Raw genomic sequence first — 179,886 nt, 5'->3', positions numbered from 1 at the left:
GCGGGTCTCGACGCACAGCGGACGGCGCAGGGCGCACGGTGGCTCCTGGCCGCTTGACCGGTCACGGTTCCGGTGCCGGCGACGGCTCCTGGTCGCCGTAGCGGTCTCGACGCACAGCGGACGGCGCAGGGCGCACGGTGGCTCCTGGCCGCTTGACCGGTCACGGTTCCGGTGCCGGCGACGGCTCCTGGTCGCCGTAACGGGTGCGCAGTTCCTGGACGATGCCGAAGGCCGCCGCGGTGAGGGGGACCGCGAGGAGCATGCCGAGCACTCCGGCGACGGAGGCCCCGGCCGTGATCGTCACCATCACCACCGCCGGGTGCATCTGCACGGTCCGGCTCTGGATCATCGGCTGGAGGACGTGCCCCTCCAGCACCTGCACCGCCAGGACCACGCCGAGCGCCCACAGCGCGATGACGAACCCCCGGTCGGCGAGGGCGACCAGGACGGCCAGGGCGCCCGAGATGAAGGCGCCGAGGTAGGGGATGTACGCCCCGACGAAGACCAGTGCGCCCAGTCCGGCCGCTCCGGGCACGTCGAGGACGAGCAGGCCCACGGTGATGAGCAGTGCGTCGATGAGGGCGATGAGGGTGGTGCCGCGCATGAACCCCTCGACGGCCCTCAGCGCCCGCCGCGCCATGGCCTCCAGGGTGTCGGCCGACCCGCGGGGCGACAGGGACCGCAGCGTCCCGGCGGCCTTGTCGGAGTCGCGCAGGAAGAAGAAGACGAGCAGCAGCGCCAGGACGGCCATGGCGACGGACTCGCCGACCACGCTCACGCCGCTGATCACGCCGGAGGCGGCCGTACCGCCGAACTTGCCCAGCAGTTCCCGGGCGTTGGAGGCGAGGTCGTCCAGTGAGGTGCCGGCCGCTCCGAAGTGCTCGGAGACCCCACGGGCGGCCTGCTTGAGCGAGGCGACGATCTCGTCGCCGGTGTCGATGAGCGCGGCGACCACGATGTACACGGCCCCGCCGACCACGGCGACCACCGCGACACAGGTGAGTCCGGCCGCGACCGACCGGTGCACCCCGGCCTTCACGAGCCGCCGGTGCAGCGGCCCGAGCAGCGCCGTCCCGAGCAGCGCGAGCAGCACGGGCACGACGGCGGTCCGGAACTCCACGAGCAGCCGGATGCCGACGTAGACGACCCCGGCGGCGAGCAGCAGTACGGCACACCAGGCGGCGAAACGCCGGAGGGTCTCGGGGAGCAGCGGCTTGGTGTCCTGCACTCACCCAATCGAACATCCCACGCCTGAGCGGGCCTGCCGGAACCAGCCGGACGAGTGAGGCCGTGCCGACCCTGCCCGTCATCCGGGGCAAGGAAAGCACGTCATCCGTCAGGCGAAGACGGCCAATGAGTCGTCGGCACCGCGCACTCCGAGGAAACATGCCATGGCCACACGCTGTCCCTTCGTAAGGCGCCGCACGCCGTGCACGCGGGCAGCATCGAAGATGAGCAGATCACCGCTGCCGGGACGGATCGTCCAGTCCGGGGCGGTCAGTCGTGCACGGTCCAGGCCGTAGTCATGGCGGCGCTGTTCCCTGTACTGGACTTCATCGTCGACGACCGTGTCCCACAGTTCCAGCTCACCGCCGCCGTCCTCCGGAGGCACTTCGAGGTACACGTTCACGCCGAGTCTCTTGGTGAACGCATAGCCGCCGAGTACGTCCGAGTTGCGCTGGTCGATATGAGGGTTCGCCTGTCCACCCGACCGCCACCGTCTGATCACGTTGAGCAGGGCCGGGCCGCCGGCCCTCGTCAGGGCCACCTCCGCGCCGGGCGGCCACAGTGCGTCCAGCTGTGACAGCAACCTGTCGACCGGAGACCCGACCCCGGCGAACAGCGACTCTCTGATGAACCTCGTGGTCGCTGCTCCCTCGGCCACATACTGTTCGGCCTTCTCACGGCTCTCATTCGCCTCGCCGATGGAGACGCCGACGCACTGAAAATCAGGCGTGAGAGTGTAGGTCGACGCCTCGCAGGCGGCCTCGATACGCGGGCCGGCCGCCTCGTAGACGCCGGGCGGCGAGTACCCCCGGCACCAGATCAGGTCGAGATCGCCTTTGATCAGCCCGATCAGCGCGTCGTAGGAAAGGTCGGCCGCTGCTGTCAGTTGACGCTCGCTCATGTTCCCCCCGTGGTCCCCCGTTGTGGCGTCCGATCTTCGAGCGTGGGTTCGATCAGTTCAGCAGCGCGGCTGCGGACAGGAGCCGCATGGCGACTCCGATGGCCCGCTCGTCCACGTCGAACAGCCCTTGGTGCAGGTCGAGTGTCCGCTCGGCCCCTGGCGTCCGAACCCCCAGGCGGGCCATGGCTCCGGGCACCTCTCGCACGAACCAGGCGAAGTCCTCCCCACCGAGACTCTGCTCGGTGTACGTCGCGCCGTCCTTCCCCAGAGCTTCCTCGGCCGCCCTCCGGAACAGCGCGATACTGGTGGCCTCGTTGACGACCGGAGGAATGCCCCGGGTATATTCGAGGTCGGGCGTCACTCCGTGCAAGGCGGCGATGTTCTCGACGGCCTGCCGGAAGAGGTCCTCGACCAGCGTCCATGCGCGCTCGTCGATACAGCGGATCGTGCACTGCATAAAGCCGGTTTCCGGGGTGAGCGCTCCGGTCGACTCCGTGCCGGTGTTCGCCTCCACATGGCCCCAGACAATGGAGACGCCTGAGCCCATGGGCATCCACTGACTCACGGCGGTGGGAACACCGACGGTCAGCGCGGCCACAGCATGGACCACGTTGGGCGGCATGGTCCCGTCACCGGCTCCCGCTCCCGCCTTCACCGTCAGCTTGACGAGGTCGCATGCCGAGGTCAACGGCCCTGTCTTGAGCCCGACACGACCCACGTCGATCTTGGGGTCGCAGTGCAGAGCGAGAATGCGGCCCACGTCCTTCAGGACTCCGTGCCGCATCATGTACTGAGCGCCGGCGATCTTCTCCTCGGCGGGCTGGAAAACGAGCCGCACAGGTGTGGGAAGGCCATGTGTCTTCGACAGCTGCGCCAGTCCCAGACCGGCTCCGAGCACACCAGCCGTGTGCACATCATGGCCACACGCGTGGCAGAATCCCGGCACCGTCGACCGGTACGGAACTGCTTTCTCATCTGTCACCGGAAGGGCGTCGAGATCCGCCCTCAGCGCCAGCAACGGAGCGCCCGGGTCCAGGCCCGGGATGTCGCACACCAAACCGGTGGCCCCCGGCATCAATCGGGGTTCCAGTCCGGCCTTTTCCAGCCGCTCGGCGACCTTTTGAGTGGTACGGAATTCCTCATTCGACACCTCGGGGTGCCGGTGGAGATCCCTGCGGAATTCGATCATCTCCGCTTCAAGGGCCAGCGTGAACTCCTTGACCAGTGCTTTCACACTGTCAGGCGGTGCGACGGAGCCCACGGCGTTGAGCGGCACGTCGAGAGCGAGCTCAACGCCGCTTGTACTAGCGTTCATTGGGCCAGACTAGAACAAGATCGCATATTGCAGAAACCGAATGCCGGAACACTAGACGAGAAGCTCACCGCGAAGTACGCCTACGGCTTGACCGCCGAGATGGACCCGATTGTCCGTAAGGCGCAGGCGGATCCGGCCACCTCTCCGCGAGGCCTGTTCGGCCATCATCTCGGTGGCACCGAGGAGGGGTGACCACCACGTGGCCAGTGTGCAGTGAGCAGAACCCGTGACGGGATCTTCCGGAACTCCAACCTCCGGATAGAAACAGCGACTGACGAACGCGCGTTCGCTCTGCCGCGCGGTGACGATGACACCGCGTACGGAAAGGTCGCGGGACAGAGCCGCGATGCCGGCGAAATCCGGCTTCAGCCCCCTGACTTCCCTCTCGTGCGGAACCTGGACAAGAAGGTCGTCCCTGCCCCGCGCCGCGGCCTCGACGGTCACATCACCGAAGGGTTTCGACAGTTCTCCCGACGTCGGCACCGCATCGAGGACGTCCGCGGGGAAGTCCATGTCGACCCAGCCGCCTTCGGCGACACAGCTGAGGCGACCGCTCCGGCGAGTGATGAACTCGCTCCTGCCGCCCAGCACATGAGCGGCGGCCAGCGTGGCGTGGCCACAGAGGTCGACCTCCGCCACCGGTGTGAACCACCGCAGGGGATAGCCCATTCGGCGCTGGCGGTCACCGACGACCACGAAGGCCGTCTCGGAATGCCGCATCTCGGTGGCGACACTCTGCATCCAGGACGGCGGCCGCTCCTCCGGCATGAGCACCACCGCGGCAGGGTTTCCCTTAAACGCCACGTCGGTGAAGGCGTCCACCACATGAATCTCGTCCATCACGCCCCTTCGCGTGCTGCACCCGGTCCGCACCTGACGTTGTTCCAGTGTGCGGAGCTTACCTCAACAAATAAGGCATTTCTTAACAAGATATGACTAACCCCATTCTGCGAGCAGCCCCCTGGTGGCGGTCGTCTCAGCGTGCTCCGGCCCCAAATTCAGCTGCTGCCATACGACGACCTCCTGAAAATCGCGTAGTCCCTCCTCCGTCCGGCCGAGGGCGCACAGGCACTGGCCTCGCAGGCGCCGTGCCTCGGCGGCCTCGGTCCTGGTGGTCCAGTCCTTGCTGGTGTACTCGCTCAGCAGCTCCGTGATCTCCTCCAGAGCGTCCCCCGGCTCGTCCTTGAGGAGCATGATCCTGGCAGCCGTGATGCGGGCGTAGAGACTCTCCGGGTGCGGATGCGATCGCCTCTGCCACGCCTCGAAGACCGCCCCGATCTCCCGCGACGCCTCCGCCAGCCGCAGGTGCCCCTGCCCCACCAAGGCCCGCACCAAGCTGTGCCAGACCGTCAGGGTGTCGAGACCATCGGGATCCCTGCCGCGCTCGTAGGCCAGGATTTCGCGCAGGTTAGCCTCGGCCTTCTCCCACTGCCGCTGTTCGAGCATGCAGCGGGCGAGTTTGTGCCTGGTCGCCATGGTGTACGGATGGTCGCCGCCCAGGTTCAGGGTGCGCTGGCCAAGGACCCAGGCGAGTTCCTCCTCCGCCTCACGCAGGCGGCCCTGCTCGAGAAGGCACCGGCCGTACTCGTGCCGGACGGCCACCACGTCACTCCGGGTCCGCCACTCGGAGGGAAGGCTTTCCAGACAGTCCTCGACGAAGAGCTGCGCCTGTCGCGGCAGGCTCCGGGCCAGAAGGAACCTGCTGACCTTCCGGATCACGTCGAAGGCGATGGGAACCCTGGTGTCCTCGTGGCTCCGTTCGTTCGCACACCACCGGACGTAATCCAGCACGGGGGCGGCGCAGTGCGGCGCGACCACGATCCACCCGGTCCAGCAGTCCGGGTCGTCCGGATCCAGATCCCGCACGGCGTCGGCGAGCAGATCGATCATCAACCGGCGAAGTTCCACCGCGTCCGGACGCTTCTGGTTCTCCAGGACGACGTCCCTGATCAGTGGGTGAAGGGTCAGCGTGTACCCGTACGTCGCTCCAGCGGACGCGTTCCTTCCGAGGTTGATGAGAGTGAGGCCGTCGAGTGCGTCGATGAGCAGCCGGATCCGGCTCTCCGAGATCCGGCCGAACAGCGGCGAGGCAGACAGGACCTCGCAATTGAGTACCGCACCGTAGGGAATGGGCCGAGCCGCCATCAGCGCCAGGACACCCAGCAGCGGCCGCGCGTCGGCGAGCCCCCGCTCGGCGAGGAGCGTCAGCGACATCTCGCAGGTGTTGTGGACCGCGCACAACTCCAGCTCCTCGGTGAGCTTGTGCTGGTCCACGTGGGGTCTCACCTCGTCGAACCGGTGAACCAGGACGTCGTGGTAATCCCGAATGCTCCGGATCGCCTTTCCACCGCGGAAGACCGGCCCGTGGTTCACCTTTCGCAGATACGCTCCCGCCGCCCTGAGAGCCAGGGGAAGACCACCCAGCCTGCGTGACAACTCGCCTGCGTCGGACAGTTCCTCGTGCGACACCGTCCCGCTTTTCCCCGCGTAGTCGAGCAGGATGCGCGCACCGTCCGCCGGCCTGAGGGCACCGATGCGGTGCTTGGACGACCAGGGGCCCCACACGGACGTCTCGCCGACCCGCGAGGTCACGACGACCATGCCACGCGGCGTCTGCGGATACCTGAGCCAGCCCACTCCGCTGGCGATGTCCCGGTCGTGGTCGGCGAGGTACTCCGGCCAATCCGCGTTGTCCAGGACGAGCAGCCAGGGCACCGGCGCGTCGTTCAGCAACTGCCAAACCAGGTCCGTGGCACTGGCCCGGCCGGCCCAGGCCTCGTCCACCCGGGGCGGGGGCGCTCCCAGTTGGCTCGCGATCTCGCGCATACCGCCGCCGATGGATGCCTGGCCGCCCGCGTGTATCCACCAGACGCGGATGCCCGACGACAGAGCGGCCTGACTGACCTCCCAGGCGATTTCCGTCTTTCCGCAACCGCCGAGTCCGTAGAGGATGTGCACACTCCCCGACCGCTGCCCCGGTTCTGCAAGTACCTCATGTCCCGGTAAACAACTGGTGAGGTATCGGGTAATGGAGTGGCGCCCGTGCAGTTTCAGTCCCCCGCGGCGCGATTCAGGAATTCCGACGGAACTGCGGCCCGGCCGGTGTGCACTCGCGTGTGACTGCGGTGGGCTGAATAAGGAAATGTCCCGGCCGGCCGAAAAGCTGACGGCATGCCCACTTACTTCTATGTGCTGCTCTGCTTCGTAATGAGCACTGTCATGGACATCGTCGACCACTGCAGCAGTCCTCGCCATGGGAGGTCAGGAGCGACAAGAGGGTTAGGCTAGCACGCCGTTTGGCTCAAAAGTAGGGGCCGTCAACCCCTGAAGAAGAGTGACGACGGACAACTCACGAGCCCCCTGCGAAAAATGGGAAGCACACCGTCACATCCCGCCCTCTACGCGGAAAGCCGAATACCGCCTAGGGTATGAACCTTCGACGACCGGAGGTGATCTGTGGACCCCATCGTCCTGGCCGCGGGGACAGCGCTGGTTTCGGCAATGGCCACCGATGCGTGGCAACGTACGGCAGCTTCCATCGCCGATCTGTGGAAGCGCGCGCGTGCCACGGAAGGTGAAGTGATCGATCCGGATCGCATTCCGAATGAACTCGCCACGCTGCGCACCAATGTCGTGCGTGCGCGGACTGATTCCGATCCGGAGATGGAGGAGTCACTGACCGGTTTGTGGCGACTCCGCCTGCACGCGCTCATCGAGCAGAACCCTTCGCTCGCCGAAGACCTCCGGAGCCTGGTCCAGGAGAGCCTCCTGCCTGAAGTGGACGACCGGGCCCGGGTCCGCGTCGAGACCCTCATCCAGCAGAGTGCGAAGGTCTCGGGCGGTACCAACTACATGGCGGGCCGGGACATGCGGGTCCACTCGGGGGAGGAGACTCCCTGATCTCTCGTCAACCCTGCGGACCGCTCGCGGTCATTCCGTGCACCGCCGGGACCGTGCCCAGGCGGCCCTTCTGGAAGTCCTCGAAGGCCTGCATGAGTTCGTCCTTGGTGTTCATGACGAACGGACCGTAGTGGGCCATGGGTTCACGGATGGGCTGTCCGCCGAGCAGGACGACCTCGAGGTCCGGGGTGTGGGAGTCCTGCTTCTCGTCCGCGCGGACGGTCAGCGAGGAACCCGCGCCGAAGACGGCCGTCTGGCCCATGTGGACCGGGCGGCGGTCGGGTCCGACGCTGCCACGGCCGGCCAGGACGTACGCCAGCCCGTTGAAGTCCTCGCGCCACGGCAGCGTGAGCTCCGCACCCGGGGCGACGGTCGCGTGGACCATCGTGATCGGGGTGTGCGTGATGCCGGGGCCCGCGTGTCCGTCCAGCTCACCGGCGATGACCCGCAGCAGCGCGCCGCCGTCGGGAGTGGTGAGCAGCTGGACCGACCCGCCGCGGATGTCCTGGTAGCGCGGGGCCATCATCTTGTCCTTGGCCGGGAGGTTCACCCACAGCTGGAGGCCGTGGAAGAGACCGCCGGAGACGACGAGATGCTCGGGTGGGGCCTCGATGTGCAGCAGGCCCGAGCCCGCGGTCATCCACTGGGTGTCCCCGTTGGTGATGGTGCCGCCACCGCCGTTGGAGTCCTGGTGGTCGAAGATGCCGTCGATGATGTACGTGACGGTCTCGAAGCCGCGGTGCGGGTGCCAGGGCGTGCCCTTGGGCTCACCCGGCGCGTACTCCACCTCGCCCATCTGGTCCATCATGATGAACGGGTCGAGGTGGCGGTAGTTGATCCCCGCGAACGCCCGGCGCACCGGGAAGCCCTCACCCTCGAAACCGCTCGGAGCGGTCGTGACGGCGAGCACGGGACGTGCCACGGCGTCGGCAGGCGCGGTCACGCGGGGCAGCGTCAACGGGTTCTCGACGGTCACTGCAGGCATGTCGGTTCCTCCTCGTGTACGCCCAGTTTAGTTGAGCGTTGAACTTTCTGCCACCCCCAACAGAGAAAAGCGGGAGGGCATTCCCGACCCCGGGGGACGGCGCAGCGAACCACGGAAGACCGGCATGACGGAAGGCCGGCACCCCGCAGCGGGGTGCCGGCCCTCGGATGTCCGGGCAGGTCAGGCGACCAACTCGCGCTCCTCGCTCTCCGCCCCGGCGGGCCCGGGCCCACGGTCCCGCATCACCAGCGTGGCCACGACCGCCGCGGCCAGGACACCGAGCGCGCTGATCGTGAAGGTCGTCGACATCGAGGCGGCGAAGGCCTCCCGGGCCGCCCGCAACAGACCCGTGTCGCCTCCGGCGACCGCCAGCGCCCCGCCGATGGACTCCCGGGCCTGCTCGGGGGCGCCGGCCGGCATCTCGTCCGCGTAGCCGCCGGAGAGCAGGGAGCCGAGGATCGCGATGCCGAGGGCGGTGCCGGACTGCTGGATGGTGTCGTTGAGGGCCGAGCCGACGCCCGCCTCGTCCTCCGGGATGGTGCCCATCAGCGCGGCCACCGCGGCCGGCATGGCCAGACCGGCCCCCAGCCCCAGGATCCCGAGCGCCACGGCCGGGACGGTGAACCCGCTGTCGGCGGTGAGTGTGGTCAGCAGCCCGAAGGAGGCGGCCATCAGCAGCATCCCGCCGAGGATGACGAACCGGTTGCCGAACTTCACGGCGAGCTGCGCCCCGGCCGTGTTGCCGGCCAGCGCCGCCACGGCCAGCGGCAGGAAGGCCAGGCCGGCCTTGACGGCGGACCAGCCGAGCACGAACTGGAGGTACTGGGTAAGCACCAGCAGCAGGCCGGCGTTGCCGATCTGGACGAGCGCCAGGGAGAGCGAACCCCCGCTGAAGTTGCGGTGCTTGAAGAGGACCAGCGGGACCATCGGCGAGGGGGTCACGTTCTGCCAGGTCACGTAGCCGGCCAGGGCGGCCACCGCGACGGCCAGGACGAGGAGGGAGCGGCCTTCGAACGCGCCGTGCTGCGGGATCTCGATGATCCACCACACCAGGGCCATCATGCCCACCACCGACAGCACCGCGCCCAGCGGGTCCGGCTTCTGCCACGGCGCCTTCGACTCCGGCATCAGCAGCACACCGGCCAGCAGCGCGAGACCGACGATCGGGACGTTGATCAGGAAGATGGCCTGCCAGGCAAAGTGGTCGATGAGCACGCCACCGAGCACCGGGCTGCCGACCAGCCCCAGCATCGACACCGAGCCCCACGCGGCCATCGCCTTGGGCCGCTCGTCCTCGTCGAAGACGGTGATCAGGATCGACAGCGTCGAGGGCATGATCAGCGCCCCGCCCACACCCATCGCGATCCGCACCGCGATCAGCTCACCCGGAGTGGAGCAGAACACCGCCCCCAGCGAGGCCGCCCCGAAGAGCAGCAGCCCGATCAGCATCACCTTCCGGCGCCCGAAGCGGTCCCCGAGGCTTCGCGAGGTCAGCAGCAGCCCGGCGAAGACCAGGGTGTAGGAGTCGAGGATCCACTGCATGTCCTGGGCGCTCGCCCCGAGGTCCTCGGTCAGCGCGGGCACCGCGACCGTCAGCGCCATGTTGTCGACGACCAAACCCGCGTGCTGAGGCACAGCACGATCAGGATCCACCAGCGGCGTGGATTGCGAGTTTCCATTTCCGTTCCCCTCCCGCGAACACCGCTCCTTCGATGCGAACACTGTACGCACAGAGGAACAGTGTGCGCAACGCTTGAGTTCTGTACGCTGACTGCGCACGCTGTTCGCACGAAGAGGCTCGACAGGAGGAACCCGGATGAGCAGGACGAAGGACAAGAACCCCATCCCGTCCGTATGGACCCGCGAGCAGCGCCGGACCGACCAGCCCGCGCTCAGCCGGGACGCGATCGTGCGCGAGGCGATCGCGATGCTCGACGCCGAGGGCATCGAGGCGCTCAGCATGCGCAAGCTCGGCGCCCGCCTGAACGCCGGCGCGACCTCGTTGTACCGGCACGTCGCCACGAAGGACGAGCTGATGGAGCTCGCGGTGGACGAGGTCGCCGCCGAGATCCACGTCCCGCAGGCCGGCGGCCCCGACTGGCGCGCGGCCGTCACCGAGGCGGCCGGGTCCTTCCGCACGACGGCGCTACGGCACCCCTGGCTGACCCTGGTCCTGGGGCAGGCCGGGCTCGCCTACCTCGGACCGAACTACATGACCTTCTCGGAGCGGCTGGCGGCCCTGTTCACCGCCGCGGGATTCCCGGAGCCGAGCCGGGCGATCGACGCCGTCTTCTCGTACGTCATCGGCATGAGCACGACCGAGGCCGCGTGGCTCACCACGGTCGCCCGCTCCGGCGAGAGCGAGACGGAGTTCGTGGCCCGGCTGCTGCCCGCGGCCCAGCAGGCCTCGGCCTGCTGCGACCACCTGGCGGCCGCCGGGCCCGAGACCTCCGCGCAGGCCTCCGACCCCGCGACACTGCGCGACGACAAGTTCGCCTACGGCCTCGAGGTCGTCCTGGACGGCCTGGCGCTGCGCCTGCCCACGTGACTACGGCCTGATCTCAGCCGCCGTACATCCGGCGCATCGCGAACTCGACCATCTGCTCCACGGCCTTGGCGTCGAACACCATGCGGTGCTCGCCCTCCATGTCGAGGACGAAGCCGTAGCCGGTCGGCAGCAGGTCCAGCACCTCGGCGCCGGTGATCACGAAGTACTTGGACTCCTTGCCCGCGTACCGGCGCAGCTCCTTGAGCGTGCTGAACATCGGGATCACCGGCTGCTGGGTGTTGTGCAGGGCCAGGAAGCCGGGGTTGTCGCCGCGCGGGCAGTAGACCTTCGACGTCGCGAAGACCTGCTGGAAGTCCTCGGCGGCCATCTGCCCGGTGGTGAAGGCGCGCACCGCGTCCGTGAGGGAGGGCGGGGACGGCTCGGGGTACAGCGGCGGCTGCTGCCCGTACCCGCCGGACATCGGCTGCTGCGGAGGGGCGTACTGCCCTTGCGGGCCCGCTGTCTGGTCGTAGCCGTACATGAGCGCAAGCGTACCGAGCGCGGGCGGGCCCGCGGGCCGGTACGCCGGTCCCGGCAAACCGACAGCGAGTCGACAGCGCCCGCTCTGTGGATCGCCGGGGCGGCGGCTCGTAGCGTCGTGTCATGAACGGATGCCACGACGAGGGCCCGCCCGAGCACGGCGGAGGCCTCTCCCACGACCTGCCCGTCCTCGCCCGCCGGCGGATGATCCGGCTGATGGCGGGCGCGAGCCTGGTCCCGCTGGTGGGCTGCACCTCGGACCATGAGACCCCGGCGGCCCCCTCCTCCTCTTCCGCGGGATGCGCGGAGATCCCGGAGGAGACCGCCGGCCCCTACCCCGGCGACGGCTCGAACGGCGTGAACGTCCTGAAGGAGAGCGGGGTCGTCCGCAGCGACATCACCCGCAGCTTCGGCGACTCCGCGGGCGGCGCGGCCGACGGCGTCCCCCTGACGATCACGCTCACGGTGGTGGACGCGGCCTCCGGCTGCGGGACGCCGAAGCGGGGCGCCGCCGTCTACCTCTGGCACTGCGACCGGGAGGGCGCCTACTCCCTCTACTCCGAGGGCGTCACCGACGAGAACTACCTGCGGGGCGTGCAGGAGACGGACGACGAGGGCCGGGTCACCTTCCGGAGCGTCTTCCCCGGCTGCTACCCGGGCCGCTGGCCGCACGTCCACTTCGAGGTCTACGGCAGCCTGGCGGACGCCACCGCGGCCACGTCGATCACGAACACCTCGCAGCTCGCCTTTCCAGAGGACGTCTGCGACACCGTCTACGCCACCGACGGCTACGGCGCGAGCGTGCGGAACCTGAGCGTCCTCTCGCTGGAGGACGACGGGATCTTCCGTGACGGCCACGACCGGCAGCTGGCGGCGATGACGGGGAGCACGGGGGACGGCTACACCGCGGCACTGACCGTTCCGGTGTGACCTGTCACAGATGACGGATCGGGGTTGCTTCTTATTACCGACGGGTAGCATCATCGTAGCTACTTGTTGGTACGTGAACTAGCGCGAGGATCCAGTGCCTCGCCGATCTCTCTACGGAGCCGGGAGCCTGTCGCCATGGGGCACTACAAGTCGAATCTCCGCGACATCGAGTTCAACCTCTTCGAGGTACTCGGGCGTGACAAGGTGTACGGCACCGGTCCGTTCGGGGAGATGGACGTCGAGACCGCGAAGAGCATCCTCGAGGAGCTGACCCGCCTCTCGGAGAACGAGCTCGCGGACTCCTTCATCGACGCCGACCGCAACCCGCCGGTCTTCGACCCGGAGACCAACACCGCGCCGGTCCCCGCGTCCTTCAAGAAGAGCTACCAGGCCTTCATGGACTCCGAGTACTGGCGCCTGGGCCTCCCCGAGGAGATCGGCGGCACCACCTCGCCCCGCTCCCTGATCTGGGCCTACGCCGAGCTGATCCTGGGCGCCAACCCGGCCGTGTGGATGTACTCCTCGGGCCCGGCGTTCGCCGGCATCCTCTTCGAGGAGGGCAACGAGGTCCAGAAGCACATAGCCAAGGTCGCCACGGAGAAGCAGTGGGGCTCCACGATGGTGCTCACCGAGCCCGACGCGGGCTCCGACGTGGGCGCCGGCCGCACCAAGGCCGTGCAGCAGGAGGACGGCTCCTGGCACATCGAGGGCGTGAAGCGCTTCATCACGTCCGGTGAGCACGACATGTCGGAGAACATCCTCCACTACGTGCTGGCCCGCCCCGAGGGCGCCGGCCCCGGCACCAAGGGCCTGTCCCTCTTCCTCGTCCCGAAGTACCTCTTCGACTTCGAGACCGGCGAGCTGGGCGAGCGCAACGGCGTCTACGCCACGAACGTCGAGCACAAGATGGGCCTCAAGGCCTCCAACACCTGCGAGATGACCTTCGGCGACCAGCACCCCGCCAAGGGCTGGCTGATCGGCGACAAGCACGACGGCATCCGCCAGATGTTCCGCATCATCGAGTTCGCCCGCATGATGGTCGGCACGAAGGCCATCTCCACGCTGTCGACGGGCTACCTGAACGCGCTGGAGTACGCCAAGGAGCGCGTCCAGGGCCCTGACCTGGCGAACTTCATGGACAAGACCGCGCCCAAGGTCACCGTCACCCACCACCCCGACGTGCGCCGCTCGCTCATGACGCAGAAGGCGTACGCGGAGGGCATGCGCGCCCTGGTGCTCTACACGGCCTCCGTCCAGGACGAGATCCAGATCAAGGAGGCCGCGGGCGAGGACATCTCCGCCCTGGAGGCCCTGAACGACCTGCTCCTGCCCATCGTCAAGGGCTACGGCTCCGAGAAGGGCTACGAGCAGCTCGCCCAGTCGCTCCAGACCTTCGGCGGCTCCGGCTTCCTGCAGGAGTACCCGATCGAGCAGTACATCCGGGACTCCAAGATCGACACCCTCTACGAGGGCACCACGGCGATCCAGGGCCAGGACTTCTTCTTCCGGAAGATCGTCCGCAACCAGGGCGCCGCGCTGAACTCCCTCGCCGAGGACATCAAGAAGTTCCTGGCGCTCGGCACGGGCGGCGAGGAGCTGGCCGGTGCCCGCGAGCACCTCGCCAAGGCCGCCGTCGAGCTGGAGGGCATCGTCGGCCTGATGCTCACCGACCTCGCCGCCACCGAGCAGGACGTCAAGAACATCTACAAGGTGGGCCTCAACACCACCCGCCTGCTGATGGCCTCCGGTGACGTCGTCGTCGGCTACCTGCTGCTCAAGGGCGCCTCCGTCGCCGCCGAGAAGCTCGAGACCGCCTCCGCCAAGGACAAGGCCTTCTACACCGGCAAGATCGCCGCCGCGAAGTTCTTCGCCGCGACCGTCCTGCCGGGCGTCACCCTGGCCCGCAAGGTCGCCGAGGGCGTCGAGCTGGACCTGATGGAGCTGGACGAGGCCGCGTTCTAGCTCTCTCACGTCCTCTGTTCGAGGGCCTGTTCCCCTACGCCGGGAACGGGCCCTCGTCCGTCGTTAAGGTGAACCCATGACCGAACCAGCCCGCTTCGACCGCGGCCACACCGACGACCTCATGACCTTCCTGGCGGTGAGCCCCACGCCGTACCACGCCGTGGCGAACGCCGCCGAGCGACTGGAGAAGGCCGGCTTCAGGCAGGTCGCCGAGACGGACGCGTGGGACGCGGTGACATCAGCGGCTTCCGCCGCGGGGAGCGGCGGCAAGTACGTGCTGCGCGGCGGCGCGATCGTCGCCTGGTACGTGCCGGAGGGCGCCGCACCCCACACGCCGTTCCGGATCGTCGGCGCCCACACCGACTCCCCCAACCTGCGCGTCAAGCCGCTCCCCGACACCGGGGCGCACGGCTGGCGCCAGGTGGCCGTGGAGATCTACGGCGGGCCGCTGCTCAACTCCTGGCTGGACCGCGATCTCGGCATCGCGGGCCGGCTGACCCTGCGCGACGGCTCGACGCGCCTGGTGAACGTGGACCGGCCGCTGCTGCGCGTGCCGCAGCTCGCCGTCCACCTCGACCGCTCGGTGACGGCCGACGGCCTCAAGCTCGACAAGCAGCGGCACATGCAGCCGGTCTGGGGCCTCGGCCGCGACGTCCGCGACGGCGACCTGATCGCCTTCCTGGAGGAGACGGCCGGCATCCCCGCGGGCGAGGTCACCGGCTGGGACCTGATGACGCACTCGGTGGAACCGCCCGCCTACCTGGGCCGCGACCGCGAGCTGCTGGCCGGCCCGCGCATGGACAACCTGCTGTCGGTGCACGCCGGCACCGCCGCCCTCGCGGCCGTCGCCTCCGCCTCGTCGCAGCCGGCCTCCATCCCGGTCCTGGCCGCCTTCGACCACGAGGAGAACGGTTCCCAGTCGGACACCGGCGCGGACGGTCCGCTCCTCGGAACCGTGCTGGAACGCTCGGTCTACGCCCGTGGCGGCTCCTACGAGGACCGCGCCCGCGCCTTCGCCGGCACCGTCTGTCTGTCCTCCGACACGGGCCACGCGGTCCACCCCAACTACGCGGAGCGGCACGACCCGACGCACCACCCGCGCGTCAACGGCGGCCCGATCCTCAAGGTCAACGTCAACAACCGCTACGCCACGGACGGTTCGGGCCGTGCGGAGTTCACGGCGGCCTGCGAGGCGGCCGACGTGCCCTTCCAGTCGTTCGTCTCCAACAACTCCATGCCCTGCGGCACCACGATCGGCCCGATCACCGCCGCGCGGCACGGCATCAGGACCGTCGACATCGGCGTGGCCATCCTGTCGATGCACAGCGTGCGCGAACTGTGCGGCGCCGACGACCCGTTCCTCCTCGCGGGCGCGCTGACCGCGTTCCTGGAGAGGTAGAACAGGCCGTCACCGCATGGGTGTTCCCTTCAGGGGTACCCGGTGTTCCGGGACCGGAACGACCGGACCGTACAGGGAGGCGACACACATGGGCCTCGGCGGATGCATCATCCTCATCGCCGTGGGAGCCATCCTCACGTTCGCGACCGACTGGGACATGCAGGGGGTCAACCTCGACCTCGTCGGCATCATCCTGATGATCGTCGGACTGATCGGCGTCACCACGTTCAGCAGCATCGCCAGGCGTCGGCGCGTGGTGGTGCCCCCGACGACGCCCGGTGTCGTCGAGGACCCGGCGGTCCGCCACCGCCGTGACGGCTACAGCGACGGATACGGCGTGTGACGCCCGGGCTTCTCAGGCGTCCATCCCGGCCAGCACCAGCGGAAGCCGGTCCGTCCCCGCTTCGGTGAGACGGACGGGCACGCCCCAGTCCTGCTGGTGGACATGGCAGGCCGGGTACTCGTTGTCCGGGTCGTCGTCGCACGAGGCGGCCATCGCGGACACATGCAGCACACCCTCCGGTACGGCGGGGTCGAGTTCGAGGGCGCGGGACAGGTCCGTCCCCGCGCCCTCGCCGCCGCGCAGCAGTTCCGGCGGCGTGGACGAGACGAGCAGACGGGTCGAAGGGCCGTACCGGGTGTCCAGCTTCTGGCCCGCCGGGGCCTGGAAGATCACGTCCAACCGGAGCTGCCCGGGCGCGACTTCGGTCGCCTCCCGCTGCGTGCGGTGAGCGGCCTCGGGCACCTTCACCGCCTCCTCCGGCAGCCGCAGCCGCGTCAGACGGTGGCGGGCCGACTCGACGACCACGATGTCGTCGCCGGCGAGCACCGCGTCGCCGGCCTCGCGCAGGTCCGTGGCGAGGGTCGTCACCTCGCCAGTCGCCGGGTCGTAGCGCCGCAGGGCGTGGTTGTAGGTGTCGCTGACCGCGACCGAACCGTCCGGCAGGGCCGTGACGCCCAGCGGGTGCTGGAGCAGGGCCTGTTCGGCGGCGCCGTCGCGGTGGCCGAAGTCAAACAGGCCGGTGCCGACGGCGGTGTGCACGGAACCGTCCGGCTCGACCCAGCGCAGGGCGGACGTCTCCGAGTCGGCGAGCCAGAGCCGCTCGGGTGTGGCCGTCAGCCCGGACGGCTGCGCGAACCAGGCCTCGGCGCCCGGCCCGTCGACGAGCCCCTCGTTGGTCGTCCCGGCCGTGACCGCGACCGTCCCGTCCTGCGGGTCGTACGCCCACAGCTGGTGGACACCGGCCATGGCGATCCAGATCCTGCCCTGCCACCAGGCGACGTCCCACGGGGAGGACAGGTCGACCTCGCGGGCCGGACCCGAGGTGGGAGAGCCCTGCCACCACTGCCGGCCCGTACCGGCGAGGGTGGTGACCTCGCCGGTGGCGAGGTCCAGCCGTCGCAGGGCGTGATTGACGGTGTCGGCGACTACGACGGAGCCGTCGTCCAGCAGGGCGAGTCCCTGCGGTTCGCTGAAGGCGGCGGTGTCACCGGTCCCGTCCGTGAAGCCGCGCTCCCCCGACCCGACCCTGCGCACCACGCTCTCGCCGTCCCCGGCGAGTTCGACCAGCTGATGCCGCGTGGTGTCGCTCACCAGGAAGTTCCCGGACGGCAGCGACAGGGCCTTGCCCGGGAACCGCAGCACCGTCGGCGCCACGTACGGCCCGTCGCCCCGCCGCAGGGTCCCCTTCGCCGAGTGCTCCGCCTCCAGCTCCCCGACCAGCCGCTCGATGGCGTGCACATGCCCCTCACCGGCGTGCTGCGCGACGACGTACCCCTCGGGATCGATCACGACCAGCGTCGGCCAGGCCCGCACGGCGTACTGCTTCCACGTCGCGAGCTCCGGGTCGTCCAGCACCGGGTGCTCCACCCCGTACCGCTCCACGGCGTCGACGACCGCCTGATGCTCCGCCTCGTGCACGAACTTCGGCGAGTGCACCCCGACTACGACGACCGTGTCCCGGTGCTTCTCCTCCAGCTCACGCAGCTCGTCGAGGACGTGCAGGCAGTTGATACAGCAGAACGTCCAGAAATCCAGGATGACGATGCGTCCCCGCAGGTCGGCGAGGGTGTAGGGCTGCCCGCCCGTGTTCAGCCAGCCGCCCTTGCCGGTCAGCTCGGGGGCACGGACGCGGGGGCGGCGGGGCACGGGCCGTTCCTGGTTGCTCATGGGTCCAGGATGCCTGCGGACATCGCGAGTATTCGAACGGAGATTTCAAGCATAGAACACATGAACCATCGGGTTTTGCATATCTGCATTAAATAGATGATCTTGCTGCAAGGTGTGTCAAACTCGAGCGTCGACTGGCACGAGGCGGGGGAGCCACCATGTCAACACAGGCCCCGACGTTCGGTGAGGAACTTCGCCGGCGAAGGAACGAGTCCGGTAAGTCGCTGACCGACATGGAACGGCTCGTCCATGCGACGCGGTCGCACCTGAGCAAGATCGAACGGGGCCACCGCAACCCCAGCGTCGAGCTCGCCCGTGCCTGCGACGCCAAACTGTGCGCGGACGGCCGACTCCTCGCTCTGCTGCCCGCCGCGGCACGAACCCGTGAGGAGCGCCCGGCCTCGCGCGGCGACGACGACGTGCCCTGGTCGCTGAGTGTGTCCGCCACCGGCGAGAGCACCTTCACGGCCTGCGATCCCAAGGCTCTCGCGGACGGCCACTCCTCCGCCGTACTGGCGCACTGGGCCCTCGCACCGGGCGGCCGGGAGGCCGTCTCGGTGGAGGCCGCGCTCCCCGTGTTCCACGCCGTCTTCGACGAGTACCGCCGGCTCGGCCAGTGCTCCGGCCCCGCCCTCGTGATCCCGCTGAGCAGCACGGCCACCGGGGCGCTGCGCGGTCTCGCCCACAGCGCCCCGCCCGCCTGCAGCGCCGCCGTGCTCCGGCTCGCCGCACGCTTCGCCGAGTACACGGGCTGGATGTGGCAGGAGGCGGGCGACGACCGGGCCGCCCGCTGGTGGACCGAGCAGGCGGCGCGTCTGGCCGCGTCGTGCGGTGATCACGAGATGACGGCGTACACGCTGCTGCGCCGGGCCGAGCTCGCTCTCTACCAGGGGGACGCGCAGACCACCGTGGACCTCGCGGAGGCGGCCGGCCGGCAGGCCCGGGGCCTGCGGACCAGGGAACTCGCCGCGCAGCGCGAGGCCCAGGGGTATGCGCTCATGGGCAGCGAGACGCAGTGCCGGCGCGCTCTGGACCGCGGTGCCGAACTCGTGGAATCCGCACGGACCCGGACGGACGACGCCCCCGCCCTGGGCAGCACCCACCTCCCCGACCTCGCCGCCTTCGTCGCGGCGTGGTGCCTGCGGGAACTGGGCGAGTCCGAAGCCGCCGTCGCCCTGCTCGATGCGGGCCAGGACACCATCGCCCCACACGCCCTGCGGGCCCGTGCCCGCCACGGCGCCCGGCTTGCCCTCGCCCTCGCGGACGCCGACGAGATCGACCGGGCCTGCGCGGTGGCCCGGTCCGTCGCCGAGGACGTGCGGACCACCGACTCCGCCACCGTACGGGCCGACTTGCGGCAACTGAGGTCGTCTCTGGCCACCCGGCGGAAACATCCCGCGGTCCGGGACATCCTGCCGGTCATCACCGCGAGCCTGCGCGGGGCCCGGACGACCTGAGGACCCCCGCACCACCACGCCCGGGCCGCGACAGCCGCCCGGGCGGAACCCGACGGCCGCCCCGGTCGCCTGTGTCCTGTTGGCACCGGAAGTGTCAACAGGCAACGCATTGACCACCCGTACGGCGGCTGAAAATGTCGGTTTTACCCACCGTGGGCGCTGCTGCCACGGCGCCGTTCCCCAACCCGTCCGCGGAGCACACGCTCCCGGCATCCGCCCAGCCCACCCGGACCTGCCGGGTGCGCGCCCTGCCACGAAGCGAGGAACAGCATGGCTCCCCGTGTATTCGTCAACTTCCGTCGTGCCGACACCGGTGCGACCGGTCCGCACCTCGACACCGCGCTGCGGCAGGAGTTCGGCGAGCAAGAGGTGTTCCGGGACCAGCGGTCGATCCGGAAGGGTGCGCACTTCCCCGCCGAGATCACGGGGGCCCTGCGCAAGTGCGACCTGTTGCTCGCGGTGATGGGCCACGGGTGGGCAGCGGTGACCGACGGCGCCGGCCACCGCTGCATCGACGACCCTGAGGACTGGGTCCGCAAGGAGATCGCCCTGGCCCTCGCCTGGGGCATCACCGTGCTTCCGGTTCGGGTCGACGGTGCGGATCTGCCCGACGCGGCCGAACTCCCGGACGACATCCGTGACCTGGCCCGCCACCAGGGGGAGATCTTCCGGCCGCATCAGGAACACATCGACTTCCCGCCGCTCTTCGAGGCGGTCCACAAGGCGGTTCCCGACCTGCGCCGCAGGCGCCCGCGCCGGCCCCAGGGCGACGGCGGCGGAGCGACGTACCACATCGAGCGCTTCGACCACGGCTCGGCGAACTTCGGCGGTAGCGGCACCGCGAACACGTACAACTTCGGCCCCGAGGAAGACGACGAGGAACGCCCATGAGCACGACCGACGACGCCCCCACGCCCGGCGCCCCGGGCCCCGAGGCGAGAGCGGACACCACACCCCCCGTCCACGAGGAGCCGCCCGCACCGGACGCCACCGCGCCGGCGGACTCCAGCGAACCGGCCGGTGCCGGTCCGGACGACGACCGGCACGACCACGACCGGTACGACGACGACCGGCACGACGACAATCCGGACGACGACGGCCGAAGCGCCGAAGAGCCCGGCGAGCCGGCCGGCTCCCCGCCGGACGACGCCCCGTCCCGGAAGTCCGGGCCGCAGGCACGGGACGCGGAGGACCGGTACCGGGCCGAGACCGTGTCCTCGGCCGCCTTCAACGAGGCGTTCAACAACGCCATGTCCTTCGGCGGCAACGCCTACACACTGAACGTCGGTACGGCCAAGGGCGCCGAACTCCAGCGGATACGCCTCGACGCCACGGAAACGGCACGGCAGCACCAGTTGCACCGCCCGGTCGAGCAGCAGGAGCGGATGGCCGAAACGCTGCGCGACCACCACCTCGTCACGCTGGTCGGCCCCCCGGGCAGCGGACGGGAGGGCACGGGCACCTTCCTGCTGGCCGACCGGTGCGGCAGCGACCGTGTCGCCGTCCTGCACAGTGCGGACGCCGATCTGCTGCAGGCCCTGGTCGCCCAGGCCAGCCGCTGCCTGAAGCGCGGGGAGGGCGTCCTGGTCGGTCTTGGCAGCCGGCGCCCGGGCCAGAGCACGCTCAAGGCGCTCAGTCTGCTCGCCCACGAGCACGGGGCCTACGTCGTCCTGGTCGTCGACGACACCCGGATCGACGACGATCTCACGGCCCCCTACGCCTTCCGGCACCGACGTCCCGAGCCACGGCAGGTACTGGACGCGCACCTGCGGTCCGCGCTCGAGGAGCACCGGGCCCGGTGCACGGACCGCGACCGCTGCGACCGGGCACGGACCCGCCGGTACGCGGACGCGGTGCTGGACGACGCACGGATGGGCGGCAAGCTCGACGCCGCCCGCACCATCGACTGGATCACGGCCTTCGCCCGGAACGTCGTCGCGTGCCTGCACGGCCCCGAGGACGCCCTGGACGTCCTCCTCGACACCCCTCACGAGGACTTACGGAGCCTCGTCAGGCGGTTCCTCAAGCTGTCGGAATCGCATGACGCCGAGGGAGAACCGTCCGCCTCGGAGGCCGAGACCCACCACCAGGCCGTGCGGATCTCGTACGTCCTCGGCCACGACTTGCCGCTGTCCGACGTCCTGCGGATGGGCACGCGGCTGAGCGCCGAGATGCTGCGCGCCGAGTACCGGGAGTCGGCGCCCGCCCGGCCCGTGTTCGAACTGGACCTGGACCGTCTGGTCGCTCCGGGCATGGGCATCGCCGCCGAGCCCGGCTCCTACCTGACGGACAACCCGCGCCGCGCCCGGCTCACCGACCCGGAGCTCATGCCGGCGGTCGTCGAGGTGATCTGGCACGGCTTCGGCTGGCTGCGCGATCCGCTGGTCGCGTGGCTGCGGGCCCTGGCGGACGACCGTCTGGAGCGGATCGGCGCCCGGGCCGCCGTGATCGTCGGGCAGTTGCTCCGGCACGACTTCGACGGTGTGTACCGGGATGTGGTGAAGGACTGGGCGCGCAGCCCGTCGGTGCGCGACCGCCGCTACGCCGCCATGGCGCTGTCGGTGGCAATGGCCGACGACGACCCCCGGCTCACGGCCCAGGTCGCCCGCCAGGTGCGGGACTGGTCCGGCAGCCCCCGCCCGCAGCTCCAGGACAGCGCCGCGCGGGCCTACGGGACGCAGGTGGGGACCCAGGACGTGCCGGGCACCCTGCGGGCCCTGCAGGACCTGGGTGGCCGGCCCGCGCTCGACCCGTACGCGTCCGTCGCCTACTCGACCGCAGCGCTGTACCTCGCCGAGGGCGGAGCGGCACCCGTCGGTGAGGCGCTCGGCCGGTGGATCCGTGCGGACGACGGGCACCTGCCGCGCCACGCCGTCCGCACCCTGCTGGTCCTCGGCCCCCTGGCCGCCGGGCCCGAGCTGCCGTCCCGGCCGACGCTCGCGCACCAGGCGATGGAGACCCCGGGGCGCGAGGAGACGCTCCTGCTGCTGTGGCGGCGCGCGTTGATCGACCCGGCCCACTCGGGACAGGCCTGGCAACTGCTGCGCGACTGGCTGGTGGCGGCCGACGACGACGAGGAACTGGCCCTCTTCCTGGAGAAGTTCGCGCTGCGGATCTGGCCGCCCAAGGACCGCCGCGCCCTGTTCCACCTGCGCCGCTGGGCGCGCCAGCTGCCGGACGCCCGGCTGATCGCCCGTCTGTTGCGTGGCCTGGGCGGCTGCTGAGCTCCGGCGCACCTCGTACCGCCTTCTCCCGACCGGCACCACCCGTCCCTGGCACACGACACCCGAAAACAGACAGTCCCACACAGGAGGAACCACATGGCACGGCGCAAAGGCCTGTTCGCCACGCTGCGCGAGGCGTGGCGCACTTGGCGACGGAACCGGTACGACGACATCTTCGAGGAGGAGCCGGAGACCAGCGCCTCCGGCGAGGGGGACGAGACCCCCTCCCAGCCCCGCCGCAGGAAGGTTTTCGTGCAGTCCCTGCCCCCGGAGACACCGCTCTCCATGGCGGCGCGGGACGACGTCTTCTCCTACGAGGTGTTCCCGACGTTCCAGTGGAACAGCTCGGCGATGTCGCGGGAGACCCTGAAGGAACGCGTCGTGCACCACGAGGCGACCGCGCGCGAGGAACTGCTGCGGGTCGGCTGGTCCGCCGCCCGCGACTGCGACCCGGCCGACCCGGTCGCCGCCGAGCGCGCGATCAACAAGAGGTTGTCGATCGACGGCAACTGGTGCTTCGACGACACCGAGGGCCTCATCCGGTGCACACCCTCGGTCCGGGTCCGGGTCGACCCCGCCCTGCGCGAACACGTACTGCCGCACCGCCTGCACGAGCTGACGCTCCGGGAGACGCAGCGGCTGGGCCTCATCAAGGCGGAGCGGGCGCGGGAGCTCACCGAGGCCTGGCTGAAGGTGATCAGCGAGCTGGAGCTGATCGGTGAACTCGACGCCCACCAGCGGCGTCTGCTGGTCCCGTTCGCGGCCACGCTCGCCGACCAGGACTTCCGCAAGGTCATGGAGGGACTGCGCAGGCAGCGCCGTACCAGCGTCGATGCCCTGATCACAACGCTGGAGGGGGCGCGCGGGGCCCACCAGGAGGCCGGGCTGTTCGAGTTCGCCGACGCCTACGACAAGGCGATCGGCGCGTTCCGCCGGGAGATGGGGCTCAGCGAGTCGTCCTGGATCGAGGACGCCATCGCGCCCGACGGGCCGGCCCTGTGAGCGCCGCACGCGCCGCACGGTGGCGGCGGCAGCCCGAGGCCTTCGGCCTGCCCGCCCGGCGGCGGGCGCCGTACCGCCGCGGCCGCAGGCTGTCCGCGGCCGTCGCGGTGCTGGGCGTCCTGACGGCCGCCACCGTGCTCACCGGCTGCGAGGACGAGGACGACAGAGCCGGATGCGCCTGGACGAAGACCCAGGCGCCCACCGCGGAGGCCGGAAGCACCGTCGTCCTCGTCGACGGTTCGGCGTCCGTGCACGTCGAGAAGGCAGGGTCCCGGGGGCCCGACTACGGGCGGACGGTCGACGAACTGCTCGACAAGGACGACGAGCAGGGGGAGACCGTCTCCATCGGCACCTTCGGCGGAAGCTCGGGGGACGTCGTGTGGACCGTGCAGGAGCGGCCCGGCGACTGGCAGGACAGCAATGACAACCCGCGCAACCAGGAGCTGAACCGCCAGGCCGCGAACGGCTGCCTCCGCGACGACCTGGCCACGGCCCAGCGGACGCGGCCCGTGGACGGGGGCACCGATGTCCTGGCCGCCCTGGCGGCGGGGGCCGAGATGCTGAGCGGCGCCGAGGGCGAACGCCACCTGCTCGTGCTCAGCGACGGACTGTCCACCACGGGCTGCGCCGACCTGCGGGGGGCGCGGTTCGGCTCGGCGCAGGACATCAAGTCCATTGTCTCGGTGTGCGGGGCGCGGGGGGAGTTCAACGAACTGCCCCGGCTGTCGGGGGTGAAGGTCACGTTCGTGGGTCTCGGGCACTCCGCGGGCGGCCAGCCCTCCGCGGACACGGCCCAGCGCGTCTGGCTGCGCAAGCTGTGGACGACCCTGTGCGAACGGGCGGGCGGCACGTGCGACGCCGAGGACGCCTCCGTCATGGCGGAGTCCCCCGCTCCGGCCCGGCCGGGTTCGCCGGGCGAGCCGGTGGTGCACTACGGCGACAGCCGCTCCCGGACGATCACGCTGCCGGGTGCCGCCCTGTTCGACACGGACTCGCCGAGGCTGCGGCGGGCCGCCGTTCCCACGCTCGCCGACGTCGCCGCGACCGCACGCACCACCCCGTCCCTCGACCGGGTCGTCGTCAACGGCTACGTCGACCCGCGCGGCGGCTCGGTCAACGACCGCGAGCTGTCCCAGGACCGGGCGGACGCGGTGCGCAAGGTCCTCGTCGACCACGGGGTGCCCGCCTCCCGTGTGACGGCACACGGCCGGGGCCGGTCTCCGGGCTGCCCCGAGACCGAGGGGAAGGCCGCCGGGGACATGACCCGGGAGCAGCGGTTGCAGTGCGACCGCCGCGTGGACATCGAGATCATCCGGAAGTGAGGCGAGGCACACCGCCATGAAAGTGAACAGCAGCAACGGTTCGCACGGGGGCGCCCGCGAGGCGCCCATGCCCTGCCCCAAGTCGTTCCTCCCCCTCGTGGGCCCGGACGGGCCCCGGCCCGCCGGGCGGCCTGCCGACCCCGTGGACAGCCGGGAGCACGCCCTGCTGATGCGGGCCTTCGCCCAGGCCAACAACGGCCTGGCCAAGGCCCAGCGGAATCTCGGGGAGCTGGGCACGGCACTGGTGGACACGTTCCAGTCGGCGCTCACCGCCATCGACGCCGTGGAGCGTTTCACGGTCGGCCGGACGGCGGGCGAGGCCCGGGACCGCGTCCGGGCGGTACGCCGCCGGCACGCCTCGGACGGGCCGGAGGGCCTGCGCCGCAGCCGACGACCCTGGTCGTGGCTCCAGTGGGTGATGCTGGCGCTCAGCGCCCTGTTCGACCTGCCCTTCGTCGGCCAGGCCACGGCACAGGCCCTGAGCGTCGGCCCGGGCGGCTCGTGGCAGAACGTGGTCTACGTTCTCTCCTTCCTGGTCGCCCTCGGGGTCTCCACCCTCCAATTCGCGCTGAGCTCCTGGCTGGCGAGATCGCTCTTCCGGCTGTGGGTGCGCGACGCACACCGGACCGAACGGGTACGGCGCGCTCCGTGGCCCGCACTGCGGCACGCGCTGCGTCTGGACGGGCCCCGCACCGAAACCCGGCGGCCGGACGGCCTGCCCTGGTCCGCCCCCGTCCTGCCGGTGCTCGCCAACCTGCTGCTCCTCGGCCTGCTCGCCACGACCGCCTACACGCGGACGGACCAGAGCAACCCGCTGGCCTTCGACACGGCCGGCACGGTCATGGCCGTCTTCCTCATCGTCTCGCTCGGCCTCGCCACCTCGGTCACGGCCGTCCTGGCGCACAACCCCTACGCCGAGGCCAACAAGTCGGCGTCGGACACCGCGTCCGCCGCCGAGGAAAGCACGGACCGGCTCGTGTCCGAGGCGAGGCGGCGACTCGTCTCGCACAGCACCTCGTGGCACCGGCTGCGCTCCGCCCTGGAGCAGGCGGAAGCCGACGCGCGCCGCACCGTGGACGACGCCTGCGTCGCGATCGTCGAGGAGCGGGCCGAGGGCGGCGTCGCCGGCGCCATGGAGCTGCCGCTGCGCGGCCACGCATGGCCGGCCGGCCCGGACTGGGACCCGGTCGGGGAGGACGGCAGGACCGCCCTGCCACGGCTGCGCCTGGAGATGCTGGAGCACGGCGACGGACTGCTGGACCGGTACGCCCCGACCCTGCTGGAGAACTGGCTGGAGGACACCGTCGAGGAACTGAACGAGCAGTTCTGGTTGCCGGACGTCGAATCTCCCGGCGCCCCGCCGACGGAGGAGCCACCCGGCACCCCGCCGGGGCCCGACGAGGCATCCCCCGCATGACCGGTGGCCCGGGCCTCGACGAACAGCGCCTCAGGCACCTGGAGCTGCTCCAGAACGTGATCGCCCGGCTCGGCAACAACTCGTTCCTGATCAAGGGCTGGTGCATCACGCTGAGCGGTGTGCTCGTCGCGGTCGCGGACCGGAGCCGGGCCGCGACGATCCCCGTGGCCCTGGCCCTGGCCGTGGGCTTCTGGCTGCTCGACGGTTACTACCTCCGGCAGGAGCGCCTCTTCCGCGCCCTCTACGAGAAGATCATCAGCGACCGGGACGCCCCGCCGCCCCCGTTCACCATGGACGCCGAGCGCTACGGCGGGACGGTGTCCTGGTCCGCCGTGCTGCTGTCCCGGCCGATGCTGTTCTGCTACGGCGTGCTGGCCGCGGCCAACAGTCTGCTCCTCGTCTTCCTGGGCTGAGGCGTACCGGGCCGCCGGAACCGGCTCACCGGCCGGCCGGGCGGGCCGACCAGGGCCGCCGGTCCGGGCCCGGCCGACGGCTGCCTCCGGCGACCGGGGTCCAGGGCAGCAGGATGCCGTCGCCATCGCGTCGCGGCACCACGTGGACGTGCATGTGCGGCACGGTCTGCGTGGCGGCGGCGCCGCGTGACGAGATGACGTTGCAGTCACCCATCTCGGCCGCGAGCTCCGCCACGCGCCGCATCGTCGCCGCGGACACCTGCGGGTCCGCCGCCACGTCCGGGACGTGCGTCTTGGGCAGCACCAACACGTGCCCCGCGGTGACGCCACCCCCGCGGGGAAGGATCGCCAGCGCGTCCGGCCAGTCGCGCAGCACCTGGGCGGGGGCGAGCCCGCGCACGATGCGGCAGAACGGGCACGTGACCGCGGTGCGCGGGCCGCCGTCGGCCGGCTCCTCGGGAAGATCGCGGTCCTGTGCTGCCGGGTGCATGGTCCCTCCTCGGGGGCGGACGTCGCTGCTGTTCACCGTCACCGTACGGTTGCCGTGGCCGAGTCCAAATCGAGGTCGGCACCGGTGCCGGACGGGGCCTCAGCCCGTCGGCCTATCGGCGGCGTTTCGGCAGCGGTGGCGGGGAAGCCCTGGTCTCATGAGATTCCTCGTGTACGACCGGCTCCTCGGCTTCGGTGACGACTACTGGATCGAGGACGACCGCGGCAGCAAGGTGTTCCTCGTCGACGGCAAGGCCCTGCGGCTGCGGGACACCTGGGAGCTGAAGGACACCCAGGGGCGCGTCCTCGTCGACATCCACCAGAAGATGCTCGCCCTGCGCGACACCATGGTGCTCCAGCGGAGCGGGGAGCCGCTGGCGACGATCCGCCGCAAGCGGCTGTCCCTGCTGCGCAACCATTACCGGGTGTCCCTGGCCGACGGCAACGAGCTGGACGTCAGCGGCAAGATCCTCGACCGGGAGTTCGCCGTCGAGTACGACGGGGAGCTGCTGGCCGTGATCTCCCGGCGGTGGCTGACCGTACGGGACACCTACGGTGTGGACGTCGTCCGTGAGGACGCGGATCCGGCGCTGCTGATCGCGGTGGCCGTGTGTGTGATCCACCTGGCGGAGAAGGAACGGGAGGACTGAGAGCGCCGGTCAGGGCCTGCGCGGCGGCTGAAGACCCAGCATCCGGTCCTTCAGCGCCGGGAACTGCTCCCGGGTCGCCGCGACCTTCCCCGGGTCGAACTCCACGGTGAGGACCTCCTCGCCGGCACCGGCCTGCGCCAGCACCTCGCCCCACGGGTCGACCACGATCGAGTGACCGGCCTGGGGAACTCCGGCGTGCGTCCCGGCCGTTGCGCAGGCGAGGAGGAACGACTGGTTCTCGACGGCCCGTGCCTGGGCCAGCAGCGTCCAGTGGGACCGGCGGCGCTCCGGCCAGCCCGCCGACACCACGAGCGTCTCGGCACCGGCGTCGACGAGACCGCGGTAGAGCTCGGGGAAGCGGAGGTCGTAGCAGGTGGACAGGCCCAGGGTCGTCTCGGGCAGACGCACCGTCACCAGCTCCGCGCCCGCGCCCATCAGCACGGCCTCGCCCTTGTCGAAGCCGAAGCGGTGGATCTTGCGGTAGGCGGCGGCCAGATCGCCGGAGGGGGAGAAGACGAGGGAGGTGTTGTAGAGCGGTCCGTCAGGGTCCCGTTCCGGGATGGAGCCGGCGTGCAGCCACACGCCCGCGTCGCTCGCGGCCTTCGCCATCGCCTCGTACGTCGGCCCCTCGAGCGGCTCGGCCTCGCGCCCGAACTCCTCGTAGGCGAAGGCACCCGTGGTCCACAGCTCCGGCAGGACGACGAGATCGGCCCCGGCCTGCTCACGGACCGACGCCGCCACGCGTCGACGGCGCGCTTCGACCGATTCGTCCTCGTTTACGGCGATCTGGATCACAGAGGCGCGCACACTACCACCGTCCTGGCATTCGAGCCGTCCACTCGGGCCTACGATCGTCACACGAAAGCACTGCCGGGGTGCCTCACAGCAGCGTAACTTAGCTCGCAAGACGCCCGCCGACAGCCGCCACCTCCCACTGGCAACGCCGCCACCACCTGCCCGTGACCGAACCGCCGAGGGGTCCCGTTCCGTGAGTCTGCATCCCACCCTCCAGCCCTACGCCGACGCCTGGACCCACTCCATCGAAGCGATATCCGAGCTGCTCCAGCCGCTCCCGGAGGCCGAGTGGAACCGGCGGACGCCGTGCCCGGGGTGGTCGGTGCGGGACGTGGTCTCCCATGTCATCGGCCTGGACTGCGAGATGCTCGGCGACCCTCGGCCCATCCACAGCCTCCCGCGCGATCTCTTCCACGTCACCAACGAGCACCAGCGCTACATGGAGATGCAGGTCGACGTCCGCCGCCACCACACGGCGCCGGAGATGACCTCCGAGCTCGAGTACGTGATCATCCGCCGCAACCGGCAGTTGCGGAACGAGTCGCGCGACCCGGGCACGAAGGTGCGGGGGCCGCTCGGCAGCGAGCTCGCCCTGGAGGAGTCGATGCGGCGGCACGCGTTCGACGTGTGGGTGCACGAGCAGGACCTGCGCACGGCCCTCGGCCGGCCCGGCAACCTCGACTCCCCCGGCGCGCTGGTCGCCCGTGACGTGCTGCTCGGCGAACTCCCCCGCGTGGTCGCCGAGGACGCGCAGGCGCCGCGCAGTTCGGCGATCGTCTTCGACGTGCACGGGCCGGTGGAGTTCCTGCGCACGATCCGCGTCGACATCCAGGGCCGCGGCACCCTGGAAACGGCTCCGGCCCTCGGTCCCGCCGCGACCCTCACGCTCGACTGGGAGACGTACGTCCGCCTGGCCTGCGGCCGCGTGAGCGTGGAGTCGGTGTCCGACCGGCTGAAGACGGAGGGCGACCCGGACCTGACGGCGGCCATCCTGAACCACTTCACGGTGACGCAGTAGGGCGCCCCGGCTGCGGGCATGCCTGCCGCCCCAGCCGCGCCCCCACTGCGAGCACGCGCAGCCGCCCAGCCGCGGGCACGCGTGCCGCTGAGGGCGGCTCCCGTCCCGAGGGGAGCGGCACCCCGCTACGCCCGGCTGCGGACCCACCCGGCCCCGGCACCAACGCCCAGGGCACGAAAACCCATGCCACCACCCCGCCTCCACCCGTACCGTCCCTGGCCATGACCACGCCACCCCACCGCACCCGCCTCACCTTCCACGGCCCGCTCTCCGAGACCCGCGCAGACGCCGTCGTCCGACGCCTCACCCGCCACCGCCCCACCACGGTCCTGGACGTCGGCTGCGGCTCGGGCGAGCTGATGCTCCGCGTCCTGGCCACCGCGTCGGAGGCGACCGGCACCGGCATCGACCTGGACGCCGGCGACCTGGCCAGGGGACGCAAGGCCGCCGCCGACCGCGGACTGGCGTCCCGGGCCCGCTTCCTGGAGGAGTCCGCCACCGGAACCCCCCTCGGCCCCGCCGACCTCGTGCTGTGCGTGGGGTCGAGCCAGGCCCTCGGCGACCGGCTCCCCGAGGCGCTCGGAGAACTCCGCCGCCTGGTCACCGACCACGGCCGTGTCCTGCTGGGCGAGGGCTTCTGGCAGCGCACCCCGACCCCCGACGAACTGTCCCGGATGTGGCCGGACGCGGCCGTCACCGACCACCACGACCTCGCGACGCTCATCGACCTGGCGATCGAGGCCGGGTTCCGGCCGGAGTGGACGGAGACCGCGAGCCTCGACGAGTGGGAGGAGTTCGAGTCGGGGTACCTCGCGGACACCGAGGTGTGGCTCGCCGAGCACCCCCGTCACCCCTTGGCGGAGGAGACACGGCAGCGCGTCGACCGGCACCGCGCCCGGTGGCTCGCCTACCGCGGCGTCCTCGGCCTCGCGTACCTCACCCTCGTACCGACCGTCTGACGGACGTCACGCCGGAACGTGCACCGTCTCCACCCGGCTCGCCACCAGCCGCTCCCGTTCCCGCCGTGCCGCCTGCCCGCGCAGCCGCAGGATCTGGGAGACGCCGACCGCCTGGAGGACGAACACCACCGAGAAGGCCAGGGAGTAGTCGTCGCCGGTGGCGTCCAGGAGCACACCGATCGCGAACAGCGTGGTCATGGAGGCGACGAAGCCGCCCATGTTGGTGATGCCGGAGGCGGTGCCCTGCCGTTCGGGCGGGTTGGCCGGGCGGGCGAAGTCGAAGCCGATCATCGACGCGGGTCCGCAGGCCCCGAGCACCGTGCACAGCACGATCAGCAGCCACATCGGGGCGTGCGGGCCCGGGTAGGCGAGCGTCGCCGCCCAGAGGACCGCCGTCGTGGCGACCGTGCCGAGGGCGAGCGGCAGCCGCGCGCCGTGGTGCCGGGCGACGATCTGGCCGTAGACCAGGCCCACCACCATGTTCGACAGGACGACGAGGGTGAGGAGTTCGCCGGCCACCGCACGGGACAGCCCCTGCGCCTCGACGAGGAACGGCAGGCCCCACAGCAGCAGGAACACCATCGCCGGGAACTGGGTGGTGAAGTGCACCCAGAGGCCGAGCCGGGTCCCGGGCTCCCGCCAGGAGGCGGCGATCTGCTGTCGTACGTAGGCCGCGCCCTGGTGCGGGAGGGGCTCGGGCTCGTGGCCCTCCGGGTGGTCCTTGAGGAACAGCAGCACCAGGACGAGCACCACGGCACCGGCCGCCGCGCTGCCGGCGAACGCCGCCGTCCAGCCGATGCCGTGCAGCAGCCGGGCCAGGACGAGCGTGGAGACCAGGTTGCCCGCCATGCCGACCAGTCCCGCGAACTGGGCGACCAGCGGACCGCGGCGGGCCGGGAACCAGCGGCTGCCGAGGCGCAGCACGCTGATGAACGTGAGGGCGTCACCGCAGCCGAGCAGCGCCCGGGAGGCGAGGGCGGTGCCGTACGAGGGGGAGAAGGCGAAGCCCAGCTGTCCGGCCGTGAACAGGACCGCGCCGAGCGCCAGCACCTTCTTGGTGCCGAGCCGGTCGACCAGCAGGCCGACGGGGATCTGCATGCCCGCGTAGACCAGCAGCTGGAGGATGGAGAAGGTGGAGAGGGCGGAGGCGTTCACATGAAAGCGGTCGGCGGCGTCGAGGCCTGCCACGCCCAGGGACGTGCGGAAGATGACCGCGACGAAGTAGACGGAGACGCCCGTGCCCCAGACGGCCAGGGCGCGGCGGCCGCCGGGCGGGTCGCCGGGTATCGCGACGGCGCTCATCGGACCTCCCCCCGGGCCAGGTGCGAGAACCAGCCGATGTGCCGGTGGACGAGACCGACGGCCGTCTCCGCGTCGTGGGAGCGCAGCGCTTCGAGGATCTCCTCGTGCTCGGCGAGGGTCTTGGCGATGCGGTCCGGATGGGAGTGCATGACGGCGACGCCCATCCGCAACTGACGGTCGCGCAGCTGGTCGTAGAGGCGGGAGAGGATCTCGTTGCCGCCGCTGCGGACGATCTCGGCGTGGAAGCAGCGGTCGGTGACGGCGGCCCCGGCGAGGTCCCCGGCGGCGGCCTGCTTCTTCTGCCGGGCCAGCAGCTCCTCCAGGCGCTCGATGAGCCCGGCGGGCGCGGGTACGGCCTTGCGCGCCGCGTGCTCCTCGACGAGCAGCCGGGTCTCGACGACGTCGGCGATCTCCTGCGCGGAGACGGGCAGGACGAGGGCGCCCTTCTTCGGGTAGAGCCGGATCAGCCCTTCGACCTCCAGCCGGAGCAGTGCCTCGCGGACCGGTGTGCGGGAGACGCCCACGGCTTCGGCGAGCTCGCCCTCGGTGAGGAGGGTGCCGCCCTCGTAGTGGCGCTCCAGGACGCCCTGTTTGACATGGGCGTAGACGCGATCGGCGGCGGGCGGTTGCTTCACGGCCAAGGTCATGCGGACAGCATAGATACAACAGGTACGCATGAAGAGATACGTCCAGTATGCGGACTTGTATGTCACACATCTGTGGCAAAGCGGGGGTCCGGCTCGGCAACAGCACAACCATGTGTGCTAGTTACAAGTCAGACACGTGCGGCCCCTTTCCCCTCGTCCTCAACTCGGCCGCACCGTTGGGGCATTCGACGCAATCGGGGTACTTCACTTGATAACCGGCATTAAGGGCACTCGTCTCCGCAGAGCTGCGGCCGTCGCCGTCACCACCGGCGCCATGCTCGCGACCGGTGCCCTCACCGTCGCGCCGGCGCAGGCCGCCTCGGCGCCCTCCATCGCCGCCAAGGGCGGCTACGTGATGAACAACACGACCGGCACGTCGCTGTACACCAAGGCGGCCGACACCCGCCGCTCGACCGGTTCGACCACCAAGATCATGACCGCACTGGTGGTGCTGAAGCAGTCGAACCTGAACCTGGACAGCAAGGTCACGATCCAGAAGGCGTACAGCGACTACATCGTCGACAACAACTACGCGTCCAACGCGAAGCTGATCGTCGGCGACAAGGTCACCGTCCGCCAGCTGCTGTACGGGCTGATGCTGCCGTCCGGCTGCGACGCCGCGTACGCTCTCGCCGACAAGTTCGGCTCGGGCTCGACGCGTTCGGCGCGCGTGAAGTCGTTCATCGGCAAGATGAACACCACCGCCAAGAACCTGGGTCTGAAGAACACCCACTTCGACTCGTTCGACGGCATCGGCCACGGCGCCAACTACTCGACGCCGCGCGACCTGACGAAGCTCGCCAGCGCCGCGATGAAGAACTCCTCGTTCCGCACGGTCGTCAAGACGAAGCAGTACACGGCGAAGACGACCACCAAGTCCGGCGGCACGCGGACGATGGCGCCGTGGGAGAACACCAACCCGTTGCTCGGCAGCTACAGCGGCGCGATCGGCGTGAAGACCGGCTCCGGCCCGGAGGCGAAGTACTGCCTGGTCTTCGCCGCCACCCGCAGCGGCAAGACGGTCATCGGCACGGTGCTCGCCTCGACCGGCCTGGACGCCCGCAAGGCGGACGCCACCAAGCTGCTCAACTACGGCTTCAGCAGGTAGGACGCGAGCAGGACGACCGAGGGGGCTCAGCCGCGCACCGCGGCGGAGCCCCCTTCGTCGTACGGCGGTCGGACGGCGGTCGTCCGATGGTCATACAGCGATCATGCGGCGGTGCGCTGACGGCGCTCCAGGTCCCGGGCGCTTCTTGTGCTCCTCGCACCACCGGCGGTTTACCCTGCGGGCAGACGCCGGCGGCCCCCCGCCCGCAGGCAGGGGGCCGCCGCAGTCGGCTCACGCCCAGGTGATCAGGCGCTTCGGCTGCTCCAGGATCGCCGCCACGTCGGCCAGCACCTTCGAACCCAGCTCGCCGTCGACCAGACGGTGGTCGAACGACAGCGCCAGGGTGGTGACCTGACGGGGCTTCACCTTGCCCTTGTGGACCCAGGGCTGCGGCTTGATCGCGCCGACCGCGAGGATCGCGGACTCGCCCGGGTTGAGGATCGGCGTGCCCGTGTCGACGCCGAAGACGCCGACGTTGGTGATCGTCACCGTGCCGCCCTGCATCGCCGCCGGGGACGTCTTGCCGTCCCTGGCCGTCGCCACCAGCTCACCCAGCGACTCGGCCAGCTGCGGCAGCGTCCTGGCGTGCGCGTCCTTGATGTTCGGCACGATCAGACCGCGCGGGGTCGCGGCCGCGATGCCCAGGTTCACGTAGTGCTTGACCACGATCTCCTGAGCGGCCTCGTCCCAGGACGCGTTGACGTCCGGGTTGCGGCGGATCGCGACCAGCAGCGCCTTGGCGATCAGCAGCAGCGGGTTCACGCGCAGGCCCGCGAACTCCTTGTCCGCCTTCAGCTCCTCGACCAGCTTCATCGTGCGCGTGACGTCGACCGTCACGAACTCGGTGACATGCGGCGCGGTGAACGCCGAGCCGACCATCGCCGCCGCCGTCGCCTTGCGGACACCCTTGACCGGGATGCGGGTCTCGCGCGCGGTGTCGTAGGACGCCGGGGCCGTGGCCGGGGCGGACGCGACCGACGGTTCGGGGGCCACCGGGACGGCGGCGGCGACCGCCGCGTGCACGTCCTCGCGGGTGATGATGCCGTCCGGGCCGGTCGGGACGACCGTCGTCAGGTCGACGCCCAAATCCTTGGCCAGCTTGCGGACGGGGGGCTTGGCCAGCGGGCGGTCCGGACCGGCCGGGGCGGCCTGAGCCGCGGCGGGGGCCGGCGCCGGGGCCGTCGGCGCGTGGCCGTTCAGCTCCGTCTGGATCGCCGTCGAGGCCTGCTGGACGGGGACCTCCGGGCCCTTGCGGGGGCGGCGGCGGGTGGACGAGGTCGCCACCCCGTAGCCCACCAGGACCGGCTGGCGGCCCGAGCCCGCGGCCTTCGGCTCCTCGGCGGGCGCGGCCGCCGCGGGCTGCTCGGCGGCGGGCTGCTCGGCGGCGGGCGCGGGTGCGGCGCTGCCGCCGCCCACGTCCACCGAGATGATCGCCGTGCCCACGTCGACCGTGGTGCCCTCGGGGAAGTGCAGGTCCCGGACCACGCCGTCGTACGGGATGGGCAGCTCGACGGCCGCCTTCGCCGTCTCGACCTCGCAGACCACCTGGCCGTCGGTGACCGTGTCACCGGGCTGGACGTACCACTTGAGGATCTCGGCCTCGGTGAGTCCCTCGCCCACGTCGGGCATCTTGAACTCGCGCACGGACGCTTCCGTCATCGTCGTCACGACCCTCTCCTCAGTACGCCAGCGAGCGGTCGACGGCGTCCAGTACCCGGTCCAGGTTCGGCAGGTACTCCTCCTCCAGGCGGGCCGGCGGGTACGGCGCGTGGTAGCCGCCGACCCGGAGCACCGGGGCCTCCAGGTGGTAGAAGCTGCGCTCCGTGATCCGCGCGGCGATCTCCGCGCCCGACCCGAAGAACACCGGGGCCTCGTGGACGACGACCAGGCGGCGCGTCTTCTCCACCGAGGCCTGGATCGAGTCGAAGTCGACCGGGGAGACCGAGCGCAGGTCCAGGACCTCCAGGTTCTTGCCCTCCTCGGCGGCCGCGTCGGCGACCTCTTGGCAGAGCTTCACCATCGGGCCGTAGGCGGCCAGGGTCAGGTCGGTGCCCTCGCGGACCACCCGGGCCTTGTGCAGGGGGTCCGGGATCGCCTCGGTGCTGACCTCGCCCTTGTCCCAGTAGCGGCGCTTGGGCTCGAAGAAGATCACCGGGTCGTCGCTCTGGATGGCCTGCTGCATCATCCAGTACGCGTCCGACGCGTTCGACGGGCTGACCACCTTCAGGCCCGCCACGTGCGCGAAGAGCGCCTCGGGGGACTCCGAGTGGTGCTCGACCGCGCCGATGCCGCCGCCGTAGGGGATGCGCACGACGACCGGGAGCTTGACCTTGCCCAGCGAGCGGGCGTGCATCTTCGCGAGCTGCGTGACGATCTGGTCGTACGCCGGGAAGACGAAGCCGTCGAACTGGATCTCCACCACCGGGCGGTAGCCGCGCAGGGCCAGGCCGATCGCCGTGCCGACGATGCCCGACTCGGCGAGCGGGGTGTCGATGACGCGGCTCTCGCCGAAGTCCTTCTGCAGGCCGTCCGTCACCCGGAAGACGCCGCCGAGCTTGCCGACGTCCTCGCCCATGATCAGGACCTTGGGGTCGGACTCCAGGGCGCGGCGCAGCGACTCGTTGATCGCCTTGGCCAGTGCCATCTTGTCGGCCATCTCAGTTACCCCCCTCATCGGCGAACGACGCCTGGTACGCGGCGAACTGGGCGCGCTCCTCGTCGACGAGCGCGTGCCCGTCCGCGTAGGCGTTCTCGAAGATCGCGAAGTGGTCCGGGTCCGGCATGGCACGGACCGCCTCGCGCACTCGTCTGCCCAACGCCTCGGACTCGGCCTCCAGTTCCGCGAAGAATCCCTCGTCCGCGTGGTTCGATGCCTCCAGGTACCGGCGCAGCCGCAGGATCGGGTCCTTGGCCTCCCAGGCCTGGCGCTCCTCGTCGCCCCGGTAGCGGGTCGGGTCGTCGGAGGTGGTGTGGGCGCCCATGCGGTAGGTGAACGCCTCGACGAGGGTCGGGCCCTCGCCGCCGCGGGCCCGCTCCAGGGCCCACCGGGTCACCGCGAGGACGCCGAGCACGTCGTTGCCGTCCACCCGGACGCCCGGGAAGCCGAAGCCCTGGGCGCGCTGGTAGATCGGCACGCGGGACTGCTTCTCGGTCGGCTCGGAGATGGCCCACTGGTTGTTCTGGCAGAAGAACACGACCGGGGCGTTGTAGACCGCGGAGAAGGTGAAGGACTCGGCCACGTCGCCCTGGCTGGAGGCGCCGTCGCCGAAGTACGCGATCACCGCGCTGTCGGCGCCGTCCTTGGCGACGCCCATCGCGTAGCCGGTGGCGTGCAGCGTCTGGGAGCCGATGACGATCGTGTACAGCTGGAAGTTGTTGCTGTTGGGGTCCCAGCCGCCGTTGTTCACACCGCGGAACATTCCCAGCAGGTTGGCCGGGTCGACGCCGCGGCACCAGGCCACGCCGTGCTCGCGGTAGGTCGGGAAGACGTAGTCGTCCTCCCGGGTGGCCCGGCCCGACCCGATCTGGGCGGCCTCCTGGCCGAGCAGCGACGCCCACAGGCCCAGCTCGCCCTGGCGCTGCAGGGAGGTGGCCTCGGCGTCGAAGCGACGGGTGAGCACCATGTCGCGGTAGAGGCCGCGGAGCTCTTCCGGGGTGATGCCGGCGACGTACTTGTCGTACTCGGCGTTCTTGACGCGCTTGCCCTCGGGCGTCAGCAGCTGCACGAGCTGGGGCTCGGCGCCGGCGTCCTTCTTGGCGGTCGTGCGGGTGCGCTTGGTGCCGGTGGTGCCGGCCTTGCTTCCGGCGCTGCGTCGCGGTGTGCGCGCGGCAGTGCTCTCCACGGTCACGTGTGCTCCTCCGTCGGTCCGGGCCACGGGGTTGCCGGTAGGCCTGGGGGTCCCCCCTGCTCTTTTGAGCTTGGGGGAGCGGCTCACCTGTTCTCGACCACCGGGGCACGGGGTGGGTGCCACTCGGCCGGGTACAGGCGTGACAGGTGCCCCGGCGAGCGCCCTGCAGAAGGCACGTTACCCAGTGCGCCACATTTCTGTGAAACCCCTCCTGACCTGCGATTTTGCTTGGATATCCAAGTAAATCGGAAAGGCGTGGAAGGGGCCCTGGTCACAGCCTTGCAGGAGGCCGGAGCAACCGCACGTTAACCCGGTGACCCAGGTCACGGGAAGAGTCCACTTTTCGGCGCGCCCAAACCGGCACGCGCGCGCGGGTCCCGTTCCCGGGCCCCACGCGCGCGTGGATCATGCCTGTGAGCTGCGAGGGCCAAGCCGCGGGGTCAGCCTTCGCCGCCGCCCGCGCCTCCGACGACGCCTTCCGTGGTGCCGCCGTCGGCTCCGCCCGTGCCGCCGGTCGGCGTGCCCGGGTCCGTGGGCTCCTCGTCCGTCGGCTCGCCGGTCGGCTCCGCCGTGGTCGGCTCGCCCGTCGGCTCGCCGGTGGGCGTCTCCGGAGCGCTCTGCGACGGGGTGTAGGAGGGCGTGTACGACGGCGTCCAGTTGCCGTTGCCCGAGCCGGCCCCGGTGCCGCCGTCCGTGGACGTGTCGGTCGGCTCGCCGGTGTCGTCGTCGCTCGGCGTCTCGCTGGGCGTCTTCTTCTCGGTCGTCTGCGAGGTGGTCGGCGACTGCTCCTTGCTCGGGTCGTCCTTGCCGCCGCCGGTGCTCTGCAGGGCGAGCGCGACGCCCGCGGCGACGGCGATCACCGCGAGCACGGCCAGGATCCACAGCTTGCCGCGGCCGCTGCCCTTGTTGCCGTGCCCCTCGAAGCCGCCGTCGTCCCCGTTGCCGTAGCCGCCGGGCAGGATCGGCGAGGGAATCTGCGTGGTGCCGGAGGCGTCCCCGGGGTGGCCCATCACGGCCGTGCCGGCGAAGCCGCCCGACGGGGTGTGCCGGCCGTCGTGCATGTCGACCGGGCCGGTGTTCCAGGTGCCGGTGTGGCCGCCCTGGTCGTAGAGCATCTGGAGTGCGTACTGGACCAGCCCGCGCATCTCCTCGGCCGTCTGGAAGCGGTCGTCGGGCTCCTTGGCGAGGGCGCGCATGGCCAGGCCGTCCAGCTCCGGCGGGCACGCGTCGGAGACTTCGGACGGCGGAGTGGGGATGTCCTGGACGTGCTGGTAGACCACGGACAGCGGGGTCTCGCCGGTGAACGGCGGGCGCAGCGAGAGGAGTTCGTAGAGCAGGCAGCCCGTGGCGTACAGGTCGGAACGGTGGTCGACGGCCTTGCCGAGGGCCTGCTCGGGGGAGAGGTACTGCGGGGTGCCCATGACCATGCCGGTCTGCGTCATCGTGGTGGACGCGCCGTGCAGGGCGCGGGCGATGCCGAAGTCCATCACCTTCACGGCGCCGTTGTGCGTGATGATGACGTTGGCGGGCTTGATGTCGCGGTGCACGATGCCGTGCTGGTGCGAGTAGGCGAGCGCCTCCAGGACGCCCGAGACGATGATCAGCGCCTGCTCGGGGCCGGGGGCCTCCGCGTTCAGCAGCAGGTCGCGGATGGTGCGGCCCTCGACGATCTCCATGACGATGTACGGCACGGACTGGCCGCCGACGAAGTCCTCGCCGGAGTCGTACACGGCGACGATCGCGTGGTGGTTGAGACCGGCCACCGACTGGGCCTCGCGCGTGAAGCGCGCCTTGGACACCGGGTCCTCGGCGAGGTCGGAGCGGAGCAGCTTGACCGCGACGGTGCGTCCGAGACGGACGTCCTCGGCTGCGAACACCTCGGCCATGCCGCCCCGGCCGAGTCTGCGGGTCAGCCGGTACCGGCCGTCCCCGACCAACCCGCCGTTACCCCAGAGCTCAGGCGCGTCCGACATGCCGCCGCCAGACGCCTCGGGGTCGGACGGGCCCTGAGCGGCCTGCTGCTGTGCCATCAGTCCTCGCCGTCGTTTCTGCCCGCGGTGCGCGCGGTGTTGTTACGGTCTCCGTCGGCCACGCTACAGCCTCCGCGCAAGCCTCCGGTCCGGGAAGGGGCACCGGGACCGGCACGAGACGGACCGGCCATGAAACCTTCACTCCTCGCTGTCGTGCAAATTCCGTGTGCCGGCCGTACGCCCCCTGTAACGCTTCCGCGACGCTTCTTTCGCGTACGGTCACGGAACGGGCACCGAGCTTGACGTGTCGGTGCCCTGGGGCAGACTTGGCCGCAAATGGCGGTTTGGATCAACGACGGATCAGCGGCAGTCGGCGGCGCCTGCAGGGGCTACGGGGGACAGGGAACATGAGCCAGGACGGCGCACAGGGCCAGTACACGGGGCGGGCGCTCGCCAGTGGCCGCTATCAGTTGCGCGACCTCCTCGGCCAGGGCGGCATGGCCTCGGTGCACCTCGCGTACGACAGCGTGCTCGACCGGCAGGTCGCCATCAAGACACTTCACACGGATCTCGGACGGGAACAGGCCTTCCGCGAGCGGTTCCGCCGCGAGGCCCAGTCCGTGGCCAAGCTCACGCACACCAACATCGTGTCGGTCTTCGACACCGGCGAGGACACCCTCGACGGCATGACGACGCCGTACATCGTCATGGAGTACGTCGAGGGCCGCCCGCTCGGCTCGGTTCTCGACGAGGACGTGCGGCAGCAGGGCGCGATGCCCGCCGACAAGGCGCTGAAGATCACAGCGGACGTGCTGGCCGCGCTGGAGATCAGCCACGAGATGGGCCTGGTCCACCGCGACATCAAGCCGGGCAACGTGATGATGACCAAGCGCGCCGTGGTCAAGGTCATGGACTTCGGCATCGCCCGGGCCATGCAGTCCGGTGTGACGTCGATGACGCAGACCGGCATGGTCGTCGGCACCCCCCAGTACCTCTCGCCGGAGCAGGCCCTCGGCCGCGGTGTGGACGCCCGCTCCGACCTGTACTCGGTCGGCATCATGCTGTTCCAACTGGTCACCGGGCGGCTGCCGTTCGAGGCGGACTCGCCGCTGGCCATCGCGTACGCGCACGTGCAGGAGGAGCCGCCGGTTCCGTCCTCGATCAACCGCTCGCTGCCCCCGGCCGTGGACGCGCTGATCGCCCGTGCGCTGAAGAAGAACCCCAACGAGCGCTTCCCCAGCGCCGAGGCCATGCGCGACGAATGCCTGCGGGTGGCGGCGTCCGTCAACGCCGCGCCGCCGAGCATCGTCCCGGGCACCCAGGCCCCGAGCGGCGCGGGCGTCGGCTCGGCCGTCTTCCCGCCGGTCGACCAGGCGACCCCGACGCCCTCGGGCCCGGTCCAGACGCCGTACCAGCCGACCCCGCCCCCGCACCCGTACGGCACGCCCGCCCCGACGGGACCGACCCCGGCGTACGGCTATCCGCAGCAGGGCGGCTACCAGACGCCGTCCCCGGCGGCGTACTCCCCGCAGCCCGACCCGTCGACGCCGCCGCCGTACCACCTGACGCCCCAGACCGCAGTGGCCTCCTCCGGCGGCGGCAGGAACAACAAGCCGGTGATCATCGGCTCGATCATCGTGTCCGTCGTCGCCGTCGGCGGCCTCGTCACGGCGCTGCTGCTGAACGGCGGCGGCGAGGACGACATGGGCGGCGGCGGCAGCAGCGCGAGTGCGTCGGCCTCGGCGGAGAAGAACCCCGGTTACCGCGGGCCGGACACCACGAAGACGATCGACACCGAGGAGTGCACGGAGCCGCGGGAGTCGTACAACGACCCCGACAAGATCCAGATCCCGGACTTCAAGTTCAAGAACATCAAGTCGGTCAAGGCCTGTCTCCAGGCGGCCGGCTGGGAACTGAACGAGAAGAAGGTCGACGAGAACACCTACGGCGACGGCACGGTCATGAACCAGTTCCCGTCCGCCGGCACGGATGTCGACCCGGAGGACATGCCCGAGATCGAGCTCAGCGTCTCGACGGGCAACCAGCCCTCCTGACGTCCCCGAAACGCACAGGGGCCCGGCAGCTCCGGCTGCCGGGCCCTTCGCTCTGAGCGGCCTGCGGACGTCCACAGGTTGTGGCGAGGGGACGTCGGTTGCGGCCTGCGGACGTCTACAGGTAGGGGCCGCCCGACCGGCCGCCCGGGTGCTGCTCGTCGAGGCCGTCGCCGACCCCCGGCGGGAGGGCTCGGCGCATCTGCTCCAGCTGGGCGCGGGCCGCCATCTGCTGGGCGAACAGCGTCGTCTGGATCCCGTGGAAGAGCCCCTCCAGCCACCCGACCAGCTGGGCCTGCGCGATGCGCAGCTCCGAGTCGCTGGGGGTCGCCTCGTCCGTGAAGGGCAGGGAAAGCCGCTCCAGCTCCTCGACCAGCTCGGGCGCCAGACCGTCCTCCAGCTCCTTCACCGAGCTGGCGTGGATGTCCTTCAGCCGCACCCGGCTGGCCTCGTCCAGGGGAGCCGCGCGCACTTCCTCCAGCAGCTGCTTGATCATGCTGCCGATCCGCATGACCTTCGCGGGCTGCTCCACCTGTTCCGTGACCGGGGTCTCGCGGGAGTCCTCGTCTCCGCTGCCGCCACCGAGCGCCATGCCGTCCTGGCCCACGACCAGGATCTGCGGGTTCTCCGGCGACCTTTCGTTCCTCGGCATCTCCATGCCGCCATTCTCTCGCACGCCTGCACCTCACCTCCGTGGTGCCCCCCAGGGAGGTTGATCCACCACGCCGGGAGAGACGAGTCGGTCAGGCTTCGGGTTGCTCCCGGCCGGGCGGCTCCTCCTCGCAGGTGAAACGGAGCAGGCGGGCCTCGCAGTGGTCCAGCCAGCGGACCTCGGCCTCGGCCTGGAAGACGAGCTGCTCCAGGACGAGCAGCCGGGCCATCTCCTCGGGGCGCTCCGGCGCGCGGGCCAGGGCCTCGGCACGCTGGCGCACATGGTCGTGCAGGACCCTCGCCACGTGCCGCCGCTGAGCCTCGACGACCTCCCGGACGTCGACGCCGTCCGCGCCGAGCGCCATCACCAGCTTGATCGCCAGCTCGTCTCGCGGCGGATCGGCCCGTTCGACGGGGCGGTCGTACCAGGAGCGCAGCTCGGCCCGGCCGGCCTCGGTGAGCGCGTACAGCGTCCGCCCGGCGGCGTCGACGTCGTCCTGGGCGACCATGCCGTCCCGTTCCAGGCGGCCGAGCGTCGTGTAGACCTGCCCGATGTTCAGCGGCCAGGTGCCGCCGGTGCGGGTCTCGAAGTCGGTGCGCAGGCGGGAGCCGTAGCGGGGGCCGGCCGCCAGGAGGGCCAGCAGCCCGTGACGTATCGACATAACCGGATTGTGCAGCGATTCCGCCCGTCGGCCGAACCCGGAGTGCCGGGATCCGGGGGCGGTGTGAGGCTGATTGCCTGGATATGACCGAACTTGCCGTGTCTGCCCCACCGGGCACGCGGCGGGAGGGGGTCACCCACGTGACTCCATGGCTACGCGCACTGCGGGCGGCGGGACTGGTGCTCGCCCTGGGGGCGGGCGCGGTCGTCTCACCCTACGGCTCCGTCCCGTCTCACGGGGCTGTCCTCGCGTACGACGAGGAGGGGGCGGCGGACGAGGGGGCGGCGGACGAGGACACGGCGGACGAGGACACGGCGGACGAGGGGGCGGCGGACGAGGACACGGCGGACGAGGGGGCGGCGGACGAGGACACGGGGCCTGGACACACCACGGCCCGGTCGGCCAAGCCCACCCTGTCGGCCCCTACGCGTCCGACGACACCGTCGTCCCAGTCCCCACGGTCCCCCCGGTCGGCGCCGTCCCCCCGGGCGGCGCCGTCGTCCCGGTCGGCGCCGTCCCCCCGGGCGGCGCCGTCGTCCCGGTCGGCTCCCTCGCCCCTGGCGGACCCGTCGGCCCGGGCGGCTTCGTCGACCCCGTCCGCGGTGGCGGCTCCTTCCGCCGCCGGTGAGCCCTCGCGGGCCGGGAGCCGGGCCGGGGAGGGCCGGGTGCGGCCGGGACGGCCTGAGGACGCCGGGGAGAAGCCGGGCGTCGCGGACGCCACGGCCGTCCCCGAGGAGCCGTGGGAGACCGCCCCCGAGCCCTCCGCCCCGGCGGAGCAGCCCGTCCGAGAGGCGGCGACAGCCGAGCGCCCCGTCGGTCAGGTCCTGCGCATCCTGCCCCTGGGCAGCGGCCTGCTCCTGATCGGCCTGGGCCTGGGCCTGGCCTTCTTCGCGCTGCGGCTGCGGCGGCTCTAGGGGCGGGGCCCCGCCGTCGTCGTGGGCTGCCCCGGGTCCGTCCGCCGCATCCCGGCCGGAACGGGGTGCGGCCGGCCCGGCGAGGGGGTCAGGCGGTGTTCGGGGCGATCAGGAGGACCTTGCCGACGTGGCCGCTCTCCTCCACCACGCGGTGCGCGGTGGCGGCGTCCGGCATCGGGAGTTCACGGTCGACGACCGGGCGCAGGTGGCCGCCGGTGAACAGCGGCCAGACGTGTTCGCGGACGGCGGCGACGATGGCCGCCTTCTCCTCCAGGGGGCGGGCACGCAGGGACGTCGCGCTGATGGCGGCGCGCTTGGCCAGCAGGGCGCCGATGTTCAGCTCGCCCTTCACACCGCCCTGCATGCCGATGATCGCGAGCCGGCCGTTGACGGCCAGGGCCTTGACGTTGCGCTCCAGGTACTTGGCGCCCATGTTGTCGAGGATGACATCGGCCCCGGCGCCGTCCGTCGCCTTCCTGACCTCCTCGACGAAGTCCTGCTCGCGGTAGTTGACCAGGATGTCGGCGCCCAGCTCGGCGCACCGCTGGAGCTTCTCCTTGGTACCGGCCGTCACGGCCACCCGCGCACCGACCGCCTTGGCGAGCTGGATGGCCATGGTGCCGATGCCGCTGGAGCCGCCGTGCACAAGGAGCGTCTCGCCGGGCCGCAGGTGGGCGACCATGAAGACGTTCGACCAGACGGTGCAGGCCACCTCGGGCAGCGCCGCGGCCTGCGTCAGGCCGACCCCGTCGGGCACGGGCAGCAGCTGCCCGGCCGGCACGGCCACCTTCTCGGCGTAACCGCCGCCGGAGAGCAGCGCGCACACCTCGTCGCCGACGTTCCAGCCCGAGACGCCGGTGCCGATCGCGGCGATCCGTCCGGAGCACTCCAGACCGGGGTAGGGGGACGCGCCGGGCGGGGGTTCGTAGAAGCCCTGCCGCTGCAGGATGTCGGCCCGGTTGACGGCACCGGCCGCCACCTCGACCAGGACCTCGCCCTCGCCGGGCACGGGGTCCGGGACCTCGTCCCAGACCAGCGCCTCGGGCCCACCAGGTTCGGGAATCGTGATCGCATGCATGCAAGGGACCGTACCCCTCGGTCCCCGGACGGAGTCCCCTCCGTCCCCGGGCCCCCACCCCTACGCCATCGGTCCGGTCCCGGCGAAAACCCGTGTGCGTCACCGATGAGTTTGCGCGACCGTAAAGGTCTCCCCATGCGTAGCCCAAGCACGCGGAAGGACCCGAAGCATGAGCACGCAGATGTCCGGCCTGGCGATCGAGACCGCGGGCCTGGTGAAAACGTTCGGCGAGACGAGGGCCGTCGACGGCGTCGACCTGTCCGTGCCCGCGGGCACGGTCTACGGCGTCCTCGGCCCGAACGGCGCCGGCAAGACCACCACCGTGAAGATGCTCGCCACACTCCTGCGGCCGGACGGCGGCGAAGCGCATGTCTTCGGCCACGACATCGTCCGCGAGGCGGACGAGGTGCGCGGCCGGGTGAGCCTCACCGGCCAGTACGCCTCGGTCGACGAGGACCTCACCGGCACCGAGAACCTGGTCCTGCTGGGCCGCCTGCTCGGCCATCACAAGAAGGCCGCCCGTGAGCGCGCCACCCAGCTCCTGGAGGCCTTCGGCCTCTCGGAGGCCGCCACGAAGCAGGTCAAGCACTACTCGGGCGGCATGCGGCGCCGTATCGACATCGCCGCGTCCATCCTCAACACTCCCGACCTGCTGTTCCTCGACGAGCCGACCACCGGCCTGGATCCGCGCAGCCGCAACCAGGTCTGGGAGATCGTGCGGGCCGTGGTCGCCCAGGGCACCACGGTGCTGCTGACCACGCAGTATCTGGACGAGGCCGATCAGCTGGCGTCCCGGATCGCCGTCATCGACCGCGGCAGAGTGATCGCCGAGGGCACCAAGGGCGAGCTGAAGTCGTCCGTCGGGGCCGGGTCCGTGCATCTGCGGCTGCGTGATCCCGACCAGCGCGACCTCGCGGCCGAGCTGCTGCACCGCGTCCTGGACGCGAAGGTGCAGCCGGAGCCCGACCCGGTGGCCCTCACCGCCCGCCTCGGTACGGCGGCGAGCGACGACTCCGCGGCCGAGCAGGCCTCCCGCGCCCTGGGCGAGCTGGCCCGCGCCGGGATCACCGTGGACAACTTCTCGCTGGGCCAGCCCAGCCTGGACGAAGTGTTCCTCGCCCTCACCGGACACGACACGCACGACTCCTGCGACCGCTCCGACGACCCGAAGGACGAGGTGGCGGCATGAGCACCGCGACGACCACCGAGAGCGAGGACCTCGCCCCGGTCAGCGCCGAGTCGCTCGCCGCCCTGCTCGTCACCAAGGAGCGGCCGCCGCGGCCCAGCGCGTGGTCGGCCTCGATGACCTTCGGCTGGCGGGCCATCCTCAAGATCAAGCACGTGCCGGAGCAGCTCTTCGACGTCACGGCGTTCCCGATCATGATGGTGCTGATGTACACGTACCTGTTCGGCGGGGCGCTGGCCGGCTCGCCGGAGGAGTACATCCAGTTCCTGCTGCCGGGCATCCTCGTGATGTCGGTCGTGATGATCACGATGTACACGGGTGTCTCCGTGAACACCGACATCGAGAAGGGCGTCTTCGACCGGTTCCGCAGCCTGCCGATCTGGCGGCCGTCGACGATGGTCGGCTATCTGCTCGGTGACGCCCTGCGGTACACCATCGCCTCGACCGTGATGCTCACCGTCGGCATCATCCTCGGCTACCGGCCGGACGGCGGGGTCGCCGGTGTGCTCGCCGGGATCGCCCTGCTGGTGGCCTTCTCGTTCGCCTTCTCGTGGATCTGGACGATGTTCGGGCTGATGCTGCGCACCGAGAAGTCGGTGATGGGCGTCAGCATGATGGTGATCTTCCCGCTCACGTTCCTGTCCAACGTGTTCGTGGACCCGACGACCATGCCGGGCTGGCTGCAGGCGTTCGTGAACAACAGCCCCATCACCCATCTGGCGTCCGCGGTGCGCGGCCTGATGGGCGGGGACTGGCCGGCCGACGAGGTCGCCTGGTCACTGGGCTGGGCGGCACTGTTCGTGCTGGTCTTCGGGCCCGTCACGATGCGGCTCTACAACCGGAAGTAGCCCTCGATCGCCGCACCTCCGGCCGGCCGTCGCGCACCGTACGGGTGCGGAGCGGCCGGCCGTTCGCTGCGCTGGTCAGTTGTTGCGGGGCATCGGGGGCATCGGGCGGATGTCCGGCGCGACCTGGGTGGCCGGGGTCTTCCGCACAATCGTGATGAGCCGGTCCGTCAGCTCCAGCCTCCCGACGGACGGGTCGTCGTAGCCGAGGACCCGGTGGCCGCGTATGACGCTGACGACCAGGTCGGCGACCTCCCGAGGCGTCTTGCCCACCTCGGCCTTGACGACCGGCCGTTCGACGATGTCGAGGCCGCTGCCCTGCTGGATGAGGTCCTCCATGACCATGCCGGCGGAGGGGCTGAGCACGGACAGGCCGAGCAGCCGGCCGGCGGCGCTGGCGCTGGTGACGACCGCGTCGGCGCCCGACTGCTTGAGCAGCGGGGCGTTCTCCTCCTCGCGCACGGTGGCCACGATCTTCGCCCCGCGGTTGAGCTGGCGGGCCGTCAGCGCCACCAGGACCGCGGTGTCGTCGCGCTGGGTCGCGATGATGATCTGGCGCGCCTTGTGCACCTCGGCCTGCTTCAGCACCTCGCTGCGGGTCGCGTCCCCGACGATGCCCGCGTAGCCCTCGGCGGTCGCGGCGTCGACCACCTTGGAACTGGGGTCGACCACGACGACCTGCTCCTTCTTCAGACCCGTCGCGCAGACGGTCCGGATCGCCGACCTGCCCTTCGTGCCAAAGCCGATGACGACGGTGTGATCGCGCAACGTGGACCTCCAGCGGGTCAGCCGCCACTCCTCCCGGGTGCGTTCGGTGAGGGCTTCGAGGGTGGTACCGACCAGGATGATCAGGAACAGCACGCGCAGAGGCGTGACGACGAGGATGTTAGTGAGCCGGGCGCTTTCGCTGGCCGGGGTGATGTCACCGTAGCCGGTGGTCGAGAGCGTGACGGTCGCGTAGTAGAACGCGTCGAGGAGGCTGAGGCCGCCGCCCGCGTTGTCGTTGTAGCCGTCGCGGTCGGCGTAGACGATCAGCGCGGTCAGCACGAGGACGAACAGCGCCATGGAGAGCCGCTTGGCGACCTGGCGGATCGGGTGCTCCACCACTTTTCTCGGGAGTTTCACCCGATAGGTCACCAGATGCTCGTCGGCCTGGCGGGCGATCGCGTCCTGGCCCGGAAGTTTCACGTGAAACACACCCCGATTCCTGCGGACGCCCAGGGCAGGTCGAGCAGTTCCGCCTCCTGCCCGGGACCTGCGCCGCCCGGCGGCACGACGGCCAGCGCGTCGGCCGCCGCGATGCCGCGCAGCATGGCGGGGCCGTTGTAGCGCAGCGGCACGGCCTCGTCGCCGCGCAGGACGACGGGGACGAGCCGGGTGTCGTGCGGGTGCCCGTGCACGGCGTCCCGGAGCGGCATCGTGTACGGCTCCGGGGCCGGGCGGGCCGCGAGGGTCCGAAGCAGCGGCTCGGCGAGCGTCAGCAGCCCGGAGACGGCGGCGAGCGGGTTGCCCGGCAGGCCGACGAGGTGCTGGGCCGGCCTGGTGCGGGCCAGCAGCATGGGGTGGCCCGGGCGCACCTTCACGCCGTCCACGAGGAGCTCTGCGCCGATCCCGCGCAGGGTGGGGTGGACGTGGTCGAGGGGACCCGCCGCGGTGCCGCCGGTGGTGAGGATGACGTCGGCGTCGGAGGCGGTGACGGCCTGGTACAGGGCGTCGGCGTCGTCGCGGATGCGCCGGACGGCGGTGACCTCGGCGCCGAGCGCACGCAGCCAGGGCGGCAGCATCGGGCCGAGCGCGTCCCGGATCAGGCCGTCGTGCGGCAGGCCCTGGGTGAGCAACTCGTCTCCGAGGACCAGGACTTCGGCGCGGGCGCGGGGGACCGCGGTGACGGCGTCGTAGCCGGCCGCCGCCGCGAGCCCGAGGACGGCCGGGGTGACGAGGGTGCCGACCGCGAGCAGTTGGTCGCCGGTGCGGCATTCCTGGCCGCGCGGGCGGATGTCCTGGCCGGGGACGACGTCCCGGGTCGCGTACAGGCGGCCCTTGTCGTCGGTGCGGCCGTGCTCGCTGCGCAGGACCGCGGTGGTGTCCGGGGGGATGCGGGCGCCGGTGGCGATCCGGACGGCCTCGCCGTCGGTGAGGGACGGGGGCGCGGCGTGCCCGGCGAGGACGCCCTCGTCCCGCACGTGCCAGGGGGCGGGGCCGCAGACCGCCCAGCCGTCCATCGCCGAGGTGTCGAAGGAGGGGAGGTCGGTGAGGGCGTCGAGCGGGGCGGCGAGGGTCAGGCCGAGGGCGGTGTCGAGGGGCGCCGAGACGGGCTCGCGACGGGCCGCCCGGACGGCGTCGCGGCCGGCGCGTTCGGCGAGGGCCCGGGCCTCGGGCCAGGGGGTGGCGCGGTGGCGGATGCCGGGCCGGGCGGAGGGGTCCGGCCGGTGGGTGTGGGCGCTGCCGGTCTCACCTCCCTCACTGCGTGCCGCGGGGTCGGGCAGGTGATCGCCGTTGCTGTTCCTCACGAGGGCGAGCACCTCCTCGACGTCGAGGTCCTCGGCGTCCTCGCCGGCACGGGCGCCGGGCGGGGTCATCCGGCGTCCGGGCGGGTGTCGGGGGTGGCGTCGGGGGCGACGCCGCCCGGAGACGGCTGCGGTCCAGTGCCTGACGGCTGCGGCCCGTCGCCCGACGACTCGCCCTCGGAGGTGCTCTCCTGCGCCCAGCGGGCGGCGAGGGCCACGGCCTTGCGGGCGGCCTCCGCGACCGTCTCGGGACCGCCGCCGGCCTGCGCGGCCGCGTAGCCGACGAGGAAGGTGGTCAGCGGCGCCGCGGGCCGGGCCACACCGTGGGCGGCGTCGCGGGCGAGGTCGAGCAGGCCGTGGGTGTCGACATCGAGGTCGATCCCCAGTTCGTCCTTGACGGCGGAAATCCATTCATCCAACACGTGCCCATGCTCCCTGATACGTGCCCTGGCGGTGGCGATGTCGTCCCAGGTGTCGCAGTCGAAGGACGCGACGGGGTCGGAGATGCGGGTGAGGTCCAGCTCGGCGGTGAGACGCCGCAGGGGGAGACCGGTGAGAGCGCCGTGCCGTCCGGCGAGGAGCGCGAGCTCCTCACGCAACCGCGGCGCACGGTAGGCGGCCACGAGCGGCTGGTCACGGCCGCCGGGGTCGGTCAGCAGCACACCGTCGCGGCCGCTCGCCCGCAGCGCGCCCAGCAGGCGGCCCACGGTCGGCTCCTGAAGGAACGGCAGGTCGGCGGAGAGCACCACGACGTGCTCGGCCCTGGTGTGGCGGAGCCCGGCGTCGAGAGCGGCGAGCGGTCCGCCGCCGGGCGGGTCCTCGCGGGCCCAGGTCACGGGCCGTGCGGTCGGCCGGGGCGCGGCGACGACGACGGTGGTGCGAGCGCCGGCGCAGGCCGCGAGCACCCGGTCGAGCAGGGGCCGTCCGCCCACCCGCACGCCGGGTTTGTCCGTGCCGCCCAGGCGCCGGGAGGCGCCGCCTGCGAGTACGACGGCGTCGTACCGGGCGGGGCCGGACCCGTGCGCGGGGCCAGTGGCGGCGCCGGGTTCACCGGGGGACTCGTAGGCGGTCACCCCCCGAGTATGCGTGCCCCCGCGATCACACGGAACGCGGGGGAAGCGACGCGATCACGGACACCGGCCCGGACGAGGAACGGGAATCACAGCTTCCGCAGCAGCACCGCCGGTTGTTCCACGCAGTCCGCCACGTACCGCAGGAAGCCGCCCGCCACGCCCCCGTCGCACACCCGGTGGTCGAAGGTGAGCGAGAGCTGCACGACGTGCCGCACCGCCAGCTCGCCCTCGTGCACCCACGGCTTGGGGACGATGCGTCCGACGCCGAGCATGGCGGCCTCGGGGTGGTTGATGATCGGGGTGGAGCCGTCGACACCGAAGACGCCGTAGTTGTTCAACGTGAAGGTGCCGCCGGAGAGTTCGCCCGGTGTCAGCGTCCCCGTGCGGCCCGCCTCGGTCAGCCGCGCGAACTCGGCGGTCAGCGACTCGGCGTCCCGCGCGTGCGCGTCCCGGACGACCGGGACGACGAGGCCCCGGTCGGTCTGCGCCGCGAAGCCCAGGTGCACGTGGTCGAACCGGACGATCTCCCTGGCCTCCGTGTCCACCGTGGCGTTGAGCTCGGGGAAGCGGGTGAGGGCCGAGGTGCAGATCCGGGCCAGCAGGGCCAGGAGGGAGATCTTCGGACCGCCGGCCGCGTTCATGGCCGCGCGCGCCCGCATCAGCTCCGTGGCATCGGCGTCCACCCAGCAGGTGGCGTCCGGGATCTCGCGGCGACTGCGCGCCAGCTTGTCGGCGACGGCGCCCCGGATGCCCTTGAGCGGGGTGCGGATCTCACCGGGGGCCGCCGGCGCCGAGGACCGGGACGCGAGGTCCGGGCCCGGTGCCTGCGGCACACGCGGGGGCGGCTCGGCCGCCGGTGCCGCCGTGGCGCCCTGGACCGAAGCACGCAGGGCGTACTCGACGTCGGCCCGCAGGATCAGCCCGTCGGGGCCGGACCCGGTCAGCTCCCGCAGGTCCAGGCCGTTCTGCCGCGCCAGGCGGCGCACCAGGGGCGAGATCACGGGGACGGGCCCGTCGTCCGTCCCGAGGCCGGTGGCCTGTCGTTTCACCCGCGCCGAGGGCTCGCCCGCCTGCGTGGCCACCGCGGCCGCGGGGCCTGCGGCGGCCTGCGCCTGCACCGGCGCCGCGGCGACACCGGCCTGCCCGGCTGTCGCGGGCCCGCCGGACACCGGCCGCTCCTGCCGTACCCGGCGGCGCCGCGCGGGCGCCTCGGAGGTGCCGTATCCGACCAGGACGTTGCCCGACCCCTCGGAGGCGGTGTCACCGGAGCCGGAGGGGGAAGCGGGCCGCTCCCCCACCGCCACCGTGATCAGCGGCGCCCCGACGGGCAGTTCCGTGCCCTCCTCGCCGAAGCGGGCCGTGACGACACCGCCGTAGGGGCACGGCACCTCGACCATCGCCTTGGCCGTCTCGACCTCGACGACCGGCTGGTCGATGGTGACGAGGTCTCCGACCTCGACAAGCCACCGTACGATCTCCGCCTCGGTGAGCCCCTCCCCGAGGTCGGGCAGCTTGAACTCCAGGCTGTGCATACCAGAAGCGTGTGCCATCAGCTCTCGGCCTCCCACTGCAGGCGCCCCACGGCGTCCAGGATCCGGTCCACACCGGGCAGGTGGTGGCGCTCCAGCATCGGCGGCGGGTACGGGACGTCGAACCCGGCCACGCGCAGCACCGGCGCCTCCAGGTGGTGGAAGCAGCGCTCCGTGACCCGGGCCGCGATCTCCCCGCCCGGGCCCCCGAAGGAACCCGACTCGTGGACGACGACCGCGCGTCCCGTCCGCCGCACCGAGGCGCACACCGTCTCGTCGTCGAACGGCACCAGGGAGCGCAGGTCGACGACTTCGAGGTCCCAGCCCTCGGCCCGGGCCGCCTCGGCCGCCTCCATGCAGACGGGTACGGACGGCCCGTACGTGATGAGCGTGGCGCTCCGGCCCGGGCGCCGCACCACCGCGCGGCCTATCGGTTCAACGGGCGTCGGCTCCTCGGGGTTCCAGGAGTCCTTCGACCAGTACAGCCGCTTCGGCTCCAGGACGACGACCGGGTCGTCGGAGGCGATGGCGGCGCGCATCAGCCCGTAGGCGTCGGCGACCGTGGCGGGCGTGACCACATGGAGCCCCGGAGTCGCCATGTAGTACGCCTCGGAGGAGTCGCTGTGGTGCTCGACGCCGCCGATGCCGCCGCCGTAGGGGACGCGGATGGTGATCGGCAGGGGCATCCTGCCGCGGGTGCGGTTGCGCGTGCGGGCCACGTGCGAGATGAGCTGCTCGAACGCCGGGTAGGCGAACGCGTCGAACTGCATCTCCACGACCGGGCGCAGGCCGTACATCGCCATGCCGACGGCGGTGCCGAGGATGCCGGCCTCGGCGAGCGGGGTGTCCGTGCAGCGGTCCTCGCCGAACTCCTTGGCGAGGCCGTCGGTGACGCGGAAGACACCGCCGAGGGTGCCGACGTCCTCGCCCATGACGTGCACGGCGGGGTCGGCGGCCATGGCGTCGCGCAGCGCGCGCGTGAGGGCCTGCGCCATGGTGGCCGGCTTGACGGCGACGGTGGTCATCGGTGCGTGCCCCCCTCGGTGTCGGCCTCGGCCTCCAGCTCGGCCCGCAGCTGGTCCTGCTGCTCGCGCAGGTGCGGGGTGGGCTCGGCGTAGACGTGGGTGAACAGGTCCATCGGGTCCAGGACCGGGTCCTGGTTCATCTGCTCGCGCAGGGCCGCCGCCATGGTCTCGGCGTCCTGGCGGGCGGCCTCGATGCCGGACTCGTCGAGCAGGCCGCGCGTGGTCAGCTCGCGCTCCAGCAGCCGGATCGGGTCGTGCTCCCGCCAGGTCTCGACCTCGGCGTCGCCGCGGTAGCGGGTCGCGTCGTCGGCGTTGGTGTGGGCGTCGACGCGGTAGGTGATCGCCTCGACGAGGGTGGGGCCGCCGCCCGCGCGGGCGTGGCGTACGGCGTCGGAGAGCACCTCGTGCACGGCGGCCGCGTCGTTGCCGTCGACCAGGCGGCCCGGCATGCCGTAGCCGACGGCCTTGTGGGCCAGCGACGGGGCCGCGGTCTGCTTGGCCAGCGGGACGGAGATCGCGAAGCCGTTGTTCTGCACGAAGAAGACGACCGGGGCCTGCCAGACGGCGGCGAAGTTCAGCGCCTCGTGGAAGTCGCCCTCGCTGGTGCCGCCGTCGCCGGCCATGGCCAGCGCGACCACGTCGTCGCCCTTGAGCCGAGCGGCGTGCGCGAGACCGACGGCGTGCGGCAGCTGCGTGGCGAGCGGGGTGCACAGGGGGGCGACCCGGTGCTCGTAGGGGTCGTAGCCGGTGTGCCAGTCGCCGCGCAGCAGGGTGAGCGCCTCGACGGGATCCACGCCGCGGGCCACCACGGCGAGGGTGTCGCGGTAACTCGGGAAGAGCCAGTCCTGCTCCTTCAGCACGAGCGCGGCGGCGACCTCGCAGGCCTCCTGGCCGGTGGTGGAGGGGTAGACCGCGAGACGGCCCTGTTTGGTGAGGGCGGTGGCCTGCGCGTTGTAGCGGCGGCCCTTCACCAGCTGCGCGTACAGCGTCCTCAGCAGCTCGGGGTCGGCCTTCGCGGCCGCCTCGGTGCCGAGGACGCGGTACGGCTCGGCGTCGGGCAGCAGCGGCGCGGGATCCGTCCGGGGCTGCCAGGCGGGCGGCGGGGTCGGCTTGTACGCGCCCCGCTGCTCCATGACCGTCATGACGGCACCTCCTCGTGGGAGCGGCTCGAAGAGGCGCGTCGGCTGTGACCCGCCTCACCTACCGATTGTTCGGTCGACGGCGCAATTTGGCTATGGGTGGCCTCGGGCTGTGGACAAACGGTTCTCCACAGCCTGTGATGGACGCAGTACGTCCATGGCGGAGAGGCGGGGGCGGGTGGCATCTGAACAAATGGCCGAGAGCCAGGACGACAGCGGTGTGCTTCCGCCGCCGCGGCCCCTGGACGCCATCGATCAGGACATCCTGCGCATGCTGCAGGCGGACGGCCGCGCCTCGATACGGTCCGTCGCCGACCGGGTCCACGTCTCGCGCGCCAACGCCTACGCCCGCATCAACCGGCTCGTCGAGGACGGCGTCATCCGCGGCTTCGGCGCCCGCGTCAACCACGAACGGGCAGGTCAGGGCACGTCCGCGTACATCACGCTGAAGATCGTGCAGAACTCCTGGCGCACGGTCCGCAAGGAGCTCAGACAGCTGCCCGGCGCCTCCCACATCGCCCTGGTGGGCGGCGATTTCGACGTGCTGCTGCTGGTGCACGTGTCCGACAACCGGGCGCTGCGGGAGCTGGTGCTGACCCGGCTCCAGGCGATCCCGCAGGTGCTCAGCACGCGCACACTGCTGGTGTTCGAGGAGGAGGACCTGGAGCCGCAGGGCTAGCGGGTCAGGGCTCGGGTCAGGCGGCTTTGCGCAGGCCCCCGAAGGCCAGCTGCACCACCGCGTCGGCCACCTCGCGCTCGTTCATGCCGCGGCCGTCCGGCCGGTACCACTCGACGATCGAGTTGATCATGCCGAAGACCAGTCGGGTCACCAGCCGCACCTCTATGTCGGCGCGCACGTCCCCGTCCGCGGCGGCCGCCTTGAGCAGGTCGGCGACGCGGTGGTCGAAGTCGCGGCGCCGGTCCAGGGCCCACCGCTCGGTGTCGGTGTTGCCGCGCACGCGCAGCAGCAGCGTCACGTAGGGCAGTTCGGCGATGAGCACCTCGACCATGCGCCGGACCACGTACTCCAGGCGGTCCGAGGCGCGCCCCACGCGCGCGTGCTCCTCGTCGAGGATCCCGAAGAGGCCGTCCAGGGCCCGGCTCACGGCCCGGCGCAGCAGCTCCTCCTTGCCGGCGACGTGGTGGTAGATGGACGACTTGGAGATGCCGGCCGCCTTGGAGAGGTGCTCCATGGAGGTGCCGTCGTAGCCACGCTCGTTGAACACCTGGACGGCGACGGACAGCAGCGTGTCCGGGGTGTAGGTGTCGCGCTTGGCGGTGGTCATGAGGTGCCCTCCCGCGAGTCGGAGGCGTGGGCGTGGCGGTACAGGGCCAGGGAGGGCGCGTAGCGGCCGGAGGGATCGCGCCGGTGCAGGTCGTCCAGGAGCACGTAGGCCCAGGTGCGGCCGAGGCGGCGGCTCCACTCGAAGGGGCCCAGGGGGTAGTTGACGCCGAGGCGCATCGCGGTGTCGATGTCCTCCTCGGTGGCCACGCCCTTGGCGACCGCGTCGTGCGCCAGGTCGATGATGCGCGCGACCGTGCGGGCGACGATCATGCCGGGGACGTCGCCGATGACGCTGACCCGCTTGCCGAGCGCCTGGAAGAGGCCGATGGCCTCGGCGAGGACCTGCGGGGAGGTGTCCTGGGAGGCGGACAGGGCGATCCGGCCGGCCGTGCGGTAGTCCAGGGCGAGGTCGAAGTAGACGAAGTCCCGGTACTCCACGGCGGTCTGCCCGTCGGCGAGGACGAGCCGGCCGCCGCTCGGGAGGAGCAGACACGCCCCCTGGTCGTCGTCGCTGTCGTCACGGACCGGGATGCCCGCCTCGCGGATCAGCTCGAGCAGGTCGGACGCCGGGCCCAGGTCGCCCTCGGCGACGACGTACGCGGGCGGCTGCCGCTTCTCGGCGGTGTCCGGCTCGGGGCGCTCGGCGCCCTCCCCGTGGTCGTACCAGCCGTGGCCCGTCTTGCGGCCCAGCCGGCCGGACTCGACCAGGCGCCGCTGGGCGAGGGACGGCGTGAAGCGCACGTCCTGGAAGAAGGACTGCCAGACCGACTGCGTGACGGACTCGTTGACGTCCTGGCCGATCAGGTCGGTCAGCTCGAAGGCGCCCATCCGGAAGCCGCCCGACTCGCGCAGCACGGCGTCGATGGTGGCCGGGTCGGCGACCTGCGCCTCATGGGCCGCGAAGGCCTCGGCGTAGAAGGGCCGGGCGATGCGGTTGACGATGAAGCCGGGGGTGTCCGCGCAGGCGACGGGTGTCTTGCCCCAGGCGCGGGCGGTCTCGTACGCGCGCGTGGCCGACGAGACGTCCGTGGCGAACCCGGAGACGACCTCGACCAGCGGCAGCAGCGGCGCGGGGTTGAAGAAGTGCAGGCCGACGAACCGGCCGGGGTTGCGCAGGGCACCGCCGATGGCGGTGACGGACAGCGACGAGGTGTTGGTGGCGAGCAGGCAGTCGTCGGCGACGATGCCCTCCAGCGCGCGGAACAGGTCCTGTTTGACGTCCAGCCGCTCCAGGACGGCCTCGACGACGAGCGCGCAGTCGCCGAGCTCGGGGAGGTCCTCGGCGGGCAGCAACCGGGCGCGGGCGGCGTCCCGGTCGGCGTCGCTGAGCCGCTCCTTCTCGACGAGCCGGTCCAGGCGGGCACCGATCGCGTCTGCCGCCTCCCGGGCCCGCCCGGGGAGGGTGTCGTACAGCCGTACGGGATGGCCCGCGACCAGCGCGACCTGGGCGATTCCCTGGCCCATGGTGCCGGTGCCGACGACGGCCACGGGGCTGCTGAGGTCGAGTGCTGTCATGTGCGCGATCCTCCCGCACGGGGTTTTCCACAGATGCGGCGGACCCCCTTGAACCGACCGATCGTTCGGTTACTCTAGCTCTGTCCGAGTGTTCCTGCCCAGGTTTCTGCCCAGGTCATGAACTCGACGAAGAGTTCTTGAGACGAGGAGATGGTCACCCATGACCGCCGCACTCTCGGCGCACGAGCTGATCGCCCGGCACCGGTCCACCCTCGACCAGGCGCTGGAAGCGATCCGCACGCGCGCCTACTGGTCCCCGCACCCCGAGCACCCCAAGGCCTACGGGGAGAACGGCAGCCTGGACGCGGCGGCGGGCCAGGCCGCCTTCGACGCCCTGCTCGGCTCCCGCCTCGACCTCGGCCAGCCGGGCACGGACGACTGGGTGGGCGGCGAGACGTCCCCGTACGGCATCGGCCTGGGCGTGACGTACCCGCACGCGGACCTGGACGTGCTGCTGCCCGCCATGAAGGCCGGTCAGCGGGCCTGGCGGGACGCGGGCGCCGAGCAGCGCGCCGTGGTCTGCCTGGAGATCCTCAAGCGCATCAGCGACCGGACGCACGAGTTCGCGCACGCGGTCATGCACACCTCCGGCCAGGCGTTCATGATGGCGTTCCAGGCGGGCGGGCCGCACGCGCAGGACCGCGGCCTGGAGGCGGTGGCCTACGCCTACGTCGAGCAGGTGCGCACGCCCGACAACGCCGAGTGGACCAAGCCCCAGGGCAAGCGCGACCCGCTGGCCATGAACAAGCAGTTCACGCCGGTCCCGCGCGGCATCGCCCTGATGATCGGCTGCAACACCTTCCCCACGTGGAACGGCTACCCGGGTCTGTTCGCCTCCCTCGCCACCGGCAACGCGGTCCTCGTCAAGCCCCACCCGCGCGCGGTACTGCCGCTCGCCCTCACCGTGCAGGTCGCGCGCGAGGTGCTCGCGGAGACCGGCTTCGACCCGAACCTGGTCGCCCTGGCCGCCGAACGCCCCGGCGAGGGCATCGCCAAGACCCTCGCGCTGCGCCCCGAGATCCGGATCATCGACTACACGGGCTCGACCGAGTTCGGCGACTGGCTGGAGGCCAACGCCCGCCAGGCGCAGGTCTACACGGAGAAGGCCGGCGTCAACACCGTCGTCGTCCACTCCACGTCCGACTACAAGGGCATGCTCGCCAACCTGGCGTTCTCGCTGTCCCTGTACAGCGGCCAGATGTGCACGACCCCGCAGAACCTGCTCGTCCCCCGCGAGGGCATCTCCACGGACCAGGGACCCAAGTCCTACGACGAGGTCGTCGCGGACCTCGCCAAGTCCGTCGACGGGCTGCTCGGCGACGACGCCCGGGCCAACGCGCTGCTCGGCGCGATCGTCAACCCGGACGTGAAGGCCCGGCTGGAGGCCGCGGCGGGCCTGGGCGAGGTCGCCCTGGCCTCCCGCGAGATCACCAACCCGGACTTCCCCGGAGCGGTCGTCCGTACGCCGGTGATCGTGAAGCTGGACGGCGCCAAGCCGGACGACGAGGCCGCCTACATGAGCGAGTGCTTCGGGCCGGTGTCCTTCGCCGTCGCGGTCGACTCGGCCGCGGACGCGGCGGAGCTGCTGCGGCGGACCGTCCGCGAGAAGGGCGCGATGACCGTCGGGGCGTACACGACCGACCCGGAGGTCGAGCAGGCCGTGCAGGAGGTCTGCCTGGAGGAGGCGGCGCAGCTGTCGCTGAACCTCACGGGTGGGGTGTACGTGAACCAGACGGCCGCGTTCTCCGACTTCCACGGGTCCGGTGGCAATCCGGCGGCCAGTGCGGCACTGTGCGACGGGGCGTTCGTGGCCAACCGGTTCCGGGTGGTCGAGGTGCGGCGCGACGCGTAGTTCTAGGAGGCTGAAGGGGCGCTCCCTAGGCTAGAGGGGCGCTCCGGAACTCCAGTGGTAGAGCGTCATCGCCGCACTCGTCGCCAGGTTGTAGCTGCTGACCTGGGGGCGCATCGGCAGGGACAGCAGGTGGTCGGCCCGGGCGCGCAGTTCGCCCGACAGCCCGGTGCGCTCGGAGCCGAAGGCGAGGACGGCGTCGTCCGGGAGTTTGACACCCCGGATGTCGTCGCCCTCCGGGTCCAGGGCGAACAGCGGGCCCGGCGGCAGTTCCTCGACGGCCAGCCGCTCCACCGTCGTCGCGTAGTGCAGTCCGGCCCCGCCCCGCACGACCGTCGGGTGCCAGGGGTCCATCGTCCCGGTCGTCACCACACCGGTCGCCCCGAAACCGGCGGCCAGGCGGATCACCGCCCCCGCGTTGCCCAGGTTGCGCGGGTTGTCGAGGACCACGACCGGGGCCGTGCGGGGCGTGCGCGCCAGCTTCTCCAGGTTGGAGGCGCGGGCCGGCCGTACGGCCAGGGCGGCCACGGCGGTGGGGTGCGGGCGCGGCACGAACGACGCGTACGTCGCCTGCGGCACCTCCGTCAGCAGCCCGGCCAGCGCGTCCCGTACGTCCGGGGCCAGCTCGTCGGCGAGGGCGAGGGCGGCCGCCCGGTCGGCGGTGACCGCCACCGGCACCTCGGCGCCGAAGCGCAGCGCGTGCTTGAGCGCGTGGAACCCGTCGAGCAGGACGGTGTCGCCGGCGAGCCGGTGCCAGACGGTCACGGGGTCGGTCATGCCCCGAAGCCTACGTGCGTGGCCTCGGAGCTCCCCCGGGTGCGCTGCCCGGGCAGGGGCGTACGCCCCCCGCCCCCGCGCCGGAGCCGGTCACGCGCGCGTGCCGCCAGGTCGCCCAGACGGCGCAGGAAGCCCGTCGGCAGGAACACCGCGTCCGCCGCGATCATCGCCAGCGAGAAGAACGGCAGTCCCAGGACCACGGCGATCACGGCGTGCTCGGTGATCATCACCGCCAGCAGGACGTTCTTCACCCGCCGGTTGAACAGGGTGAACGGGAAGGCAACCTGCACCAGGACCGTCCCGTAGGTCACCAGCATCACCATCGTGCCGCTGGCGGACAGCAGATCGGCGAGGGCCGGCCAGGGCGAGAAGTACTCCAGGTGGAGCGGGTAGTAGACCGCGGTGCCGTCCTGCCAGCGCGATCCCTGGATCTTGTACCAGCCGGCGGTCGCGTAGATCAGACACGCCTCGGCCATGATCACGAGCAGGGCGCCGTTGTGCACGACGTTGGCGATCACGTCCAGCATGATCCGCGGCTCACCGCTCCCGGCCCGGCGCCCGACCAGCCACCACAGGGCCTGCACGACCCACACCGTCCACAGCAGTGCCGGTATCAGCCAGTCGCCCTGCATCCGGCCGACCAGGGTGACCGCGACCAGCGCGAACCCGAGCACTCCCCACAGGGCCGGGCCGGCCCGGTCCGTGACCCGCTCGCCCCGCGCGCGTGCCGCCCTGTGCCGCACGGCCCGCCGGGCGTCCAGCGACCACACCTGGGCGCACCGTGTGAACACCAGGTAGATCGACATCAGGTGCAGCACGTTGTCGCCGCCGTCGCCCATGAAGACACTGCGGTTCTGCAGCGACAGCACGCCGACCATGAACAGCACCGACATGGTGCGGGTGCGCCAGCCCAGCATCAGCAGCGCGGCGGAGAGGACCGCCGACGCGTGGACGATCTCGAACCAGACCCGGCCGTCCGACCACATCAGAACGGTGAACGAGCCGTTGGACCCGACCAGTTGCTGCGCGAGATCCCAGCTCCAGGGGCCGTCGGGACCGTAGAGCTCGTGGCGGTGGGGGAGCTCGCGAAGCAGGAACAGCAGCCAGGTGGCACTGAAGCCGATGCGGATGACGGCCGTCTGGTAGGGGCCGAGCGCCGCCTCGGTGACGCGGGCGATACCGCCGGAGACGGCCAGCGAGAAGCGGTTCACCGCATGCCTCCCCGGGCCTCGTCCTGCGGGACCCTCCACCACGGCAGCTCCCGGTACGACGGTGTCGTGGAGACCTTCTCCCGGCTCCACTCGGGCGGCGGCACGTTGCTGGTCCGGGAGCGCACCTGCACCCGCTCGATCACCCCGGAACTCCCGGTCGCGGCCCGCACCGCGTCGTCGCGGTCGAGGCGCAGCACCGTGATCCGGCGCAGATACGACTCCGAGAGCGCGCCGCGCAGGCCCACCGGGCGGTTCTCGCTGTCGTGCGTGGCGACGAAGAAGTCCCAGGCGCGGCGCAGCTCGTTCTGCTGGGTGTGGCTGGGCAAAAGGTTGCCGTCGATGGCCCGGCCGTCCTCGGCGGACAGGTCGTACCAGCCGGTGGTCAGCGTCATGCCGTCCGGCCCGCGGACTCCGGCACGGACCTGTATCGAGATGTTCTGCTGGAGCGGGTTCGGCGCGAACAGCTTCCAGTTCTGCTCGAACTCCGGATAGATCCAGTCGTCCACGGCCGTGCCGTGCTCCCGGGTGACCGTGTTCGCCGGCGCGACGTGCAGGAACGTCATCCCGATGTGCACGCACACGCCGATGGCGATGACCGCGAGCGCCAGGACGACCCCGACCTGATAGCGGGGGGAGAGCGCGGCGATGCCGGTACGGGGTTCACCGGGCGGGTACGGCTCGGGCGCTACGAGCGCCGCGACCGGCTCGGGCAGTGCGAGGGACGCGACCGGCTCGGGCAGTGCGAGGGACGCGACCGGCTCGGGCTCAGGCCCGGGCGGTACGTCCGGCCCGGGCCGCCCGGGGGACACGTCGGACGCGACCGGCTCGGGCTGTTCGAGCGACGCGACCGACTCGGGCAGTGCGAGGGACGCGACCGGCTCGGGCTCAGGCCCGGGCGGTACGTCCGGCCCGGGCCGCCCGGGGGACACGTCGGACGCGACCGGCTCGGGCTCAGGCCCTGGCGGCACGTCCGGCTCGGCCGAGTCCGCCGGGGCGGCGCCCCGCTGCGCGGGCGGGGCCGGGCGGCGAGGCGCGTCCGGGCCGTGCCGGGCGTTCGAGCCCTCGTCGTACGCGTTCATTCCGCCCCGTTCCACGATCCCGGTCCGTCGTTCCGTCCGCCCGGCCGTGAGGGCGTCGTACCGCCCGCGCGGCCTGCGCGGCGTCGGCACGGGCACGGTACTCAGGACACCCACCCCGGCACAGCCCCTGTCCGCAGGTCCCGCCGTGGCCGTCGCCACACCACGGAAGCCGACCGTACGGCGAGTGCGACCGTCCGAGAGCCGCGGTCCCCCTGGTCCACAGGGGGACCCCCGCAGGTTATCCACAGGGCGCCCCGGCCGGTCGTCCGCAGGAGTGACACCCTACGGCGCCCGCCCGTACACCCATTCCCTTCTTCTAGAACCTGTTCTATCTTGACGCCCCGTCAGCTCAACGGGATCCGCCGGAAGGACAGGCACCGTGGACTTCACCTTCAGCGAGGAGCAGCAGGCGGCGGCCGAGGCGGCGAAGGGCGTGTTCGCCGGCGTCGCACCCGACGCCGTGCCCAGCCCGGCCATGACCCCGGGCGCCGTCGCCGAGACCTGCGACCGCGCCCTGTGGGCCAGGCTCGCCGACGCGGACCTGCTGAGCCTGCTGCTCGACGCCCGGTACGGCGGTGCCGGTCTGGACGCCGTCGCGCTCTGCCTGGTGCTGCGGGAGTCGGCGAAGGTCCTGGCCAGGGTGCCCCTGCTGGAGAGCTGCGCGGCGGCGGCGGCCGTCCAGGCCCACGGCGGTGAAGAGGCCAAGGCGGACCTGCTCGCCCGGGCCGGCCGGGGCGAGATCGTCCTGACCGTCGCCGGGCACGGCCGCACCGGCCACGACCCGGCCGAACAGGCCGTGACCGCCCGGCAGGACGGCGTCACGTGGGTGCTGGACGGGGTGCAGACGGCCGTGCCCTGGGCCTACGACGCCGACGTCATCCTCGTCCCCGCACACACCGAAACCGGCCGGACCGTGCTGGCACTGGTGCCGCGCGGGCACGAGGGCGCCGTCCTCGCGGAGCAGTTCTCCACCAGCGGCGAGCGCCTCGGGGAGCTGCGGCTGGAGTCGGCACGGCTGCCCGCCCGGGACGTCATCGACACCGACGGGGCGTGGGAGTGGCTGCGGGACCTGCTGGCCACCGGGACGTGTGCGCTGGCGCTCGGACTCGGGGAGCGCGTGCTGCGGATGACCGGGGAGTACACGGCCGGGCGGGAGCAGTTCGGGTTCCCGATCGCGACCTTCCAGGCCGTCGCCGTGCAGGCCGCCGACCGCTACATCGACCTGCGCGCGATGGAGGCCACGCTGTGGCAGGCCGCGTGGCGGATCGCCTCCGGGGCACCGGGCCCGCTGCCCGCCGCCGGGGACGTGGCCGTGGCCAAGATTTGGGCGGCGGAGGGCGTACGCCGGGTCGCGCAGACCGCGCAGCACCTGCACGGCGGGTTCGGCGCCGACGTCGACTACCCCCTGCACCGCTACCACGCCTGGGCCAAGCACCTGGAACTGTCACTCGGCCCGGCCGCGGCCCACGAAGAGGCCCTGGGCGACCTGCTGGCGGCCCACCCACTGGCCTGACCGGGCATGAAGCGCCGGTTCTGGGGCCCGGCTAGAGGACGAACCCCTGCTGCCCGTCGTCCGTCACCACGGGACGGCCCACCGCCTCCCACACCTGCATGCCGCCGTCGACGTTCACGGCGTCGATGCCCTGCTGGGCCAGGTACATCGTGACCTGGGCGGACCGGCCGCCGGAACGGCAGATCACATGGACCCGGCCGTCCTGCGGGGCGGCCTCGGTCAGCTCGCCGTACCGGGCGACGAACTCGCTGATGGGGATGTGCAGCGCCCCTTCGGCGTGACCGGCCTTCCACTCGTCGTCCTCCCGGACGTCCAGCAGGAAGTCACCGTCCTTGAGGTCCGCGACCGCGACCGTGGGCACACCAGCTCCAAAACTCATGCGTCCGACGCTACCCGAACCGGCCGGAGCACAGGCCGGAGCACCGGCCGGGAGGCGGCTCAGCCCTGGCCCCCACCGTGGCCCTGGCTCTGGCCTCCACCGTGGCCCTGGCCCTGGCCCCCGCCGTCGCTCTCGCCCTGGCCCACGCCGAGCAGCGCGGCCAGCTCCGTCTCCCGTTCCGAGACCTGGGCGAGCAGACCCTGCCCGATCTCGTCGAGGAGCCGGTCCGGGTCGTCCGGGGCGAGCTGGAGCATGTGGCCGATGGCGCTGTCCTCCAGTTCCCGGGCGAGCAGGCCGAGCATCTCCTTGCGCTGGGCGAGCCATTCCAGGCGGGCGTAGAGCTCCTCGGCGCGGCTCGGGCCCCGCTTCAGCTCGGGCCCCTTCGCCCACTCCGCGGCGAGCTCACGCAGCTCCGCCTCGTCGCCCCGGGCGTAGGCGGCGTTGACGCGCGTGATGAACTCCTCGCGCCGCCGGCGCTCCTTCTCCTCCTGCGCCAGGTCCGGGTGGGCCTTGCGGGCGAGGTCGCGGTAGAGCTTGCGGGCCTCCTCGCTGGGGCGGACCCGCTGCGGGGGCCGCACCGGCTGGTCCGTGAGCATCGCGGAGGCCTCCGGGAACAGGCCGTCGCCGTCCATCCAGCCGTGCAGCAGTTCCTCCACGCCCGGGATGGGGGCGAGCCGGGCCCGGGCCTCGTCCGCCCGCTGCCGGTCCGCGGGGTCGCCGCTGCGGGCGGCTCTGGCTTCCAGGATGCGGGCGTCCAGCTCCTCGAGCCGGGCGTAGACCGGTCCGAGCTTCTGTTCGTGCAGCCGGGAGAAGTTCTCGACCTCGACGCGGAAGGTTTCCACCGCGATCTCGTACTCGATCAACGCCTGCTCGGCGGCCCGCACGGCCCGCTCCAGCCGCGCCTCGGGCCGCGCGGCGTCGTCGCCGCCCTGCTCAGCTTCCGGGGTCGTCACCCGACCAGCCTAGGGGACGAACCGACGGCGCCCGCGCCCCGGAGGACATGACAGGACCGGGGAGCTCCCGACCGGCCAGGGCGGCACGGGTGGGGCCGCCGGGCAGCACGGGTGGGCCCGGGCGGCGCAGGCAGGCCGTGGCTGCCCCTACACCCCCATCTCCGCCGCGACCTTCCCCGCCCGCACCCCCGCCAGCAGCTCCGCGTGATCCGCCTCGGTCCGGTCCGCGTAGGCCACGGCGAAGTCCGCCATCGCCTCGTCCAGCTCCTCGTTCTTCCCGCAGTACCCGGCGATGAGCCGCGGATCGGCGCTGTGGGCGTGCGCGCGGGCCAGGAGCGCGCCGGTCATGCGGCCGTAGTCGTCCATCTGGTCGGCGGCCAGGGCGGCCGGGTCGACGCTGCCCTTGCGGTTGCGGAACTGGCGGACCTGAAAGGGGAGCCCGTCGACCGTCGTCCAGCCCAGCAGGTTGTCGCTGACGACCTGCATCCGCTTCTGGCCCAGCACGACCCGGCGGCCCTCGTGACCGGCCTCCGGCGCCTCGAAACCGGCCGTCACCAGATGCGGCACCAGGGCGGACGCCCGCGCCTCCTTCACCTGGAGCACCAGCGGCTCGCCCCGGTGGTCCAGGAGCAGCACGACGTAGGAGCGGGTGCCGACACTGCCCGTGCCGACGACGCGGAAGGCCACATCCTGCACCGCGTGCCGGGCGAGGAGCGGCAGGCGGTCCTCCTGGAGGGTGCCGACGTACTCCTCCAGGGAGGAGGCCACCGCGGCGGCCTCCGCGTCCGGGACGCGCCGCAGGACCGGCGGGGCGTCGACGAACCGGCGTCCGCCGTCCTCGGTGACCTCGGTCGCCTTGGCCGCGAAGCGGCCGCTGGTGTTGTGGCGGGCCTTCTCGGAGACGCGCTCCAGCGTGCCGAGCAGATCATGGGCGTCCGCGTGGGAGACGAGCTCCTCGTCCGCGATGGCGTTCCACGCGTCCAGCACCGGGAGCTTGGCCAGGAGCCGCATGGTCCTGCGGTACGCGCCCGCCGCGTCGTACGCCGCCTTGCGGCACTGGTCCTCGTCGGCGCCGGCCACCCGGCCCGCGAGCACCAGGGAGGCCGCGAGGCGCTTGAGGTCCCACTCCCAGGGGCCGAACACCGTTTCGTCGAAGTCGTTCAGGTCGATGACCAGGCCGCCGCGCGCGTCCCCGTACAGGCCGAAATTGGCCGCGTGGGCGTCGCCGCAGAGCTGGGCCCGGATCCTGGTCATGGGCGTGCGCGCCAGGTCGTGGGCCATGAGGCCCGCCGCGCCGCGCAGGAAGGCGAACGGGGTGGCGGCCATGCGGCCGACCCGGATGGGGGTCAGCTCGGGCAGCCGTCCGCGGCCCGACTCCTCGACGGCGCTCACCGCGTCGGGCCGGGACGCGTCCAGGTCGAGCGTGGCGTGCGCGCTGCGCGGGATCCGCTGGCGCAGGGCCTTGCCCTCGTCCTTGGGCGAGCCCTCGGCCGGCCACTCGGCGAAGCCACGCACCCGGGGCAGCCGGCGCGGCGCTCCGCCCCTAGCCGTGATCCCGCCCTCGTCTTGAGATCCAGCCCTGGTCATCCCGACCGCCTCCCCCGCACGCGCACGAACATCAACTCGTGCCGACCGTACAACCGGCGGCCGAAACGCGTCAGACCCTGTGGACAACTCCACAGCTGTGGACAATCCGCGCCGGGTCCCCAGGGCAGTGGCGGGCTACGCACCCGAGGGCACGGTGGCCTCCTCCGAAACCGCCGCCGTGTCCTCCTCCGTCCGGGCCTGCGCCATCAACCGCTCGGCCCGGTCTGCGGAGATGTCGAGCCGGGCCAGCACCGCCGGAACGGTGATGCTGGGCAGGAAATGCTCGAACAGCACGACGACCCGACGCTCCAGATCCTGCCGCTGGCAGCGCAGCTGGGACAGCAGCTGCACCCCGGAGAAGCTGCCGACCAGCAGCTCCGCCGCCTCGGCCACGTCGACGTGCTGCAACAGCTCGCCCCGCGCCTTCGCCTCGCCCAGCACCTGCGTGTTCTGGTCGATCCACATCCGGAAGGCCGGGGTGCGGTCGAGGTCCATGGCTCCCTGGTCGAGGGCGAGCCCCACGCTGGCCCGTACCAGCGGTTCGGACCGCAGTCGGCGGGCCATCACCAGACCGGAGTCGACGAGTTCCTGGAGCCTGGTGGGCTGTGGCGGGAGCGTGATCGCGAGCTGCTCTTCGAACACCCCCACCGCCAGCTCCTCCTTGGAGCCGAAGTGGAAGTACAGCGCGCCCTTGGTGACGCCTGCCCGGTCCAGGATCTCGCCGATGGTCGCCGAGGTGTAGCCGCGTTCGTCGAAGACGGCCGCCGCCGCCTCCAGGATGGTCCGCCGGGTGCGGATCGCGCGCTCCTGTCGCGCCATCGGGTGCCTCCTGATCTCCGTCGATCCCTGTGAAGTCGCTGTGTGGCGAGGGCACGAGGGCCAGTCCAAGCGGTTTGGCTCACCCTTTGAAAAAAACCGGCTCGTCCGTATCTTAGTCAGGCGTCGATCGCGGCCACGCAGCCGATCCTTGGGGGTTCTCATGCCGCAGACAGGGCCTTTAAGCGCACTCACGGACGATCAGACCGGACGCGGGGGCCGTCCGGCAAACGGAACCGCTACGACCGTCGAGAACCCGCCACAGCCCGCCGTGCCCCCCGAGGCGGCACCGCCACGTCCCACCACCGGGGAACCCACCCTGTCGACCACCGCCGCTGCCGGATCCGCCCCGTCCGACGAAGTCCCCAAGCGTCACTCCCACACCACCGTCACCAAGGAACTCGCCCATCGCACCACCGAGACGGACGTCTTCCCCGCCCGGTGGGTCCGAATCTCCGGTACCCGTTTCCGCTTCACCGCGCACTGGCCGGCCGCCCATCCCTTCTTCGGCCCCGTGGACGGCCGCCACCAGGACCCGATGGTCGTGGGCGAAACGTTGCGGCAGGCCTCCATGGTGCTGGCGCACGCCGAGTTCGGCGCCCCGGCCGACACGCACTTCGTCATGTGGGACCTGACGGTCCACGTCGACCCGTCCGCACTCCTGCTGGCGGAAGCCGACGAGCCGGTCGAGTTCGACGTCGTGTGCTCCGAGGTGCGCCGCCGCGGCCGCGGGCTGCACAGCATGCGCACCACCATGGAGTTCCGCCGCGCGGGGCGGCTCGTCGCCCGCGGCACCGGCAGCACCGGCTGCACCTCCCCGCGCGCCTACCGCCGCCTGCGGGCGGGCAGGTTGAACGCCACGGACACCCCGGCGCCACTGCTGCCCGGCATATCCCCGCAGACCGCCGGACGGACCCGCGCCGAGGACGTCGTCCTCGCACCCGCGGACCGCCCCGGCGTCTGGCACCTGCGCGTCGACACCGGCCACCCGGTGCTCTTCCCCCGGCCCAACGACCACGTCCCCGGCATGCTCCTGTTCGAGGCGGCCCGCCAGGCCGCGACCGCCGCATCCGGCCTGCACCCCTTCCTGCCGATCACGATGACGGCCGACTTCACCCGGTACGCCGAGCTGCACAGCCCCTGCCGGATCGAGACCGAGATCCTCGACGAGCGCCCCGGGGAGGTGACCGTACGGGTGTCGGGGCGGCAGGACGGTGAGCCGGTCTTCACCGCCGCCCTGACCGCCGCCCGGCCGGCGCGGGTACGGTCCCCGTCGTGACGGTCACGATGCTGATCACGGGCGGGAGCGGCTTCATCGGCAGCCGGGTCGCCGCCACGGCACAGCGTCAACCGGACGCCCGCGTACGCCTGTTGTCCCGGCACGCACCGCACGGCCCCGAGTACGTCCACGGCGACCTCTGCGCCCCGCCCTCCCTGCGCGGCGTCTGCGCCGACACCGACGTCCTGGTGCACTGCGCCGCGCGGATCGGCGGCGACGCCGAGACCGCCGAGGCGGTCAACGACCAGGGCACGCGTGCCCTGGTCGAGGAGGCCGTGCGCGCCGGAGTGCGCCGGATCGTGTACGTCAGCACGGCCGCCGTCCACGGCCGGGGCCCCTTCCGCGGCGCGGGCCCCGGGGAGGTGCCGATCGCGCCGGCGTCGCCCACCAGCCGCACCCGGGCCGCCGCCGAACGGTACGTCCTCGACGCGGGCGGCCTGGTGCTGCGCCCGCACCTCGTGTACGGCGAGGGCGACCGCTGGGTGATCCCCGGCCTGGTGCGGCTGATGAAGGAGCTGTCGGCCACCACCCTGACCGGCTGCGAGGCGCTCCAGTCGATGATCGACGTCGACACCCTGGGCCGTGCGGTGGTGGCCGCCGCGCTCTCCCCGGCGCCCGGCGGCGGCGTGCACCATGTCAACCACCCCGAGCCGGTGCCGGTCCCCGACCTGCTGGCGTCCGTGGGAGGGGAGTTGGAGGAGCCCGGCGGCGGGGCGCCCGTGGACGTCGCCACCGCCCTGGACCGGGCCGCCGGCTCTCCCCTCGCCCTCCATCACCTCGGCATGCTCACGGTCGACCACTGGTTCGTGGACGACGCGTTCTGGAAGGACTTCGACTGCTCGCCCGGCGAGGGGTTCGCGGCCGCGTTCCGCCGCGCGGCGCCCTGGTACCGCACGTTCCTCCAGGGCCGAAAGGTCTCCTGACCGCCTAATACTGCAACCGCATCGCAGTACTAAGCCTCCGCCGCCTCCGTCTCCGCTTCCCCCGCCTCCGTCTCCGCTTCCCCCGCCCGCGTCTCCGTTGTCTCCGCCGCCTCCGGGCGCGGGCCGCCGCCCGGATCCCGGCCGTGCAGAAGCACCGGCAGCTCCTCGTGGCCGGTGGAGATGATGGACCGCAGCCGCTTCGGCGGACGCGACGGATCGGCCAGGGCCAGCCTCGGGAAGCGCGCGAACAGCGACGTCAGGGCCACGGTGGCCTCGGCCATGGCCAGGGGCCGGCCCAGGCAGTGGTGCACGCCGTGGCCGAAGGACACGTGGTCGCGGCTGGTGACACGTGTGACGTCGAAGCGTTCGGCGTCCGGCCCGTGCCGCTCGGGGTCGCGCCCGGCGCCCGCGAAGGAGACCACCAGCGGGTCGCCCTTCGGGATGGTCAGGCCCGGCTCGATCTCGATGTCCTCGACGGCGTAGCGCAGACCCGACATGGCGCCCGGCGCCTCGAAGCGCAGCGACTCCTCCAGGGCGTCCTCCCAGGTCGCCCGCCCGGAGCGGACGAGGTCGAGCTGGTCGGGGGCGGCGAGCAGGCTGTGCACGGTGTTGTCGATGAGGTTGACGGTCGTCTCGAACCCGGCGGTGAGCAGCAGGATCAGGTTGTCCATCAACTCCTGTTCGCCGATGCTGCCTTCGTCGTGCGCGGCGATGAGCGCCGTCGTCAGGTCGTCGGCCGGGTGCTCGCGCTTGTACCGGAGGAACGCGGTCAGCGTGCCGTAGAGGTCGACGGCGTTGGCCTGGGCGTCCTCCAGGGAGATCGCGGTGTCGAAGAAGCGGCTGATGATGCGGTAGAGGGCCGCGCGCGGCCCGTCCTCGCCGGGCGGTACGCCGAAGAGCTCGCACACCACCTCGTGCGGGACGGGCGCCGCGAACGCCGCCCGCAGATCGACGACTTCGCCCTCGGGGACGCGCTCCAGGGCGTCCAGTGCCTGGTCGACGATCTCCTGGACGCGCGGCAGCAGCGCGTCGACGCGGCGTTTGGTGAAGGCGGCGGCCATCGGCTTGCGCAGCCGGCTGTGGTCGGAGCCGTAGGCGGTGACCATGTTGCGCACCGAGACCCAGATGGCGAGCGGCCAGGTGCGGGAGATGTCCCCGTTGATCCAGGCCGGCCAGTGCTGATAGGCGTCCTTGCTCGTCTCGGGGCCGGCCAGGAGCCGCTTGTTCAGCTCCAGGCCGGTGATCCACCACGCCCGTACACCGCCGGGGAGTTCGACCTCCACGGCCGGGCCCTGGGCACGGATCCGGGATATCTCGCCGTAGAGGTCCTGACCGGTCGGGTCGATCGACAGGAAGGGGCAGGCCTGCTGTGCCATGACTCATCGCTCCTTGGTCCAGAGGCTGGGAGACCATCGTGCGATCCGCAGGCCGAAAAGACTTGGCAACCGGTTTGTTTTAGCCATGGCCTCACTCACGGTCGGCCGGCGGCGTGTGACTACCGCAGCGCGAGCCCCAGCCGGCCCGCCTCCGCCTGAACGCCCGGCCCGGCCGGCCCACTCCCCGCCGATCCGCTCCCCACCGATCCGCTCCCAGCGGGCCCGCTCCCCACCGCTTCACTCCCCGCCGGATCCAGCGTCCCGGCCAGGCACGGCGCCGCCAGGCACGGCAGCAGCAGCTGCCACAGGTCGGTCAGCGAGGGCCGGGCGAGCCAGCCGTCGTCCTCGCGGGCCAGCACCTCGATGCCGGTCGTGGCGGCCAGGACGACGGCGCTGGTGCGCTGCGGCGTCACCCCGGCGGCGAGTTCACCGCCGTGCTCCGCCTCTGCCAGCAGCCCCTGCACGCACTCCCGCCATTCCCGGCGCAGGTCCCGCACCCGCCCGGCGACCTGCTCGGCGTTCAGCCGCAGCCCGGCCCGGACCACGACGTCGGCGCAGAGCAGCCGGGCGACGCGGTGGGTGACGTCCACGAGGCGTTGCAGGGCGCTGCCGTCACCGTCGCGATGACCGGCCGCGGCCTCGCGCAGGGCTTGTTCGGCCGCGTGCTCGACGGCCTCGGCGACGGCGGCCTTGTTGGCGAAGTGGAAGTGCAGCGCGCCGGAACTGACACCGGCTCCCGCGCTGATCTCCGCCAGGCTCGCCCGGACGAATCCGCGGGCCTCGAACTGTTCGGCCGCCGACCGGATCAGCGCGAGACGGGTCCGGACGGCCCGGTCCTGTTTGGTCACCCGTGGCTCCCCTGCAGGGCTCTGATGGCGACGCAATGAAACCAACTCACTCGTTTTTATACAACGCGTCGATGGCGACACGGCCTTGGGCGCGCGTCCTCAAGCCCGCAGGTACGCCAGCACGGCCAGCACCCGGCGGTGGGTCGCGTCCGCCGGCGGCAGGTCCAGCTTGGCGAGGATGCCGGAGACGTGTTTGCCCACGGCCGCCTCGGAGACGACCAGTTCGCGGGCGATCGCGCTGTTGGACCTGCCCTCGGCGATCAGCGCCAGCACCTCCCGCTCGCGCGGGGTGAGCCGCTCCAGCGGGTCGCGGCGGCGGCGCAGCAACTGCCGTACGACCTCGGGGTCGACGACCGTGCCGCCGTCCGCCACCTTGCCGAGTGCCTCGACGAACTCCTCGACCTGGCCGACGCGGTCCTTGAGCAGATAGCCGACGCCCGTGCCGTCGCCGGAGTCCAGCAGCTCGGCGGCGTACCGGCGCTGCACGTACTGGCTGAGGACCAGCACGGGCAGCGTGGGCCGCTCCCCGCGCAGCCGCGTGCAGCCCCTCATCCTGGAAGCAGGGCGGCATGCGCACGTCCGTGAGCGCAACGCCCCGGGAGCCGGCGTCGACCGCGTGGACGTGGCCCTCGATCAGGGCACGGCCCCGGGCCCCGTGGCCACCGCCCTGCGCAGGGCGATCGGCACGCACGGCGGCGAGGTCCTCACCCGGGACGCGTGGATCCGGGCCACCCACCCCGAAACCAACCGCACCACCCGTCTCGGCCTCCTGCTGGTCCTCGGCATCGCCCTGCTCTACACGGGCATCTCCGTGGCCGACACCACGGTCATGGCGGCCGCCGACCGGGCCCGCGACCTGGCCGTGCTGCGGCTGGCCGGAGCCACCCGGTGGCAGATGCTGCGGCTGACCGCGGCCGAGGCCCTGACGGCCGTCGCCGCCGGAGCGCTCCTCGGCCTGCTGGTCACCGGCGTCAACCTGGCCGGGATGTGGGGCGCCCTCGCTCTGCTGTCGGTCCCGCCCACGATCACCCTCCCGTGGCAGGCCCTCGGCACGACGGCGCTCGCCTGCGCCCTCCTGGCCATGATCTGCGCGACGGTCCCCGCCGCCCTCGCCCTGCGCCGCCGCCCGGCGGACCTCGCCGGGATCCGCGCACAGCCCTCCGGACCGGGTCGATCTCATCATGAGACCAGCCGGGGCAAGCCGCCTACAGTGGGGCCATGAGACGGACCTCGTTCGGCAACTGGCCCTGCTCGATCGCCCGCACCGCCGACATCCTGGGCGACGCCTGGACCCTGCTGGTCCTGCGCGAGGTCTTCTACGGCGAATCCCGCTTCGACGGCTTCATCGGCACCCTCGGCATCGCCCGCAACACCCTCACCGACCGGCTGCGGCGCCTGGAGGCCGAGGGCCTGCTGCGGCGGCACGTCTACCAGCGGGACCCCGTCCGCCACGAGTACCTGCCCACGGACAAGGGCCGCGACTTCTTCGGTGTGCTCGCCGCGATCAACGCCTGGGGCGACCGCTGGCTGGCCGGCGAGGACGGCGCCCCGGTGGTCCTGCGCCACACGCCCTGCGACCACGACACCGAGGCCCGGGTCGTCTGCTCCGCCTGCGGCGAGCCCCTGCAGCAGCGGGACATGAGCGCCCGGACCGGCCCCGGCTACCCGGCCCGCCTCCTCGACGACCCGGTCGTACGGGAACGCTTCGCCCCGGGGCGGACGCTCGGCGACGGCCCGGCCGACCAGGCCTGAGAGCTTCCTCACACGGCGGGAACCCGGGCCGGGCCGGGAGAACCGCCACATCCGGCAAACACGAAGAACGGGCGGCATCCGATCGATGCCGCCCGTTCCGACGGTGCGCGAGGGGGGAGTTGAACCCCCACGCCCTTGCGGGCACTGGAACCTGAATCCAGCGCGTCTGCCTATTCCGCCACCCGCGCATTGGGTGTGTCCTGGGCGCCTGCCCCTTGGGGCGTGGCGCCTTCCGACACCCAGAACATTAGCACGCCGGAAGGGGCAGGTTCACATCCCTTATCCCCGCAGGCAGACCCCCCAGCGAACCTTCGATGCCCCTGCCACGTATCAACCCGTACCGGTTCACGTATCAACCTCGTACCGGTACCCGCCGTCTCCGCAGGAGGGGGTCGGGGTCCACAGTCAGGTGCGGGACACTGGTCTTCAGCCGCCTCTACGATCCTTGCAGGCATACCGGAGGCGGTTACGCGCAGCAGTACCACCGGAGGAGTTCGAGGAGGAGCTCCACAGGGAACTTCGTCACGCGTCGACACCCGTCGGCGGGGCTGACAGGGGGAACCAGCCGATCGAGCGGCGCGTGGATACGATCAGTAAGCAGTACCAGCAGTACCCGGCAAGCGGCCCGCAGGGCAGTACACAGGACGGCAGCCAAGGAGGAGGTGCCCCATGGGAGTCCTGAAGAAGTTCGAGCAACGTCTCGAAGGTCTGGTCAACGGCACCTTCGCCAAGGTGTTCAAGTCCGAGGTCCAGCCCGTGGAGATCGCCGGAGCGCTCCAGCGCGAGTGCGACAACAACGCCACCATCTGGAACCGCGACCGGACGGTCGTGCCCAACGACTTCATCGTCGAGCTGAGCACTCCTGACTTCGAGCGGCTCAGCCCCTACTCCGGCCAGCTCGGCGACGAGCTCGCCGGCATGGTGCGCGACTACGCCAAGCAGCAGCGCTACACCTTCATGGGCCCGATCAAGGTGCACCTGGAGAAGGCGGACGACCTCGACACCGGCCTGTACCGGGTGCGCAGCCGCACGCTCGCCTCCTCCAGCAGCCAGCAGGGCGGCCCGGGAGGCGGCGCCGCCGCACCCGCCGCCCCGCAGGGCGGACGCCCCGGCGGCTACGGCTACCCGCCCGCCACGGCGCCCTCCGGCGCCCCGCCCATGCCGTCCGCGCCGCCCCCCGGCGGCCGACCCGGCGGCTACGGCTACCCGCCCGCCGCGAGCGGCCAGCGGCCCCAGGCCGCCGGCGGACGCACCCGCCACTGGATCGAGATCAACGGCACCCGCCACCAGATCTCCCGCTCGACCCTGGTGATGGGCCGCAGCACCGACGCCGACGTGCGGATCGACGACCCCGGCGTCTCCCGCCGGCACTGCGAGATCCGGACCGGAACGCCCTCGACGATCCAGGATCTCGGATCCACCAACGGCATCGTGGTGGACGGGCAGCACACCACCCGCGCTACGCTCCGCGACGGCTCGCGGATCGTCGTGGGCAGCACCACCATCATTTACCGGCAAGCCGAAGGGTGAAGCGGGGGCAATGTCAGAGCTGACCCTCACGGTCATGCGGCTGGGTTTCCTGGCCGTACTGTGGCTGTTCGTGATCGTGGCCGTGCAGGTCATCCGCAGCGACCTGTTCGGTACGCGTGTCACGCAGCGCGGTTCGCGCCGCGAGGCAGGCAGGCAGCAGCAGGCCGCCGCCCGCCAGGCGCCACCGCAGCAGCGCCAGCAGCCCGCCGGAGGCCGGCGCGGCCGTAACGCCCCCACCAAACTGGTCGTGACCGAGGGCACCCTCACCGGCACCACGGTCGCGCTCCAGGGCCAGACCATCACCCTGGGCCGGGCGCACGACTCGACGATCGTGCTGGACGACGACTACGCCTCCAGCCGCCATGCCAGGATCTACCCGGACCGCGACGGCCAGTGGATCGTCGAGGACCTCGGCTCCACCAACGGCACGTACCTGGACCGGTCCCGGCTGACGACTCCCACACCGATTGCGCTGGGCGCGCCGATCCGCATCGGCAAGACCGTCATCGAGCTGCGGAAGTAGTGCTACATCATGGATAGGCGCGAGCGGAGCGAGCACGCAGTGGCGGGCCCCACCCCGGCCCCCCGCGCGCTCCCGACCGGAGGGTGGGCAGTGTGGCTCGACACGACCGGCTGTACCCGGAGCCGACAGGCGAGGTGCGCATGAGTCTGTCACTGCGCTTCGCGGCCGGATCGCACAAGGGCATGATCCGGGAGGGCAACGAGGACTCCGGTTACGCCGGCCCGCGCCTGCTCGCCATCGCCGACGGCATGGGCGGCGCGGCGGCCGGTGAGGTCGCCTCCTCCGAGGCCATCTCCACCATCGTCGCCCTCGACGACGACGTCCCCGGCTCCGACGTCCTCACCTCGCTCGGCACCGCGGTACAGCGCGCCAACGACCAGCTGCGCTCGATGGTCGAGGACGACCCCCAGCTGGAGGGCATGGGCACCACCCTGACCGCCCTGCTGTGGACGGGCCAGCGCCTCGGACTCGTGCACGTCGGCGACTCGCGCGCGTACCTGCTCCGCGACGGCGTCCTCACCCAGATCACCCAGGACCACACCTGGGTGCAGCGCCTGGTCGACGAGGGCCGGATCACCGAGGAGGAGGCGACCACACACCCGCAGCGCTCGCTGCTGATGCGCGCCCTCGGATCCGGCGACCACGTCGAGCCGGACCTGTCCATCCGCGAGGTCCGCGGCGGCGACCGCTACCTGATCTGCTCCGACGGCCTGTCCGGCGTGGTGTCCCACCAGACCCTGGAGGACACCCTCGCCAGCTACCAGGGCCCCCAGGAGACCGTCCAGAACCTGATCGAGCTGGCGCTGCGCGGCGGCGGCCCGGACAACATCACGGTCATCGTCGCCGACGTCCTCGACCTCGACACCGGCGACACCCTCGCGGGGCAGCTGTCCGACACCCCCGTCGTGGTCGGCGCCGTCGCCGAGAACCAGCACCAGCTGCACGACAACGGCATCATGCAGACCCCCGCCGGCCGCGCCTCCGGGCTCGGCCGCCAGGGGCACGGCCGGGGCGGCGGGGGCGGCGAGTTCGGCCCGCCCGGATCCGGCGACACCACCGGCTACATCCCGGCAGCCGGCTTCGACTACGGCGACGACGACTTCACCAAGCCCCGCAAGAAGGGCCGGTGGCTGAAGAGATCCCTCTACGGCGCCCTCGCACTGGCCGTCATCGGCGGCGGCCTGTACGGCGGATACCGCTGGACGCAGACGCAGTACTACGTCGGCACCGAGGAGCAGCACGTCGCGCTGTACCGGGGCATCAGCCAGGACCTGGCCTGGGTCTCGCTCTCGAAGGTCGAGAAGGACCACCCCGAGATCGAACTCAAGTACCTGCCGCCCTACCAGCAGAAGCTGGTCGAGGCGACGATCCCCGAGGGCGGACTGAAGGACGCCCAGGCGAAGATCCAGGAACTGTCGGTGCAGGCCTCCGCGTGCAAGAAGGAGGCGCAGCGGCGCGACGCCGAGAGCAAGAACAACTCCAAGACCGGCGAAGGCGAGGCCGGGGGCACCACGGGAACCACTCCCGCCTCCTTCACGTCCAAGGCCACACCGACGCCGAACCCGTCCAGCCCGTCGGGTTCACCGTCGGCCCCGGAGAAGTCCACGCCCCCGACCACGACCGCACCCACTCCCAGCCCCGGCCCCAGCCTCTCGGAGGAAGAGCAGAAGGTCGTCTCGCTGTGCGGTAAGCAGTAGCCGTGAGAGGCCCTGTCACACGATGAGCGGTACGAATACGTCGCACTCGCCGACGAACCACACGTCCACGATCGGCGCCATCGGCGCGCCGAGCCGGCGCAACACCGAGCTCGCGCTGCTGGTGTTCGCCGTCGTCATCCCGGTGTTCGCCTACGCCAACGTCGGCCTGGCGCTCCACGACTCGGTGCCGCCGGGCCTGCTGAGCTACGGGCTCGGGCTCGGCCTGCTCGCGGGCGTCGGGCATCTCGCCGTACGGAAGTTCGCGCCGTACGCCGACCCGCTGATGCTGCCGCTGGCGACGCTGCTCAACGGGCTCGGACTGGTCATCATCTGGCGCCTCGACCAGTCGGAGAAGCTGCAGGCGAGCAAGCAGTTCGTCGAGGCGGCCCCACGGCAGCTGCTGTACTCCGCGATGGGCGTCGCCCTGCTGGTGGTCGTGCTGCTCTTCCTCAAGGACCACCGGGTCCTGCAGCGCTACACGTACATCTCGATGGCCGGTGCGCTGTTCCTGCTGATCCTGCCGCTCGTGCCCGGACTCGGCGCGAACATCTACGGCGCCAAGATCTGGATCAAGATCCCCGGCCTCGGCACACTCCAGCCCGGTGAGTTCGCGAAGATCGTCCTCGCGGTGTTCTTCGCCGGCTACCTCATGGTCAAGAGAGACGCCCTGGCCCTGGCCAGCCGCCGCTTCATGGGCCTGTACCTGCCGCGCGGCCGCGACCTCGGTCCGATCCTCGTGGTCTGGGTGATCTCGATCCTCATCCTGGTCTTCGAGACCGACCTCGGTACATCCCTGCTGTTCTTCGGGATGTTCATCATCATGCTGTACGTCGCCACCGAGCGGACCAGCTGGATCGTCTTCGGTCTGCTGATGTCCGCGGTCGGCGCCGTCGGTGTGGCGAGCTTCGAGCCGCACATCCAGACGCGTGTGCAGGCCTGGCTGGACCCGATGCGCGAGTTCGAGCTCTCCCGCGCCGGCGTCCAGGACGGCATCGTCCACTCCGAGCAGGCCATGCAGGCCCTGTGGGCCTTCGGCTCCGGCGGCACGCTCGGCACCGGCCTCGGACAGGGCAACTCCGACCTCATCGGCTTCGCCGCCAACTCCGACTTCATCCTCGCCACCTTCGGCGAAGAGCTGGGCCTGGCCGGCGTCATGGCGATCATGCTGCTCTACGGTCTGATCGTCGAGCGCGGTGTGCGCACCGCCCTCGCGGCCCGCGACCCGTTCGGCAAGCTGCTGGCCATCGGCCTGTCCGGCGCCTTCGCCCTCCAGGTCTTCGTCGTGGCCGGCGGTGTGATGGGCCTCATCCCGCTGACCGGTATGACGCTGCCCTTCGTGGCCTACGGCGGATCCTCCGTGATCGCCAACTGGGCGCTGATCGGCATCCTGCTGCGGATCAGCGACACGGCCCGCCGCCCGGCCCCCGCTCCCGCCGCCAACCCCGACGCCGAGATGACCCAGGTGGTCCGCCCGTCATGAACAAGCCCCTGCGCCGGATCGCGATCTTCTGTGGCCTGCTCGTCCTGGCACTGCTGATCCGTGACAACTGGATCCAGTACGTCCAGGCCGACGAGCTCAGGACCGACAAGAACAACCGCCGCGTCATCATCGAGCGCTACGCCTCCCCCCGCGGCGACATCATCGTCGACGGGAAGCCGATCACCGGTTCCGCCGAGACGCCGGGCAGCGACTTCAAGTTCAAGCGCACCTACAAGGACGGCCCCATGTGGGCGCCGGTCACCGGCTACGCCTCGCAGGCCTTCGGCGCCAGCCAGATCGAGAACATCGAGGACGGCATCCTCACCGGCAACGACGACCGGCTGTTCTTCCGCAACACGCTCGACATGCTCACGGGCAAGAAGCAGCAGGGCGGCAACGTCGTCACGACGCTGAACGCCGCCGCGCAGAAGGCCGCGTACAACGGCCTGAAGCGGCAGGGCGGCAAGGGCTCTGTCGTCGCCCTGGAGCCGTCCACGGGCAAGATCCTCGCGCTCGCCTCCTACCCGTCCTACGACCCCTCCTCCTTCGCGGGCAACTCCACGTCGAAGGACGGCGAGGCGTGGAACAAGCTGCAGAAGAAGAACAACCCGAACGACCCGATGCTCAACCGGGCACTGCGCGAGACCTACCCGCCCGGCTCCACCTTCAAGGTGGTCACCGCGGCCGCGGCGCTGGAGGACGGTCTGTACACGTCCGCCGACGCCAAGACGGACTCGCCCGACCCGTGGATCATGAAGGGCACCACCACCAAGCTGCCCAACGAGGGCAACATCCCCTGCGAGAACGCGACGCTGCGGGTGGCCCTCCAGTACTCCTGCAACACCGTCTTCGGCAAGATCGGCTCCGACCTCGGCAACGACAAGATGCTGGACATGGCCAAGAAGTTCGGCTTCGACGAGGAGCAGTTCACGCCGGTCCGCGCCAACGCCTCGGTCTTCTCCGACAAGATGAACCCGTCGCAGACCGCACTGTCCTCCATCGGCCAGTTCAACACCGCCGCGACCCCGCTGCAGATGGCCATGGTCGCCTCGGCCGTCGCCAACGACGGCAAGCTGATGAAGCCGTACATGGTGGACGAGCTCCAGTCGCCCGGCCTCGACCCGATCGAGAAGACCGACCCCCAGGAGCTGAGCCAGCCGCTGTCGGCGGAGAACGCCCAGATCCTCCAGTCGATGATGGAGACGGTCGTCGACAAGGGCACCGGCTCCAACGCCAAGATCGACGGCGTCAAGGTGGGCGGCAAGACCGGTACCGCCCAGCACGGCGTCGACAACAGCGAGAACCCCTACGCGTGGTTCATCTCCTACGCCAAGGGCGAGGACGGCAGCGCGCCGGTCGCCGTGGCGGTCGTCGTCGAGGACGACAACGCCGTCCGTGACGACATCTCCGGCGGCGGCCTCGCGGCCCCGATCGCGAGGAACGTGATGGAGGCGGTCATCGACAGCAAGAAGTGACCCCGCTCACGCCTGCTTCACATCGGTGCACGTTGCGATACCGGTCCTGTATCGGCTGACGGGCTTGGCCAGGTCACACAAAGCGAGCCGGGTACGGTAGGCCCGGACGGCAGCCTCCGACCGTACAAGCGTGCCGGTCGGGACCGACGGAGAGGGCTGGTAGGTAGCTATGGAAGAGCCGCGTCGCCTCGGCGGCCGGTACGAACTGGGCCAGGTGCTCGGGCGTGGTGGCATGGCGGAGGTCTACCTCGCGCATGACACCCGCCTCGGCCGCACTGTGGCGGTGAAGACGCTGCGCGCGGATCTCGCGCGTGACCCTTCCTTCCAGGCCCGGTTCCGCCGGGAGGCCCAGTCGGCCGCCTCGCTCAACCATCCCGCGATCGTCGCGGTCTACGACACGGGCGAGGACTACATCGACAACGTGTCGATCCCGTACATCGTCATGGAGTACGTGGACGGCTCGACGCTGCGTGAGCTGCTGCACTCCGGCCGCAAGCTCCTGCCGGAGCGTGCCATGGAGATGACCATCGGCATCCTCCAGGCCCTCGAGTACTCCCACCGCGCCGGCATCGTCCACCGCGACATCAAGCCGGCGAACGTCATGCTGACGCGCAACGGCCAGGTCAAGGTCATGGACTTCGGCATCGCCCGCGCCATGGGCGACTCCGGCATGACGATGACGCAGACCTCCGCGGTCATCGGCACCGCCCAGTACCTCTCGCCGGAGCAGGCCAAGGGCGAGCAGGTCGACGCCCGGTCCGACCTGTACTCGACCGGCTGTCTGCTCTACGAACTGCTGACCGTCCGCCCGCCGTTCGTCGGCGACTCCCCGGTGGCCGTGGCCTACCAGCACGTCCGCGAGGAGCCGCAGTCCCCGAGCGTCTTCGACCCCGAGATCACGCCCGAGATGGACGCGATCGTGCTGAAGGCACTCGTCAAGGACCCGGACTACCGCTACCAGTCGGCCGACGAGATGCGCGCCGACATCGAGGCCTGCCTCGACGGCCAGCCCGTCGCCGCGACGGCCGCGATGGGCGCCGTGGGCTACGGCGGCTACCCCGACGACCAGCCGACGACGGCCCTGCGCGCCGACTCCGGCGCCGGCGCCACCTCCATGCTGCCCCCGATGAACCCGGACGACGGCGGCTACGGCTACGACGACCGCCCCGACCGCCGCCGCGGCCAGCAGCGCAAGTCCAACACCTCCACGATCCTGCTGGTGGTGGCCGGCATCCTGGTCCTGGTCGGGGCGATCCTGATCGGCCGGTGGGCGTTCAGCGGCGACGGAGGCGTGGGCAACAACTCGCTCGAAGCGCCCAACTTCGTCGGTGAGACGAAGAAGAGCGCCCAGCAGCGGGCCAAGAACTCCGACCTGGAGCTGTCGTTCTCCAGCAAACCCTGCGATGACCAGAGCAAGGGCAAGGTCTGCTCCCAGGACCCGAAGGCCGGGGTCGAGGTCAACAAGGGCGACACCATCAACCTCGTGGTGTCGACCGGGGCACCGAAGGTCGCAGTGCCGAGCGTCGTCGGCGACAAGCTGGACGACGCCAAGGCGACGCTGGAAGGCGACAAGTACGAGTTCGAGGTCGAGACGAAGTCGAAGGAGTCCTCGGAGGAGCCCGGCACCGTCCTCGAGCAGAACCCGGAATTGGGCGAGGAGGTGGAGAAGGGCTCCACGATCACCCTCACCATCGCCAAGGCCGAAGCGAAATCCACGGTCCCGGACGTGCTCGGCCAGAGCTGTGACGCGGCCAAGCAGCAGATGCAGGCCAGCGACCTGGTCGGCAACTGCACCGAGGTGGAGACCGACGACGACAACCAGGTCGGCAAGGTCATCCAGACCACACCGCAGGCGGGCACGTCGGTCGACCCGAACTCCTCGGTCAACATCCAGATCGGCAAGAAAAAGCAGCAGAAGGTCAAGGTCCCGCAGGTCGTCGGCCAGACGGTCGGCCAGGCCAAGCAGATCCTCGCGCAGGCCGGCTTCACCAACATCCAGTTCGCGGGCGGCAGCGACCAGAGCGACAACGCCCTCGTGGCCGGCCAGAACCCGGGTCCGAACCAGGAGGTCGACGACCCGGCGGCCACGACGATCACCCTCCAGACCGTCGGCGTCGGAGGCGGCAACGGCAACGGCAACGGCAACGGCAACGGCGGCATCTTCGGCGGCCTCAGCGGCAGCAACGAGGACGACTGACCCCGCCCGCCCACATCTACACACCCCAGAGCCCCCGGCCCACCCACCGAGGCCGGGGGCTCTGCCGTGCGCAGCCGACGACAGACTCGCAAAGGTGTGCGTCCGTCAATCGTGTCTTCATATGTCCCGACTCGTTCACCTGGTGGGGTGGGGTGGGGAATCGGAACCCCGCCTCGGCCACACGAGCCGAAGGGCAGAACGTGATCAACGAAACGGCCTTGCTGGAATCACCGACCCTGCGCGGCAGCGTGCTCGCCCGCACGGACGTACTCGACAGGGTCAAGGCACTGTCGCTGCTGCCGGACGGGATGCATGTGACGACCGCGATGGTGGCGTCGTACTTCGACGTCGGTCTCGAAGCCATCAAGTCGCTCGTCAAGGACCACCGAACCGAGCTGGAGGCCAGCGGCTACCGACTCCTGACCGGCGAAGAACTGAGGTCCTTCAAGAACCTCAGTTGAATCCGGTCACACACCCGATCCCTGGCCCTCTTCCCCCGGCGCGCCGTCCTCAACATCGCCATGCTGCTCCGAGACAGCGAAGTCGCACGTCAGGTGCGTGTGTACCTCCTCGACACGGAGTACCTGGCACGCACACAGCCTGTGGAAAACCCCACCCCGATGGACGCCGCCTCCCTCGACGCCCGCATCGACCAGCGCATCACCCACATCCTGGGGACGACCGTCGTCCCCATGTTCAACGCCCTGATCGAAACGTCGGGCGAGCACCGGCGAGAGCTCATCGCCCTCCGGGCAGGCGTCCAGCGCATCGAGAAGCGACTCCGACAGCACCACACCCGGCTACAGCGACTGGAAAGCCCCCGGGAGAACCGCCCCCTCGCCGGAGTCATGGCCGCCATGGACGCCATGAACGGGCGCGAGTTCGAAGAACACGTCGCCGAGCTGCTGCGCCGCGACGGCTGCACCGACGTCGTCGTGCAAGGCGGCGGAAGGGACCGGGGCATCGACATCACCGCGCGCACGGCCGACGGGCGGCGCATCGTCGTCCAGTGCAAGAGGTTCGCGCCTCACCTCTCCATCACCAGCCCCGAAATCCAGAAGTTCCTCGGGGCGGCCAAGGTGCTGCACGACTCCGAAGTGGCCCTGTTCGCGGCGACCTGCCCCTTCACCCGCGACGCCCTCAACATCGCAGCCGAGAGCGGCATCACCCCCGTACACCGTGGGCTGCTGGAGGACTGGAGCGCCGGGGCGGCCCTGACCGTCCTGGAGTGGCGACCGGAGCGCGCAAAGGCCCGAAGCCGCAAGAGAAAGTTGCGGCTTCGGGCCTCCGTCATGCTAGCGGTCGGCCTCCCCCGAAGAAGGCAATCAGCCCAGTTCCTTCGGCGGTGTCCGGTCCGCGTTCACCTTCTCCACCCGCTCCAGCTCGCCCCACACGATGTACCGGTACGTGCTCGTGTACACCGGCGTGCAGGTCGTCAGGGTGATGTAGTGGCCCGGCTTCTTCCTGCCGGACTCCTTCGGGACCTGGGAGAGGACCTTGACGTTGAACTTCGACGTCTCGGGGAGGATGCCGTAGACCTTGTAGACGAACCACTTGTCCTTCGTCTCGAAGACGATGGGGTCGCCCTTCTTGATCTTGTCGATGTTGTGGAACCTGGCCCCGTGGCCGTCGCGGTGGGCGGCGAGGGAGAAGTTGCCGTTCTTGCCCGACATCGGCAGGGTCGCCTTGACCGGATCGGTGTAGTAGCCGGCGACGCCGTCGTTGAGGATCTTGTTCGACGTGCCCTTCTCGACCAGGACCTCGCCGTTCTCCATCGCGGGAACGTGCAGGAAGCCGATGCCGTCCTTGGTGTCCAGCACGCCGGGGCCGCCCCGGCCGTGCGCCCAGTCCTCACGGACCTTGTCGGCCTGCTTGCCGGCAGCGCGGTCGGCGACCACGTTCGTCCACCACAACGAGTAGACGACGAACAAGCCGAGGACCAGGCCCGCGGTGATGAGGAGTTCCCCGAAGAAGCTGACCGCCATGGCGATCGGGCCGGGTCTGCGACGTGCCGCAGGCGGCCGGGACGCCCCGCCGGTGTGCTTCTCGTGGTCGGTGTCGGTGGTCGCTGCCACTGGTCATCTGCCCTTAACTGACGAGCGCATCCGGCTTGCCCTTGCTGCGCGGCCGTTCCTCGACCATCTTGCCCCAGACGATCATCCGGTACTTGCTGGTGAACTCCGGCGTGCACGTGGTCAGCGTGATGTAGCGGCCGGGCTTGGTGAAACCGGAGCCCGCGGGCACCGGATTCAGGACGCTCGTGTTGCTCGGCGACGTCACCGGCAGGATCGACGCCATCTTGTAGACGAAGTACTCGTCCTGCGTCTCCACGACGATCGGGTCGCCCGGAGCGAGCTTGTTGATGTACCGGAACGGTTCTCCGTGGGTGTTGCGGTGACCCGCGAGCCCGAAGTTGCCGCTCTTGTCGCCGGGCATCGCCGTCTTCAGCGCGCCCTCGGCGTAGTGGCCGACCATGCCCCGGTCGAGCACACCCTTGCTGCTGGTGCCCTCGGCGATCGGGACGACCACGTCCAGCTTCGGAATGTGCAGGATGGCGAAACCCTGCCCCGGTTCGAACGCCCCGGGGTTGCGCTTGCCGCTCGCCCAGTCGTTCTGGAGGCTGCTGGCCTCCTGGCCGGCCTGGGCGTGCGCCCGGACGTTCGTCCACCACAGCTGGTAGGTGACGAACAGCAGCATCACCACGCCGGTGGTGATGAACACCTCTCCTATCGCCCGGCTCGCGACGACCGCCGCGCCGGGCCTGCGCGCCCGCGCCTGCCGCCGCGCCTCGACCCGTGACAGCGGCGCCCGCGACGTGCTGCCCGTGCCGGTGTCGCGGCCGGCATGGACGTCCGACGAAGTGTCCGACGCACCGCCATGGCGTCCGTGACGGCGCTTGGCGGCCTTTCTGCGGGCCGCGCGCCCACCGTGGGCGGGCCCGTCCTGCCGCGAGGCGGAAGAGCCCGCAGAGCGCGTTGTGGAGTCGCCGGTCCCCGGCGGTGGATCCGGAATCCGCAGCGCCACCGTCTCCTCGTCGGGAGGCGGCAGATACATCTCCTCCGGGACGGGTTCGTACGACCCGTACGGCTGCTGCGGCTGCGACTGCGGGGACACACCGTACGTCTCCCCGCCCGACCACTCCTCGAACACACCCCGCGCCCCGTACGACTGCTGCCCGTACGAGGTGTCGGACTCGCGCTCGGGGCGCAGGGCGGTCACGCCGAGGCCCTGCCCACCACCGGGGCGAGCCCGGCCGACCTCGCCACCGCACCCTGGTCGCCGCACTCCACCAGCCAGTTGGCCAGCATCCGGTGCCCATGCTCGGTCAGCACCGACTCCGGGTGGAACTGCACACCCTCGACCGGAAGTTCGCGATGCCTCAGGCCCATCACGATGCCGTCGTGCGTGCGGGCCGTGACCTCCAGCTCCGCCGGGACCGTGGCGGGCTCGGCGGCCAGCGAGTGGTAACGCGTCGCCGTGAACGGGGAGGGCAGGCCGGCGAAGACACCGCCACCGCCGTGCTCGACCAGCGAGGTCTTGCCGTGCAGCAGCTCGGGCGCGCGGTCCACCACACCGCCGTACGCCACCTGCATCGACTGCATGCCGAGACAGACGCCGAAGACCGGAACGCCCGAGCCGGCGCAGTGCCGGACCATGTCGACGCAGACACCGGCCTGCTCGGGCGTGCCGGGACCCGGGGAGAGCAGGACCCCGTCGAAGCCGTCCTGGGCGTGCGCCGTCGACACCTCGTCGTTGCGCAGGACCTCGCACTCGGCACCGAGCTGGTAGAGGTACTGGACCAGATTGAAGACGAAGCTGTCGTAGTTGTCGACGACGAGAATGCGCGCGCTCACTGGTTGTCCACCGTCACATCGTTGAAGGGCAGCAGCGGTTCCGCCCACGGGAAGACGTACTGGAAGAGGACGTAGACCACGGCCACGACCAGGACGAGTGAGATCACTGCCTTCGCCCACGTGTTCCCCGGCAGATGCCGCCAGATCCAGCCGTACATGCCGTCCCTTCCGTCGTACCACGGCACCAGACCCACGCCGTACAGCCACCAGACTAACGGCGCAGCGCCTCCGGTTTCCCGGCCTCCACGGGCTGGATGGAGTCCAGGTGCGCCCAGACGATCAGACGGTGACTGTGCCCCCACTCCGGTTCGCACGTGGTCAGCGTCAGATACCGGCCCGAACGCGTATACCCGGATGTACGTGGGACAGGGTCGATCACCTCGATGTCCGAGGGCACTGTTTTGTACGGTCCTTTGTCGATCCGATACGTGAACCAGGTCGTGCCGTCGGTCAGCACCACCGCGTCACCCTGCCTGAGCTCGGCAAAGTCCTTGAACGGGTCCCCGTACGTGCGGCGGTGGCCGGCGACGGCGAAGTTCCCCCTCTGCCCGAGCTGGGCCGTCTCGGCGTAGTGGCCGAGGCCCTTCTTCAGGGTGCCGGTGGCGGTGCCTTCGAGCACGGGCTTGTTCCACGTGAAACCTAGCCGCGGTATGTACATGATCGCGAAAGGCCTGCCCTTGGCGTAGGGCGCCGGCTTCGCCGGGCCCACGGGGGAGCCGGCAGCCGGCGGACGGGGCTTGGACCACTCCTTCCGGAGCAGGTCGATCTGGTCGTCCATGACGCCATCGGCCTTCACACCGGTCCAGAAGAGCACGTAGACGACGAACAGCACGATCAGGCTGCCGACGGTGATGCACAGTTCGCTGACGGTCCTGACGATCACACGCACCGGCAGCTCCCCCGGTCCGGCTACTGCTCCACGGGCTTCGCGTAATGCAGATCCACTGTGCCCGAGTAGCCGGGCAGAGTCACCGGGCCGTTCTCCTCGACTTTCCAGCCGAGCCCGTAGACATTGACGTAGACCATGTAGTTCTGGATCGCCGGGGAGGCCGCGAGCGCCTTCTGCAGCTTGCCCGGGTCACCGACCGCTGTGATCTTGTACGGCGGTGAGTAGACGCGGCCCTGGAGGATCAGGGTGTTGCCCACGCAGCGCACGGCGCTGGTGGAGATCAGCCGCTGGTCCATGACCTTGATCCCCTTGGCCCCGCCCTGCCACATCGCGTTCACCACGGCCTGGAGGTCCTGCTGGTGGATGACCAGGTAGTCGGGCTGCGGCTCGGGGTAGCCGGGAAGCTTGGCGGTGGCGTCCGGCGGGGCGTCGTTGAGCGTGACCGTGAGCGAGTCGCCCTTGAGCTTCTGCGTGCCCGCACGCTTCTCCAGGGCCGTCAGCTTGTCGTCCTCCGCCTTGGTGCTGCCGTCGTCGCGCTCGGCGAGAGCCTCTATGTCCTGGCGAAGGGTGCCGTTGGTCTCATCCAGCTCGCCGTTCTCCCGGCTGCGCTCGTGGATGAGGTCGGACAGCTTCAGCAGCGAACTGTCCGTGCGGATGTTGGTGCCCTTGGCGGTATCGAAGCTGGTGAAGAAGATGAGCCCCGCGAGAGCGAACACGGCCGCCGTGAGGACGCGCACGGGCCGAAAACGGCGCTCGCGCTCAGGGGTGGATCCCGTCCCGGGGGAGTCGGCAGAATTGCTCAACGTACCCTTATCTCCTTCGGCGCGGCGGAAGCACTACGCTAACGGACGCCCGGGGGAGCAATCGGAGTCCCCTCACGCTGCCCCGGGACCGACCCAGTTACCTGCGCGGCCACGCAGCGCATCGACAGGAGAGACCCTCGTGCCGAAGTCACGTATCCGCAAGAAGGCCGACTACACGCCGCCGCCTGCCAAGCAGACGACCGCCATCAAGCTGAGCAACCGTGCCTGGGTCGCGCCGGTCATGCTGGCCATGTTCCTCATCGGCCTGGCCTGGATCGTCGTCTTCTACGTCACCGACGGATCGCTGCCCATCGACTCGCTGGGCAACTGGAACATCGTGGTGGGCTTCGGCTTCATCGCCGCCGGATTCGGTGTCTCGACCCAGTGGAAGTAGCGGCCACCACACGGTGAACGCAGCTCTACCCAAGGGTGTTCGCTGAGTTATCCACAGCAGTTTTCCACATGGGGATAATGAAGACGATCTGTGGATAACCCGCTGGACGTTGACGCCGGTGTGACGAAAGTACCGGTCTTCGAAAGCTTGTTCGCCCCCTGCCTGACCTGCGGAAACGTAGGTCGGCGACAGGGGGCACATGCGTTCCCGCACCGTATGCACAAGATCCGACACCCGCTGTGGACAACACCTGGTCAGACGAGCTGTGCCGTCCTCAGAACGGTCATGAGCACGACCACGCCCAAGACCAGGGCGCAGGTGCCGTACTGGACCAGTGTGCGGCGCTCACGCGGGGCGTGGACCATGGCGTATCCGACGACGACACCGGCGACCAGGCCTCCGATGTGGGCCTGCCAGGAGATGTTGAACCCCGGGCTGAAGGTGAAGATCAGGTTGATCACCAGCAGCGCGATGATCGGCCGCATGTCGTAGTTGAGCCGGCGCATCAGCACGGCCGTGGCACCGAACAGGCCGAAGATCGCGCCGGAGGCGCCCAGGGTGGCCGTGCTCGGGGACGCCAGGAGGTAGGCGAGTGCGCTGCCCGCGAGGCCGGAGATGAAGTACAGCGCGAGATAGCGGGCGCGGCCCAGTGCCGCTTCGAGCGGGCCGCCGAGCCACCACAGGCTGAGCATGTTGAACGCGATGTGCCAGATCTCCTGGTGCGTGAACATCGACGTCACCATGCGGTACCACTCGCCTCCCGCCACGCCTTGTGTGGGCGTGAAGGGCGCCGGCGGCCAGGCGCCGAGCAGGACGATGTCGTTGAGCAGCGACTCGTGGACCTGGACGGCGATGAACACGGCCAGGTTGATGCCGATGAGGATCTTGGTCAGCAGCCGGGGGTCGGCGGCGATGGAGCCGCCCGCGATCGTCCGGGGCATGGCGGCCGTGGGCGAGTGGCCTGTGCCGGAACCGGTGCGGACGCACTCGGGGCACTGGAAGCCGACGGAGGCGTTGACCATGCACTCGGGGCAGATCGGGCGTTCGCAGCGCGTGCAGCGGATGCCCGTCTCGCGGTCCGGGTGGCGGTAGCACATGGGGACGCTGTGGGCGTCCTGCGGGCTGCCCGCAGCCTGGTCGTCCATGGTCTCCCCTAGGTCGTGTGAGAAAAGTCCGCCCCGCCCATCCTTACGGATGAGCGGGGCGATTGGTTCCCTGCGGGAGCCGTCGCACTCAGCGGGTCTCGATGACGACCGACTCGATGACCACGTCGTTCAGCGGCCGGTCGGTGCGCGGGTTCGTCTGGGTCGTGGCGATGGTGTCCACGACCTTCTGGCTGGCCGCGTCGGTGACCTCGCCGAAGATGGTGTGCTTGCGGTTCAGCCACGCCGTCGGGGAGACGGTGACGAAGAACTGCGAGCCGTTGGTGCCCGGTCCGGCGTTGGCCATTGCCAGCAGGTAGGGCTTGTCGAAGCGCAGGTCAGGGTGGAACTCGTCCTCGAACTGGTAGCCGGGACCGCCGGTGCCGTTGCCCAGCGGGTCACCGCCCTGGATCATGAAGCCACTGATCACCCGGTGGAAGACCGTGCCGTCGTAGAGCTTGTCCGTGGACTTCTCGCCCGTCTCCGGGTGGGTCCACTCCCGCTCGCCCTGGGCGAGCTCGACGAAGTTCTTGACCGTCTTGGGCGCGTGGTTCGGCAGAAGCCGGACTTCGATGTCGCCGTGATTGGTCTTCAGGGTGGCGTAGAGCTGCTCAGCCACGATCTGCCTTCCGTTGTCTTTCCGTGACCCCCTGATCCTCGCACGGACCGGCCCTCGCGTCGTCCGGCCTCGGTGCGGCGGGGGGAAACCCTCGGCGGGCGTCCGCAGAAAATCAGGCCAGTAGTCCCGGGGCGGGGGCGCTGGGCGGCGATCCGTGGCATTGTCGACGACAAGCTCCTGTTGCCCCCTATTCATCCGCTATCGCACGTGATCGGCTCCGGATGCCGACTTGTGTGACCCGGATGCCCTTCCGTGCATGCCTGGTCGTGCGCCAGGAGGCATGATCCGTAAAAGGGTGGAAAGTCGAAATACCGTACGCCACCGAGGAGGAGGAACCCGTGACCCGCATCGACAGCGTGCGCGCCGCGACTGGTTCGGCGAAGGACAGCGTGCTGCACGCCGCGGAAGTGGTGGCGCCCTACGCCGACACGGCCAAGGACAGGGCCGCGCACTACGCACACGAGGCACGCGTACGGCTAGCGCCCAAGGTGACGCAGGCCGCAGGGCAGGCGCGTGTCCAGTACGGCACTCTGGTGCAGCCGTATCTGGAGCAGGCCCGCACGCATGTGCCGCCGAAGGTCGACCAGGCCGCCCAGGAAGCCGCCGAACGCACCCGTAAGGCCGCCCGCCAGGCGGCGGAGTTCTCCAGGCCGAGGATCGAGCAGGCGGTGGCCGCTGCCGTGCCCGTCACGGCCGAGGCCGCGGCGCGGAGTGCGGCGGCCATGGCCGCGCTGCGCGGCCAGGTCACGTCCAAGGAGATCCAGAAGCTGGTCCGCAAGCACGAACGGCGGGCCAAGGCCGGTAAGGCCATGAAGACGCTGGTGATCCTGGGCGCCGTGGCGGGTGGTGCTTTCGCCGCGTGGAAGTGGTGGGACAAGCAGGCCAACCCGGACTGGCTGGTGGAGCCGCCGGCGGCGACGGAGGTCCCGGAGTCGGGGCACCTGTCGTCCGTGGACGGCACGGGGCCGTCGGTCCTGGACCCGGAGGTCGAGGCCAAGCAGGCCGAGGACGAGGCCGCCGGGCGCGACGACCGTTCCTGAGGGCGCACCGGATATAACAGCGCGGCGGGGCGGGAGACTTGAGGGTCTCCCGCCCCGCCGTGCTGTTTCACGTGAAACACCGGCCGCCCGCAGCCCGTCCCGGTACGTGAAAAATGCCCTCCGGGACCGCGTTTTCGCAGTTCGGAGGGCATTTTTGGAAGTGGAGCCTAGGGGAGTCGAACCCCTGACATCTGCCATGCAAAGACAGCGCTCTACCAACTGAGCTAAGGCCCCGTAAGGGGACGTCCGACCGGATGAACCGCGTCCCGGCGGGCGTCGGAGACCAGAGTACCGGGTCACCCCCGTGGTTCCGCAAAAGGATTGGGGGGTCCCCGTCGCCGACCACTCTCCGTAAGATGCTCGGCGTGGTTCGCTACCGCGAACCGCCGTACATGGGGAAGCGATGGGGAGACGCAATGGACGCCGCACAGCAGGAAGCGACCGCGAGAGCGCGGGAACTGCAGCGGAACTGGTACGGGGAGCCGCTGGGGGCGCTCTTCCGTAGGCTGATCGACGATCTTGGTCTCAACCAGGCTCGTCTCGCGGGGGTTCTGGGACTGTCCGCACCGATGCTGTCGCAGCTGATGAGCGGTCAGCGGGCGAAGATCGGCAACCCGGCTGTCGTGCAGCGGGTGCAGCTGCTGCAGGACCTGGCGGGGCAGGTCGCGGACGGCAGCGTGAGCGCCGCCGAGGCCACCGAGCGCATGGAGGAGATCAAGAAGTCACAAGGGGGGTCGGTGCTCAGCAACACCACACAGACGACGAGCAGTTCGGGGGCGCCCACGGTCAAGCGGGTCGTCCGTGAGATCCAGTCGCTGCTGCGGTCGGTCGCGGCGGCGGGCGACATCATCGACGCCGCGGACACTCTCGCCCCGACCCATCCGGAACTGGCTGAGTTCCTCCGGGTCTACGGCGCCGGCCGCACGTCGGACGCCGTCACGCACTACCAGTCCCACCAGAACTGATCCCACCGCCCGGCGCCGAAGGGGGTTCGGCAGCGGGCTGCGGGTGAGGTGACGGGGGACGCGTCGCGGACGGGCGGGCACGAGGGGGCGTGTTCCGTACGGGGGACCGGTCGACGCGAGGGGATGTACCGCTCATCGAAGGACTCGGGGGAGTCGGGGGATCCCCGCGGTCCGAGGGATTCGGGGGATCCGGGGGATTCGGGGGGGCCGTTTCGCCTGTCGGGGAGTCGTAGCGCTCGCCGAGGGGGAAGCAAGGGGGGAAGCCGCAGGGGGAGGAGCGACGTACAGCCATGGGTGAGGTCTTCGCCGGCCGGTACGAACTGGTCGACCCGATCGGACGCGGAGGGGTCGGCGCCGTCTGGCGCGCCTGGGACCACCGCCGCCGTCGCTACGTGGCCGCCAAGGTTTTGCTCCAGAGCGACGCGCACTCGCTGCTGCGCTTCGTCCGGGAACAGGCCCTGCGGATCGACCACCCCCATGTACTGGCCCCCACCAGCTGGGCCGCCGACGACGACAAGGTCCTGTTCACCATGGATCTGGTCGCGGGCGGATCCCTGGTCCATCTCGTCGGGGACTATGGTCCCCTCCCACCGGCCTTCGTCTGCACTCTGCTCGACCAGCTGCTGGCGGGCCTGGCCGCGGTGCACGCGGAGGGCGTCGTGCACCGTGATGTGAAACCCGCCAACGTGCTGCTGGAGGCCACCGGCACGGGCCGGCCGCGGTTGCGGCTGTCCGACTTCGGCATCGCGATGCGGCTGGGCGAGCCCCGTCTGACGGAGACCAACCTCGTCGTCGGGACGCCCGGTTATCTCGCGCCCGAGCAGATGATGGGCGCCGAACCGGACTTCCCCGCCGACCTGTTCGCGGTGGGGCTGGTCGCGCTGTATCTGCTGGAGGGTGCCAAGCCGGACAGCAAGGCGCTCATCCAGTACTTCGCCGAGCACGGGACGCCCGGTGCGCCCAAGGGCATCCCGGAGCCGCTGTGGCAGGTGGTGGCCATGTTGCTCCAGCCGGATCCGGAGGCGCGGTTCCGTACGGCTACGGGGGCACGCAAGGCCCTCGCCGCCGCCGCGGAGCTCCTGCCGGACCCGGGGCCGGACGACGAGCTGATCGAGATCTTCGACCAACTGGGTCCGCTTCCAAGGGGGTTCGCCCCCGAGGGGCCGTTGGAGAGAGCGAAGGGGCTGGGGCCCAGGCAGGAGCCGCCCAGCTCCTCGGGGGCCGGGGAGGAGGGGTCCCGGCAGGGAGACGGCCAGGGTGAGCTCTCGGTGTCCGGCGGGCAGCACGCCGAGCCTTGGCAGCAAGGCGCCGAGGTGGTGCCGACCGACCCGCGGCGCGCCACCGGCCCCGACTCCGCCTCGTTGCCCTCGATGTCGGACACCGGCAGCTTCCATCTGCCGCCTCCGCAGGCCACCGTCACCTCGTCGCCCACGCCCCGGCCGGTCGGGCCCGCTCCGTATCAGCGGGCGCCCGTCTCCCCCCACGACCCGACGCACCGGCTGTCCCCCGCCCAGCCGCTCCCGCCGGTGTACTCCGGTCCGCCGCTGCCCCCTGCGGAGCAGTACCGCACGGACGCCTCCACGGCCTCGTACACCGCGCAGAGCCCGCAGGCCCCATCGGTCGGCCAAACGCCGTCGCGGCACCGGGCGCAGCGGCGTTCCCATGCCGGGCCTCCGGCCAAGGTGGCGGTGCCGCTGCTGCTCCTCGCGCTGGCCTGCTACGCGGTGGGCTTCTGGGCCCTCACCCGCATCTGAGGGGTCCTGCGCCAGACCAGGGGGCGCTCGCCCGCTACGTCGTGGGCCTCCGCCTGGCCATCACGGTCCAGACCCCGAGTCCCACGAGCAGGGCGCTCCCGGTGCCGATGCCGCCCACGGCGAGTGCCCTCATGGCGGTGTTGTCGGCTGCGGCCACACCCTCCGCGGCCGCCTCACGGTCCTCGTCCGAGACCTCGAAGACGCCCTTGGGCACGGACTCCCCCGCGTACTCGGGCCCCCTCCGGGGCTCCCCGCTCGTGCGGACGCGCAGCGTCATCACGAACGGCCCGTTTCCGAAGGTGTCCGCGACGGCATCCGAGAGGTGGGCGACGAGGTAGTAGGAACCGGCGAAGCGCAGCGCGCCGGCCTGTGCGGTGGCGGCGTAGCGGTTGGCGTGGTCGACCGGTGGCAGTGGAGGCAGGCTCCCGGACTTCTGATCCCCGTCGTAGCCGACCCCCACGTCGGCGACACGGCCGCGCGCGGGGTTGTAGAGATCCAGGTCGAGCGCGTCGGGCGTGTAGCCGGTGCCGCCGGAGGCCGAGCTGCCGAGCTCCGCGGTGACGGACACCTGCTGGCCCCAGTCGACCGGCACCTCGTAGAAGAGGGTCTGGCCGGGCCGGATGTCGTCCCGCCAGACTCCCTGGTCGACGGGGGTCGCCCCGCTGAATCCCGCGCCGCCCTTCCGGCGCTCGGGCTCTCCCTGGAGTGGTTGGGGCGTGGCGGATTTCCATGCCTCGGGCGCGCTGGTCGCCCCGGTCTTCGCTTCCCCGGGTTCCGTCATCGCGACGAGTTCCAGATCCCAGGTGTCCGGCGAGGAGCCCTCACCGTCGGGGTCGGCGCGCTCCACGGACACGAAGTAGGCACCGGCCTTGCGGCACAGTGGCCTGCCGGTCTCGCGCTTGCCCCAGGCCGCTATGGGGTGGGGGCTGCGTGCGGCTCCGAAACTCGCGGTGTCGTCGGAGCAGGTGTTGCCCTCGGCGTCCTGCACGGTCACCTTGACGCCGTCGATGACGGAGACCGTGCTGTCGGGGGAGGGGACGGCGGTGACGGAGACGTACGCGTTCGACGCGGCGTCGAGGTCGAGGCGGTAGCTGACCTTGCCGCTGCTCGGCAGGGAGCTCCTGTAGGTCCCGCCGGGCTTCAGCGGGGCGGCGTCTCCGGTGCTTCGCGCTCCTTCGATGCTCTGCGCGCCGTCGGCGAAGGCGTACGGGCTAGGTGTGCCGGCGGCCTCTCCGGCCGCGGTGGCCTGTCCTGGCACCACGGCCGCTGTCGCCCCCAGCACCACCGCCGCGGCGCCGACGCGCACGGCCACCGCCGGACGGCGGCGCCATGCCCCCGCGCGCAGCCCCCACGCCGTACGACACCGTCCCGTACGACACCGACCCCTCACGCGCCACCCCTCACCGTCGCCGATCACGAAGCCGTGCCACCGTGGCCCATCCTGCCGCGCCGGCCGGGTTCGCGACCTGCCCTCGGCACACAAAACCCCGACCGCGAGGCGGCCGGGGTGTGCTCGGTCTGGGTTGTCGTGACTCACGAACCCGTGGGCACGGAGTCAGTCGCCTCCGTCCACAGATCCTGCTCGGCGCGATCCGCCTGGATCTGGCGGTACACGAGGAGCCCGCCGATGGCGGCCAGTGCGACCAGGAGAAGCTTCTTCACCGCGCGACCTCGTCTTTCGTTGACGTAGGGGACCTCTGGCGCCCGACTATACACACCGACCGATACCGATCGGTGACCTGAGTCGGCCCTCAACTTTCGTCCCTGTGACCGGGATAGAAGCGGAGTGCACCGCTCTGATCGGAGGGTGATCACACCCCGACGGACGGTTACTTTGACCTCCCTTCTCCGTCTCCTTACCTTTTCGCCGCTCTTGAGGCCATCCGGGTGGTGTTCATCTGAACATCGCCGCGCCACGGGCGTAGGTCCACCACTTCTCGGCCCCTATACACATCATGAGGAAAGTACGCAAATCGCCCAACCCGAAAGTGAGGGGCCATGGCCCGGAACAAGGTCATGAAGGTGTGGACCGCCATCGTCACCGCATTCATCGCGCTGTGCACGGCACTCGGACTCGTCACCACGACCGCCGCCGCGGCCGTACCGCAGACCGAGCAGAAGAGCAACAGCAACGGCGCGAGCATCCCGCAGCAGCGGACGGCGGCACCGGCGACGTTTGCCTGGTCCTCCCCCAGGGCCCTGCCCCCCACGATGAAGCAGCGCATCCGAGCCGAGGCCCACGGCAAGACCCCTCGTTGCCGGCACCGCTCGCCCGCGGACACGGTGTCCTCCCCCGGCACCGACTGCACCGACGAGGACGCCGACGCCGACGCGGACCATCTCACGCCCCTGAAGCGCTGAACCCCGGAAGACCACCCAAGCGATCTGCGTACAAAGCCCGGCAGCTCGACAGAGCGGCCGGGCTTACGCATGCCCTGAGGACGCTGATGTCGGACATCAACGCCGCACTTGACGACTGTCCTCCACGGCAGGAAACGGCTGAGTCCGAAAGATCGCGGTGATCCTGTCAGTGGAGCGTAGCCGGCGTCGCAGCAGGGTCGTGCGCCGACGACCGTGTTGTCCAGGAAGGTGGCGGCCATGGCAGCGATACCGAGCGGGACACGGGGAGGGCACGGAGGGCCAGGCAACAGCGAAGGACTCAGCGGCGCGTCTCTCTTCGCCGGCGCCGTGATGATGCTCAGCGGGCCGCTCAGCATTTCTCACGGGGCATCCGGCATCGCGAAGGACAACTTGTTCGCCGCCTCCCAGTACGCCTATCGGTTCGATTCGACCTGACCGCGCGGGGCTGGATTCACATCGTGGTCGGTCTGGCACTTGTCATGGCGGGCACGGGGCCGTGACAGACAAGAGCTGGGGGCGCGGGGTGGGTGCAGCGGCGGCAGGTACCAGCCTGATCACCCAGTTCATGTTCGTTCCCTACTACCCGCTGTGGGCCATCCCCGTGATGGCACTCGACCCCTTCATCATCTTTGCCCTGACAAGGTGCCACGTCGGAACCCACGGCGGTCGGCGAAACACCTCAGCCCACCACTCGCCCAGAGCCGGGTAGCGCGCCCGGCGGCGCGGAGCGCAGCCGGGTGAGACGGGCCTTGGCGCTGGTCACGCCCCGTGGTGAGCTAAGAGAAAGACCCCCAGCCGCTACCGACTGGGGGTCTTTTCGCTGGTGGGGCTAACAGGATTTGAACCTGTGGCCTCATCCTTATCAGGGATGCGCTCTAACCAACTGAGCTATAGCCCCGCCGCGCTCTGCGGTGTGTCCCGCGCGCTGACTCCTGAAGATTAGCGCACGACATGGGCAGTCCCAAAATCGGTTGTCGGGGCACCGTCAGGGCAACGACAGAGGTGATGTCACTCGTCCTCGGCGAGGGTCAGCTCGACACCGCCCACGAAGCCCGCGGACAGGTTGTAGATGAACGCGCCGAGCGTCGCGAGGGCGGTCGCCAGGACGACGTCGATGACCGCGATGACCGACGTGAACATCAGGACGTTGGGCAGCGACAGGAAGGCCTGCAGGTCGAAGCCGTTGGACTCGTTCGAGCCGGTGGCCTCCGAGATCGTGCCGCCGACCGACGAGAAGACGCCCATCGCGTCCATGACCATCCACAGCACGGCGGACGCGACGATCGTGCAGATGCCCAGGGCGATGGAGAGCAGGAAGCTGACCTTCATCACCGACCACGGGTCGGCCTTCGCCACCCGCAGCCGCGCCTTGCGGACGCGCGGAGTGGTGCGCGCTCCCGTACGAGGACGCCGCACGGCACCGGCAGCGGCGCCCCCGGCCGCCCCGGCCGCCGCCTGTTGCGCCGGGTAGGCCTGCGGCGGGTGGTACGGCCCGGCCTGCTGCTGCGCCTGCCGTTCCCCGGGCAGCGGCGAGGCCGTGCCCGGCTCCTGCGCGGCCGGCTGCGGCTGCGCGGCGGAGGCGGACGGGCCCGTGCCGGGCTTCTTCTTCTGCGTCTGCGGACCTCGGGTGTCCGTCACAGTTCCCCCCTGTGAATCTTGCGCGTCAGGCGAGGGCGTGTCCTTGGCCGGGGACTTGATCGCCTTCAGGTTGGTCGTGTGCGGGTCCGCCGCACGCGCGGCGGAGCCACGGCCGCCGTCGTCCGCTTCCGTTCCCCTCGAGGTTCCGGCCGGTCCGGCGCCCGTGGCTCCGCTCACGCTGACTCACTCCTCGTGCCTACTCGGCCGAGGGCGCCTCACCCTCGTCCGTGCCGGTGGTCACGGCGCCTTCGGCGGTCTCGTCGACGACCACGTCGCCGTCGACCTCCTCCGCCTCGCGCCCCGCCTCGGCGTTGCGAGCGATACCCACGACGGCATCGCGCTTGCCCAGATTGATCAGTTGGACGCCCATGGTGTCACGGCCGGTTTCCCTGATCTCGTTGACTCGCGTACGAATCACACCGCCCGACAGCGTGATGGCGAGGATCTCGTCGGTCTCCTCGACCACCAGCGCGCCGACGAGGGATCCGCGGTCCTCGACGATCTTGGCGGCCTTGATACCGAGGCCGCCGCGACCCTGGACGCGGTACTCGTCGACGTTGGTCCGCTTCGCGTACCCGCCGTCTGTGGCAGTGAACACGAACGTACCGGGTCGAACAACATTCATCGAGAGCAGCTCGTCGCCCTCGCGGAAGCTCATGCCCTTGACACCCGAGGTGGCACGGCCCATGGGGCGCAGGGTGTCGTCCGATGCGGTGAACCTGATCGATTGCGCCTTCTTGCTGATCAGAAGCAGATCGTCGTCTGCCGAGACCAGTTCGGCTCCGATCAGTTCGTCGTCCGAACCGTCCTGACCCTCGCGAAGGTTGATGGCGATCACACCGCCGGAACGGGGCGAATCGTAATCCTTCAGAGGCGTCTTCTTCACAAGTCCGGCCTTGGTGGCGAGCACGAGGTAGGGAACCGCCTCGTAGTCGCGGATCGCCAGGATCTCGGCGATCGCCTCGTCCGGCTGGAAGGCGAGCAGGTTCGCGACGTGCTGACCGCGCGCGTCCCGGCCGGCGTCGGGCAGCTCGTAGCCCTTCACGCGGTAGACGCGGCCCTTGTTGGTGAAGAACAGCAGCCAGTGGTGCGTGGTGGACACGAAGAAGTGGTCGACGATGTCGTCTTCCTTGAGCTTCGTGCCGCGCACGCCCTTGCCGCCGCGCTTCTGGGCGCGGTAGTCGTCGGTCTTGGTGCGCTTGATGTAGCCGCCCCGGGTGACCGTGACGACGATGTCCTCCTCGGCGATCAGGTCCTCGATGGACATGTCACCCTCGTAGGGGATCAGCGTCGTCTTGCGGTCGTCGCCGAACTTCTCGACGATCGCGGCCAGTTCGGCGCTGACGATGCCTCGCTGACGGACCGGGGAGGCGAGGATCTCGTTGTACTCGTTGATCTTCGCCTGGAGTTCGTCGTGCTCCTGGACGATCTTCTGGCGCTCCAGGGCGGCCAGTCGGCGCAACTGCATCTCGAGGATGGCGTTGGCCTGGATCTCGTCGATCTCCAGCAGGCTCATCAGGCCGCCGCGGGCGATCTCGACGGTGTCGCTGCGCCGGATCAGCGCGATGACCTCGTCGATGGCGTCCAGGGCCTTCAGCAGACCGCGCAGGATGTGCGCCCGCTCCTCGGCCTTGCGCAGCCGGAAGCGCGTACGGCGGACGATGACCTCGATCTGGTGCGTCACCCAGTGGCGGATGAACGCGTCGAGCGACAGCGTGCGCGGCACGCCGTCCACCAGCGCCAGCATGTTGGCGCCGAAGTTCGTCTGCAGGTCGGTGTGCTTGTAGAGGTTGTTCAGCACGACCTTGGCGACCGCGTCCCGCTTGAGGACGATGACCAGGCGCTGGCCCGTGCGCGAGGAGGTCTCGTCACGGACGTCCGCGATGCCGCCGATCTTGCCGTCCTTCACGAGGTCGGCGATCTTCTGGGCGAGGTTGTCCGGGTTGACCTGGTACGGAAGCTCCGTGACCACCAAACACTGGCGGTTCTGGATCTCCTCGACCTCGACGACCGCGCGCATGGTGATGGAGCCGCGGCCGGTGCGGTACGCCTCCTCGATGCCCCTGCGGCCGACGACGAGCGCGCCGGTCGGGAAGTCCGGGCCCTTGATGCGCTCGATGAGCGCGTCCAGCAGCTCCTCGTGCGAGGCCTCCGGGTTCTCCAGGTACCACTGGGCGCCGGCCGCGACCTCGCGCAGGTTGTGCGGCGGAATGTTGGTGGCCATGCCGACCGCGATACCGGCCGAGCCGTTGATCAGCAGGTTCGGGAAGCGGGCCGGCAGGACGGTCGGCTCCTGGGAGCGGCCGTCGTAGTTGTCCGTGAAGTCGACGGTCTCCTCGTCGATGTCGCGGACCATCTCCATCGACAGCGGCGCCATCTTGCACTCGGTGTACCGCATGGCCGCGGCCGGGTCGTTGCCCGGGGAGCCGAAGTTGCCGTTGGAGTCGACGAGCGGCATGCGCATCGACCACGGCTGGGCCAGGCGCACCAGCGCGTCGTAGATGGAGGAGTCGCCGTGCGGGTGGTAGTTGCCCATGACGTCGCCGACGACGCGGGCGCACTTGTAGAAGCCGCGCTCGGGGCGGTAGCCGCCGTCGTACATGGCGTACAGGACGCGGCGGTGGACGGGCTTGAGGCCGTCGCGGACGTCCGGAAGCGCACGCGAGACGATGACGGACATCGCGTAGTCGAGATACGAGCGCTGCATCTCCGTCTCGAGCCCGACGGGCTCGACGCGCATGGCCAGGGCGTCACCCTCGGGCGTCGTCACGGGAGTGTTCTCGTCGGTCATTGCTGGTGAAGATCCTTCCTGATGCGGTCAGCTGAGACCGACTCAGATGTCGAGGAAGCGGACGTCCTTGGCGTTGCGCTGGATGAACGCGCGGCGGGCCTCGACGTCCTCGCCCATGAGGACCGAGAACAGGTCGTCGGCCTGGGCGGCGTCGTCGAGGGTGACCTGGCCGAGGACGCGGTGCTCCTGGTCCATGGTCGTGATGCGCAGTTCCTCGGCGTTCATCTCACCGAGACCCTTGAAGCGCTGCACCGAGTCGTCCTTGATGCGCTTGCCCGCGTTGCGGCCCATCTCGATCAGGGCGTCGCGCTCGCGGTCGGAGTACGCGTACTCGAAGTCGTCCTTGCCCCACTTGATCTTGTAGAGCGGCGGGCGGGAGAGGTACACGTGCCCGGCCTCGACGAGGGGCCGCATGAAGCGGAACAGGAAGGTCAGCAGCAGGGTGTTGATGTGCTGGCCGTCGACGTCGGCGTCGGCCATCAGGATGATCTTGTGATAGCGCAGCTTCTCGATGTCGAAGTCCTCGTGGACTCCGGTACCGAAGGCCGAGATCAGCGCCTGGATCTCCTGGTTCTGCAGGATCTTGTCGATCCGCGCCTTCTCGACGTTCAGGATCTTGCCGCGGATCGGGAGGATCGCCTGGTACTGCGGGTTGCGGCCGGACTTGGCCGAGCCGCCGGCGGAGTCACCCTCGACGATGAAGATCTCGCACTTGGTGGGGTCGTTCGACTGGCAGTCGGAGAGCTTGCCCGGCAGGGACGCCGTCTCCAGCAGGCCCTTGCGGCGGGTGAGGTCACGGGCCTTGCGGGCCGCCACGCGCGCGGTGGCCGCCTGGATGCCCTTGCGGATGATGTCCGCGGCCTCGTTCGGGTTGCGGTCCAGCCAGTCCGTGAGGTGCTCGTAGACGACCTTCTGCACGAAGGTCTTGACCTCGGTGTTGCCCAGCTTGGTCTTCGTCTGGCCCTCGAACTGGGGCTCGCTCAGCTTGACCGAGATGATCGCCGTCAGACCCTCGCGGATGTCGTCACCCGTGAGGTTGTCGTCCTTCTCGCGCAGCAGCCGCTTGTCGCGCGCGTACTTGTTGATCAGCGAGGTCAGCGCGGAACGGAAGCCCTCTTCGTGCGTACCGCCCTCGTGGGTGTGGATGATGTTGGCGAACGAGTACACACCCTCGGTGTAGCCGCCGTTCCACTGCATCGCGACCTCGAGGGACAGGCTCTTGTCCTTGTCCTCGGCCTCGAGGTCGATCACGGTGGGGTGCACCAGGTCTCCCTTGCGGGAGTTGAGGTACGTCACGAAGTCGACGATGCCGCCCTCGTAGTGGTACGAGACGCTCTTGACCTCGTGCTTCTCGTCCTCGCCCGCCTCGTCCGCGCCGGCGGTGGCCTTCGCCGACTCGCGCTCGTCGGTGAGGTTGATGCGCAGGCCCTTGTTGAGGAACGCCATCTCCTGGAAGCGCCGCGACAGCGTCTCGAAGGAGTAGTCGGTGGTCTCGAAGATGTCCGGGTCGGCCCAGAAGGTGACCGAGGTGCCGTGCTCGTCCGTGGCCTCGTGCTTGGCGAGCGGGGCCGTGGGGACACCCAACTTGTAGTCCTGCGTCCAGCGGTGGCCGTCGGTCTTGACCTCCACCGCGACCCTGGTGGACAGGGCGTTGACGACGGAGACACCCACGCCGTGCAGACCGCCGGAGACCGCGTAGCCGCCGCCACCGAACTTGCCGCCCGCGTGCAGGACCGTCAGCACGACCTCGACGGCCGGCTTGCCCTCCGAGGGGACGATGCCGACCGGGATGCCACGGCCGTTGTCGACGACCCGCACGCCACCGTCGGCGAGGATCGTGACGTCGATGGTGTCCGCGTGCCCGGCGAGCGCCTCGTCGACGGAGTTGTCGACGACCTCCTGCACCAGGTGGTGGAGTCCGCGCTCACCGGTCGAGCCGATGTACATACCGGGTCGCTTGCGGACCGCGTCCAGACCCTCGAGGACGGTGATGGCGCTGGCGTCGTACGAGGCGGTCACCTCGCCGTTCGACGAGGTGACCGCGCCGGTGGTACCGGCGTCGGTGGACGGAATGTTCTCGTTGGGGTTGCCGGAATCGGCCACGAAGCGCCCTTTCTGGCACAGCACGAGCCAGGCTCGTCGGCGGGTTGCCGGAGCGGCTGCGGCATGTTGCGTTGGTAAGCCTTGATCAGCGTTGCTCAGCTTTTCCCGGACGGTCCCCAGCGAGTGGGGCGGGATTGCTTCCAGTCTACCGGTAGCACTGACACTGATGGGGGTTTGCCGGTACCTGAGTCCGCATGTGCCGCCCTCGACGGGTCTTGTCCGACTCCCGATATGCGGATGGGGGCTCCAAGAGGCTCACAGAGGCACTCAGCGCTTCCGGCCGTCAACCCTTGGCTACTTCGGAGTCAGGTCGCGATTCGCAACCGTGTGCGGGCACACGACGAAGGGGCCGCCGACGCTCCGAAAGAGCGGAAGGATACCCTTGATGTGATGTCAGTCACGTGCTGTCGACGGGCGGTAAACCGGTGCGGATCAGCCGTAGGTATCGCCCGGACCGGTACTGCCGGGGGCCCGCAGCGGGCCGTAGCGGCGGGCCGGGCCACCGGGGCCCTGCACCTTGATCAGCGTCACCCTGCCGTGGCCCAGGTCCTCGTTCAGGCGCGCGACCAGCGTGGGCGCGAGCAGCCGGAGGTTGGTCGCCCAGGCCGTCGAGTCGCAGCGCACGGTCAGCACACGCTCGTCCTCGTCGTACCTCTCCGGCACACAGTGCTTGGCGACGTCCTCGCCGACGATCTGCGGCCAGCGGCCCATCACACCGCCCACCGCGGCCGGCGCCTCCCAGCCGCGCTCGGTGATCAGCCGGCTGATCGCGGAGCCGAGCGCCATGGGGTCCCGCCCGTCAGCGCGCGCGCCGGAGCGCAGACCACCGCGGCGCGCCTGCTTCTTCTGCTGCGCCGCGTCCCCACGCGCGCGTGCGGCGTCCTTGGCGGCGCGCAGCGCCACGCGCGCGAGGTCGACGCCGGAAGGCTCGGGGGGATTCGACGGCTCGGGGGCGCCGCCGGATGTGTTCTCCGTCATACGCGCTCGACCGTCCCCTCGGACACGGCGAACCGCGTCCCGGACAGCGCATGCGGTACGTCGTCGTCGACCGCGGCCGTCACCAGGACCTGCTCGCCGGGCGCGACCAGCTCGGCGAGGCGCTCCCGGCGACGGGTGTCCAGCTCGGCGAAGACGTCGTCGAGCACCAGCACCGGCTCGTTGCCCTCCGCCCTGAGGAGGTCGTACGAGGCCAGGCGCAGCGCCAGCGCATAGGACCAGGACTCGCCGTGGGAGACGTAGCCCTTGGCGGGGAGCTGGCCGAGCTTGAGCTGGAGGTCGTCCCGGTGCGGGCCGACCAGGGTGACGCCGCGCTCGATCTCCTGCTTGCGGGCCTCCGCGAGCGCGGCCATCAGCTGCTCGAAGAGGTCCTCGCGGGTCTGCGCCTCGCCCGGCGCGGACGGCCTGTACTCCAGCGCGATCGGGCCGCCGCCGGGGGCGAGCTGCTCGTACGCCTTGTCGGCCAGCGGCTGGATCGTGGCGATCAGGTCCAGGCGCTGGGCGAGCAACTCGGCGCCCGCGCGCGCGAGATGCTGGTCCCACACGTCCAGGGTGGACATGTCCATGGTGCGACCGCCGTGCCGGCGGGCCAGCGCCGCCGACTTCAGCAGGGTGTTGCGCTGCTTGAGCACCCGGTCGTAGTCGGAACGGACCCCGGCCATGCGCGGGGAGCGCGCGGTGATCAGCTCGTCGAGGAAGCGCCGCCGCTCACCGGGGTCGCCCTTGACCAGCGCGAGATCCTCGGGCGCGAACAGCACGGTCCGCACGATCCCCAGCACGTCCCGTGGCCTGACCTGCGAGGACCTGTTGATCCGGGCCCGGTTGGCGCGCCCCGGGTTCAGCTCCAGCTCGACCAGTTGCTGCCGTTCACCCTGCCGGACCTGGGCCCGGATGATCGCGCGCTCGGCGCCCATGCGGACCAGAGGGGCGTCGGAGGAGACCCGGTGGCTGCCGAGGGTGGCGAGATAGCCGACCGCCTCGACGAGATTGGTCTTGCCCTGCCCGTTCGGCCCGACGAAGGCCGTCACCCCGGGGTCGAGCGGAACCTCGACCCGGGGGTACGAGCGGAAGTCGGCCAGCGACAGATGCGTGACGTGCATGGTCGTTTCGCCGACCTCCCTCGGTACTCGGTTACTTCTTCTCGACCGCGTGGCCGCCGAACTGGTTCCGCAGCGCCGCGATCATCTTCATCTGGGGCGAGTCCTCCTGGCGGGAGGAGAACCGCGCGAACAGCGACGCGGTGATCGCCGGCAGCGGCACCGCGTTGTCGATGGCCGCTTCCACAGTCCAGCGTCCCTCGCCGGAGTCCTGTGCATAACCCCGGAGCTCGTCGAGGTGCTCGTCCCCGTCGAGCGCGTTGACCGCGAGGTCGAGCAGCCAGGAGCGGATGACCGTGCCCTCCTGCCAGGAGCGGAAGACCTCCCGGACGTCGGTCACGGAATCGACCTTCTCCAGCAGCTCCCAGCCCTCGGCGTAAGCCTGCATCATCGCGTACTCGATGCCGTTGTGGACCATCTTCGCGAAGTGGCCCGCGCCGACCTTGCCGGCGTGCACCGACCCGGAGTCGCCCTCCGGCTTGAGCGCGTCGAAGACCGGCTGCACCTTGGCGACGTTCTCCTTGTCGCCGCCGTACATCAGCGCGTAGCCGTTCTCCAGCCCCCAGACGCCGCCGGAGACACCGCAGTCGACAAAACCTATGCCCTTGGCCGCCAGCTCCTCGGCATGCTTCTCGTCGTCGGTCCAGCGGGAGTTGCCGCCGTCCACGACGACGTCGCCGGGCTCCAGCAGCTCGGCGAGCTGGTCGACCGTGGTCTGCGTGGCCTCACCGGCCGGGACCATCACCCAGATCACGCGCGGGCCGCTGAGCTTGCTCACAAGCTCTTCCAGGCTGTGGACATCGGCGAGGTCCGGGTTGCGGTCGTATCCGAGGACGGTGTGACCTGCGCGGCGGATCCGCTCGCGCATGTTGCCGCCCATCTTGCCGAGGCCGACGAGACCGAGCTCCATCAGTTGTGTTCCTTAGGTTCTGCGACGTGGCGTGGCGGCACGTGCGTACCGCGAGGCACTTTCGTACCCGCGTCCGAGCCTAAACCCGGACGCTCGCGCACATCTGTGGGCATACGCGCTCAGTCGTACGCCCTCACCTGCGACTTTGTCCTCAGCCTGTGGACAACCGCTGGCGACCCTCGGCGTCTCACCGGCCCTCGGGCGGGCTCAGCCGCTGAGGCGCACCGGCATGATCAGGTACTTGTAGGCCTCGTCCGCCTCGGCGTCCAGCGCCGGCTTGCCACTGAGCAGCGCGGGCTTGGTGGACGTCGTGAACGACAGCTGGGCCACCGGGGAGTCGATGGCGCTCAGGCCGTCCAGCAGGAACGTCGGGTTGAAGGCGATCGAGATGTCGTCGCCCTCGAGCTGGGCGTCAACCCTTTCCACTGCCTGTGCGTCGTCGCTCGAACCGGCCTCCAGGATGAGCACGCCCTGCTCGAAGCTGAGCCGCACCGGGGTGTTGCGCTCGGCGACCAGGGCCACGCGCTTGACGGCCTCCACGAAGGGGGCGGTCTCGATGACGGCGACGCTGTTGAACTCCGTCGGGAACAGCGTGCGGTACTTCGGGAGGTCGCCCTCCAGCAGGCGGGTCGTCGTACGGCGACCGGCGCCCTCGAAGCCGATCAGGCCCTCGCCGGAACCCGAGCCGGACAGCGCCAGGATCACCTGGTCGCCGCTGGTCAGGGCCTTGGCGGTGTCCAGGAGCGTCTTGGCGGGCACCAGGGCGACGGCCGAGGCGTCGGGGTTCTCCGGCTTCCACAGGAACTCGCGGACCGCGAAGCGGTAGCGGTCGGTGGACGCCAGCGTGACGGTGTCGCCCTCGATCTCGATGCGGACACCGGTGAGGACGGGCAGCGTGTCGTCACGGCCGGCCGCGATGGCGACCTGGGAGGCGGCGGAGGCGAAGACCTCGCCGGGGACCGTGCCCGTCGCGTTCGGCATCTGGGGCAGGGCCGGGTACTCCTCCACAGGCAGGGTGTGGAGTGTGAACCGGGACGAGCCGCAGACCACGGTCGCCCGTACACCGTCTGTGGAAATCTCCACCGGCCGGTTCGGCAGCGCGCGGCAGATGTCCGCGAGCAGGCGGCCGGAGACCAGGACCGTGCCCTCCTCGTCGACCTCGGCCTCCACGGACACCCGTGCGGAGACCTCGTAGTCGAAGCTGGACAGGCTCAGCTGGCCTTCCTCGGCCTTCAGCAGCAGGCCGGCGAGGACAGGCGCCGGCGGACGGGCCGGGAGGCTGCGTGCCGCCCAGGCCACTGCCTCCGCGAGTACGTCGCGTTCCACCCGGATCTTCACTGTTGCCGCCTCCTGCTGTTGCCGGCGCTTCTCGCTCTGCCTGGCCCTCGTCGTCTGTCTCGGTGTCGACGGTCCCTGTGACGGGGAGGACACCGGGGACCAGTCTGACGCACGGCACTGACAGTAGGTGCCTCTCGGGGTCAAGTCGTGACGAGGGGCGGCCGGGCACCGAAGAGCGAGTTGTGCACAGGGCCCCCTTCGAAACGGATTCCCAGCTCTCTCTAGTCGGGAGTAGTAGTAGGGGCTGTGGATACCGTGGATAACTTCGTTTGCCCAGCTCAGGGCGGGAATTTTATCCACGGGTCCTGTGGGTGGAGGCGGTGGACAACCGGGCGTATCTGTGGAGAACAGAAAGTTCTGCACACGCCGTGCACAGGGTGAGGCGAGTTCTCCCCAGCGCCGTCCCCAGCTTTACCCACCTTTCCCACAGCCCAACCCGGCACCTTTGTGTGACGCCTTTCACTCGACCCGGTGAGGAGGCGCGTCGTGTTGCCGAACAGTGGACAGGCATGTGGAGAAGCCATCGATCGCTGGGGACAACTGACCCCAGCCTGTGGGCGGCCGGTGGACAACTCGGTGCACAGCCTGTGGATCATCTCGTCGTCCACAGTCTGTGGAGATCCTTTGTCCACGAATCCACAACCACCTGAGCTGGTCTGATGGCCTTTCAACAAGGGCTGCTGTGGACACGATCTGGACAACTCCCCGGTCCCCAGGGTGTGGACGGCAGAAAGTCCCCGAATCTGTGGAGGGAGGCCGTAACCCGGCGATTAATCGAACAGCGGGTTGCGGCGGGGTTGCGGCGGGGTGCGCGCGGAGGGAGCCGGTGAGGGGGCTCGGCAGCCCGGAATCCGGGCCGCACGGCTGCTGCGGCGACCGGAACGCGGTCCTGTGGCACAGCCGACCGCAGTGGACCGCAGTGGACCGCGGTGGACCGCAGTGGACCGCGGCGGACCGCAGTGGACCGCGGCGGGCCTCAGCGGGTCTCAGCGGGTCTCAGCACAAGAAAAAGGGCGCTCCTGGAAGGTTCCGGGAGCGCCCTCGGCAGCGTTCGGCGGCGTGCGGCCGCCGCCTTCAGCCGTTCTTGATGCGGTTGGTCAGCTCCGTGACCTGGTTGTAGATGGAGCGACGCTCAGCCATCAGATTGCGGATCTTGCGGTCCGCGTGCATGACCGTGGTGTGGTCGCGGCCGCCGAACAGCGCGCCGATCTTCGGCAGCGACAGGTCCGTCAGCTCACGGCACAGGTACATGGCGATCTGCCGGGCCGTGACGAGGGCGCGGCCGCGCGAGGTGCCGCACAGGTCCTCGACGGTCAGCCCGAAGTAGTCCGCCGTCGCGCCCATGATGGCCGTCGACGTGATCTCGGGTGCGGAGTCCTCGCCACCGGGGATGAGGTCCTTGAGGACGATCTCCGTCAGCCCCAGGTCCACCGGCTGCCGGTTGAGCGAGGCGAACGCCGTGACCCGGATCAGCGCGCCCTCCAGCTCACGGATGTTGCGCGAGATCCGGGACGCGATGAACTCCAGCACCTCCGGCGGGGCGTTGAGCTGCTCCTGCACCGCCTTCTTGCGGAGGATCGCGATCCGGGTCTCCAGCTCCGGCGGCTGGACGTCGGTGATCAGACCCCACTCGAAACGGTTCCGCAGCCGGTCCTCCAGCGTCACCAGCTGCTTCGGCGGCCGGTCGGAGGACAGCACGATCTGCTTGTTGGCGTTGTGGAGCGTGTTGAAGGTGTGGAAGAACTCCTCCTGGGTCGACTCCTTGTCCGCGAGGAACTGGATGTCGTCGACGAGCAGGATGTCCATCTCGCGGTACCGCTTGCGGAAGCTGTCGCCCTTGCCGTCGCGGATGGAGTTGATGAACTCGTTGGTGAACTCCTCCGAGCTCACGTACCGCACCCGCGTGCCCGGGTAGAGGCTGCGCGCGTAGTGCCCGATCGCGTGCAGCAGGTGCGTCTTGCCGAGCCCGGACTCCCCGTAGATGAACAAGGGGTTGTACGCCTTCGCCGGCGCCTCGGCCACAGCGACCGCGGCCGCGTGCGCGAAGCGGTTGGAGGCACCGATGACGAACGTGTCGAAGAGGTACTTCGGGTTCAGACGCGCGGTGGGTTCGCCCGGGCCGGTCGCCGGCGCGGGCTGCGCGGCCAGCGGGCCGGGGGCACCGGTCGTCGGCAGGTTCGGGCCGACCGGGCCGCCCCGGTGGACGTGGCCGGAGCCGGCCGGCGTCTCGGGCAGCTCCCGGCGCACCGGGTCGCGCTGGTCGTAGTCGCCGCGCGACGTCTCGTAGTCGGGGCGCTGCTGCTCATAGGAGGGGCGCTCCATGGGCTGCGGGCGGTAGTCCTGCGAGGGGGAGCCGTAGGTGTCCTGGGAGGGCGGGCCGTAGGAGTCCGAGGAGCCGTACGAGTCCTGCCCGGGGGACGCGTACGGATCACGCTCGGGGAAGCCGAGGCGCTGCTGCTGCCAGCCGTACTCGTCCTGCTGCGTGGGCCGCGGCCAGGCGCCGGGCTCGGGGCGCTGGTACTCGGACGGGTACGCGGGACGGGCGGTGGGAAGTTGATCTGCGCGCGTAGGCGGAAGCTGTTCGCCGCGCGTGGGCGGAAGCTGGTCGCCGGCGGGACCGGGCAGCTGGTCGGCGCGGTGGCGGCCGTACCCCTTGTACCCGTCACGGTCCTGATAGGGGTCGCGTTCCGGACGGTCGTATCCGTCGCGTTCCTGCCGGTCGTACTTGTCGCGCTCGGAACGGTCGTACCCGTCGCGTTCCTGCCTGTCGTATCCGTCACGCTCGGAACGGTCATATCCGTCACGGCCCGGACGGTCGTAACCCTCGCTGTCCTGGCGCGCGGCCGGGAGCTCGGGCTCCTCGTAGCGCTGCTGGGGGCGGGCCGGGGGCTCCGGCGGGGCGGGGGGCTCGCCCGCGGAGTCGTCGACGGTGATCGCGATCCGGATCGGGCGGCCGCACTCGCGGCTCAGCGTCTCGCTGACGATCGGCGCCAGCCGGCCCTCGAGTACGCCCTTCGCGAATTCGTTCGGTACGGCGAGCAGAGCGGTGTCCGCGACCAGCGCGAGCGGCTGGCAGCGCCGGATCCAGTGCTCGTCCTTCCCTTCGACCCCTTGGACGCGACCCTCCCCGAGGAGCTGCTCCAATACGCGTGGCCACACTGCGGCAAGATCGGCAGGTACGTCAGCCACAGGGCACGCTCTCTCACAGGTCCCACGAACGTGTGGTTCTGGGACGGCTCGGGATGTAAATCGGGTGGGGCAGGGATAAGGGAACGAATCGGAGTTCCGTCACGGTAGTCAGGGCGGCCGGTACGGTTCAAGTTGTTGTCCCCAGCCTGTGGACAAGTGTCTCCCGGCGACTCCTGGTTTGACCGGATGGCGTAGCCGCGCGTACCGTAACCAGGTCGAGTTGTCGATGGCTGCTGCCGCCTGCCTCCGATGGGCACAGATCATTTGGGTGATCGGTCAGCGGTGCACTCGGGCGTAACTGCGAGCTACTCGTGGGCGCACGGTGACAGCCAGGACGGCACCCCGCAACTACCGATTTCTTCTGGAGCCCCCGAGTGAGCAAGCGCACCTTCCAGCCGAACAACCGTCGTCGCGCGAAGACCCACGGCTTCCGCCTGCGGATGCGTACCCGTGCCGGTCGCGCGATTCTCGCGAACCGCCGCAGCAAGGGTCGCGCCAGCCTGTCCGCCTGATCCTGATCAGGTCATGACGTCGTGCTGCCTACCGAGCATCGGCTGAGGCGGCGCGAGGACTTCGCGACCGCGGTACGACGAGGACGCCGGGCCGGACGCCCGCTCCTCGTCGTCCACCTACGTAGCGGTTCCACGGACCCGCACGCGCCTGGGGAGAGCGCTCCCCCGACGCGTGCGGGTTTCGTCGTGAGCAAGGCAGTGGGTGGCGCGGTCGTGCGGAACAAAGTGAAGCGCAGGCTTCGCCACCTGATGCGGGAGCGAGTCGCCCAGCTGCCCCCCGGTAGCCTGGTAGTCGTACGAGCGCTGCCCGGATCGGGCGACGCCGACCATGCACAGCTGGCCCGAGACCTGGATGCCGCTCTCCAGCGGTTGCTGGGAGGGGGCGCGCGATGAAGTACCCGCTGCTGGCTCTGATCAAGCTCTACCAGTGGACGATCAGTCCGCTGCTCGGGCCGGTCTGCAAGTACTACCCGTCGTGCTCCCACTACGGCTTCACGGCCATCGACCGGCATGGTGCCATCAAGGGAACGGCACTCACGGCCTGGCGCATCCTGCGATGCAATCCGTGGTCGCTGGGCGGTGTGGACCATGTCCCGCCGCGTAAGCGCCCGCGGTGGCACGAAATGCTGCGTAACGCGTGGCGTGCACGCAAGGGCGGGCCCTCCGCCGCCGGACCGGCCACCGAGGGACAGGCTTCTCCCACAAGTCCGTCCAGTCCTTCGGGCCCGGCCGCAGAGACACCGTCCCATGCCCAAGGAGCATGATTAGTGGACACGATTGCCAGCCTCTTCAGCTTTATCACCACACCCGTCTCCTGGGTCATCGTCCAGTTCCACTCGGTGTACGGCGCCATCTTCGGCCCCGACACCGGCTGGGCCTGGGGCCTGTCGATCGTGTCCCTGGTGATCTTGATCCGTATCTGCCTCATCCCGCTCTTCGTGAAGCAGATCAAGTCGACTCGGGCCATGCAGACGCTGCAGCCCGAGATGAAGAAGATCCAAGAGCGCTACAAGAACGACAAACAGCGTCAGTCCGAAGAGATGATGAAGCTGTACAAGGAGACGGGCACCAACCCGCTCTCCTCGTGCCTTCCGATCCTGGCGCAGTCCCCGTTCTTCTTCGCCCTGTACCACGTGCTCAACAGCATCGCGACGGGCGACACCATCGGTGTGATCAACCAGAGCCTGCTGCAGAGCGCGCAGAAGGCGCACATCGTCGGGGCTCCGCTGGCCGCGAAGTTCACCGACAGCGCGTCGAAGGTGGAAGCACTCGGTGCCTCCCTCACCGACGTCCGTGTGGTCACCGCCATCATGATCGTCCTGATGTCGGCGTCGCAGTTCTTCACCCAGCGCCAGCTGATGACGAAGAACGTCGACACCACGGTGAAGACGCCGTTCATGCAGCAGCAGAAGATGCTGATGTACGTCTTCCCGGTCATGTTCGCCGTCTTCGGCATCAACTTCCCGGTCGGTGTCCTCGTCTACTGGCTGACCACCAACGTGTGGACCATGGGCCAGCAGATGTACGTGATCCACAACAACCCGACCCCGGGTTCCAAGGCCCAGGCCTCGTACCTCGACCGTCTGACCAAGCACATCGCGCAGCACAACAAGGTCGGTAAGCGCCGCGACCGGGCCATCGTCAAGGCGATTGTCGCCAAGGGCCGCGACCGCAACGAGTTCGAGCGCAAGTTCATCAACGGCCTGAGCAAGGCCGGCCTCGCCGCCCAGCCCGACGGCACCGTGATCAAGAGCGACAGCGCGGCCACGGCCCAGGCCGAGGACGGCACGCCGATGTCCGCCGGCGGTACCCCGAAGCGTCAGCAGCCCAAGCGGCAGAGCAAGTCGCAGCGGCAGCACGGCGGCGCCAAGGCGGCCGGTGAGACCGACGAGCCGAAGACGTCGCTGACCAAGTCCGAGGAGCCCGAGGACACCAAGCCCGCCGCCGCTGCCAAGAAGGGCGGCGCGAAGCCCGCAGGCGGTACCCGCAGCAAGGCCCAGTCCGGACAGCGCAAGGGCCCGCAGCGGCCCAAGTCCCCGTCCAAGAAGTAAGAAGGAGTCCATCCCGTGACGGAAGGCACCACCTCCGCCGCTGCCGAGGGTGCAGACACCCTGACTCGCCTGGAGCAGGAAGGCGAGATCGCGGCGGACTACCTGGAGGGTCTGCTCGACATCGCCGATCTCGACGGCGACATCGACATGGACGTCGAGGCCGACCGTGCCTCCGTCTCGATCATCAGCGACTCGGGCGGCCGTGACCTGCAGAAGCTGGTCGGCCGTGACGGCGAGGTTCTGGAGGCGCTCCAGGAGCTCACCCGTCTGGCCGTGCACCGGGAGACCGGTGACCGCAGCCGTCTGATGCTCGACATCGCGGGGTACCGGGCCCAGAAGCGCTCGGAGCTGTCCGAGCTGGGCGCCAAGGCCGCCGCGGAGGCCAAGAGCAGCGGTGAGGCCGTGAAGCTGAAGCCGATGTCGCCGTTCGAGCGCAAGGTCGTGCACGACGCGGTCAAGGCCGCGGGCCTGCGCAGCGAGTCCGAGGGCGAGGAGCCGCAGCGCTTCGTCGTCGTACTGCCCGCCTGATCGGCCTCTACGTTCCCCGGCCCCGTCTGTTGCGCAGGCGGGGCCGAACTTTGTCAGCCTGATAGTTCTGGTGGTTCTGGTGTCGGCGCCGGGTGCGCTGACGCGGTACGGAAGGACGGTCCCCCGTGACGGAGGCAGCGGAGCTTCCCCCCGCGCCCGAGCAGGCGCGAGAGGTGTTCGGTGATCGCTTCGCGGATGCGGTGCGGTACGCCGAGCTGCTCGCTGAGGCCGGCGTGCAGCGCGGCCTCATCGGCCCGCGTGAGGTGCCTCGCTTGTGGGAGCGGCACCTGCTGAACTGTGCGGTTCTCTCGGAGGTCGTGCCCGACGGTGTGACGGTGTGCGATGTCGGCTCGGGCGCCGGTCTCCCCGGCATTCCGCTGGCGCTGGTCCGCACCGACCTGAAGATCACGCTCTTGGAGCCGCTGTTGCGGCGCACCAACTTCCTCACCGAGGTCGTGGAACTGCTCGGCCTCGATCATGTGACCGTGGTGCGTGGGCGGGCCGAGGAGGTCATGGGGAAGATCCAGCCCGTCCACGTGGTGACGGCCCGAGCCGTCGCGCCGCTCGACCGGCTCGCGACCTGGGGCATTCCGCTGCTGCGACCGTACGGGGAGATGCTCGCGCTCAAGGGCGACACCGCCGAGGAGGAGCTGAAGAGCGCTTCTGTGGCGCTGAGCAAGCTGGGTGCGGTGGAGACGTCCATCCTGCATGTGGGTGAGGGCGTGGTGGACCCGTTGTCCACCGTCGTGCGGGTCGAGGTCGGGGAGAGCCCTGGCGGTGTGCGCTTCGCTGCGAAGCGGGCCAAGGCGGCGCGCACGGGGCGGACGCGTCGTCGGCGCTGATCCGTCCTGAGGACGAGACGTACTCCACACAAGCTGCCAAACCGATGCATGCCGGAGTGTCGCGACAGTCCGGCCACGGCTGCTGTGCATCGTGTTTCACGTGAAACGTCGCTCACTGCTGCACGGCATCATCAGTCGTGGCCGCGCTGCGGCCGAACCCCGCGACCGAAAGCCTCTTGGTTCACTCGATGAGGGACCCGAGGTATCCACAGAGGTGGATTTCTCCACAGAACGCCAGGCCTCACTGGTTCACGACCCCGAAGACATGGGAGGCTCTGTTCATTGCGAGCCTGAAGTCGAGGAGAGTGAATCCTTGCGGTCCGACGCCAACATCGCGGGACCGATGACCGATCCGGTCCCCGGTCCCCGTACCGAGTCGATGGGGGCGGATGTTTCACGTGAAACACCGCCTCCGATGGACGACACTCCCATCGGTCGTGCTGCCCAACTGGCAGTGGAGGCTCTGGGCCGTGCCGGCGAGGGCTTGCCACGGCCCGAGCAGACCCGAATCATCGTGGTCGCCAACCAGAAGGGTGGTGTGGGCAAGACGACGACGACCGTCAACCTTGCCGCATCACTGGCGCTGCACGGTGGCCGGGTCCTCGTGGTCGACCTCGACCCGCAGGGCAACGCGTCCACCGCACTGGGTATCGACCACCACGCCGAAGTTCCTTCCATCTATGACGTGTTGGTGGAGAGCCGACCTCTCTCCGAGGTCGTCCAGCCGGTTCCCGATGTCGAGGGCCTCTTCTGCGCGCCTGCCACGATCGATCTCGCCGGTGCGGAGATCGAGCTGGTGTCCCTCGTGGCACGGGAGAGCAGGCTGCAGCGCGCGATCCAAGCGTACGAGCAGCCGCTGGACTACATCCTCATCGACTGCCCGCCCTCACTCGGTCTCCTGACAGTCAACGCTCTCGTGGCGGGCCAGGAAGTTCTGATCCCCATCCAGTGCGAGTACTACGCGCTGGAGGGCCTCGGGCAGCTGCTGCGTAACGTCGATCTCGTGCGGGGGCACCTCAACCCCGCCCTGCATGTATCGACCATCCTGCTCACCATGTACGACGGCCGGACGCGCCTGGCGTCCCAGGTCGCTGAAGAGGTGCGCACCCATTTCGGTGACGAAGTGCTGCGCACGAGCATCCCCCGCTCTGTCCGTATCTCGGAGGCGCCGAGCTATGGACAGACGGTCTTGACCTACGATCCAGGATCGAGTGGTGCCCTCTCCTACCTTGAGGCGGCACGCGAGATCGCGCTGAAGGGCGTCGGCATCAGCTATGACGCCACGCACGCCCATATCGGCGCACAGCAGAACGACCCGAGCATGGTGGAGGGTATCCAGTGAGCGAGCGACGGAGGGGGCTGGGCCGTGGTCTCGGCGCACTGATCCCTGCCGCACCGACGGAGAAGTCGGTGGCCCAGGCAGCGGCGGGAAACGCTGCCTCCACGTCCCCGGCGGCAGTGCCTGTGCTGCCGAGCGATCGTGGGGTGGCCGCGGCGAAGGTGGCAACCCTGCCGACTGTTTCACGTGAAACGGAGGAGCCGGCGCAGCCGAGTGCTCCCGCCACGCCTGCGGCACCCATCGGCGCGCATTTCGCCGAGATCCCCCTCGACTTCATCACGCCGAACCCGCGTCAGCCTCGTGATGTCTTCGACGAGGACGCGCTGTCCGAGCTCATCACCTCCATCAAAGAGGTAGGGCTCCTTCAACCGGTCGTCGTACGGCAGGTGGGTGTCGACCGCTACGAGCTCATCATGGGCGAGCGCCGCTGGCGGGCCTGCCGCGAGGCGGGGCTGGAGGCGATCCCGGCGATCGTGCGGGCTACCGAGGACGAGAAGCTCCTCCTGGACGCACTGCTGGAGAACCTGCACCGTGCACAGCTGAACCCGCTGGAGGAGGCTGCCGCCTATGACCAGTTGCTGAGGGACTTCAACTGCACGCACGACCAGCTGGCGGACCGCATCGGCCGATCCCGCCCGCAGGTTTCCAACACCCTGCGTCTACTGAAGCTCTCGCCGGCCGTGCAGCGCCGGGTCGCCGCCGGGGTTCTCTCCGCCGGCCACGCACGGGCGCTGCTCTCCGTCGAGGACTCGGAGGAGCAGGATCGACTGGCTCACCGCATCGTGGCCGAGGGCCTCTCGGTGCGAGCCGTCGAGGAGATCGTGACCCTGATGGGGTCGCGGCCTCAGAAGGCTCAGAAGCCTAAGGGCCCGCGCGCCGGTGCCCGGGTCTCTCCGGCCCTGTCCGACCTCGCCACACGGCTGTCGGACCGCTTCGAGACGCGGGTGAAGGTCGACCTGGGCCAGAAGAAGGGCAAGATCACCGTCGAGTTCGCCTCGATGGAGGATCTTGAGCGGATCCTCGGCTCACTCGCTCCTGGCGAGGGGCCGGTCCTGCAGAACAGCCTTTCGGAGGACGACTCCGAAGCGAGCGAGTCCTGAGCCTCAGGCATGGGGCCTCTGCTGTACAGGGAGACAGAGCGGGCCGTGTCCGGTGTGTGCCGGAACGTGGCTCGCTCTTTCCTTTCTGCCGGTATCGATGGAATCACATCGTGGATACGATGCGTCAGGTACGGCGCAACCACTCTGCAGCACCTCTGAAAGGGAGGCAGGGGCCATGCGAACCATGAGCCGCACCGGACTGGTGAGCGCCGGTTTGGGGCTGGGAGCGGTCGGTGGGTTCATCGGCAGTCTCCTCAGGGAACGGAGCGCTCTGACAGCCGCCCGCGACGCGGTGGCGGGCGAAGGAAGCGAGGATCAGCCTTCATGGGCCGCCGGCTCGTACCGCTCACGCTGGACAACCTCCAGGACCTTCCCAAGCGTTGTCGCTCGTGTGTCTTCTGGGAGCTCGACCCAGTCAGCGGTGAGGCCGCGGTAAAGGAGGGCACGTCCGCTTCGGAGAAGGAAGCCTGGATCTCAGCGGTTCTGCTGGACTGGGGGTCCTGCGGCCGGGTCGTGTACGTCGACGACGTGCCGGTGGGCTACGTGCTCTACGCCCCACCCGCCTACGTCCCCCGCTCCACGGCGTTTCCCACGAGCCCCGTCTCGCCTGACGCGGTGCAGTTGATGACCGCGTTCATCGTGCCCGGCTACCAGGGGCAGGGGCTGGGCAGAGTGATGGTTCAGACGGTCGCCAAGGATCTGCTGCGGCGTGGGTTCAAGGCGATCGAGGCCTTCGGAGACGCGCGCTGGAAGGAACCGGCCTGTGTGTTGCCCGCCGACCATCTTCTGGCGGTTGGCTTCAAGACGGTCCGCCAACATCCCACTCATCCGCGGCTGAGGCTGGAACTGAGGTCGACGCTCTCCTGGAAGGAAGACGTCGAGATGGCCTTGGACCGGCTCCTGGGAGCCGTGCAGAAGGAGCCGGCGCTGCGGCCGCTGTGAGCAGACAAACGAATGGGCCAACCCTTCCGGGTTGGCCCATTCGTGTTTCACGTGAAACATGCACCGTCGGTGTGACGCTGCAGCCGATTCACTCGGCGATGAACTCCTCGAGGTCGCGAACGATCGCGGCCTTCGGCTTCGCGCCCACGATGGTCTTGGCGACCTCGCCCCCCTGGTACACGTTCAGGGTCGGGATGGACATGACGCCGTACTTGGCGGCCGTACCCGGGTTCTCGTCGATGTTCAGCTTGACGATCTCGATCTTGTCGCCGTACTCGGCGGCGATCGCCTCGAGGGACGGAGCGATCTGTCGGCACGGACCGCACCAGGCGGCCCAGAAATCCACCAGAACAGGCTTGTCGCTCTTGAGGACGTCCGTCTCGAAGGAGTCGTCGGTCACATTCTTCAGGGTGCCGGCCACGGCGGGCTCCTTAACTGGTTGGTGCGTGGGGCGGGTAGGGGAGGTCAGACGGTGGTCTTCTCGGGCTCGGGCTGCTCCTCGTCCGCCAGGGCGGCGAGGTATCGCTCGGCGTCGAGAGCTGCGGAGCAGCCGGTTCCGGCCGCGGTGATCGCCTGACGGTAGGTGTGGTCGACCACGTCGCCGGCGCCGAAGACACCGGTCAGGTTCGTGCGCGTCGACGGCGCCTCCACCTTCAGGTAGCCGTCTTCGTCCAGGTCGAGCTGGCCCTTGAAGAGCTCGGTGCGCGGGTCGTGGCCGATGGCGATGAAGAGTCCGGTCACCGGCAGGTCCGAGATCTCACCGGTCTTGAGGTTGCGCAGCTTCAGACCGGAGAGCTTCGGGTCGCCCTGGATCTCGGCGACCTCGCTGTCCCACACGAAGGAGATCTTCGGGTCGGCGAAGGCGCGCTCCTGCATGGCCTTGGAGGCGCGCAGGGTGTCGCGGCGGTGGACGATGGTCACCGACTTGGCGAACCGCGAGAGGAAGGTGGCCTCCTCCATCGCGGTGTCGCCACCACCGATCACGGCGATGTCCTGGTCCTTGAAGAAGAACCCGTCGCAGGTGGCGCACCAGGACACACCGCGGCCCGACAGGGCGTCCTCGTTCGGCAGTCCGAGCTTGCGGTGCTGCGATCCGGTGGCGACGATGACGGCCTTCGCCCGGTGCACGGTGCCGGCCGTGTCCGTGACGGTCTTGATCTCACCGCTCAGGTCGACGCTCACGATGTCGTCCGGGACGAGCTCGGCTCCGAAGCGCTCCGACTGGGCGCGCATGTTGTCCATGAGCTCGGGGCCCATGATGCCGTCCTGGAAGCCCGGGAAGTTCTCGACCTCGGTGGTGTTCATCAGCGCACCACCCGCGGTGACGGCGCCCTCGAACACCAGTGGCTTCAGCGACGCGCGCGCGGTGTAGAGCGCCGCCGTGTAGCCGGCGGGCCCGGAGCCGATGATGATCACGTTACGGACGTCGCTCACGGCTTGTTTCCTCGTCTCTGGACTGCGTCGGTCGAGCGGTAGGAGTTCTCTATGACCTCTCACCCCACCCAACGGATCCTAAGGGGCGCGCATTCCCGCTGTGTCCGGGCACACGGAGATGCGGCGCCCTGCGGTGAGCCCGCAGGGCCAAGACGAAGCGTCCGTTCAGGCCGACGGGTAAGTGCGCTCCAGGAGCACCTCGCCGGCGGCGGTGGACGCTTTGTGATCCACACAGGTCGCATCGACGATGTAGGCGGTGACCCGAGTGGTGTCGGCGGGGTCGGGAAGCAGCACGAGCATGGCCTTCTTCCCCTGATAGGTGCCGTTCTCGGTGGCCAGGGCCGCGTCGTCACGCCCGATGCCGTCGCGGACACAGCCGGGCACCACGACTTCCCTGAGGACCTTCGGCTGGTTGGTGCCGGGAGCCGTCGCTGCCCCGAAGGGAGTGCGGGAGCCGCCGCCCTTGGTCTTGTTCTCGGCCAGGAGACCGGTGACCTGCTTCGGCAGCTTCCCTTCGGAGAAGGTGTCCGCCGCCGTGGTCTGCCGTTCGCCTGCCCCTCCGGTGGGAGGCTTGTGGTCGCCGAGCGACGTCAGCAGGACGGATCCCAGACCCAAGGCTGCCACCGTGAAGACGGTCCCCAGGACCGCGATCCTGCGGCGTCCATTGCGGGTGCGGCTCTTACGGCCCGGACCGGTGGTGGAGGAGCGGGGACGGCCGGCAGGCCGGTCGGGGCCCGTCGATGTTTCACGTGAAACAGGCGCATCGCGGTCGTCGTCAGAGGCGGAACCCGGAACGCTCACCGGCTCCGGACTCTCCGCGGCCTCCGGTCCCGCGGCGTTCAGCAGGGCCTCTGCGGCGAGAGCGGCATCGATGCGTCCGGCGACATCGGCGGGCATGCGTGGCGGGCCCGGCAGCGTGCCCAGCAGCCCGCGGATCTCCTCCAGGGAGGCGTAGACGTCCGCACAGAGTTCGCAGTCGTCCAGGTGCCGGCGCAGCTCGGTGGTCCGGGCCGCTGGGAGGAGACCCTCGGCGAGGTCGGAGATCTCCGCGACGTCCGGGTGCCCGGCCATGTCTGTCGTCGACGTCACGCTCGTCCACCTCCGCCCTTCACTGCAGCTGAGTCGCTCGGTCCTGTGTCCGGGGGATCCGCTCGGCGTTGCCCCGCTGCGGGTGGGACGGTCGGGCCCTGCGTCCGGTTCCGTTCTCCGCCCGGGTTCTTGCCCTCACCGCTGTGGTCCGGCCTGAGATGGGTGAGCAGCGGAAGGAGTCTGGCTCTGCCGCGCGCACATCTGCTCTTCACCGTGCCGGTCGGCACGTCGAGAATGCGGGCGGCCTCCGCGACCGGGTAGCCCTGCATGTCCACCAGGACGAGCGCGGCGCGCTGGTCGGCCGGCAGGGTCCCCAGGGCCTCGATGAGCTGCCGGTGAAGATCGTTGCGCTCTGCGGGGGCCGAAGCCGACTCGTGCGGCTCCAGCAGCTGCTCCAGGCGCTCGGTGTCGTCGACGGGAGAGGTCTTCCGGGAGGCCGCCTTGCGGGCGCGGTCCAGGCAGGCGTTCACCGTGATCCTGTGCAGCCACGTCGTGACGGCCGACTGGCCCCGGAAGGTATGGGCGGCCCGGTAGGCGGACACGAGGGCGTCCTGCACGGCATCAGCGGCCTCCTCGCGGTCACCCAGGGTACGCAGGGCGACGGCCCAGAGGCGGTCACGATGACGGCGTACCAACTCGGCGAAGGCTTCCGGGTCGCCTCCCACATGAAGGCGGATCAGTTGGGCATCGGTCGCCGGTGAGCTGTTCTGGTGCTCTACCTGCACGTCCCCTCCCCGTTCCGCTCTGAGTGGTCCATTGAATCCTGCGGGCCGGTGGGATGTAAACGCGCCTCAGCGAACCCGAGGCGGGTCCCGGAACGCTGTGACAGACACAGCACCTCCCATTGGCCTGATCATGATCATGAGCTCTCTGCTGGTCACATAATTGATCCGTCATGTTCTTTTGGCGCACAACAGGCAACAGGAGAAGCTAGTGAAGAAGTTGAGCGGGCGTCGAGCTGCCGCTATGGGGACGGTCGTGTCGACCATTGCGGGAGCGGTCATTTTTACGGGATCCGGAACGGCTCAGGCTGCGACCACGTGTCCGGGGAGTCGAATTGACCGGCTTCCTTTGACACAGGGTGGGTGGATCTCTACTACAGCAATGGCACCAACTGCGTGATCACCACATCACGTACCCCTGGAGTCAAGTTGAGGATGATAGCTCAGCTTGAGGTGCTCGGCGGGACCAAGAAGACGGACTCTGGGTACTACTCCTACCACGCCGGCCCGGTGAGCCTGTATGCCAATGGGGCGTGCGTGCGCTTCCTCGGCCAGGTGGGGACCACAGGTGACAATTCCGACTGGGGTCACTGCGGCTGATCATTGCGTCCGGTTCGGAGCCTGAACTTCCAACCGGACGCGCTTTCGGTGCAGCTGGAGCGCTCTCAGCCGCGCACTTGAATTTCTGAGATACCCCCTCGGAAGCGGTCCGCGGAGCCGTCGGTCGGAAGTTCCGTGATGTGGATGAGGACGTAACGCGTCTTGACCGGCTTCTTCAGCGTGACCTTGAGGTCGGAACCCACGGTCGACAATTCGGTGAGTTCCTGCGAGAAATCGCTCAGAGGCGACGGATCGGAAATATCGGCATCGGCGGCGAGAACCTGTGCTGTCTGCCTGCTTCGATACATGGAAATATCGAGACGGGACACGTCTGTAACCTTGCCGAGGTCCAAAATCAGCCCACTTCCCTCCTTGCGCTGTGGGAGGTTCCCGAAGTTGGCGTATCCCCGGTACTGAGGTGTGACCCACGCGGTGTCAGTCTTGCCGTCGACAGCGAGTTGGGCCTCGTCCTCCTGTATGCCGGATCCGCTCGGCGCGAACTCTCGTACGCTGCTGATCGGGATGTTCTTCAGGGGCGCGGCGGGCTTGTCGTCAGCGTCTCCGTCGTTCGTCTGCGTCTGGCCCGGGTCCTCGTTCTTGCCGCCCTGGTCCATCAGCGCGTCCGCCAGCTGCCAGCTGCCGAGGCCCAGCGCGGCGATCAGGAGCGCGGAGACGGCCCACTTCAGGGCCTTGCCCATGCGGCTCTGGAGCGGGGGCGGCGGAGCCGGGACCGGCTGGGTGATGCCGGGACGCGGGGTCTGACGGCCGTACGTGCCCTGCTGGTACGTCGTGCGCTGGTACTCGGGCGGGGCGGTGAACGCAGGCTCCGGCGGGCGGATGCGGGGCATCTCGCCGATCGCCTTCACCAGCTCCTCCGGCGTGGTGCACGGCGACTCGTGCCGGGACGCGGTGGCGCCGTCGTTGACGAGCGCGCGCATGGAGAGCTCGGACAGACCGCGGTGCACACCGGCCCGCACCTGGTCGGGCGCGATCAGGCCGATGTCCTTCGGCAGGCCCGACAGGCCGTAGGCGTCGCTCTCGTACGGCCAGCGCTGGGTCAGCGCCGCGTACAGCAGGGCGCCGATGGCCTCGGTGTCCGTGCGCTGCGGTGTGTCGGACGAGGCGCCGCGCAGGGCGGCGTTGACGGCGAGGCCGCGGATGCGCCACTGGCCGGTCGAGGCACGGAGCACGGCGTTGGGGTTCAGCCGCAGATGGGCGAGGCCCTCACGATGGGCGGCGGCCATGGCGGAGGAGACCTGACTGACCATCTGGTAGGCGTCGTACGGCTCCAGGGGCCCGGAGGCGAGGAGCGTGGTCAGTTCCGTCGCGTCGGGAAGCCATTCGTGCACGACGTAGACGACGTCGTTCTCCTCCACCGCGTCCAGCACCTGGACGAAGCGCGGGTCGCCCAGGAGGGCGGACGAGCGGGCGGCCGCCAGGACGGAACGGGCCCGTGAGTGATCGGCGGGCAGGATGTGCACCCCGACGGCACGGCGGAGCTTCTCGTCCACGGCACGCCAACTGCTGAAACCGTCCAGACGGGTGACGCACTCCTCGAGGCGGTAGCGTCTGGCGAGTTTGTGACCACTGTGCAGTTCGGGCGGCGAGGTCGTTCCGGCACCGTCGGTCCTGGTGCTCTCCTGTACCTCGTCGCTGTCCGTGTCCCGCTCCCGGTTCTTGGCCACCCCGTCGGCCGTGGACTGGTCCGCCTGTGCGGTCAGCGACGTCTCGTCGCTGTTGTCTGCCACGTCGACGGCAGCCGTACTCCGTTCCGCCACCGTCGTTCCTGCCTCCCCATCCATTACGCGCCGGGCCGGCGTCCCATGCATGCCGCCCGACGCCGAAACCAATTGTGCCCACAGTCCGCCGCTATGCACGACACGCGGTGGCTGACGATGGTTGTGCGCCTACCCCCCGACTCAGCGTCCCAGGCGTCCGCGGACCATGCCGACCAGCGAGTTGAGTTCCTCGATGCGCATGCGGCGGGCGGCGACGAAGAAGATCCCGAGCAGTACGACGCCGCCGGCCAGGACGGCGGCGAGCGAGCCGGCCGGGCCCTGGCCGAGTGAGTGGCCGATGCCGTAGCAGGCCGCGCCGCTGAGCAGGGCGGCCGGGACCGACGCGATGCACAGCCGGGCGTAAGTCCGCAGGACCCGGGCGCCGTCGAGGTCCCCGCCGAGCCGCTTGCGCAGCCGGCGCCAGGCGACGCCGACGCCGATGGCGTAGGCCAGGCCGTACGAGGCGGCCATGCCGACCACGGCCCAGCGGGACGGGATGACGAAGTAGCAGATCGCCGAGGCGCCCGCGTTGACCGCGGCCACGATGACCGTGTTGTAGAAGGGAGTTCGGGTGTCCTCGTAGGCGTAGAAGGCACGCAGGACCACGTACTGCACGGAGTACGGGATCAGGCCGAGTCCGAACGCCATGAGCATGAAGCCCATGTTGGTGGCCTCGCTGGTGCCCGATGAGCCGAACATCAGCGTGCACATCGGGATGCCGAGGGAGAGGAACCCGAACGCGATCGGCACGATCGCCACCGCCGTGGTGCGCAGGCCCTGGGAGATGTCGTCGCGGACGGCGCCCCCGTCGCCCTCGGCCGCCGAGCGCGACAGGCGCGGCAGCAGGGCGGCCATGAGGGAGACCGTGATGATGGCCTGCGGCAGGCCCCAGATCAGCTGTGCGTTGGCGTAGGCGGCGAAGCCGGTGCCGTCGACGGGTGAGGCCTTGCCCGCCGCGGTGGACAGCCAGATGACGACCATGGCGCCGGCCTGGTTGGCGAGGACGAACAGGACCGTCCACTTGGCGAGTGTGACGGCCTTGCCGAGGCCCTGGCCCTTCCAGTCGAAGCGCAGCCGCAGCCGGAAGCCGGTCTCGCGCAGGTAGGGGATCATCGCCAGTGCCTGGACCACGAGGCCGAGCAGGACACCGATGCCGAGGAGGCGCTGGCCCTCCGGCGGGATGGTGGTGACCTTCATTCCGGAGTCGGCCGCGGTGCCGTAGACGTAGATGAACATGCCCAGCGTCACGATGATGACGATGTTGTTCAGGACCGGGGTCCACATCATCGCGCCGAACTTCCCCCGGGCGTTGAGGATCTGGCCCATCACCACGTGGATGCCCATGAAGAAGATCGAGGGCAGGAAGTACTGGACGAAGGTGATGCCGACCTGGTTGGCCGCGGGGTCGGCGGCGACCGAGGGGGACATCAGACGGATCAGGAGGGGCGCGCCGAGGATCGCGAGTGCGGTGAGTGCGCCGAGTGCCACCATGACGAGGGTCAGCAGGCGGTTGGCGTAGGCCTCGCCGCCGTCCTCGTCGTCCTTCATGGCGCGCACCAGTTGCGGTACGAAGACGGAGTTGAGACCACCGCCGACGGTGAGGATGTAGATCATCGTCGGCAGCTGGTAGGCGACCTGAAAGGTGTCACCGAGGAAGCCGACGCCCAGCGCCGACACGATCAGTGCGGAGCGGATGAAGCCGGTGAGGCGGGAGACCATCGTGCCCGCCGCCATCACGGCGCTGGACTTCATCAGGCCCGCGGCGCGGCCGCCCTTCTTGGGGGCGGATGCGGCGGCGGCCTCGGGGGCCGGCGTCTCGTCCACGACGGGCGGCACCGCCGCGGTCCGGCCGGGCTCCGCGTACTGCTCCGCGTACTGCCCCTGCGGTGCGTACGGGCCCTGTGCCATCTGCCCCGGGGCCGGGGACGGGCCGGGGACCGACGGCGATGCGTACGACGGGTGACCGCTGCCCTGCTGCTGATCCTGGAAGAGGTGCGCGAACGCGTCCGGCTCCTGGCGGGGCTCGCCGGCCTGGGATACGAGGTCGTCCACGCCGACGAACTGGGTGGTGCGGGGGTCGTCGCCGTAGGGCAGATGCCGGGTCGGACCCTCCGGCTCCGGCGCGGGTGTCTGCGCCCACACCTGCGGGTCGGGCGCGTACGGCGACTGCGGTGGCTGACCGTACAGCTGCTGCTGCGGCTGGTACGTGCCGGGCGCGTGCGGCGGGTGCGCGGAGCGGTCGTAGAGCGCCTCGCCGACCGGGTCCTGGGCGGAGAGGTCCTGTGCCCGGTAGGGGTCCTGGCCGTAGGCGTCCTGGAGGTAGATGTCCGCGGGCGGCTGCGGCGGCACCTGGCCGTGCTCGGGCGGTGAACCCTCGGGCCCGCCCGCGTCGGGGTAGCCCGAGTTGCCCGCGGCACGGCCGCGGTCACCGTCGTACGGCGCGTTCATGCTTACCCCACCTCATCGTCCCGGGCCCACCGGCCACGATTTCTCAACGGTTCACTCTCTCACCCGTCCCGGACGGGTCGGCGCTTTCCGCTGCGGTGTCCGGGCCCGGGTCACTCGGCTGCTCGGAGGCGTCTGCCTCTGAGCCGACCCCGGCCTCCTCCTTGAGACGTGCGCCGGAGGGCTCCGGGTTCTGCGGAGCGTCTTCCTCGTCGAGCGGGCCGTCGGTCTCGTCGTCCGTCTCGACGGTGTCGTCCTCGGCTGCCTCACGGGCGGCGGCGCGCTTGCGGTGGGTGTACATCCGGAAGCCCGCGAGGACCAGGAGCAGGACGCCACCGCCGATGACCAGCATCACCGTGGGCGTGACCTCGGTGACCTTCACGTCGAAGGTGACCGGGGCGCCGTACTCCTGGCCGTCCTCCGTGTACAGCTGGGCGACGACTTCCGCGCGGCCGTTGGCGTTGGCCGACGTGGTGAACTTCACGGACTGGGCGTGGCCGCCGTTGACGGTGACGGGCTGCTCCTCGTAGGCGTCTCCGGCGATCTTGAGGCGCGTGGGGTTCTTCGACGTGAGCCGCAGCTCCAGGTTTTCGACACCCTGGACCAGGTTGTTCTGCACGGTCACGGGGATCGTGGCACTGCGGCCGGAGAGCTTGGTCTCCGACTTCTGGATCAGCTTGACGCCGTCGATGAGCCCGTTGAGGTACGACTCGATGCCATCGCGGTATCCCACCGCCGCGATGCCCCGGCCGCGCCATGACGTGGACATCTCGCGGTTCATGGCCCGCCCGAACGGGGTCACCACCCGGGACTGGCGGGTGAGGATCACCTTGAACTTGTCGAGCTTGCCCTGGGTCCGGGCGATCTGCTCGAAGGCGGCCCGCGGCAGCTCCTGCTTGCGCAGCGAGGAGGGGTAGGCGGAGGCCGACGGCACCTTCGTGTTGGCCGCCGGGTCGGGCTGGGCCTTGGCGGCGGCTGTGAGGTCCTGCGACTCGGACCAGTTCCCGTCCTGGAGGGTTCCCAGAGCTTTTGCCATGGCCTGTGCCTGGCTCACGGACGGCATGCGCTGAGGGGCGACGACGACGCTGCGCTGCTTGCCGGTCTGCAGGCCGAGCGTGAGGCTCTGAGCCAGGAAGCGCTGTACGGCGAGCGTGGAGGCGGAGGCCTTGGTCAGGTCGCCCTGGAAGGCCGTCGACATCCGGGAGTCCGCGACGACGGCCGTGGTGCCGCCGCCTATGGGCCGGGCCGCGGAGGGTGTGTACGACAGGTTGTCCTGGAGGCTGTCGCTGCGGGTGATCACCTTGTCGGCGCCCGCGGATGTGGCGACCTTCACGATCGACGGGTCGACGGCGCCGTCCGCCGGCCAGACGAAGTCCGTGGACGGTTTTACGTGGAGGATCGTGTCCACCGTCTTGTCGGCGACGTCGGTGGCCTCTTTGAGGTGGCCCAGGGAGCCGGTGACGTTCGTGCCGTTGTGGGCGAGGGAGGCCAGGTCGGGGTCGCCGAAGGGCAGGGCGGCCACCTCGTTGCCCGTGACCGCCTGCTGGAGCTCGGCCAGCCAGTGCTTGGCGACCTCCTGGTTCTTGCCGGGCGTGGTGCTGCCGTCCGCGGCGCGGACCTGGTAGCTCCGCGTCATCGCGTCGACGGACGCCAGCAGGTCCGGGTCGACCACCCAGGTGACGTCGAGGCCCTTGCCCAGCGACACCATCTGTTCGAGGCGGCCGCCCGGGGAGATCTCCTCGGCGAGCTCGTCGTCACGGAAGACCGGTGTCTGCTGCTCGTTCGACCCCGTCTCGGCGGCCATGTGGGCGCTGGAGACGAGCGGCCACAGGAAGGTGGTCTTCGTCTTGGTGCCGGCTTCCTCCGGCTGCCACGGCAGGAACGTGCGCTGGATGCCGAGTACCTGGTCCCAGGGCTGCGCCGAGGTCTCACCGGAGAGCGAGACGGCCAGCTGGTAGACGCCGTCACGGCCGAGATCGAGCTTGTCGGCCGGTACGGAGATACTGAAGGGCTCCGCGACGCCGGGGGTGAGAGCGGAGTACTTCTCGGTGTACTTGCCGCCGACCTTCTCGCCGGAGGGTCCCTGGAGATCGTCGCTCTTCCTGGCGAGGGTGTCGATCGACGAGCGGGTCTCGAGAGGGGGCCCCACCTGGAGGTCTACATGAGCGCCGGTGACGGTCTGCTTGCCGTTGTTCGTCACCGTGCCCGACACGGTGACCGTGTCGCCCTCGGAGGGGGCGCTGGGGGTGAGCGAGTCGACGGCGACCGATACCGAGCCCGCGCCGGCGGCAGCCTGCAGGGACTCCTGCCCGGCCGCGTCCGCCGGCGTCGCGGCGGGCAGCTGGAGGAGTCCGGCCAGCAGCGGCGCGCCGGTGAGCAGTGCCCCGGTGCGCCGCAGCCAGCGGCGGGCAGGTGAGGCACTGGTCCCCTGGAAGTCTGCCGCCTCGGCCACGCGCTCGTCCGTCCCTCGTCGTCGTCAGTGGTCGTCGGAATGTGCGTCCACGCATGGTAACGATGCGCGCTGAGGGGAAGTGCCGCGGTCCGCTCCACAAGATCGCGGGCTGACTCCGTGCTGCCTGGTATATGACTCTATGTGCGGGAGTAGCTCTTTACGGCGCAGGAGCTGCGCCTGTGCGCCCATGACGGACGTGTCCCCATGCATCTGCATGGGGAATGGCATGCGGAATAGGGGGAGCTCGCGGTGGCCCGGGCCACGTACCCTCTTCTGTTGTGCCGAACGCCAACGAAGAAATGTCCAGTGCCCTGAGCCAGGTGCAGCACCGCGCGGTGAGTGAACTGTTGCGGGTCGCTCCTGTCGCCGACGACCTCGCCCGCCGCTTCCAGGAGGCCGGGTTCTCACTCGCCCTCGTCGGCGGCTCGGTACGGGACGCGCTGCTGGGCCGGCTCGGCAACGACCTGGATTTCACGACCGACGCCCGCCCCGAGGACGTCCTCAAGATCGTGCGCCCGTGGGCGGACGCCGTCTGGGAGGTCGGAATCGCCTTCGGCACGGTCGGTGCCCACAAGGGCGGCTACCAGATCGAGGTGACCACCTACCGGTCCGAGGCCTACGACCGCACCTCGCGCAAGCCCGAGGTGTCGTACGGGGACTCCATCGAGGAGGATCTCGTCCGCCGTGACTTCACGGTGAACGCGATGGCGGTGGCCCTGCCGGAGAAGGAGTTCGTCGACCCGCACGGGGGGCTCGAGGACCTCGCGGCGCGTGTGCTGCGTACTCCCGGCACGCCGGAAGAGTCGTTCTCGGACGACCCCCTGCGGATGATGAGGGCCGCGCGCTTCGCGGCTCAGCTCGGTTTCGAGGTCGCCCCCGAGGTCGTCACGGCGATGACGGAGATGGCAGGGCGCATCGAGATCGTCTCGGCGGAGCGGGTGCGGGACGAGCTGAACAAGCTGATCCTCTCCCAGCAGCCGCGCACGGGCCTGACGCTGCTCGTCGAGACGGGCCTCGCCGAACGCGTGGTGCCCGAGCTGCCGGCTCTGCGCCTGGAGCGTGACGAGCACCACCGCCACAAGGACGTCTACGACCACTCGCTGATCGTCCTGGAGCAGGCGATGGCGCTGGAGGAGGACGATCCCGACCTCACCCTCCGCCTGGCCGCTCTCCTCCACGACATCGGCAAGCCGCGCACCCGCCGGTTCGAGAAGGACGGCCGGGTCTCGTTCCACCATCACGAGGTGGTCGGGGCGAAGATGACCAAGAAGCGCATGACGGCTCTGAAGTACTCCAACGAGCTGGTGAAGGACGTCTCACGTCTGGTCGAGCTCCACCTGCGCTTCCACGGCTACGGCACCGGTGAGTGGACGGACTCGGCGGTCCGCCGCTACGTCCGTGACGCCGGTCCGCTCCTGGACCGCCTCCACAAGCTGACCCGCTCGGACTGCACGACGCGCAACAAGCGCAAGGCGGCGGCTCTCTCGCGTGCCTACGACGGGCTGGAAGAGCGGATCGCCAAGCTGCAGGAGCAGGAGGAGCTGGACTCGATCCGTCCGGACCTCGACGGCAACCAGATCATGGAGATCCTCGGCGTGGGTCCCGGCCCGGTCATCGGCCGTGCCTACCAGCACCTGCTGGAGATGCGCCTGGAGAACGGGCCGATGGAGCATGACGCCGCGGTGGCAGCGCTCAAGGAGTGGTGGGCCGGGCAGCGGAGCTGAGGTGTGAGGCGAGGTCACGTTTCACGTGAAACATGACCCCCACTGCGGCCAGGCGTCCCGCCGGAGACAGATCGAGGGGCGGTGTTTCACGTGAAACACCGCCCCTCGTCACATCTGCCTACTTCTTGTAATCCTTCAGGCAGAGCAGGAAGTCCTTGCCGTCACCGCTCTCGGTGTACGTGTACTGGAAGTCCTTGGCCTCGGCCTCGCACTTGCTGGAGGCCAGCGTCTGCGTGAGGTATGAGCCCTCGATCTTGGCCAGCACCTTGTACTGCGCCTTCGCGTCACTGCACTCGACGACCTCGAGGTCAGGGTTGTTGTCGCTTGCGCTGCCGCGGTGCATGCAGTCGCCGATGGCCGCCGTGTTGGCGTCGTTTCGGCTGGCCAGGTAGCCGCCAATGGCCACGCCCGCCACGGCTATGACGATGACGATGTTCTTGATCGTCTTGAAGCTGAGCTTGCGACCGGACTGCTGCGGGGGAACCGGAGCGTACGGAGCGGCGCCCTGGGGCGGGAAGCCGGGCTGTTCGGGCTGGGGGTAGCCGCCCTGGGGCGGGACCGGAGCCTGGGGTGCAGCCGCGGGCTGGCCCTGCGCGAATGGATTGCCCTGGGGCGGCGGAGTAGTCACTTGGGGGTCCCCCTAGAACATGGTGAGTGACGCGAACATGTCGCGAGATAAGACCCACGTAAGGTAGCGGTCCGCACTGACAACGCAGTAACCAGAAGTGGCTCTGTGTCATTGATGTGACACTTACTGGCGGCCAAAACGGGCCATAGCTACAGCTACTGCCGCGTAGACAGTGGCGATCGTGATCACCAGCAGGACGGACCGACCGTCCGGTGGCAGCATCACGGCGGCCACGGCGGCCGCGCCGACGAAGGAAACGTTGAAGAGGACGTCGTAAACCGAGAAGATCCGGCCACGGAAGCCGTCCTCGACGGAGGACTGGACGATGGTGTCCGTGGCGATCTTCGCGCCCTGGGTGGTGAGCCCCAGGACGAAGGCCGCGGCCAGCAGTGGAGCGGTGGCGAACGGCAGTCCCAGCGCGGGCTCCAGCAGCGCCGCGGCTCCCGCGCACACGACGATCCAGCGGCCCGGCCCGAGCCGCCCCGCGCTCCAGGGGGTCACCACGGCAGCCGCGAAGAACCCGGCGCCGGAGAAGCCCAACGCCAGTCCCAGCAGGGCGAGTCCGTCGTCCGCGGTCGAGGTGAGCGCGTACCGGCACAGCATCAGCAGCATGACCAGCAGGGCGCCGTAGCAGAACCGCATCAGCGACATCGCCGTGAGCGCCCAGGCGGCCTCCCGGCGCTGCGGCGCGGCCAGGTGACGAACGCCCGCCGCCAGGTCGCGGGCGGTGCCCGTGAGAGCCGTTCCGATCTCCTCGCGTGGCAAGGGCCGGTCAGGGCCGAGAAGTTCCCGCGCCATGCTCAGCGATGCGAGCGCGGCGCACAGATACAGCCCGGCTCCCACGAGGACCACCGCGGCGTCCGAGTCCGCCACCGCCAAACGCACGACGAAGGCGAGTCCCCCGCCCGCGGTCGCGGCCAGCGTCCCGGCCGTCGGCGAGAGGGAGTTGGCGATGACCAGGCGGTCGGCGTCGACCACACGCGGCAGGGCGGCGGAAAGGCCCGACAGGACGAAGCGGTTGACGGCGGTGACGCACAGGGCCGAGACGTAGAAGAGCCAGTCCGGTGCCGGACTGAGGATCAGCAGGGCCGTCGCGAGGGCCAGCAGGGCACGCAACAGGCTTCCGAACAGCAGGACCTGGCGGCGCCTCCAGCGGTCCAGGAGAACGCCGGCGAAGGGGCCGACGAGGGAGTACGGGAGCAGCAGCACGGCCATCGCGGAGGCGACACCGGCCGCCGAGGTCTCCTTCTCCGGCGAGAAGACCACGTACGCGGCGAGCGCGACCTGGTAGACGCCGTCGGCCCCCTGGGACAGCAGACGTACGGCGAGCAGGCGCCGGAAGCCCTGGAAGCGCAACAGGACGCGCAGGTCACGGACGACGGCCATGGGGCCCAGCCTCACATACGGGGAGGGTCCCCAGGTCGTTCGACCCGGGGACCCTCACAGCCCTGGCAGGAGCGACTCGTTGCGGCGCCTCAGCGCTCGACCTCACCCTTGATGAACTTCTCGACGTTCTCGCGGGCCTCGTCGTCGAAGTACTGCACGGGCGGGGACTTCATGAAGTAGCTCGACGCGGAGAGGATCGGACCGCCGATGCCGCGGTCCTTGGCGATCTTCGCGGCGCGCAGGGCGTCGATGATGACGCCGGCGGAGTTCGGGGAGTCCCAGACCTCGAGCTTGTACTCCAGGTTCAGCGGGACGTCACCGAAGGCACGGCCCTCGAGGCGGACGTAGGCCCACTTGCGGTCGTCCAGCCAGGCGACGTAGTCGGACGGGCCGATGTGAACGTTGCCCTCGCCCAGCTCGCGGTCGCGGATCTGCGAGGTGACGGCCTGCGTCTTGGAGATCTTCTTCGACTCGAGGCGGTCCCGCTCGAGCATGTTCTTGAAGTCCATGTTGCCGCCGACGTTCAGCTGCATCGTGCGGTCCAGGATGACGCCCCGGTCCTCGAACAGCTTCGCCATCACACGGTGCGTGATGGTGGCGCCCACCTGCGACTTGATGTCGTCACCGACGATCGGGACGCCCGCCTCGGTGAACTTGTCCGCCCACTCCTTGGTGCCGGCGATGAAGACCGGAAGGGCGTTGACGAAGGCGACCTTGGCGTCGATGGCGCACTGCGCGTAGTACTTCGCCGCGTCCTCGGAGCCGACGGGCAGGTAGCAGACGAGGACGTCGACCTGCCGGTCCTTGAGGACCTGGACGATGTCGGCCGGCTCCTCGGCGGACTCCTCGATGGTCTCGCGGTAGTACTTGCCGAGACCGTCGAGGGTGTGGCCGCGCTGCACCGTGACACCCGTGCTGGGGACGTCGCAAATCTTGATGGTGTTGTTCTCGGAGGCGCCGATGGCGTCCGCCAGGTCGAGACCGACCTTCTTGGCGTCCACGTCGAACGCGGCGACGAACTCGACGTCGCTGACGTGGTAGTCGCCGAACTGGACGTGCATCAGGCCCGGCACCCTGGACGCCGGGTCGGCGTCCTTGTAGTACTCGACTCCCTGCACCAGCGATGCGGCGCAGTTGCCCACACCGACGATGGCTACGCGAACCGAACCCATGGCGGTTGCTCCCTGTGTGTACGAGTGAGGCCCTGAGTGGGCTCTCACGTGGCGGTGTCGTCGGGCGTATCCGGCCGGGGGTCGTGCCCCGGCCGGGGCAGGACGCCCGACGCTCCAGATGTGGTGTCACGCGATGCGGGCTCTCCGGAGGCCGGACCCTTGAGGTCCCGCCCCGCCCGCTCGCTCTCGATGAGCTCGTTCAGCCAGCGCACCTCGCGCTCCACGGACTCCATTCCGTGGCGCTGGAGCTCGAGCGTGTAGTCGTCGAGGCGCTCCCGGGTCCGGGCCAGGGAGGCGCTCATCTTCTCCAGCCGCTCCTCCAGCCGGCTCCGGCGGCCTTCCAGCACGCGCATGCGGACATCGCGTGAGGTCTGTCCGAAGAAGGCGAAACGGGCTGCGAAGGTTTCGTCCTCGTACGCGTCGGGCCCGGTCTGCGAGAGCAGCTGCTCGAAGTGCTCCTTACCCTCCGCCGTCAACCGGTAGACGATCTTGGCGCGGCGCCCCGCGAGGGGGGCGGCGAGGGCTTCCTCGGGGGTACTCCCGGGTTCCTCGATCAACCAGCCGTTGGCGACCAGCGTCTTGAGGCAGGGGTAGAGCGTCCCGTAGCTGAACGCACGGAAGACGCCCAGCGATGTGTTGAGCCGTTTACGCAGCTCATAGCCGTGCATCGGAGACTCGCGGAGCAGGCCGAGTACGGCGAACTCGAGGATCCCGGAACGCCGGCTCATCGTCGCCTCCTCTGGCCGCGGTGCGCATGTATCAGTCCGATGTGTCGGGCCGATGTGTCGAGCTGATGTATCGACTCGATACATCACGACGATAGAACGGCCTTCCGGATGCGACAAGAGGGGGGTGGGTGAACGGGATCACATCACCGATTCATCGGACACGAGTTGCCTGATTTGAGGTGAACTTCGGGGCTCGGCAGGTTTTGGCGGTGCGTAGTCTGTGCGCCATGCACATCACCGGGAACCGAGTGACGCCTGAGAGCGTCGTCGTCTTCGGTGTAGTACGGGTGCATGCGGGACCGATGAATGCGGAGCCGACCGCATCCGTACTTCGGGGGGACCGGAAACTAGCCGCCGTTTCCAGGCGCGCAGGGGTGCGCCTGCCCGAGGAGTAGTCGTTCGATGAGCGAGCACCGTCGCAAACCGCCGCAGCCGCAGGGAGGCGGACGTGCCGCGGCCCGACGCGGCCAGTCCGGCTCGTCCTCCGGCCGCCGTGCGGCACCGCGAGGCGCCACCGGGTCTCCGTCCGACTCCTATGGGTCGGACGCTTTCGACTCAGGGGGTGAGGAGCGTCAGTACGGCGGCCGTGCCGAAGCCCGCCGTGCGGCGCAGAGAAGTACGGGGGGCAGCCGCCGCAGAGCGGCCGAACCGACCCGAGGTGGCCGACGGGCCGGTCCTGGTGGCCCGAACGGGCCCGGCCGGGGCAGAGGACGGGTGGCCGCCGTGCCCGACAAGAAGCGGATGATCGACTATCCGCGCGCCGGCAAGTACGGCTGGCAGCGCTGGATGCCGTCCTGGAAGCTCGTCTCCGGCCTGTGCATCGGCTTCTTCGGCAGCCTGGTGGCCGTGGCGGGCATCGGCTACGCCATGGTGGGCGTCCCCAACGAGGAGAACGCGGCTGCGCTGTCGCAGAACAACGTCTACTACTGGGCCGACGGCAGCCAGATGGTCGCGGCGGGCAGCGGGCAGAACCGGCAGAACGTCACGATCGACCGGATCCCCAAGGCCATGCAGTGGGCGGTGATCTCGGCCGAGAACAAGAGCTTCTACAAGGACAAGGGCGTCGACCCCATGGGCATCGCCCGGGCCGTGGCGAACATGGCCCGCGGCGGTAACACGCAGGGCGGTTCGACGATCACCCAGCAGTTCGTCAAGAACACCTACCTGAGCCAGGAACAGTCGCTCAGCCGTAAGTTCAAGGAGATGTTCATCTCCATCAAGGTGGGCACGAAGGTCTCCAAGCCGGTGATCCTCCAGGGCTACCTGAACACCTCGTACTACGGCCGCGGCGCCTACGGCATCCAGGCTGCCGCCCAGGCCTACTACGGCAAGGAGGCGAAGGACCTCAAGCCGAGTGAGTGTGCCTTCCTCGCCGCCCTGCTCAAGGGCCCGACGTACTACGACCCCGCGGGTAATGACGGCATCGACAAGACGGCGACCAGGGAGGCCAACACCAAGCGGTCCAAGGACCGTTGGAGCTGGATCCTCGAGCAGATGCACAACGACAAGAGGATCACGGACAAGCAGTACCAGGATGCGATCAAGAAGTACCCCATGCCCCAGGACCGCAAGGCGTCCAAGGGCATGACCGGCCAGATCGGTTACCTGGTGGACACGGCCAAGAAGTACGTCCTGAACCACTCCAACATCTCCGAGAAGCAGTTCGACCTGGGCGGCTACCAGATCAAGACGACCTTCAAGAAGGCCAACGTCGAGGCGCTGGCGAAGGCGGTCAAGAAGGTCGAGACCGAGAAGCTCGACCCGAAGAACCGCGAGCTGGACAAGCACGTCCAGTTCGGTGCGGCGTCGGTGAAGCCCAAGGACGGCGCGATCGTCGCGCTCTACGGCGGCGCGGGGTACGAGAACGGCCACTTCAACAACAACGCGGACACCTCGGGTGTCCCCGTCGGTTCGACGTGGAAGCCGTTCGTGCTCGCCGCCGCGATGGAGCACGGCACTTATCGGAGCGACGGAGCCGGGATCTCGCCGCTGAGCAAGTACAACGGCAACGACCATCTCAAGGTCAGGAACAACGACGGCACCTATGTCCTGAAGAAGGACAACACCCCGTTCTTCCAGGAGAACGAGAGCGACCACCCGTGGGGCTACATCTCCCTGCGCAAGGCGATGGAGCAGTCCGTCAACACGCCGTTCGTGCAGCTCGGCATGGACGTGGGGATGAGGAACGTGCGGGATGTGGCCGAGAAGTCGGGCATCCTGGACACCAGCTTCGCCACGCTCAACCCGTCGTTCGCGCTCGGTACGTCGACTCCCAGTGCGATCCGTATGGCCGACGCCTACGCGACGTTCGCCGCATCGGGTAAGCAGGCCGCCCCGTACTCGGTGACCAGCGTCAAGTTCAACGGCCAGGAGATCGATGGCTTTGACAAGCCAAGGATCACGCAGGCCATGCCCGAGAACGTGGCCAACAACGTCACCGACACTCTGGAGAACGTCATCCAGAACGGCACGGGCAAGAACGCGCTCGCCCTGGGTCGTACGGCGGCCGGCAAGACCGGTACCACGGACGAGAACAAGTCCGCCTGGTTCGTCGGCTACACCCAGCAGCTGTCGACCTCGGTCGCGATGTTCCGCGAGGATCCCAAGAGCGCCAAGCTGCTCTCCATGAACGGCACGGCGGGTGAGGAGTCCATCCACGGTGGTGACACTCCCACCCAGGTGTGGACCGAGTACATGAAGGCCGCGCTCAAGGGCGAGACCGACATCGGCTTCCCTGACGCCGAGAAGATCGGCGAGATCCAGGACGAGCTGGGCGCTCCGTCGCCGAAGCCGACGCCCAGCGTGGAGCCCAGCGAGACCGTGACCGAATCGCCGAGCCCCACGCCCACGGAGAGCTCGAGTCCGTCGCCGTCACCCAGCGACACCTGTGGGTTCTTCGGCTGTGAGAACGACGGTGGCACGGAGAACGGCGGTAGCACCGGCAACGGAGGCACAGACGGAGGGGCTACCACCGAGCCCACGCCAACCGATACCAACCTGGATGGTGGCAACAGCAGAGGCAATGGCAACGGAGGCTTCTTCGGAGGCCCCGAGGGATAGCCGCAGCCAGATCGCCCGGCTTGGGTGTTTCACGTGAAACGCGAGGGTGTTTCACGTGAAACGAGGGCCGCCGCCCCCCTTCGGGTGCGGCGGCCCTCGACGTATTGCCAGACTCGTACGGCAGGATGTGCGGCATGGCCAGTGCAGAATCGACGCCAGCGAGCGTCCATGAGCGGGAGCCGGTGCGGCCGACCAAGGAGGACGAGGTCGCCGCGGCCGGCAGCGAGCTGATCGGCGGTCCGCTCGGGCGGCGTGCCCTGCTCGGGTCGTCCTGGTGGACTCCCGTGCGGGTGATCGCGTTGGTGGCGATCGGCATGTTCGCCCTCGGCCTGGTCCAGAAGGCGCCCTGCTACAACGGCGCCTGGTTCTTCGGCGCCAGCTCCCAATACACGCACGCGTGCTACTCGGACATCCCTCACCTCTACCAGGGGCGGGGCTTCGCTGATGGGCTCGTGCCGTACTTCGACCGGCTTCCCGGAGACATGCAGTACCTGGAGTACCCGGTGCTCACCGGTGTCTTCATGGAGGTCGCCTCCTGGCTCACGCCCGGCAGCGGCACCATCCAGGACCAGGAGCAGTGGTACTGGATGGTCAACGCCGGAATGCTCATGGTGTGCGCGGCGGTCATCGTCGTCTGCGTGACCCGCATCCACGCCCGGCGTCCCTGGGACGGCCTGCTGGTCGCCCTGGCGCCTGCCGCCGCGCTGACGGCGACCATCAACTGGGACCTGCTCGCCGTGGCTCTGACGGCCGCGGCGATGCTGATGTGGTCACGTGGCCGTTCCCTCGCGTTCGGCGTCCTGCTGGGGCTGGCCACGGCCGCCAAGCTCTACCCCTTCCTGCTCCTCGGGCCGCTGATGGTGCTGTGCTGGCGCGCGGGCAGGTGGCGGGAGTTCGGTACGGCTCTGGGCGGCGCGATCGTCGCCTGGGTCGTCGTGAACGGGCCGGTGATGCTTTTCGCCTTCGAGGGCTGGTCGAAGTTCTACACGTTCAGCCAGGAGCGGGGCGTCGACTTCGGCTCCATCTGGCTGATCATGGCCCAGAACTCGGACGATCCGCTCAGCACCGACACCGTCAACACACTGGCCACGCTGCTGATGCTGGTGTGCTGTGCGGCCGTGGCGGCGCTCGCACTGACCGCCCCGCGCCGCCCACGCTTCGCCCAGCTCGCGTTCCTGATCGTCGCGGCGTTCATCCTCACCAACAAGGTCTACTCGCCGCAGTACGTCCTGTGGCTGGTACCGCTGGCCGCTCTCGCCCGGCCGAAGTGGCGGGACTACCTGATCTGGCAGGCCTGCGAAGTGGCGTACTTCCTGGGGATCTGGCTGTACCTCGCGTACACGACCAGTGGAGAAGCTCACAAGGGGCTGCCCACGGACGGCTACCACTGGGCCATCGTTCTGCATCTGCTCGGGACGCTGTACCTGTGCGTGATGGTCGTGCGCGACATCTTCATGCCGGATCGGGACCCGGTGCGGCGTTCCGGCGACGACGACCCCTCGGGTGGAGTGCTCGACGGTGCCGAGGACGTGTTCGTTCTCGGTCCGGCGGCTCGTCGCAGGCGGCATGTGGCCGACGCCCAGTTCGACGGGCCGCCGGTCGAGTGGGGCAAGCCGGGCCCCACGGATGGTTCGCTCTGAGCGAACGGCACGAGAGGCCGTAGCGGGGAACCGCGAAAAGGCCGTACACGGGACATCGTGTACGGCCTTCTTGCTGCGCTGCGAGGAGTGCGCGTCGCGCGAGGGTCAGCGGTCCATGATCCGGTCGAACTGCGTGGTGGTGTGCCGCAGATGGGCCACCAGCTCATCGCCGACCTTCGGCTCGGGCGCGTCCGCCGGCACGAACAGGATCGAGACCTGCATGTGCGGCGGCTCCGCGAACCAGCGTTGCTTGCCGCCCCAGACGAACGGAGAAAGGTTCCGGTTCACCGTCGCGAGGCCGGCGCGGGCCACGCCCTTGGCGCGCGGCATGACGCCGTGCAGTGCCTTGGGGGCCTCCAGACCCACACCGTGCGACGTACCGCCCGCCGCGACCACCAGGAAGCCGTCCGAGGCCGCCTTCTGCTGCCGGTAGCCGAAACGGTCGCCCTTGGCGACACGCGTGACGTCCAGGACCGCGCCGCGGTACTCGGTGGCATCGTGGTCCCCCAGCCACAGCCGCGTGCCGATACGGGCGCGGAAGCGGGTCTGCGGGAACTGCTGCTGGAGCCGGGCGAGTTCCTCGGCCTTGAGGTGGCTGACGAACATGGTGTGCAGGGGCAGCCGGGCGGCACGCAGCCGGTCCATCCAGCCGATGACCTCCTCGACGGCGTCCGAGCCGTCGGTGCGGTCCAGCGGCAGGTGGATGGCGAAGCCCTCCAGGCGAACGTTCTCGATGGCGGCGTGCAGCTGCGCGAGGTCCTGCTCGCTGATGCCGTGCCGCTTCATCGAGGACATCACCTCGATCACCACACGGGCACCGACCAGGCCGTACACACCGTCTATCGACGACACCGAGCGGATGACCCGGTCCGGCAGCGGCACCGGCTCCTCGCCCCGCCGGTAGGGCGTCAGCACCAGCAGGTCCCCGCCGAACCAGTCCTTGATCCGGGCGGCCTCGTAGGTGGTGCCGACGGCGAGGACGTCCGAGCCCAGCCGCGTGGCCTCCTCCGCCAGGCGCTCGTGCCCGAAGCCGTAGCCGTTGCCCTTGCAGACCGGCACGAGGCCGGGGAACTGCTCCTGCACGTGCTTGTGGTGCGCACGCCAGCGCGCGGTGTCGACGTAGAGCGTGAGCGCCATGGCCGGACCTGGAACCTTTCTCGCGGTGCCGTGTATCGGCGGTTGCCGTGTGTCAGAGGTATAGAAGCACTGAACGGGACATCAGCGGCGCGACATGTAGATGTCGAGCGCCTTGTGCAGCAGCTTGTTCAGCGGGAAGTCCCACTCGCCGAGGTACTCGGCCGCCTGGCCGCCGGTACCCACCTTGAACTGGATCAGGCCGAAGAGGTGGTCGGTCTCGTCCAGCGAGTCGGAGATGCCGCGCAGGTCGTAGACGGTGGCGCCGAGCGCGTAGGCGTCGCGCAGCATCCGCCACTGCATCGCGTTCGAGGGGCGGACCTCACGGCCGATGTTGTCGGAGGCGCCGTAGGAGTACCAGACGTGACCGCCGACGATCAGCATCGTCGCCGCCGACAGGTTCACGCCGTCGTGCCGGGCGAAGTACAGCCGCATGCGGTTGGGGTCCTCGGTGTTGAGGGCCGTCCACATGCGCTGGAAGTACGACAGCGGGCGCGGCCGGAAGTGGTCGCGCACGGCCGTGATCTCGTACAGCCGCTGCCATTCCTCGAGGTCCTGGTAGCCGCCCTGGACGACCTCGACGCCGGCCTTCTCGGCCTTCTTGATGTTGCGGCGCCACAGCTGGTTGAAGTTCTTGTGGACCTCTTCGAGGGAGCGGTTCGCCAGCGGCACCTGGTACACGTAGCGGGGCTGGACGTCGCCGAAGCCGGCGCCGCCGTCCTCGCCCTGCTGCCAGCCCATGCGGCGCAGCTTGTCGGCGACCTCGAAGGCGCGCGGCTCGATGTGGTCGGCCTCGATGTCACGCAGGCGCTTCACGTCCGGGTTCTGGATGCCCGCCTTGATGGAGGGGGCCTCCCAGCGCCGGATGATCACCGGCGGGCCCATCTTCACGGAGAAGGCGCCCTGCTGCTTCAGATGCGCCAGCATCGGCTCGATCCAGTCCTGCAGATTCGGCGCGAACCAGTTGATGACCGGGCCCTCGGGCAGGTAGGCGAGGTAGCGCTTGATCTTGGGAAGCTGCCGGTAGAGGACCAGACCGGCACCGACCATCTCGCCCGTGCGCTCGTCGAACCAGCCGAGGTTCTCGGAGCGCCACTCCGCCTTGACGTCAGCCCAGGCCGGGACCTGCATGTGGCTCGCCGACGGCAGGCTCTGGATGTATGCCAGATGCTGCTCGCGACTGATGGTCCTCAGGGTCAGGCTCATTTCGGGGCGCTCCTCGGGCTGGTGTGTCCCCATGGGTACAGGGGCTCCGGCTCTCGCGCGAAGCCTACTGCGCCGTGGAAGCGCGCCGGTTGGGCGTACGGAACCTTCGCCCCGGCCCGAGGCCGGCCGGGGCGTGACCCGGTGTTCAGATGAGGGGTGCCCTGGCGTCAGCCGATGAGACCGCCGTGCGCCATGCCCAGGAAGAACCCGACGCCCGATGCGCCCAGGCCGAGGATCAGGCCGAAGCGCTCCCGGGTCGTCTCCGAGATCCACTGGCCGTACGCGCCCGTGAGGATGCCCACGAGACCGGCCCAGGAGCTGAGCAGATGCAGGTCCTCTTCGATGATCGCCGAGAGGAACGAGGTGAGGCCCAGCACCAGGGTCACCGCGAGCAGCGCGTCCTGGAGGGGATGGGGCTTGCCGTCCGTGGCGAAGAGGCCGCCGGCGGTGTTGGGTCGCAATGCCTGTGCCATAGGGCACCTCCTGCGAAAGTCGGCGCATCGTAGCGCCATACACACCCGATGTGTACAGATTGGCTGCCCTGGCGGCCGGATTTCAACCGCAAGCCGCTGTGCGGGTACTCTGTACCGTCCGCACCGGTGTCTGTCCACGTCACGGCAGGGGCTTCTCGCCAGAAACCCCGACTGTCCGTGGTGGCCGATACCGTTGCTACGCATCACAACCCTCCTGCCACGGAACGACCGTGGCCGCTGAGTCCAAAGGAGGTGGGTTCCACATGCGTCACTACGAGGTGATGGTCATCCTCGACCCCGAGGTCGAGGAGCGCGCTGTCTCTCCGCTGATCGAGAACTTCCTCTCTGTCGTCCGTGACGGCGGCGGAAAGGTCGAGAAGGTCGACACCTGGGGCCGTCGTCGTCTCGCGTACGAGATCAAGAAGAAGCCCGAGGGCATCTACTCGGTCATCGACCTGCAGGCCGAGCCTGCGGTCGTCAAGGAGCTCGACCGCCAGATGAACCTGAACGAGTCGGTCCTCCGGACCAAGGTCCTCCGCCCCGAGACTCACTGAGCTTCCCAGCTCAGCTGATCCCGGGATTCGAGTAGCAAGCAGCCAGAGCAAACCCGCCGAGAGGTTCCCCCATGGCAGGCGAGACCGTCATCACGGTCGTCGGCAATCTTGTCGACGACCCCGAGCTGCGCTTCACCCCCTCCGGTGCGGCGGTCGCGAAGTTCCGTGTCGCGTCCACCCCCCGCACCTTCGACCGCCAGACGAACGAGTGGAAGGACGGCGAGAGCCTGTTCCTGACCTGCTCGGTATGGCGTCAGGCGGCGGAGAACGTCGCTGAGTCGCTCCAGCGAGGCATGCGCGTCATCGTGCAGGGCCGGCTGAAGCAGCGGTCCTACGAGGACCGTGAGGGTGTCAAGCGCACGGTCTACGAGCTGGACGTCGAGGAAGTCGGCGCCAGCCTGCGCAACGCCACGGCCAAGGTCACCAAGACCACCGGCCGCGGTGGCCAGGGCGGCCAGGGTGGTTACGGCGGCGGTGGCGGTGGCGGCCAGGGTGGCGGCGGCTGGGGCGGCGGCCCCGGTGGCGGCCAGCAGGGCGGCGGCGCTCCCGCCGACGACCCGTGGGCGACCGGCGCTCCCGCCGGTGGCAACCAGGGCGGTGGCGGCGGCTGGGGTGGAAACTCCGGCGGCGGCAGCGGCGGCGGCTACTCGGACGAGCCCCCCTTCTAGGGGCGGGTTCGCACTCACACTTCTTGATCACACAGGAGAAACACCATGGCTAAGCCGCCTGTGCGCAAGCCGAAGAAGAAGGTCTGCGCATTCTGCAAGGACAAGGTCACGTACGTGGACTACAAGGACACGAACATGCTGCGGAAGTTCATTTCCGACCGCGGCAAGATCCGTGCCCGCCGCGTGACCGGCAACTGCACGCAGCACCAGCGTGACGTCGCCACGGCTGTGAAGAACAGCCGTGAGATGGCGCTGCTGCCCTACACCTCCACCGCGCGATAAGGGAAGGGTGACCGACTCATGAAGATCATCCTCACCCACGAGGTCTCCGGCCTCGGTGCCGCGGGCGACGTCGTCGACGTCAAGGACGGTTACGCTCGCAACTACCTGATCCCGCGGAAGTTCGCTATCCGCTGGACCAAGGGTGGCGAGAAGGACGTCGAGCAGATCCGTCGTGCTCGCAAGATCCACGAGATCCAGACCATCGAGCAGGCCAACGCTGTGAAGGCCCAGCTCGAGGGTGTCAAGGTCCGTCTGGCCGTTCGCTCCGGCGACGCCGGTCGTCTCTTCGGTTCCGTCACGCCGGCCGACGTCGCTTCGGCGATCAAGGCCTCCGGTGGTCCCGAGGTCGACAAGCGCCGTATCGAGCTCGGCTCGCCGATCAAGACGCTGGGCGCTCACGAGACGTCCGTGCGTCTGCACCCCGAGGTTGCCGCCAAGGTCAACATCGAGGTCGTCGCGGCCTGAGTGCCGCGTCTGCTGAAGCAGTAAGCGAAGGGGCCGCACCCTTGAGGGTGCGGCCCCTTTCGTGTCCGTGGGCGCCTGCACGCCGAGGGCGTTCCGTGTTTCACGTGAAACACCGCGTTCTGTGGAGCATTCCGTGTTTCACGTGAAACCGGCAGCGTTTCACGTGAAACGGTCAGCGGGTCGCGCCTGTGACGATCCAGCGCCCCGAACGTGCGCGGATCCACAGCGTCAGCATCCGCACGGTCATCATCAGCGTCATCGTCGCCCAGAGGGCGGTGAGCCCACCGCCCAGTGCGGGCACCAGCAGGGCCACCGGCGTGAACACCGCCAGCGTGAGCAGCATGGCCCAGGCGAGGTACGAGCCGTCGCCGGCGCCCATCAGGACTCCGTCCAGCACGAAGACGATGCCGGAGATCGGCTGGGAGAGGGCGACGATGATCAGGGCGGGCAGCGCCACATCCTTGACCCCCGGGTCGCTGGTGAACAGCGGCAGGAACGCTGGTCGGGTGATGACCACCAGTACGCCGAGGACGACTCCGACGGCGATGCCCCACTCCACCATGCGACGGCACGCGTCCCGGGCGCCCTGGGCGTCACCGGCTCCGAGGTAGCGACCGATGATGGCCTGCCCAGCGATGGCGATGGCGTCGAGGGCGAAGGCCAGCAAGTTCCACAGGGAGAGGATGATCTGGTGGGCGGCGATGTCGGCGTCCCCGAGGCGGGCGGCGACTGCCGTGGCGATCATCAGGATCGCTCGCAGGGAGAGGGTGCGCACCAGCAGTGGCACACCGGCTTGTGCGGACGCCCTGATCCCGGCGGCATCCGGGCGAAGCGAGGCACCGTGCTTTCGCGCTCCTCGCAGAACGACCGCAAGGTAGACCACGGCCATGCCGCACTGGGCGATGACGGTGCCCCACGCGGAACCGGCGATCCCCAGACCGGCGCCGTAGACAAGCCCGGCGTTGAGGGCGCCGTTGGCGGCGAAGCCGGCGATGGCGACGTAGAGCGGGGTCTTCGTGTCTTGCAGGCCGCGCAGGACGCCGGTCGCCGCGAGGACGACGAGCATGGCCGGTATGCCGAGCACGGAGATGCGCAGATACGTGATCGCGTAGGGGGTTGCCGCGTCCGAGGCGCCGAAGAGGTCCACGAGGTGGGGTGCCGTCGGCAGTGCGACGGCGACGACGGCGGCGCCTAGGAGGAGAGCCAGCCAAATACCGTCCATGCCTTGTCGGATGGCGGCTTGCAGGTCGCCCGCTCCTACGCGCCGGGCAACCGCCGCTGTTGTGGCGTAGGCGAGGAAGACGAAGACGCTCACGGCGGTCATCAGCAGGGCCGAGGCGATGCCGAGTCCGGCGAGTTGGGCCGTGCCCAGATGGCCGACGATGGCGGTGTCGGTCATGAGGAAGAGGGGCTCGGCGACGAGGGCGCCGAAGGCCGGAAGGGCCAGTGCGACGATCTCGCGGTCGTGCTGTCTCCGGCCGGCTCGGCGGCGCACGGGGGCCTGTGTCATGTGCACCAATCTAATCGTCCACAGGTAAGAGATGCAAAGCTTCTGCAACCCTTACTTTCCGTCCTGGAGTGCGCACTGCTGTGCACTGTTCGAGGCGATCTTGGTCCGGTTGGGGAAGTTTTTCTTCTGCACAGCCGGTGGACGGCGAAGATGCAGGTCAGGGCGGTTCCTCTCGGGAGCGGCGTTGCTTGTTCACAGGCCTGTCCACCGGGTCGTGCACAGGTTTCGCGGAGTTCTCCACAGCATCTGGGCCGTCGTCCACATGGCCTGTGGATAACCAGATTGGCTGACGGTGCCCAGGGGCCTACGGTAGTCCGGCGCCCGCTCCGTCCGCCGGTTTTCAAAACGCCACAAAACCGGCGCGTGCCAACCGGAGTTGGGCCTCTTATTTGTCAGTGCCGTGCCGTAGAACAGAGGGGCACGGCTAGGTCTGCTTCGGCGGACGGGAGGAGGTGGCTCGGTGAGCATTTCCGAGCCCTTGGACGACCCGTGGGCCGACAGCGGGCCCAGTGATCGTCTGCCCGCCTCCCGTCGGCGGGGTGACGGAGGCAGGGGCCGCGACGAACAGCATGAGCGCGGCAGGGACAACGGGGCCTGGGACAGCGGATCGGCCCCGTCGTTCGAGCGGGTCCCCCCGCAGGACATCGACGCCGAACAGTCCGTCCTCGGCGGCATGCTCCTGTCCAAGGACGCCATCGCCGACGTCGTCGAGATCCTCAAGGGCCACGACTTCTACAAGCCGGCCCACGAGACGATCTACCAGGCCGTCCTCGACGTCTACGCCAAGGGTGAGCCGGCCGACCCCATCACGATCGCGGCCGAGCTCACCAAGCGCGGTGAGATCAACAAGGTCGGCGGGGCCTCGTACCTGCACACCCTCGTCCAGACGGTGCCCACGGCGGCCAACGCGGCGTACTACGCGGAGATCGTCCACGAGCGGGCCGTCCTGCGCCGCCTGGTCGAGGCCGGAACCCGCATCACGCAGATGGGATACGCGGCCGACGACGACGTCGACGAGATCGTCAACCGTGCCCAGGCAGAGGTCTACGCGGTCACCGAGCAGCGCACCAGCGAGGACTACCTGCCGCTCGGCGACATCATGGAGGGCGCGCTCGACGAGATCGAGGCCATCGGCTCGCGCAGCGGCGAGATGACCGGCGTGCCCACCGGGTTCACCGACTTCGACTCGCTCACCAACGGTCTGCACCCCGGGCAGATGATCGTCATCGCGGCCCGTCCCGCCATGGGCAAGTCGACGCTGGCCCTGGACTTCGCCCGGGCCGCGTCGATCAAGCACAACCTGCCGAGCGTCATCTTCTCCCTGGAGATGGGGCGCAACGAGATCGCGATGCGTCTGCTGTCCGCGGAGGCCCGCGTCGCCCTTCACCACATGCGGTCCGGCACCATGACGGACGACGACTGGACGCGTCTGGCGCGCCGGATGCCCGAGGTCTCGTCCGCACCCCTCTACATCGACGACTCCCCGAACCTGTCGATGATGGAGATCCGCGCGAAGTGCCGTCGACTGAAGCAGCGCAACGACATCAGGCTCGTGATCATCGACTATCTCCAGCTGATGCAGGCCGGGGGCTCCAAGCGCTCCGAGAGCCGTCAGCAGGAGGTCTCGGACATGTCCCGGAACCTCAAGCTCCTGGCCAAGGAGCTGGAGGTTCCGGTGATCGCGCTCTCCCAGCTCAACCGTGGTCCCGAGCAGCGCACGGACAAGAAGCCGATGGTGTCCGACCTGCGTGAGTCTGGCTCCATCGAGCAGGACGCCGACATGGTGATCCTTCTGCACCGCGAGGACGCGTACGAGAAGGAGTCACCCCGCGCGGGCGAGGCGGACATCATCGTGGGCAAGCACCGAAACGGCCCGACGGCGACGATCACCGTCGCCTTCCAGGGCCACTACTCGCGGTTCGTGGACATGGCGCAGACCTGATCCGCCCCGACCTCACCGGCCCTGCCCCCCAATGTGCTCGACGAGGGGATGCCGGGCCAGGTGGACTGGGCCCATGACGACATCTCAGGAAGAACTGCTTCCCGGCACGCGTCGCGCTCTGCTGCACCGCATCGCCGTCGCACAGGCCGAAGGACGGGCCCCATCGCTCGTCGCGGCCGTCGTGCGGGACGGGACGACGGTGTGGACGGGCGCACGGACTTCGGTGGACGGGCACGCGCCGGACGAGAACGTGCAGTACAGGATCGGTTCGATCACCAAGACCTTCACGGCTGTTCTCGTGCTGCGGCTGCGCGACGAGGGCGCGCTGGATCTCGGGGACCCACTCGAGAAGCATCTTCCGGGCACCGGCGTGGGGGAGGCGACCATCGTTGAGCTTCTCGCGCACACAGGAGGGCTGGCGGCCGAGACGCCGGGGCCGTGGTGGGAGCGCAGTCCCAGGTCCCTGCGGCCCGAGCTCGCCGACGTACTGGGCGAGCGGCCTCTGCTGACCCCGCCGGGCCGCCGGTTCCACTATTCGAACCCGGGCTATGCCCTGCTCGGCGCACTCATCGAGAAGCTCCGCGGGGCTCCCTGGGAGGACGTGCTTCGGCGTGAAGTACTCGAACCCCTGGGGCTGCATCGCACGAGCTCGCGACCGCAGGCGCCCCATGCGGGCGGCTGGGCCGTTCATCCCTGGGCCGATGTGATGCTTCCCGAGCCCACCGAGGATCTGGGGCGCATGGCTCCGGCCGGTCAACTCTGGTCGACAACCGGTGACTTGGCGCGGTTCGCGGTCTTCCTGGTCAACGGCGACGAGCGGGTGCTGTGTGCCGAGTCGCTGCTGGAGATGAGGGCGCCGGCCGCGCCTCATGAGGCGGCTGACGTGGCGAGCGGCTACGCCTATTGCCTGGGCATGGAGATCCGGCGACGGAACGGACGGTCCCTCGTCGGACACACTGGTTCGCTGCCCGGATTCCTCGCGTGCCTCATGATCAGTGTCGAGGAGGACGTTGCGGCGATCGTCCTGGCCAACTCCACGTCCGGGCCGCTGCTGTTCGCCGTCGCCGCCGACCTGGTCCGCATCGTCGCCGAGGCGGAGCCGCGTATCCCGGCACCGTGGAAGCCGCTGGGTGAGGTCGACCCGTCGTTGCTGGAGCTGACGGGGCAGTGGTACTGGGGGACGCACGCCTTCGCGCTGCGGCTGACGGCCGACGGGCTGGTCTCGCTCGGGCCGCTGGCCGGCGCCGGCCGTCGCTCGCGGTTCCGCCCGAACGGTGACGGCACATGGACGGGACTGGAGGGCTACTACGCCGGCGAGCTCCTGGCGGCCGTACGGCGGCCGGACGGGTCCGTGAGTCATCTGGACCTCGGCTCGTTCGTGTTCACGCGTCAGCCGTACGACGAGGGGGCTCCTGTGCCGGGTGGTGTCGATCCCGAGGGATGGCGCGGCATCAGTTAGGCGGTGAGATGCGTGGGCGCCCTGTTTCACGTGAAACAGGGCGCCCACGCACACCGGTCACAGCTGGAGTTTGAAACCTGTGTGGGAGGCCGTGAACCCGAGCCGCCCGTAGAAGCGGTGGGCGTCGGCGCGGGTCTTGTCGGAGGTCAGCTGGACCAACTGGCACCCCTGGCCTCGGGATTCTTCGATCGCCCACTCGATGAGCTCGGTTCCCAGGCCGCTGCCGCGCTCGTCCGCGTGGATGCGCACCCCTTCGATGATCGACCTGGTCGCGCCGCGTCGGGAGAGCCCGGGAACGATCGTGAGCTGGAGTGTGCCGACGACCCTGCCCTCCCTGACCGCCACCACCAGGCGCTGGTTCGGGTCGGCGCTGAGCCGCTCCAGCGCAGACAGGTACGGGGTGAGGTCGTCCGGTGACTCGCGCTGTGCGCCCAGTGGGTCGTCCGCGAGCATTCCGACGATCGCCGGCACGTCGTCAGCGACGGCGGCACGTATTTCAAGATCTCCCATGGCCGCACCCTACGCAGAGACAGTGGCGTAACGGAGAGGTGATCACGCAGGGGCGTGTTCTAGCTAGGCGGGCACCGGAGCCTTCAGTGTCTCCACGACCCGGACCAGAGGGGCCAGCTCGGGGTTCTTCGCCGCTTCGTCGAGAGCCTCGCGCAGGGCGGCGTCATTGGTCGGCCGTGCCGCTTCCAGCAGCTCGAGACCTGCCGCGGTGACGTTCGTGTAGATGCCCCGGCGGTCGGTGGGGCACAGGTAGCGCTCCAGGAGACCGCGGTCTTCCAACCGGGTGACCAGGCGTGTGGTGGCGCTCTGACTGAGGACGACCGCGTCGGCGACCTGCTTCATCTGCAGATGCCCGCCGTCCCCGTCGTGCTGCCTGCTCAGCACATCCAGCAGGGAGTACTCGCGCGCGCTGAGGTCGTGCCCAGCCTGCAGGGCGCGCTCGATGTGGGCCTCGATCCTCCCGTGGAGCAGGGAGAGGGCGCACCAGCTCTGGGCGAGAGCGGTGAGCGCGGGGTCCGTCGCTGTCATTGGCGTTCCTCCGTCCCGGAGCGGCTGCCACCCAGGATAGAGCACAACCGCAATTGACGGCGGTTGCATATAACCCGCGTGTGCAACTATTGTGAACGCACGCAAAGCGCTCCTGCAATCGTCTGGGAAGGTAACCACTCCATGCCTCTCGCGCTTCTGGCCCTCGCGATCGGGGCCTTCGGGATCGGAACGACAGAATTCGTGATCATGGGCTTGCTGCCCGAAGTCGCGGGCGACTACGGGGTCTCCATCCCCACGGCCGGATACCTGGTGACCGGCTACGCGCTCGGCGTCATGTTCGGCGCCCCGCTGATGACCGTGCTCGGCACCAAGATCTCCCGCAAGCGGATGCTGATGCTGCTGATGGGCCTGTTCATCGTCGGCAACCTGCTCTCGGCATTCGCCCCGGCCTTCTCCGTCATGCTGGTCGGGCGGATCGTCGCCTCGCTGGCCCACGGCGCCTTCTTCGGTATCGGCTCGGTCGTCGCGGCCGATCTCGTCGCCCCGGACAAGAGGGCCGGAGCCATCGCGATGATGTTCACCGGTCTGACCGTCGCCAACGTGGTCGGCGTTCCGCTGGGCACGCTGGTCGGGCAGTCCGTCGGCTGGCGGGTGACCTTCGGCCTCGTCGCCGCCCTCGGCGTCATCGGCCTGGCCGGCATCGCCCGGCTCGTCCCCGACATGCCCAAGCCCGAGGGCGTGCACCTGCGGCACGAGCTGGCAGCGTTCAAGAACGTGCAGGTCCTGCTCGCGATGGCCATGACCGTCCTCGGCTTCGGCGGCGTCTTCGCGGCCATCACCTACATCGCGCCGATGATGACCCACGTCGCAGGCTTCGCGGACGGCTCCGTCACCTGGCTGCTGGTCCTCTTCGGCCTCGGCATGGTCGGCGGCAACCTCGTCGGCGGCAAGTTCGCCGACCGCGCCCTGATGCCCATGCTGTACGTCTCCCTGGGCGCCCTGGCCGTCGTCCTGGCGCTGTTCACCGTCACCGCCCACGACAAGCTGCTGTCGGCGATCACCGTCGTGCTGATCGGCGCCCTGGGCTTCGCCACCGTCCCTCCGCTCCAGAAGCGGGTCCTCGACCAGGCGCACGGTGCCCCGACGCTGGCCTCCGCCGTGAACATCGGCGCCTTCAACCTCGGCAACGCGCTGTCCGCATGGCTCGGCGGCCTCGTGATCGCGGCAGGCCTCGGCTACACCGCCCCCAACTGGGTCGGTGCCGCCCTGGCAGCCGGGGCACTGGTCCTGGCGCTCCTCTCGGCCGCTCTGGAGCGTCGTGCCGGTGGCTCGAGCACCGTCGTCACGGGGTCCGCGCCGGCCGAACAGCGGACCGCTGCCCACCACTGAGCAACCGGATCACCTCGATGCACCCCACGATCCGGCACTACCAGCAAGTCCTCCAGGAGAACCCCCTCATGAGCACCACCACCGCTGTCGCCCCGCTGTCCACCCAGGACGCCGACGCCCTCGTCGCCGCTGCCCACCGTGCCGCGGAGGCCGCAGGAGTCACCGTCAGCGCCACCGTCCTGGACGCGGGCGGCCATCTGCTCGCCTTCAGGCGGGACGACGGCGCCGTACTGATCTCCGGCGAGACCAGCACCCGCAAGGCCTACACGGCCCTCCAGCTGAACACGCCCACCGCCGACCTGGTCGACGCGGTACAGCCCGGCGGTCTCTTCCACACGCTGCCGACCGCGCTCGACCGCCCCCTGCTGTTCATCGCGGGCGGTGTGCCGGTGCACCGCGACGGCCGCCTGATCGGCGCGATCGGCGTCGGCGGCGGTGCCCCGGAGCAGGACCACGGCTTCGCCACGGCCGCCGTGGAGGCCCTCGCCTGACCGGGCTCTTCAGCAGGCCCCTCAGTGCGGCGACGCCGGTTCCCCGATCCCGGGGAGCCGGCGTCGCCGTATCGAGACTCGTCAGCCCGCCGCGACCGTGACCGGCGCGAACCGCCGGGTCCAGTCTCCGGGCAGCTCGGTGATTCCGTACGACATCACCGAGTTGAAAGCGACGGACTCCAGGCCGCGCTCCGTCACCCACGCGAGGAGCTCCTCGTGGCGCACGTCGATGTCGGTGCGCAGGGGGCGGTCGGTGTGGGCGGCGAGGGAGGCGATCAGCGCTTGGGCCACCGACGTGTCGCGCGCGATGAGCGGGCCGACGACGTGGGTGTCCATGTTGGGCCAGGCGGCCGCGTACCCGATGATCCGCCCGCCCTCCTCGGCCACCCGCAACTGATCGGCGAAAGCGGGGAGTCGGGTGACGATGTGCGTGCGGTCGGTTCCGAACACCTGCTCGTCGAGGCGGAGGATCGCGGTGAGGTCCTCGGCAGTGGCGGCCCGGGTGGCGATCCTCGGCTCCGGTCCATCGGGAGTGAAACGCCCGATGACCATCTCGGCCCGTCCGGTGACCTTGAACCCCAGTTCCTCGTAGAGGGGGCGGCCGTTCGGCGTCGCATGCAGGGTGAGGGGCGTGGTGCCCATCGCGGAGACGACGTGACGCATCAGGCGACGTCCCACACCCTGCCGTGCGTGCCGTCCGGCGACCAGGACCATGCCGATCGCGGCGAGGGAGGGGTTCTGGGGCCCGTACTCGGTGACGACGCAGGCGCTCACGAGACCGCCGTCGGGGTCGTCGATGCCGTAGCCCTTCCCGGCCGTGAGGAGGAAGCCCCACTTGTGCTCCTCCCGTGGCCACCCCCGGTCCTCGGACAAGTCGGCGCAGGCGGCTTGATCGCGGAGCGTCAAACGACGGATGGGCAATGAGGCAAGGGAAGGAGTCGACACGCAGGTCAGGCTGTCTGACGTGGGCCCCTGGCGTCTACCTCTTTCAGAGGAGCCATGCGAGCTTTTGGCCAGTTGTCGCCGCCCGCATACGTCGCGGACCACCGCTGCGTGTTTCACGTGAAACACGTAAGAACACCGGATGTCCGATCGAGACGTTGAACGGGGCCTTCTCGTCCAATAGTTGACGGACTTGATGATTCGCCGCGTGCCCGTATTCGTGACGAGGAGAGGGGGGACTTGTGTGCGAGGCGGTGGCCGGTAGGGTCGACTCCGGTTCATATCCGGGAGGGGACGCCCCGTCCCGTGTGGGCCGAGCGCAGGGCAAAGCAGCCTAACGGGACGGAGAGATCGAAGACCCGCGTTTCCGGGTATGCGACGGAAACGTCCTGACGAGTGGGAAGCTCGATGAGAGTTACTGCGGCCAATGTCACACTCTCGCCTTACTTGTCCGTACGGAGCCGTAATACGGGTTGAATGTGGCCGCATTGGCCGTGACAAGGATGGGAACGCAGACCGTCCACGGGGGAAGCAGGCACCTTCCGACTGGGGAAGTGCGCAGACCGACCGAAAGATGCTCGAGGCGAGGCACACCATGGACGCTCCGACCACCACGTCGGCCGACAACGGCACTTCTGGCGGCGGGGGCGGCTGGTTCACACCCCGCAAGAACCCGACGACGGCGCCGGACAGCGACGCCGGAACCGCAGACAGGACGGCAGAAGGGCGTCGACCGGCCGCGATACGCCCGGTGCGCAGGCCCGGGGCCGCCCCGGAAGCACCGGCGGACGACACCCCCACGGCCCCCGCCGGCACGAGCACCGGTGCGCCGGACCAAGGGCGTGAAGCTCCGGAGTCGATACCCGGGTCCGCCCCTCCCGCCGTACAGCGCACCCCGTCTCCCGCGGCATCGAGCCTTGCCACCGCCACGTCGCCGGGGCCCGTACCGACAGCGCTCACCCCGACGCCCTTCGCCTCCACCGTGGCCCCGCCGCCCACGGCTGCCGCCGAGGAGCACGTTCCCGCCCAGCGGCCCGCCCCGGTGCCGCCCGCGGAAGAGGCCACCCCCGCCACCCCCGCCCCGGCCGAGGCGGGGTCCCCGGACGCTGTCCTCATTCGCCGCGCCATGGCCGAGGTCGCCCCGGTCTCCGACAAGGTGACGTCGTACTTCTACGCCCTGCTCTTCGTCCGCCACCCCGATCTGCGGTCACTGTTCCCGGCCGCGATGGACACCCAGCGGGACCGGCTGCTCAGGGCGCTGCTCACGGCCGCCGAACACATCGACAACAAGGACGTCCTCGTCGACTACCTGCAGAACCTCGGCCGGGGCCACCGGAAGTACGGCACACGGGTCGAGCACTATCCGGCCGTCGGCGAGTGCCTGATCGGCGCACTGAGCAAGTACGCCGCCGGGGTCTGGAACCCGGAGATGGAGGCGGCCTGGGTCCGCGCCTACACCACGATCTCCCAGGTCATGATCGACGCGGCGGCCGCGGACGAACTGCGCGCGCCGGCCTGGTGGTACGCCGAGATCGTCGCGCACGACATGAGAACCCCGGACGTCGCGGTCGTCACCGTCCGCCCCGACCAGCCGTACCCCTTCCTCGCCGGGCAGTACACCAGCCTGGAGACGCCCTGGTGGCCCCGGATCTGGCGGCACTACTCCTTCGCCTCGGCGCCCCGCTCCGACGGTCTGCTGTCGTTCCACGTGAAGGCCGTCCCGGCGGGCTGGGTCTCCAACGCCCTGGTGCACCGCGCCCGCCCCGGCGACATCATCCGGCTCGGTCCGCCCGCGGGTTCCATGACCGTGGACCACACCACCGACAGCGGCCTGCTCTGCGTGGGCGGTGGCACGGGCATAGCGCCCATCAAGGCCTTGGTGGAGGACGTCGCCGAGCACGGCGAACGCAGGTCCGTCGAGGTCTTCTACGGGGCCCGCACCGACCACGACCTGTACGACATCGACACCATGCTCCGCCTCCAGCAGACCCACCCGTGGCTCTCGGTCAGAGCGATCATCGACCAGCAGGCGAACCAGCAGCTGCCGGACGCCGTACGCGCCTACGGGCCGTGGAACGAGTTCGACGCCTACCTCTCGGGCCCGCCCGGGATGATCCGCAGCGGTGTGAACGCCCTGCGGGACAGCGGCATCCCGTCGGACCGCATACGGCACGACTCCGTCGAGGAACTGGTCGCTGCCGGAAGCTGACCCGCGTCTCAGCCCAGGTCGGGCGCATGCATCGCCAGGACGCCCTCGATGTTGCCGTCCAGGTAGTGCCGCAGCGACAGCGGCACGAGATGGACGGAGGCGATCCCGACCCGGGTGAAGGGCACGCGCACGATCTCGTACTCGCCGACCGGCGCGTCGACCTCGGGGCCGTGGCGCAGGGACGGGTCCATGGACTCCAGACGGCAGACGAAGAAGTGCTGCACCTTCACGCCGGTCGCGCCGCCGTCCTCCCCGATGTGCTCCATGGTGTCCACGAAGCAGGGCACCACATCGGTGATCTTCGCGCCGAGTTCCTCGTACACCTCGCGGTGCAGGGCGTCGACGACGGTCGAGTCGCTGGGTTCGACTCCACCGCCGGGGGTGAGCCAGTAGGGATCCACACCCGGCTTGGTGCGCTTGATCAGGATCAGGTCGGCACCGTCCAGCAGAATGGCGCGGGCGGTGCGCTTGACCACGGGTCGGACGGTCATGAGTGAAATGTGGCCCGGCTGGTTCCACGTGAAACATCGCGAAACGTCACCGGCCGAGCTCCCAGAGTGAAGTGCGCCTCCGAGCGTCCCTGCCGGTCGGTCGAAGCCGCCCCTGAGAGCCCCAGCGCGTGTCGGCCGAGGTCGCGCCTGAGGGCCTCAGCACCAGTCGTCCCCAGCCGCGCCTGGGGGCGTCAGCACCAGTCGGCAGAAGCCTGCTGCAACCACTCGTGAGCCCGCGCGATGTGGGGCATGGCGAGCGTCCCGGTGCGGACCACCAGGAAGTATGTGCGCAGCGGTGGCACGGCCGGCTGGTACAGGGCGACGACATCGCCCCGCTCCAGCGCCCCGGCGCAGAGGTAGCGGGGCAGAACCGCCAGCCCGGCGCCCGCGACCGCGCAGGCCAGAACCGCACGCAGGTCGGGGACGATCACGGTGCCCGGGACGGCCGGGGGCGAGTCGAAGACGGAGGCCCAGTAGCGGGAGACGAACGGCAGCGACTCGTGTACCTCCACCACAGGCATCTTCTCGAGAGCCGGTTCCGGCCTGCGGTCCGGCTGACCGGTGCCGATCTGCTCGGCCCAGCGCGGGGCGGCGACCAGGACGTGCTCCTCGTCGCAGAGCGCAGTCGCGGTGAGCAGGGCGCCGCGCGGCTGGGCCGTACTGATGGCCAGATCATGATGTCCGGCGGAGAGCCCCTCCAGTGTTTCCTCGGCGGTTCCGAAGGACGCGCGCAAGGCGAAGCCCTGTCCGTCCTCGCCGGTCAGCTCGGTGAGGGCGGGCAGGGCTCGTTCTGCCGTGAACTCCGGTGGACCTGCGAGGTGCAGCGTCCGTAAGGAGGAGTCCTCGTCGAGGCCGGTCTCGGTGATCTCCACCAGGGCGTCGAGATGGGGTGCGGCCTTGTGGGCGAGTTCGTCTCCGATGCTCGTCGGGGTCACGCCCCGGGCCTGTCGCAGGAACAGGGGGCGGCCCAGCTGCCGCTCCAGCGTCCGTATCTGCGAGGTGACGGCAGGTTGGGAGAGGCCGAGCAGAGCGGCGGCGCGGGTGAAGGAGCCGGCCCGGTGCACGGTCACGAAGGTCCGCAGCAAGGCCAGATCCACCGCACACACTCCCTCTTCGGCCCCCGCTCCGGCCCCCGGCCGCGCTCAACTATAAATATGTCGATAGGTCTCTGTCGCTACTGTGATTGGACACTGACAGACAGTCAACTAGCCTTGGTCGCGCGGTTCTTGTGCGCGGAACCGGGGGACGGTCCGAGCCACGAGGGGGGAGGCTCGGACCGTCCGTGACGATGGTCAGGCGGTCGACGCGTCCAGCGCCCGCAGCACATCCGCCACCAGGTCCTCCGGATCCTCGGCGCCGACCGACAGGCGGATGAAGCCCTCCGGCACCGCGTCCCCGCCCCAGCGTCCACGCCGTTCCGCGGTGGACCGCACCCCGCCGAAGCTCGTCGCGTCGTCCACGAGCCGCAGCGCGTCAAGGAAGCGGTCGGCGCGCTCGCGCGTGGGCAGCGTGAACGACACCACGCACCCGAAGCGCCGCATCTGGCGCGTGGCGATCTCGTGCGAGGGGTCGTCGGGAAGCCCCGGGTATCGCAGCCCCGTCACCTCGGGCCGCTCGCGCAGCGCCTCGGCGACCGCCCGGGCCGTCGCGCTCTGCCGGTCGACCCGCATCTGGAGCGTCGCGATCGAACGGTGCGCGAGCCAGGCCTCCATGGGCCCGGGAATCGCACCGACGATCTTGCGCCAACGGCGCACGGCGGCCATGGCCTCGGCGTTCCGGCCGACGACATAGCCCAGGAGAACGTCGCCGTGGCCGGTGAGCTGCTTGGTGCCGCTGGCCACCGAGAAGTCGGCGCCGAGCTCCAGCGGACGCTGGCCGAGCGGTGTCGCAAGGGTGTTGTCGACGGCCACCAGGGCACCACGCGCGTGTGCCGCCTCGGCGAGCCGCCTGATGTCGCACACGTCGAGCCCGGGGTTCGACGGGGTCTCGATCCACAGCAGCCGTGCGCCGTCGAGGACGTCCAGCTGGGCGTCACCGCCCGTCGGCGCGGTGCGCACCTCGAGGCCGTACGCCTCCAGTTGCGCGCGGACCAGCGGCAGTGCCTGGTAACCGTCGTCGGGCAGGACGCACACGTCGCCGGTGCGCAGCTGGGAGAAGAGCACCGCCGAGATCGCGGCCATGCCGGAGGCGAAGACGAGCGTCTCGGCCCCGTCCTCGCCTGGCGCCTCCAGCTCGCCGACGGCGCGTTCCAGCAGCGTCCAGGTCGGGTTCTCGTCGCGGCCGTAGGTGTAGGGGCCGGTCGGGTCGCCCGGCAGGTGGAAGTGGGCGGCGAACACGGGGCCGGGCAGCGTGGGCTCGTGCTTGACCGGCTCGGGCAACCCGGCCCGCACCGCGCGCGTACCGTCTCCGCCGCCCGCGGCCGACTGGCTCATGGAGCCCGCCACTTCGTCCGCGGCGCCCGCCACTTCGTTCGCGGCGCCCGCCACTTCGTCCGCGGCGCCCGCCACCTCGTCCGCGGCGCCCGTTGCGGAATCGCTCATGCCGCCTGTCCCTCCACGTCCTCGCGCACTGCGGCGAGCAGACCGACGCTCGCCGCCTCCACCATCTCAAGACACTCCTCGAAGCCGTCCATGCCCCCGTAGTAGGGGTCCGGTACGTCGAGGTCGTCGTCGCCGGCGGCGGGGTCGTACGAGCGCAGCAGCCGCACCTTCTCCGCGTCCTGCTCCGTGGGCGCGAGCCGGCGCAGGGCCCCGAGGTGGCCCGAGTCGAGGGCGATCACCAGGTCGAGGTGGGAGAACCAGGACGACCGGAACTGCCGGGCTGTGTGGCCGCCGGCATAGCCGTTGTCCTTCAGGACGGCCACCGTACGCGGGTCGGCTCCGTCGCCCTCGTGCCAGCCGCCCGTGCCGGCGCTGTCGACCTCCACCAGCTCGTCGAGACCCGCCTCCGCCACCCGGGCGCGGAAGACGATCTCGGCCATCGGGGAACGGCAGATGTTGCCCGTGCAGACGAAGCAGACCCGGTACGTCATGTCCGCTCAGTCCCCGTCGGGCAGCACGATGTGCAGCGCCCAGGAGACGACCGAGATGATCAGACCGCCCACGACGGCCGTCCAGAAGCCCTCCACGTGGAAGCTCAGGTCGAGCTTGTCCGCCAGCCACGAGGTGAGCAGCAGCATCAGCGCGTTGACGACCAGTGTGAACAGACCGAGCGTCAATATCAGCAGGGGAAGGCTCAGGAGCTTGACGACCGGCTTGACCAGGAAGTTCACCAGGCCGAAGAGCAGCGCCACGATGAGCAGCGTGCCGATCTCCTTGCCCGTGCTGTCGCCGGTCAGGGTGATCTTGTCGAGCAGCCACACGGCGACCGCCAGGGCGCCCGCGTTGGCGATCGTCTTGACTAGGAAATTCATCATGTGTCTGATCGTGGCAGACCTGATTGGACGCGGGCACAAGAGGCAGGGGCGGACAAGGCGATGAAGGCATTCCGGCTGGATGAACTGGAGGCGGAGCGCGCCGCCAACGACGGCGCCTACCTGCAGTTTCTGCGGGAGCAGAACATGTCGGTCGGCTTGTACGCCCTCGACGCGGGCGAGCGGGATCCACAGAGGCCGCACAATCAGGACGAGGTCTACTTCATCGTGAGCGGCCGTGCGGCGATCACCGTCGGTCTGGAGACGACCCAGGTGGCCCGCGGCAGCGTGATCTACGTGCCGGCGGGCGTCGCCCACAAGTTCCACCACATCACCGAGGACCTGAGGGTGCTGGTGGTGTTCTCTCCGCCCGAGAGGTGACGGGCCGCCTCAGGGTTCCCTAGGGGTTCGGTCAGGGGAGGACAAGGGGTGCGAGGCGCCCGTTCGACCCCCTCCCGGACCTAGCATCGAGTGCAGGACATCAGAGATCCAGAAGGACCGACAGGACCCGGCACTCGAACGGGCGGAGAGGTAAGGACGAGAGCGATGCGAGAGATCTTCACGGGGCTGCCGTGGTGGGTGAAGTGGATCGCGGTGCCGGTCATCGCCCTGGTCGTGTTCGGCGGGCTGATCGCCAGCGTGGTCGGGTTCGTCATCGGACTGCTCTTCAAGCTGCTGGTCTTCGTGGCACTGGTCGGCGGACTGATCTACGTCGTACGGAAGTTCACGTCGAGTTCCTCGTCACGCAGCGACTGGTGAGACGCGTGGGAAACCGGTGGGGGTAGCGGGAAACGCCTGGAATCACCGGTTCCCTCGGGCGAGGGAAGTTTTCCGGCGGGGCCGTCTGCACGCGGGGGCAGGCGAATAGAGTCCGGAACTCGACGCGGGGACTTCCCCGCGAGCGGCATTCACCCCCACCCGTGTTCCTCCGCACGGGCTGCCCCCCTCGCGCTTCGGGAGAGCCCCCTTGGTCCCGGCTGACATCGCCCCCGTCCACCTCCGTACCGTCCCCACGCAACCTCGCTCGGCGGCACCTTCCGGGCCACCACCCCCCTCCGCGCCACCGCCTCCGCCGACTCTCATCGGATCCGTGCAGCGTGCGATGCGCCTGCTGGAGACCGTCGCCGGGCACGAGTACGGCGCTCCCGCCAAGCAACTGGCCCGCGAGACCGGGCTGGCACTGCCCACGACGTATCACCTGTTGCGCACGCTCGTGCACGAGGGCTATCTGCGCCGGGACAAGGGCCTGTTCTTCCTCGGCGCGGCCGCCGAGCGGCTGAGCAGCAGCGGAGCGCGGCAGAAACGTCGCAGCACGGTCGTCGACGCGCTCGCCCACTGGCGGGACGTCCTGGGTGTGCCCGTGTACTACGCGGTCTACCGCGAGGGTGAGATCGAGGTCATGTGCGTCTCCGACAGTCCGGGCACCCCGGCGGTCGAGGAGTGGGCCGACTTCCGGGAGACCGGGCACGCGCACGCCATCGGCCAGTGCCTGCTGTCCCAGCTGGACGAGGAAGCCCGCCGGGACCACCTCGACCGCTATCCGGTGCAGCCCCTCACGCCGTACACGGTGCGCGACAACCACAGTCTGCTCCGGCGCCTGGAGAGGATCCGGCGCATGGAACCGGTGACCGAGCGTCAGGAGTACGCCCTGGGCGCGGTCTGCGCCGCGATTCCGCTCACGCTCGGCACCACGGCAGCGACGATGGCCATCTCACTCCCCGCACACCAGGCCGATCGGCTGCTGCCTGCGGCCCGGCAGTTGCAGGCCGAGATCGGGGCGCTGCTCGGCTCGCTCGCGCTCTGTATCAGTATGTGAAAACTCACTCCTTGTGATCTGCTGTGTACGTTCAGCAAGATTCCACCAAGTGTCAGAGGTTCGTTCCCGGCCAGTCACGGCGAATGACGGGGTTATCGATGCGCGAGTCCGTACAAGCAGAGGTCATGATGAGCTTTCTCGTGTCCGAGGAGCTCTCCTTCCGCATTCCGGTGGAGCTGCGCTATGAGTCCAGTGATCCCTATGCCGTCCGGCTGACATTTCATTTGCCCGGTGATGCCCCGGTTACGTGGGCTTTCGGGCGGGAGTTGCTGATCGACGGTGTGGGCCGGCCGTGCGGGGAAGGCGATGTGCGGGTCACGCCCGTCGACCCCGACGCGCTGGGCGAGGTGTTGATCCGGCTTCAAGTGGGCAGCGACCAGGCGTTGTTCCGGTCGTCGACGGCACCGCTCGTCGCTTTCCTCGACCGTACGGACAAGCTGGTGCCGCTGGGACAGGAGGGCTCGCTCGCCGACTTCGACGCGCACCTCGACGAGGCGCTGGACCGCATCCTCGCCGAGCAGGGCGCTGGTTGAGACATGGTCCCGGCGGCACGGTGGAGTAACGCTTCACCGGATGCCGCCGAACCGTGCAGGAACGCTTCTTCCTGCGATCTTCGTATGACCGGGCGATCTTCTCGCGGTTCGGGCGACGTCAGCGCTTGCGGCGCCGGCCCCTTCCCCCGCGCGCGGGGACGGCAGAGGCTTCCACGGCCGGCTCCGTGCCGGGGCGGTCGGCGGCGACCACCAGCGCCGCCAGAGCCGTGGTGACCGGCACCGAGGCCACCAGGCCGATCGAACCGACCAGCGTGCGCACGATCTCCTCCGCGACCAGCTCGCTGTTGGCCACCGTCCCCACACTGCTCTGCGCGATCGAGAACAGCAGCAGGAGCGGCAGCGCGGCACCCGCGTAGGCGAGGACGAGCGTGTTGACGACCGAGGCGATGTGGTCGCGGCCGATCCGGATGCCCGCGCGGTAGAGCCCGCGCCAGCCCATCGAGGGGTTGGCCTCGTGCAGCTCCCAGACCGCCGAGGTCTGCGTGACCGTCACGTCGTCGAGCACACCCAGCGAGCCGATGATGACGCCGGCGAGCAGCAGACCGCTCATGTCGATCGTCGGGTAGAGGCCGTGGATCAGCCCGGTGTTGTCGTCGGTGTTGCCGGTCAGGGCCGCCCAGTCGATGAACACCGAGCCGAGGATGCCGATCAGCAGCAACGAGATGAGGGTGCCCAGCACGGCCACCGATGTCCGGGCGGACAGGCCGTGGCACAGATACAGGGCGATGAGCATGATGGCGCTGGCGCCCACCACGGCCACGACGAGCGGGTTCGAACCCTGCAGGATCGCGGGCAGGATGAAGAAGTTCAGCACCATGAAGCTGATGGCCAGCGCCACCAGGGCCATGACGCCCCGCAGCCGTCCGACGACCACGACGGCGATCGCGAAGATGCCGGCCAGCAGCCCCATGGGAAGACGGCGGTTGATGTCGGTGACCGAGTACTGCAGGTCCTTCGGCGCCGAGGGCTCGTAGGCGACCACGACTTCCTGGCCCTCTTGCAGCTGGCGGGACTGGTCGGGCTGGACGATCTCGGTGAACGTACGGCCCTTGTCGTCGCCGCTGTCGACCCGGATCGTCGCCCGCTTGCAGCTGCCCTTCTCCTGCTGCACCGCGGAGGAACCCTCGGCGGTGGAGGTGTCGCCGGTCGGCGGGACGCCCGAAGCGCCGGCTTCCTTGCAGCTCACCTCGACCACCTTGGTGACTGTGGCGTCCTGAGTCTGCCGGTCGAAGCCGACACCGGTGCGCTCGTGCGACGGAGCGCCGCCCGGCCACAGCACGGCGAGACCGACCAGGACCGCCGCAGCGAACGGGATCAGGATCGCCGCGATGACCTTGCGCAGATGCCGGGAGACGGGCGTGGCCGGACCGTGGTTGTGGCTGTGGGGGTGCCCGTGCCCGCCACCCGGGGCGGGACCGGGACCGGGTCCGTGCCCGTGTCCGTGTCCGTCGCCCCCGCCGTGACCGTGCCCGCCGCCTCCGCGGGGCCCTGAACCGGGCCCACCACCGGCTCCGTGGCCGGGCCCCTGAACACCGGCGGGACCGCCGGAGCCACCGTGGCCACCGGAAGGACCGGCACCCTGGCCTCCGCCGGAGCCCTGCCCGTACTCACCACCGGGGCCGGAACCGGCACCGAAACCCGCGTCACGCCCGTACCCGAGCCCGGGGCTCTGCCCTCTGCTCGGCCCGTACCCGGCCGGGGCGGCGAAATCATGGCCGTCACCACGGCCGTCGCCGTTTCCGGCGCCGGATCCGCGGGGCGGCTCGGGCGGTGGGTAGGAGGGACGCTGCGTCGTGGTCACCGCCCGATCATCGCAAGAACGACGGGGGCCCTCTGTTCACCGCGCCAGAATTGCCGCTAGCGTGGAGGCACCTTTTGTACACGCGGGAGCTCGGAGCACCGGGCTGAGAGGGCGCTGACCTCCGTCCCAGCGATGTTTCACATGAAACATCGCCGGACTCGAGTGATGTTTCACACGAAACGTCGCCGGACGGAAATCGCTGCGTCGACCGCCGAACCTGTTACCGGGTAATGCCGGCGTAGGGAGTAGGTCTCATGACCAGCAAGGACGCACGCACGCCTGCCTCCGTTCAGGACGAGAAGTCCGAGGAGGCCGGGAAGTCCATCGGCTGGCACAAGGCGTATGTCGAGGGCACCCGCCCCGACCTGCGCGTGCCGGTCCGTCAGGTGCACCTCACCAACGGCCAGTCGGTCACGCTGTACGACACGTCGGGCCCGTACACCGATCCGCTCGTCGACACCGACGTCCGCAGGGGCCTGTCGCCGCTGCGCGAGAACTGGATCATCGCCCGCGGCGACACCGAGGAGTACGCGGGTCGTCCCGTCCGTCCCGAGGACGACGGCATCAAGCACACCTCACCCCGGGGCGGCCTCCGCAACCTGGACGCGGTCTTCCCCGGCCGGCCGCGCCAGCCGCGTCGCGGCAGGACCGGGCAGGCGGTCACGCAACTCGCGTACGCCCGCCGCGGCGAGATCACGCCCGAGATGGAGTACGTCGCCATCCGGGAGCACGTGGCGCCGGAGGTCGTGCGGGACGAGATCGCAGCGGGCCGGGCCGTGCTGCCGGCCAACGTCAACCACCCGGAGATCGAGCCGATGATCATCGGCAAGCGGTTCCTGGTGAAGGTCAACGCCAACATCGGCAACTCGGCGGTGACGTCCTCCATCGAGGAGGAGGTCGAGAAGATGACCTGGGCGACCCGCTGGGGCGCCGACACAGTCATGGACCTGTCCACCGGCCGCAACATCCACACCACGCGCGAGTGGGTGCTGCGCAACTCGCCCGTCCCCATCGGCACCGTGCCGCTCTACCAGGCCCTGGAGAAGGTCGACGGCCGGGCGGAGGAGCTGACCTGGGAGATCTACAAGGACACGGTCATCGAACAGGCCGAGCAGGGCGTGGATTACATGACGGTCCACGCGGGTGTGCGCCTGGCATACGTGCCGCTGACGGCGAACCGCAAGACCGGCATCGTCTCCCGCGGCGGCTCGATCATGGCCGCCTGGTGTCTGGCGCACCACAAGGAGTCGTTCCTGTACGAGAACTTCGAGGAGCTCTGCGAGATCCTCGCCGCGTACGACGTCACCTACTCGCTCGGGGACGGCCTCCGGCCCGGCTCGATCGCGGACGCCAACGACGAGGCACAGTTCGCGGAACTGCGCACCCTCGGGGAACTCAACCGGATCGCGAAGCGTTTCAACGTACAGACCATGATCGAGGGCCCGGGCCACGTCCCGATGCACAAGATCAAGGAGAACATCGACCTTCAGCAGGAGATCTGCGATGAAGCTCCGTTCTATACGCTCGGCCCGCTGACCACGGACGTCGCACCGGCGTACGACCACATCACCTCCGGCATCGGTGCCGCGATGATCGCCTGGTGGGGCACGGCGATGCTGTGTTATGTCACGCCCAAGGAGCACCTGGGCCTGCCGAACCGTGACGACGTCAAGACCGGCGTCATCACCTACAAGATCGCCGCCCACGCAGCCGACCTAGCCAAGGGACACCCGGGTGCGCAGGAGTGGGACGACGCGCTGTCCGACGCCCGCTTCGAGTTCCGGTGGGAGGACCAGTTCAACCTGGCCCTCGACCCGGACACGGCACGGGAGTTCCACGACGAGACCCTGCCCGCCGAGCCGGCCAAGACGGCTCACTTCTGCTCGATGTGCGGTCCCAAGTTCTGCAGCATGAAGATCTCGCAGAACATCCGTCGGGAACACGGCGGCACCCGGAACGAGATCGAGGAGGGCATGGCCCTGAAGTCGAAGGAGTTCGCGGCGAGCGGGAACCGCGTGTACCTGCCCATCGCGGACTGACCCGGCCGCGCACAGGCCCGGGGGCCGTTGGTCCCCCGGCCTGTGGGTCCCGCCCACCCGGGTCCCGCCCACGCTCGGGCCGGCCCACGGGGATGCGCCCCCTCGGACGGGCTTGACGAGTGCTACTCCGGCTGGTGCTCGGGACCCCCGAAGTCCGGGCTGCTGTAGTCCGGACTGCTGAAGCTGGGGCGCGAGCCACGGTCGCCGTCGTCCGGGCTGGTGAATCCCGGGCGGTCGTAGCCGAGGTTGGGCATGCGGCTGACCGGCGTCGACGACGGCGTGTGGTGCAGCGCGGTGGCCGCGCCGGGGTCGACGAGAGCCTCCCTCAGGAAGGGCAGGATGCCGCGTTCCAGCAGGGCCTCGTGCCAGGCCTCCTTGGCCTGGGCCACCTCGCCCCGCAGTTCGCCGTACGACCCGCCTTCGGCCGTGGGCTTGTTGCGCAGGGCGGTGAGCAGCAGCCCCACGGCGGCGACGAGGATCGCGACCGCGGTCACCGCGCCGAACACCCAGCCCGTGGTGAGCATGGTCCGGGCGAATCCCTGCTCGGGGTCGAGCATCCGCAGGATGTAGCCGACGAGCAGGAAGATCGCCGCGGCGGTTCCGGCCAGGACGGGTGCGAGCACGGCGACGACGGCGACGGCGCCCGCGCCGGCGGTCTCGGCGACCCCTCCCACGGTCGCGGCGAGCCCCGACGCGTCCGGACCCGGTTCGGAGGAACCGGATTCACGCAGGGCCGGTGAGCCGGCCGACGCCGGTTGACGCAGTTCGTCGCGGACCTTGACGTAGTGCTGGTACTCGGTCGACGCGGCCGCCGTGATGAGTGCGGTGGCGTTCAGCGCCATGGTGCGCAGCTGTTCGGGGTTGAGGCGCTGTCCTACAGCGGCCAGTTCCGGACGGTGTGGTGCGGAGCGCAGCGCCTCATCGAGGAGCCGCTCGTATTCCTGGCGGTCCTCGCTCAGCAGGTGCTGCGGAACGCTGTTCATGTGCATCCCCCGATGCTCCGTAGGGCTTGGGGCTCGGCATGCTGACGAGCCGTCGGGCAGAAACGGAGGGGAGCCTGCTACGGATAAGCCGATGGTAGAGCGGCGACGGTATGCGGTGACAGGGGGTTTACCGAAATTGGCCCCTCACCGGCCCGGTCCTCCGGCCGGGAGCGCCTGCCCGGTGAACGTTCACGTATCCAGCGGCAGTTGCTGGACCAGCAGCTTTCCGGCCATGGTCACGCCGCCGTCCATGGCGATGGCGAGTCCGTCGGCGTAGACGTGCGGTCCCTCGATCACGGGGTCGCGGTTGTCCGAGTCGTCCTCGGAGCCGACTTCGCCCAGCAGATACGGAATCGGGCTGTGCCCGTGAACGATGCGGGCGCCGCCGTACGTATCGAGCAGGGAGCGCACGGCGTCGGCGCCACCCTCGTCGCGGAAGGAGAACCGCTTGGTGAACTTGCGGAACAGGTCCCAGACCTCGTCCGCGTCGTTGCGGGTGATCGTCTCGCGGACGGTGTCGTTGACCTCTTCGATGGAGCGGCCGTAGTCGAGGTAGGCGGTGGTGTCGGAGTGGACGAGCAGGTGGCCGTCGACCTCCTCGACGGCGTCCAGGCGGGACATCCACTGCAGGTGGTGGTCCTGGAGGCGGTCCATGTCGGTCTTCTGGCCGCCGTTGAGCAGCCAGGCCGCCTGGAAGGTGGCGGTGCCCGCGCCGGAGTTGACGGGGGTGTCGCCGAACCGCTTCGCGCCCAGCAGCAGCAGCTCGTGGTTGCCCATGAGCGCCTTGCAGTAGCCGCCGGCCGCGGCGGCCTCGGCGGACAGCCGCATCACCAGGTCGATGACGCCGATGCCGTCGGGGCCGCGGTCGGTGAAGTCGCCGAGGAACCACAGCCGGGCGGTGCCCGCGCACCAGTTGCCGGCGGAGTCGAGCAGGCCCTTCTCCTGGAGGGCCGACACCAGCTGGTCGAGGTAGCCGTGCACGTCACCCACGACGTACAGCGGGCCCTGCCCGGTGGTGGCCTGCGGGGCGGCGGCGGTCTCGGGGTCCACGGTCACCTGGACAGTGTCACCCCGGTTGATCACGGGAAGGTCGCGCTCGGTCGGCGTGTATCCCTCGGGGTAGGTCTCCTCGGGCGGCGGGGCGACCTCGCCGGGGTGGACGCTGTGGACGTGCGGACCGGCCTCGTGGACGTACGCGGGCACCCGGAAGTCGCGCAACGTCGCCGTCCGCTCCACCTCGGGTCCCTGACCGGCCCCCTGAGTCATCGACCCCTCCACCATCGCGCCGCATTGCACCGCATCGGACTGCCTGGTCGTAGCGGCCCGCGGGTGTCGTGGGCCCATCATAGGAATGCGGATCGCGCCATGTGATGACCCAGGGGTGGTGAATCAGAGCAAGAGTCCAGTTCACCGCGGCTTTCGCCCCGATTGGGCCGGGCTTTGACCACCGTGTGACCGTCCTCGCTCTTCTTCTCTTCGCGAGAACGATCCCTTCTCTCCGGGGGACCGGCCCTGTTTCTCCCCAGGAGTGCGACCTTCCATTTACCCGGGTGCGGGTCCTACGTCCCCTCGGGTGAACGCGGCGGGCTGACCGTCGTGCGCGGCGGGCGTCGCTGGGACGAGGTACGCACGATCAGCTCCGTCGGTATCACCTGCTTTACCGGGTGGTCGGAGTCCACTCCCTCGATGGCGTCGATGAGGAGCTGGACCACCGCCGTGCCGATGCGGCGCGGCTTCAGGGAGAGCGTGGTGATGGGCGGCTCGGTGTTGGCGTACACCGTGGACTCGCTGCAGCAGACCAGCAGCAGGTCCTCGGGGACGCGCAGGCCGTAGCGGCGGGCGGCGGCGAGCAGGTCGGTGCCGTTCGGGTCGAACAGTCCGTAGACCGCGTCGGGCCGGTCGGGCCGGGCGAGGAGCCGGTCGGCGGCGACGGCGCCCGCGCACGGATCGTGCGCCGGGTAGGCCTCGTACACAGGATCCTGGCCGACGCGCTCGCACCAGCGCAGGTACGCGGTGGTCGACAGGTGGGTGTACGTGTCCGTGGTCGTGCCGGTCAGCAGGCCGATGCGGCGGGCGCCGGCGTCGGCCAGGTGGTCGAGGATGCCGAGGACGGCGGCCTCGTGGTCGTTGTCGACCCAGGCCGTGACCGGCAGCGCACCGGCCGGGCGGCCGTCGGAGACGACCGGCAGGCCCTGTCGGACGAGTTCGCTGACGACCGGGTCCTGGTCGGAGGGGTCGATGACGACCGTGCCGTCCAGGGCGACGTTCGACCACACGTCGTGGCGGGACGTCGCCGGCAGGATGACGAGGGCGTAGCCGCGGGCGAGCGCGGCGGAGGTAGCGGCCCGCGCCATCTCGGCGAAGTACGCGAACTCCGTGAAGGTGAAAGGTTCATCCCCGTAGGTGGTCACGGTCAGGCCGATGAGTCCCGACTTGCCGGTACGGAGGGTCCGGGCCGCGGCCGAGGGCCGGTAGCCCAGCCGGTCTGCGACTTCCCGGACATGGCGCCGGGTGGCGTCCGGGAGCCGACCCTTGCCGTTGAGGGCGTCGGAGACGGTCGTGATGGAGACTCCGGCGGCGGCGGCCACGTCTCTGATGCCGGCCCGACCCGGCCGACTGCCTCGCCGTGAGGTTTCCGCGCGGCTCACCTGGTGCTTCCCTGCTGCTGTCATGGCGAGCCGATAGTAGGGCTCATGCGGTGGGGTAGTGCGGACGCATATGCACGCGTTGACAGGCACGTTTCTGCATGATCATTTAACTCCAATTGCTTTGGAAACCAAGGGTGTTGAGCGCTCTCAAGCCATTACGTGTCTTGTCGGCACGCACGGGCCTGTCGAGGGGTCGATGTTGCGAAGAGGTCTCAACTCACCTGCACGGAGGATGCGCGCCACGGCGTGCACCACCGGCGCGTAGATATATGTGCAGCGCGCCCCCGGATTTATACGCCTTGGTGGAGTGATGCCCCTGATGCCGGCGGGGCGGACGAGGTCGGAGCCGGCCGCTCGGTGGTGGCTATACGCAGCGGCGCTGAATCCTCATAAGGTGAGCAGTATTGGATGTCGGCGGCGGTCATGGGCCGCCGGTCTTCACGAGGAGGACTGCGGTGAGCGAGACGAGCCCCAAGCTGCGCGCCGAGCTGGAGGGGATCCCCACCTACAAGCCGGGCAAGCCCGCCGCGGCAGGTGGTCCGGTGGCCTACAAGCTGTCCTCCAACGAGAACCCGTATCCGCCGCTGCCGGGCGTGATGGAGAGCGTGACGGCGGCGGCCGGCAACTTCAACCGCTACCCGGACATGGCCTGCACGGGGCTGATGAACGAGCTGTCCGAGCGGTTCGGAGTGCCCCTCTCCCACCTGGCCACCGGCACCGGTTCGGTCGGCGTCGCCCAGCAGCTGATCCAGGCCACCGCGGGCCCCGGCGACGAGGTCATGTACGCCTGGCGGTCCTTCGAGGCGTACCCGATCATCACGCAGATCAGCGGCGCGGCGTCGGTCCAGGTGCCGTTGACGCCCGGGGACGTGCACGACCTCGACGCCATGGCCGACGCGATCACCGACCGCACGCGCCTGATCTTCGTCTGCAACCCCAACAACCCGACCGGCACGGTGGTGCGGCGGGCGGAGCTGGAGCGCTTCCTCGACCGGGTCCCGAGCGATGTGCTGGTGGTCCTCGACGAGGCCTACCGCGAGTTCATCCGCGACCCCGAGGTGCCGGACGGCCGTGAGATCTATCGCGACCGGCCCAACGTCTGTGTCCTGCGGACCTTCTCCAAGGCGTACGGCCTCGCCGGACTGCGCGTCGGTTTCGCCATCGCCCACGAACCGGTGGCCGCGGCGCTGCGCAAGACGGCGGTGCCGTTCGGCGTGAGCCAGCTCGCGCAGGAGGCGGCGATCGCCTCACTGCGGGCCGAGGACGAACTGTTCGGCCGGGTCGGCTCGCTGGTGTGTGAGCGCACGCGCGTGGTCGACGGGCTGCGCTCGCAGGGCTGGACGGTGCCCGAGACCCAGGCCAACTTCGTGTGGCTGCGGCTGGGGGAGCGCACGGTCGCGTTCGCGCAGGCCTGCGAGCAGGCTGGTGTGGTGATCCGGCCGTTCCCGGGCGAGGGTGTGCGGGTGACGGTCGGGGAGGCCGAGGCGAACGACATCTTCCTGAAGGTGTCGGAAGGGTTCCGCAAGGAGCTGTAGAGCTCAGGCAGTTGCGGTGGAGGGCCCGCGAAGAGCGGTGAGGCTCCGAGGAAGCGGCTGGGCTCCGCCCAGGTCAGGCGTCCAGGAGTTCCACGCGTACGGGGTCGCCGTCCCGCACGGTCGCGAGCAGGCCGGGGTCGCCGTCGAGGCGGCCCAGGACATTGCACGGGCCGGCGAGGCGGCACTCGTCGCCCCGTGAGATCGGCGTGGGTCCGTAGGGGAGGGCGAGGGCGTGGCCGTCGGTCCAGAAGGCGACGGTGCCCGGCTCGACGACCTCCCGGGCGCCAGTTTCACGTGAAACCGACACCCCTGTGCCGAAGTACACCTCCTCGCCCCAGGTGCGGGCGGTGGAGACGAGGGGCAGCGCCTTGACCAGGGCCTGACTGCTTGGAGTGTCGTCGAGCGGCGCGTCGAGATGGCCCGCGGGCCAGGAGATCCGTATCCGTACCGATGCCGGTGTCTGCATGCCATTGATTCAACAATATGTTGAAGTTCGGGCCAAGGGGTCGAGTGTGACGGGGGAGACAGGGGGACCCCCTCCAGGGCTCGAAAGTCCGTGCTGCATAATGGCTTGTGAATGTGAACGCTTTCACAAGCGTAGGTAAGGAGCGGCGACGTGGACCTGGCTTTGGCGCCGGAGACCCTGGCGCGATGGCAGTTCGGCATCACCACCGTCTACCACTTTCTGTTCGTCCCCCTGACGATCTCGCTGGCCGCGCTCACGGCCGGTCTGCAGACGGCCTGGGTGCGGACGGAGAAGGAGAAGTACCTCCAGGCGACGAAGTTCTGGGGCAAGCTCTTCCTGATCAACATCGCGATGGGCGTGGTCACCGGCATCGTGCAGGAGTTCCAGTTCGGCATGAACTGGTCCGACTACTCACGCTTCGTCGGTGACGTCTTCGGTGCGCCGCTGGCCTTCGAGGCCCTGATCGCCTTCTTCTTCGAGTCGACCTTCATCGGTCTGTGGATCTTCGGCTGGGACAAGCTGCCGAAGAAGATCCATCTGGCCTGCATATGGATGGTCTCGATCGGCACGATCCTGTCGGCCTACTTCATCCTCGCGGCCAACTCCTGGATGCAGCACCCGGTGGGCTACAAGATCAACGAGGCGAAGGGCCGGGCCGAGCTCACCGACTTCTGGCTGGTGCTCACCCAGAACACCGCGCTCGCCCAGGTCTTCCACACGCTCACTGCGGCCTTCCTGACCGGTGGCGCCTTCATGGTCGGCATCGCCGCCTTCCACCTGGTCCGCAAGAAGCACGTCCCCGTGATGAAGACCTCGCTGCGGCTGGGCCTCGTCACCGTCGTGATCGGCGGTCTCCTCACCGCGATCAGCGGCGATGTGCTCGGCAAGATCATGTACCAGCAGCAGCCGATGAAGATGGCCGCGGCCGAGGCGCTGTGGGACGGCGAGAAGCCGGCTCCCTTCTCGATCTTCGCCGTCGGCGACGTCGACAAGGGCCACAACAAGGTCGCCATCGAGATCCCCGGCCTGCTGTCCTTCCTCGCGAAGGACGACTTCACCTCGTACGTGCCCGGCATCAACGACGTCAACAAGGCCGAGCAGGAGAAGTACGGGCCCGGCGACTACCGGCCCAACATCCCCGTGGCCTACTGGGGCTTCCGGTGGATGATCGGCTTCGGCATGACGTCGTTCGCCATCGGCCTGGCCGGGCTCTGGCTGACCCGCAAGAAGTTCATGCTGCCGCAGCACCTGAGGGTGGGCGACGACGAAGTGCCGCATCTCGTGCTGCTGCCGAAGAAGGCGCTCGGCCCGACCCTCACCACGTGGTACTGGCGCATCGCGATCCTCACCCTGGGCTTCCCGCTGATCGCCAGCTCCTGGGGGTGGATCTTCACCGAGATGGGCCGCCAGCCGTGGGTGGTCTACGGCCTCTTCCAGACCCGTGACGCGGTCTCCCCCGGTGTCTCCCAGGCCGAGGTCATCACCTCGATGGTCGTCTTCACCACGCTGTACGCGATCCTCGCCGTCATCGAGGTCAAGCTGCTGGTCAAGTACGTCAAGGCGGGCCCGCCGGAGCTCACCGAGGCCGACCTCAACCCGCCCACGAAGATCGGCGGCGACTCCCGTGACGCCGACAAGCCGATGGCCTTCTCGTACTAGGCCGAGGGAGCTGCACAGTCATGGAACTGCACGACGTCTGGTTCGTCCTGATCGCCGTCCTGTGGACCGGCTACTTCTTCCTGGAGGGCTTCGACTTCGGGGTCGGGGTGCTCACGAAGCTGCTCGCCCGTAACCGGCCCGAGAAGCGGGTGCTGATCAACACCATCGGACCCGTCTGGGACGGCAACGAGGTGTGGCTGCTCTCGGCGGGCGGCGCGACCTTCGCCGCCTTCCCCGAGTGGTACGCGACGCTCTTCTCCGGGTTCTATCTGCCCCTGCTGCTCATCCTGGTCTGTCTGATCGTCCGGGGCGTGGCCTTCGAGTACCGGGTGAAGCGGCCCGAGGAGAGCTGGCAGCGCAACTGGGAGACAGCGATCTTCTGGGCCTCGCTGCTGCCCGCGTTCCTGTGGGGCGTGGCCTTCGCCAACATCGTGCGGGGCGTGAAGATCGACCAGGACTTCAACTACGCCGGCGGCGTCCTGGATCTGCTCAACCCGTACGCGCTGTTGGGCGGTCTGGTCACGCTGTCGCTGTTCACCTTCCACGGGACGGTGTTCGTCGGGCTCAAGACCGTCGGGGAGATCCGGGAGCGGGCACGGAAGCTGGCGCTGCGCGTCGGGCTGGTGACCGCCCTGCTGGCGCTCGCCTTCCTGCTGTGGACGCAGTCCGACCGGGGCGACGGTGCGTCGCTCGTGGCGATGGTCGTGGCCGTGGCATCGCTCCTCGTGGCTCTGGTCGCGGCCCGGGCCGGGCGTGAGGGCTGGGCGTTCGCTCTGTCGGGACTCACCATCGTGGCCGCGGTGGCGATGCTCTTCCTGACGCTGTTCCCGAACGTCATGCCGTCGACGCTGAACCCGGACTGGAGCCTGACGGTCACCAACGCCTCGTCCAGCCCGTACACGCTGAAGATCATGACCTGGTGTGCCGGGATCGCCACCCCGGTCGTCCTGCTCTACCAGGGCTGGACGTACTGGGTGTTCCGCAAGCGGATCGGTACGCAGCACATCGCCGAGACCGTGCACTGAGGTGTGTTTCACGTGAAACCAATCGATCCGCGTCTGCTCCGGTACGCCCGTGCCACCCGGGTCTTCCTGGTGGCGGTCGTGGCCCTGGGGGCCGTAGGGGCGGGGCTGGTCATCGCGCAGGCGATGCTCATCGCCGAGGTGGTGGTCGGAGCGTTCCAGCACCGCATGGCCGTGTCCGACCTCGGCACTCCCCTGCTGCTGTTGGCCGCCGTCGCGGCCGGACGGGCGCTGGTCGGCTGGCTCACGGAGCTCGCCGCCCACCGGGCCAGCGCGGCCGTGAAGTCCGAACTGCGAGGACGGCTGCTGGAGCGTTCCGCCGAGCTGGGGCCGGGCTGGCTCAGCGGGCAGCGGACCGGTTCGCTGGTCGCCCTGGCCACCCGGGGCGTCGACGCCCTCGACGACTACTTCTCGCGCTACCTGCCGCAGTTGGGTCTCGCGGTGGTCGTGCCGGTGGCGGTCCTGGCGCGGATCGTCACCGAGGACTGGGTGTCGGCGGCCATCATCGTCAGCACCCTGCCCCTCATCCCGGTCTTCATGGTGCTGATCGGCTGGGCGACCCAGTCCCGGATGGACCGTCAGTGGCGGCTGCTGTCGCGGCTGTCCGGGCACTTCCTGGACGTCGTCGCCGGGCTGCCGACGCTGAAGGTCTTCGGGCGGGCCAAGGCGCAGGCCGAGTCCATCCGGCGCATCACCGGCGAGTACCGGCAGGCGACCATGCGGACCCTGCGGATCGCCTTCATCTCCTCCTTCGCCCTGGAACTGCTCGCGACGATCTCGGTGGCGCTGGTCGCCGTGACGATCGGCATGCGGCTGGTGCACGGCGAGATGGACCTGTACATCGGCCTCGTCATCCTGGTCCTCGCGCCCGAGGCGTATCTGCCGTTGCGGCAGGTCGGGGCGCAGTACCACGCGGCGGCGGAGGGGCTCGCCGCCGCCGAGGAGATCTTCGAGGTCCTGGAGACGCCCGTCCCGGCGTCCGGTTCCGCGGCCGTACCGGAGGGTGCGCTGTCGTTCGAGGGCGTGACCGTCCGGTACACGGGGCGGTCGACGGACGCCGTCTCGAACGTGTCCTTCGGTGTCGAGCCCGGGGAGACGGTCGCGCTGGTCGGGCCGAGCGGCGCCGGCAAGTCGACGCTGCTGAGCGTTCTGCTGGGGTTCGTGCGCCCTGCCGAGGGGCGGGTGCGGGTCGGTGAGGTCGACCTCGCCGATGCCGACCTTCAGCAGTGGCGCTCCCGGATCGCGTGGGTGCCGCAGCGCCCGCATCTGTACGCCGGGACGATCGCCGAGAACGTACGGCTGGCGCGGCCGGGCGCCGACGACGACTCCGTACGGCGGGCTCTGCGGGACGCCGGGGCACTGGACTTCGTCGACGCGCTGCCCGAGGGCGTCGACACCGCGCTCGGCGAGGACGGCGCGGGCCTGTCCGCCGGGCAGCGGCAGCGGCTCGCACTGGCCAGGGCGTTCCTCGCGGACCGGCCCGTGCTGCTGCTCGACGAGCCGACGGCGGCGCTGGACGGGGCCACCGAGGCCGAGGTCGTGGCCGCGGTGCGGCGCCTCGCGGCCGGACGGACGGTCCTGCTGGTGGTGCACCGGCCGGCGCTGCTGGAGGTCGCGGACCGGGTGGTGCGGCTGGAGGAGCCCGAGACCACCGCTGCCCTGCCCGCGGCGCCCGCCGTGGCCCGGGAGGCCGGCACGCGATCCGACGAGATCGAGCTGCGCGCTCCGGCTGAGCCCGTCGAAGAGCCGGCCTCAGGCGATGTCCTCGCCCGCGTCCGCGCCATGTCCGGCGCCCGGCGCGGACGCTTCGGACTCGCGCTGCTGCTCGGGAGCCTCGCGCTGGGGAGTGCCGTGGGGCTCATGGCCACCTCCGGGTGGCTGATCTCGCGGGCCTCGCAGCACCCGCCCGTGCTGTATCTGATGATGGCCGTCACCGCGACGCGGGCGTTCGGGATCGGGCGCGCCGTCTTCCGGTACGCCGAGCGACTGGTGTCGCACGACGCCGTGCTGCGGATGCTGGCGGACACCCGGGTCGCGGTGTTCCGCAGGCTTGAGCGGCTGGCGCCGGCCGGGCTGCGCCGGGTCCGCCGGGGTGATCTGCTCTCCCGGCTGGTAGCGGACGTGGACGCGCTGCAGGACTACTGGCTGCGGTGGCTGCTGCCGGCCGGGGCGGCCGTCGTCGTGTCGGCCGCGTCGGTCGGCTTCACGGCGTGGCTGCTGCCCGAGGCCGGGGCGGTGCTCGCGGCCGGGCTCCTGACGGCAGGGGTCGGCGTGCCGCTGATCACCGGCGCGGTGGCCCGGCGGGCCGAGCACAGGCTGGCGCCCGCACGCGGCGTGCTCGCGACGCGGGTGACGGACCTGCTCACCGGCACCGCGGAACTGACCGTTGCCGGTGCGGTGCCCGTGCGGACCGCCCGGACGCGCGAGGCCGACGGGGTGCTCACCCGGGTCGCCTCGCGCGCCGCCACCGCCACGGCCCTGGGTGACGGCCTCACCGCGCTGATCTCCGGACTGACCGTCACGGCCGCCGCCCTGGTCGGCGCGCAGGCGGTCGCCACCGGGCGGCTCGACGGCGTGACCATGGCCGTCGTCGTCCTCACCCCGCTCGCCGCCTTCGAGGCCGTGCTCGGGCTGCCGCTCGCCGTGCAGTACCGGCAGCGCGTGGGCCGGAGCGCGGAGCGGGTGTACGAAGTGCTGGACGCCCCGGAGCCCGGGCGGGAGCCGGAGCGGCCCCGGCAGGCGCCCGCGTCGCCGTTCCCGCTCGTCGTCGCGGGGCTGACCGCCCGGCACGCCGAGCAGGCCCGGGACGCGCTCGCCGGGCTCGACCTGACCCTCGAGGAGGGCCGCCGGATCGCCGTGGTCGGCCCTTCCGGCTCCGGCAAGACCACGCTCGCGCAGGTGCTGCTGCGGTTCCTGGACGCCCGGGAGGGCTCGTACACGCTGGCGGGTGTGGACGCGTACGGGCTGCGCAGCGACGACGTCCGGGGCCTCGTCGGGCTGTGTGCGCAGGACGCGCACCTCTTCGACAGCTCGCTGCGCGAGAACCTGCTGCTCGCCCGGAAGGACGCCGGCGAGGAGCACCTGCGTGCCGCGCTCGGCCGCGCCCGGCTGCTGGACTGGGCCGACAGTCTGCCCGACGGGCTCGACACGCTCGTCGGCGAGCACGGGGCGCGGCTGTCGGGAGGGCAGCGGCAGCGGCTGGCGCTGGCCCGGGCACTCCTCGCCGACTTCCCCGTCCTGGTGCTGGACGAGCCCGCCGAGCACCTCGACCTGCCGACCGCCGACGCGCTCACCGCCGATCTGCTGGCCGCCACCTCGGGCCGGACGGCGCTGCTCATCACGCACCGGCTGGCGGGCCTCGAAGCGGTCGACGAGGTGATCGTGCTGGACGAGGGACGGGTGGTGCAGCGCGGACCGTACGCCGAGCTGCTGGCGGCGGACGGACCGCTGCGGGGGATGGCGGAGCGCGAGGCGGCGGCGGAGTCGCTGGTGGGCGCGCGGTAGGCCCTCGGCGTCGGCGCCTGGACGTCGGCGCCCTCGACCCTGGCGCCTCGATCTCGCCGCCCTCGGCTTCAGCGCCGGGACGTCGGCGCCCTCGACTCCGGCACCTTGACCGCGGTGCCCCTTGACGTCCACGGCCGGCGGCCGGAAACGGTGCGCACTGGGCCGTTCGGCGCAGCCGGTCCCCCGGCCGTACGACGTGAACAGGACTGGGTCGGCAGTGCTGGGCGACGATCGCTGACATGCGCTCATACCGCCGTCATCGGCTGCTCGTTCCGGTCCTGCTGTGCGCGCTGGCCGTGCTCGCGGCCCGGCCGACGGCGGCAGGCAAGGACCCCGGGAGCGACACCGGCATCGGCCCGGCCACCGGCCTCAGCGCCGAGGTCGTGCGGCTGTACGAGGAGGCCGCGGTGGCGACGCAGCAGTACGAGGCCGGGCGCAAGGAGGCCGAGGACCAGCGGGCCGAAGCCCAGCGTGCGGAGGCCCTCCTGGACGCGCAGCGCCGGCACATCGCCGCCCTGCACGAGGATCTGGGCCGGATCGCGCGGGCGCAGTACCGCGGCAGTGGGGGGCTGCCGGTGGCCGCCCACATGATCCTGGCCGACAGCCCCGAAGGCCTGATGCGAGGTCAGCACGCCTTCTCGCAGGCGGATCTCGCGGTGAACAACGCGATCTCCAAGAACAAGCGGGCTGAGGCCCGCCTCGCGGCGGACGAGGCCAGGGCCGCGGCCCAGTGGCAGGTGCTGGAGAAGCGCAACGTCCAACTCGCCGCTCTGAAGGCGGACATCGAGCAGAAGCTGGAGACGGCCCGCTCGGAGCTCCAGGGGCAGGCGGACGCGGCGGTCGCCGCCGGTGCGTGCAGCGGGGCCGTCCGGCTGGACCAGTCGGAGACTGGGTTCACCGACGGCGACTGGGTCGCGCCGGTCGAGACGTACGAACTGTCGGCGTCCTACGGCAGTGGCGGTGCGCGGTGGTCGAACCGGCACACCGGCCAGGACTTCGCGGTACCGATCGGCACTCCGGTGCGGGCGGTGGGTGCCGGTCGGGTCGTGAAGGTGTCCTGCGGCGGTCCCTTCGGCATGGAGATCGTGCTCAAGCACGCAGGCGGCTACTACACGCAGTACGCCCATCTCGCTTCCACGACGGTCGACCAGGGGGAGCGCGTCAGCCCCGGGCAGTGGATCGGCCAGTCGGGCACCACGGGCAACTCCACCGGGCCGCACCTGCACTTCGAGGCCCGGGTCACATCGGAGTCGGGCTCGGCGGTGAACCCGGTGTCGTGGCTGTCGGCGCGCGGGGTGTCCCTCTGAGACACCCCGGCCGCGGCGGCTACGGCAGTTCCGTCAGCAACTGCTCGATCACGACGGCCACACCGTCGTCGTTGTTCGCCACCGTCCGGCCCGAGGCGGCGGCGATCACGGCCGGGTGCGCGTTGCCCATCGCGTACGACCGGCCCGCCCAGGTCAGCATCTCGACGTCGTTCGGCATGTCGCCGAAGGCCACGACCTGCTCGTGCGAGATGCCGCGCTCGGCACAGCACAGGGCGAGGGTGCTGGCCTTCGACACCCCGGGGCCGCTGATCTCGAGCAAGGCGCTGGGGCTGGAGCGGGTGACGTTGGCGCGGTCGCCGATGGCGAGGCGGGCCAGGGTCAGGAAGGCGTCGGGGTCGATCTCGGGGTGGTAGGCGAGGATCTTCAGCACCGGCTCCGCGGCTGCCGGATGGTCCGGGCCCAGCAGTTCCTCGGCCGGGGCGAGGCTGTCCGGTATCTCCATGTGGAGCTTCGGGTAAGCCGGCTCCTGGTAGAAGCCGTAGGTCTGCTCCACCGCGTACACCGTGCCCGGCGCCGCGTCGCGCAGCAGCCGTACGGCGTCCAGGGCGTTCTCCCGGGCGAGTTCCCGCACCTTCACGAACCGGTGGGCGCCGGGGCCGCCGTGCAGGTCGACCACGGCGGCGCCGTTGCCGCAGATCGCCAGGCCGTGGCCGTGCACGTGGTCGCTGACGACGTCCATCCAGCGGGCCGGGCGGCCCGTGACGAAGAAGACCTCGACGCCCGCCGCCTCGGCGGCGGCCAGCGCGGCGACCGTGCGCGGCGACACCGACTTGTCGTCGCGCAGCAGGGTGCCGTCGAGGTCGGTGGCGATCAGCCGCGGCGGGAGGGTCTCGGCCGCGGTCTCGGGCTGTCGGGTCGCTGAGGTCACCCGGCCATTGTCCCGCACATGTCTGCACGGGCGTGCAGGGCTCCGCACAGGTGAGTGGATACCGCCTTCACCAGGAGCCCTTCTCCAGGAGCCCTTCATCCGGAGCCCTTCACCAGGAGCCCTTCATCAGGAGTCTTCACCAGGAGCCCCTTTTCCAGAGGCCCCCGGCACATCCGTCCACGCTCAGCGCAGCTGCGCCGGCGCTTCCATCGCGATCTGCTCGAAGACCTTCTGGTCGGCTGCGAACGGCGAGTCGGGGATCGGCCAGTGGATCACGATCTCCGTGAAGCCCAGCTCCGCATGCCGCCCGGCGAAGTCCACGAACGCGTTCAGGGACTGGAGCGGGGCGACGCGGTCCGGCGTGAATCCGGTGAGCAGGACCCGGTCGAGATCGGTCATGTCCCGCCCGACCTCGGCGCAGATGTCGTCGAGCCTCTCCGCCTGCCCGCGAATGGCCTGAATCGACTGTTCGGGCGTGCCGTTCTCATACAGCTTGGGGTCGCCGGTGGTCACCCACGCCTGCCCGAAACGGGCGGCGAGCCGCATCCCGCGCGGCCCGGTGGCGGCCACCGCGAACGGCAGCCTGGGGCGCTGCACACAGCCGGGGATGTTCCGCGCCTCGTGCGCGGAGTAGAAGTCACCCTCGTACGACACAGCGTCCTCGCTGAGCAGCCGGTCGAGCAGCGGAACGAATTCGGCGAAGCGGTCGGCGCGCTCGCGCGGCGTCCACGGTTCCTGGCCGAGCGCGGTGGCGTCGAAGCCGGCGCCGCCCGCGCCGATGCCCAGCGTGACCCGCCCACCGGAGATGTCGTCGAGGGAGATCAGCTCCTTGGCGAGGGTCACGGGGTGCCGGAAGTTCGGCGAGGTCACCAGGGTGCCGAGCCGCAGCCGGTCGGTGACGCCCGCGGCGGCCGTGAGGGTCGGTACAGCGCCGAACCACGGGCCGTCCCGGAAGGTGCGCCAGGACAGATGGTCGTAGGTGTACGCGGTGTGGAAGCCGAGCTGCTCTGCGCGCGTCCAGGCCGAACGGCCGCCTTCGTTCCAGCGGCGGTACGGGAGGATCACGGTACTCAGACGCAGACTCATGGCATCGAGCGTAAGGGAGCGCCGAGTGTGCCCCGTGTTTCACGTGAAACAGTCACCGTGCGCGGTCGGCCGGATGCGGCAGGTCAGTGCCCCTCGGGGAAGCTCAGATACCGGGCCGGGACGGCTTCGGTCAGCCACACCCCGTTCGCGCTCACGTGGAAGACATGGCCGTCGCGGTGCATGGTGTCCGCGTCCACCGTCAGCACGACCGGCCGGCCCCGGCGGGCGCCGACACGGGTCGCCGTCTCCCGGTCGGGCGAGAGGTGCACGGCGTGCCGGTTCATCGGACGGAGCCCCTCGGACCGGATGGCGTCCAGACTGCGGGCGACGGTGCCGTGGTAGAGGTGGGCGGGCGGGGTGGCCGGCGCCAGCCCGAGGTCGACCTCCACGCTGTGGCCCTGGCTGGCGCGGATCCGGGTGCCTTCGACGGCGAAACGCCGCTTGTCGTTGGCGGCGACGACCTGGTCCAGTTCGTCGCGGGTGAATCGGAAGCCGTGGGTGGTGGCCGCGGCGATCAACGTGTCGATCTCGACCCAGCCGGCCTCGTCGAGCGTGAGCCCGATGCGCTCCGGCTGGTGGCGCAGATGCTTCGACAGGTACTTCGACACCTTCACGGTGCGTCTCTCGTCCATCCCACCAGAGTGCGTGAGAGACGGGAATCACGCGATTGAGTTTCACTTCCGAGGTTTGGTCCACAACCAAGTGTGGTTATCCACAGGGGAATTGGCGGTTCTGTGGACAACTGGCTCTCACA

Annotated in this window: 157 protein-coding genes, 3 tRNA genes, 3 pseudogenes and 1 riboswitch; of the genes and pseudogenes, 72 read left to right on the top strand and 91 right to left on the bottom strand. The window is 70.0% G+C overall.

The features are described 5' to 3' along the window. Positions 1-160 precede the first annotated feature (160 nt). From HDC93_RS08050 to HDC93_RS08030, 5 genes are all read right to left on the bottom strand, one after another. A complete protein-coding gene (locus HDC93_RS08050) occupies positions 161-1,228 on the bottom strand; it encodes an AI-2E family transporter (RefSeq protein WP_185008584.1) in 1,068 nt (355 codons plus the stop codon). Positions 1,229-1,336: 108 nt separating this feature from the next. After that, positions 1,337-2,128, bottom strand: coding sequence for a 2OG-Fe(II) oxygenase (locus HDC93_RS08045; protein WP_185008582.1), 792 nt, complete (start codon positions 2,126-2,128; stop codon positions 1,337-1,339). Positions 2,129-2,180: 52 nt separating this feature from the next. Beyond that, entirely contained in the window at positions 2,181-3,443 is a 1,263-nt protein-coding gene (locus HDC93_RS08040) for an amidohydrolase (RefSeq protein WP_185008580.1), read from the bottom strand. A 51-nt stretch (positions 3,444-3,494) separates the two neighbouring features. Next, positions 3,495-4,283, bottom strand: a complete 789-nt coding sequence (locus HDC93_RS08035) for a PhzF family phenazine biosynthesis protein (RefSeq protein ID WP_185008578.1) — start codon at positions 4,281-4,283, stop codon at positions 3,495-3,497. 96 nt (positions 4,284-4,379) lie between these two features. Continuing rightward, complete coding sequence (locus HDC93_RS08030) at positions 4,380-6,401, bottom strand: tetratricopeptide repeat protein (RefSeq protein ID WP_185008576.1); 2,022 nt, start codon at positions 6,399-6,401, stop codon at positions 4,380-4,382. A gap of 498 nt (positions 6,402-6,899) precedes the next feature. Between HDC93_RS08030 and HDC93_RS08025 the strand changes: the two genes are divergently transcribed. Continuing rightward, entirely contained in the window at positions 6,900-7,343 is a 444-nt protein-coding gene (locus HDC93_RS08025; protein WP_185008573.1) for a hypothetical protein, read from the top strand. A gap of 7 nt (positions 7,344-7,350) precedes the next feature. On the opposite strand, the gene HDC93_RS08020 is transcribed toward HDC93_RS08025, so the two are convergent. Together HDC93_RS08020 and HDC93_RS08015 are read right to left on the bottom strand one after the other, a co-directional pair. After that, on the bottom strand, positions 7,351-8,328 hold the full coding sequence (locus HDC93_RS08020) for a pirin family protein (RefSeq protein ID WP_185008571.1): 978 nt from the start codon (positions 8,326-8,328) through the stop codon (positions 7,351-7,353). 180 nt (positions 8,329-8,508) lie between these two features. Further along, a pseudogene (locus HDC93_RS08015) lies at positions 8,509-10,007 on the bottom strand (MFS transporter). A 137-nt stretch (positions 10,008-10,144) separates the two neighbouring features. Here HDC93_RS08015 and HDC93_RS08010 point away from each other — a divergent pair. Then, positions 10,145-10,876, top strand: a complete 732-nt coding sequence (locus tag HDC93_RS08010; RefSeq protein WP_185008570.1) for a TetR/AcrR family transcriptional regulator — start codon at positions 10,145-10,147, stop codon at positions 10,874-10,876. A gap of 13 nt (positions 10,877-10,889) precedes the next feature. Here HDC93_RS08010 and HDC93_RS08005 read toward each other — a convergent pair whose 3' ends face one another. Continuing rightward, a complete protein-coding gene (locus HDC93_RS08005) occupies positions 10,890-11,357 on the bottom strand; it encodes an SseB family protein (protein WP_053670262.1) in 468 nt (155 codons plus the stop codon). A gap of 122 nt (positions 11,358-11,479) precedes the next feature. On the opposite strand from HDC93_RS08005, the gene HDC93_RS08000 reads away from it, so the two are divergent. From HDC93_RS08000 to HDC93_RS07985, 4 genes are all read left to right on the top strand, one after another. Beyond that, positions 11,480-12,286, top strand: a complete 807-nt coding sequence (locus tag HDC93_RS08000; RefSeq protein WP_185008568.1) for an intradiol ring-cleavage dioxygenase — start codon at positions 11,480-11,482, stop codon at positions 12,284-12,286. Positions 12,287-12,421: 135 nt separating this feature from the next. Next, entirely contained in the window at positions 12,422-14,248 is a 1,827-nt protein-coding gene (locus tag HDC93_RS07995) for an acyl-CoA dehydrogenase (protein ID WP_185008566.1), read from the top strand. Positions 14,249-14,324: 76 nt separating this feature from the next. Beyond that, complete coding sequence (locus tag HDC93_RS07990) at positions 14,325-15,647, top strand: M18 family aminopeptidase (protein ID WP_185008564.1); 1,323 nt, start codon at positions 14,325-14,327, stop codon at positions 15,645-15,647. Between the two features lie 88 nt (positions 15,648-15,735). Then, the gene (locus HDC93_RS07985) at positions 15,736-15,990 is read left to right on the top strand and encodes a DUF6458 family protein (protein WP_185008562.1); all 255 of its coding nucleotides are present in this window, start codon (positions 15,736-15,738) and stop codon (positions 15,988-15,990) included. Positions 15,991-16,002: 12 nt separating this feature from the next. On the opposite strand, the gene HDC93_RS07980 is transcribed toward HDC93_RS07985, so the two are convergent. Then, positions 16,003-17,817, bottom strand: a complete 1,815-nt coding sequence (locus HDC93_RS07980) for a thioredoxin-like domain-containing protein (protein ID WP_185008559.1) — start codon at positions 17,815-17,817, stop codon at positions 16,003-16,005. Between the two features lie 158 nt (positions 17,818-17,975). On the opposite strand from HDC93_RS07980, the gene HDC93_RS07975 reads away from it, so the two are divergent. The 7 genes from HDC93_RS07975 to HDC93_RS07945 all read left to right on the top strand — a co-directional run bounded on the left by HDC93_RS07975 (position 17,976) and on the right by HDC93_RS07945 (position 26,652). Then, complete coding sequence (locus HDC93_RS07975) at positions 17,976-19,274, top strand: helix-turn-helix transcriptional regulator (protein ID WP_185008557.1); 1,299 nt, start codon at positions 17,976-17,978, stop codon at positions 19,272-19,274. A 270-nt stretch (positions 19,275-19,544) separates the two neighbouring features. After that, positions 19,545-20,165: a toll/interleukin-1 receptor domain-containing protein gene (locus HDC93_RS07970; RefSeq protein ID WP_185008555.1), complete on the top strand. Its 621-nt coding sequence runs from the start codon at positions 19,545-19,547 to the stop codon at positions 20,163-20,165. Next, on the top strand, positions 20,162-22,498 hold the full coding sequence (locus HDC93_RS07965; protein ID WP_185008552.1) for a hypothetical protein: 2,337 nt from the start codon (positions 20,162-20,164) through the stop codon (positions 22,496-22,498). The genes HDC93_RS07970 and HDC93_RS07965 overlap by 4 nt, the downstream gene beginning before the upstream one ends. A gap of 96 nt (positions 22,499-22,594) precedes the next feature. Next, positions 22,595-23,500, top strand: a complete 906-nt coding sequence (locus tag HDC93_RS07960; protein ID WP_185008550.1) for a hypothetical protein — start codon at positions 22,595-22,597, stop codon at positions 23,498-23,500. Continuing rightward, positions 23,497-24,822: an OmpA family protein gene (locus tag HDC93_RS39250; protein ID WP_185008547.1), complete on the top strand. Its 1,326-nt coding sequence runs from the start codon at positions 23,497-23,499 to the stop codon at positions 24,820-24,822. The genes HDC93_RS07960 and HDC93_RS39250 overlap by 4 nt, the downstream gene beginning before the upstream one ends. A 22-nt stretch (positions 24,823-24,844) precedes the next feature. After that, positions 24,845-26,239 carry a hypothetical protein gene (locus HDC93_RS07950; protein WP_185008545.1) on the top strand — a complete coding sequence of 465 codons (1,395 nt, stop codon included), beginning with the start codon at positions 24,845-24,847 and terminating at the stop codon, positions 26,237-26,239. Further along, positions 26,236-26,652: a hypothetical protein gene (locus HDC93_RS07945; protein ID WP_185008544.1), complete on the top strand. Its 417-nt coding sequence runs from the start codon at positions 26,236-26,238 to the stop codon at positions 26,650-26,652. The genes HDC93_RS07950 and HDC93_RS07945 overlap by 4 nt, the downstream gene beginning before the upstream one ends. A gap of 25 nt (positions 26,653-26,677) precedes the next feature. On the opposite strand, the gene HDC93_RS07940 is transcribed toward HDC93_RS07945, so the two are convergent. Further along, complete coding sequence (locus HDC93_RS07940; RefSeq protein ID WP_185008542.1) at positions 26,678-27,142, bottom strand: HIT family protein; 465 nt, start codon at positions 27,140-27,142, stop codon at positions 26,678-26,680. Between the two features lie 157 nt (positions 27,143-27,299). Here HDC93_RS07940 and HDC93_RS07935 point away from each other — a divergent pair, with 157 nt between their 5' ends. Beyond that, positions 27,300-27,791: an LURP-one-related/scramblase family protein gene (locus tag HDC93_RS07935; protein ID WP_031104342.1), complete on the top strand. Its 492-nt coding sequence runs from the start codon at positions 27,300-27,302 to the stop codon at positions 27,789-27,791. Between the two features lie 9 nt (positions 27,792-27,800). Here the strand turns inward: HDC93_RS07935 and HDC93_RS07930 are convergent, their stop codons facing one another. Then, positions 27,801-28,598 carry a carbon-nitrogen family hydrolase gene (locus HDC93_RS07930; RefSeq protein WP_185008540.1) on the bottom strand — a complete coding sequence of 266 codons (798 nt, stop codon included), beginning with the start codon at positions 28,596-28,598 and terminating at the stop codon, positions 27,801-27,803. Positions 28,599-28,779: 181 nt separating this feature from the next. Between HDC93_RS07930 and HDC93_RS07925 the strand changes: the two genes are divergently transcribed. Continuing rightward, positions 28,780-29,604, top strand: a complete 825-nt coding sequence (locus tag HDC93_RS07925) for a maleylpyruvate isomerase family mycothiol-dependent enzyme (protein WP_185008538.1) — start codon at positions 28,780-28,782, stop codon at positions 29,602-29,604. A 221-nt stretch (positions 29,605-29,825) separates the two neighbouring features. Continuing rightward, complete coding sequence (locus tag HDC93_RS07920; protein ID WP_185008536.1) at positions 29,826-30,563, top strand: cyclopropane-fatty-acyl-phospholipid synthase family protein; 738 nt, start codon at positions 29,826-29,828, stop codon at positions 30,561-30,563. A 6-nt stretch (positions 30,564-30,569) separates the two neighbouring features. Here the strand turns inward: HDC93_RS07920 and HDC93_RS07915 are convergent, their stop codons facing one another. After that, positions 30,570-31,865 carry a nitrate/nitrite transporter gene (locus HDC93_RS07915; protein WP_185008534.1) on the bottom strand — a complete coding sequence of 432 codons (1,296 nt, stop codon included), beginning with the start codon at positions 31,863-31,865 and terminating at the stop codon, positions 30,570-30,572. Further along, a complete protein-coding gene (locus HDC93_RS07910) occupies positions 31,862-32,512 on the bottom strand; it encodes a GntR family transcriptional regulator (protein WP_185008532.1) in 651 nt (216 codons plus the stop codon). The genes HDC93_RS07915 and HDC93_RS07910 overlap by 4 nt, the downstream gene beginning before the upstream one ends. Before the next feature lie 208 nt (positions 32,513-32,720). On the opposite strand from HDC93_RS07910, the gene HDC93_RS07905 reads away from it, so the two are divergent. After that, entirely contained in the window at positions 32,721-33,620 is a 900-nt protein-coding gene (locus HDC93_RS07905; RefSeq protein ID WP_185008530.1) for a D-alanyl-D-alanine carboxypeptidase family protein, read from the top strand. A gap of 231 nt (positions 33,621-33,851) precedes the next feature. Here HDC93_RS07905 and HDC93_RS07900 read toward each other — a convergent pair whose 3' ends face one another. The 4 genes from HDC93_RS07900 to HDC93_RS07885 all read right to left on the bottom strand — a co-directional run bounded on the left by HDC93_RS07900 (position 33,852) and on the right by HDC93_RS07885 (position 39,498). Next, positions 33,852-35,288, bottom strand: a complete 1,437-nt coding sequence (locus tag HDC93_RS07900) for a dihydrolipoamide acetyltransferase family protein (protein ID WP_185008528.1) — start codon at positions 35,286-35,288, stop codon at positions 33,852-33,854. Between the two features lie 10 nt (positions 35,289-35,298). Then, a complete protein-coding gene (locus HDC93_RS07895; protein ID WP_185008527.1) occupies positions 35,299-36,276 on the bottom strand; it encodes an alpha-ketoacid dehydrogenase subunit beta in 978 nt (325 codons plus the stop codon). 1 nt (position 36,277) lies between these two features. After that, the gene (gene pdhA / locus HDC93_RS07890) at positions 36,278-37,468 is read right to left on the bottom strand and encodes a pyruvate dehydrogenase (acetyl-transferring) E1 component subunit alpha (protein ID WP_185008525.1); all 1,191 of its coding nucleotides are present in this window, start codon (positions 37,466-37,468) and stop codon (positions 36,278-36,280) included. A 440-nt stretch (positions 37,469-37,908) separates the two neighbouring features. Beyond that, positions 37,909-39,498, bottom strand: coding sequence for a protein kinase domain-containing protein (locus tag HDC93_RS07885; RefSeq protein ID WP_185008523.1), 1,590 nt, complete (start codon positions 39,496-39,498; stop codon positions 37,909-37,911). Positions 39,499-39,845: 347 nt separating this feature from the next. Between HDC93_RS07885 and HDC93_RS07880 the strand changes: the two genes are divergently transcribed. Continuing rightward, positions 39,846-41,492 (top strand): protein kinase domain-containing protein, encoded by a 1,647-nt coding sequence (locus tag HDC93_RS07880; RefSeq protein WP_185008521.1) that lies wholly within the window; start codon positions 39,846-39,848, stop codon positions 41,490-41,492. 115 nt (positions 41,493-41,607) lie between these two features. On the opposite strand, the gene HDC93_RS07875 is transcribed toward HDC93_RS07880, so the two are convergent. Further along, positions 41,608-42,147 carry a bacterial proteasome activator family protein gene (locus tag HDC93_RS07875; protein ID WP_142161844.1) on the bottom strand — a complete coding sequence of 180 codons (540 nt, stop codon included), beginning with the start codon at positions 42,145-42,147 and terminating at the stop codon, positions 41,608-41,610. A gap of 85 nt (positions 42,148-42,232) precedes the next feature. After that, entirely contained in the window at positions 42,233-42,802 is a 570-nt protein-coding gene (locus HDC93_RS07870; RefSeq protein WP_185008519.1) for a PadR family transcriptional regulator, read from the bottom strand. Between the two features lie 140 nt (positions 42,803-42,942). Between HDC93_RS07870 and HDC93_RS07865 the strand changes: the two genes are divergently transcribed. After that, positions 42,943-43,716 (top strand): hypothetical protein, encoded by a 774-nt coding sequence (locus HDC93_RS07865; protein ID WP_185008517.1) that lies wholly within the window; start codon positions 42,943-42,945, stop codon positions 43,714-43,716. Between the two features lie 88 nt (positions 43,717-43,804). Here the strand turns inward: HDC93_RS07865 and HDC93_RS07860 are convergent, their stop codons facing one another. Continuing rightward, on the bottom strand, positions 43,805-44,794 hold the full coding sequence (locus HDC93_RS07860; RefSeq protein ID WP_185008515.1) for an NAD(P)H-quinone oxidoreductase: 990 nt from the start codon (positions 44,792-44,794) through the stop codon (positions 43,805-43,807). Positions 44,795-44,963: 169 nt separating this feature from the next. On the opposite strand from HDC93_RS07860, the gene HDC93_RS07855 reads away from it, so the two are divergent. Next, positions 44,964-45,983 carry an ATP-binding cassette domain-containing protein gene (locus HDC93_RS07855; RefSeq protein ID WP_185008513.1) on the top strand — a complete coding sequence of 340 codons (1,020 nt, stop codon included), beginning with the start codon at positions 44,964-44,966 and terminating at the stop codon, positions 45,981-45,983. Continuing rightward, on the top strand, positions 45,980-46,828 hold the full coding sequence (locus tag HDC93_RS07850; protein ID WP_185008511.1) for an ABC transporter permease: 849 nt from the start codon (positions 45,980-45,982) through the stop codon (positions 46,826-46,828). The genes HDC93_RS07855 and HDC93_RS07850 overlap by 4 nt, the downstream gene beginning before the upstream one ends. Before the next feature lie 75 nt (positions 46,829-46,903). On the opposite strand, the gene HDC93_RS07845 is transcribed toward HDC93_RS07850, so the two are convergent. The 6 genes from HDC93_RS07845 to pdhA (HDC93_RS07820) form a co-directional block, all read right to left on the bottom strand. Then, positions 46,904-48,013, bottom strand: a complete 1,110-nt coding sequence (locus HDC93_RS07845) for a TrkA family potassium uptake protein (RefSeq protein ID WP_185008509.1) — start codon at positions 48,011-48,013, stop codon at positions 46,904-46,906. After that, a complete protein-coding gene (locus tag HDC93_RS07840) occupies positions 48,010-49,404 on the bottom strand; it encodes a molybdopterin molybdotransferase MoeA (protein WP_185008507.1) in 1,395 nt (464 codons plus the stop codon). The genes HDC93_RS07845 and HDC93_RS07840 overlap by 4 nt, the downstream gene beginning before the upstream one ends. Beyond that, positions 49,401-50,405, bottom strand: coding sequence for an NTP transferase domain-containing protein (locus HDC93_RS07835; RefSeq protein ID WP_185008505.1), 1,005 nt, complete (start codon positions 50,403-50,405; stop codon positions 49,401-49,403). The genes HDC93_RS07840 and HDC93_RS07835 overlap by 4 nt, the downstream gene beginning before the upstream one ends. A gap of 86 nt (positions 50,406-50,491) precedes the next feature. Continuing rightward, on the bottom strand, positions 50,492-51,955 hold the full coding sequence (locus HDC93_RS07830) for a dihydrolipoamide acetyltransferase family protein (RefSeq protein WP_185008503.1): 1,464 nt from the start codon (positions 51,953-51,955) through the stop codon (positions 50,492-50,494). After that, the gene (locus tag HDC93_RS07825; RefSeq protein WP_185008501.1) at positions 51,955-52,959 is read right to left on the bottom strand and encodes an alpha-ketoacid dehydrogenase subunit beta; all 1,005 of its coding nucleotides are present in this window, start codon (positions 52,957-52,959) and stop codon (positions 51,955-51,957) included. The genes HDC93_RS07830 and HDC93_RS07825 overlap by 1 nt, the downstream gene beginning before the upstream one ends. Continuing rightward, positions 52,956-54,101, bottom strand: coding sequence for a pyruvate dehydrogenase (acetyl-transferring) E1 component subunit alpha (pdhA, locus tag HDC93_RS07820; RefSeq protein WP_185008499.1), 1,146 nt, complete (start codon positions 54,099-54,101; stop codon positions 52,956-52,958). Before pdhA (HDC93_RS07820) ends, HDC93_RS07825 begins: the two co-directional genes overlap by 4 nt. 190 nt (positions 54,102-54,291) lie before the next feature. Here pdhA (HDC93_RS07820) and HDC93_RS07815 point away from each other — a divergent pair, with 190 nt between their 5' ends. After that, positions 54,292-54,777 carry an Lrp/AsnC family transcriptional regulator gene (locus HDC93_RS07815; RefSeq protein ID WP_097217995.1) on the top strand — a complete coding sequence of 162 codons (486 nt, stop codon included), beginning with the start codon at positions 54,292-54,294 and terminating at the stop codon, positions 54,775-54,777. Between the two features lie 16 nt (positions 54,778-54,793). Here HDC93_RS07815 and HDC93_RS07810 read toward each other — a convergent pair whose 3' ends face one another. Beyond that, positions 54,794-55,384, bottom strand: a complete 591-nt coding sequence (locus HDC93_RS07810) for a TetR/AcrR family transcriptional regulator (protein ID WP_031108543.1) — start codon at positions 55,382-55,384, stop codon at positions 54,794-54,796. After that, the gene (locus HDC93_RS07805; protein WP_185008497.1) at positions 55,381-56,898 is read right to left on the bottom strand and encodes a 3-hydroxyacyl-CoA dehydrogenase; all 1,518 of its coding nucleotides are present in this window, start codon (positions 56,896-56,898) and stop codon (positions 55,381-55,383) included. The genes HDC93_RS07810 and HDC93_RS07805 overlap by 4 nt, the downstream gene beginning before the upstream one ends. Positions 56,899-57,058: 160 nt before the next feature. Here HDC93_RS07805 and paaN point away from each other — a divergent pair, with 160 nt between their 5' ends. Next, positions 57,059-58,750, top strand: a complete 1,692-nt coding sequence (gene paaN, locus HDC93_RS07800) for a phenylacetic acid degradation protein PaaN (RefSeq protein WP_185008495.1) — start codon at positions 57,059-57,061, stop codon at positions 58,748-58,750. A 30-nt stretch (positions 58,751-58,780) separates the two neighbouring features. Here paaN and HDC93_RS07795 read toward each other — a convergent pair whose 3' ends face one another. From HDC93_RS07795 to HDC93_RS07785, 3 genes are read right to left on the bottom strand one after another with little or no spacing between them, the layout of a single operon-like run. Then, complete coding sequence (locus tag HDC93_RS07795; RefSeq protein WP_185008493.1) at positions 58,781-59,524, bottom strand: RNA methyltransferase; 744 nt, start codon at positions 59,522-59,524, stop codon at positions 58,781-58,783. Beyond that, on the bottom strand, positions 59,521-60,735 hold the full coding sequence (locus tag HDC93_RS07790; protein ID WP_185008491.1) for an HTTM domain-containing protein: 1,215 nt from the start codon (positions 60,733-60,735) through the stop codon (positions 59,521-59,523). The genes HDC93_RS07795 and HDC93_RS07790 overlap by 4 nt, the downstream gene beginning before the upstream one ends. Further along, positions 60,732-61,814, bottom strand: coding sequence for a DUF5819 family protein (locus HDC93_RS07785; protein WP_185008888.1), 1,083 nt, complete (start codon positions 61,812-61,814; stop codon positions 60,732-60,734). The genes HDC93_RS07790 and HDC93_RS07785 overlap by 4 nt, the downstream gene beginning before the upstream one ends. Before the next feature lie 379 nt (positions 61,815-62,193). Between HDC93_RS07785 and HDC93_RS07780 the strand changes: the two genes are divergently transcribed. Beyond that, entirely contained in the window at positions 62,194-63,327 is a 1,134-nt protein-coding gene (locus HDC93_RS07780) for an acyl-CoA dehydrogenase family protein (protein ID WP_185008489.1), read from the top strand. A 31-nt stretch (positions 63,328-63,358) separates the two neighbouring features. Here HDC93_RS07780 and HDC93_RS07775 read toward each other — a convergent pair whose 3' ends face one another. From HDC93_RS07775 to HDC93_RS07760, 4 genes are all read right to left on the bottom strand, one after another. Continuing rightward, positions 63,359-63,688, bottom strand: coding sequence for a rhodanese-like domain-containing protein (locus HDC93_RS07775; RefSeq protein WP_184853970.1), 330 nt, complete (start codon positions 63,686-63,688; stop codon positions 63,359-63,361). Positions 63,689-63,765: 77 nt separating this feature from the next. Continuing rightward, complete coding sequence (locus HDC93_RS07770; RefSeq protein WP_311774507.1) at positions 63,766-64,659, bottom strand: hypothetical protein; 894 nt, start codon at positions 64,657-64,659, stop codon at positions 63,766-63,768. Positions 64,660-64,806: 147 nt separating this feature from the next. After that, entirely contained in the window at positions 64,807-66,246 is a 1,440-nt protein-coding gene (locus HDC93_RS07765) for a DUF2252 domain-containing protein (protein ID WP_185008487.1), read from the bottom strand. A 135-nt stretch (positions 66,247-66,381) separates the two neighbouring features. After that, entirely contained in the window at positions 66,382-67,065 is a 684-nt protein-coding gene (locus HDC93_RS07760; protein WP_185008485.1) for a ScbR family autoregulator-binding transcription factor, read from the bottom strand. A gap of 268 nt (positions 67,066-67,333) precedes the next feature. Between HDC93_RS07760 and HDC93_RS07755 the strand changes: the two genes are divergently transcribed. Further along, a complete protein-coding gene (locus HDC93_RS07755; RefSeq protein ID WP_311774506.1) occupies positions 67,334-68,341 on the top strand; it encodes a ScbA/BarX family gamma-butyrolactone biosynthesis protein in 1,008 nt (335 codons plus the stop codon). Continuing rightward, entirely contained in the window at positions 68,338-69,264 is a 927-nt protein-coding gene (locus HDC93_RS07750) for an NAD-dependent epimerase/dehydratase family protein (RefSeq protein WP_185008481.1), read from the top strand. Before HDC93_RS07755 ends, HDC93_RS07750 begins: the two co-directional genes overlap by 4 nt. Before the next feature lie 29 nt (positions 69,265-69,293). On the opposite strand, the gene HDC93_RS07745 is transcribed toward HDC93_RS07750, so the two are convergent. The 3 genes and pseudogenes from HDC93_RS07745 to HDC93_RS07735 all read right to left on the bottom strand — a co-directional run. Then, entirely contained in the window at positions 69,294-70,640 is a 1,347-nt protein-coding gene (locus HDC93_RS07745; protein WP_260419463.1) for a cytochrome P450, read from the bottom strand. Between the two features lie 119 nt (positions 70,641-70,759). Continuing rightward, positions 70,760-71,488: a ScbR family autoregulator-binding transcription factor gene (locus HDC93_RS07740; protein ID WP_185008479.1), complete on the bottom strand. Its 729-nt coding sequence runs from the start codon at positions 71,486-71,488 to the stop codon at positions 70,760-70,762. A gap of 99 nt (positions 71,489-71,587) precedes the next feature. Next, a pseudogene (locus tag HDC93_RS07735) lies at positions 71,588-72,080 on the bottom strand (LuxR C-terminal-related transcriptional regulator); the annotation flags it as partial. On the opposite strand from HDC93_RS07735, the gene HDC93_RS07730 reads away from it, so the two are divergent. Both HDC93_RS07730 and HDC93_RS07725 read left to right on the top strand, forming a co-directional pair. After that, on the top strand, positions 72,027-72,710 hold the full coding sequence (locus tag HDC93_RS07730) for an ABC transporter permease (protein ID WP_398984174.1): 684 nt from the start codon (positions 72,027-72,029) through the stop codon (positions 72,708-72,710). The pseudogene HDC93_RS07735 and the gene HDC93_RS07730 sit on opposite strands and share 54 nt — an antisense overlap. Next, on the top strand, positions 72,707-73,240 hold the full coding sequence (locus tag HDC93_RS07725; RefSeq protein WP_185008473.1) for a helix-turn-helix domain-containing protein: 534 nt from the start codon (positions 72,707-72,709) through the stop codon (positions 73,238-73,240). Before HDC93_RS07730 ends, HDC93_RS07725 begins: the two co-directional genes overlap by 4 nt. A 104-nt stretch (positions 73,241-73,344) precedes the next feature. On the opposite strand, the gene HDC93_RS07720 is transcribed toward HDC93_RS07725, so the two are convergent. Next, positions 73,345-73,428: transfer RNA gene (locus HDC93_RS07720), tRNA-Leu, on the bottom strand. A 481-nt stretch (positions 73,429-73,909) separates the two neighbouring features. Between HDC93_RS07720 and HDC93_RS07715 the strand changes: the two genes are divergently transcribed. The 7 genes from HDC93_RS07715 (at position 73,910) to HDC93_RS38190 (ending at position 82,603) form a co-directional block, all read left to right on the top strand. Then, entirely contained in the window at positions 73,910-74,770 is an 861-nt protein-coding gene (locus HDC93_RS07715) for a DUF3662 and FHA domain-containing protein (protein WP_185008471.1), read from the top strand. A gap of 10 nt (positions 74,771-74,780) precedes the next feature. Beyond that, a complete protein-coding gene (locus HDC93_RS07710; protein ID WP_033309926.1) occupies positions 74,781-75,293 on the top strand; it encodes an FHA domain-containing protein in 513 nt (170 codons plus the stop codon). A gap of 140 nt (positions 75,294-75,433) precedes the next feature. Next, complete coding sequence (locus tag HDC93_RS07705) at positions 75,434-76,990, top strand: Stp1/IreP family PP2C-type Ser/Thr phosphatase (protein ID WP_185008469.1); 1,557 nt, start codon at positions 75,434-75,436, stop codon at positions 76,988-76,990. 22 nt (positions 76,991-77,012) lie between these two features. Further along, complete coding sequence (locus tag HDC93_RS07700; protein ID WP_185008467.1) at positions 77,013-78,470, top strand: FtsW/RodA/SpoVE family cell cycle protein; 1,458 nt, start codon at positions 77,013-77,015, stop codon at positions 78,468-78,470. Further along, on the top strand, positions 78,467-79,945 hold the full coding sequence (locus HDC93_RS07695) for a penicillin-binding protein 2 (protein WP_185008465.1): 1,479 nt from the start codon (positions 78,467-78,469) through the stop codon (positions 79,943-79,945). Before HDC93_RS07700 ends, HDC93_RS07695 begins: the two co-directional genes overlap by 4 nt. Positions 79,946-80,114: 169 nt before the next feature. Next, positions 80,115-82,142 (top strand): Stk1 family PASTA domain-containing Ser/Thr kinase, encoded by a 2,028-nt coding sequence (gene pknB / locus HDC93_RS07690; RefSeq protein ID WP_185008463.1) that lies wholly within the window; start codon positions 80,115-80,117, stop codon positions 82,140-82,142. Positions 82,143-82,342: 200 nt separating this feature from the next. After that, positions 82,343-82,603 carry a hypothetical protein gene (locus tag HDC93_RS38190; RefSeq protein WP_260419462.1) on the top strand — a complete coding sequence of 87 codons (261 nt, stop codon included), beginning with the start codon at positions 82,343-82,345 and terminating at the stop codon, positions 82,601-82,603. Positions 82,604-82,609: 6 nt separating this feature from the next. Here the strand turns inward: HDC93_RS38190 and HDC93_RS38185 are convergent, their stop codons facing one another. Beyond that, positions 82,610-82,936, bottom strand: coding sequence for a hypothetical protein (locus HDC93_RS38185; RefSeq protein ID WP_260419461.1), 327 nt, complete (start codon positions 82,934-82,936; stop codon positions 82,610-82,612). Here HDC93_RS38185 and HDC93_RS39245 point away from each other — a divergent pair. Further along, positions 82,835-83,275 (top strand): annotated as a pseudogene (locus tag HDC93_RS39245) (restriction endonuclease); the annotation flags it as partial. The gene HDC93_RS38185 and the pseudogene HDC93_RS39245 sit on opposite strands and share 102 nt — an antisense overlap. Before the next feature lie 192 nt (positions 83,276-83,467). On the opposite strand, the gene HDC93_RS07680 reads toward HDC93_RS39245, so the two are convergent. The 6 genes from HDC93_RS07680 to HDC93_RS07655 are packed head-to-tail and all read right to left on the bottom strand — an operon-like array spanning position 83,468 to position 87,688. After that, positions 83,468-84,217: a class E sortase gene (locus HDC93_RS07680; protein WP_185008461.1), complete on the bottom strand. Its 750-nt coding sequence runs from the start codon at positions 84,215-84,217 to the stop codon at positions 83,468-83,470. Between the two features lie 13 nt (positions 84,218-84,230). Then, positions 84,231-85,361, bottom strand: a complete 1,131-nt coding sequence (locus tag HDC93_RS07675) for a class E sortase (RefSeq protein ID WP_185008459.1) — start codon at positions 85,359-85,361, stop codon at positions 84,231-84,233. Then, a complete protein-coding gene (locus tag HDC93_RS07670) occupies positions 85,358-85,996 on the bottom strand; it encodes an aminodeoxychorismate/anthranilate synthase component II (protein WP_185008457.1) in 639 nt (212 codons plus the stop codon). The genes HDC93_RS07675 and HDC93_RS07670 overlap by 4 nt, the downstream gene beginning before the upstream one ends. Next, positions 85,993-86,190, bottom strand: a complete 198-nt coding sequence (locus HDC93_RS07665) for a hypothetical protein (protein WP_037668147.1) — start codon at positions 86,188-86,190, stop codon at positions 85,993-85,995. The genes HDC93_RS07670 and HDC93_RS07665 overlap by 4 nt, the downstream gene beginning before the upstream one ends. Before the next feature lie 17 nt (positions 86,191-86,207). Beyond that, positions 86,208-86,885: a class E sortase gene (locus tag HDC93_RS07660; RefSeq protein ID WP_185008456.1), complete on the bottom strand. Its 678-nt coding sequence runs from the start codon at positions 86,883-86,885 to the stop codon at positions 86,208-86,210. 20 nt (positions 86,886-86,905) lie between these two features. After that, on the bottom strand, positions 86,906-87,688 hold the full coding sequence (locus HDC93_RS07655; protein ID WP_185008454.1) for a DUF881 domain-containing protein: 783 nt from the start codon (positions 87,686-87,688) through the stop codon (positions 86,906-86,908). 139 nt (positions 87,689-87,827) lie between these two features. Between HDC93_RS07655 and crgA the strand changes: the two genes are divergently transcribed. Further along, positions 87,828-88,082: a cell division protein CrgA gene (gene crgA / locus HDC93_RS38175; protein WP_030846986.1), complete on the top strand. Its 255-nt coding sequence runs from the start codon at positions 87,828-87,830 to the stop codon at positions 88,080-88,082. A gap of 254 nt (positions 88,083-88,336) precedes the next feature. On the opposite strand, the gene HDC93_RS07645 is transcribed toward crgA, so the two are convergent. Beyond that, positions 88,337-89,227, bottom strand: coding sequence for a rhomboid family intramembrane serine protease (locus HDC93_RS07645; protein WP_185008452.1), 891 nt, complete (start codon positions 89,225-89,227; stop codon positions 88,337-88,339). Positions 89,228-89,315: 88 nt separating this feature from the next. After that, a complete protein-coding gene (locus HDC93_RS07640) occupies positions 89,316-89,843 on the bottom strand; it encodes a peptidylprolyl isomerase (protein ID WP_097217938.1) in 528 nt (175 codons plus the stop codon). A gap of 338 nt (positions 89,844-90,181) precedes the next feature. Between HDC93_RS07640 and HDC93_RS07635 the strand changes: the two genes are divergently transcribed. Next, entirely contained in the window at positions 90,182-90,883 is a 702-nt protein-coding gene (locus HDC93_RS07635) for a DUF5324 family protein (RefSeq protein ID WP_185008450.1), read from the top strand. Between the two features lie 161 nt (positions 90,884-91,044). Here the strand turns inward: HDC93_RS07635 and HDC93_RS07630 are convergent. Beyond that, a tRNA-Ala gene (locus HDC93_RS07630) sits at positions 91,045-91,117 on the bottom strand. A 182-nt stretch (positions 91,118-91,299) separates the two neighbouring features. Here HDC93_RS07630 and HDC93_RS07625 point away from each other — a divergent pair. Both HDC93_RS07625 and HDC93_RS07620 read left to right on the top strand, forming a co-directional pair. Beyond that, positions 91,300-91,848: a DNA-binding protein gene (locus tag HDC93_RS07625; protein WP_031105349.1), complete on the top strand. Its 549-nt coding sequence runs from the start codon at positions 91,300-91,302 to the stop codon at positions 91,846-91,848. Positions 91,849-92,138: 290 nt separating this feature from the next. After that, positions 92,139-93,602: a serine/threonine-protein kinase gene (locus HDC93_RS07620; RefSeq protein ID WP_185008448.1), complete on the top strand. Its 1,464-nt coding sequence runs from the start codon at positions 92,139-92,141 to the stop codon at positions 93,600-93,602. A 34-nt stretch (positions 93,603-93,636) separates the two neighbouring features. Here the strand turns inward: HDC93_RS07620 and HDC93_RS07615 are convergent, their stop codons facing one another. Beyond that, positions 93,637-94,914, bottom strand: a complete 1,278-nt coding sequence (locus HDC93_RS07615; RefSeq protein WP_185008446.1) for a hypothetical protein — start codon at positions 94,912-94,914, stop codon at positions 93,637-93,639. Positions 94,915-95,135: 221 nt separating this feature from the next. After that, entirely contained in the window at positions 95,136-95,264 is a 129-nt protein-coding gene (locus HDC93_RS37750; protein WP_003999697.1) for a DLW-39 family protein, read from the bottom strand. 336 nt (positions 95,265-95,600) lie between these two features. On the opposite strand from HDC93_RS37750, the gene HDC93_RS07605 reads away from it, so the two are divergent. Then, positions 95,601-95,963, top strand: a complete 363-nt coding sequence (locus HDC93_RS07605; RefSeq protein WP_185008444.1) for a DUF6344 domain-containing protein — start codon at positions 95,601-95,603, stop codon at positions 95,961-95,963. A gap of 821 nt (positions 95,964-96,784) precedes the next feature. Here the strand turns inward: HDC93_RS07605 and HDC93_RS07600 are convergent. From HDC93_RS07600 to dnaA, 9 genes are all read right to left on the bottom strand, one after another. Then, positions 96,785-96,861: transfer RNA gene (locus HDC93_RS07600), tRNA-Ile, on the bottom strand. Between the two features lie 110 nt (positions 96,862-96,971). Beyond that, positions 96,972-97,778: a DUF3566 domain-containing protein gene (locus HDC93_RS07595; protein WP_185008442.1), complete on the bottom strand. Its 807-nt coding sequence runs from the start codon at positions 97,776-97,778 to the stop codon at positions 96,972-96,974. A 19-nt stretch (positions 97,779-97,797) separates the two neighbouring features. Then, on the bottom strand, positions 97,798-100,392 hold the full coding sequence (gene gyrA / locus HDC93_RS07590; RefSeq protein ID WP_031105342.1) for a DNA gyrase subunit A: 2,595 nt from the start codon (positions 100,390-100,392) through the stop codon (positions 97,798-97,800). A gap of 42 nt (positions 100,393-100,434) precedes the next feature. Further along, a complete protein-coding gene (gyrB, locus tag HDC93_RS07585; RefSeq protein ID WP_185008441.1) occupies positions 100,435-102,495 on the bottom strand; it encodes a DNA topoisomerase (ATP-hydrolyzing) subunit B in 2,061 nt (686 codons plus the stop codon). 432 nt (positions 102,496-102,927) lie between these two features. After that, a complete protein-coding gene (locus HDC93_RS07580; RefSeq protein WP_185008439.1) occupies positions 102,928-103,473 on the bottom strand; it encodes a DUF721 domain-containing protein in 546 nt (181 codons plus the stop codon). Then, complete coding sequence (recF, locus tag HDC93_RS07575; protein ID WP_185008436.1) at positions 103,470-104,591, bottom strand: DNA replication/repair protein RecF; 1,122 nt, start codon at positions 104,589-104,591, stop codon at positions 103,470-103,472. Before recF ends, HDC93_RS07580 begins: the two co-directional genes overlap by 4 nt. Before the next feature lie 31 nt (positions 104,592-104,622). After that, positions 104,623-105,498: a phosphogluconate dehydrogenase (NAD(+)-dependent, decarboxylating) gene (gnd, locus tag HDC93_RS07570; protein ID WP_185008434.1), complete on the bottom strand. Its 876-nt coding sequence runs from the start codon at positions 105,496-105,498 to the stop codon at positions 104,623-104,625. Positions 105,499-105,705: 207 nt separating this feature from the next. Next, a complete protein-coding gene (gene dnaN, locus HDC93_RS07565) occupies positions 105,706-106,836 on the bottom strand; it encodes a DNA polymerase III subunit beta (protein ID WP_097217913.1) in 1,131 nt (376 codons plus the stop codon). A 1,074-nt stretch (positions 106,837-107,910) separates the two neighbouring features. Beyond that, positions 107,911-110,025, bottom strand: coding sequence for a chromosomal replication initiator protein DnaA (gene dnaA / locus HDC93_RS07560; protein ID WP_185008432.1), 2,115 nt, complete (start codon positions 110,023-110,025; stop codon positions 107,911-107,913). Positions 110,026-110,399: 374 nt separating this feature from the next. Here dnaA and rpmH point away from each other — a divergent pair, with 374 nt between their 5' ends. From rpmH to HDC93_RS07515, 9 genes are all read left to right on the top strand, one after another. Further along, positions 110,400-110,537, top strand: coding sequence for a 50S ribosomal protein L34 (rpmH, locus tag HDC93_RS07555; RefSeq protein ID WP_005482975.1), 138 nt, complete (start codon positions 110,400-110,402; stop codon positions 110,535-110,537). Between the two features lie 21 nt (positions 110,538-110,558). Beyond that, positions 110,559-110,930: a ribonuclease P protein component gene (rnpA, locus tag HDC93_RS07550; protein WP_078615240.1), complete on the top strand. Its 372-nt coding sequence runs from the start codon at positions 110,559-110,561 to the stop codon at positions 110,928-110,930. Then, a complete protein-coding gene (yidD, locus tag HDC93_RS07545) occupies positions 110,927-111,301 on the top strand; it encodes a membrane protein insertion efficiency factor YidD (RefSeq protein WP_097217907.1) in 375 nt (124 codons plus the stop codon). Before rnpA ends, yidD begins: the two co-directional genes overlap by 4 nt. A gap of 3 nt (positions 111,302-111,304) precedes the next feature. Continuing rightward, positions 111,305-112,588: a membrane protein insertase YidC gene (gene yidC / locus HDC93_RS07540; protein WP_185008430.1), complete on the top strand. Its 1,284-nt coding sequence runs from the start codon at positions 111,305-111,307 to the stop codon at positions 112,586-112,588. Positions 112,589-112,603: 15 nt separating this feature from the next. Then, a complete protein-coding gene (locus HDC93_RS07535) occupies positions 112,604-113,116 on the top strand; it encodes a R3H domain-containing nucleic acid-binding protein (RefSeq protein WP_185008428.1) in 513 nt (170 codons plus the stop codon). Positions 113,117-113,241: 125 nt separating this feature from the next. Next, positions 113,242-113,958 carry a 16S rRNA (guanine(527)-N(7))-methyltransferase RsmG gene (rsmG, locus tag HDC93_RS07530; protein WP_097217901.1) on the top strand — a complete coding sequence of 239 codons (717 nt, stop codon included), beginning with the start codon at positions 113,242-113,244 and terminating at the stop codon, positions 113,956-113,958. Positions 113,959-114,223: 265 nt separating this feature from the next. Then, positions 114,224-115,300, top strand: a complete 1,077-nt coding sequence (locus HDC93_RS07525) for a ParA family protein (protein ID WP_185008886.1) — start codon at positions 114,224-114,226, stop codon at positions 115,298-115,300. Beyond that, entirely contained in the window at positions 115,297-116,397 is a 1,101-nt protein-coding gene (locus tag HDC93_RS07520) for a ParB/RepB/Spo0J family partition protein (RefSeq protein WP_185008426.1), read from the top strand. The genes HDC93_RS07525 and HDC93_RS07520 overlap by 4 nt, the downstream gene beginning before the upstream one ends. A 324-nt stretch (positions 116,398-116,721) precedes the next feature. Next, the gene (locus HDC93_RS07515; protein ID WP_185008424.1) at positions 116,722-117,339 is read left to right on the top strand and encodes a GNAT family N-acetyltransferase; all 618 of its coding nucleotides are present in this window, start codon (positions 116,722-116,724) and stop codon (positions 117,337-117,339) included. A gap of 88 nt (positions 117,340-117,427) precedes the next feature. Here the strand turns inward: HDC93_RS07515 and trxA are convergent, their stop codons facing one another. The 7 genes from trxA to HDC93_RS07480 form a co-directional block, all read right to left on the bottom strand. Next, positions 117,428-117,760: a thioredoxin gene (gene trxA, locus HDC93_RS07510; RefSeq protein ID WP_031102676.1), complete on the bottom strand. Its 333-nt coding sequence runs from the start codon at positions 117,758-117,760 to the stop codon at positions 117,428-117,430. Between the two features lie 44 nt (positions 117,761-117,804). Then, complete coding sequence (trxB, locus tag HDC93_RS07505; RefSeq protein ID WP_185008422.1) at positions 117,805-118,773, bottom strand: thioredoxin-disulfide reductase; 969 nt, start codon at positions 118,771-118,773, stop codon at positions 117,805-117,807. 165 nt (positions 118,774-118,938) lie between these two features. Continuing rightward, positions 118,939-119,862 carry an anti-sigma factor gene (locus HDC93_RS07500; RefSeq protein WP_185008419.1) on the bottom strand — a complete coding sequence of 308 codons (924 nt, stop codon included), beginning with the start codon at positions 119,860-119,862 and terminating at the stop codon, positions 118,939-118,941. Next, on the bottom strand, positions 119,859-120,587 hold the full coding sequence (gene sigM / locus HDC93_RS07495; RefSeq protein ID WP_185008417.1) for an RNA polymerase sigma factor SigM: 729 nt from the start codon (positions 120,585-120,587) through the stop codon (positions 119,859-119,861). The genes HDC93_RS07500 and sigM overlap by 4 nt, the downstream gene beginning before the upstream one ends. 662 nt (positions 120,588-121,249) lie before the next feature. Then, the gene (locus tag HDC93_RS07490) at positions 121,250-122,962 is read right to left on the bottom strand and encodes a protein kinase family protein (protein WP_185008414.1); all 1,713 of its coding nucleotides are present in this window, start codon (positions 122,960-122,962) and stop codon (positions 121,250-121,252) included. A 141-nt stretch (positions 122,963-123,103) separates the two neighbouring features. Next, complete coding sequence (gene murJ, locus HDC93_RS07485) at positions 123,104-125,410, bottom strand: murein biosynthesis integral membrane protein MurJ (RefSeq protein WP_185008412.1); 2,307 nt, start codon at positions 125,408-125,410, stop codon at positions 123,104-123,106. A 43-nt stretch (positions 125,411-125,453) separates the two neighbouring features. Then, entirely contained in the window at positions 125,454-127,859 is a 2,406-nt protein-coding gene (locus HDC93_RS07480; RefSeq protein ID WP_185008410.1) for a DUF6049 family protein, read from the bottom strand. 278 nt (positions 127,860-128,137) lie between these two features. On the opposite strand from HDC93_RS07480, the gene HDC93_RS07475 reads away from it, so the two are divergent. After that, positions 128,138-129,583, top strand: coding sequence for a CCA tRNA nucleotidyltransferase (locus HDC93_RS07475; protein ID WP_185008408.1), 1,446 nt, complete (start codon positions 128,138-128,140; stop codon positions 129,581-129,583). A 118-nt stretch (positions 129,584-129,701) separates the two neighbouring features. Here HDC93_RS07475 and HDC93_RS07470 read toward each other — a convergent pair whose 3' ends face one another. The 4 genes from HDC93_RS07470 to HDC93_RS07455 form a co-directional block, all read right to left on the bottom strand. Beyond that, positions 129,702-130,211 (bottom strand): hypothetical protein, encoded by a 510-nt coding sequence (locus tag HDC93_RS07470; protein WP_185008406.1) that lies wholly within the window; start codon positions 130,209-130,211, stop codon positions 129,702-129,704. 123 nt (positions 130,212-130,334) lie between these two features. Continuing rightward, positions 130,335-131,597, bottom strand: a complete 1,263-nt coding sequence (locus tag HDC93_RS07465; protein WP_185008403.1) for an MFS transporter — start codon at positions 131,595-131,597, stop codon at positions 130,335-130,337. Positions 131,598-131,686: 89 nt separating this feature from the next. Beyond that, positions 131,687-132,769 carry an inositol-3-phosphate synthase gene (locus HDC93_RS07460; RefSeq protein WP_097217878.1) on the bottom strand — a complete coding sequence of 361 codons (1,083 nt, stop codon included), beginning with the start codon at positions 132,767-132,769 and terminating at the stop codon, positions 131,687-131,689. A gap of 44 nt (positions 132,770-132,813) precedes the next feature. After that, positions 132,814-133,497, bottom strand: a complete 684-nt coding sequence (locus tag HDC93_RS07455; RefSeq protein ID WP_185008401.1) for a PadR family transcriptional regulator — start codon at positions 133,495-133,497, stop codon at positions 132,814-132,816. Positions 133,498-134,283: 786 nt separating this feature from the next. Here HDC93_RS07455 and HDC93_RS07450 point away from each other — a divergent pair. Further along, complete coding sequence (locus tag HDC93_RS07450; RefSeq protein ID WP_185008884.1) at positions 134,284-136,557, top strand: transglycosylase domain-containing protein; 2,274 nt, start codon at positions 134,284-134,286, stop codon at positions 136,555-136,557. Between the two features lie 125 nt (positions 136,558-136,682). Beyond that, entirely contained in the window at positions 136,683-138,197 is a 1,515-nt protein-coding gene (locus HDC93_RS07445) for a glycosyltransferase family 87 protein (protein ID WP_185008882.1), read from the top strand. 105 nt (positions 138,198-138,302) lie between these two features. Here HDC93_RS07445 and HDC93_RS07440 read toward each other — a convergent pair whose 3' ends face one another. From HDC93_RS07440 to HDC93_RS07430, 3 genes are all read right to left on the bottom strand, one after another. Beyond that, entirely contained in the window at positions 138,303-139,334 is a 1,032-nt protein-coding gene (locus tag HDC93_RS07440; protein ID WP_185008399.1) for an alanine racemase, read from the bottom strand. 81 nt (positions 139,335-139,415) lie between these two features. After that, complete coding sequence (gene femX / locus HDC93_RS07435; RefSeq protein ID WP_185008397.1) at positions 139,416-140,537, bottom strand: peptidoglycan bridge formation glycyltransferase FemX; 1,122 nt, start codon at positions 140,535-140,537, stop codon at positions 139,416-139,418. 167 nt (positions 140,538-140,704) lie between these two features. After that, positions 140,705-141,010, bottom strand: a complete 306-nt coding sequence (locus tag HDC93_RS07430) for a hypothetical protein (protein WP_185008395.1) — start codon at positions 141,008-141,010, stop codon at positions 140,705-140,707. A 263-nt stretch (positions 141,011-141,273) separates the two neighbouring features. Here HDC93_RS07430 and rpsF point away from each other — a divergent pair, with 263 nt between their 5' ends. The 4 genes from rpsF (at position 141,274) to rplI (ending at position 142,979) form a co-directional block, all read left to right on the top strand. Further along, positions 141,274-141,564 carry a 30S ribosomal protein S6 gene (gene rpsF / locus HDC93_RS07425; protein WP_030847098.1) on the top strand — a complete coding sequence of 97 codons (291 nt, stop codon included), beginning with the start codon at positions 141,274-141,276 and terminating at the stop codon, positions 141,562-141,564. Positions 141,565-141,635: 71 nt separating this feature from the next. Next, positions 141,636-142,232 carry a single-stranded DNA-binding protein gene (locus HDC93_RS07420; protein ID WP_185008393.1) on the top strand — a complete coding sequence of 199 codons (597 nt, stop codon included), beginning with the start codon at positions 141,636-141,638 and terminating at the stop codon, positions 142,230-142,232. A 45-nt stretch (positions 142,233-142,277) separates the two neighbouring features. Further along, complete coding sequence (gene rpsR, locus HDC93_RS07415; RefSeq protein ID WP_003949403.1) at positions 142,278-142,514, top strand: 30S ribosomal protein S18; 237 nt, start codon at positions 142,278-142,280, stop codon at positions 142,512-142,514. Between the two features lie 18 nt (positions 142,515-142,532). Continuing rightward, positions 142,533-142,979 (top strand): 50S ribosomal protein L9, encoded by a 447-nt coding sequence (rplI, locus tag HDC93_RS07410; protein ID WP_030847101.1) that lies wholly within the window; start codon positions 142,533-142,535, stop codon positions 142,977-142,979. 172 nt (positions 142,980-143,151) lie between these two features. Here the strand turns inward: rplI and HDC93_RS07405 are convergent, their stop codons facing one another. After that, complete coding sequence (locus HDC93_RS07405; RefSeq protein WP_185008391.1) at positions 143,152-144,489, bottom strand: MATE family efflux transporter; 1,338 nt, start codon at positions 144,487-144,489, stop codon at positions 143,152-143,154. Between the two features lie 460 nt (positions 144,490-144,949). Here HDC93_RS07405 and dnaB point away from each other — a divergent pair, with 460 nt between their 5' ends. Both dnaB and HDC93_RS07395 read left to right on the top strand, forming a co-directional pair. After that, on the top strand, positions 144,950-146,431 hold the full coding sequence (gene dnaB, locus HDC93_RS07400; RefSeq protein WP_185008389.1) for a replicative DNA helicase: 1,482 nt from the start codon (positions 144,950-144,952) through the stop codon (positions 146,429-146,431). A 73-nt stretch (positions 146,432-146,504) separates the two neighbouring features. After that, positions 146,505-147,890 carry a serine hydrolase gene (locus tag HDC93_RS07395; RefSeq protein ID WP_185008387.1) on the top strand — a complete coding sequence of 462 codons (1,386 nt, stop codon included), beginning with the start codon at positions 146,505-146,507 and terminating at the stop codon, positions 147,888-147,890. 57 nt (positions 147,891-147,947) lie between these two features. Here the strand turns inward: HDC93_RS07395 and HDC93_RS07390 are convergent, their stop codons facing one another. Both HDC93_RS07390 and HDC93_RS07385 read right to left on the bottom strand, forming a co-directional pair. Beyond that, complete coding sequence (locus HDC93_RS07390; protein ID WP_185008385.1) at positions 147,948-148,400, bottom strand: GNAT family N-acetyltransferase; 453 nt, start codon at positions 148,398-148,400, stop codon at positions 147,948-147,950. 63 nt (positions 148,401-148,463) lie between these two features. After that, positions 148,464-148,928, bottom strand: a complete 465-nt coding sequence (locus HDC93_RS07385) for a MarR family winged helix-turn-helix transcriptional regulator (protein WP_030849956.1) — start codon at positions 148,926-148,928, stop codon at positions 148,464-148,466. A 141-nt stretch (positions 148,929-149,069) separates the two neighbouring features. Here HDC93_RS07385 and HDC93_RS07380 point away from each other — a divergent pair, with 141 nt between their 5' ends. Then, positions 149,070-150,278, top strand: coding sequence for an MFS transporter (locus tag HDC93_RS07380; protein WP_185008383.1), 1,209 nt, complete (start codon positions 149,070-149,072; stop codon positions 150,276-150,278). 68 nt (positions 150,279-150,346) lie between these two features. After that, positions 150,347-150,769 carry a heme-binding protein gene (locus tag HDC93_RS07375; RefSeq protein ID WP_185008381.1) on the top strand — a complete coding sequence of 141 codons (423 nt, stop codon included), beginning with the start codon at positions 150,347-150,349 and terminating at the stop codon, positions 150,767-150,769. 81 nt (positions 150,770-150,850) lie between these two features. On the opposite strand, the gene HDC93_RS07370 is transcribed toward HDC93_RS07375, so the two are convergent. Beyond that, positions 150,851-151,714, bottom strand: coding sequence for a GNAT family N-acetyltransferase (locus HDC93_RS07370; protein ID WP_185008379.1), 864 nt, complete (start codon positions 151,712-151,714; stop codon positions 150,851-150,853). 592 nt (positions 151,715-152,306) lie between these two features. On the opposite strand from HDC93_RS07370, the gene HDC93_RS07365 reads away from it, so the two are divergent. Next, the gene (locus HDC93_RS07365; protein ID WP_185008377.1) at positions 152,307-153,920 is read left to right on the top strand and encodes a globin domain-containing protein; all 1,614 of its coding nucleotides are present in this window, start codon (positions 152,307-152,309) and stop codon (positions 153,918-153,920) included. An 8-nt stretch (positions 153,921-153,928) separates the two neighbouring features. Here the strand turns inward: HDC93_RS07365 and HDC93_RS07360 are convergent, their stop codons facing one another. The 5 genes from HDC93_RS07360 to HDC93_RS07340 all read right to left on the bottom strand — a co-directional run bounded on the left by HDC93_RS07360 (position 153,929) and on the right by HDC93_RS07340 (position 157,826). Further along, on the bottom strand, positions 153,929-154,411 hold the full coding sequence (locus HDC93_RS07360) for an NUDIX domain-containing protein (RefSeq protein ID WP_031102717.1): 483 nt from the start codon (positions 154,409-154,411) through the stop codon (positions 153,929-153,931). A 191-nt stretch (positions 154,412-154,602) separates the two neighbouring features. Continuing rightward, the gene (locus tag HDC93_RS07355; RefSeq protein WP_185008375.1) at positions 154,603-155,508 is read right to left on the bottom strand and encodes a LysR family transcriptional regulator; all 906 of its coding nucleotides are present in this window, start codon (positions 155,506-155,508) and stop codon (positions 154,603-154,605) included. Positions 155,509-155,703: 195 nt separating this feature from the next. Beyond that, positions 155,704-156,843 carry a cystathionine gamma-lyase gene (locus HDC93_RS07350; protein WP_185008880.1) on the bottom strand — a complete coding sequence of 380 codons (1,140 nt, stop codon included), beginning with the start codon at positions 156,841-156,843 and terminating at the stop codon, positions 155,704-155,706. Between the two features lie 104 nt (positions 156,844-156,947). Next, positions 156,948-157,442 carry a low molecular weight protein-tyrosine-phosphatase gene (locus tag HDC93_RS07345; RefSeq protein WP_185008374.1) on the bottom strand — a complete coding sequence of 165 codons (495 nt, stop codon included), beginning with the start codon at positions 157,440-157,442 and terminating at the stop codon, positions 156,948-156,950. A 6-nt stretch (positions 157,443-157,448) separates the two neighbouring features. Next, positions 157,449-157,826, bottom strand: a complete 378-nt coding sequence (locus tag HDC93_RS07340; protein ID WP_185008372.1) for a phage holin family protein — start codon at positions 157,824-157,826, stop codon at positions 157,449-157,451. 60 nt (positions 157,827-157,886) lie between these two features. On the opposite strand from HDC93_RS07340, the gene HDC93_RS07335 reads away from it, so the two are divergent. From HDC93_RS07335 to HDC93_RS07320, 4 genes are all read left to right on the top strand, one after another. Then, on the top strand, positions 157,887-158,204 hold the full coding sequence (locus HDC93_RS07335) for a cupin domain-containing protein (RefSeq protein ID WP_185008370.1): 318 nt from the start codon (positions 157,887-157,889) through the stop codon (positions 158,202-158,204). Between the two features lie 165 nt (positions 158,205-158,369). Beyond that, entirely contained in the window at positions 158,370-158,582 is a 213-nt protein-coding gene (locus HDC93_RS07330; protein ID WP_030189024.1) for a DUF5326 family protein, read from the top strand. 331 nt (positions 158,583-158,913) lie between these two features. Next, complete coding sequence (locus HDC93_RS07325) at positions 158,914-159,639, top strand: IclR family transcriptional regulator C-terminal domain-containing protein (protein ID WP_311774505.1); 726 nt, start codon at positions 158,914-158,916, stop codon at positions 159,637-159,639. A gap of 98 nt (positions 159,640-159,737) precedes the next feature. Beyond that, entirely contained in the window at positions 159,738-160,172 is a 435-nt protein-coding gene (locus HDC93_RS07320; protein WP_030849994.1) for an SsgA family sporulation/cell division regulator, read from the top strand. A 118-nt stretch (positions 160,173-160,290) separates the two neighbouring features. On the opposite strand, the gene HDC93_RS07315 is transcribed toward HDC93_RS07320, so the two are convergent. After that, positions 160,291-161,994 (bottom strand): YibE/F family protein, encoded by a 1,704-nt coding sequence (locus HDC93_RS07315; protein WP_185008368.1) that lies wholly within the window; start codon positions 161,992-161,994, stop codon positions 160,291-160,293. 72 nt (positions 161,995-162,066) lie between these two features. Continuing rightward, positions 162,067-162,256, top strand: a riboswitch (TPP riboswitch). Here HDC93_RS07315 and thiC point away from each other — a divergent pair. Then, complete coding sequence (thiC, locus tag HDC93_RS07310; protein ID WP_221516353.1) at positions 162,249-164,033, top strand: phosphomethylpyrimidine synthase ThiC; 1,785 nt, start codon at positions 162,249-162,251, stop codon at positions 164,031-164,033. (Overlaps the previous riboswitch by 8 nt.) Before the next feature lie 122 nt (positions 164,034-164,155). Here thiC and HDC93_RS07305 read toward each other — a convergent pair whose 3' ends face one another. The 3 genes from HDC93_RS07305 to HDC93_RS07295 all read right to left on the bottom strand — a co-directional run bounded on the left by HDC93_RS07305 (position 164,156) and on the right by HDC93_RS07295 (position 167,688). Further along, a complete protein-coding gene (locus tag HDC93_RS07305) occupies positions 164,156-165,022 on the bottom strand; it encodes a hypothetical protein (RefSeq protein WP_185008366.1) in 867 nt (288 codons plus the stop codon). Positions 165,023-165,205: 183 nt separating this feature from the next. Then, positions 165,206-166,297 (bottom strand): metallophosphoesterase, encoded by a 1,092-nt coding sequence (locus HDC93_RS07300; protein ID WP_260419458.1) that lies wholly within the window; start codon positions 166,295-166,297, stop codon positions 165,206-165,208. A gap of 278 nt (positions 166,298-166,575) precedes the next feature. Then, positions 166,576-167,688, bottom strand: a complete 1,113-nt coding sequence (locus HDC93_RS07295; RefSeq protein WP_185008362.1) for a LacI family DNA-binding transcriptional regulator — start codon at positions 167,686-167,688, stop codon at positions 166,576-166,578. Between the two features lie 431 nt (positions 167,689-168,119). Between HDC93_RS07295 and hisC the strand changes: the two genes are divergently transcribed. Further along, positions 168,120-169,199, top strand: coding sequence for a histidinol-phosphate transaminase (gene hisC, locus HDC93_RS07290; protein WP_185008360.1), 1,080 nt, complete (start codon positions 168,120-168,122; stop codon positions 169,197-169,199). A 73-nt stretch (positions 169,200-169,272) separates the two neighbouring features. On the opposite strand, the gene HDC93_RS07285 is transcribed toward hisC, so the two are convergent. Next, entirely contained in the window at positions 169,273-169,665 is a 393-nt protein-coding gene (locus tag HDC93_RS07285; RefSeq protein ID WP_185008358.1) for a cyclophilin-like fold protein, read from the bottom strand. Between the two features lie 150 nt (positions 169,666-169,815). Here HDC93_RS07285 and HDC93_RS07280 point away from each other — a divergent pair, with 150 nt between their 5' ends. From HDC93_RS07280 to HDC93_RS07265, 4 genes are all read left to right on the top strand, one after another. Further along, positions 169,816-171,324 (top strand): cytochrome ubiquinol oxidase subunit I, encoded by a 1,509-nt coding sequence (locus HDC93_RS07280; RefSeq protein WP_185008356.1) that lies wholly within the window; start codon positions 169,816-169,818, stop codon positions 171,322-171,324. A 20-nt stretch (positions 171,325-171,344) separates the two neighbouring features. Continuing rightward, the gene (gene cydB, locus HDC93_RS07275; protein ID WP_185008354.1) at positions 171,345-172,349 is read left to right on the top strand and encodes a cytochrome d ubiquinol oxidase subunit II; all 1,005 of its coding nucleotides are present in this window, start codon (positions 171,345-171,347) and stop codon (positions 172,347-172,349) included. Between the two features lie 12 nt (positions 172,350-172,361). Further along, on the top strand, positions 172,362-175,850 hold the full coding sequence (gene cydD, locus HDC93_RS07270; RefSeq protein ID WP_185008352.1) for a thiol reductant ABC exporter subunit CydD: 3,489 nt from the start codon (positions 172,362-172,364) through the stop codon (positions 175,848-175,850). A gap of 239 nt (positions 175,851-176,089) precedes the next feature. Beyond that, positions 176,090-177,157, top strand: coding sequence for a M23 family metallopeptidase (locus HDC93_RS07265; protein ID WP_185008350.1), 1,068 nt, complete (start codon positions 176,090-176,092; stop codon positions 177,155-177,157). A gap of 19 nt (positions 177,158-177,176) precedes the next feature. Here the strand turns inward: HDC93_RS07265 and HDC93_RS07260 are convergent, their stop codons facing one another. From HDC93_RS07260 to HDC93_RS07250, 3 genes are all read right to left on the bottom strand, one after another. Further along, the gene (locus HDC93_RS07260) at positions 177,177-178,046 is read right to left on the bottom strand and encodes an HAD-IIB family hydrolase (RefSeq protein ID WP_311774504.1); all 870 of its coding nucleotides are present in this window, start codon (positions 178,044-178,046) and stop codon (positions 177,177-177,179) included. Positions 178,047-178,229: 183 nt separating this feature from the next. Then, positions 178,230-179,132, bottom strand: coding sequence for an LLM class flavin-dependent oxidoreductase (locus HDC93_RS07255; protein ID WP_185008346.1), 903 nt, complete (start codon positions 179,130-179,132; stop codon positions 178,230-178,232). An 83-nt stretch (positions 179,133-179,215) separates the two neighbouring features. Further along, complete coding sequence (locus tag HDC93_RS07250; protein WP_185008344.1) at positions 179,216-179,764, bottom strand: RNA 2'-phosphotransferase; 549 nt, start codon at positions 179,762-179,764, stop codon at positions 179,216-179,218. Between the last annotated feature and the right edge of the window lie 122 nt (positions 179,765-179,886).

Origin of the sequence: Streptomyces sp. AK010, from assembly GCF_014207295.1 — a bacterium.
GTDB classification, from domain to species: Bacteria; Actinomycetota; Actinomycetes; order Streptomycetales; family Streptomycetaceae; genus Streptomyces; species Streptomyces massasporeus.
Note: the sequence above shows the minus strand (reverse complement) of the source record. Positions and strands in the feature narration are given on the sequence as shown.

Bases quoted from the DNA above. Each gene is read 5' to 3' on its own strand.
- HDC93_RS08045 (WP_185008582.1), bottom strand. From the start codon at position 2,128: ATGAGCGAGCGTCAACTGACAGCAGCGGCCGACCTTTCCTACGACGCG.
- HDC93_RS08040 (WP_185008580.1), bottom strand. From the start codon at position 3,443: ATGAACGCTAGTACAAGCGGCGTTGAGCTCGCTCTCGACGTGCCGCTC.
- HDC93_RS08035 (WP_185008578.1), bottom strand. From the start codon at position 4,283: ATGGACGAGATTCATGTGGTGGACGCCTTCACCGACGTGGCGTTTAAG.
- HDC93_RS08020 (WP_185008571.1), bottom strand. From the start codon at position 8,328: ATGCCTGCAGTGACCGTCGAGAACCCGTTGACGCTGCCCCGCGTGACC.
- HDC93_RS08010 (WP_185008570.1), top strand. From the start codon at position 10,145: ATGAGCAGGACGAAGGACAAGAACCCCATCCCGTCCGTATGGACCCGC.
- HDC93_RS08005 (WP_053670262.1), bottom strand. From the start codon at position 11,357: ATGTACGGCTACGACCAGACAGCGGGCCCGCAAGGGCAGTACGCCCCT.
- HDC93_RS08000 (WP_185008568.1), top strand. From the start codon at position 11,480: ATGAACGGATGCCACGACGAGGGCCCGCCCGAGCACGGCGGAGGCCTC.
- HDC93_RS07995 (WP_185008566.1), top strand. From the start codon at position 12,422: ATGGGGCACTACAAGTCGAATCTCCGCGACATCGAGTTCAACCTCTTC.
- HDC93_RS07990 (WP_185008564.1), top strand. From the start codon at position 14,325: ATGACCGAACCAGCCCGCTTCGACCGCGGCCACACCGACGACCTCATG.
- HDC93_RS07985 (WP_185008562.1), top strand. From the start codon at position 15,736: ATGGGCCTCGGCGGATGCATCATCCTCATCGCCGTGGGAGCCATCCTC.
- HDC93_RS07980 (WP_185008559.1), bottom strand. From the start codon at position 17,817: ATGAGCAACCAGGAACGGCCCGTGCCCCGCCGCCCCCGCGTCCGTGCC.
- HDC93_RS07975 (WP_185008557.1), top strand. From the start codon at position 17,976: ATGTCAACACAGGCCCCGACGTTCGGTGAGGAACTTCGCCGGCGAAGG.
- HDC93_RS07970 (WP_185008555.1), top strand. From the start codon at position 19,545: ATGGCTCCCCGTGTATTCGTCAACTTCCGTCGTGCCGACACCGGTGCG.
- HDC93_RS07965 (WP_185008552.1), top strand. From the start codon at position 20,162: ATGAGCACGACCGACGACGCCCCCACGCCCGGCGCCCCGGGCCCCGAG.
- HDC93_RS07960 (WP_185008550.1), top strand. From the start codon at position 22,595: ATGGCACGGCGCAAAGGCCTGTTCGCCACGCTGCGCGAGGCGTGGCGC.
- HDC93_RS07945 (WP_185008544.1), top strand. From the start codon at position 26,236: ATGACCGGTGGCCCGGGCCTCGACGAACAGCGCCTCAGGCACCTGGAG.
- HDC93_RS07940 (WP_185008542.1), bottom strand. From the start codon at position 27,142: ATGCACCCGGCAGCACAGGACCGCGATCTTCCCGAGGAGCCGGCCGAC.
- HDC93_RS07935 (WP_031104342.1), top strand. From the start codon at position 27,300: ATGAGATTCCTCGTGTACGACCGGCTCCTCGGCTTCGGTGACGACTAC.
- HDC93_RS07920 (WP_185008536.1), top strand. From the start codon at position 29,826: ATGACCACGCCACCCCACCGCACCCGCCTCACCTTCCACGGCCCGCTC.
- HDC93_RS07915 (WP_185008534.1), bottom strand. From the start codon at position 31,865: ATGAGCGCCGTCGCGATACCCGGCGACCCGCCCGGCGGCCGCCGCGCC.
- HDC93_RS07910 (WP_185008532.1), bottom strand. From the start codon at position 32,512: ATGACCTTGGCCGTGAAGCAACCGCCCGCCGCCGATCGCGTCTACGCC.
- HDC93_RS07895 (WP_185008527.1), bottom strand. From the start codon at position 36,276: ATGGCCGACAAGATGGCACTGGCCAAGGCGATCAACGAGTCGCTGCGC.
- HDC93_RS07885 (WP_185008523.1), bottom strand. From the start codon at position 39,498: ATGGCACAGCAGCAGGCCGCTCAGGGCCCGTCCGACCCCGAGGCGTCT.
- HDC93_RS07880 (WP_185008521.1), top strand. From the start codon at position 39,846: ATGAGCCAGGACGGCGCACAGGGCCAGTACACGGGGCGGGCGCTCGCC.
- HDC93_RS07875 (WP_142161844.1), bottom strand. From the start codon at position 42,147: ATGGAGATGCCGAGGAACGAAAGGTCGCCGGAGAACCCGCAGATCCTG.
- HDC93_RS07870 (WP_185008519.1), bottom strand. From the start codon at position 42,802: ATGTCGATACGTCACGGGCTGCTGGCCCTCCTGGCGGCCGGCCCCCGC.
- HDC93_RS07860 (WP_185008515.1), bottom strand. From the start codon at position 44,794: ATGCATGCGATCACGATTCCCGAACCTGGTGGGCCCGAGGCGCTGGTC.
- HDC93_RS07855 (WP_185008513.1), top strand. From the start codon at position 44,964: ATGAGCACGCAGATGTCCGGCCTGGCGATCGAGACCGCGGGCCTGGTG.
- HDC93_RS07850 (WP_185008511.1), top strand. From the start codon at position 45,980: ATGAGCACCGCGACGACCACCGAGAGCGAGGACCTCGCCCCGGTCAGC.
- HDC93_RS07840 (WP_185008507.1), bottom strand. From the start codon at position 49,404: ATGACCCCGCCCGGCGCCCGTGCCGGCGAGGACGCCGAGGACCTCGAC.
- HDC93_RS07830 (WP_185008503.1), bottom strand. From the start codon at position 51,955: ATGGCACACGCTTCTGGTATGCACAGCCTGGAGTTCAAGCTGCCCGAC.
- HDC93_RS07825 (WP_185008501.1), bottom strand. From the start codon at position 52,959: ATGACCACCGTCGCCGTCAAGCCGGCCACCATGGCGCAGGCCCTCACG.
- pdhA (WP_185008499.1), bottom strand. From the start codon at position 54,101: ATGACGGTCATGGAGCAGCGGGGCGCGTACAAGCCGACCCCGCCGCCC.
- HDC93_RS07815 (WP_097217995.1), top strand. From the start codon at position 54,292: ATGGCCGAGAGCCAGGACGACAGCGGTGTGCTTCCGCCGCCGCGGCCC.
- HDC93_RS07810 (WP_031108543.1), bottom strand. From the start codon at position 55,384: ATGACCACCGCCAAGCGCGACACCTACACCCCGGACACGCTGCTGTCC.
- HDC93_RS07805 (WP_185008497.1), bottom strand. From the start codon at position 56,898: ATGACAGCACTCGACCTCAGCAGCCCCGTGGCCGTCGTCGGCACCGGC.
- paaN (WP_185008495.1), top strand. From the start codon at position 57,059: ATGACCGCCGCACTCTCGGCGCACGAGCTGATCGCCCGGCACCGGTCC.
- HDC93_RS07795 (WP_185008493.1), bottom strand. From the start codon at position 59,524: ATGACCGACCCCGTGACCGTCTGGCACCGGCTCGCCGGCGACACCGTC.
- HDC93_RS07785 (WP_185008888.1), bottom strand. From the start codon at position 61,814: ATGAACGCGTACGACGAGGGCTCGAACGCCCGGCACGGCCCGGACGCG.
- HDC93_RS07765 (WP_185008487.1), bottom strand. From the start codon at position 66,246: ATGACCAGGGCTGGATCTCAAGACGAGGGCGGGATCACGGCTAGGGGC.
- HDC93_RS07760 (WP_185008485.1), bottom strand. From the start codon at position 67,065: ATGGCGCGACAGGAGCGCGCGATCCGCACCCGGCGGACCATCCTGGAG.
- HDC93_RS07745 (WP_260419463.1), bottom strand. From the start codon at position 70,640: ATGGCACAGCAGGCCTGCCCCTTCCTGTCGATCGACCCGACCGGTCAG.
- HDC93_RS07725 (WP_185008473.1), top strand. From the start codon at position 72,707: ATGAGACGGACCTCGTTCGGCAACTGGCCCTGCTCGATCGCCCGCACC.
- HDC93_RS07715 (WP_185008471.1), top strand. From the start codon at position 73,910: ATGGGAGTCCTGAAGAAGTTCGAGCAACGTCTCGAAGGTCTGGTCAAC.
- HDC93_RS07710 (WP_033309926.1), top strand. From the start codon at position 74,781: ATGTCAGAGCTGACCCTCACGGTCATGCGGCTGGGTTTCCTGGCCGTA.
- HDC93_RS07705 (WP_185008469.1), top strand. From the start codon at position 75,434: ATGAGTCTGTCACTGCGCTTCGCGGCCGGATCGCACAAGGGCATGATC.
- HDC93_RS07700 (WP_185008467.1), top strand. From the start codon at position 77,013: ATGAGCGGTACGAATACGTCGCACTCGCCGACGAACCACACGTCCACG.
- HDC93_RS07695 (WP_185008465.1), top strand. From the start codon at position 78,467: ATGAACAAGCCCCTGCGCCGGATCGCGATCTTCTGTGGCCTGCTCGTC.
- pknB (WP_185008463.1), top strand. From the start codon at position 80,115: ATGGAAGAGCCGCGTCGCCTCGGCGGCCGGTACGAACTGGGCCAGGTG.
- HDC93_RS07645 (WP_185008452.1), bottom strand. From the start codon at position 89,227: ATGGACGACCAGGCTGCGGGCAGCCCGCAGGACGCCCACAGCGTCCCC.
- HDC93_RS07625 (WP_031105349.1), top strand. From the start codon at position 91,300: ATGGACGCCGCACAGCAGGAAGCGACCGCGAGAGCGCGGGAACTGCAG.
- HDC93_RS07620 (WP_185008448.1), top strand. From the start codon at position 92,139: ATGGGTGAGGTCTTCGCCGGCCGGTACGAACTGGTCGACCCGATCGGA.
- HDC93_RS07605 (WP_185008444.1), top strand. From the start codon at position 95,601: ATGGCCCGGAACAAGGTCATGAAGGTGTGGACCGCCATCGTCACCGCA.
- gyrA (WP_031105342.1), bottom strand. From the start codon at position 100,392: ATGACCGACGAGAACACTCCCGTGACGACGCCCGAGGGTGACGCCCTG.
- HDC93_RS07580 (WP_185008439.1), bottom strand. From the start codon at position 103,473: ATGACGGAGAACACATCCGGCGGCGCCCCCGAGCCGTCGAATCCCCCC.
- recF (WP_185008436.1), bottom strand. From the start codon at position 104,591: ATGCACGTCACGCATCTGTCGCTGGCCGACTTCCGCTCGTACCCCCGG.
- gnd (WP_185008434.1), bottom strand. From the start codon at position 105,498: ATGGAGCTCGGTCTCGTCGGCCTCGGCAAGATGGGCGGCAACATGCGC.
- yidD (WP_097217907.1), top strand. From the start codon at position 110,927: ATGAAGTACCCGCTGCTGGCTCTGATCAAGCTCTACCAGTGGACGATC.
- HDC93_RS07525 (WP_185008886.1), top strand. From the start codon at position 114,224: ATGGGAGGCTCTGTTCATTGCGAGCCTGAAGTCGAGGAGAGTGAATCC.
- HDC93_RS07515 (WP_185008424.1), top strand. From the start codon at position 116,722: ATGGGCCGCCGGCTCGTACCGCTCACGCTGGACAACCTCCAGGACCTT.
- murJ (WP_185008412.1), bottom strand. From the start codon at position 125,410: ATGAACGCGCCGTACGACGGTGACCGCGGCCGTGCCGCGGGCAACTCG.
- HDC93_RS07465 (WP_185008403.1), bottom strand. From the start codon at position 131,597: ATGGCCGTCGTCCGTGACCTGCGCGTCCTGTTGCGCTTCCAGGGCTTC.
- HDC93_RS07460 (WP_097217878.1), bottom strand. From the start codon at position 132,769: ATGGGTTCGGTTCGCGTAGCCATCGTCGGTGTGGGCAACTGCGCCGCA.
- HDC93_RS07455 (WP_185008401.1), bottom strand. From the start codon at position 133,497: ATGAGCCGGCGTTCCGGGATCCTCGAGTTCGCCGTACTCGGCCTGCTC.
- HDC93_RS07450 (WP_185008884.1), top strand. From the start codon at position 134,284: ATGCCGTCCTGGAAGCTCGTCTCCGGCCTGTGCATCGGCTTCTTCGGC.
- HDC93_RS07445 (WP_185008882.1), top strand. From the start codon at position 136,683: ATGTGCGGCATGGCCAGTGCAGAATCGACGCCAGCGAGCGTCCATGAG.
- HDC93_RS07440 (WP_185008399.1), bottom strand. From the start codon at position 139,334: ATGGCGCTCACGCTCTACGTCGACACCGCGCGCTGGCGTGCGCACCAC.
- femX (WP_185008397.1), bottom strand. From the start codon at position 140,537: ATGAGCCTGACCCTGAGGACCATCAGTCGCGAGCAGCATCTGGCATAC.
- HDC93_RS07430 (WP_185008395.1), bottom strand. From the start codon at position 141,010: ATGGCACAGGCATTGCGACCCAACACCGCCGGCGGCCTCTTCGCCACG.
- rpsF (WP_030847098.1), top strand. From the start codon at position 141,274: ATGCGTCACTACGAGGTGATGGTCATCCTCGACCCCGAGGTCGAGGAG.
- HDC93_RS07420 (WP_185008393.1), top strand. From the start codon at position 141,636: ATGGCAGGCGAGACCGTCATCACGGTCGTCGGCAATCTTGTCGACGAC.
- rpsR (WP_003949403.1), top strand. From the start codon at position 142,278: ATGGCTAAGCCGCCTGTGCGCAAGCCGAAGAAGAAGGTCTGCGCATTC.
- rplI (WP_030847101.1), top strand. From the start codon at position 142,533: ATGAAGATCATCCTCACCCACGAGGTCTCCGGCCTCGGTGCCGCGGGC.
- HDC93_RS07405 (WP_185008391.1), bottom strand. From the start codon at position 144,489: ATGACACAGGCCCCCGTGCGCCGCCGAGCCGGCCGGAGACAGCACGAC.
- HDC93_RS07395 (WP_185008387.1), top strand. From the start codon at position 146,505: ATGACGACATCTCAGGAAGAACTGCTTCCCGGCACGCGTCGCGCTCTG.
- HDC93_RS07390 (WP_185008385.1), bottom strand. From the start codon at position 148,400: ATGGGAGATCTTGAAATACGTGCCGCCGTCGCTGACGACGTGCCGGCG.
- HDC93_RS07385 (WP_030849956.1), bottom strand. From the start codon at position 148,928: ATGACAGCGACGGACCCCGCGCTCACCGCTCTCGCCCAGAGCTGGTGC.
- HDC93_RS07380 (WP_185008383.1), top strand. From the start codon at position 149,070: ATGCCTCTCGCGCTTCTGGCCCTCGCGATCGGGGCCTTCGGGATCGGA.
- HDC93_RS07375 (WP_185008381.1), top strand. From the start codon at position 150,347: ATGAGCACCACCACCGCTGTCGCCCCGCTGTCCACCCAGGACGCCGAC.
- HDC93_RS07365 (WP_185008377.1), top strand. From the start codon at position 152,307: ATGGACGCTCCGACCACCACGTCGGCCGACAACGGCACTTCTGGCGGC.
- HDC93_RS07360 (WP_031102717.1), bottom strand. From the start codon at position 154,411: ATGACCGTCCGACCCGTGGTCAAGCGCACCGCCCGCGCCATTCTGCTG.
- HDC93_RS07350 (WP_185008880.1), bottom strand. From the start codon at position 156,843: ATGAGCCAGTCGGCCGCGGGCGGCGGAGACGGTACGCGCGCGGTGCGG.
- HDC93_RS07345 (WP_185008374.1), bottom strand. From the start codon at position 157,442: ATGACGTACCGGGTCTGCTTCGTCTGCACGGGCAACATCTGCCGTTCC.
- HDC93_RS07340 (WP_185008372.1), bottom strand. From the start codon at position 157,826: ATGATGAATTTCCTAGTCAAGACGATCGCCAACGCGGGCGCCCTGGCG.
- HDC93_RS07335 (WP_185008370.1), top strand. From the start codon at position 157,887: ATGAAGGCATTCCGGCTGGATGAACTGGAGGCGGAGCGCGCCGCCAAC.
- HDC93_RS07330 (WP_030189024.1), top strand. From the start codon at position 158,370: ATGCGAGAGATCTTCACGGGGCTGCCGTGGTGGGTGAAGTGGATCGCG.
- HDC93_RS07320 (WP_030849994.1), top strand. From the start codon at position 159,738: ATGCGCGAGTCCGTACAAGCAGAGGTCATGATGAGCTTTCTCGTGTCC.
- thiC (WP_221516353.1), top strand. From the start codon at position 162,249: ATGACCAGCAAGGACGCACGCACGCCTGCCTCCGTTCAGGACGAGAAG.
- HDC93_RS07305 (WP_185008366.1), bottom strand. From the start codon at position 165,022: ATGCACATGAACAGCGTTCCGCAGCACCTGCTGAGCGAGGACCGCCAG.
- HDC93_RS07300 (WP_260419458.1), bottom strand. From the start codon at position 166,297: ATGGTGGAGGGGTCGATGACTCAGGGGGCCGGTCAGGGACCCGAGGTG.
- HDC93_RS07295 (WP_185008362.1), bottom strand. From the start codon at position 167,688: ATGACAGCAGCAGGGAAGCACCAGGTGAGCCGCGCGGAAACCTCACGG.
- HDC93_RS07285 (WP_185008358.1), bottom strand. From the start codon at position 169,665: ATGCAGACACCGGCATCGGTACGGATACGGATCTCCTGGCCCGCGGGC.
- cydB (WP_185008354.1), top strand. From the start codon at position 171,345: ATGGAACTGCACGACGTCTGGTTCGTCCTGATCGCCGTCCTGTGGACC.
- HDC93_RS07265 (WP_185008350.1), top strand. From the start codon at position 176,090: ATGCGCTCATACCGCCGTCATCGGCTGCTCGTTCCGGTCCTGCTGTGC.
- HDC93_RS07255 (WP_185008346.1), bottom strand. From the start codon at position 179,132: ATGAGTCTGCGTCTGAGTACCGTGATCCTCCCGTACCGCCGCTGGAAC.
- HDC93_RS07250 (WP_185008344.1), bottom strand. From the start codon at position 179,764: ATGGACGAGAGACGCACCGTGAAGGTGTCGAAGTACCTGTCGAAGCAT.